Here is a 228432-nt window from a genome sequence, read left to right on the forward strand (position 1 = left end):
CGGCAAAAACCGGGCCTGACCTGCACTAACTATGGTGCGCGATACTGGGATTGAACCAGTGACCTCTTCCGTGTCAGGGAAGCGCTCTCCCGCTGAGCTAATCGCGCCGGGACATCCTTGGAGGTGGAGACGGGAATCGAACCCGTGTGCACGGCTTTGCAGGCCGTTGCCTCACCACTCGGCCACTCCACCGCTGGGGTTGATGCCACTGCATCCTCGAGCGGATGACGGGATTCGAACCCGCGACCCTCACCTTGGCAAGGTGATGCGCTACCAACTGCGCTACATCCGCGCGCCACGGGCGAGATCGTCGCCCGTCGCGATGCAGAACGATAGTCCACGCAGCTTGGCAAGTACAAATCCCTTGCTCGCGCGGCGCGTCCGCGTTCCGGAGCGCCTCCCATGCGACGGTCGGCGCCCAACGCCTTCCGTCCGGGGCGTACGCGACGATGCAGTCGAGCAGCGCGCAGCCGGGTGTTCGGCCACCGCGGATTCTCGGCGCGTGGACGCCGCGTGTTAGTCTTCTGCCTCGTTCGCCTCGTCGAACATCCGGTCTCGTAGCTCAGTGGGAGAGCGTCCGCCTCACACGCGGAAGGTCGCTGGTTCGAAACCAGCCGGGACCACCACCCTTCCTTCCGGACGCCCGAGGGAATCGAGCCGCTGACGGTCTCGACACAGCCTTGCGCCGGTCTCTTGAATGGGCAAAGAAGCGGAGCGCCGGGTGGCGAAATCCAGCAATCGCCGCGCTCCCAGTGGTGAAGTGCCTGACCCAGCTCTGGGGGAGATGTCCCGTCCTGAAGCGTTCCGTGGCTAATTAGTTCCGCTGCTCATCGGGCGACCGGCGGACAGCACTTCAAAGTTTTTGCGCGCGAGGGGTTTTCGCAGCCGCTTCCGGGGAAACAATCGCCCCAGGAAGCAGTAGTGATGTACGTCACGTGGCAGGCCGATCCTGCCGCCGGGTTAGGCGTTTCTGTCCGTATGTCGGGGGCCGGAACGCTGCTCTCCTAGATGAGATGAGGAGAATCCCATGACGTCACGAATCACCCGGCTTCTGGCACTGACGGTCAGCGTGACGCTGATCGCGTTGTTCGGTGGTCTGACGGCCGGCACCGCCGGCGCGCAACCGCGGCCCGGCGTGGGCAAGCAGAACACCGTCCAGGTACAGGGCACGGGCGCCAACGGAGTGAAATTCAACGGCCAGTTCACGGCGCAGACCGCCAAAGAGGGTGACTCTGCAACGGGGGCCGTCGTCTCCGGCCAGCTCACCGGCAAACTGATCAACCCCGGGCAGGGCCCGACCACAGCCCAGGACGTCGCTCAGGCCGTCGATATGCCCGTAGAGAGTCTGCAGGCAACCTGCCAGGTCCTGAACCTGGTTCTCGGCCCGCTCGACCTGAATCTGCTGGGGCTGAACGTCCACCTCGACCAGGTCGTGCTGGACATCACGGCAGACCCGGCAGGCGGTCTGCTCGGCCAGCTGCTCTGTAGCCTCGCCGGCGGAATCGGAGGCCCGTTGGCTCCGATCATCAACCTGCTTAACCAGATTCTCGCCGCCCTCGGCGGACTCTGAGTCCGACCGCTCTGACGCCGCCGCCCGCACCTGTCCGCGGGCGGCGGCTCAGAACCGTGTCGGGCTACCGATATCGCCGCGGAACCGTCCAATGCCGCCCGAACTCGTCGTTGAAGCATTCGGGGTCGAACGGACTGTCGCCGCCGGCCGGAAAACTCGTCAGTTCGCCGAAGACGATGCGACCCTCGACGTCGTAGAGGTCCACCCGCACGAAATCTGTTTCTGCGCCCAGGCATTCGGCCAGGCTCACCATCTCCTGCAAATGAGCCGGGCGTGGGGGCTCGACGTCGGCGTTGGGCGGGCCACCGCTGAGGGGGAGATGCGACCAGTCGGGTCGGAAGAAATCTTGAGTCCGTCGGCCGAAGCGTCCGCTGTCGACCTGGATGTAGTGGCATCTGCCGTGAAAGACGAAGAACTTGTAATCGTCCGGGATGGTCCCGTCGCCGTTGGCGAGCAGTTCTTCGACGATGACGCGCCGCGGCACCTGTCCGTACACCCATTCGCGGTTCGGCCCTTGCCCGTACAGCTGCGCCACCCAGTTCGAGGCGATCCACACCACGTCGTCGCGGCGCGCGAACTCCGGTCGGACGTGCCGGTACTCCCAGCTTCCCGGGTAGAGCGGCAGGCGCGCGTCGGCGGGGGCCTGCTCGGAGACGACGATCGCGGTGCCGCTGCCGTGGGTCGGCTTGACCACGTAGGCCTCGGGGAGGTCGATGTCATGCAGGGCCGCGGGGTCCTCGACCACGGCGAAAACGCGCGGAAGATACTGCGGGCCAACCTTTTCGGCGACATAACCGCGCACAGCGGCTTTGTCGGCGAACGTGACGATCAGGTCGCGGCGGTCACGCAACATCTTGTAGCGGACCTTCTCGCGGAACCCGTCGGGATTGCGTGTGCGCCACAGCCGCACGGCACGCACGATCGCGCTGCGCTCGCGCCGCCGCACACCCTGCTGTGCGGCACGGCGATTCGCGGCCCACGACGTCCGCACCGCATCGACGAGGCCGGAGGCGCGCGACGGTGTGGGAGGCGGAAAGCGCATCGGCTCAGGCTACGGACGCCGCTCGAAACGGAGGCCGAAGTGCCGGCCCACAGTCCGCCACAGCGTGCGGGGCGGCGGTCAGAGGTGCGGCGCTTCCTTGATCGTGGTGTCCTGCTTGCCGACGGTCTGGCAGTAGGTGGAGATCGACAGGCGGGTGCCGGTGAGCTCTGCGTTGCTCGGCTCGTTCTTGCCCTCGTCGGTCAGCATCTTGGTGATCGCTTCGTTCTGCTTCTTCTCATCGGCTGACTGGAAGTCCGCGCACGTGGTGTCGCCCCCGTCGTTGGTGACCTGGGAGCAGCCGCTCAAAACGGCCGTGGCGGCCAGAACCGACATCAGAAGAATCTTCGCGTGCGTCATGGCAGACATGTTGCCCAGCCGCGCGCGCAGCCAAACCCCGGCGGTGGCGCTACCCGGCCCGCCAGCCGGACTTACCGCTCCACACGAAGTGGTGGCGGTGATGGGCCAGGCGGTCGAGACGAGCCAGCGCACTCGACAAATCGTCGGCCAGCGGCAATTCCCCGTCCGGGTCGCAGACAGTCAGCAGCCGGCGCACCGGGGGGCTGGCCACGATCGCCCAGTCGACGTCACGCCGGGCGCAGTGCACGCTGATGTAGTACAGCGCGGTGAAACCCTGGCTCCCGAAGAAGTCGACCGCGCGAAGGTCGAGCACCAGTTGCTTCGATGCCCGGGTGTGGCGTTCGACGTAGCGGCCGAGTTCGCGACCGTTGACCGCGTCGACCTCACCGAGGACTGCGACGGCGACCCGGTTTGCCGAGCAGGACCTCACGCCGAACACGGCGCTCCCGCACCGGCGCTGCTCATCGTCGTGTCCGATGCTGCGCTGGAAGATGCGTTCAGTTTTGGTAACTACCATTCTCGCTCTCACAGAGTCATTGCAGAGAAGCCTGGTCGACGGCCCGTCCCTGTGGGGCGGTGGACCGGATCAGGCTGCGCCACGCGGCGCGCCTGCGCGGCTGGTAGCTCAACCGCTTACCAGAGTAGTACGGATTTCGTCGTTGCTGGAAGACTTCGTGCGATTTCCAGTCGCGTATTCGCAGAATGTCTTTCGGGCCCATGCCGTCGAAATAACTAACGACGACGTCAACGCCCTAGTTTGACCGGCTACGGATTTCGTCGTCCGCGGTCACCGGCTCGGTAGACGCACGACCTGGACGAAGAACTCGTCGATCTGCCGGACCGCGCTCATGAACTGGTCCAGATCGACGGGTTTGGTCACGTAGGCGTTCGCATGCAGCTTGTAGCTGCGCAGGATGTCCTCTTCAGCCGAGGACGTGGTCAGGACGACGACCGGGATGTCGCACAGCTGCGGGTCGGACTTGATCTGTTCCAGTAGCTGGCGGCCGTCGTACTTCGGCAGGTTCAGGTCAAGCAGGACCAGGTCCGGGCGCGGAGCCTGCGCGTACTCGCCGCGGCGGTAGAGGAAGTCGAGCCCCTCCTGGCCGTCCCGGGCCACGTGCAGGTTGTTCGCAATCTTGTTCTGCTCGAAGGCTTCTCGCGTGATCAGCTCATCGCCGGCGTCGTCCTCGACGAGTAACACGTCGATCGATCGGGTGGATGCAGTCATCAGGTCCCTTCAGAGCCGTCGGAGTCGCCGAAGCGAGTCACGCATGAGGTGTTTGGCGCTGAATGCTGAACGACAACCACGATGGGTGCCACCGGGTATCGCCGGTAGAAAACCATTGTCGCATAGAACGCGGCCTTTACACCGCCCTTCGGCGCGGCGTGATCCCTACGAGAGCCTGCCGTCGAGAACGGTGAGTGCATGCTCGAGCGCTTCGCCCGGCAGGGGAGTGCCGTCGGACGCGGCGATCAGCACCCCCACCACCGCGCCGGCGACGACCCTGCGTTCGGCCTCGGCGGTGCGGGCGGGGAGGCGGTGCCGTAGGGCGTCGGTGATCAGGTCGATGAGCCGGACGTACTCGCGGTAGACGAGACTGCGGGCGTCGGGAATCGTGTAGAGCAGACGCTGACCGGTGACGGCGTTCTCGCGTTCGTCCTCGGTCAGTCCCGAGAAGACCTGCTGCACCGCGTGTCGGTACGCAGCGACCGGAGTCAGCCCCGGCGGGGCGGCGATGAACGCGTCCACGATGGGCTGGGTGTGGTCGTCGGAGAGCAGCACAGCCTCTTTCACGCTGAAGTAGCGGTAGAAGGTGCTCTGCGAGACCTCGGCTGCCTCGGCGATCTGCTCGACGGTCGTGGCGGCGTAGCCCTGACGCTCGAAAAGCCGGAACGCCTCCCGCCGGATCGCCAGCCGGGTGGCGTGCTTCTTGCGCTCCCGCAGCCCGCGCGAGACGTCGGCCTGCCCCACCGGCCCAGTGTCGCAGTTCGGCGCCGCCGACGGCCCGGAACCCGGATTCCGCCGTCGGCGATGCGTGTGGTGATTCCGGCAACAGCAACCGTGGCGTTACAGTGCAGCGATGACACAAGCGCACGGAGACGACGGTGCCGGTCTGGCGGTGGGTCGTCGAGTCCGCACGGTCGGGGATGAGATTGCCACGGGGGAGATCGTCGAGGACTTCGGCGATCTGTCGGGGACGGCTGTAGTGGTCGACGCCCAGTCGACGGTCAGGTCACGGCGGTGGGCGGTCGCGCTCGACGACGGTCGGCTCGTGTTCCTCGACGGCCACGAGCTCGAGCCGCTGACCTAACGCAGCGCCTGCCGTGACCCGTCGGACGCGGACAGCACATGCGGCGTCCCGTCGGGGTCTCGTCTGATCAGTCCCTGGGATTCGAACGCCGACAACCAGCCGACCATCGGCCAGCGGCCCCACCGCCGGTGGAAGATCAGCGAATTGCGCACGATGTCCTCGAGATGCCCGACCGGCGGGCTGCTCACCTCGTGGTGTTGGTGGAACGCGTGCGCGCCGCCCACCCACCGCATGGCAACCCCTTGGGCCGCTGCGCGGCAACCGAAGTCGGTGTCCTCGCCGCCGTAGCCGACGTACTCCTCGCAGAAACCGCCGATCCGTCGCCAGGTCGTTGCGGTCAGCGCGAAGGACAGCGACCAGAACAGCGCGTAGTCGCTCGTGGGGACGACGGTGTCACCCGGCGGTGACGGCCGCGCGGGATGCGGGTCCACCCGGTCGTCCAGAGTCGACAGGTCGTAACCCGCTGGGCCGGCAGGGGGTAGATACGTCACGGGGCCGCACAGCAACGCGTCCCGGTGCTGCGTGCTCGCCGCGGTCGTCTGATAACGCGCGATCAGCGCGGTGGAGGGGATGCAGTCCACGTCGAGGAAGATCAGCAGTTCGGCGCCGGCTTCCAGGGCAGCGCCGGCGCCCCGGTTGCGGGCCTCGGCCAGCGGGAGGTGACGCCCGGCCGCACAGTCCACGACGTCGGCGTTCGCCCCGGTGCTCCGGACGACATCGTGGATCTCGGGGTCGGCAAGCGCGACGACGACGTGGACGTCGGGTGCCGACGAGCTTCTCTGCAGACCCGAGAGCTGACGACGGAGATGGACGTGCCGGCCGTGCGCGACCGTGATCACGGCCGTTCTCACGAGCCACCGGGCCGGCTGTCGCGGGCCGTCGCCTCGATCGCTGCCGCGGCACGTGCGGCGGCGCCACGGACCTGCCAGCGTTGCCATTGCGACGGGTCAGTGCGCCGGGCCCGGTGCAGCAGATCCGGCCACTGCGCCTCGGCCGGCCAGCCGTGGGCGGCCACCGCCAACCCGTGACGGTCGAGAACCCGCGCGGTGGCAGCCTGCTCTCCGAACGGCCGGGGCTGCGGAATCACGACCGCGGGCCTGCGGGCCGCGGCGATGTCGGCGATGCTGTTCTGCCCGGCGTGGCTGACCACGACATCGGCTCGGCAGATTTCGGTCCAGGGGTCTTCGACCCAGCCGCCGGATTCGCCGCCGAGCGCCTGCCACGTCACGCGCGGCACGGCGTGCGTCGGTGGCGCGTCGCGGAATCCGCCACCGGCTCCGCCGAGCAGCAGCACGCGCAGGTCCTGCTCCGCTTCTCGTGCGCGCGCCGGGTCCGGCGGTGGGGTGCGGCTCTCGAAGCGGGTGATGCCACCGACGAAGCTGGTCTTCGCCGCGTGCGGGAGCAGCCAGTGCGGGGAGTTCAACTCTGCCGGCCACGCCGCCAGGATGTGGTCGGCGACCTGGTGGACGAGCGTGTGCGCGGCGTCGCTGCGATCTCCGGGCAGTGCGACCACGACGACCGGGACCCCCAGCAGGCGGAGGAAGACGGCCACCTCCACGGACACGTCGACGACGCATGCCTCGGGTTCGGCGTCGGCGACCCACTGCGCGATCGCCTGCATCCGCGCGCTGTACCCCGGGGCGCGTAGCGGCGCCCAGTGCAGCGCGCCGTGGGCAGTGGGCTCGGCGACGCTGTCGGCCGCGTCGTCACGGGGAAGGTTGACGACTCCGGAGAACGGATGGTCCGGGGGCACGGTCCGCGACGTCAAGGCCGTGACAGGGCGGCGCAGGTGGCCGCTGATGCTGACGGCCCGCGCCAGATGGCCGTATCCGTGGTGGTGTATGTAGTAGCCGATCATCGGTGTCCTCGCTGCTGGCGGAGATCATCTGCCGGTAGAGGGAGAGGTAGGCATCGACCATCGCGGCCGAGGAGCAGCGGCGCACCGCGTGCTCACGGACGTCGCGCCGCGACAGTTGTGCCGCAACGGGAATCGCCTCGGCGAGCGCGTGCACGTTGTCGGGCGCGACCAGACGGCCGGACTGTTCGGACACCAGCTCCGGGATTCCGCCCCGATCGAATGCGACCACCGGCGTGCCGCAGCACATCGCCTCGGCCACCACCAGCCCGTACGGTTCGTCCCAGGCCGGTGTGACCAGCGCGACCGCTGCCGAGCCGGCGAGGCGGGCCAGCTCGTGCTGTGTGAGGTGCCCGGCGTAGCGCACGTCGGGTCCCAGGCGGGGCTCGATCTGCTCGGCGAAGTACCGCGGGTTCGAAATCGGACCCGCCAGCGTGATCGCCCGTCCCGCAATCTGCGCGGCCTCGACGGCCAGGTGTGGAGCCTTCTCCCGCGTGATGCGCCCGAACCACACCAGGCCGTCGCCGCCCGGACCCATCGGCCAACGTTGTGCGTCAATGCCATTCGGCACCACGGTGAACTGCTGACCGCTGTGCGCCCAGGCCGCGGCGGTGTGCTCCGAGACGGCGGCGAACCGTGTGCCGGGCGCTGCGGTGGCCTGGATGGCCGACTCGAGCCACGGCGTCGGCGGTGTGTGCACGGTGGTCAACACAGGCGTCGACAAGGTCGATGCCATGGCCACCGGCAGGTAATGAAGGCTGTGGTTGTGGACGACGTCGAAGCGCTCGGCGTCGATGCCGCCCAGTTGCAGCATCAGGGCCAGATAGGCGTGGTGTTCGGCCATGAACGTCGCAGCGGGCATCGACACGTCGGACTTCGCGGCCTGCGACAGCGACAATTCGTTCACCGAGAGCGTCGAACAGTCGGGCCCGGCGTCCGAACCGGGTGCGGCGTACAGCGACACGTGATGGCCGTGGTCGGCCAGGGCCCGGGCCAGGTGCCATACGTGGGCTTCCAGGCCGCCGGCGAACGGTTGACGGACCGGGAACTGAGAGGACGCGATCAGCGCGATGCGCAAGGCGCGGGTCATGCGAGCACCCGCTCGTAGAGGTCACGGTGGGCGTCGGCCAGCATTGCGCGTTCCGACGATCGCTCCTCCCAGGTCGCGCGGGGAGGCTCCAGCCCGCTGAGCCAGTCACCGTAGGCATCCTCGACCGCGTGCCGCAGCGAATCCTGGTCGAAAATCTCCTCGGTGAAGGTGAATTCGCGGCACGGACGCTGCTGGCTGTAGAAACCGCACGTCGGCGCGATCACCGCGGTACCGAGGTCGTAGCAGGCCTCCAGCCACCCGGAATGTGTACCGAACCGGTAGGGCAGCACCGACACCGACAGCGAGGAGAGGTACTCCCAGAGCTCGGTGTCGGAGAAGTACGGATGCTCGACCACCCGGACGTGGCCGTGCCGTGCGAACGCCCGGACGGCGTCCCCGATGTGCGGGTCGTGCCAGTGGTTCCCGGGGTGGAACACCTCGTCGTGGATGTTGACCGCGAGAGTTGCGGCAGGCAGCGAGGACGTGATGTCGGTGAGGGCCTCCAGCACCGGCAGCGGGTCCATGTTGGCCCGCAGGCTCTTCACGTGAACGCCGACGACGAACTCGTCGGTCGGCGGGCGGCGGCGCCGGATCAGGTCGCGCTCCAGTACGTGGGGATGGGGGAGGACGTGGGCCTGCCTGTCCCAGCGACGCTGGATCTCCTGTGCCGCACCGGGAGTCAGCGTGACGAGCTCCGCAGCAGCAGCCACCAGGATGTCCTGCTGCAGAATGTGCGCCTCCGGGTCGCGGTGGTGCGGGTTGCGCAGGTCGTGCACCGTGTACACGAGGGGCTTGTCGTGGATCTTGAGCTCCTGCATCACACCGCTCAGCACATCCGCCCCGACGGCGTCGAAGCCGAAATGCACATGGAACACGTCGAAGCGATCGCTGTTGTCGCTGACCCAGCCGGGTTCGAGCATCATCGGAGGCCACCACCCGCCCGGAACCTTTCGGCCGTTTGCCGGCACCGGATCCGGCAGGCGGACAACGGCATTACGTTCGCGCGGATCGGACAGGTGACGCACGTAGACGTGCGAGGACGGCACGGACGCGACGCGCACGAAACATCTCCTTCGGCTGATCCGGGGCTGCGGCGGAGACTGACTGGCAGCGGTCCGCAGCCGCTGTTCCTGTCCCTTGAAGAACACCGCGCAGCGTAGTTACCCGGCGGTACTGCCCCAAAACATGACGGACCTGTGACGAGGCGGGTGGGCGCGCGGTCCGAGCGCTACGCGACCCGGCCGGACCGCGTGGCTCCGATGAAGCGACCCGCGCCGTCGTCGAGCGCCTGCGAGCGCAGCGTGCTCAGCGCTTTGGCCAGGAGGCGGGACACGTGCATCTGCGAATAGCCCAGCCGCTCGGCGATCTGGGTCTGCGCCAGGTCGTCGAAGAACCGCAATCGCAGGACGGCCTGTTCGCGGGCGGGCAGCCTCTCCAGGAGCGGCCGGATGGTCTCGACGTCGACCACGGCGTCGAGTCGCGCATCGGGCTCGCCCAAAGTGTCTCGCAGAGCAAGGAATTCACCGTCCGGACCGGCGGTGGTGTCCGTCGACACCGTCGAGTAGTTGTTGCCGGCAATCGTTGCCTGGACGACTTCCTCGCGGTCGATGTTCAGATGCGCGGCGACTTCACTGGCCGTCGGTGCGCGACCGATCTGCTGAGACAGTTCGGCGCGCGCTCTGGCCAGCTGACCGTTGAGGTCCTTCAGACGTCGCGGCACCTTGACCGCCCACCCGCAGTCCCGGAAGTAGCGCCGCACTTCTCCCATGATGGTCGGCACCGCGAACGCCAGGAATCCCGATCCGCTGTCCGGGTCGAAACGCTTGACCGCGTTCATCAACCCCACACTGGCCACCTGGAACAGATCATCGTGTGATTGCCCCCGGCCCCGGAACCTGCGGGCGGTGTGCTGGGCCAAGGGCAAAGTGCGTTCGATGATCTCGCCGTGCAGTCGCCGGTATTCGGCGGATCCGGGATCGAGCTGTCGAAGCCGGCTGATCAACAGCGGGACGTCGGCGTAATCACTACGAGGTTCGGACAACGGTCGTCTCCCGGGATTCGACGGAATCGTCGGCTCGTGCCTGAACCAGTGGGGCGCATTTACCCCGTACGGGTGCCGGAAAAACCTCCGGGGTCACCCGACCCGTTCCCGCAGGGTGGCCAGTGCGCGCGTCAGCAGCCGCGACACGTGCATCTGCGAAACGCCGATCTCCTCGGCGATCTGGGTCTGCGTCTTGTCCTCGAAGAAGCGCAGCCTCAGCACCAGCCGGTCGCGCTCCGGAAGAGCGGCCAGCAGCGGCTGCACGGTCTGGACGTCGATGACCTTCTGGATGTTGTCGTCCGGGGACCCCAACGTCTCCTGCAGGGTCAGGCCTTCCCCTTCGCCGCCACCGAGAAGCGTTGCCTGCTCGGTGGATCGGGTGGAGTAGGCATTCGCCGCGACCAGCCCTTCGACGATCTCTTCCCGGTCCATACCGAGGTGGACCGCCAGTTCGCTCGGGGTGGGTGCGCGATTGAGCTGCTGGGTGAGTTCGGCGCGTGCGGTGTTGAGCCGCACGTTCAGTTCCTTGAGGCGACGCGGAACCTTCAGCGACCAACCGTGGTCGCGGAAATATCGACGTACCTCACCCATCATGGTCGGCACCGCGAATGCGAGGAAATCGTTCGCGCTGTTCACGTCGAAACGATTGACGGCGTTCAGAAGGCCCACACGAGCTACCTGGACGAGGTCCTCGTGACCTTCGCCGCGGCCGCGGAAGCGCCGCGCGATGTGGTCGGCGAGGGGCAGACAGCGCGTGATGATGGCGTCGCGCTGGTACTGATATGCCGCTGAACCGGCGTCGAGGGAGGCCAGAGCATGGAACATGTCGACGACGTCGTCGTAATCGTCACGCTTGCGCGTGGGTGTCTGGATGGGCCTTTCGGCGTGGAGTGTCTGCACGGAGATCACAGCTTTCGGGATGTTGCCGTGACGCATTGTGTTATCGACTGGCGCTGGCGCTCACGGCCCTGTCCTTATCAGGGGAGCGCGGCGCGCAGTCACTCGCGTCACGTTGTCGCGGACCGCTCGCTAGCGATTGGCATTCGGACCAACAATTCACGCCGGACTCTCGACATGCGCTTGCTGCGGCAGGTAGTTCACCATTGACGGCGGCACTGGGCCGGGTCTGTCGACAACGGTGATGTCACACGTTTTAGCAACTCCCTCTGACAATACGGTGCCTGTGCCTGAACGCAACCCCGCCGAGGGGCCGCGACCGGCCTTCGGCGACGCCCCAGTAGTTCAGCTCATCACGCTGAACAGGGCTTTTTGTGGGCGGCCCGATGTTTCTGACGGCCGTGTCAGTACCCGTTTCTTACTGAATGTTCAGGTGATCGCACGCGATCGACTCGATGCAGTCGTCGATCCCGGCGAGTCGGCATCTCGGGCCGTCTGGGGACGCTGCCCGACCAGTGGTTTTCACGGCGCGGTCATAGCGGCTGTGCGGTGACGACCCGATGAATGTCGAGCCGCGGGGGCTGTCCGGGCGTTTAAGGCCCTGATTCGTGGCAACACCGTGGCCTGTCGGGGCGACAACGCCTGTCGGGGCTTACACCAAGGAGCAGACCATGATCGGAACCATCATCGGCGCAATCGTCGTGGGCCTCATAGTGGGCGCGCTCGCACGCCTCGTGATGCCCGGCAAGCAGAACATCGGCGTCCTCATGACCATCGTGCTGGGCGCACTCGGCTCGTTCCTGGGCGCGTGGGTCGCCTACAAGCTCGGGTATTCGAATCAGAACGGCGGTTTCAAGATCATCCCGTTCCTGGTCGGCATCATCTTCGCGGTCATTCTGATCGCCGGCTACCTGGGCATCACCGGTCGGCGAAGCACCCGACCGCGGGTGTGATCGTTGTCGGTATGACCCCATTGCCCGTGGCGGTGAGGCGAAGTGATGCGCCGCAAGCGTCGTTCGCGTGAGAGGAATCCGCGCGTGAGAGGTATTCGATGACCAGCACCCCCCGCCACCTGCAGCCGCCGCCGCGGGTGGTGATCAAGGAGCGACGCCCGGTCGCCATCGCGAGTGCGTTCGCGGCCGGGGTCGCCGCCGGGGTCTTCACCCGCTCCCGCCGCTCCGCCGACGGCGTCGGCGATCGCGACGGGGCCTCACCGCCCCGCGACGGGGTCGAACCAGACAGCATCGAGAACGTCGAGGACGTCGCGCCCGATGACGGGCCGGACGGGGAGGACCAGGAGCCGACGGACGACCCGCCGGCCGATGATCCGCAGAAGCCGCAGTCTCCGACGGAGTTGACGCGGCCTTCGCTGAAATTCGTCCTGCGCCAGACGGCGGGTGAGTTCAGCAGGGACCAGTGCACGGATCTGGCTGCGGCGCTCACGTACTACGCCGTGCTGTCACTGTTTCCGGCCCTTGTGGTGGTGATGTCGCTGCTCGGAGTGTTGGGGCAGGGCGAACGCACGGCCGACGAACTGTTGAAGATCGTCAGCGACATCAGCCCGGGTGCCGCCGTCGATGTGCTGCGGGGCCCGATCGAGCAGCTGGTCAACGCGCCGTCTGCCGGCTTCACCCTGGTGGCGGGCATTCTGGGTGCGCTGTGGTCGGCGTCCGGATTCGTCGGGGCGTTCGGCCGCGCCATGAACAGGATCTACGAGGTCGAGGAGGGCAGGCCGGCGTGGAAACTGCGGCTCGAGCAGCTCCTGCTCACGCTGGTCGGCCTCGTCGTCGCCGCCACGGTGGCGTTGCTGCTGGCGGTGAGCGGCCCGGTCGCCGAAGCCATCGGCGGGTACCTCGGTATCGGGGCCACCGGGCTGACGGTGTGGAACATCCTGCGGTGGCCGCTGCTGCTGGTGCTCGTCGTTCTCGGGGTCGCCATGCTCTATTACTTCAGCCCCAACGTGCGGCAGCCCAAGTTCCGCTGGATCAGCGTGGGCGCCGCAATCGCCATCGTTACGTGGATCTGCGCTTCACTCGCCTTCGGCTTCTACGTCTCCAATTTCGGGAACTACAACAAGACTTTCGGCACCCTGGCCGGTGTCATCGTGTTCCTGCTCTGGTTGTGGCTGACCAATCTCGCGTTGTTGTTCGGCGCCGAGGTGGATGCGGAAATGGAACGGGGCAGGCAGTTGCAGGCGGGCATCGAGGCCGAGGACACCCTGAGGCTGCCGCTGCGCGACACCCGCGTCATCGACAAGAACCGCGCCAAGGATCAGAAGGCCCGCGTGCAGGGCCGGACCCTGCGCCGGTCGCGCGGGCAGCGCGCGTGACCGGTTTGCCGTCGCAGGACCAGGGGTACGGCCCCGACCGACCGTCAACCATGAGGAGACCGATTCCGTGAGTGTCATCCGTCGTTCCCGCTCCCTGGCCCGCCGGGGCCTGAAGATCCAGCGCCGAGTTGCGATCGCGCAGGTGCTGTTCTGGCCCGCGTTGGTGTCGACGGGGGTCGCGGTCGGTGTCGCCGCGGCCGTGCTGCGCCGGAAACAACCCGGACCCACGTCGGGCGGCGTGTGAGCATGCGCATCGTCGTCACCGGCGCCTCCGGCAACGTCGGTACCGCCCTCCTGCGCCAGCTGACCGATCCTGATCTCGGCCACGACGTCGCCGGCGTGGTTCGCCGTCCGCCGCGTCCCGTCGGGGTGTACCGCGATGTGCGCTGGCACGAACTGGATCTCGCCGCCCCCGACGCGGCGGCGCAGCTGCGCCCGATTCTCGACGGCGCGGATGCGGTGGTTCACCTGGCCTGGGGCTTCCAACCCACCCGCAATACCCGCTATCTCACCGAGGTGGGTGTCGGCGGCACCCGTGCGGTGCTGGAGGCTGCGCACGCGGTGTCGGCCGGCCAGCTTCTGCACATGTCCTCCGTCGGCACGTACGCTGCGGGCCGCTACGGCGAGCGGGTAGACGAATCGTGGTCTACCGCAGGCATTTCGACGTCTCCGTACAGCAGGGACAAATCAGCTGCCGAGACGCTGCTCGACGACTACGCGCGAGAGCACGGCGACGCAGCCCTGCCGGTGACGAGGATGCGTCCGGGCTTCATCGTCCAGCGTGCCGCCGCGAGCGGGCTGATGCGGTACGCATTGCCGGGCTACGTGCCGATGCTGGCGGTCCCGCTGCTCCCCGTGTTGCCGATCGACCGGCGGCTGTGCATTCCCCTCGTGCACGCCGACGACGTGGCCTCGGCCTTCGTCAGTGCCATCGAGCGGCGCGCCACCGGGCCGTTCAACCTCGCCGCGGAACCCCCGCTGCGGCGCGACGACGTCGCGAAGGTCCTCAAGGCCCGGCAGGTGCACGTACCGTCGGGGATCCTCGGATCCTTGGTCGACCTCAGTTGGCGGGCCAGACTGCAGCCGATCGACCGGGGCTGGCTGGACATGGCGTTCAGCGTCCCGCTGTTAGATTGCTCGCGCGCCACCGCAGAACTGGGCTGGCAGCCGCGGTGGTCGTCACTGGAGGCACTCGCCGATGTCATCAAAGGTGTTGCGCAACAAGCGCACACCGAAAGCCCTCCGCTACGCTCCCGCTCCCTGCTCGAACAGCTGCAACGCGACATCACCCACGGGCAGCTGACCACCCGGCACCTCCCCTGACGAGAACGGGTATAGAGGGCGGGTGTCCGCCGCAGCGTCCCATGCCGAGCGCATCGTCGTCCTCGGGGCCGGTCCCAGTGGCTTGGGCATCGCGCGCCAGCTGAAACACGTCCACGGTCTCGATCCGCTCGTCGTCGATCGCGCCGAGTTCCCTGCGGCGTCCTGGCGTGCGCGGTACGACGGGTTCCGGTTGAACACCTGCGGCTACTGGTCCCACCTCCCCGGTCAACGGATGCCGATGCGATACGGGCGGTGGCCCCGGCGCGACCAACTGGTCGAGTACTTCGACGACTACGTCGCCCGGCAGCAGGTACGCCTGGCGCTCGGTGTCGAGGCGGTCAGGGTCGACCGGCAGCGATCGCACTGGCAGATCTCCACCGATCGAGAAGAGATCACCGCGTCGGCCGTGGTGATCGCCACCGGGCACTACCACACCCCCTGGTGGCCGTCCTGGCCCGGAAGAGAGACGTACACCGGCGAGATCCTCCACGCTGCGCAGTACCGCAATCCCGACCCGTTCGCCGAACGCGACGTGCTGGTGGTCGGAGCCGGAAACTCCGCGACGGACATCGCGCTGCAGCTCGGCGAAGGACGAGCGCGCAGTGTGCGGCTCGCCGTGCGCACCCCGCCGCACCTGGTGCCGCGGTCGGCCGGCGGCGTCCCGATCGACGCCTTCAGCCCGGCATTCACGGCGATGCCGGTGAGATTCCTGGACACCGCGGCGACCGTCGCGCGCCGGCTGTGGTTCGGCGACCTGCAGAACGAGGGGTTGCCGCTGCCGCCGCGCGGCATCTACACGTCGCTGCGCGAGGACAGTCAGGTCCCCACGATCGGCAACGAGCTGGTCCGGCGGGTGAAAGAGGGGCGCATCGAGGTCGTCGCAGCGGTGTCGTCGTTCGATACGTCCGCAGTGGTTCTCGCCGATGGGAGCTCACTGCACCCCGATGTGGTGATCGCGGCGACGGGGTACAGCGAGGGGCTCGAACCGTTGGTCGGGCACCTCGGTGTCCTCGACGGGAAGGGCCGGCCGCAGAACAACGGTGTGCCAGGCCCGACTGCGGGATTGTGGTTTGCCGGCTACGAGGAACCGCTGATCGGGCCGCTACGGGCGTTCCGGCGACAGGCCTCGCGCATCGCCGCGGACATCGCGCAGCACCTCGCGTCCCGCTGACGGGAACGACTACAGCTCGGCGGCTGAGGGTTTGCGCCCTGAGCCCTTGGAGCCGAAGCCACCGCCGAATCGGTACCGCGCGTGGCGAAGGAGGTTCACGCGCGGCACCCGCCAGCAGGTGAGCGGATGGTGTTCGTCGTGCATCAAACAGATGTTGCAGGACACGCATGCCGGAGTCGTCTGTCGTCCGCTCGCGAACCTGTTCACCAGATCGGGCTCGCGGATGAACGGGCGTGCCATCGACACGAAATCGGCACGGCCACTGTCGATGAGACGGTTGACCGTGCCCAGGCGGCGCACACCGCCGACGAGAATGATCTTCGTGTCGACCCGGGCGCGAACCCGATCGGCGAAGTCCAGGAAGTAGGCCTCAGGTTCTGCCGACCTGTGCAGTCGGTGTAGCAGAAGATCGGTGAACGCCCGCACGCGCGAGACGGCGATGTAAGGCCTGATGGAGGCGCTCACATAGTCGCTCATCAGGTTCGAGGACACCTCGACGCCGTCGAGACCGGCCGCCGCGAAGGACTGCACGCCGGCAACCGCCGCGTCGACCGAGAGCCCTCCCTCCTCGTCGACGAGGTCGGCGACACCCACCTTCATGGTCAGTGCCCTGTCCGCAGGCAGTTGCGCGCGGATGGCTCGAATGACGGCCAGCGGCAGGCGGTCTCGCTCCTCCTGCGTGCCGCCCCATTCGTCGTCGCGCGCGTTCGTCAGCGGCGAACGGAACTGGCTGATCAGGTAGCCGTTGGCCCCGTGTAGGTGGACGCCGTCGAACCCGGCCTCGACCGCGCGGCGCGCGGCCTGACCGAACGCGGCGACGACCTCGTCGATCTCGTCGGTCCGGGCCGCGCGCACACGCCGCCCCGTCATGACGTTGTCGACCGCCGACGGCGCCAGAGGTTCGTTGTCGCGGACCATCGATTGGCTGCCGGCGTGGGCGATCTGGGCGAAGATGCGCCCGCCGTGGCGGTGCACAGCGTCGGTCACCGCCCGGAAATCGTCGATGGCGTCGTCGGTGTGCAGGCCTGCCTGCAACTCGCCGTAGCGGCCCCGCGGGTGGACGAACAGGTGTCCCGTGAAAGCCAGGCCGACCCCGCCGCGGGCCAGATCCTCGTGCAGGCGCAGGTAATCCGGGCCGATGCGCCCGCGTCGGTCGGCCATCGACTCTCCGGTGCCGGCCCGGATGAACCGGTTCCGGACGGAGACGGGACCCAGCGACGCCGGGGCGAAGGCGCCCGTGGGGCGACCGCCGAGGTTTAACGCAGTTGAAGTCACTTCAACGACATTAACCGCGGTGCTTCCGTGCCGCAGCGAAAAGCCGGTGATCCCGAGGAATCACCGGCTTTCCGATCACGTGCGGTCTATGGCGCTAAAACCAGACTTTTCGGCCGCCCACCGGACGCCCGACGGCGCCGAGGATCCATAGGACGATGCCGACAACCACGAGGATCCCGCCGATCGTGTAGAGGATTGACAGGCTGGTGAAGTAACCGATCAACAAAAGAACGATACCGAGAACGATCATGGTCATTCCTATCCACTGCGTAGGGAGACGCTGGCACACCAGGTATTGCCCGGTTCGTCAAATTCAAACGCTTTTGCGTCGTCCGGGCTGTGGCGTACCGCCGGCACGCCTGGAGTGAACAGGCAGGTGTTCGGGTACCCCTAGCTGCGCAGCGCGGGGCTGGCGGAATTGTGGGAGGTCACGATGGTCCAGTGGCTCGACCGCCTGCAGCAGAGAAGTCGTCTCGTGGGATTCGTCCTGGCGGTCATCTACAAGTACCTCGACGATCAGGGCACCTACCTGGCCGCCTTGCTCACGTACTACGCGTTCGTGTCGCTCTTCCCACTCCTGTTGCTGCTCACCACCACGTTGGGCGTGCTGCTGTGGAACCGTCCGGAATGGCGTGCCGAGATCGTCGACTCCGCGTTCAGCCAATTCCCGCTCATCGGCGATCAGCTCGCCACACCCGAATCACTCAGCGGCGGAACGACCGCCGTGGTCATCGGGATCCTGGGTGCCCTCTACGGCGGTCTCGGCGTCGGCCAGGCTCTGCAGAACGCGATGGACACGGTGTGGGCCGTACCGAAGTACGTGCGTCGTGACCCGATCAAATCGCGGGTGCACAGCCTGCTGCTGTTGATCATCCTGGGTTCGGCGTTGATCGCGACCACGCTGCTGACCGGTCTGGGCAGGAGCGCCGCCAATCTCGGATTCTTCGGGACCGCCGGGGTGGTGGCCGGGTCGATCGCCCTCAACACCGCCGTGTGTGCAGTTGCCTTCCGCGTCACCACGGTCCGGCCGCTGAGCTGGAAACAAGTGATGCCCGGGGCTGTCATCGCCGCCGTGCTGTGGCAGGTGCTGCAGTGGTTCGGTGCCACCTACGTGTCGCATGTCGTCGCGTCGGCCAGCGTCACCAACAGCGTTTTCGCGATCGTGCTCGGCCTGCTGGCATTCCTGTATCTGGTGTCCACCGCGCTGATGTTGTGTGCAGAGATCAACGTGGTGCGGGTCGACCACCTTCATCCCCGTGCGCTGCTGACCCCGTTCACCGACAACGTCGACCTCACAGAGGCCGACCGCAAGGCCTATGCCGGCCAGGCGGAGGCGCAGCGCGCGAAGAGCTTTCAGCAGGTCGACGTCCGGTTCGACGAGCAATCGGAGGGGCGATCGGGCGACGATGCGCCGGGCCCGACGGCGGGCGCGGATGCCGTCCTGGACCGGCGAGAGGCCGATGCGCCGGGCGCATAGCCCGCGGGCCCGGCAGCAGGCCGTCGCACGATCCGTGCCGGCGCCGACAGGCTCCAGCAACGGGCTCGCGACCCGGCGCAGAATCCTGTGGGACACACCGCACACGCGCCCGAGGATCGGCGGTGGCCGCACAAGTTTTATTAACTGCGCAGTTATTCGGCAAAACAACGTCGACGCGATGGAAGTCGACTGGCCAGCACAGACTCGTCTATAAGGCGTTTTCACGCCTTCAATAGTCAATTTCCGCGTTCTTCGCTGAGAATGGCTCGATGAGAATTGCTGGTTTTGTCTATTTTGTCTCTGCGCACCCTGTTGTTGCGCCGGGAAGCGGCGAATACATGACAGGTGACTAGTAATTTGGGGGAGATTCCCATGCGGATCACGAAACGCGGACTTCGTACCACCGGCATCGCGTGCGGCGCAGCAGCGGCTTCTGCGCTCCTCGGCATGTCCACCGCCTCTCCGGGCTGGGGGGTCAGTACGGCGATCGTCATCGGAGGTATCGGCACACCGGCTCTGCACGACGTGGTGATGTCGCAGCTCCTCGGTGGGGCATTGCAGGACTACGACCAGCGGGTCTCGGTCAACTGGCCCGCCGAAGCACGGCCGTACACCGGCGAGGACGACATGACCCTCGGGCAGTCGATCGAAATCGGTCAAGCCAACCTCGATGCCCAGATCGACGAAGCGCTGGCGCAATTGGAGCGCGACGCAGACGGCAACCCGCTGGAGGGTGAAGTCGTCACCGTCGTCGGACTGTCCGCCGGGTCCCTGGTGGTGACCGAGACCCTGCGCAGCTGGCAGACCGACAACGAGGAGGACCCGGACGCCGATGAGATCAACTTCGTGGTGGTCGCCGATTCCAGCCGCCAGGAGATCATCGACGACACCGAGGAATACAACGAGGAGTACGACTACACCTACCGGCAGCCCCCCGAGACGGTCTATGACACCGTCGAGGTCACCGGTGAGTACGACGGAATGGCCGACTTCCCGGATCGGTTCAGCCTCACCGCCATTCAGAACGCGCTGATCGGGTCCGCATTGGTGCATGTGCCGACGATGTTCTCCGACCTGTCCGACATCCCGAAGCAGAACATCACCGTGACCGAGAACGCGCTGGGCGGAACGACGGTGCACTATCTGGTTCCCGCCGAGACACTTCCGCTGGTGCAGGCCAATCCGCGCCTGGCGCCGCGCGAGGCCGAACTACGGGCCCTGATCGACAGGGCGTACAGCCGTAACGACCCCGCGAACGTCGCAGCCAGGCTGAACGGTCCGGATGTCCCCGACAGCATCCAGGAGCTCGTCACACCGGGCGGCGACGACATCGAGGCCGGAAACGTCGATCTCGCCACCGCGGCGGCACTGCAGGAAGACGCCGAAAGCGACATCGCCACCGACACGCAGGATGCGCCGCCGAGCCTCAGCGAGCAACTCAGCGCAGCGGCCGACGATTCCACCGAGGACGGGGCCGAAGCCGCAGAGCCCACGTCGAGCACGATCGGTGCGACGCTCGAGGCTGCGGTGGAGCGGCTCACCGGTGGTGTCGACGACGAGGGAACGTCGGCCCTGACGCCGGACGCCGACGATCAGTCCGACGCCAGCGGGACGGCCGAGACGAACGAGTCGACCGACGCCGAATCGGCCGATACGGAATCGACCGACACGGGCTCCACCGACACGGAGTCCGCCGACACGGCATCCGCCGACACCGGATCTTCTGACGCCGGACAGTGATCACACCTCCACAGGCCCGAAGCCCCGGCACCCGCCGGGGCTTCGTGGTGTCGCCCAGAGCTTCAGACGAAACGGGGACGGCCGGCCATCCAACCGAGCACGCCCTGCAGAACGGTGACCACCCCCAGCACAGTGAGTGGCCATGTCCAGTCCGCGGACGCGGCATGTAACACCCCGAAAATCAGCGGACCCCCCGCGGCGACGAGGTAGCCCACGCCCTGCGACATCGCCGACAGCGCAGCGGTTTCCGAGGGAACCCGGGTACGGAGGGCGATCACGCCGAGGGCAATCGGCAGGGTGGCCGTGCCGACACCGAACAACACCGCCCAGACCCAGGGCGCCGACGTCGGCGCGAGGGCCAACCCGATCACGGCGAGAAGGGTCGACCCGGTCACGGCCAGTATCCAGCCCGACTGCGAGGCCCGCCGGAACGCCAGCACCGGGATCACGAGATTCAGCGGAATCCCCATCAGATTCATCACCGCGAGCATCAGCCCGGCCTGAGTCCGGGGGATACCGTGCGTGACGAAGAACTCGGCCAGCCAACCCATCAGGATGTACGCCGAACACGACTGCATCGCAAAGAAACCCGCGACCGTCCAGGCCACGGGGCTACGGGGCAACGACCGCCGCACGGTCCCGGCGGGCGGTGGCCCGCCGGGCGTGTCGCCGTGCCGCACACTCGCGACCCAGACGATCAGCGCCCCAGCCGACAGCGCCGCCCACGCGCCCACGGCGCCCCGCCATCCTCCCAGCAGCGGTTCGAGCGCCGGCGTGGCGGCTGCCGCCAGACCGCCACCGGCAGCAAGGGCCGAGGTGTACATCCCGGTCACCCGGCCGACGATGTCGGGGAAGGACTGCTTGACCACCACAGGGATCAGGACGTTCCCGATCGCGATGCCCGAGGTCGCGATGAACGTGCCGCCCAGAACGACCCACGGCCCGTCCACCACCCGAAGAATCAGGCCGACGGTGAGCACGAACAACGCGAGGCCGATCGCCCGAGCGAGGCCCAGCCTGCGGTTGAGCCAGGGCGCCCCGATGGCCGCGAGCCCGAAACACAGTGCGGGAACTGCTGTCAGCAGGCTCGCCCAGACGAGCGACGCCCCGACGTCGGTGCGCACCGCACCGAGTACCGACGCAATGCTGGTGACCGCGGGTCGCAGATTGAACGCGGCCAAGACGATGCCGCCCAACAGTAGGGGAGTGCTGACCAGGGCGGTATGCCTGCTGTCGAGACCGCGCCCGGCGGTCCTCGGCTTCAGAACTCCCCGTTCTTCGCGCAAGCGCTCATCTGAGCCATGTCACTCCTTGGTTGTCGAATGCCCTGTCCGACAGGACGTGCCGTCAGTGTCCGTTCCTGCCGGGTGCGGATACGCGGACTACCAGCAGAGCCTCCGACAGGCACGTCCCGTTGTTCGCGAAGCGGTGGGGCCAGTCGGCATCCAGCCGGATGGAGTCGCCGGCGTCCAACTCGGTGAGAGTGCCGCCGATCTGGACGGTGAGGACGCCCGCCTGCACCACGACGATCTCCTGACCGTCGTGACGGACGAGCTCGGCCCCGGTGTGCGCTCCCGGCGCCAGGCGCAGGGAAGCGACTTCGAGGCCGTGCATCCTGCTGCGCTGGATCACCCGCCGGGTGACGCCCGGGCCGATCGTCAACTCCTGCTGGTCGGCGGCACGAACCAACGAGAGTTCTGGAGACCGATTGGGCTGGAACAGATCTCCGATCGCGACCCCCAGTGCCGAGGCCACCGCGACGAGAGAGCCCACCGACACCCCGGTCTTACCCCGCTCCAGCATCGACAGCATCGATGCGCTCAGCCCGGTGTTCGCGGCGATGTCGACGAGCGTCAGACCTTGCTCCATCCGGATCCGGCGGATCTCGGCGCCGAGCTTGCGGTTCGTCGCCTCTGACGCCGCCTGAACGTCGACGATCGAGCCTTCGCCCCCCGCGTTCATTTCCCACCACTTAACTGTGACTGAAGTTTCAAGGAATGAGTTTCACTGTAACTTATACCGTGGGTTCCGTCGGCCTGCCGGCATTCCGAGGCGACAGTTTCACTCGGCTGAATACTGCATGCGCGCGCGATCCAGGTTCCCACCGCATGCGGCCCTGGTCTATTTCAGTCAAGATGAAGAACGGTCAACCGGTTGCCCGGTCCGTGAACGGCTGGACATCGCACGGGGCGCCGCCCTGAAGCGCCGGAGGCGGCAGGCCCTCCGCCGCTGTTTCGCCAGCCCATGACCACGAGGAATGCCTCGTCAGAGCCCACGTCGTGTCACCCTTGCGATCTGGATCACACTGGCATATTCTTTCAACTGGCTTGAACTTGCCGGTTCACAGCCAGTCCACCGCATTAATACAGACGTAACGCGTTAACCTGCGCGAGTTTCAATCACATTGTACGCTCGGCTCTATCGCAGAGGGCTGCGATTCCCATCCAGCCGAGTACCACGGACCAGTGTCGGAGGTCATCAAGTGAACGTGAAAACATGCTGTCGGGTCCTTGCCGCCGGGGCTGCTGTCGGTCTCGTCGTGACGTCCTGCGCCGACGGGGGCGACCGTGGAACGCAGTCCTCCACCGGCGACATCGTCTTCGGGCAGCTGATCGGCGTCACCGGGGACTACGCCCCGTTCACCCCGCCTGCGATCGCCGCCTCCAAGATCGCCGTCGACGAGATCAACGACGCCGGCGGGATCATGGACCGCACCGTCGTCCTGGTCACCGAGGACAATCGTTCGACCGTCGACGGCGCCGTCGCGGGCTTCTCCAAGCTCACCACCGTCGACAAGGCCGCGGTCATGGGCAGCCTCGAATCCGACGGGCAGGTCGCGTTGTTCGATCAGGTGCAGCAGCGGCAATTGCCCAACATCTGCTCGTCGTGCGGCACGACGTTCCTCGACGATCGGGGCGGCAAGTTCTCCTTCCGCGTCACCGCCTCCGACAGTGACGCGGGAATCATCGTCGCGCAGGTGGCCCGCGACGCGGGCGTCAAGAAGCTGGCGATGATCGTGCAGAACACCGAGGGCGCCTCCGGTCCGGCCGAGGTCGCGACCGAGGCGTTCCAGAAGTCCGGCGGGACGGTCAACTCGGTCACCATCGAGCCCGGCGCGTCGTCGTACAACAGCGAGGTGGCCAAGGCTCTCGAATCCCAGCCCGACGCACTGTATCTGGCCGCCGGTGTCGAGGCCGGCATCCCGATCCTGCGGGAGATCGCCCGGCGCGGCTACGACATCCCGATCTACGTCTCACCCGACCTGATCACCGATGAGGTCGCCGCGTTGCCGAACGCCGGCCAGTTGACCGCGGCACTCATCGCCTTCGACGTCGAAAGCCCGGCCTACACCTCGTATGCCGAACGTTTCCGCGCCGCCACCGGTGGCGATCCGGAACCCGGCATGTACGACGCCAACAATTACGACCAGTACATCCTCTTCGCGTTGGCGATGGAGGCGGCCAAGAGCACCGGCGGCGCCGATGTCGCGGGCAAGATCATCGATGTCGCGACCGCCCCCGGCAAGAAGGTCTATTCGTTCGCCGAAGGCAAGGAGGCGCTGGCCAACGGCGAGGACATCGACTTCGACGGAGCGTCGAGCACCTTGGACATGAACGAGTTCGGCAACCTCAAGTCGCCGATCCTGGCCGTGCTCACGGTCAAGGACGCCGTCTGGACGCCCGGCGAGCAGGTCGAGGTCGATCCGGCGCTGCGCCCAGAGTGACCCCGGCGCCGTGACGCGCGCATCCCCGTGCGCGCCGCCCCGGCCGCTCCACCGAGGAAAGGTACACCGTTGGACAACCTGCTATTCGGGTTACTGACCGGCAGCATGCTCGCAGTGGCGACATCCGGATTCGCCCTGCTGCGCAACACCGAGCGGTTCCTGCACATCGCCCACGGACAGTTCATGGCACTGGGCGCCCTGCTGGCCGTCGCGCTGGGCGAGATGTTCGGCCTGGCGGCCGGCATCGTCCTGGCCGTCGCCGTCACCTCCGTCTTGGCGGTGGTCTCGGGCAAGCTGCTGTTCGACCCCGTCAAGCACCGGGGCGGCAACGTGCTGTTGTTCACCTCGGTCGGCCTGGCCTTCGTGACGTACGGCGCGATGATCGCCCTGTTCGGCACCGACCTGCGGGTATTCTCGATCGAGCTCGGGGCGGCCCGGCACATCGGCCCGTTCAACGTCGCCCCCGGTGAGATCGTCATGTTGCTGGTCGCCGTCGTCGTCATCGGTGGGCTGTGGCTTCTCCTGGGCCGCACGGGAGTCGGTCGCGACATCCGCGCAGTGGCCTCCAACCGTGAACTCGCCCAGATCCGCGGGGTGGCCATCGGCCGGGTGAGCACCACGGTGTGGGCCATCTCGGGGGCACTGGCCGCCGTCGCGGGGATCATGACCGGCATCCTCGGATCGGTCTCGACCGAATCCGGCTGGGGCTACATCCTTCTGGTGCTCGCGGCTGCGGTACTGGGCGGGACCGGCAACATCCTCGGCGTCATCGCGGCGGCCCTGGTGCTCGGCATCGTGATGGACATGAGCGCCCTGGTGATCGACACCGCCTACCGGCCGATCGTCGCCTTCGCGATCCTCATCGGGGTGCTGCTGATCCGCCCGCAAGGGCTGTTCTCGTTCCAGTCGCGCAAGGAGGCGGCAGCATGATCTCGATCGAATTCCTGGTCACGATCGCCACGTTGGCGTTCGTGTTCGCCATGGCCGCACAGCTTCTCAACCTGGAGGCCGCTTGGGGCGGCATGTGGGATCTCGGCATCGCCGGGCTCATCGGCGTCGGTGCCTACTCGTATGTGCTGTTGACCACGGCATCCGACGCGCTGATGCCCGGTCTGGGTCTGCCGTGGCCGGTGGGCATGCTGGGCGCCGGCGTGATCACCGGTCTGGTCGCCCTCGTGATCGGCTGGCCCGCGCTGCGGCTGCGGGGCGAGTACTTCCTCATCACCACCTTCGCCTTCGCCGAGATCCTGCGGCAGATCATCGTCATCCAGCGCGACATCACCGGCGGCACCTTCGGTCTCACGACCATCGTCAAACCGTTCGAATTCCAGTTCACCATCGAGGGTTATCCCTATGTGCGGCTCGCACTGACCGTGGTGCTCACCGCGGTGGTCTGGCTGGTCTGTTCCAGGATCGCGACATCGTCCTACGGTGCGACCCTGCGCGCCGCGCGCGACAACGAACCGCTGGCCATGGCGATGGGCAAGAAGATCAAGACGTTGCGGCTGTCGACCTACGCGACGGTCGGACTGATGTGCGGCCTGTTCGTCGGGCCCGCGTACGCCTGGATGCTCGGCGCCCTGGTGCCATCGGTGTTCAGTTCGCATCTGACGTTCACGCTGTGGGCCGGGCTGGTCATCGGCGGTCTGGGCAGCAGGTTCGGACCGATCGTCGGCGCGCTTCTGCTCACCGGCGTCAGTGAGATGGTCCGGCTGGTGCATGTCCCGCCGGAGCTGGCCAACCTGCACGCTGCAGCGCACCCGATGCTCGTCGGGCTGCTGCTGATCATCGTGCTGCGGTGGCGTCCGGACGGATTGCTCAGTGAGAGAGGCACCTTCGCGCGGCTGCGGCGACGTCACCGGAGACCGGCGGCGCCCGGGTCGACAGCGGCCGGCGCCGATTCCCCCACAGTGTCCACGCCGATTCTCACCGGGAGTGCGCATGACAGCAACAGCTGACCTCGAGGTCGTCCACGTCGACAAGACCTTCGGCGGCGTGCGGGCTCTGAACGACGTGACGATCTCGATCTCCAGTGCCGAGATCACCGCGTTGATCGGGCCGAACGGCGCCGGTAAGACGACCCTCTTCAACGTCATCTCGGGTTTCGGCACGCCCTATACCGGGCGCGTCGTCTTCGACGGCCGGGATCTCACGGGGCTTCCCGCCTACAAGGTCGCCCGGGCGGGGTTGGTACGGACGTTCCAGACACCGGTCGGGTTCAGCTCCATGACGGTCGTCGAGAACGTCGCTCTGGCTCTGGCCGGTTCGGACCTGGACAACCCATGGTCGCCGTTCCTGAACTGGCGCAAGGACCGTTGCCGCAGAGCCGAGGCCAACGTGGCGGCATGGGAGGAGCTCGAGCGGGCCGATGCGGCACACCTGGGGGACCGCGAGATGGGCGACCTGTCTCCCGGCGACGCGAAGCTGGTCGAGATCCTGCGACAGCTCGCCCTGGCACCCCGGATGCTGCTCCTCGACGAACCTGCCGCGGCCATGACGGTCAACCAGATCGACACGCTGTCCGGGATCATCAGAGGGATCTCGGAACGCGGAATCGGGGTGCTGGTCATCGACCACAACCTGAGTTTCGTGCTGGAGCTGGCCGCGACGGTGCACGTGTTGGAGACGGGGGCTGTGATCGCCTCGGGCACCCCGGAGCAGATCGGTAACGATCCGAATGTGAAACGGATCTACCTGGGAGGAGCGGAGGATTCCGATGTTGCTTGAGGCCAGCGGTGTGAGTACCGGGTACGGTCCGCTCACGGTCGTCCGCGACGCCACGCTGACCGTGGCGGCCGGGGAGATCGTGGCGGTCGTGGGTCCCAACGGTGCGGGCAAGTCGTCGTTGATGAAGTGCATCGCCCGTTCGCTGCCGGTGCAGGGCGGTTCGCTGCGGTTCGCCGGCAAGGACCTCGCCACCGTGGCGCAGAACCACATCGCCCAGCTCGGGATCGGTTATGTTCCCCAGCAGGGCAACGTCTTTCCCGAACTGTCCGTCCAGGAGAACCTTCAGGTGTCCTGCCGGGGAAGCCTGTCCGAAGCGCGGACGATCACGAAAGAGGTCCTGCACCAGTTCCCTCGGTTGAACGAACGGATCAAGCAGGCCGCGGCGACACTGTCGGGTGGGGAGAGGCAGATGCTGGCGATCGCCTGTGCTCTGGTCAGTTCGCCGTCGCTGTTGATGCTCGACGAGCCGACGACCGGGCTGGCACCGTTGATCGTGCGCGAACGCATCGCCGACATCCAGCGTCTCCGTGATCGCGGCGCCGGTGTCCTGTGGATCATCGAGGAGCACCCGCGGATCTGCCTGCCGGCGGTGGACAAGGTCCACTTCATGTCCGACGGCACCCTGGGTCCCGCCATGGCGGCCGGCGCTCTGCTCGAGGAGGGCGCGCTCGAAGAGCTGTTCTTCGGCGTCTCGCACTGACGACCGGGGGCGTTTTCTCCTGGCGAAAGGCACTGCGGCAGAACGTGGTCAGCGATCCGTCACGGTGCCGTGGATGGCCCCGCGCAGCTCGGCCAGGGGCCGGCCGCTACCGCCCCAGCGCGCGGCGATGATCTCGGCGGCGATGCTGATCGCCGTCTCCTCCGGCGTGCGGGCGCCCAGGTCGAGCCCGATCGGGCTGGACAGTTTGCCGATGTCGGCCTCCGACACCCCGGCCTGTCGGAGTCGGACGAGCCGGTCGTCATGGGTGCGTCGCGACCCCATCGCTCCGATGTACTCGACCGCGGGCAGGCGCAGGGCGACCTCGAGCAACGGCACGTCGAATTTCGGATCGTGGGTGAGCACCGCCAGGACCGTGCGCGCATCGATGCGGCCCGCGGCGTCCTCGCCGCTCAGATAGCGGTGCGGCCAGTCGACGACCACATCGTGGACGTCAGGGAACCGGGCCCTGGTGGCGAACACGGGCCGGGCGTCGCACACGGTGACGCGGTAGCCGAGGAATGTCCCGATGCGGGCCACCGCGGCGGCGAAATCGATCGCGCCGAATACGATCATGCGCGGCCTGGGTGCGAAGGACCACACGAACACCCGCATCCCCTCGCCGCGGCGTTCCCCGTCGGGCCCATAGCTCAGGGTTGCGTCGATACCCGAGGCGAGCAGTCCGGCGGCGTCGGCGTCCACCGCGGCGTCGACACGGTCGGATCCCAGGGTGCCGGTGGCATCCCGGCCCGCGGGGAGAAGCCTGCGGCGGCCCACTCGGGTTCGGTCGGGATGGTCGATGACCGTGGCCAGCGCGACCGCCGTCTCCGATCTGACCAGCGTCGCCAGCTCGGCGAAGTCGGGAAACGTTGTCCGGTCCACCCGTTCGACGAACACGTCCAGGATCCCACCGCAGGTGAGGCCGACCGCGAATGCGTCGTCGTCGGACACGCCGTACCGGTGGAGAACCGGCGTTCCGGATCGGATGACCTGCTGCGCAGTCTCGTAGACCGCCCCCTCGACACACCCACCGGAGACCGAACCGACTGCCGTGCCGTCCGTACCGACCAGCATCGACGCCCCCGCGGGCCGGGGCGCCGACCGGAAGGTCGCGACGACGGTGCCGACACCGGTCGGCTCACCGGACTCCCATCGAGCGAGAAGCGCGTCGAGCACCTCACGCATGGTTCAGCGCCGGGAAAGGCCGCCGGCGGTGGGAAGCTCTGTGCCGGGCGGGAGTTCGATCCCGTCGACATCGACGCCGGCGGCGCGCAGCATGTCGACATCTGCCGGGCAGGGCCCACCGACGCTGATCACCCGCTCTCCACGGTCGGCGGCCACCGCGTGCCAGAAGCCGATCTCGATGTGGATGGTGTCGCCCGGGCCGAACTGCAGCCGCTCGCCGGTGGTCACGTTCTCGGCGGTGCCACGGCCTTCGAGGATGTGGATGGTGTCCTCCGAATAGGCGTGCACGTGCTCCTTGTTGCGTTCACCGGGTTGCAGGACGACGTAGTTCATGTTGGCTGCGACCGCGCCGATTCCCAACCACACCACCAGCCGCGCGTCCTGGGAGATGAACGGCACCAGAAGGCCCGGGGAATCGCGGTGGTGCACCGAGATCTCCGGCCAGACATCGGCGGCGGGGGCGGGCACGACCGGCGCCCCGGTGAGGGAAGACTCTGCAGGACAGGGCCCCCCGACGAAGCGTGTACCCGCCGAGCCGGTGAGGCGGTAGGGGGTTCCCGGCCGCACGTGGACCATCGAGCCTTCGGTCAGATCGGAAGCCTGGCCGCTGGTGTCGTGCACGACCGTCCCGGCACCCCCGACGAGGTAGTAGGCGGCTTCCGAAGAGTGGGTCAGAGAGACGGACCGGCCGGCGTCGGCGAACTGCAGATCGTAGAGGCCTCGGCACTCGGCACCTGTACGGGGACCTACGATTTCGCGCCAGGTGCCGCCCGCGAGGAACCCTTGGTCGGGTCCCCATTCGTCGCGGGAAATGACCCTCATCCCCGGGGTCGTCCTCTGCTGTTCAGCCACAGCGGAAGCGTAACATCAGTTTCAATTTCATCAAACATTTTTCCGGTCTACTGAAGCCGCGTTCTTGCTGCGGAGGTTGCTGTCCCGGTCGGCACCCGGCACGATGCCGCCGGTGACCAAACCGCCCGCCCGCGTTGACCTCCGCGGCAGACTCCTGTGTATCCATCGCGGGTTCGTACCAGCCCGCGGCGGCGCGCGCTACCGCGTGCGGGGCTATTCATCTAGATTGAATCTTGTTCCAATCCACTTATCGGCGCTGCACCCGGCGCCAAGGAGGGCGCTCCATGGCTTCGTCGCGCAGTTCGGAATCCGCGCCGCCGGTGCTGTGGCGACCGGACCGCGGCCGCATCGAGGACACCGCCATCGTCCGGTTCGCCCGCTGGGCCGGGATGTGCCGGGACACCCAGATCGAGGACGCCGCGGACTACTCCGCACTGCACGCGTGGTCGGTACGGGACCCCGCCGGGTTCTGGTCGGCCGCCGCGGGATTCCTGGAGGTGATCTTCCACGATCCGCCGGAGCGGACCCTGGGGTCGACCGACATGCCAGGGGCGCAATGGTTTCCCGGCGCCACGCTGAACTACGCCGAGCATGCGCTGTCCGAGGGGCCCGGGCGCCACGACGGCGACACCGCCGTGGAATTCGCCCGGGAGGACGGACTGGAGCGGACGGTCACCTACGGCGAGCTGCGTGACCTCGTCGGGCGGGCGCGCGCGGGTCTGATCGCGGCCGGCGTCGGCCGTGGGGACCGGGTGGTGGCGCTGGCCCCCAACTGTGTCGAGACGCTCGTCATGTTCCTGGCCGGCGCGTCGCTCGGCGCGATCTGGTCGTCCTGCTCGCCGGACTTCGGGGCGCGAGCGGTGCTCGATCGCTTCGCCCAGATCGAGCCCACGGTGCTGCTCGCCGTGGACGGCTACTGCTACGGCGGCAAGCACTTCGACATCTCCGACCGGCTCGATGCTCTGCGCGACGGGCTGCCCACCGTCACGACCACGGTGCTGGTGGGCTACCTGAACCCCGAAGCCGAGGTCGCGGGCGCCCTTCCGTGGACGGAGTTCCTTCGCGCCGGGAGCGCACCTGCCTACGACCCGGTGCCGTTCGACCACCCGCTGTGGGTGCTCTATTCGTCGGGCACGACGGGCCTGCCCAAAGGCATCGTCCAGGGGCACGGTGGAATCGTCCTCGAACATCTGAAAGCACTGCGGTTGCAGTGCGATCTCGGTCCGGGAGACCGCTTCTTCTGGTTCACCACCACCGGGTGGATGATGTGGAACTTCCTCGTCGGGGGCCTGCTGGTGGGGGCCACGGTCGTGCTCTACGACGGCAGCCCGGGCCACCCCGACATGAACGTGTTGTGGGCACTGGCCGAAAAGCATCGCGTCCGGCTCTTCGGCGTCTCGGCGCCGTTCATCCACGGCTGCATGGACGCCGGGATCAGCCCGGGCGAGAGCTACGACCTCTCCGCGATGCGGGCCCTGGGCTCGACCGGATCGCCGTTGTCGGTCAACGGCTTTCGCTGGATCGGCGATCATGTGGGCGGGCACGTCCAGATCTGTTCGATCTCGGGCGGCACCGACGTCTGTACGGCATTCCTCGGTTCGGCGCCGACAGTGCCGGTGTGGCTGGGCGAGTTGTCGTGCGCGGCACTGGGCGCCGACGTGCACTCGGTGGATGAGCACGGCGACGAGCTGACCGGTCAGGTGGGGGAGTTGGTCCTGACCAAGCCGATGCCGTCCATGCCGGTGAGATTCTGGAACGACCCCGACGGCTCACGGCTGCGCGCGGCCTACTTCGAGGATTACCCGGGGTGGTGGCGGCACGGCGACTGGGTGATCGCGACCGACCGGGGTTCGTTCGTCATCCAGGGACGCTCCGATTCGACCCTCAACCGCGGCGGCGTACGGATGGGAACCGCCGACTTCTACGCGGTGGTGGAGAGCTTCGCCGAGGTGAAGGATTCCCTGGTGATCGACACCACGGAGTTGGGCGCCGACAGCGAGGGAGAGCTCCTGTGCTTCGTCGTACTCGCTGCGGGCGCCACGGTGGACGCCGTCGAGCCCGCACTGCGGTCGGCGTTGCGACGGGAGTTGTCGCCACGCCACGTGCCCGACCGGTTCCTCACCATCGACGCGGTCCCGAAGACGCTCAGCGGCAAGAAGTGCGAGGTCCCCGTCAAGAAGATCCTGGCCGGGATGGATCCGGACAAGGCGGTCAGCCGCGAGGCCCTGCAGGACCCCGCCGCAATGGAGCCGTTCCTGGTGCTGGCGTTGAAGGCGTGAGCGATGCCCTCCGGCCGACGGCCGTGCTGTTCGACCTCGACGACACATTGCTCGACCATCGCGGCGCCGCCGCGGATGCGTTGCGGGCGTGGGCGGTCGATGCCGGAGTGGGCATGCCCGCCGACGAGCTCGCCACGACATGGCAGCTGCTCGAACGGCAGTACTACGACCGGTATCAGCGGGGTGAACTGACCAAGCTCGAGCAACGGCGGGCCCGGGTGCGGGATCTGCTGAGCCCGGTCCTGCTCACCGACGAGGACGCCGATGCGCTCTTCGAGGCGTACTGGAATCTCTACAGGTCGGCATGGCGCGCGTTTCCCGATGCCGAGGGCGTCGTGCGACGTGCCTTGGCCGCCGGACTGCGCGTCGGGCTGCTCACCAACGGCGACGTGCGCGATCAGCGCCGCAAGGTCGACTCCACCGTGCTCGCGCACTTCGATCTGCCGATGTTCGCCTCCTCGGAGCTGCCCGCGGCCAAGCCCGACCGCAGAGCCTTCGAGTTCTCCTGTGCGGCACTGCACGTCGAGCCTGCGCAATGCCTGATGGTCGGCGACTCGCTGGTCAACGACATCGAGGGAGCGCGCAGCGCCGGCCTGCCCGCCATCCTGCTCGACCGCTACGGCCCGGCGCGGCCGGCGCCCGAAGAGCACGGGCTGGTTCGCTCACTCGACGAGCTGCACTTCGACGGCTGAGCGCCCGCCGGACGCACGATCGGTTGCGGTGCAGATCACACTGACCTAAAATTCAAGCTAGTTGAAGTCCGCCGCGATTCATGCCCCATGTCGGCGGGCTGACTGAAACCACGCTGAAACTCGACACTGCCGACCTGCGCTCCGAGACGGACGCCGGGCGGTGCACCAGCGATTCAGGGAGGTGACGAGGATGCGGGCGGTACCACGATTCGCGGTGTTCCGGCGCGGACTGGTCGACGGCGGGGACTGGCGCCTGATAGGCGGCGGCCCGTTCCGCAGGACGTCCCAGCCCCTCTCACCCTCACCCTGAAACGGAGTCCACCCATGTCCCAGCCGGCACTGCAGGCCTTCTGGCACCCGATCGCCGCGGTCGACGACATCACCGAACAGCCCCGGCGTTTCACCCTTCTCGACGACTACATCGTCGCCTTCCGCGACGAACGCGGCGTCGCGGCGTTCCGCGACCTGTGCATCCACCGCGGCGCAGCGCTGTCATTGGGATGGGTGCGCAACGGCGCGCTCGTCTGTCCGTACCACGGCTGGCAGTACGACCGCAGCGGTGCCTGCATCCGCATCCCGGCACGGCCCGCCGAATCGTCCATCCCGACGAGCGCCCGCGCGCAGGCTTATCGGGTGCAGGAGAAGTACGGGCTGGTGTGGGTCGCGATGGACGAGCCACGCGACGATGTTCCGCTGTTCCCCAACGACATCTACGACCTGCCGGGGTGGAAGTCGTTCGTGTCCTACCGCGAGGTGTGGAACACCTCGGCGGCCCGCGCCGTGGAGAATTTCATGGACTTCTCCCATTTCCCGTATGTGCACGACGGGCTGCTCGGGACCGAGGACAACGCCGAGATCGCGCCGTACACGGTCGAAAAGCTCGCCAACGGTCTGCACTACTGGCTCGAGCAGGAGGAGCCGAGTGACCTCTACGGTGCGGGCGGCAGTCAGAAGGTCCGCTACGAGTACACACTGGTCGTCCCGTTCACGATCCACCTCAAGAAGATCGAGATCGGAACGGGACGGGAGACCATCATCACGCAGTTCACGCTGCCCCGGACGGAGACCTCCACCGAGTTGTTCGTCGTCATCGTGCGCAACCACTCCCACGACGAACCGGACAGTACATTCGGCGATTTCACCGCCACGATCATGGAACAGGACCGCCGGATCGTGGAGAGCCAGCGGCCGGAGAAGCTGCCGGACTCCCTGCGCGAAGAGCTGCACATCAAGGTGCCCGACGCCGCGAGCCTGCTGTACCGCCAGCGGTTGTCGGCGCTGGCGAAGGTCGAGGCGTTCGGACCCTATGGGGCCTGAACGACCACGGCCCGACGCGGCCACGGCCACCCCGTGCGATGTGCGTATCGGCGCGGTCGATGGCCGCTTCGGCACGATTCCGGTGCCGCCGTGGGGGCCCGGGTGCGGATCCGGCCGCCGTGTGTGACGTCGGGCGACGAAATCCGGAGGTGCGCCGCAGCGCGAGTTGCCTGCAGGACGCGCGCGTTCACGTACGCTGAAACAGCTTTTCTAGCCCACCAGCCCCACGGAGAGCCCCCATGACCCGATCTCGATCCGCTGCACCGGCCGGCAGGCGCAGCGCAGCGGCAAGCACCGGTGCGAGGAAATCGGCGAAGACCGAGAAGGGCCGATCGGAGAAGGGCCTCGGCGCGGTGAAGGCGGACAAGGCCGGCAGGCACGGCAACGGTGCGGTGGCGGGCGGTGGTGCCGCCGTCGCCGAACGCGACTCCGATGCCGCCGAGCAGACCATGCTGCTGGTGGGTGCACGCATCCGCGCGATGCGCCTGCGTCAACAGCTGACCCTGCGCGACGTCGCAGAACGCACCGGTGTGAGCGTCTCGATGCTGAGCATGCTCGAGCGGGGAGTCTCCACCGCGTCGGTCGGCACGTTGGTGGCGGTGGCGTCGGCGCTCGGAGTCCACATGTACGACCTGTTCGCCCACAAGGACGGTGCCGACGGTTCGCCGGTGACCCGGCTGGCCGAGCAGACGGTGGTGCGGATGGGGGAGGGCACGACCCGACGGGTGGCCCACAACGACGCTGTCGCGGGCCTCGAACTGGCGGTCAACGAGTACGACCTCGGCGGCGCGAGCGGCCCGTCCGCCACGCATCACGACGGCCGCGAGTTCGGTGTGCTGATCTCGGGCCAGCTGACCATCGAGCTCGACGGGCAGAGCCACGTGCTGGAACCCGGCGACGTCATCGCGTACTCGTCGGACCGTCCGCACCGCATCGCGAACACGGGTGACGAGCGCGCGGTCGCGGTGTGGGTGAACCTCGACGAGAGCTGACTCGTGACTTTCAACTGCACTTAATGACTTCGACTGTATTGAATGTTACGCTCGCTGGGTGACGGACGAACGGACGCACGCGGGCACCGGAACGGCGTTCACGGTCGCCCTCGAACAGATCGATGTCACCGTCGGCGCCGTCGACGACAACCGCCGTACCGCGCTCACCCGGTCACGGGCCGCCCTCGTTGCGGGCGCTGACCTCGTCGTTCTCCCCGAGCTCGCCATCAGCGGGTATGTGGTGGACGGCGGGCTCGCCCACCGGGTCGCCGAATCGCTCGACGGCCCCACCGCGGCGGCGTTCACCGGCCTGGCCCGGGAGTTCGACGCCCTGGTCGGGTACGGATTCTGCGAGCGCACGGGGACAGATCTGTTCAACACGGTTGTAGTGGTCGACGGCTCGGGACCGGTACTGCACTACCGGAAGTTGCACCTCTTCGATCTGGAGAAAGCGGTGTACACGCCCGGAGATCTCGGGCTCCCGGTCGCCGACACGCGCGTCGGTCGCCTCGGTGTCTGCATCTGTTACGACCTGAGATTCGTCGAGGTGTTGCGCGCCCTGTCGTTACGCGGCGCCGAGGTGGTGCTCGCTCCCGCCGCATGGGTCGGTGGGTTCGACCGGACCGTGCCCGACACCGGTGGTACCCGCCACGTGGATTCCGTTCTCGCACAGGCCAATCTCGACCAGGTGGCCGTCGTCGCCGTGTCCCAGGTGGCCGGGGCGGATCGGGGCGGGCCGTCGACGCTCGGCGGATCGGTGGCGTGTGACGCCTACGGCGAGCTGCTGGCCGGCCCCCTGTCGCGCACGGCCGCCGATTCTGCGACCGTGGAAATGGACCTGACGGCGATCCGCGCCGCGCGCGTACGCGGCGAGCGGATCAGGCCGCGCGAAGACCGCCGCACCGACGTGTACGCGCTGACCTACGGAGGGGATGTCTGGTGAAGCCGCGGTCTTTCACCTACCACGCACCGACCGGCCTGGAGGAGGCACTGGCGATCCTGGCCGCCGACCCCGAGGACAGCAAGGTGCTGGCGGGCGGTCAGAGCCTGGTGCCGATGATGAACTTCCGCCTCGCCAGCCCGGCGCAGCTGGTCGATATCAACCGCATCCCGGGGCTGACCGGTATCGAGACAGAAGGCGACCGCGTCGTGATCTCGACGAGGACCCGCCACATCCAGGTGCAGAACAACGGGTTGGCGGGGCCGCTGGGGTCGCTGCTGCGACGCGCGGCAGCCTATGTCGGTCACCTGCCCATCCGCACCCGCGGTACCTTCGGCGGCTCGATCGCCCACTGCGACGCCGCGTCGGAATGGTGCCTGGTGGCCTCGCTCCTGGACGCCGAGATGACGGCGGTCAGCGCCGCGCGCGGCGAGCGCACCATCGCTGCGGCCGACTTCTTCCAGTCGATCTTCACCACCGCGCTGGAGCCCGACGAAATCCTGCTGAGGGTGTCACTTCCGGCTCTCGATGCGACCTGGCAGACGGGTATCGCAGAATTCGCAAGGCGGGCAGGTGATTTCGGTATCGTGACGGCGACCGCGGCGGTTCAGGTGCTCGACGGCGTGGTCAGTGAGGCGCGCGTGAGCATCGGCGGCGTCAGCGAGGTGCCGTTCCGCAGCTCTGCAGCCGAACGGGTGCTCGTGGGCCGACCGATGTCGGAGGATCTTCTGGTGTCGGCAGCCGAGGCCGCCGCCGACGAGGTGGACCCGCCCAGCGATACCCACGGCGATGCCGCCTACCGCCGAGACCTCGTGCGGGCACTGCTTCCCCGGGCACTCGGCGAGACGACCGTGATCGGCGCATGATGTCGGCCGCACCGACAGAACCGACGACCTGGACCGGCCGGGCGTTGCCGCGCCTGGAGGACCCTGCCATCGTGCGGGGGTGGGGCACCTACGTCGCCGACATCGCCTCACGGAACGCGGCCTGCGCGCACGTGCGGTTCATCCGCAGCACCGTGGCCTCCGGGCGCATCGTCTCGATCTCCGCCCCGCCCGGAATCACCGTGTTCACCGCCCGTGATCTCGTTGGCGTGCAACCGATCCGGGCCGCACTGCACCGGCCCGACTTCGTCGAGATCGGCACGCCGATCCTGGCCACCGACGTGGTGCGGTTCGTCGGGGACCCGGTCGCGTTCGTGGTCGCCGACACCGAGGCGGCCGCCGAGGACGCCGCGGAACTCGTCGATGTCGAGATCGCACCGCTGCCCGCGGTCCTCTCGGCGGTGTCGGCACTGGCGGACGGTTCACCGCTCGTGCACGACGCCGTGCCCGTGGACCATCAGAACGCCCCGAACACCATGGTGGACGGCCGTATCACGACACCGGGGGCCGAGGAGGCGTTCGCCGCGGCCGAGGCGGTGGTCTCGGTACGGGTCAGCTCCGCGCGGCAGAGCGCCATGCCGCTGGAAGCCAGAGCCGCCCATGCCGGCCACGACCGCGCCACCGGGCGCACCACCCTGCACGCGACGCTGCAGATGCCCCACGTCACCCGCACCGGAATCGCGGACTGCATCGGGATGGCCGAGGACGACTTACGGGTCATCGCCCCCGACGTCGGCGGCGGGTTCGGCGCGAAGATGACCCTTGCACGCGAGGATGTCGCGCTGGTGTGGGCATCGCGTCACCTGCGTCGTGACCTCGCCTGGGTGGAGACCAGGGAAGAGAACTTCATGGCGGCCTGGCACAGCCGTGAACAGGTCTACGACATCGAGGGTGCGTTCGCCTCGAACGGCGAGTTGCTCGCTCTGCGTGGCGATCTCATCTGCGACGTCGGTGCGTACTGCTGCTATCCGGTGACCTGGGCCGTGGAGCCCCTGATGGCCCTGGCCGAGCTGCCCGGCCCGTACAAGGTGGCCGAGTACGACGTGCGGTCCCGCGCCGTGGCCACCAACAAGTGCCCGATCGCGCCGTACCGCGGGGTGTCGAGGCCGATGCAGGTGCTGGCCATGGAACGCCTCATGGACCGGGCCGCCGACCGACTCGGCCTGGACAAGGTGGCGATCCGGGACCGGAACCTGATCGCCGAGTTCCCGCACCGGGCGCCGGCCGGGCTGGTCCTGGATCAGGCCTCCCATCGCGAAACCCTGGCCAAGGCCGCCGATCTGGCCGACCTCGACGACTTCGCGCTCCGTCAGGCCACCGCGCTCGCCGAGGGCCGTTACCTCGGGATCGGTTTCTCCTGCTTCGCCGAGCGCACCGGGTACGGAACGCCCGCGTTCGCGGCCCGGTCGCGCCCGTTCGATCTGCAGCCGACCACTGCGGCGCCCGTCATCACCCCGGGCTTCGAACGGGTGATCCTGACGATGGACCCGTCGGGGGGCCTGACGCTGCGCATCGGCGCATCCCCGCACGGCCAGGGGCTGAAAACCGCACTCGCCCAGGTGGTGTGCGACGAATTGGGGATGCGCCCCGACCAGGTGCGGGTGATCGCCGGCGACACCGATGCCACCCCCTACGGGTGGGGGAGTTACGCGAGCCGGGCGATGGTGATCGCCGGCGGCGCCTCGCTGACCGCCGCCCGGGATCTGGCCGAACGCATCCGTGGCCTGGCCGCCGATCGGCTCGGGGGTCTGCCCGACGACGTGGTGCTGGAGAACGGCACGGCGCGCCTGCAGGGCGGGGCCGAGTCGGTCGATCTCGCCGTGATCGCCCGCGACACCTACCATTCCAGCCACCTCATCCCCGACAAGGGCGAGCCGGCGCTGGAGAGCGTCGGCATCTACGACCCGTCGGGCACCTTCGCCAACGCCTGTCACGTCGCCGAAGTCGAAGTCGATGCCCTGACCGGTCAGGTCGAGATCACCAGGTTCCTGGTCGCCGAGGACGCGGGCCGGCTCATCAACCCGGCCATCGTCGACGGACAGATCCACGGCGGCGTCGTCCAGGGGATCGCCAATGCGCTGTTCGAGGAACTGATCTACGACGACCGCGGCGTGCTCGTGACGACGTCCCTCATGGACTTCCTGCCGCCGACCGTCGCCGAAGTCCCCGACATCGAGATCGCGCACCTCTACACGCTGTCGCCGGCGTCGCTGACCGGGGCCAAGGGAGTGGGAGAGGGCGGCACCATCGGGGCGCCCGCCGCCATCGCCAACGCCATCAGCGATGCGCTGCGTCCCCTCGGGGTCGGGGTTTTCCACCTGCCCGCCACCCCGCACCGAATCCGTTCGGCGATCAGGGAGGGACGCGACGTGGCAGCCGCGCTGCATCCGTCGGACACGTTGAAGGCATCAGACCAGGAGAGCACGCCATGACCTCGCTTCGCCTCTACGTCAACGGCGATCGCTTCGACATCGACGTCGAGCCGCGGCGCACGCTGGCCGACGCTCTGCGCGACGACTGCGGGCTGACCGGCACCCACCTCGGATGCGAGCACGGCGTCTGCGGCGCCTGCACGGTCCTGCTGGACGGCCAGCCCATCCGGGCCTGCCTGATGTTCGCGGTTCAGGCCGAAGGCGCCTCGATCCGGACAGTCGAAGGTCTGGCCCCCGACGAGACCACGCTGCACCCCGTGCAGCAGGCCTTCTGGGACAACCACGGCCTCCAGTGCGGCTTCTGCACCCCGGGGTTCCTGACGCTGATCGCCGGCTACCTCGAGGAGCATCCCGACGCGCAGGAGGACGAGCTGCGAGAGGTGTTGTCCTCGAACCTGTGCCGCTGCACGGGTTACCAGAACATCATGAAGGCGACGCTGTGTGCCCAGCGCGCGATGCGCGGGGACGAGTGCGCCCACGACGAGACGACGGCATGATCGGGGCGCGCGCGCGGCGCATCGAGGATCCGGTGCTGCTGCGCGGAGCGGGGCGCTTCGCCGCCGACACCAGTCATGCGGGCGAACTGCACATGCGGGTGGTGCGCTCACCTGTCGCGCACGGTCGGCTGGTCTCGGTGGACGTGTCGGCAGCCATGCTGCTCGACGGCGTGGTGGCCGCGTGGTCGTACGCCGACATCGCGGAGCTCCCGGCGATCGCATTCCGGCTCACCCCGCGCGACGAACTGCTTCCGTACCGCCAGCCGGTGCTCGCCCGGCGCGTCGTGCGCTACGTCGGCGAACCGGTCGCCGTCGTGTTCGCCACGTCGGCCTACCTGGCCGAGGATGCCGCCGAGCTCGTCGAGGTCGACATCGACGTGTTGCCCGCCCGTGTCGACGCAGACCTCGAGCCCCTCACGTGGGTCGATGCCGAACAGGCGACGTGGGCGGCCGGCACCGGTCAGGAGCTTCCCGAACAGGACTCCGAGGCAACGTGTTTCGTCGAAGAGTACGGCGACGTCGACGCAGCCTTCGCCGACGCCGGGCAGCTTGTCGCCGCCGGAACGCACCGGGTTTTCGACATGGACGCCCGAATCGGGAGGCACACCGGCGTGCCGATGGAGTGCCGTGGCCTGGTGGCCCGGTTCGACGCCGCCGATCAGCAGCTGGTCGTCGACGGCGCGGCCAAGGTGCCGTTCTGGAACCGCGAGGCGATCGCGGCGATCGCCGGGCTCCCGCCCCATCAGGTGCTGGTCCGGGAGACCCATGTCGGAGGGGGATTCGGGCCCCGCGGCGAGCTCTACCCCGAGGACGTGCTGGTCACCATCGCGGCGATGCGGCTGCGCCGTCCGGTCAAATGGATCGAGGATCGCCAGGAACACCTGGTGGCCACCAACCACTCACGCGGCCAGCACCACCGGCTGCGGGCACTGGTGCGCGTCGAGGACGGCTGGATCGAGGCGCTCGACGCCGACTTCGTCCTGGACCAGGGCGCCTACGTCCGCACCCACGGCGCCACGGTCGCGTCGCTCACGGCGTCGATGCTGCCCGGGCCGTATGTCATCCCGCACTTCCGGGCCACCGCCCACGTCCGGCTCACGCACAAGACCCCGGCCGGCACCTACCGGTCCCCGGGACGCTACGAGGGCACGTTCGCGCGGGAGCGCCTGGTCGACAAGATCGCCCGCGAACTACACCTGGACCCCGCCGAGCTGCGCCGCACGAACTTCATCCCCGCTGCGCAGATGCCCTACGAGCGGCCCATCCAGGCGATGGGCACGCATCTGGTGCACGACTCGGGGGACTACGCACTGCTGCTGGACAAGGTCGCCGCCCGGTACGATTTCGCCGGAATCCGCGCCCAGGTCGAAAAACGGCGCGCCGCAGGCGAACTCGTCGGATTCGGATTCGGGTTCTTCGTCGAGAAGAGCGGGATCGGGCCGTTCGAGGGGGCCAGGGTCTCGGTCGACGGCACCGGGAAGGTGACGATCAGCTGCGGTGCGTCGTCGGTGGGTCAGGGCGTCGACACCGTACTGGCGCAGGTGGTGGCGGAACGGCTGCAGATCCCCCACGACTCGATCCGGGTGGTCCGTGGCCGCACCGATCAGTTCGAGTACGGGCGGGGCGCGTTCGCGACCCGGCTCGCGGTGATGGCCGGATCGGCGGCCATGCACGCCGCGAACGCCCTGGCCGAGAAGGCGATCCGGGTGGGCGCCCATCACTTCAAGGTCAGCACCGAAGAGGTCGAGATCCGCGACGGTGCCGTCGCGATCGTCGACGAACCGTCGCGGACGCTCACCTTCGGAGAGGTGGCGCGCCTGCTCGAGCCGGTCGGTGCGGGCGAGATGAAGGAGGATCCGGGGCTTTCGGCCGACGGCTGGTTCCGGTCGGATCACATGACGTATCCGTACGGCCTGCACGCCGCGCTGGTCTCCGTCGACCGGGGGACCGGCGATCTGGCCATCGAGCGGTTCATCGTCGGCTACGACGTCGGCCGCGCGTTGAACCCGACGCTGGTCGAGGGGCAGATCGCGGGGGGCGTCGCCCAGGGCATCGGGGGAGCGGTCTACGAGGAGTTCCTGTACGGCGAGGACGGTACGCCGCAGTGCACCACGTTCATGGACTACCTGATCCCCACCGTGCGCGAGGTGCCCGACGTCGAGACGCTCGTGACCGAGGACACCCCCAGTCCCATCAATCCGCTGGGCGTCAAGGGGGCCGGTGAGGGCGGGACGACGGCGGTGGCCGCGGCGATCGCCTCAGCTGTCGACGACGCGTTGCGCATCCCCGATTCCATTGTCGCCGTGCCGATTCGGCCCGATGTGGTCCGTCGTCTGGTCAAAAGCATTTCAGTGTCATAGAATCAAATTCAATGCTGTTGAGTTTGTCTGGAGCGGAGAAGAGCACATGCGCATAGTCGATCTCACCCATCCGTGGGGCATCCACACCCCGGGCTGGGTTGGATACCCGGGTGGCAAGATGTACTACACCCAGAACCTTCAGACGAATCAGATTGTGTCCCAACGTATCGAGAGCTCCCTGCATTCGGGCACGCACCTCGACGGGCCGATGCACGGCACCGACGGTGGTCTGGACATGGCCTCGTTGCCGTTGACCAAGCTGATCCATCCCGGTGCGATCGTGGACGTCTCGGATGAGGTCAGTGACTGGGAGCTCATCGAGCCCGAACACATCACCTCCAAGGTCGAGGTGCGCAAGGGCGACATCCTGATCATCCACACCGGCTTCATCGACTACTACCAAGGCATGCCCCGGCAGGACCTGGTCCGCTACTTCACCATGCACCCGGGTGGCAGTGTGCGGCTGGCGCGGTGGATGGCCGAAATGGAGATCGCCTGGTGGGGAATCGATGCCGGGTCCGGCGACCACCCGATGAACACCACCATCCGCAACATGCGCCCGGATCTGCTCAAGAAGTTCGAAGAGCACGTCGGAATGACCTACCAGGAGTTCCTCGGCGAGTACACCTACACGCACCACATGTCGGGCCGCGAGATCACCTCCGACATCTTCCCGATGCACCACCTGGCGTTCCAGGACGGCTGCATCCACGCCGAGAACGTCGGGGGCGACCTGAAGTCCGTGTTGAACCAGCGGGCGATCATCGGCGCGTTCCCGTGGAAGATCGAGGGCGGCGAGGCCTGTCCCTGCCGCATCATGGCGTTCTTCGACTGCGGCGCCGACGAGGTCATCGAAGGGTTCGCGGGCTGATCGGCTCCGGCGACGGCGGACCGTACGAGAGGAAGGATGCCCGCCCATGGCGATGCAGCTGAAGAACCAGTTCGAGATCGACGCGGATCTGGTCCAGACGTGGAACCTGCTGACGGACCTGGAACGCATCATGCCCTGCATGCCCGGGGCCGCGCTGGACGGCGTCGAGGGCGAGAACTACCTCGGCAACGTCAAGATCAAGGTTGGCCCCATCGGCGCCCACTTCCGCGGCACCGCGCGGTTCGCCCAGAAGGACGATGCGACCTACAGCGCCGTCATCTCCGCCTCGGGTAAGGACCCGAAGGGGCAGGCCGCCGCGAATGCGCAGATCCACGCGTGGCTGGAACCGGTCACGCCCACGCGGACGCGGGTGCTGATCGACACCGATCTCGACATCAGCGGGCGCATGGCGCAATTCGGCCGCGGTGCGATCGCCGATGTGAGCAATCGGTTGATCGGTCAGTTCGTCGCGAACATCTCGGGGCTGCTGACGCAGCCCGCCGGCGGCGCGGCGCCTGCCCCCGCGTCCTCCGCGGGTGGGACCCCTACGGCGGCGACGTTCTCCACGGCGCCGGCGGCGGCCTCGGGTGAGGTCAGCATGAACCCACTCGAGTTCGTCCTGCCGATGATCAAGGACAGGTACGGGCAGGCCCTGATGGGCGGGCTGCTCGGATTCGGGTTGAGCTGGTTGGTCTTCGGCCGCCGGGTCGAACGCCGGCCGCGGTATCCCTACCTGCCCTTCCCGTACCCGCCGGACCCCCGGTGAGTCGGCGGCTGCGCCCGCTGAAACCTGACGAGCTGAGCCCGCCCCAGCGCGCCGTCTACGACGGGATCACCGGCGGGGACCGGCTCAAAGGTCCCCAGCACTTCCCCGTCGTCGCCGCGGACGGGTCGCTGACCGGCCCCTTCGGAGTCATGGTGCACGCACCCGGCGTCGGGGACACCCTTCAGCAGCTGGGTGCGACGATCCGCTACCGGACAGGCCTCGGTGCCCGCGTGCGGGAAATCGGCATCCTGATGGTGGGTGCGGCGATGCGGTCGCAGTACGAATGGTGGGCCCACGAAAGAGTCGCGCGTGCCATGGGTTTCACCGATGCCGAACTGGAGCAGCTGAAGGCGGGGGTGTTCGAGTCCGCCGACCCGGCGGAACAGGCCGCCGCCGATCTGTGCGTCAGGCTGATCGGAGACGAACCCGTCACCGATGCGGACTTCGCGCGATACACCGAGCGCCTCGGCACCGAGGGCATCATCGAACTCACCACGCTCGTCGGCTATTACCGGACCCTGGCCCAGCTGATGGCGGTGTTCGACATCGGCGTGCCGACGGAGGGACTTTGACGGTCCCGCCCGACCATCGCGATTCGGTGCTCAGCACCGAGCAGCGAGATGCCAACGACTGCATGATGATCTGCGTGTCACGGGCCCGCTCACCGCGACTGCTGCTCGATCTCTAGAGAAAGGACCGACCAATGGAGACGTGGGATGCCCTCCGCTCCCGGCGCAACGTCAGGACCTACCGGCCGGACGCCATCGCGCAGGACGACCTGCTGCGCATCGTCGAGGCGGGCTGGCGCTCGCCCTCGGCGAAGAACCGGCAGCCGTGGGACTTCGTGATCGTCACCGACGCGCAGCAACTCCGGGACCTGTCGACGGTGTGGCAGGGCGCCCGCCACATCGCGTCCGCCCCGGCCGCGATCGCGGTGGTGGCGCCCGAGCCGCCCGATGAGAGACGACGGGTCGTCGACCAGTTCGACCTCGGGCAGGCCACGCTGGCGATGGCCGTGGCGGCCGCCGACCTCGGCATCGGGACCGGCCACTCATCGGTGGGGGAGCAGGACAGGGCCCGCCAGATCCTCGGTGTCCCCGACGATCACTTCGTGGCGTACCTGCTGGGTGTCGGCTATCCCGCCGACCGTCCGCTGAAGCCGATCAAGTCACCGGATCGCCGCCCCTTCGACGAGGTCGTCCACCACGGACGCTGGTGAGCCGACCCCTACTGCGCCACGGCGGCGTGGGAGTCGATGGTGAAGGTCAGTCCGTCGTCGGTCTCCTCCGGAGCCACGCGCGTCTCTCGGCCGCACACCGGGCATGTCGCGGCGTCGGCGGACGGCTGGTCGGAAAGGGGCAATCGGCGGCCACTGCCGGGGCACTCGTCCATGACGGCCTGATACCCACCCTCGCGAGTTTTATCGCGGCAGTGCTGGGTGAAGCTGCACTTCCTGTGCCTTGACCACGAAGTGCACCGTCCGGCCCGGCTCGAGGTTCAGGTCCGTCGCCGCGGCGGCGGTGACGTCGGCCGCGAGCCCGGTGGCGCCGTCGGGCTGATCCGTGGCCCGGACGCGCACTGTCGCACCGTGGATGTCGAGCCCCGCGATGGTCACCTCGATCGCATTGCGCGGGCTCGCATGTGGAGGGTCGAGATGCACCGCCACCGCGGACGGGGTGAACAGTGCGACGGCCTCGGTGCCGGGGGTCGCGTCGCCGGTCCCGAAGACCCGGTGACCCCACGGTGTCTGCAGCACTCCGCTCTCGACGATGGTGCCCGCGACCAGGTTCACTCCCGCGATCCGCGCGGCGAACGTGCTGCGCGGCGCGGTCAGCACGGTACGCGCCGGGCCGCTCTCGACCACGCGTCCGCCTTCGAGGACACAGACCGTGTCGGCGATGGCCAGCGCGTCCAGCAGATCGTGGGTCACGATGACGGCGGTGCGGTCCCGCAGGATATCGCGTAACAGGCGGCGCAGCGCCGGGGCGGCGGTGACGTCGAGCGCCGCGAGGGGTTCGTCCAGAAGCAGCACCCTCGGGTCGGCCGCCAACGCGCGGGCGATGGCGACCCGCTGCGCCTGTCCGCCCGACAGCGCGGCGGGCCGTCGGTCGGCGAGGTCGGCGGCGCCGACCGCGTCGAGCCAGCGGCCGGCGGTGTCGCGCGCCGCGGAGCGGGACTGTCCGCGGCAGCGGGGCGCGTAGCCGATGTTCGCCGCGACGGTCATGTGCGGGAACAGCATCGCCTGCTGCCCGAGCATCGCCACGCTGCGCCGATGCGGGGGCACGAAAACACCCTTCGCGGTGTCGGTGACGACCGACGCGCCGATGTCGATGCGGCCGTCGTCCGGGCGCAGCAGCCCCGCGATCAACTGCAGCATCGTGGATTTGCCGACGCCGTTGGGGCCGAGGACGGCCAGCACTTCGCCGTCGGCGACCGTCACGTCGAGATCGACGGCCCGCGGCCGGAGCCGCGCCCGCACCCGGACGCCGCTCACCAGGGGCCCGCCAGGCGCCGGCTCGCCGACGCCACGACGATGAGGGCGGCGACGACGATGAGCAACAGCGACAACGCGACCGCGGCGTCGGCGTCCGTCTCGCGCTGCAGGTAGATCTCGAGCGGAAGGGTGCGGGTGACCCCCTGCAGGGAGCCCGCGAACGTCAGCGTCGCACCGAATTCGCCGAGCGAGCGGGCGAAGGCCAACACCGCGCCGGACATCAGGCCGGGCAGTACCAACGGCAGTGTGACGGTGCGCAGCACCGTGGAGGGCCCGGCGCCCAGCGTCGCCGCGACACGGTCGTATCCGGCTCCGGCGGTGCGCAGCGCGCCTTCCAGGCTCACGACCAGGAACGGCAGCGACACGAACGACTGCGCGAGGACGACCGCCGCGGTGGAGAAGGCGATGCGGATGCCCAGCACCTCCAGCTGATGGCCCAACAGCCCCTGCCTGCCGAAGGTGTAGAGCAGCGCGATCCCGCCGACGACGGGCGGCAGCACCAGGGGCAGCAGGACGAGGGAACGCAGCACGGACCGTCCCGGAAACTGCCCCCGTGCCAGCACCAGCGCCATCGGGACGCCGAGCAGCACGCAGACCCCGGTGCTCGCCGTGGCGGTCTTGACGCTGAGAAACAAGGCAGCGCGCGATGATTCGGACGAGATCAGGGGGAGGAAGTTCGCCCAGTCGATCCGCGCGAGGATCGCCATCAGCGGTGCGATCACGAAGAGCGCGCCGGCCGCGGCGGGAACGAAGAGCCAGGCGGGCAACCCCACCTCGACGAGCCCGCCCGCGCGCCGCCGTACGGTCACGGTGCGGCGAAGCCCGCTGAGGCCAGCGCTTCCCGGCCGTACGGACCGGTCACCAGCGACACGAACCTGTCGGCCGCCGCGCGGCCGGCGGTTCCTGCCACCGTGGCGATCGGATAGACGTTCACCGCCGCGGCGGACTCCGGGAAGGGGATCGCGGCGGCCTTGTCGCCGGCTCCCGAGGCATCGGTGACATAGACCAGACCGGCGTCGGCCTGACCGGAGGTCACCTTGCCCAGGACGTCGGTGACCGCGGACTCCTCGCTCACCGGGGCCAACGTCACCCCGGTGGCCTTCTCGATCTTTTCGGTGGCGGATCCGCATGGCACCTGCGGCGCGCAGATCACCACCTGGGTGCCGGGCTCGGCCAGATCGGCGAACGACGTGATCCCGGCGGGGTTTCCGGGCGGTGTAACGATCGTCAACGTGTTGGCGGCGAAGTTCACGGGCTCACCCGCGATGACGCCGGCGTCGACGGCCTTGGTCATGTTGGTGGTGTCCGCCGACGCGAACACGTCGGCGGGGGCCCCTTGTTCCAGCTGCGTGACCAGGTCGGACGACCCGGCGAAATTGAAGATCACGGTGGTGCCGGGGTTGTCCTGTTCGAAACGGGTTCCGATGTCGGCGAATACCGACTTCAGGGATGCCGCGGCGAAGACGAGGATCGTCGCCTCGGCCGCAGATCCCGAATCATCTTGCCACGCAGAGCATCCCGCGAGAAGCGCGGCGATCCCGAGAACCGCGGCGGTTCTCACGGCGCCACCGGCGGCGTCTCGATCACCACGGTCGTGGCCTTGACCTTCGCCACCGCGATGACACCGGGCTCGAGGCCGAGCTGACGGGCCGATTCCGTACTCATCAGCGACACGACGGTGAACGGCCCGCACTGCATCTGGACCTCGCTCATGACGGTGTCCGAGGTGACCTTGGTGACCAGCCCGGCGAAGCTGTTGCGCGCCGAGCTCCCGGTGCCGAGCGGGTCGGGGGGTGGGGTGGCGTGCTCCCGGGCGAACTGGGCGAGGATTTTGCCGTCGATCACCTTGCGTCCCGAATCGTCCTTGTCGGCGGGTAACGAGCCGCCGTCGATCCACCGGCGCACGGTGTCGTCGCTGACGCCGAGCAGCGCGGCGGCATCCCGGATACGAATGGCGGGCATGTGCCCTCAGTGAATCTCAGATACGGCGATCATGCCCGCATTGAACCACAACTGCGGACATGATCGCCCGTTACATCCGCGTCTGCGGAAGGTTTCCGTCGCGGGATCAGGGCCCATCGGGTCGGCCGACGGGGGCGACGCTGACGGCCAGTACCGCAGTGTCGTCCTCCAGTCCTTCGCCGAAGCTCTCCAGCAGCTCCCGCGTCGCGGATACGATCGCCGGCGCGGTCGTCGGCGTGTGGCTCTGTGCGAAGTCGAGAAGCTCGTTGTAGTCGTCGAAGCGGCGGTCCCGGCCCGTCCTGGCTTCCGTGAGCCCGTCGGTGTACATCACGAGGGTGTCACCGGCGCCCAGATGCACACGCGCCGAGACGAACCGAGGATTCTTGAGCAACCCGACCGCCTGGCCGCCCGTCGTCGGAACGTAGTGTGCCTGGCCGTGGGCCGGGAGCAGCAGCGCCGGCGGGTGTCCACCCGCGGCCAGCTCGAGATCGAACCCGCGACCCGAGGCGCGGATCACTCCGAAGATCACGGTGCAGAACCGCGGGTCGTCGCTGTGGAACTCGTGGCGCAGAACGGAATCGAGGGTGCGCAGCACCGCCACCGGGTCGTCCTCGTTCACCGCCGCGGCACGGAGCGTGTAGCGGGTCAGCGAGGTGACGGCGGCCGCGGCCGCGCCCTTCCCGGACACATCGCCCAGGAAAATGCCCCACGTCTGCGGGGTCATCGGGAAGAGGTCGTAGAAGTCGCCGCCGACATCGTCGCGCGACGCGGTGTGGTAGTGCGCGGCCGCGAGCAGTCCGTCCGGAGGGAACAGACTGGGAGGGACGAGCGAACGCTGCAGCGTGGTGGCGAGCACCTGCGCGCGCTCGCGCTCACGGTCGGCGGCGCGCCGGGCCTCCAGTAATTCCTTCTCGTACGAACGTCTCTCGCTGGCGTCCTGGACCGTGATCCGCAGCGCGGACGGTCGGCCGTCGGTGCCGCAGGCGACATTGGCGGTGATGAACACCGGGAGCTTCACCCGCTCGGTGGTGAGGAATTCCGCGGCGATGCCGCTGAGCGATCCGGTCATCTGCAGCAGCGGGGCGAAGTGCGTCTCGTAATGGATCCTGCTGCCGACGGTGAGGAGGTCGGAGAATCGACGGTCGACGAGGTCTGCCGGGTCGTAGCCGAGCCAGCGACCGAATGTGTTGTTGGCGAACAGGATGCGGCCGTCGGGCTCGGTCAGCAGGAGTCCGCACGGCGCATGGTCGACGAAATCGTGCAGCGGCGTGGCGGGTCTCGGGGGCAGTGACGTCGGGTCGGTCACGGCAGCCCGGCGGCGAAGTCCGCGATCGCCGATGCGGTGGCCTCCGGAGCGCTCATGTGGGGACAGTGGCCGGTCGCGTCGAGGGTCACCAGAGCGCTACCGGCGATGTGCTCGTGGCAGTACCTGCCCACCTCGCGCGGGGCCAGGGTGTCGTGCGCGCACTCGATGACCACGGTGGGCACGGTGACCCGGGCGAGATCGGCACGGTTGTCCGACAGGAATGTCGTCCGCGCGAAGGTCAGTGCCCGCGCGGGGTCGGTGCGGCAGAACGCGTCGGCCAGCTCGTCCTGCAGCTCGGGCCGCTCCGGGGTGCCCATCACCACCGGTGCCATCGCCCGCGACCACCCCAGGTAGTTGCTCTCCAAGGACTCCAGGAGTTCGTCGATGTCGCCGCGCGAGAAACCGCCCCGGTAGTCCGTGTCGTCGAGATACCGCGGGGACGGGGTGAGAAGCACCAGGCCTGCGAAACGCTCAGGCCTGGTCGCCACCGCGAGGACCCCCATCATCGACGCCACGGAATGTCCGACGAACACCGCGTCGCGCAGGTCCAGTTCGTCGGCGATGTCCAGGATGTCCTCGGCGTACTGCTGCAGGTCTGCATAGCGGGTGGCATCCCAGGCCGCCGGGTCCGACGAACCGGCACCGACGTGGTCGAACAGAACGATCCGAAACGAATCCGCCAGGCGCGGGGCCACGAGCCGCCACAGGTTCTGGTCGCACCCGAAACCGTGCGCGAGCATGAGCGGCCGGCCGTCCGGTCGCCCGACTACCCGGACGTTGTTCTTCGAATGGACGGCCATGCAGCGATGATCGCACCCCCGCTGCAGTGTTGTCCCGGATGTCCGCGACCGGGGTGTGCTGAGATGATCGGGAGAACCGAACGACCGGCAGTGAGGGCACGTGGCATGACCGACGAGATCGACAACCCCGCATTCCCGACCGGGCGCAGCGCGGTAGGGGTCCACGCCGAGATCGTCGACGGTGTCGCGGTGCTTGCGGTGACCGACGTCGTCGATGCGGCGACGGCCCCCCAGCTCAGCTCGGCCGTCGACGAGGCCTTCGCCGGCGCGCCGTCCGGCCTCGTCCTCGACCTCACCGACGTGAACTTCCTGGGGTCGGCGGGCATGACCATCCTGATGAAGGCCAAAGAACGCGCCGGCGACAACGTCGGCTTCGCGGTGGTCGCCGTCGGCAACGCGACCCGGCGGCCCATGACGGTCCTGGGCCTGGATGCCGAGCTGCCCCTGTACGACACCCGGGACGAGGCGCTGCGCAGCGTGCGGGGCTGACGCGGTGGCGCCGCTTCGCTACTCCATCAACATCACCGTCGACGGCTGCTGCGACCACCGGGCGGTGGCCGGCAGCGAGGACCTGCACCGTCACCATGCCGCGAACCTCGCCCGGGCCGATGCGCTGCTGTTCGGCCGGGTGACCTACCAGATGATGGAGGCCGCCTTCCGCCCGCAGCCGGGCGCCGACACCGGGCCCGACCCGTTCGCCCAGACGATCGACGCAGCGCGGAAGTACGTCGTGTCGCGCACCCTCGGGCAGGTCGACTGGAACGCCGAGCTCGTGCGGGGAGATCTCGCCGAGGCCGTGCGCCGTCTGAAGAGCGAGTCGGCCCGGGGACTGTATGTGGGAGGCGTGCAGCTGCCGCTCGCGCTGGCCGAACTCGGATTGATCGACGAATACGAGTTCGTCGTGCACCCGAGGCTGGTCGGCCACGGGCCCACGCTGTTCGCCGGGTTGTCCCGGTACGTCGACTTGACGCCGGTCGACCGGGTCGAGCTGGGCTCAGGGGTGGTGGCCTTTCGCTACGAGCCGAAACGCCCAGCCTCACAGGCTTAATCGTCGTCGTCGAGGACGGAGAACGGCTCGGTCGGATCCTCCACGACCACCAGCTGCGCCGCGGATTCCGAAGGCACCACGTTGCGTGCCAGTGCCTGCAGCGCCCGTTCGGTGCCGATGTCGTGGCCGGCCCCCTCGGACAGCAGCCACCGCACCTCGAGCAGGTCGCAGTAGGCCTGGATCGGCGTTCCGGTCCCGCCGACCGCAGCGTGCGCCCGGTGCATCGTCGGAGTCGCCACCTCCATCACCCACAGCTGCGCGGCGGTGCGGTCGTCGACGTCGTGACCCGCCTCCCGGCACAGCTGGCCCTGGTAGGCCTGTAGGTCACCGAGCAGGATGCGGGCCTGACCCTCGCCGACGTCCAGGCCGGTGAGCTTGCGCAGCTGCGTCGCGTGATAGCGGCGATCACCCACGGCGACATGCAATCTGAGCTCGTCCGCGCCGGCGGTGACGGGTTGCAGGGAGACCTCGTCGACGGCGAACCCGAGCTCGTTGAGCTTGCGGATGGCCCCCTCCACCCGGTAGCGGTCGGCGAATCCGAAGGTCGGTTCGGAGTGCAGGAGATCCCACAGCCGTTCGTAGCGGCCCCGGATGCTCAGCGCCTCCTGGATGAATCCCGGCTCCAGGTCGGGTCTTTCGAGTTTGGCCGCGAGATCCAGCAGCCCCGCGGCGACGTTCTCGACGGTGATGTCGATGTCGTGGGTCCGCTGACCGGTCGAGAGACCGGGGTGCACCTCGCTGGTCTCGGCGTCGACGAGGAAAGCCTGCAGCACCTGGCCGTCCCGGGAGAACAGCGTGTTGGCCAGTGAGCAGTCACCCCAGAACACGCCGTGGCGGTGCAGCTCCACCAGCAGGGTGGCCATCGCATCGAAGAGGCGGGCGCGGTGTTTGGGCGCATCCGGTGGCAGGCGCATGAACAGCCGCCGGTACTGCCAGGAGCCCACGAGGTAGCGCGTCAGCAGGATCGCGGTGTCCCAGTCGGACTGGAAGACCAGCCCCGCGGGCCGCACCGCGTTGAGCCCCATCTCCTCCAGCCGGCTCAGGACGTCGTACTCGCGCGCCGCGATACGGGGCGGCAGCTCCTTGAGCGCCCACAGCTCGCCGTCGCATTCGACGAACCTGACCAGGTGCCTGCTCGGCCCGACGGGAAGGTTGCGCAGCGGCACGCCGGGGGCAGACCACTCGGCCAGCGGCCTGTCCCAGGGCAGCGCGATCAGACCTGGGCGGGGTGCCCGCAGCCGCAGTTCGGGAGCGGCCATCGCCGGGTTCGACCGTCGGCTCAGCCGGTGGCCGCCGCGTGACGGCCGCTGGACTGAGGCGGATTCCCATCGCGCGAGCGGTCGTCGGCCGCACGCGTCAGGTTCTCACCCGACTGCGGATCGAACAGGTGCAGTCGTTCGGCGTCCAGCCACAGCGTGGCCTTGTCCTCCGGGCGGATCCGGCTCAGCGGATCGAGTTCCACGCAGATCTGCGTGCGCAACTGCTCGCTGTCGAGATCGTTCGCCAACTCCGCGAGCTGTGAGGCGATCTCGGGTGACGCCTCGAACGGGACGAACGCATACTGCTCGTTGCCCAGCCACTCGGTCATGTCGATGGTGACGTCGAAGGTGACCCCGCGGGACCGCTTGTCCTCGTCGACGAATTCGGCGTCCTCGAACGCGCCCGGCCGGATCCCGGCGATGTACACCGCGCCGTCGTCGGCGTTCCCCAGACGGCCGCGCCACTCCTCCCGCAGCGGCACGGTGGCGAACGGCAACTCGATCTCGTTGCCCCGCACCCGCGCCGGGACGAAGTTCATCGGCGGTGACCCGATGAAGCCGGCGACGAACAGGTTGACCGGCTGGTCGTAGAGTTCGCGAGGGCTCGCGACCTGTTGCAGGATGCCCTTCTTGAGCACCGCCACACGGTCGCCCAGCGTCATCGCCTCGGTCTGGTCGTGGGTGACGTAGACCGTCGTCACGCCGAGCTTGCGCTGCAGCCGCAGGATCTCGGTGCGCATCTGCCCGCGCAGCTTGGCGTCCAGGTTGCTCAGCGGTTCGTCGAACAGGAACGCATCGGCCTCCCGGACGATCGCGCGGCCCATGGCGACCCGCTGGCGCTGCCCGCCGGAGAGGTTCGCCGGCTTGCGCTCGAGGTGCTCGCCGAGTTCGAGGGTCTTGGCGGCGTCGTTGACGCGCTGGCGGATCTCGTCGTCGGACAGCTTGCCGGACAACCGAAGTGGGAAGGCGATGTTCTCGAACACCGTCAGGTGCGGATACAGGGCGTAGTTCTGGAAGACCATCGCCAGGTTGCGGTCACGCGGGGCCTTGTCGTTGACCCGGTTGTCGCCGATCAGCATGTCCCCGGAGGTGATGTCCTCGAGCCCGACGATCATGCGCAGCAGGGTCGACTTCCCGCAGCCCGACGGTCCCACCAAGATCATGAATTCGCCGTCGGCGATGTCGAGGCTGACGTCGTTGACGGCGGGGTAGCCGTCTCCGTACTTCTTGACGATGTTGCGCATCGTGATTGCTGCCATGGGGTTATCCCTTCACTGCTCCGGAGGTCAGACCGGCGACGATGCGCCGCTGGAAGATGAGGACCAAGATGACGACGGGGATCGTCACGATCACCGACGCGGCCATGATGTACGGGACGGGGGACTCGAAATAGGACGCGCCCTGGAAGAACGCCAGCGCGGCCGGAACCGTGCGGGCGCTGTCGGTGGACGTCAGCGAGATGGCGAACAGGAAGTCGTTCCAGCAGAAGAAGAACGTCAGGATCGCGGTGGTGAACACGCCCGGGGCCGCCAGCGGCACGATCACCTTCCGGAACGCCTGCCACGGGGTGGCCCCGTCCACCTGCGCCGCATGCTCCATCTCCCACGGGATCTGACGGAAGAAGGCCGACATCGTCCAGATCGACAGGGGCAGTGCGAAGGTCAGGTACGGGATGATCAAGCCCAGCCACGTGTCGTAGATCCCCAGCCCGCGCCACATGTCGAACAGCGGCCCGACCAAGGCGGCCTGAGGGAACATCGCGATGCCCAGCGCGAGGGACAGCAGCAATTTCTTGCCGGGGAACTCCAGGCGGGCGATGGCGTAGGCGGCGAACATCGCGATGATCACCGAGATGACGGTCGCGATGACCGCGATCCCGATCGAGTTGATCAGCGCCCGGGTGAACAGCGGCTGGCTGAAGATCTGCGCGAAGTTGTCGAGGGTGAACGAACTGGGCAGGAACGACGGGTTGCCCGACACGATGTCCGACGGCGGTTTGAAGGCCAGGCTGATCATCCACAGCAGCGGCACGAAGCTGTAGACGACGATGACGATGCCGGCGATCGTCCACCACTTGGTGTTCTTGGTCACTGATCACCCCTGACTTGCGAGAGGTCCGTCTTGAAGACCTTGATGAATATCCAGGCGATGGCGACCACCGACAGGAACAGCAACACCGAGACCGCCGAGCCCATACCGAGATTCACCAAGGTGACGTTCTGCCGGTAGGCCAGGAACGAGATCGTCTCGGTGTTGTTGGCACCGGCGGTCATGACGTACGGGTTGTCGAAGATGCGCCAGGCATCCAGGGTGCGGAACAGCAGGGCGACCATGATGGCGGCCTTCATGTTCGGCAGCGTGACCTTCCACAGCCGCTGCCATGCCGTCGCGCCGTCGACCTTGGCGGCCTCCTGCATGTCCTCGGGCACCTGCACCAGACCGGCGAGCAGAAGCAGCGAGATGAACGGCGTGGTCTTCCAGATCTCGGACAGGCAGATCACGAAGATCGCCGACCACCGGTTGCCGAACCAGTCGAACTCCGACAGGTTGAGCCACTGGTTGACGAAGCCCGAGTCGATCGCGAAGGCGTAGCGCCAGATGAACGCCGACACCACGGTGACGATGCCGTACGGGATCAGGATCGCGGTCCGTAGGGGACCCCGGCCGCGCACGATGCGCAGCATCACGAACGCGAACCAGAAGCCCAGCACCAGCTCGATGGCCACCGTGACGACGGTGATCGCGAGCGTGGTCACGAAGTCGTTCCACCACACCGGGTCGGTGAGGATGACCAGATAGTTGCCGAGTCCGACGAAACGGCGACCCTCGGGATCGGTGAGGCGGAAGTTGTACAGCGACAACACCAGTGCGTACCCGAGGGGGTAGGCGGTGACCAGCAGCATCACGACGTACGAGGGCAGCGTCAGGTAGAGCCCGAGGCGCCGCTCTCCTTTCGCGCGCTCGCTGACCGAGGGCTTTCCGGGGTCCTTCTGGATGGGGGCTTCTGCCACGGCGCCGCCGACCCCCGTCGCTTCGCTCGCCCGGGTCACAGCAGTCGCCTCCCCGCCAGCACGTCGGCCATGAATTCGTCTGTCCTCTCCGGGGTTTCGGCGTTCACCGAGGCGGGCGGATGCCACGTCTGCTGGATCGCGCCCGAGATGTCGGTGTAGAACGGTGTCGGCGGGCGGGGGCCGCCGTCGCCGATGGACTCGCGGATGAGATCGGCGTTTTCATAGGTCTCGCGGATCTTGGGGTCGTCGTAGGACGCCGCGTAGGGCGAGGGCTCACTCTCGTCGAGCATGTACTGGGTGGCCTTCGGTTCGGCGTTGATGCACTCGACCAGTGCGACGGCCTGCTCGGGATGCTTGGTGTACGCCCCGACGCCCAGGTTCGCCCCACCCAGCGGCGGTGCGCTCGGCCGGTCCGCGGACACCCGGGGGTAACGGGCCCAGCCGATGTCGTCGACCACTTCCTGGGCCAGCGTGCCCTCCTCGGCAGCGCTGCGGGCGGCCGCGAGCACGTAGGGCCAGTTCACCATGAACATGCCTTCGCCGGACTGGAAGTTGGCGCGGGCCTGTTCTTCCGAGGCGTTCGACATGTCCGTCGGAGCCGCGGGGGAGCGGCCGAGGTTCCCGACGATCTCGGCGGCCTTCTCGCCGGGCGGGGTGGCCAGCGACGGCGTGGCGTCGCGGCCGGCCTCCACGTTCTCCAGCAGCGCGCCACCGCCGGAGAGCACCAGCGCGTTGATCAACACCGTGTAGCCCTCGTAGCGCTGCGCCTGAACGGCGATCTTCTTCTTCTGCCCCACAGCGGCTTTGAGCATCTCGTCCCACGTGAAGGTCGGGGAGGTGGGGTCGACCCCGGCCGCGGCGGCCGCCGACTTGCGGTACCACAGCAGTTGGGCGTTCGACTTGTACGGGGCGCCGTAGAGCTTGTCCTCCCACATGCCGGTCTCGATGGGCGCCGGCAGCATTCCGGCCGTCAGCCGCTGCGTCTCCTCGGCGGTGTAGGGCCGCAGGAAACCGGCGTTGGCGAACTCGGCGGTGAAGACCACATCCATGCTGACCAGGTCGATGGACGAATCGCCTGCGGCCAGGCGGCGAACCATCTGTTCACGCTGTGCCGTCGCGGTGCTCGGCAGCGACTCGATCCTGACCTGGTAGGCACCGTTGGACGCCTCGGCGCACTGCTCGGCGCGGGCGACGGAGCCCCCGTTGTCGGGAAGGATGTACCACGTCAGCGTCGGGGGACCGCCCTGACTGCCGCAGCCGGACAACAACGACGCGGCGACCAGAGGTGCACTGGCCAGCGCGATTGCGCGACGTCGTCGCCCGCGGGCGAACTGATCTCGTTTCATCACGTCCTCGTCTATGAAGTTTGCCCTCGTGTACGGAAGTTGTGGTCTCCGATGAGGGCCACGTGCAGCACATTCGGTACGTCTGTGAGTGTGTCACACCTCACAGCGCCGAGGGCGCAGCGGTGTCAGCGCGGCGGCGAGGTCGACCCGCGGATCACCAGCCGGGTGGGAAGCGTCGTGACAGCGGAGAGCGCGGTTGCCTCACTGCCCAGTTGGCCGAGAACCGCCCGTGCGGCGATCTGCCCCTGCTCGCGCACCGGCTGCGAGACCGTGGTGAGGTCGGTGAGCTCCGCGGACGGGTGGTCGTCCACGCCGATGATCGAAAGTGATTGTGGGACAGCAAGTCCTGCGCGGCGCAGGGTGCGCAGCGCCCCGAGCGCGATCTCGTCGGAGTGGCAGAACACGGCACTGGGCAACCGCGGCCGGCTCAACAGGATCTCCATTCCGCGGGACCCGCCGTCCACACTCCAGGTCACGGTCACCACGGTCGGGTCCCGGTGTCCCGCCTCGTGCAGCTCCCGGTGGAAGCCGCGGATGCGTGCCTGGTCGGTGGCCCAGGGGATGTCGGTGTCGTCGGCGGCCTGGATCATCGCGACGTCGCGGTGCCCGATCCGCAGCAGATGCCCGACAGCCTGGCGAGCGGCGAGCTCGTCGTCGATGCCCACCCAGAATCGGTCGGGCCCGGGGTGATGTCCACCGACGAACACGGTGGGCACCCCGAGCTGGTCGATGCGGGTGCGCTCCCGCGCGGAGAGCGGCACCGAGACCACCACGACGGCGTCGACCTTGCGGCGCAACGGAAGTGCTTCGAAGAAGCGATGGCGTGCCGCGGCGTCGGGAAGGGTGCACAAGATCAGATCCATGCCGACCGTGTCGAACTCGTCGGCCACGCCGGCCAGCACCGTGGAGTAGAACCAGGCGTCCACCCGGGGCACGATGACGCCGACCCGGCCCGTCGGGCCGCCGGAGAGCCGGGAAGCCTCGGGCGAGACGACGTAGGACAGATCGCGCGCGGCGGAGAGGATGCGCGCACGGGTCACCGGTGAGACGCCCGCCTCGCCGCGCAGCGCCCGCGACACCGACGCGATGGAGACTCCCGACCGTCGGGCGACGTCGGTCATGTTCACGGTCTGCTTCGGGATCATCGACCACCGACGATATTCGAACGTAAGTACTTACGAAACGGGAATCCGGATTGACTTGTCCGGACTGTGCCGGGAATCTAGTGACGTAAACGTTTACGTCACCCATCTGGGTCCGTCCAATCCTCTGTGAAGGAGTTCGTCGTGGCATCCGAGGAATCGTGGTGGCAGACCGCGGTCGTGTACCAGGTCTACATCCGCAGCTTCGCCGACGGTAACGGCGACGGCATCGGTGACATCGCGGGCCTGCGGAGCAAGCTGCCCTACCTGGCCCGGCTCGGGGTGGACGCGATCTGGATCAATCCCTGGTACCCGTCGCCGATGGCGGACGCCGGCTACGACGTGGCCGACTACCGCGACATCGAACCGGCCTACGGGACTCTGGACGAGGCGCAGGCGCTCATCGCCGAGGCGCACGACCTCGGGATCCGGGTCATCCTCGACATCGTCCCCAACCACACGTCCGACCAGCACGCGTGGTTCCGGTCGGCGCTGCGCGACGAGCCCGGCGCCCGGGAGCGCTACCTCTTTCGGCCGGGCCGCGGTGATGGCGGTGAGCTGCCGCCCAACAACTGGCAGAGCGTTTTCGGTGGTCCGGCCTGGACCCGCGTCGACGCCGGACCGCTGGAAGGCGCCTGGTACCTGCACCTGTTCGCCCCTGGGCAGCCGGATCTGAACTGGGAGCACGCGCAGGTGCGTGCCGAGTTTGAGGACATCCTGGCTTTCTGGTTCGACCGCGGCGTCGACGGTTTCCGCATCGACGTGGCGCATGGACTGGTGAAGGCGGTGGGGCTGCCGGATGAGGCCGCCGACGACGGGTCTGCGCACGCCATGCTGCAGTCGCAGAGTCGGCATCCGGCGTGGGATCAGGACGGTGTGCACGAGATCTACCGCGGCTGGCGTGCGGTGGCCGACCGCTATGCGCCTGAACGCATCTTCATCGCCGAGGCCTGGGTGCCGAGCAACGAGCGGCTGGCGCGCTACCTGCGCGCCGACGAGCTGCACACAGCGTTCCAGTTCGATTTCCTGCGTTCGCCGTGGCGGGCCGAGACGCTGCGCGAGGTCATCGATGATGCGATCGTCTCGGCGGCCTCGGTCGGCGCGCCGCCGACCTGGGTCCTTTCCAACCACGATGTGACGCGCACGGTGACACGGTTCTCCCGTTCCCAGCCCGAGCATCTGGTCGACACCGACTGGGAACGTGGCCGCTGGTCCGGTGAGGAACCCGACCACGGGCTGGGTCGTCGACGGGCCCGCGCTGCCGCGCTGGTCCAACTCGCACTTCCGGGGACGGCCTACGTCTACCAGGGGGAGGAGCTGGCACTCGAGGAGATCGAGGACCTGCCCGACGAGACGCGGCAGGATCCGACGTGGGCGCAGTCGGGGTTCACCGATGTGGGCCGCGACGGATGCCGGATTCCGTTGCCCTGGCACGACTCCGGGGCCACCTACGGCTTCTCGACCGGTTCGGGGGCCTCGACGTGGCTGCCGCAGCCCGATCATTGGGGCGAGCACAGCGTCGAGACGCAGGACGCGGACGCGGCGTCGACCCTCAACCTCTACCGCGCCGCACTGGAGCTGCGGCCGAGTCTGTGGCGGGGCGCCGGCGAGGTCACGTGGCTGCAGGTAACACCGGATGTCGCTGCGTTCACGCGCGGGGCCGCACAGTGCTGGGTCAACACCGGCCAGGCCGCCGTCGCCCTGCCGCCGGGCGCCGTCGTGGCACTGGCCTCCGCACCGGGCGTGGACACGGAGCTACCGCCCGACACCGCCGTCTGGCTGCGGGCGACCTAGCTGAGGAGGCCGACGAGCAGGCGCCCGAAAGCGTCGACGGGAGGGTCGACGGAAGCGTCCCCAAAAGGGTCCCCGAAAGGGTCTTTGTGCCCTCTTCTCGGCGGCCTGCGGCGCGCATCCTGGAGGGAGCAACCGACTCCGAAAGGGTGACGACGCGATGGACGGCCTGTCTCCCGGCATCGATACCGTGCGGTCCGCCCTCTCCCTCGCCCATCGTGCGCCGTCTGTGCACAACTCGCAGCCGTGGCAGTGGCGGGTGGGTTCTGCCGAGGTGCAGCTGTGGGCCAACCCGGAACTGTTGCTGCCGCACACCGATCCCGACTCGCGTGATCTGTTGTTGAGCTGCGGCGCGGCGCTGAACCACTGCGTCGTGGCGCTGGCCGCGCTGGGCTGGCAGACCAAGGTGCAGAGATTCCCCAGCCCCGCCGAACCGAATCATCTCGCAACCCTGGCGCTGCGTGCCTATCCGGCGGCCGATCTCGACGTGGCTCTGGCGGACGCGATTCCGCGCCGGCGCACCGACCGGCGCCACTACAGCTCGTGGCCCGTCCCGCACGGGGACATCGCGCTGATGGGCGCGCGAGCGGCACGCGCCGGCGTGACATTGCGCGTCGTCGACGACGTCGCCGGCCTGCGGCGGCTGGTGAACGAGGCGGCTGCCGCACACCGCGCCGATGCGGACTACCTGAACGAGCTGACGGTCTGGAGCGGGCGCCACGGTTCCACCGCCGGGGTGCCCGCGAGGAGCGTGCCGGCGACCGGTGGTCCCGGCCCGATCTCGGTGCGCGACTTCGCCGGCGGGTTGCTCCGACACACTCCGCACACCGAACCCGCACAGGACAGGGCGGCTGTGCTCGCGCTGGGTACCGCCGAGGACGACCGGCTGTCGTGGTTGCGTGCGGGTGAGGCCACCAGCATCGTCTTGCTCACCGCCACCGCGCAGGGCCTGGCGAGCTGCCTGATCACCGAGCCTCTCGAAGTGCCTGAAACCCGAGATGCCGTGCGGCGCGACGTGTTCGGCGCCGAGGGGTATGCGCAGATGCTGCTGCGGGTCGGCTGGGCGCCGGTGGATGCCGACCCGCTGCCTGCCACACCGCGTCGTGACTTGGGCGATGTGCTGGCTCACCTCGACGGGTCGCCGATGCGGTCAGCGACCTAGTCGTCGCCCACCCTGCGCTGCCGTTCGAGCTTCGACACGAACACCGCGGCCTGGGTGCGGCGTTCCATGCCCAGTTTCGCCAGCAGGCGTGACACGTAGTTTTTCACCGTCTTCTCGGCGAGGAACATCCGCGCGGCGATCTGCTTGTTCGTCAGTCCCTCGCCCAGCAGGTCGAGCAGCACGCGCTCCTGCTCGGTGAGCCCCGACAGCGGATCGGCCTGTTCGCCCTCGCCACGCAGCTTGGCCATCAGTGCGGCGGCGGCGCGATTGTCGAGCAGGGACCGGCCGGCGCCCACCTCTTTGATCGCCTTGGCCAGCTCCATGCCCTTGATGTCCTTCACCACGTAGCCGCTCGCGCCGGCCAGGATGGCGTCGAGCATGGCCTCGTCGGAGGTGAACGACGTCAGCATGAGGCAGCGCAGATCCGGCATCCGGGACAGCAGATCGCGGCAGAGCTCGATGCCGTTGCCGTCGGGCAGGCGGACGTCGAGCACCGCGACATCGGGGTCCAGCGCCGGGATGCGCGCCAGGGCCTCGGCGACTGTCCCGGCCTCGCCGATGACGTCGAGTTCCGGATCGCTGCCGAGAAGGTCGATCAGACCCCGCCGAACGACTTCGTGGTCATCTACCAGGAAAACCCTCACCATGTGCGACGTCATGCTCCTGCCGATCGGGGATGTTCACAGCGCATTCTGCGGTTCGCACACCAGTATCGAGCAGTCGGTGTCGCGCAGCGCGGAATTGCCCGGCGAGCCGACGAGTTCGGTCAGACCTCCCGGGCGTCCCCGGCCGGCGACGACGAGCTGCACGGAGTCGGCGTGCGCAGCGAGGTACCGAAGTGTGTCGCCGTTGTTGCCGACCGCGGTGATGTCGACTTCGGGGTAGCGCACGCGCCATTCGGCGAACCGCCGTTCCCATTGGGCGCTCACGTCGGGATATGTCCGGGCGGGCGTCAGCACCCATACGGGTGCCCGGCGCCGCCTGGCCTCGTCGAGGCCCCGCTGCAGGACGACCGACCCGGCGGCGTTGTCGGTGATCTCGATGACGACGGCGCGGTCGCGGCAATGGTGAGGGCGGTGGGTCCGCACGATCGCGACCGGGCAGTGCGCGGCCTCCGTCAGCGCCGCCGCGGTGGAGCCGATCCTGCCGCTGGTGGAGTGCTTGAGGCCGCGAGCGCCGATGCACAGTATCGCCGCCGAATTCGCGGCCTGGAGAAGCGTCTGCACCGGCCGGCCCTGGAGGATCTCCATCTCGATCTCGACGGGTCGCTCGGTGGCCTCCACGGCGCGGAGCGCATGCCGCATCGCGACCGCGGCAGTGGCGATGCGGCGGGCCTGCGCCTCAGCGTCGATGTCGGCGTGATCGTCACGGTCGATCACGTACACCAGGCGCAGCGGTAGGTCGCGATCGATCGCTTGATCGACGGCCCAGATCGCGGCGTCGACGGCCGCGGGGGAGCCGTCGATCCCGGCGACGACGACAGGCTTGGGAAAACTGCTCAACATGGTGCGCCTCTATGTATCTCGATCATGTCGCGGATGGGCCGCCGCGGAGTCGGCGGTGCCGGGGTGTCCATCGGCGGGGCCACCCCGACCCGGACGAGCACCTGCGGGATCGCCGTCGTGCCGAGCAGGGCGGCCACGACGTCACGTCCCTCCGAGATCTCGGTGACGTGGGTGAGGGTGCAGGACGACATCCCGGCCATCGCGATGTCGAGCAGGATTGCCGAGAGGGCTTCCCCGCAGCGCAGCACGCTGTCACGGGCGTCTCCGTCGGTGGACAGAACCACCACCCGCGCATCGTCCTCGGTGATCTCGCGGCGCCGTTCGGAATGCGTGGTGATCGGAAAGGTACGGCCCACCTCGACGCGGTGGCTTTCGGCCGCGGACAGCAGCGCGCCGCGCGGTATTCCGTCGTTTGCGGCGAATGCTGCTGTCCACCAACCGAGTTCGGATCGGTAGTCGGAGTCGTCACGGTGTGCCGCCTCGGCGAGCTGAGCCGCGCGGGCCAGCGTGTGGCGGTGTTCGTCGGCAACTGCGTCGAGGCGCACACCGCTGCCGTGGGTCGCGGCGCGCAGTGCATCCGTCAGTGCGTCCCACTCCGGCGGTGTCGCAAGCGGCAGACGATCACTGCGGCGCACCAGGATCGCATCGGCGCGCCGTCGCTGGCTGTCGGTGACGTCGGGCGCTTCGGTGAACTCGATGTGGGCGATGTGCAGCGGATCGCCTGGGTCCGGCAGTCGGCGCACGTCGGTGTCCCACCCGGCAGCGGCCATCGCGACCCGGAAGTGATCCAGAGCGGCCCCGCAGCTGATCAACGCTTCACGTCCTGCGGGGTCCGCCGCGCGCAGCGTCCGTGCGGGATCGGCGAACAGGTCGACGGCGCCCTCGGTGAGCACCCATCGCCAGGGCTGGCTGTTGTGCAGCGACGGCGCCCTGCACGCCACCGTCAGCGCCTCGATCACCGTGGCGCGCTGAATCTGTGTCGCCGGCATCGTGACCTCCCCTCGGCTCATAACTCGACACTGCCCGTCGCGGCCTACCGAATGACAGGGCCAATGGTCCCCAATCCGGGGGAGCGCCACGGGCTCGGTGATGCACCATGGTGGGGTGGGGGACACCGACGAACCCGATCCCGGCGGCGGCGTGCGCCCGATGCGGGCGACGCTGTCACAGCTGCGCCTGCGCGAACTGCTCACCGAGGTGCAGGACCGGGTCGACCAGATCATCAAGGGCCGGGACCGGGTGGACGGTCTGGTCGAGGCGATGCTGGTCGTCACCTCGGGTCTGGAGCTCGACGACACGCTGCGCACGATCGTGCACACCGCGATCGATCTCGTCGATGCGCAGTACGGCGCGCTCGGCGTGCGCGGCCACGGCCACGAGCTGGTCGAGTTCCTGTACCAGGGCATCGATGAGCCGACCAGGGGCCTCATCGGTCATCTGCCCGAAGGTCACGGAGTCCTCGGCGTTCTCATCGACGATCCGAAGCCGATCCGGCTCGAGGACATCTCCAACCACGCGGCGTCGGTGGGATTCCCGGCGAACCATCCGCCGATGCGAACGTTCCTCGGGGTGCCGGTGCGCATCCGCGACGAGGTGTTCGGGAATCTGTACCTGACCGACAAGGTCGGAGGTCAGCCGTTCAGCGAGGACGACGAGGTACTGGTCCAGGCGCTGGCTGCGGCGGCCGGGATCGCGATCGACAACGCCCGCCTCTACGAACAGTCACGAGCACGCCAGTCGTGGATCGAGGCGACCCGCGACATCGGCACCGAGCTGCTCTCCGGCACCGACCCGGCGGGGGTCTTCCGTCTGGTCGCCGACAAGGCGCAGAAGCTCAGCGGCGCGGCGACGGTTCTGGTCGCCACCACCGACGACCCCGACCAGCCGAGCACCGACGTGACGGAACTGACCGTCATCGCGACGGCCGGGGAGACGATCCCCGCGGCACACGACCCGATACCGGTGGCGGGCAGCGCGGTCGGTGAGGCGTTCTCCCATCGGACGCCGGGCAGGTTCGCGGGGGCCGACATCGGTTTCGGGACGGCGGTGGGGCCCGCCCTGGTGCTGCCGCTGCGGGCCACGGATGCGGTGGCTGGCGTGGTGATAGCGCTGAGAAACGTTGGGGAACAACCGTTCCGGGACGAAGACCTGGACATGATGGCGGCCTTCGCCGACCAGGCGGCGCTGGCATGGCAACTGGCCAGCGCACAGCACCGGATGCGCGAGTTGAGTGTCCTGACCGATCGGGATCGCATCGCGCGCGATCTGCACGACCACGTCATCCAACGCCTCTTCGCGGTGGGCCTCTCGCTGCAGGGGTCCATTGCGCGGGCGTGGTCCGACGAGGTGCGACAGCGCCTTTCGGTGTCCGTCGACGATCTGCAGGAAGTGATCCAGGAGATCAGGACGGCGATCTTCGACCTGCACGGCCGGACCTCAGGGGTCACAAGGCTGCGTCAGCGCATCGATGAGGCGGTCGCGGCGTTCCCGGGGTCCGGGCTGCGGACGTCCGTTCAGTACTCAGGTCCGCTGTCGGTCGTCGACACCTCACTCGCCGATCACGCCGAGGCCGTGGTGCGCGAGGCGGTGAGCAACGCCGTTCGCCACTCCGGTGGCACGACGCTGTCAGTCACGGTGACCGTCGACGACGATCTTTCGATCGATGTGGTGGACAACGGGACCGGTATCGCCGCGGGTGTCACTGGCAGCGGTCTGGCCAATTTGGCACGCCGCGCCGGGGAGGTCGGCGGGTCGTTTGCCGCGCAACCCGGTGCGGAGGGCGGAACACACCTCACGTGGCGCGCGCCGCTGCCGTGAACGCCGCCGCGGCGCGCTTGGCGGCTCGGATATCGCCCCGTATCTGCCCAGGTTGAGCCCGTCGGAGCCGCTTCACAGCCCGGCTCGGGCCGGTGACGGGATTGCTTCTCCTTCACAACGGTTGCATAACGGCGGTTCTGTCGCGTCGGCGATTTCCCAAATTGTCGGTTCAGTAAGCCCAGTAACTACGCGGATGTAATTCGCGCGGCACGAACGCAGAAGGACTGGGAGCACATGTCTCGGACGAAGAAGAGCATCGTCGTTGTCACCATGGGCAGCGCGGGATTGTTCTTGAGCGCCCCGCTACTGGGCCCCGCGGCCAACGCGACCCCCACCCGCGGCGGCGTGCCGTGTGTCGGCATCCTTCAGCAAATCGTTTCCCGCCCGGGCGACATCCCGCAGGCGCTGACGGACACCGCCCGCTCGTTCACGAACCCGGGTCAGCCGGCCCCGCCGGTCGTCGTTCCGCCCGCCAGCTCGTCCGTCTCCGGCGGCACACCGCCGGCGCCGCCCACCCCGCCGCGTTCTGTGGTGACCCCGTCGTCCGGCGCGACGCCGCCTGTCCCTCCGGCGCCCGGCACCCCGGCATCGACCTCGACGGGTGGGGGCACACCGCCGGCGCCGCCCACGCCGCCGGGTTCGGTCGTCACTCCGTCCTCGGGTTCCACGCCGCCGGCCCCGCCGGTTCCCGGCGTGCCCTCGGTGACGCCGACCGGCGGCGGCACACCCCCGGCCCCACCCGTGCCGGGGACGCCCGTCGGCGTGCCGGCCGGGAATCCCGGTGTGCCTACGCCACCGGTGCCCGGAGCCCCGGTGTTCGGTGACGGTGGTGCAGCGCTGCCGCCGGCGCCCCCGGTGCCCGGTGGCCCGGCCGGTGTGCCCGTCGGTCTCGGAACCCCGCCCGCGCCTCCCGTTCCCGGCGGACCCGCGGCGGTGCCCGCAGGCCTCGGGCTGCCCCCGGCCCCACCGGCGCCCGGCGCTCCGATCGTCGGCGAGGCCGGCGCCGTTCCGCCCGCACCCGGCGCCCCCGGCGCGGCCCCGCTCGCCGCGGCCGGCCCCGGCGGAGGTGGAGCCGGCGGCGGAGGTGGAGCCGGCGCAGGTGGGGCGGGTGGTGGCCTGCCCGGTGGCGGCGCACCCGTCGACGGTGCCGCCGGCGCGGTGCCGCCCCCCGGAGCGCCCGGCGCCCCCGTGGCCCCGGCAGCAGGAACAGCCCTCCCGCCCCCCGGTGCACCGGTCATCGGTGAAGCCGGTGCGGTGCCCCCTCCCGGTGTCCCCGCGCCCGGTCTTCCCGTCGGTGGCCAGGGCGGTGTGGTGACGCCTCCGGGCCCCGGCGCTCCCGGTGTTCCGGTGGGCGACAACGGTGGTGGGGCGACGCCGCCGGCGCCGGGTGGACCCGGTGTCCCCAGCGGGGGTGACGGCGGTGTGGTGACGCCTCCGGGTCCCGGTGCCCCGGGAGTCCCCGTGAGCGACCAGGCCGGTGTGGTGACCCCGCCCGCCCCCGGAGCGCCCGGCGCCCCGACCGGCGGCGGCGCAGACGTCGTCACGCCCGGAACGCCGGGCGCATCCGGCACGCCGGTGCATACGGCCATCGAGACGTTCTCGCCCCCGGCCCCGCCTGCTCCCGGAACGCCGTCGTCCGGTTCGGTCGAGAGGTTCTCGCCGCCTGCGCCGCCGGCCCCCCCGGCACCGGCGAACTCGTCGGTCGAGATCGTGACCCCGCCTCCTCCGGGTGGGCCGGGTGTGCCGTCGGGTGGTTCGACCACGTACACGACACCGCCGTCGCCGGAGATCACGTTCAACCCGTCGAACTCAGGTGTCGACATCGCGACCCCGCCTGCGCCCGGCGCACCGGGCGCCCCGTTGGAGGCCTCGGCGAACTTCACGACGCCGCCTGCCCCGGGTGTGCCTGGTACACCGGTCAATTCGTCGATCGACGCGGCCGTTCCGGGTGACGTCGGTGTTCCCGGAACTCCGATCGAGAGGTCCACGACCATCACGACGCCGGGAACCCCCGGAACACCCGGCACACCGGTGAACGCGGGGGCCGACGTGGCCACTCCGCCCGCACCCGGGGCGCCCGGCGCTCCCGTGGTGAGCGAAGCCGGCGTGTCGACCCCGCCCGTTCCGGGTGGTCCTGGTGTGCCTGCTGGTGGTGAGGGTGGTGTGGTGACTCCGCCTGCTCCGGGTGGTCCTGGTGTGCCTGCTGGTGGTGAGGGTGGTGTGGTGACTCCGCCTGCTCCGGGTGGTCCTGGTGTGCCTGCTGGTGGTGAGGGGGGTGTGGTGACTCCGCCTGCTCCGGGTGGTCCTGGTGTGCCTGCTGGTGGTGAGGGTGGTGTGGTGACTCCGCCTGCTCCGGGTGGTCCTGGCGCGCCCGTGGTCGGTGAGGCCGGACTGGCAACACCTCCGGCTCCGGGTGCTCCCGGGGCGCCCGTCCTCGACGAAGCCGGACTGGCCACGCGAGCCGGTGCACCCGGTTCGGGTGCCCCGATCGATGCCTCGGCCGGAGCGGTGACACCTCCCGGCGCGCCTGCGGCCCCGGTCTTCGGCGATGCCGGTGTGGTCGGTGGCGGTGCAGGCGCTCCCGGCGAAGGCGCCGGCGGCGCAGCAAGTTCCGGCGGCGGGGTGGCCGGTGCCGGTGCGCCGGGCGACGGCGCTGCCGGCGCTGCAGGCGCCGGTCCTGCCGGAGGTGCCCCCCTGGCAGCCGCAAACGGTGCTGCCGGTCCGGGCGGCCCGGCCGGGGCAGCGGTGCCCGCCGGCGGCCCGCCGGCCCCGCCTGCTCCCGGAGCGCCGATCTTCGGCGAAGCCGGTGTGGCGACTCCGCCGGTGCCCCCCGCCCCGGGTGGCGGTGGCGCGGTGCCCGCGGGTGTCGTGACGCCTCCGAACCCGGGCGTGCCCGGTGGTGGCGGGGGAGTTCCGGGCGGCGTGGTGACGCCCCCGAACCCCGGTGTGCCCGGTGGTGGGACGACGGTGCCCGCCGGTGTCGCGACACCTCCCAACCCGGGCGTGCCCGGTGGTGGCGGGGGAGTTCCGGGCGGCGTGGTCACGCCCCCGAACCCCGGTGTGCCCGGTGGTGGGACGACGGTGCCCGCCGGCGTGGTGACACCCCCGAACCCGGGCGTGCCCGGCGGTGGCACGACGGTGCCCGCCGGTGTCAGCACCCCGCCGAGCCCGGGTGCGCCCGGTGGCGCCACCACGGTGCCGGGCGGGGCGGGAACGCCAGGGACGCCGGCGCTTCCGCCGGGGTCGACGAACACCTACATCAATTACCCCGCGCCGCCGGCCCCGCCGACGCCGCCGAACGGAACGCGGGTCAACGCCGGTACGCCGGGTGCGCCTACCTCGGGCACCCCGGGCAGCACGATGACGATCACGGATCTGTTCACGCCTCCGGGTCTGGCCCGCACCGTGCAGAACACCGCGTCGTCGGTGATGGGCGTCACCCCTCCGGGCACCCCGCCCGTACCGGGTGGTTCGGGCTCGGTGAGCGTGGGCGTTCCGGGTCCGCCGAGCCCCATCACGCCGCTGGCGGCGACGGGTCTGTCGAACCTGGTGTCCCCACCGTCGCTGACCATCCCGTCGATCCCGGGCCTGCCGGTGCCGCTGCCCAACGAGGTGCCGGTGCCCTCCGACCTGCTCTGTGTCGGAACGGATTGGTCTGCTACACAGGGAGATTCGGCTTCGGCTCCGGCCAATGCCGAGATCCCGCGGGCACTGATCACCGGCACCGCCCCGACGGGCGATCGGCGTGACCGCTGGGACACCCAGTAGGAGGGACGCGCGGTGCGGTGGCGCCTGAGACGTCGAAGGACACTCAGGCGCCACCGGCGACCCGGCTGCGGTCAGCGCAGAATGACGATCCGGCCATCTGGCGGCCGCCGGGCTCAGCTGCCCTGGCTGTGAGCGGCCTGGGCCTGGGCGATGAGATCCGAGGCGACAGCGATCAGCGGGACGTTGGAATCCTGAGAGAGCTTGCGCAGCAATTCGAACGCCTGGACCGCATCAACCCGGTAGCGCTCCATGACCATGCCCTTGGCCTGGCCGATCACATCGCGGCTCTCGAGGGCGCGCTGGAACTGGGCTTCGCGGCGCGCGGAGTTCCACGCGACCGACGAATGCGCGGCGAAGATGAGGCCCAGCGTCCGCGACTCGGGGGTGAAGGCGTCGGGCTCTTCGGAGTAGATGTTCAGTGCGCCCAGACTCTCGTCGGCGATGAACAGCTGAAACGCCATGATCGACCGGATCGGGGTTTCGGCCAGCGCGTCGTCGCGGTACCGGGGAAACCGGTCCTCGGTTTGAAGATCGCGGACGTGGACCGTCTTCTCTTCCCACGCCGCTGTCAGACACGGGCCTTCGAGATGGCGCTGCTGGATCTTGTCGAGCAGCAGCGGCCAGTGGTGAGTCGTGGCCGGGGTGTCGATGCGCTTCGAGTTCCGCGTCAATGTGATGCCGGCGTACTGCGCGCCTGGGATCTCGGCGGCCGCGTGCTCGGCCAGCTCGGCAACCACCGTGTCGGAATCGGTGTCAGGTCTGTTGTGCAGGCCCTGCACCAACTCGGCCACACGCAGATGTGCGGCCTCCACGTCGGCTGAATCGTTCACCGTCACCGTCCGATACTCACGCGTCAATAAGGCTCCTTAGGCTACCGCCACGACCGCGGTGAGCGCGCGGATACTCGATGTCGCATCTGTGACCGTTCGGGCGCTGAGCGGTGCGAAAGCCTGCGCCGGACAGTCGCCGCCGGAGGGGCCGGCCCCGCCCGGCGCCGTCACAGCGAAGTTTCAGAGTGCCCGCAGGTAGCGGTTCGTGACGAACTGCTGCACCAGAGTGGTCACCGGGGAGGCCAGGCGACTCCACCAGGTGGCATGCCGGCTGAACGCGGTGACCTCGGCGTGGACGTCGCCGGTCTGCGGGTCGAACCGCACCACGAAGCGCTCCTCGCCGCACTCGGCGTGGCCGGGCAGCGTGCCGTAGGCGAACCCGCGGCGGTCCGGTTCGTCGACGACGTAGACGACGCGGCACGGAGCTGCCACGGGGCCCAGGTTGACCAACACGTCGGCCCCGACCGTTGCCTCCGGCGCGGTGGCCTGCACGCGCAACCCCGCGCCACGCAGCATTCCCCAGCGCAGGCCCTCCGCGGCGGCCTGCTCGAAACGCTCACGCCCGGCGCCAATCACCGCCGACCGCTGCACGTGGCGGTAGCCGGAGGGCAGGTCGCCCGCGGTCGCCCCCACCTCGGGGTACGTCAAATCCCTGCCTGCCAGGTCCGTCAGCTTCACCCTGTCAGCTTGACACCGTCCGCGTACCGTCGGTGCGGTGACCTCCTCCACGTTCTCCCTCGGCGGCGATCTCACCGTCAACAGACTCGGTTTCGGTGCGATGCGCCTGACGGGCCAGGGGGTCTGGGGCCCTCCCGCCGATCGCGACGAGTGCCTGCGCGTCCTGCGGCGCGCGGTCGAACTCGGCGTCGACTTCATCGACACCGCCAACTCGTACGGCCCCTACATCTCCGAGGAACTGATCCGCGAAGCGCTGCACCCCTACGACGGCGTCGTCATCGCGACGAAAGCCGGTCTGCTGCGGACCGGTCCCGACCAGTGGCCGGTTCTGGGCTATCCGGCGTACCTGCGCCAGGAATGCGAGATGAGTCTGCGCCGGCTCGGCGTCGACACGATCGACCTGTTCCAGTTGCACCGCATCGACGACAAGTTCCCCGCCGAAGACCAGATCGGTGAGCTGGCGACGCTGCAGCAGGAAGGCAAGATCCGCCACATCGGGCTCTCGGAGGTCTCCGCCGACCAACTCGCCGCAGCGCGCGACGTCGCGACGATCGTGTCGGTGCAGAACATGTACAACCTGTCGATGCGGGGCGCCGAACCCGTCCTGGAGGCGTGCGAGGACCACGGCATCGCGTTCATCCCGTGGTTCCCCCTGGCTGCCGGACCGCTGGCCGCCCCGGACGGACCGCTGCAGCGCATCGCCGCCGACCATCACGCCAGCCCGTCACAGTTGGCGCTGGCATGGCTGCTCGCACGTTCGGAGGTGATGCTGCCGATTCCGGGCACCTCGAAGGTCGCCCATCTGGAGGAGAACGTCGCCGCCTCCCACATCGAGCTCACCGACGACGAATTCGAAACGCTGAGCAAAGCCGGCGCAGCCCAGAGCTGAGTCACCCAATACGGTGTGCTGGTGAGCACCAACGATGCGGTCGAGGCACACCCCGGGGGAGGCTTCAACCCGCCCGAGCCCACCCACCACGGCGGGCCCGACTACGGACGCTTCGTGGAGGCGGTACGCGCCCTGCAGGACCACGCCCGCGCGGCCGATGCCCCCGACGCGGTGATCACCGAAGCCGCCGACCTGATCGAGAAGGTGTCGGCGATGCTCGCCCCCTACGACGCCGACGAATGGTCCTCGCCGTCGGGCCGCAGGATGGATCTGCCCAATCGCGGCAACATCCTGGGTGTGCCCGTCGACCTGCACCTGACCGATGACGGCCGGATCGGCGGCACCGCGCGATTCCGGCGCTTCCACCTCGGCCGCAACGGCGCCGCTCACGGCGGGGCGGTGGCGCACCTGTTCGATTCGCTGCTGGGGTTCACGGCGTTCAAGCTCAGTGAATCGAAGGCGCAGCGGACGGCGTTCCTGCACGTCGACTACCGCAAGATCGCGCTGGTTGAGAGGGAACTGCAGGTCGAGGCGGGAATCGACGACATCGTGGACCGCAAGATCTTCGTCTCCGGGCGGCTGCTCGACGGTGAGCACGTGCTGGCCGAGGCGCACTCACTGTTCGTGAAGTTGAAGCCGGGGCAGCCGTGACGGACAGCGGGCGGCCGGCGTTCGCGCGCCGGTGGGCGCGGTGGCGCGACCGGTTGCGGGAGAATCCCGCGCTGGACCTGTCCTACCGCATCGGGGTCGGCGTCGTCGGACTGCTGGTTCTCGGCGCCGGCATCATCGCGATCCCGTATCCCGGACCGGGCTGGGCGATCGTCTTCGTCGGCCTGGCGATCCTGGCCACCGAATTCGAGTGGGCCAAGAGGCTGCTGGGCTATGTCCGTCAGCGCTACGACGCCGCCATGGAGTGGTTCAAGCGTCAGGGACTGTGGGTGCAGGCGCTCGGCGCCCTGTTCACCGCCGCGATCGTCCTGGGCACGCTGTGGCTGTTCGGCGTCGTCGACTTCATGGGGGAACTCGTGGGCGTTGAGCACCCGTGGATGGATAGCCCTATTGGTATCGGGGACTGAGGTGTGGCCCCGATAGCATGGTCGCGGTCCATCCCGACCCGCACGATCGTCTGAGAGTTTGGAGAATCCCGCATGAGCGCCCCCGCCCGCCCCGCCTCAGCAGCCCCGATCCGGGTCGCTGCCGGGACGACCGCCGGGCAGGCGGTACGCGATGCCGGATTGCCCGCCCGCGGTGAACCCGACGCCGTGGTCGTCGTCCGCGACGCCGACGGACGGCTGCGCGACCTGTCCTGGGTTCCCGACGCCGACGCCGAGGTCGAGCCCGTCGCCGCCGACACCGAGGACGGACGCAGCGTCATCCGGCACTCGGCCGCGCACGTCCTGGCCCAGGCGGTGCAGGGCCTGTTCCCCGACGCCAAACTCGGCATCGGACCGCCCATCACCGACGGCTTCTACTACGACTTCGACGTCGCCGAGCCGTTCACCCCCGACCATCTCGAAGCCCTCGAGAAGCGGATGCGCCAGATCGTCAAAGAGGGGCAGCTGTTCTCCCGCCGGGTCTACGAGTCCAAGGACGAGGCACGCGCGGAGCTGGCCGGTGAGCCCTACAAGCTGGAGCTCATCGACGACAAGTCCGGCGACTTGGAGTCATCCGACGAGATCATGGAGATCGGCGGCGACGAGCTCACCGCCTACGACAACCTCAACCCCCGCACCCGCGACCGCGTCTGGGGCGATCTCTGCCGCGGACCGCACATTCCGACCACGCGGTACATCCCGGCGTTCAAGCTGACCCGCAGTTCCGCGGCGTACTGGCGCGGCGACCAGAACAACGCCAGCCTGCAGCGGATCTACGGCACGGCATGGGAGTCCCAGGAGGCGCTGGACCGCCACCTGGAGCTGCTCGAAGAGGCCCAGCGCCGCGATCACCGCAAGCTGGGCGTGGAACTGGACCTGTTCAGCTTCCCCGACGAGCTCGGCTCCGGTCTTCCCGTGTTCCACCCCAAGGGGGGCGTGATCCGGCGGGAACTGGAGGAGTACTCGCGCCGTAAGCACATCGAGGCGGGCTACGAATTCGTCAACACCCCGCACATCACCAAAGAGCAGCTCTACATCACCTCGGGTCACCTGGAGTGGTACGCCGACGGCATGTTCCCGCCGATGCACATCGACGCCGAGTTCAACGAGGACGGCTCGGTGCGCAAGCCCGGGCAGGACTACTACCTCAAGCCGATGAACTGCCCGATGCACCACCTGATCTACCGGTCGCGGGGGCGGTCGTACCGCGAACTTCCGTTGCGGCTCTTCGAATTCGGCAGCGTCTACCGCTACGAGAAGTCCGGGGTGGTGCACGGGCTGACGCGCGTGCGCGGCATGACCCAGGACGACGCGCACATCTACACCACGCGCGAGGAGATGCGCGAGGAGCTCACTTCGCTGCTGCAGTTCGTGCTGGAGCTGTTGGCCGACTACGGGCTCAACGACTACTACCTCGAGCTGTCGACGAAGGATCCGGACAAGTTCGTCGGTTCCGACGAGATCTGGGAGGAGGCCACCGACACGCTGCGGCAGGTCGCCGAGGCCTCGGGTCTGGAACTCGTCCCCGACCCGGGCGGCGCGGCGTTCTACGGTCCGAAGATCTCGGTGCAGGTCCGCGACGCGCTCGGACGCAGCTGGCAGATGTCGACGATCCAGCTGGACTTCAACATGCCCGACCGCTTCGAGCTGGAGTACACCGCAGCCGACGGAACCCGTCAGCGGCCGGTGCTGATCCATCGCGCCCTCTTCGGGTCGATCGAGCGGTTCTTCGGCATCCTCACCGAGCACTACGCGGGCGCGTTCCCCGTGTGGCTGGCCCCGGTGCAGGTCGTCGGGATCCCCGTCGCCGACGACCACGTGCCCTACCTGACCGAGCTCGTCGCCGAACTGCGCGCCCGCGGCATCCGGGCCGAGGTCGACACGAGCGACGACCGGATGGCCAAGAAGATCGTGAACCACACCAACCAGCGGGTGCCGTTCATGCTCCTGGCCGGAGACCGCGACGTCGAGGCCGGGGCGGTCAGCTTCCGGTTCGGCGACCGCACCCAGGTCAACGGTGTGCCCCGCGAGCGGGCCGTCGCCGCCATCGCCGATTGGGTCCAGCGGCGCGAGAACGCCACTCCCACAGCCGAACTCGTCGAGACCGCCCTGGCGGGCGCCGACGCAGGTGAGGGGTGACGTGGATCCGGAGGACACGATCGTAGACCGCGGCGTCGGCGATCCAGACCATCTGCAGCGGCTCTGGACGCCACACCGGATGACCTACATCGCCGACGCCGTCAAGGTGGGTTCGGCGTCCTCGTCGGAGCCGTTCACCGACATCCCGAACATGTCCGACGAGGACGGTCTGGTCGTCGCCCGGGGCGAACTGGTGTACGCGGTGCTGAACCTGTACCCGTACAACCCCGGACACCTGATGGTGGTGCCCTACCGGCGCGTCGCCGAGCTGGAGAACCTCACCGAGCCCGAGAGCGCCGAACTGATGGCGTTCACGCAGAAGGCGATCCGGGTGATGAAGGCGGTCTCGCGGCCGCACGGTTTCAATGTCGGCCTGAACCTCGGCAGTTCGGCGGGCGGCTCACTCTCGGAGCACCTGCACATGCACATCGTGCCCCGCTGGGGTGGCGACGCGAACTTCATCACCGTCATCGGGGACTCCAAGGTCATCCCGCAGCTGCTGCGCGACACCCGCCAGCTGCTGGCCACCGAGTGGAACAACCAGAAGTGAGCAACTTCTACCTGATGACGCGCGCGGCGTACGCGAAGCTCTCGCGGCCGGTGGCCAAGGGCGCGCTCAAGGTCGGTCTGACGCCGGACAGCGTCACGATCCTGGGCACCGCGGGCTCGGTGCTCGCCGCGCTCACGCTGTACCCGATCGGGCAGCTCTGGTGGGGTTCGGTCGCGGTCGCGTTCTTCGTACTCGCAGACATGCTCGACGGCGCCATGGCCCGGGAGCGGGGCGGCGGAACGCGCTTCGGCGCGGTGCTCGACGCGACCTGCGACCGCATCAGCGACGGTGCGGTGTTCTGCGGGCTGCTGTGGTGGGCGGCGTTCGGGCTGCAGAGCGCCGAGTTGGTGGTCGCCACGATGATCTGCCTGGTGTCGTCGCAGGTGATCTCCTACATCAAGGCCCGCGCCGAGGCCAGCGGCCTCTCCGGCGACGGCGGTCTCATCGAGCGCCCCGAGCGCCTGGTCATCGTGCTGTCGGGCGCCGGGCTGTCGGCGTTGTTCGGGCTGTCCTGGCTGCTCGATGCGGCGATGTGGGTGCTGGCGGTGAGCAGCGTGGTCACCGTCGGGCAGCGGCTGCACAGCGTGCGGCGCTCCGCGTCAGCGATGGACCCGCTCCCGGTGCCCGACGCCGGCGAGAAACCGGAGACCACCGAGCAATGACGCAGCATCCGGGTGGGGCGGGCGCCGGCGGCGCGAGCGTGTTCTCCTACCCGTCCATGCTCACCGGTCAACTCAGCGACTGGGGATATGCGGCCGGGTGGCGACTGGTGCGGGCGGCCCCGGAGTTCGTGGCGCGCAACGCTTTCGACGCGGGAGCGTGGTGGGCTTCGCGCAGCGGCGGCCCCGAACAGCTCCGCAGGAACCTCGCGAGGGTCATCGGCACGACGCCCGAGGAGGTGCCCGGCTCGCTGATGCGCGCGTCGGTGGCGTCCTACGCCCGGTACTGGCGCGAAGCCTTCCGGCTGCCGTCGATGGATCACGCCGAGCTGGGTCGGCGCTTGTGGGTGGACGACATCGACATGGTGTGGGCGGCGCTGGAGGAGGGCCGCGGCGCGGTGCTGGCGTTGCCGCACAGCGGGAACTGGGACATGGCCGGTGTGTGGCTGGTGCAGAACCACGGCACCTTCGCCACCGTCGCCGAACGCCTCAAACCCGAATCCCTGTACAACCGCTTCCTGGCCTACCGGGAGAGCCTGGGCTTCGAGGTGGTGCCGACCTCCGGTGGCGAACGGCCGCCGTTCGAGGTGCTGCGGGACCGGTTGCGCGACAACGGGGTGGTGTGTCTGATGGCCGACCGCGACATGACGCGCACCGGGGTGCCGGTCGATTTCTTCGGCGAAGCCAGCCGGCTGCCCGCCGGGCCCGCGAAGCTCGCGGTCGAGACCGGCGCGGCGCTGTTCCCGGTGCACTGCTGGTATGAGGGCGACGGCTGGGGCATGCGGGTCTATCCCGAGATCGACGCGTCGGCCGGAGACGTCGCGGCGATGACGCAGGCGCTGGCCGACCGGTTCGCCGCCAACATCGCCGCGCACCCCGAGGATTGGCACATGATGCAGCCGCAGTGGGTGGCCGACCTGTCCGACGAGCGCAGGGCCAGGCTGGAGGCGACCTGATGCGCATCGGGATGGTGTGCCCGTACTCGTTCGACGTTCCCGGGGGAGTGCAGTCCCATGTGCTGCAGCTGGCCGAGGTGATGCGCGCCGGCGGTCACGAGGTCAGCGTGCTGGCGCCGGCCTCACCCGAGGCCGGCGAGACACTGCCCGACTACGTGGTCTCCGGCGGCAAGGCCGTCCCCATCCCGTACAACGGCTCGGTTGCGCGTCTGCGGTTCGGGCCCGCCACCCACCGCAAGGTGAAGAAGTGGCTGCAGCAGGGTCGTTTCGACGTGCTGCACCTGCACGAGCCGAACGCGCCCAGCCTGTCGATGCTGGCCCTCAACATCGCCACCGGCCCCATCGTGGCGACGTTCCACACCTCCACCACCAAGTCGCTGACCCTGTCGGTGTTCGAACCGATCCTGCGGCCGATGCACGAGAAGATCGTCGGCCGGATCGCGGTGTCGGACCTGGCCCGCCGCTGGCAGATGGAGGCCCTGGGCAGCGACGCCGTCCAGATCCCCAACGGTGTCGACGTCGACTCGTTCGCCTCCGCACCGCTGCTGCCCGGCTACCCCCGCCCTGGCCGCTCGGTGTTGTTCCTCGGCCGGTTCGATGAACCCCGCAAGGGCATGGCGGTGCTGCTGGGCGCCCTGCCTGCGCTCGTCGAGCGGTTCGCCGACGTCGAGGTCCTGGTCGTCGGTCGCGGCGACGAGGACGAGCTGCGCGAGCAGGCGGGTCCGCTCGCCCGTCACCTGCGCTTCCTCGGCCAGGTCGGGGACGCCCAGAAGGCCTCGGCGATGCGCAGCGCCGACGTGTACTGCGCGCCCAACACCGGCGGGGAGAGTTTCGGCATCGTGCTGGTCGAGGCGATGGCCGCCGGTACCGCCGTCGTGGCCAGCGACCTGGACGCGTTCCGCCGGGTCCTCGACGACGGCAAGGCCGGCCGGCTGGTGGCGGTCGACGACCGGGCCGACCTCGCGGCGGGACTGATCGAGGTGCTCTCCGACGACACCCTCCGGCAGCACTACGTCGACTGCGGCCGCGAGGCGGTCCAGCGCTACGACTGGTCGGTGGTGGCCCGGCAGATCCTGCGCGTGTACGAGACGGTCGCCGGCTCCGGGGTGAAGGTCCAGGTGGAGGCGTGATCCCCTGGGTCACCGCGGTCGTCATCGCCCTGGCCGTGACGGCAATCCTGCTGATCCTGGCCTGGGCCTACCAGACGGCCAATCGGCTCGACCGCCTCCACGTGCGCTATGACCTGTCCTGGCAGGCGCTCGACGGCGCACTCGCCCGGCGCGCGGTCGTCGCCCGCGCGGTGGCCGTGGAGGCCTACGGCGGCGGACCCGAGGGCAAGAGGCTGGCGGCGCTGGCGGCCGCGGCCGAACGGGCGTCGCGCCCGTCGCGTGAGGCGGCCGAGAACGAGCTGTCCGCGGCACTGAGCCGGGTCAACCCGTCCTCGCTGCCACTGGCCCTGGTCGCCGAGCTGGCCGACGCCGAGGCCCGTGTCGTGTTGGCGCGCCGGTTCCACAACGACGCCGTCCGCGACACCCTCGCACTGCGGGAGCGGCCGCTGGTGCGGCTGCTGCGGTTGGGTGGAACGGCGGCGCTGCCCACCTATTTCGAGATCGCCGAGGGCGGCGAGGAGTCGGCGCGCGAAACCCTCACCACCAACAGGCGTACGTCGGCGCGGATCGTGCTGCTCGACCACGACGGTGCGGTGCTGCTGCTGTGCGGGTCGGACCCCGCAGCCGTGCGAGACGACGCTCCGGCGCCGCGGTGGTGGTTCACGATCGGCGGCGCCGCGCAGACCGGCGAGACGCTCGCCCAGGCGGCAGCGCGCGAGCTGGAGGAGGAGACCGGCCTGGTGGTCGACCCCGCGGCGATGATCGGTCCGGTCTGGCGCCGCGACGCGGTCATCGATTTCAACGGGGCCGTCCTGCACAGCGAGGAGATGTACTTCGTGCACCGCACCGCGCGGTTCGAACCGTCGGATGCCGGCCGCTCGGGCCTGGAGCGCACCTATATTCACGGCCACCGATGGTGCGATGCGACAATGATCGACACGCTGGTCGCCCGCGGTGAGACCGTGTATCCGCGCCAGCTCGGAGAGCTTCTCGACGAGGCGAACACCCTTGCCGACGTGCCGGGAGCACAGCCGGCCGGCCCGGTGAAATCGATCCGGTGACCTACGGATCGAATCGATTTGCGGCCGCCTTTAAACTGAATCAGTAGCGATTGAAGGAGAAAGCTGTGGAATCCGAAATGTCGGCGGGAGGGCAGGGAACTGCCGCTCGCGGCACCGCGCGCGTCAAGCGGGGCATGGCCGAAATGCTCAAGGGCGGCGTCATCATGGACGTCGTCACCCCCGAGCAGGCCCGTATCGCCGAAGGTGCCGGTGCCGTCGCGGTGATGGCGCTCGAGCGCGTGCCCGCCGACATCCGCGCCCAGGGCGGGGTCTCGCGGATGAGCGATCCCGACATGGTCGAGGGCATCATCGACGCCGTCACCATCCCGGTGATGGCCAAGGCCCGCATCGGTCATTTCGTCGAGGCCCAGATCCTGCAGAGCCTCGGCGTGGACTACGTCGACGAGTCCGAGGTGCTCACCCCGGCCGACTACAGCAACCACATCGACAAGTGGAAGTTCACCGTGCCGTTCGTGTGCGGCGCCACCAACCTCGGCGAGGCGCTGCGCCGCATCACCGAGGGGGCGGCGATGATCCGCTCCAAGGGCGAGGCCGGTACCGGCGACGTGTCCAACGCCACCACCCACATGCGCAAGATCGGCGGCGAGATCCGTCGGCTGACCTCACTGTCCGAGGACGAGTTGTACGTCGCGGCCAAGGAGCTGCACGCGCCCTACGATCTGGTCGTCGAGGTCGCGCAGGCCGGGAAACTGCCGGTCACGTTGTTCACCGCCGGCGGCATCGCGACACCGGCCGACGCGGCGATGATGATGCAGCTCGGCGCCGAGGGCGTCTTCGTCGGCTCGGGCATCTTCAAGTCCGGCAACCCCGCCGAGCGCGCGGCCGCGATCGTCAAGGCGACCACGTTCTACGACGATCCCGACGTGCTGGCCAAGGTGTCGCGCGGACTGGGGGAGGCGATGGTCGGCATCAACGTCGACGACATCCCGGTCCCGCACCGGCTCGCCGAACGCGGCTGGTGAGAACGGCAGCTGTGATGAACGCCTGCGCGGAGAACCCACAGTAGTGGCGATTGAAGAGATCCTCGATCTGGAACAGCTCGAGGTCAACATCTATCGCGGCGGAGTGTTCAGCCCCGAGTCCGGCTTCCTGCAGCGCACTTTCGGCGGTCACGTCGCCGGGCAGTCGCTGGTGTCGGCGGTGCGTACGGTCGATCCGAAGTTCCAGGTGCATTCGCTGCACGGCTACTTCCTGCGTCCGGGTGACGCGCGGGCGCCGTCGGTGTATCTGGTGGAGCGGTTGCGTGACGGCGGTTCCTTCGTGACCCGGCGGGTCAACGCGATCCAGCACGGTGAGACGATCTTCTCCATGTCGGCGTCCTTCCAGGCCGACCAGAGCGGCATCGAGCACCAGGACACGATGCCGGTCGTGGTACCGCCCGACGGCATCCCGGATTTCAAGTCCGCGAGCAAGGTTTTCGACGACGCCAGTTTCCGGCAGTTCGACGAGTGGGACGTTCGCATCGTGCCGCGCGATCTGCTGAACAAGTTGCCCGGCAAGGCTTCTCAGCAGCAGGTCTGGTTCCGTCACCGCGACCCGCTGCCCGACGATCCCGTGCTGCACATCTGTGCGCTGGCCTACATGAGCGACCTGACGCTGCTGGGTTCGGCGCAGGTGAACTACCCCGAGGAACGCAAACACCTCCAGGTCGCCTCGCTCGACCATGCGATGTGGTTCATGCGGCCGTTCCGCGCCGACGAATGGCAGCTCTACGACCAGTCGTCACCGTCGGCGTGCGGAGGACGCTCCCTCACCCAGGGCAAGATCTTCAACCGCTACGGCGAGATGGTCGCCGCAGTGATGCAGGAGGGGCTGACCCGCTACACCCGCGAGTTCACGCCCGGGCGAGGGTGAGCGCGCCCGAGGTCGGCGTGCTGGCGCTGCAGGGCGACACCCGCGAGCATCTGGCGGCGTTGCGCGAGGCCGGCGCCGAGGCCACGACGGTGCGCCGCCCCGACGAGCTGGCCCGCGTCCACGCGCTGGTCATCCCCGGCGGGGAGTCGACCGCGATGAGCCACCTGCTGCGTGAGTTCGAGCTGCTGGAGCCGCTGCGCGCACGGTTGGCCGACGGCATGCCCGCCTACGGGTCCTGTGCGGGAATGATCCTGCTGGCCACCGAGATCGCCGATGCCGGCGTGCCCGGCCGCGAGGCGCTGCCGTTGCGCGCGATCGATATGACCGTGCGCCGCAACGCCTTCGGCCGTCAGGTCGATTCCTTCGAAGACGACCTCGAGTTCGACGGCCTCGACGGCTCGATGCACGCGGTGTTCATCAGGGCGCCGTGGGTCGAGCGCGTGGGCGCCGGCGTCGAGGTGCTGGCCCGGGCGGGAGGGCATCCCGTCGCGGTGCGCCAGGGCAGGATGCTCGCGACCGCGTTCCATCCCGAGGTGACGGGCGACCGGCGCGTGCACCGCCTCTTCGTCGACTCCCTCCGGTGATTTCGGTGTCGTCGGTCACGCCTGTGTTGACCAGCGACACCGAAATCGCTCAAGAAGAGGGTCAGCGGATGGGCAGGCCGGTGATCGCGCGGGCCATCACGAGGCGCTGGATCTCGCTGGTGCCCTCGAAGATCGTGAAGATCTTGGCGTCGCGGTGCATGCGCTCGACGGGGTATTCGCGGGTATAGCCGTTGCCGCCGAGGATCTGGATCGCCTCGTCGGTCACGTACACGGCGGTCTCGCTGGCGACCAGCTTGGCCATCGAACCCTCGGCGGATTCGAAGGCCTTGCCGTTGCGGGCCATCCAGCCGGCGCGGTAGACGAGCAGGCGTGCCGCGTCGATGCGGGCCTTCATGTCGGCGAGCTTGAACGCCACGGCCTGGAACTCGCCGATCTTGCGGCCGAATTGCTCACGCTCGCAGGCGTAGTCGCGTGCGTACTCGTAGGCGGCCCGCGCGACGCCGACGGCCATCGCGCCGACCGTGGGGCGGGTGCGCTCGAAGGTGGCCATCGCCGCCTGGCCCGCGGCCCGCTTGCCGTCGCGGACCTTGGCGATGCGGGCGTCGAACTTCTCCTTGCCGCCCACGATCAGACGGCCGGGGATGCGGACGTCGTCGAGGACGACCTCGGCGGTGTGCGACGCGCGGATACCGTGCTTGAGGAACTTCTGGCCCTGGCTGAGGCCCTTGGTGCCGGGCGGGATGATGAACGACGCCTGCCCGCGGGTGCCGAGTTCGGGATGCACCGACGCGACGACGATGTGGACGTTGGCGATGCCGCCGTTGGTGGCCCACGTCTTGGTGCCGTTGAGCACCCACTCGTCGGTCGCCGCGTCGTACCGGGCGCGCGTGAGGATCGAGCCGACGTCGGAGCCCGCGTTCGGCTCCGAGGAACAGAACGCGGCAACCTTGGGGTCGTCGACGGAGCCGAACATCTGCGGCACCCACTCGCCGACCTGATCCGGGGTGCCGTTCGCGGCGACCGAGGCCGCCGCCAGGCCGGTGCCCAGGATCGCCAGCGCGATGCCGGCGTCGCCCCAGAACATCTCCTCGAACGCGACGACCATGCCCAGGCCACTGGGCTCGGCGGCCTGCTCGGCGAAGAACTCCATGGAGTAGAGGCCGACCTTGGCGGCCTCCTGGATGATCGGCCACGGGGTCTCTTCGCGTTCGTCCCATTCCGCGGCGGCGGGCCGAACGACATCGGCGGCAAACTCGTGAACCCACTTCTGCACGTCCAGCAGGTCCGAGGACAACTCCAGGGAGAAGGTCATGTCGGGTACCTTACTCTGGAGTAAGATACCGGGCCAGGGAGTGTGGCCCAGCTAACAGCGCTGCGCATCGCCGCCGGTTGGGGGCGCGCGCGTGCGGGCCCGGCGTCGGCGGGCGGATCCCGGTGGGTGGGTACCGGTCGGCGGAACCCGGGGGCGAAGGGGTTCGGTATCGCGGGAACTCCCACGTAGACTGGTCAATCGGACTTCGACCCGGTGCCAGACGACCCAGAGCAGAAGAAGGTAGTACCTGCATGAGCGGCCATTCCAAGTGGGCCACCACCAAGCACAAGAAGGCCGTGATCGATGCGCGTCGCGGCAAGAACTTCGCCAAGCTGATCAAGAACATCGAGGTCGCGGCGCGCACGGGTGGTGGTGACCCGGGTGGAAACCCGACGCTCTACGACGCCATCCAGAAGGCCAAGAAGAACTCGGTGCCCAACGACAACATCGAGCGGGCCCGCAAGCGTGGTGCAGGTGAAGAAGCTGGCGGCGCCGACTGGCAGACCATCACCTACGAGGGCTACGGACCCAACGGTGTCGCGGTGCTCGTCGAGTGCCTCACCGACAACCGCAACCGCGCGGCCGGTGAGGTCCGCGTGGCGATGACCCGCAACGGCGGCAGCATGGCCGACCCCGGGTCGGTGTCGTATCTGTTCTCCCGCAAGGGCGTGGTGACGCTGGAGAAGAACGGCCTGACCGAAGACGACGTGCTCGCTGCGGTGCTCGACGCCGGCGCCGAGGATGTCAACGACCTGGGCGACAGCTTCGAGGTCATCTCCGAGCCGACCGATCTGGTGGCCGTCCGCACCGCGCTGCAGGAGGCCGGTATCGACTACGAGTCGGCGGATGCGACGTTCCAGCCCTCGGTGAGCGTTCCGGTCGACCTCGACGCCGCCCGCAAGGTTCTCAAGCTCGTCGATGCCCTCGAAGACAGCGACGACGTCCAGGACGTCTACACGAACGTCGACATCCCCGACGACGTCGCCGCACAGCTCGACGAGGACTGACTCGACTCAGGGGGCCGGCCGCCTCAGCGGGCCGCGGTGACCGCGAGGAACTGACCGATCGCCTGTGCAGTCTGTTCGGGCTGATCCAGCATCACCAGCACGTAGGCGTCGTCGATCGTCTGCAATCTGCCCTGCGGCAGCAGCTCGGCCAGCCGGCGGCCGTGATCGGCGGGCATCACGGGGTTCTCCGACCACAGCACGAGGGCGGGCCGGTCGAAGTCGGCGAGGCGGTGGGTGGCCCGCACCAGATCTGCGTCGACGAACTTCGTCCGGCAGTACTTCACGAGGTCCCGGCGGACGTTCCTGTCGCTCAGCCCCGCCGCCGCCCACTTGTCGAAGATGTGCTGCGGCACAGGCTTTTTCGACATCATCCCGAACATCAGCCATTGCCGGCGGAGCCACCCGATCCTGAGTTGGCGCAGGGCCAGCCACACCGTGGCGGTGGAGCGACTCGCCAGCCACGCGACCTTCCCGGGGAAGCCGGGTGGGAAGTTCTCGAACGCCTCCGACGGGCAGATCACCAGTCGGCCCAGCCGCCGATCGCGTCCGAGGTCGGTCAGGAACAGCGGACCACCCCAGTCGGTGACCACCAGCGTGACCTCGGTCAGGTCGAGCGCGTCGAGGAAGTCGGCGACGATGCCGACCATTCCCGGCAGCGTCAGGTCGGCGTCCTCGCGCATCGGGATCCGGTGCCCGCCCATGGGCAGCACGGGCAGCAGATAGCGGAAGCCGCCGGGGAGGTGGGGCAGGGCCGGCTCCCACTGCGCGTCGTTCATGAGCAGTCCGTGCAGCAGGACCACCGGTGGTCCGTCGGGATCGCCCAGGTCGCGATACTCGATCTCTCCCGCGCTGACATGAACCGATTTCATCGTGTCCTCCACTAGAACGACTATTCTAGAACGTATGCTCTAGCCTGGCACGAGGAGGCAGTCATGGCAAGGTCCACCCGGGAATCGATCCTGACGGCGGCCGCGGAACTGATGCGGCACAAGGGCTATGCCGGCGTCGGCATGAAGGACATCGCCGAGGCCTCCGGAGCGCCGATCGGCTCGCTGTACCACCACTTCCGCGGCGGCAAGGTCCAGATCGCCCGCGAGGCCCTCGCCAATGCGGGCATCGCCTACGGTCTGCTCATCCCCGCCGTCGTCGACGGCTACACCGACCTGGGCGCTGCCGTGGAGGGTGTCTTCACCCAGGCCGCCGACGACATGGCCACCTCCGGGTTCGCCAACATGTGCCCGGTCGCGAGCGTGGCCGGCGAGGTCTCCGACACCGTCGAGGAGCTGCGGCGGGCGACCAGTGACATCTTCACCGGATGGATCGACGGTGGCACGGCATATTTCGCCTCCCGGGGGCTGGACGAGGCGCAGGCCCGCCGACTGACCCTGGCTCTGGTGAGCGCACTGGAAGGTGCGTTTCTGCTCGCCCGGGCGATGCGCGACGCGGAACCGCTGCTGGCGGTGGGTCGGACGATGGGGCCGCAGTACCGCGGCGTCGCGCTGATTCCCCGGGCGGCGGCGCCGGCGGTCGCAGGCCCGTCGGCGCCCTGATTGGCCGGTCAACCGCGGACTCGACCCCTATGCTCTGCGCATGCCAGTCGTCACAGACACCGCGGGCGTGCAGTGGTCGGTGCACCGCAAGATGTGGCCGTTCCCGTCCCTGGGCTCGCTGCTCGACAACTTCGACTTCTTCGGCTGGGTGATCGGCCTGGTCCTGCTTCTCCCGTTCCTCGTGCTGTGGCCGTTCTGGTTACTCACGAAGGTCCTCGGCGCGCGCTGGGTGATCGTGGTGGAACGCAACGACCGCGAGGTCGAACGCGAGCTGGTGCGGGGCTGGCGGCGGTCCGGCGGGCGGATGGCCGAACTCGTGCTGCAGCTTTCGCAGGGCTGGCGGTCGGGGCATTACGCCCTCTGACGCGTGTCCTTACCCGGCGACGTCAGCTGTGGCGGTTAAGCTTCGAACAAATGTTCACCAAGGAGGAGCCGGCGTGCGGGTGATGGGAGTCGATCCTGGGCTGACCAGGTGCGGGCTGTCGGTCATCGAGAGTGGGCGCGGGCGCCAGGTGATCGCCCTGGACGTCGACGTCGTACGCACCCCGGCCGAGCATCCCCTTGCGCACCGGCTCCTCGCGATCAGCGATGCGGTCGAGCACTGGCTCGACACCCACGCCCCTGATGTGCTGGCCATCGAGCGGGTGTTCTCCAACCAGAACGCCAACACCGCGATGGGCACCGCCCAGGCGGGCGGCGTGATCGCGCTCGCCGCCGCGCGCCGCGACATCGACGTGCACTTCCACACCCCCAGTGAGGTGAAGGCCGCCGTCACCGGCAACGGTCGTGCCGACAAGGCGCAGGTGACCGAGATGGTCACCAGAATCCTTGCGCTGCAACAGAAGCCCACACCCGCGGACGCCGCCGACGCGTTGGCGCTGGCGATCTGCCACTGCTGGCGCGCGCCGATGCTGGCACGCATGGCCGCCGCCGAGGAGATGGCTGCCGAGCAGCGCCGGAAATATCAGGCGACGCTGAAACAGAAGGCGCGCCAGGTGTCTCGGAGCCCGCGGTGATCGCGTCGGTACGGGGCGAGGTCCTCGACATCGCGCTCGATCACGTCGTCATCGAGGCCGGCGGCGTCGGGTACAAGGTGATGGCCACGCCGGCGACGCTCGCCACGCTGCGTCGCGGGACGGAGGCGCGTCTCATCACCGCGATGATCGTGCGCGAGGACTCTCAGACGCTCTACGGCTTCGGCGACACCGACGCGCGCAACCTGTTCCTGACCCTGCTCGGGGTCTCCGGGATCGGGCCGAGCATCGCGCTGGGTGCCCTCGCCATGTACGACGGTGCCACGTTGCGTCAGGCCATCGGCGATGGCGACGTCACGGCGCTCACCCGAATTCCCAAGGTGGGCAAGAAGACCGCTGAACTGCTGGTGTTGACGCTGCGCGACAAGGTGGGCCAGCCGACCGGATCCGGCGTCACCGCGACCGGCGGCCACGGCATCCGGGGGCCGGTCGTCGAGGCACTCGTCGGGCTCGGCTTCGCGCAGAAGCAGGCCGAAGAGGCGACGGACAAGGTTCTCGCCAACGAGCCGGACGCCACCACGTCCAGTGCGCTGCGCGCGGCGCTGTCGATGCTGGGGAAGAAGTAGCGTGGGCCGGTTCGCCGGCGGTGCCGAGGGCGCCGACGAGGAAGCCGACGACCGGGACGTCTCGCCGGCGCTGACCGTCGGTGAGGGCGACATCGACGCCAGCCTGCGACCGCGTTCGCTGGGCGAGTTCATCGGCCAGCCGCGGGTGCGTGAGCAGTTGCAGCTGGTGATCGAGGGCGCCAAGAACCGCGGCGGTACACCGGATCACATCCTGCTGTCGGGGCCTCCCGGCTTGGGCAAGACCTCGCTGGCGATGATCATCGCCGCGGAGCTGGGTTCGTCGCTGCGCGTCACGTCGGGGCCTGCGTTGGAGCGCGCGGGGGACCTCGCGGCGATGTTGTCCAACCTCGTCGAGCACGACGTGCTGTTCATCGACGAGATCCACCGCATCGCACGGCCCGCGGAGGAGATGCTGTACCTCGCGATGGAGGACTTCCGCGTCGACGTGGTCGTCGGCAAAGGTCCCGGGGCGACCTCGATCCCGTTGGAAGTCGCGCCCTTCACCCTGGTCGGCGCCACCACCCGCTCGGGTGCGCTGACGGGTCCGCTCCGCGACCGCTTCGGTTTCACCGCGCACATGGATTTCTACGAGCCCTCCGAGCTCGAGCGGGTGCTGGCCCGCTCGGCCGGGATCCTCGGCATCGAGCTCGGCGGCGACGCGGGCTCGGAGATCGCCCGCCGGTCGCGCGGCACGCCGCGTATCGCCAACCGGCTGTTGCGCCGGGTCCGTGACTACGCCGAGGTCCGCGCCGACGGCATCATCACCCGGGACATCGCGAAGTACGCGCTGGAGGTCTACGACGTCGACGAGCTCGGCCTCGACCGGCTGGACCGCGCGGTGCTGTCCGCGCTCACTCGCAGCTTCGGCGGGGGACCGGTCGGGGTGTCGACACTGGCAGTGGCCGTCGGTGAGGAAGCGACGACGGTCGAGGAGGTCTGCGAACCGTTCCTGGTGCGTGCCGGGATGATCGCGCGCACACCCCGCGGGCGCGTTGCGACCGCGCAGGCATGGACCCACCTGGGCCTGAAGCCACCTGCCGGGGCCGGTGGCCTCGGCCAGGTCGGCCTGTTCGAATGAGAAGAGGGACACATTGCTGACGGCGGGCTTGATCGTGGCGGTGCTGGCGGCCCTGCTGCACGTCTACATCTTCGTGATGGAGTCGGTGACCTGGACGTCGCCGCGCACCAGGGCGGTCTTCGGTACGACGGCCGAGGAGGCCGAGACGACGAGGCTGTTGGCGTTCAACCAGGGTTTCTACAACCTGTTCCTCGCCGTGGTGACCCTGATCGGGGTCGTCCTGGTCTTCACCGGCTCGACCGCGGTCGGGACGGCGCTGGTGTTCGCCGGGGTCGGTTCGATGCTGGCGGCCGCCGCGGTGCTGTTCCTGTCGGCGCGTGACAAGGCCCGCGCGGCGCTCACGCAGGGACTGCTGCCGCTGCTGGCGATTGTGCTCGTCATGGTCGGCTTGGCGTTGTAGCGTCCGACCATGGCGTGGCGCCGCCTCGGCGCGCTGGTGATGATCTTCGTTGCGTTCTCGGCAGGTGGCCGCAGCGCCGCTGACCCCGGCGTCGTGACGCCCGGCCTCGTCGACGTCGGTCCGGGCCGCTCCCTGTTTCTGGACTGTCAGGGGTCGGGCGAACCTACGGTGTTCGTCATTCCCGGGCTCGGCAGTTATGCCGAGGTCTGGAACGTCGTGATTCCGGCCGGGGACCCGGTCTGGTTCACGCCGTACGACGACATCGAGCTCGCGACGCCGATCGCGAGCCCCGAGGCAGTGCAACCCTCCGTCGCCCGCAGGACGCGGGTCTGCGTCTACGACCGGCCGTCCACCCGACCTGACGGCGCGCAGAGGTCGACGCCTGTGCCGCAACCTCACAGCGCTCAGCAGGACGTCGAGGACGTGGTGGCGTTGATCGACGCAGCGGGGCTGCCGGGACCTCTCGTGTTCGCGGCGCACTCCTACGGCGGGCTCGTCCTGGATTTGTTGGCGCGCCGGCATCCCGACCTGGTGGCGGGAATGGTGTTCGTAGAGCCCACCTCCGAGTTCCTCACCCACCTCGGAAGTGCCGCACAGAACGCCGCGTTCTTCGCCGACGCCCGTGAGCGGGGACCCGGGGCCGAGGGCATCCTGATGGAACAGTCGTTCGCCGAGATCGACGCAGCGCCTCCGCTTCCGGAAGTCCCGACCGCGGTGCTCAGTGGTGACCGCTTCCCGGCACCGGAACGTCTCAGCCCGGACAACTACACGAAAGCGCAGATCCTGCAGGCCAATGGCATGCTCGCCGCGATGCTGGGCGCCTCGAACCAGATCGTGGCCGGCAGCGGCCACAACATGATGCTCTACCAGCCGGGGGTCGTGGCCGACGCGATCCTCGGCATCGTCGACAGGGCGCGGGGTTCAGGCGGCTGACGCGCGGCGGTACTGATTGCCGCCGGAGCGTTTCGCCTCGTACATCGCGGTGTCCGCGGACTCGATCAACGCGTCCACGAGCTGCCTGGTGTCGGCCGGTGCCCCGACGCGGCCGCACGCCACGCCGACGCTGGCCGTGATGTCCCACGACGACGAGGCGATGGCGATGCGCAGCCGCTCGGCGAAGGCATCCGCATCGTCGCGGGGTGACGCCTCGGCGATCAAGAACTCTTCGCCGCCGACGCGCGCGACGACCGCCTGACCGCGCGTGCAGTGGCGCAGACTCGCCGCGACGGCCACCAGCAGACGGTCACCGGTGGAGTGTCCGCGGGTGTCGTTGACCAGCTTGAACCGGTCCAGGTCGATCATGGCGACGGTGAGGAACCACGCGTCGTTGCCGGGCGCCGGTCCGATCAGTTCCCGCATCGAGCGGTGGAAGCCGCGACGGTTGCGCAACCCGGTCAGCGGGTCGGTGTGTGATTGCAGCGCGTCGTCGCCGAGCAGATGCACCAGCACCTGGGCGGAGAAGGGCACGGCCAGCACCCCGACGGCGATCATGAGGAACGCCACCGTGCCCAGGATCGCGTCATCGTGCACCGAGGCGATCTCGACCGCGCGGGTGATCGCCACTCCGGCCGCGGTCACCAGCACCATCACCAGGTAGTGGCTGCAGTGGAAGAAGCCGACGTATCCCGCGAGTGCGGCGAACGCGATGCAGCCCAGCAGCCCGGTGAGCGGGTCCGGCCACACGAGAACGACCGCGGCGATGCAGACGTTCGCCGTGATGGCAAAGGCCAGAGACTGGCCGCGCGTCGGCCAGCGGGTGAACCACAGCGCCGCCATGACCGCGCACAGGGCCACCACGACGATGCTGACGGCTCGGCCGAGGGAGGTGTCGGGCCCCGACGGGCTGAGCAACATCAACGCCGGGACGATCCCGAGCACGATCACGATCAGCCCCATCATCCTGCGGGTGAAGCCCCGGACGTTGCGATAGCCGAGGTAGCCCGACAACCAGTGGTAATGGCACGGCTGTTCCCACCACTGGCGAATGCGACCCACCCGGTCGATGGTAGAGACTCGCCGGCTGCGTTGCGTCGCGACCGGATTCTGGCAACACCCGTTACCAGCGAAACCGCAGCTCGGGTCGCCGCCGCTCGGGGTTACCGTCCCTCGCGGCTGGGTACTCGCTGGGCACTTTCTGAGGAGGAATCATGGTTGAGACATCCGCCCGCCCCCGCGCGGGCAGAATGCACATCCCGCGAAGCCGCGGCGCCGTCAGCGGTCTGCTGATCGTGGCGCTGGGTCTCTGGGGGGCGCTGATCCCGTTCGTCGGTCCGCTCTTCGATTTCGCGTTCAGTCCGGACCGCCCGTGGGCGTGGACCGCCGGCCGCGGGTGGCTCGAGGTGTTGCCGGGCGCCGTGGCGGTGCTGGGCGGCTTGCTGATGTTCGTGTCACGCAACCGGGCGACGGCGATGCTGGGCACCTGGATGGCCGTGGCGGCGGGCGCATGGTTCGTCGTGGGACGCGCGGTGGCCGGCGCGCTCGGACTCGGCAGCGCCGGGGAGCCCGTCGCGACCGGCGAGGCCCAGCGCGTGTGGCTGGAACTGACGTACTTCTCCGGGCTCGGCGCCCTGATCGTGTTCCTGGCGGCGCTCGCTGCGGGCAGGTTGTCGGTGCGCACCGCACGCGACATCGCCTACGGCGAGGCCCACACCCACACCGTCACCAACGGTCCGGTGGGGACGGACACGAACGCCTGGGACCGGCGCGACGTCGCCGCCGAACCGGTGCGTCGCCGCCGGCCGTCACTGTTCGGCCGACGGCGTCGCGACACCCGCGACACGATGCCCGTCTGAGACGGGCGTCGCGTCGCCGCCCAGTCAGAGCAGACCGAGCAGCTGTAGGTCGGTCACGTACTTGACGATGACCTCTCGCGTGACGTGGGGGATGTCCTTGTCGGGACCGATCTTCGCGTCCTGCACGGCGGCCCGGAACCGGTCCGTGGGAGCGATGGACCCCCGGATCGGCACCTCCGGCTGCTGATAGTTGTGCAGCAGCGGCAACAGCGAGGCCTGCCGCTGTCGGTCCGGTAGCGCGGTGACCGCAGTCGTGAACCGCTGCAGCCACCCCGCATAGTCGCCCACGCGGTGGACCGGATAGCCGGCGTCGATCAGCCAGTCGACGAACTCGTCGAGACCGATCCCGTCGTCGTACGGGTTCATCACGTGATAGGTCTCGAAACCCGTCTCCGAGTCGCGGTGGACGTCGGCGCCGAGGGTGGAGATCGCGTCGGCGATGAACTCCACCGGGAGTCCGTCGTAGTGGGCGCGGGGACGCTGCCCGCCGGCATCGACCCGGTAGAACGAATCCGGGGCGACGCCGGTGGCCACGAGGCTCAGGATCAGTCGGGTGAACATGTCGGGCAGATTGAGCTGTCCGGCGTAGGTCGTGTCGGCCAGGATCATGTCGCAGCGGAAGACCGCGACCGGGAGTCCGCACAGATCGTGGGCTTCGCGCAGCAGCACCTCGCCCGCCCATTTGCTGTTGCCGTAACCGTTGGCATAGCTGTCGTCGACCACGCGGGTGGCGCTGATCTCGCGGATGTCCCCGTCCTCGGTGAACTGACCCGGCTCGATCCCGGCGCCGACACCGATCGTCGATACGTAGACGAATGGTTTGATCTTCGTCGTCAGCGCGACCTTGACCAGCTCGGCCGTGCCCAGCGCATTGGGCGCGAACAGCTGGCTGTACGGCAGAACGTGGTTGACCAGGGCGGCCGGATCAACGATGAGGTCGACGGTGTCGGCGAGCCGCTGCCACGTCTGCGGGTCCAGTCCGAGGTCGGCGTCGCCTTTGTCGCCGGCGATGACGTCCAGATGGTCGGCCGCCAACCGCCGGTAGTGCTCCAGCAGTCGCGCGTCACCGGTGTCGAAGGTGCGGTCGAGGCGAGCCCGGGCCGTCGCGTCGTCCTTGGCGCGCACCAGGCAGATCAGGGTGCCGCCGACCGGGGCCAGGCGTTCCAGCCACTGCAGCGCGAGGTAGCGGCCCAGGAAGCCGGTGGCGCCGGTCAGCAGAACCGTGCGGATCTCTTGATCCGGCCGGGGCAGCTCCGGTGCCGCCGCGAGGGTCGCGGCATCGAGGAACTTCTCCAGCGTCAGGTCGCGGGCGTGGACCTTCGTCGCGCCGTCGCCGTGGACCGACGCGAATGTCGGCCTGCCGGAGTCGTTCTGGCGTCCGGCATCGATGAACTCGGCCAGCTTCTGCAGGTCGGTGGCGGGGCTGACGATGACCCCGACGGGGACGTCGACCTCGAAGATGTCGTGCAGCAGATTCGCGAAGGTCAACGCCGACAACGAATCCCCGCCCAGGTCGGTGAAATGCGCGTCGGGGCGCAGGTCGCCGGCCGCACTGCCGAGAAGCGCCGCGGCTGCGCGGCTCACCGTTTCCAGCACCGGCCGGTCGGGCCCCGCGAGGCGCAGTGCGCGCAGCTCGTCGGCCTGCCCCTCGGCCAGCTCGCTGTACAGCACTTCGAGGCGTTCGCCGTAGTGCTCCTTGAGCTTGGGCCGCGCGAGTTTCCGGATGCCCGTGAGCAGCCCGTTCTCCACGGTGAACGGTGTGGTCTCGATGAGGAAGTCCCGCGGGATCTCATACGACTGCAGGTCCGCGGACTTGGCGACCTCCTGCAGCGATTCGGCGATGACGGCCTTGGCATCCCCCTGCGCCAGAGCCTCTTCGGTCGGCACGACGACGGCGAGCAGGTAGGGCCGTGCGCTGTTGCCGTACAGATAGATCTGCCGTATCAGCGGGCTGTCGCCGAACACCGCCTCCAGTTTCGAGACGGTGACGAACTCACCCTGCGACAGCTTGAGGACGTTGTTTCGCCGGTCGACGTAGACGAGCTGGTCCGGCCCGGTCTCGGCGACCACGTCGCCGGTGCGGTAGAAGCCGTCCTCGTCGAACATCTCGGCGGTGATCTCGGGCCGCTTGTAGTAACCCGGAAAAAGGCTGTCGGACTTGACCAGGAGTTCCCCGCGCGGGTGCGGACGGTCGGTGTGGAAGTAGCCGAGTTCGGGGACGTCGACGATCTTGTAATCGAGCACCGGTGGCCGTTGCACCTGGCCGTCGACGAACACCGCGCCGGCCTCGGTCGACCCGTAGCCGTCGATGAGGTGCAGGTCGAGAAAGCTTTCGACGAATTTCTTCATCTCGGCAGACAGCGGCGCCGAGCCCGTCATCGCCATCACGTAGCGGCCGCCGAGCAGGCTCTGGCGCATCTCGGCGAACACCTCGGCCTCGCTGCCGGGCCGGCGGTCGAGTTCTTTGCCGACCTCGGCGAAGAGCGTGTCCCAGATCCTCGGCACGAAGGACAGCTGGGTGGGGCGCACCAGGGCGAGATCGTCGAGGAACGTCGAAAGGTCGCTGCGCGCAGCGAAATACGCGGTACCGCCGGAGCCCAGCGTGCCGTAGAGCAGCATCCGGCCCATCACATGGCTCATCGGCAGGAAGTTCAGGGTGATCGACGGTCGTGCGCCGTCGGCACCCCACCGCTCACGTCCCGAGGGGCGCCACGCGTTCGCGACGAGGCGCTCGGTGTACATCGCGCCCTTCGGGGCGCCGGTGCTGCCGGACGTGTAGATGAGCAACGTGAGGGGGTCGGGCTCCGGAGAGATATAGGACTGTGCCGCAGCCTGATTCGCCCCGTTGAGCACGTCCTCGAGCCGGTCGACGCCGAGGCTGCTTCCTGCGTCGACGAGGCGGGTGCGTGCCGAGGCCACGGCGTCGCGATGATCGTCGACGCCGGCCAGGTCGTCGAACACGACGATGCGCCGCACCGACGGTGCGCCGAGGGCGAGCTCCAGGGCGTCGTCGAGATAGTCGATCGACGACGCGAGCACCACGGGTTCGGTTTCGGCGATGATGGGCCGCAACGTGGCCACCGGCGCCGCTGTCTGCAGGGGCACGGCCACCGCACCGCGCAGCGTCAGCGCGATGTCGACGGTGGTGTAGTCGACGCTGGTGAAGCCGAGCATCGCGACGCGGTCGTCGGGTTCGACCTCGGTCAGCGCACCGGCCACGGCGCGCACACGCTCGGCCAGTTCGGCATAGGTGAGCGTTTCGAAGTGGGGGAGAAGTTCTGCCGAGGTGCGTCCGCCGTGGGGGTCCGCGACCAGTCGGACGGCACGTTGCCCCACGGCGGGCCGGTCGGCGTACCCGCGCAGGACGGTCTCGATGATGTGTGGCAGGCGCATGTCGGGTGCGTCGATGGCGTCGGTGACGCCCGCGTCGGGGGCGGCCTCCGCGAACTGGACGTCGGTGGAGAACAGGTGCGCGATGCGGCGTTCGAGCCGCTCCTCTTGGGTATCAGTCGACATCTTGCGTCCTTGGGAACTCATCGGGGGAATAGGAGGCGCGACGCTGCGCCTACGGAAAACTACGTTAGTAAAACTAAATGTATTCCGATAAAGGTCCCTGCGCGCCTGCCAATGTGCTGTGACTGCGCTGTGCGCTGATGTGTGGGTCACACGCCCGCCCACGTGGAGTCGAGCATCACGTTTCGCCGAAAGCCCTGGGGGAGAAGAATAGTGGAGCTAACAGAAGGAGGGGTCGCCATCACCACGCCGCTCGACACCATGGCCGTCGATGTTCTCGACGACGTCTGCGACCGCCTGACCGCGGAGGCATTCGGCGGATCCGTCCCGCCCGACGCCACGCGGTCCTACCCGGTGTCCGCCGTGTGTTCGGCATTGGATGTCCCCGCCCACCAGTGGCCGTTGTTCGCGCGGTGCGCAACCGACTACCTCGACCCCGACGCGATCGAGCAGCTGTACTGGCATCTCGACGTGCTCATCGCCGACAGGTGCTGCGCACCCCGGGACGACCTGCTCTCCGAGCTGATCGCCCTGGAGGTCGACGGGGACGGTCTCACCGTCGACGATCTCCACACCATCGTGGCCGTTCTGCTCGCCGGTGCCGAGCTCGGCTGACCGGCGAGTCCCTGACGCCCCGGGCGGCTACCCGGTGTAGGCCATCACGTGCTTGATGCGGGTGTAATCCTCCAGCCCGTACATCGACAGGTCCTTTCCGTGGCCGGAGGACTTGAATCCGCCGTGCGGCATCTCGGCGACGAGCGGGATGTGGGTGTTGATCCACACGCACCCGAAATCCAGCGCGTTGGACACCCGCAGGGCCCGCGACACATCCTTGGTCCACACCGAGGACGCGAGCGCGTACTCGACGCCGTTGGCGTAGCCGATGGCCTGCTCCTCGTCGGTGAACGACTGCACGGTGATGACCGGGCCGAAGATCTCCTGCTGGATCAGCCGGTCGTCCTGGCGAAGTCCGCCGATGACGGTCGGTTCGACGTAGAAACCCTTGTCGCCCTGGCGGTTTCCGCCGACGGCGACGGATGCGTGTGAGGGGATGTCGGAGAAGAACGACAGCACCCGCTCCATCTGGTTGACGTTGTTGACCGGCGGCACCCAGGCGTCCTCGTCGTCCGCGGGACGCCCGAACGTCGTCGTCGCCCCCTTCGCCTGCTCGGCGAGCGCAGCGGTCAGGTCGGCGGCGATCGACGCCGAGGCGAGCACCCGGGTCGCGGCCGTGCAGTCCTGCCCGGCGTTGAAGTACGCCGCGGTGGCGATGCCCTCGGCGGCCGCGCCGAGGTCGGCGTCGTCGAACACGATGACCGGCGCCTTACCGCCGAGTTCCAGGTGGGTGCGTTTGAGGTTGCCGCCCGCGCTGACCGCCACGGCCTTGCCGGCGGCCACCGACCCGGTGATGGCGACCATCTCAGGCGTCGGATGCGACACGAGGTTGGCGCCGGTGACCCGGTCGCCGGTCACGACGTTCAGCACGCCGGCAGGAAGATGCTTGGCCGCGAGCTCGGCGAGCATGACCGTCGTGACGGGGGTGGTGTCGCTGGGCTTGATGACCACGGTGTTGCCCGCCGCGATCGCCGGGCAGATCTTCCAGATCGCCATCATCATCGGGTAGTTCCACGGCGCCACCTGACCGATGACCCCGACCGGTTCGCGGCGGATCCACGACGTGTGGTCGGCCATGTACTCGCCGGCCGACCTGCCCTCCAGAACCCGCGCCGCACCGGCGAAGAACCGGATCTGGTCGACCATCGGCGGGATCTCCTCGGCCGCGGTGACGTGGTTGGGCTTGCCCGTGTTGCGTCCCTCGGCGGCGATCAGGTCGTCGGCGGCCTTCTCCACCTCGTCGGCGAAATCGAGCAGCGCCTTCTGCCGCTGAGAGGGGGTGGTCTTCTTCCATTCCTTGAACGCCTTCGAGGCCGCCGCGTACGCGTTGTCGATGTCCTGTTCGTTGGACACCGGTGCGGTTCCGTACTGCTCGCCGGTGCTCGGGTCGATCAGGGGCATGGTGGCGCCGCCGGTCGAGTCGACGAGTTCGCCGCCGATGAAGTTCTTGACGGTGGTCATATCAGTCAGCTCCGTGATGGTCGGATCGGTCAGAGGTCGCGCAGGAGGAGTTCGAGGATGTCGAGCCCTTCGAGGAGGAGCTCGTCGCTGATGGCCAGCGGTGGCAGGAAGCGCAGCACATTGCCGAAGGTGCCGCAGGTCAGCACGATCACCCCGGCCTGATGCGCCGCCGTGCTGAGTTTCTTGGTGAGCTCGGCGTCGGGTTCGGTGGTGCCGGGCTTGACCAGCTCGACCGCGATCATCGCGCCGCGGCCGCGGACGTCGCCGATGCGGTCGTCCTCGGCCTGCATCCGGCCCAGCCTGTCCTTCATCAGCGCTTCGATCTGCGCGGCGCGGGCCACCAGGCCGTCGGCTTCGATCGTCTCGATGGTGGCCAGCGCCGCTGCGCACGCCACCGGATTGCCGCCGTACGTGCCGCCGAGGCCACCGACGTGGGTGGCGTCCATGATGTCGGCACGACCGGTCACCGCGGACAGCGGCATGCCGTCGGCGATGCCCTTCGCCGTCACGATCAAGTCGGGCACGATGCCCTCGTGCTCGCAGGCGAACATCGCCCCGGTGCGCGCGAAACCGGTCTGCACCTCGTCGGCGATGAAGACGACGTCGTTGTCGCGGCACCACTGGAGCAGCGTGGGCAGGAAGCCCTCCGCCGGGACGATGAAGCCGCCCTCGCCCTGGATCGGCTCGATGATCACGGCGGCGAGATTGTCGGCGCCGACCTGTTTGTCGATGACCGTGATCGCGCGCCGCGCCGCGAGTTCGCCATCGGTCGCCAGCTCCTTGCCGCCGAATTCGGCGTCGCGGAACGGGTAGGACAGCGGTGCGCGGTAGACCTCGGGGGCGAACGGGCCGAAGCCGTGCTTGTACGGCATCGACTTCGCGGTCAGGGCCATCGTGAGGTTCGTGCGCCCGTGGTAGGCGTGATCGAACGACACCACCGCCTGCTTCCGTGTGAATGTCCTGGCAATCTTGACCGCGTTCTCCACGGCCTCCGAGCCGGAGTTGAACAGCGCGGAGCGCTTGTCGCCGTCGCCGGGGGTCAGGCGGTTCAATGCCTCGGCCACGGCCACGTACCCCTCGTAGGGCGTGACCATGAAGCAGGTGTGGGTGAAGCGGGCGGCCTGCTCGGCCACCGCCTCGACGACCCTGGGCGAGGCGTTGCCGATCGTGGTCACGGCGATGCCCGCCCCCAGGTCGATCAGCCGGTTGCCGTCGACGTCCTCGACGATCCCGCCGAACGCCCGTGCTGCGTAGACAGGCATCGTGTTGCCGACCCCGGTGGCCACCGCGGCGGTCTTACGCGCGATGAGCTCCGATGAGCGAGGGCCGGGGATGGCGGTGGCGAGGTGGCGGCTCTGTTCGAGAGCGCTCACAGGAAAACCTCCTACAGACCCGTTGAGAGATGAGACGTCGACGACTGCCGCGTGTGGTTCGAGCCTAGTCCCACACAGCGTCGATCCGTCGAGAAGTGGGGCACTGTGTGGCGGAATCGGTAGTGGACTCGACAAACGGCGACGGAATTCGTCGTCCACGCCCACATGCGCCGAGCAGCGGGCGGTGCGCTCGGACCGCCGTGGGGACCGGCCGCGGACCGGGGGGACGGAACGCAGGCGGTGCAATGGCACACTGGACCACTGAGTCCTTGATGACGGGGTGCCGCCGTGCCGGCCGGCGAGCCTGTCCACACGAGACCGCATACACAGAGAATCGAAACGTAGAGAGACACCTTCGCCATGGATTTGGTCGTTTTCCTGCCCCTGCTCATCATCATGGGCGCGTTCATGTACTTCGCGTCGCGCCGCCAGAAGAAGGCGATGCAGGCCACCATCGACCTGCACAACTCGCTGGAGGTGGGCGACCGCATCCACACCACGTCGGGTCTGCAGGGCACCATCACCGGCATCGGCGACGACTACGTCGACGTGGAGATCGCCCCCGGGGTGGTCACCACCTGGATGAAGCTCGCGGTGCGCGACCGCATCGTCGATGACGTCGACGACATCGACGAGGACTCCGACATCGACGACACCGCTCTCGACGGTACGGCCGACGGCCTGGAGCCGCGGTCGACCGGCACCGAGATCACCGATCGTCCCAACACCAAGACTGACGGCTGAGATCTCAGCAGCAGCACGTACTCTTTGCGGTGCTGACGACCTGATCTCGAGGAGACTCTGAAACGTGGCATCGTCTTCGACGGTTCACCCTGCCCGCTACCTGGGCCTGTTCCTGGTGCTGCTCATCGGCGCCTACCTACTGGTGTTCCTCACCGGTGACAAGAAACCCGACCCGAAGCTGGGCATCGACCTCCAGGGCGGCACGCGCGTCACCCTGACGGCGCGGACGCCCGACGGCTCCGAGCCGTCGCGCGACGCCCTGATCCAGGCCCAGCAGATCATCAGCTCCCGCGTGGACGGCCTCGGCGTGTCCGGCTCCGAGGTGATCATCGACGGCAACAATCTGGTCATCACCGTGCCGGGCGACGACACCAGCGAGGCCCGCAGCCTGGGCCAGACGGCGCGGCTCTACATCCGTCCCGTGGTGCACGTGATTCCGGCGGGATCGACACCGCCCCCCGACGCGGGCCCGCAGCAGGCGCCCCCGGGTGCCATCCCGGGTCTGCCGCCCGGCGCGATCCCCGGCCTCCCGGACGGCGCCATTCCCGGTATGCCGCCCGGCGCGGCCCCGCCGCCCGGGGAGCCGGCCGCGCCGGCGCCTCAGCCGCGCCCGTTCCCGCAGCAGCCTGCGCCGAGCCCGTCGCCCGCACCGCCGGGGCCGGCCTCCCAGAGCCCGCCGCCCGCGGAACCGCCCCCGCCGATCCTGCCGAACGAAGGCGAGGGCGAGGACGTGCCACTGGCGATCCAGATCGAGGACGAGAAGCGGCTGCGTCAGAGCAGCGAGCAGGCGATCCAGATCCTGGCGCTGCAGTTCCAGGCCACCCGCTGCGGTGAAGAGGACGTGCTCGCAGGCAACGACGACCCGAACCTCCCGCTGGTCACCTGTTCGCAGGACGGCAGCGAGGTGTATCTGCTCGACAAGTCGATCATCAACGGCGAGGAGATCGCCAACGCGACATCGGGGCTGAACCAGCAGGCCGGCGAGTACGTCGTCGATCTGGAGTTCAAGGATCAGGGCGCCAAGACGTGGTCGGACTTCACCGCGGCCAATGTGGGCACCCAGACGGCGTTCGTGCTCGACTCGAGGGTCGTCAGCGCCCCGGTCATCAACGAGCCGATCCCCGGCGGCAAGACCCAGATCACCGGCCAGTTCACCCAGGACTCGGCGCGCGAGCTGGCGAACGTTCTCAAGTACGGATCGCTGCCGCTGTCGTTCGAGTCCTCGGAGGCCGAGACGGTGTCCGCGACGCTGGGCCTGTCCTCGCTGCGCGCCGGTCTGATCGCAGGCGCCGTGGGGCTGGCCGCCGTGCTGCTCTACTCGCTGCTGTACTACCGCGCCCTCGGTCTGCTGATCGCGCTGTCCCTGGTGGCCTCGGGCGCGATGGTGTTCGCGATCCTCGTGCTGCTCGGCCGGTACATCAACTACACGCTCGACCTGGCGGGTATCGCAGGTCTGATCATCGGTATCGGTATGACCGCGGACTCGTTCGTGGTGTTCTTCGAACGCATCAAAGACGAGATCCGAGAAGGCCGGTCGTTCCGATCCGCGGTTCCGCGAGGCTGGGCGCGGGCGCGCAAGACGATTCTGTCCGGCAACGCCGTCACCTTCCTGGCCGCTGCCGTGCTGTACTTCCTGGCCGTCGGCCAGGTGAAGGGCTTCGCGTTCACCCTCGGCCTCACGACGATCCTCGACGTGGTCATCGTGTTCCTGGTGACCTGGCCCCTGGTCTTCATGGCCTCGAAGTCGACCACCTGGGCCAAACCGTCGCTCAACGGACTCGGAGCCGTCCAGCAGATCGCCCGCGAACGCCGAGCTGCCGCGAACGCGGCGGGACGGGGATAAGCCATGGCCACACGTAACCGCGCCGACCTGGAATCGACCGCCGAGGAAGCGCCCGACCTGGAAGCCGCCGCCGGGGATGCCCCCAAGCACGGGTTCTTCGTGCGCCTGTACACGGGCACCGGTGCGTTCGAGGTCATGGGCAAACGCAAGCTCTGGTACTCGATCAGCGGCCTGATCGTGGCGATCGCCGTCGGGGCGATCCTGATCCGCGGCTTCACTTTCGGCATCGACTTCGAGGGCGGCACCAAGGTGTCGTTCCCCCGCACCGACACCCAGGCGACGACCCAGGACGTCGAGACCGTCTTCACCGACACGATCGGCCGAGCTCCGGACGCCGTCGTGGTGGTCGGCAGCGGCGACTCGGCGACCTTCCAGATCCGGTCGGAGACGCTGAACAACGACGAGATCGTCAAGCTGCGCAGTGCGCTGTTCGATCGGTTCCAGCCCGTCGGCGCCAACGGCCAACCGAGCGAACAGGCCGTCAGCGACTCGGCGGTGTCGGAGACCTGGGGTGGCCAGATCACCCAGAAGGCGCTGATCGCGCTGGTGGTCTTCCTCGTGCTCGCCGCGATCTACATCACCGTGCGCTACGAGCGTTATATGGCCCTCGCCGCGCTGGCGACGCTGCTGTTCGACCTGGTGGTCACCGCCGGTATCTACGCGCTCGTCGGGTTCGAGGTCACCCCGGCGACCGTGATCGGCCTGCTGACGATCCTCGGGTTCTCGCTCTACGACACCGTCATCGTCTTCGACAAGGTCGAGGAGAACACCGACGGCTTCGAGCACACCACCCGGCGGACGTTCGCCGAGCAGGCGAACCTCGCGGTCAACCAGACGTTCATGCGCTCGATCAACACCAGCCTCATCTCGGTGCTGCCGATCGTGGCGCTGATGGTCATCGCGGTCTGGCTGCTCGGCGTCGGCACGCTGATGGACCTCGCGCTCGTGCAGCTGGTGGGTGTCATCGTCGGCACCTACTCGTCGATCTACTTCGCGACCCCGCTGCTGGTGAGCCTGCGCGAACGCACCGATGTGGTCCGCAAGCACACCCGTAGGGTGCTCAACCGCCGCAAGACCGCGGCGGCCCGGGCGGGGGGCGCCGAGATCGACGACACCGCTGCAGACGGCGCCGCCGGCCGCGATGCCGAGCCGGCCGCCGTCGCCGCCACCCCGCAGGCTCCCGCGCCGGACAAGCCGCAGCCGGGCGCTCGTCCCGTCCGTCCGACCAGCAGCAGGACCGGGCGACCGTCGGGTAAGCGCACCCCGCGGAGCCGGTAGGGCCGATGGCTGGCCGTCGCACGACCGTCCTGCTGGCGGTGCTCGTCCTGGTCGGCGGACTGGGTCTCACCTCGTGCTCGTCGCAGGCCGCCGAGGCCGTCGACTACGCCGTCGACGGCACCCTGATCAGCTACAACGCGAATACGGTCGCGGGTGCGGCGTCCGGCGGGCCGCAGGCGTTCGCGCGGACGCTGACGGGCTTCAACTACCACGGCCCCGACGGCCAGGTCATCGGCGACCACGACTTCGGCACGATCTCGGTGGTCGGTCGCACCCCGCTGATCCTCGACTACGAGATCAAGGCGGAAGCCGTCTATTCCGACGGCAAGCCGATCACGTGTGACGACATGGTGCTGGCCTGGGCGTCGCGATCGGGGCGGTTCGCCGGGTTCGACGCGGCCAGCCGCGCCGGGTACACCGACATCGCGGGCATCGACTGCGCGCCGGGGCAGAAGAAGGCGAGGGTCTCCTTCGCCCCCGACCGGGCCTTCACCGACTACGGGCAGCTGTTCACCGCGACGACGATGATGCCGGCGCACGTCCTGGGCGACGTGCTGGGCCTCGGCGACGGCGCGGTGACGACGGCCCTGCTCAACAACGACGGCCCCACCGTGGAGCGGATCGCGCAGGCGTGGAACACCACCTGGGACCTGAAGCCGGACCTGGACCTGAAGAGGTTCCCGTCCTCGGGGCCCTACAAGCTGGAGTCGGTGACCGACGACGGGGCTGTCGTGCTGGTCGCCAACGACAAGTGGTGGGGTGCCAAGCCGATCACCGCCAGGGTCACGGTGTGGCCGCGCAGCCCGGAGCTGCAGGACCGCGTCAACGAGGGCGCCTACGACGTCGTCGACATCGCCGCCGGCTCCTCGGGAACCCTCAACCTGCCCGACGACTACGTCCGCACCGATTCTGCTTCCGCAGGGATCGAACAGCTCATCTTCGCGCCGCAGGGTCCGCTCGCCGCGGTGCCCGCCCGCCGGGCGCTGGCACTGTGCACGCCACGGGACGTCATCGCCCGCAACGCCGAGGTGCCGGTGGCCAACTCCCGGCTCAACGCCGCGACCGAGGACGCCTACGGGGCTGCCGAGGCGACCCCGCAGGTCAACGAGTTCGCCGTCGCCAACCCGGTCGCGGCCCGCGCGGCGCTCAACAACCAGCCCCTCACCGTGCGGATCGGATACCAGACCCCCAACGCCCGGCTCGCCGCCACCGTCGGGGCGATCGCGCGAAGCTGCGCCCCGGCCGGCATCACCGTCGCGGACGTGGCAGGGGAGAACACCGGACCTCTGGCGTTGCGCGACAACGAGATCGACGTGCTGGTCGCCGGCACCGGCGGCGCGGCGGGCAGCGGCTCGTCGGGGTCGTCGTCGATCGACGCGTACACCCTGCACAGCGCCAACGGCAACAACCTGCCGCGCTACACGAACAGCCGCATCGACGCGATCATCGCCACGATCGCCGTGACGTCGGACCCGAAGGAGATCGCCCGCCTGCTCGGCGAGGCGGGTCCGATCCTTTGGGGCGATATGCCGACCCTGCCGCTGTACCGTCAGCAGCGAACCCTGCTCACGTCGACGAAGATGTTTGCGGTGAGCGGAAACCCGACGCGATGGGGTGCGGGGTGGAACATGGACCGGTGGGAGTTGAGTCAGTGAGCAGCGAGACCGGCGAGGACATCGCCGACGTCATCAGATCGTTGATGCGCGAGGTGCCGGACTTCCCCGAACCGGGCGTCCAGTTCAAGGACCTCACGCCGGTGCTCGCCGACGCGCGCGGCCTGGCCGAGGTGAGCAAGGCGATCGCCGACAGTGCGCGGGGCGCCGACCTGGTCGCCGGAGTGGACGCCCGCGGCTTCCTCCTCGGAGGTGCGGTGGCCGTCACGCTCGGCATCGGCGTGCTGGCGGTGCGCAAGGGCGGCAAGTTGCCTCCGCCCGTCCTCGGCGAGACCTACACCCTGGAGTACGGCTCGGCCACGCTGGAGGTGCCGGCCAACGGGGTCGACCTCGCCGGTCGCTCCGTCGTGGTGATCGACGACGTGCTTGCGACCGGGGGCACGCTGGCGGCCACGCATCAGCTGCTCACCAAGGCCGGCGCCGACGTGACCGGCGCCGTGGTGATGATGGAGCTGACCGCGCTCGGCGGGCGGGCCGCCGTGGAACCGCTCGAGGTCACCAGTCTCTACACCGTCTGAGCGGATATCCTGCGAAGACCACAGGTCCTGGAGGTGAACATGGCCGACAAGGTTCGGACGGAACCGGCCGCCGACCAGGCTGTGCACGCGCCCGCTGCGGCGACCGTCTCCAGCCCGGAGACCCAGCCGATGGAGATTCCCAGGGCTGACACCTCCAAGGCCGCGACCAGCGCGTCCCGCCGGGTGCGGGCTCGCCTCGCACGTCGCATGACGTCGCAACGCAGCACGGTCAATCCGGTGCTCGAACCGTTGGTCGCGGTGCATCGGGAGATCTATCCGAAGGCCGATCTCACGCTGCTGCAGCGGGCCTATGAGGTCGCCGAACAGCGCCATGCCGACCAGCTCCGCCGCTCCGGCGACCCGTACATCACGCATCCGCTGGCCGTGGCGAACATCCTGGCCGAACTCGGGATGGACACCACGACGCTGATCGCGGCGTTGCTGCACGACACCGTCGAGGACACCGGTTACACGCTCGAAGCGCTCACCCAGGAGTTCGGCGTCGAGGTCGGGCACCTCGTCGACGGGGTGACGAAGCTGGACAAGGTCGCGTTGGGAACCGCGGCCGAGGGCGAGACGATCCGCAAGATGATCATCGCGATGGCTCGCGATCCGCGGGTGCTGGTGATCAAGGTGGCCGACCGGCTGCACAACATGCGCACGATGCGCTTCCTGCCGCCGGAGAAGCAGGCCCGCAAAGCCCGCGAGACGCTGGAAGTCATTGCGCCCCTCGCGCATCGGCTCGGCATGGCGACGGTCAAGTGGGAGCTGGAGGATCTGTCGTTCGCGATCCTGCACCCCAAGAAGTACGAGGAGATCGTCCGGCTGGTCGCCGACCGGGCGCCGTCGCGGGACACCTATCTGGCCAAGGTGCGCGCCGAGATCGCGGCCACGTTGAACGCGTCGAAGATCAACGCCACCGTCGAGGGCAGGCCGAAGCACTACTGGTCGATCTACCAGAAGATGATCGTCAAGGGCCGCGACTTCGACGACATTCACGACCTCGTGGGCGTGCGCATCCTGTGCGACGAGGTCCGCGACTGCTACGCCGCGGTCGGCGTGGTGCACTCGCTGTGGCAACCCATCGCCGGCCGCTTCAAGGACTACATCGCCCAGCCCCGCTTCGGGGTGTACCAGTCGCTGCACACCACCGTCGTGGGCCCCGAGGGCAAACCGCTCGAGGTGCAGATCCGCACCATCGACATGCACAAGACCGCCGAGTACGGCATCGCCGCGCACTGGCGTTACAAAGAGGTCAAGGGACGCAACGGATTACCTGCGGGCAACGCCGCCGCCGAGATCGACGACATGGCGTGGATGCGGCAGCTGCTCGACTGGCAGCGGGAGGCCGCCGACCCGGGGGAGTTCCTGGAGTCGCTGCGTTACGACCTTGCGGTGCAGGAGATCTTCGTGTTCACGCCCAAGGGCGACGTGGTCACCCTGCCCACGGGTTCCACGCCGGTGGACTTCGCCTATGCCGTGCACACCGAGGTCGGACACCGCTGCATCGGCGCCCGCGTCAACGGCCGACTCGTCGCACTCGAACGCAAGCTGGAGAACGGCGAAGTGGTCGAGGTGTTCACCTCGAAGGCCCTCAACGCGGGCCCGTCGCGGGACTGGCAGACGTTCGTCGTGTCCCCGCGGGCGAAGGCCAAGATCCGGCAGTGGTTCGCCAAGGAGCGGCGCGAGGAAGCGCTGGACTCCGGCAAGGAGGCCATCGCGCGCGAGGTGCGCCGCGGTGGACTTCCGTTGCAGCGGTTGATGAATGCCGAGACGATGACGGCCCTGGCGCGGGAGCTGCGCTATGTCGACGTCTCCGCGCTGTACACCGCGGTCGGAGAGGGCCACGTCTCCGCCCGCCACGTGGTGCAGCGCCTGGTGGCTCAGCTGGGTGGGGACGACGAGGCCGCGGACGAGATCGCCGAGCGCTCGACGCCGGCGACCATGCCGATCCGGCAGCGCACCAGCGACGACGTGGGGGTCGCCGTACCGGGCGCCCCGGGCGTGCTGACCAAACTGGCCAAGTGCTGCACGCCGGTTCCCGGCGACAACATCATGGGCTTCGTGACCCGCGGCGGCGGAGTCAGCGTGCACCGCACCGACTGTACGAATGCGACCTCGCTGCAGGCGCAGTCGGAGCGCATCATCGACGTCCAGTGGGCGCCGTCGCCGTCCTCGGTGTTCCTGGTGGCCATCCAGGTGGAGGCGCTCGACCGGCACCGGCTGCTCTCCGATGTCACCCGGGTGCTGGCCGACGAGAAGGTCAACATCCTGTCGGCATCAGTCACCACGTCCAACGACCGGGTGGCGATCAGCCGGTTCACCTTCGAGATGGGCGACCCCAAACACCTCGGCCACGTGCTCAACGTGGTCCGCAACGTCGAAGGCGTCTACGACGTCTACCGCGTGACGTCGGCGGCCTGAGCCGGATCATCCTCGGCCCCTACGGTCTCCGGCCCCGATCGTCCCCTCGGGCGTGGGCCGTCACCGGCATCGGGTCAGCCTGCCGACGCCGGCGAGGGACCATGATCGTTCCGCTCACCCCGGGCTGCGCCCCCGGGGCGCTAGTCCAGCTGGAGCTTCTTGATCGTCGTCGCCAGCTTCGGTGCGCCGTCGGGACCACCGTCGGCGACGCCTTCGTTCGCGATCTTGTCGAGAGTGGCCAGGCCGGTCTCGTCGATCGTGCCGAACACGGTGTACTGCGGCGGCAGCTGCGAGTCCTTGTAGACGAGGAAGAACTGGCTGCCGTTGGTGCCCGGCCCGGCATTGGCCATGGCCAGCGTGCCGCGCGGGTAGACGACAGGCTCGCCGAGCTTCGGATCGTCGGGCTGGAACTGGTCGGTCGGGTACTCGTTGGCGAACTGGTATCCGGGGCCGCCGGTGCCCTCACCCGTCGGGTCGCCGCACTGCAGGACGCCCAGCGAGTCGCTGGTGGTGAGGCGATGGCACGGGGTGCCGTTGAAGTAGCCCTGCTGGGCCAGGCTCGCGAAGCTGTTCACCGTGCAGGGCGACTTGCCGTTGTCGAGCTGCAGCCCGATGTTGCCCTGGTCGGTCTCCATGCTGGCGCTGACGAGCGCGGGTTCGGTCGGGACCTCGCCGGTGCGCGGCGCATTGTTCGGCTTGCTGGCCGGGTCGGCGGACTTCGGGTACTCGCAGTTGCTGCCGAGCCCCTCGGGGGCGACGAACTCGGGCAGCGCACCGGCGGCGGCCGCGGCCGGGACGTCGAGCGCGGACGACGTCTCGGTGGTGGTGGTCGACGCCGAGGCGGTCTGGGTGCCGGAATCGCGGTTGGTGAGCACGATGGTCGCCACCACGGCGGCGATGACCAGGACTGCGCCGGCCGCCGAACCGATGATGGTCAGCCGGCGACGCTTGCGGTCACGCTCGCCCCGGTTCTCCAGCTGCCGTTCGAGCTTGCGCTTGGCGCTCGCACGCCGTTGTTCGTTCGTGGGCACGGCCGGTGTCCTCCTCGAAGTTGTTCCGGTCGGCACCGAGTGTGCCAGCTGGCGCTGAGCGTGGCCGCCGCGACCCTCCTGAACTGGGCGCGGACCTGGGCATGGGAAGCTGGGACGGTGTTGATCACCGGATTTCCGGCCGGCATGCTGGCATGCAACTGCTACGTGCTGGCCCCGCGGCAGGGGGCCGACGCCATCGTCGTGGACCCCGGCCAGCGGGCGATGGGTCCGTTGCGGAAGATCCTCGACGACAACCGGCTCACGCCGGCGGCGGTGCTGCTCACCCACGGACACCTCGACCACATGTGGTCGGCGCAGAAGGTGGCCGACACCTACGGGTGCCCGACCTACATCCACCCGGCGGACCGCTACATGCTGGCCGACCCGATCAAGGGTCTGGGTCGCGGATTCTTCGGTGGGCTGGCGCGCACGGCGTTCGGCGCCATGTTCCGCGAGCCCCGGCAGGTCGTCGAACTCGACCGGGACGGCGACAAGCTGGAACTGGGCGGCATCACCGTCGCGGTCGACCACACTCCCGGCCACACCCGGGGCTCGGTGGTCTTCCGCGTCGAACAGGGTCCCGAGGAGATCGCGTTCACCGGGGACACGCTGTTCAAGCAGACGGTGGGCCGCACCGACCTGCCCGGGGGCAGCGGACGTGACCTGCTCACCTCGATCGTCACAAAACTTCTGGTCCTCGGCGACGACACCCTGGTACTACCGGGGCACGGCGAACGGACCACCATCGGCCTGGAACGCCACACCAACCCCTTTCTCGAAGGTCTGACCCCGTGACTGACACCTCATCCCCGACGTCGTTTCGCGCACCGAAGGGCGTCCCCGACTACCTCCCGCCCGATTCGGCCGAGTTCGTCGCCGTGCGCGCCGGGCTGCTCGATGCCGCGCGGCGGGCGGGCTACGGCGACATCGAGCTGCCGATCTTCGAAGACACGGCGCTGTTCGCCCGCGGGGTGGGGGAGTCGACCGACGTCGTCTCCAAGGAGATGTACACCTTCGCCGACCGCGGCGACCGCTCGGTGACGTTGCGCCCCGAGGGCACCGCCGGGGTGATGCGCGCCGTGATCGAACACGGCCTCGACCGCGGGCAGCTACCGGTCAAGCTGTGCTACTCGGGTCCGTTCTTCCGCTACGAGCGTCCGCAGGCGGGGCGCTACCGCCAGCTGCAGCAGGTCGGCGTGGAGGCGATCGGCGTCGACGATCCGGCGCTGGACGCCGAGGTCATCGCCGTGGCCGACGCCGGCTTCCGGTCCCTGGGGCTGGACGGTTTCCGCCTGGAGATCACCTCGCTCGGCGACGACACCTGCCGGCCGCAGTACCGGGAGTTGTTGCAGGACTTCCTGTTCAAGCTCGATCTCGACGAGGAGACGCGCACGCGCGCACAGATCAACCCGCTGCGCGTCCTCGACGACAAGCGCCCGCACATCAAGGAGATGACCGCAGACGCGCCGGTGATGCTCGATCACCTGTCTGAGGCGGCCAAAGCGCACTTCGACACCGTGCTGGCGCATCTGGACGCCATGTCGGTGCCCTATGTGATCAACCCCAGGATGGTGCGCGGCCTGGACTACTACACGAAGACCACGTTCGAGTTCGTCCACGACGGGCTTGGTGCGCAGTCCGGGATCGGCGGCGGCGGCCGGTACGACGGTCTGATGTCGCAGCTCGGTGGGCGCGACCTGTCGGGGATCGGCTTCGGCCTGGGCGTGGACCGCGCTCTGCTGGCGTTGCGCGCCGAGGGCAAGACGGCGGGGGAGGCCGCGCGCGTCGACGTCTACGCCGTCCCGCTGGGCGCCGACGCGAAAATGCGTCTGGCGGTGCTCGCTGCCCAGCTGCGCGCCGCCGGGGTGCGGGTCGACGTCGCCTACGGCGACCGAAGCCTCAAAGGCGCGATGAAGGGCGCCGACCGTTCCGGTGCGACGATCGCGCTGGTGGCGGGGGACCGTGACCTCGAGGCCGGGACGGTCGGGGTCAAGAGAATGGCCACCGGTGAGCAGGTGGACGTGGCCGTCGCCGATGTCGTCGCCGAGGTCGTCTCCCGGCTGAGCTAGCCGGGTCGGCACCGGGCTGGGTCGGCACCGGGCTGGGTCGGCACCGGGCTGGGTCGGCACCGCGAGCGCGCGTGTCTGTACGGCGACACTCCGTGTCGGGCCGTACAAAACCGCGCGCTCGTCAGCGCCGAACCCCATGCACCGCGTTGTCGAGCACCTTCAACAGGCGATCGAAACTCCCCGCCAACAACGCGAATCGCGCGAGCACCCGTGTCCCTGACGGGGTGACGACCACCAGACTCGACCGCAGGAGTTCTCTGCGCCGCTCGAACCGCACTTCGTCAAGCGCAGCCACCAGTTCGCCCCTGTCGTCCTGGTAGTAGCGCTGCTCGCGGTCGAACACCGCCACCCGGAGATAGGTGCTCAGCGGTGTCGATCGCGCGCGGCGCACCGCTTCATTCGCCCTGAGCATCCCCGCGAAAGCGGCGGCCGCTATCGCCAACAGCACGACTCCGATCGCGACAGACTCCCATGTCCGGGAGCCTCCCGAGCCGAAGACTGATACGAGTCCATAGCCGCCACAGATCAGGGTGGCCGCGGCCAGCACGTGCCTGGCCGTTTCGGGTGGAGCCTTGCCGCGGTCGAGAAGCAGGACCTTGCGCCTGGCCTCAGCGACGACCAGTGAGCCCCTTTCGACCAGAAGCGCCGGTTCTGTCGGCGTGTTCACGGCATCGCGCCGTGGACGACGTGGGTCAGCACGTGATCCAGCGTGCCGATGCCGCCACCGAAAGGGTTGCCGCGCTTGAGCACACGGTCGCCCGACGGGGTCACGGCGACGAGCTTGGCCGAACTCGACGTGACCTGCATCCGACGCTCGAACCGAACCTGGTCCAACGGCGCGATGATCTCGCCGGCGCCATCGAGGTAGACGCGCCGGGCCCGGTCGAATACGGCGACGGGGACGAACGACGTCAAGGGCCGCACCCGTCGATCGCGAATCCTCTTTGCGCTCAGCACCATTGCGATACCGGCGAGGACCCCGACCGCGAGGATCACTCCGCCGAGCATCCCGGAACCCGCTGCCATGCCGCCGGCCGCGGCGGAGAACACCGACACGAGCCCGAACATGCCGAACACGAGCGTGATGACGACCAGGATGAACACGACGATCTCCGACGGGCTGCCACCGCGGTCGACGACCACGATCTCGGGTCCGCGTTCGGCGATCACGAGACCGCCCTGCTCGGCCAGGATGACCGGCTCGACGGGTGTGCTCATAGCGTGATGCTGGCCGACTCACGTCGCGAGCGCGCGCGTTTGCACAGATTCTGTGGCGCGTCGGCGTGCAGACACGCGCGCTCGCGGTGCGGAAGGGTCAGATGGCCATGGCGGCGCGGACGTCCGCTTCCGAGGCCGACCCTCCGGTGCCGCTGCTGGTGACGCGGCCCGCTTCGAGGATGTAGTAGCGCTGCGCGGATTCCAGGGCGAAACCGATGTGCTGCTCGACGAGCAGCACGCCGAGGTCGCCCCGGTTGGTCAGCGCGGTGATGGCCTCCTCGATCTCGTGGACCACGGACGGCTGGATGCCCTCGGTCGGCTCGTCGAGGATCAGGCACTTCGGCGTGGTGATCAGCGCGCGGGCGATCGCGAGCTGTTGTCGCTGGCCGCCCGAGAGCAGTCCGGCGCGGCGCGTCAGCAGTTCCTTGAGCGCCGGGAACAGATCGAGCTGCTCGTCGATCAGGGCCTTGCCGTTCTTGCGGCCGTCTGCGACCACCTGCAGGTTCTCGGCCGTCGTCAGCTGACCGAAGGACTGCTGCCCCTGCGGGACATAGGCCAGCCCGCGGCCGACCCGTGCGCTGGGCCGCAACTTCGTGATGTCGTCGCCGTCGAACAGCACCTTTCCGGCCGCGCACTTGAGCAGCCCGACCGCGGCGCGCAGCAGTGTCGTCTTGCCCGCGCCGTTGTGGCCCATCACCGCGGCCACACCGTCGTGGGGAACTTCGAGGCTGACCCCGTGGATGACCTCGCTGCGGCCGTAGCCGGTGCGCACGTCGACCAGTTGCAGCATCAGGTGTTCTCCTCGGCGAGTTCGATGCCGTCGGCTCCGGCCGCGGCGGTCCCCAGGTAGACCTCCTGGACTTTCGGATTAGCCTGCACCTCGGCGACCGAACCCTCGGCGATCACCTGTCCGCGGGCCAGCACGGTCACCGAGGTCGCGAACGCCCGCATGAAGTCCATGTCGTGCTCGACGACGACGACGGTGCGTTCGGCGCCGATGCGGCGCAACAGGTTTCCGGTCTCCTCCCGTTCCTCGGTGCTCATGCCGGCGACCGGCTCGTCGAGCAGCAGCACGTCGGCGTTCTGCACCAGCAGCATGCCGATCTCCAGCCACTGCTTCTGCCCGTGGGCGAGCACCCCGGCGGGTTTGTCGGCGAGGTGGGTCAACCCGATCGTGTGCAGCGCCTGCTCGATCGCGGGCAGCACGGAGGTCCGCCGGCGCAGCAGCGTCCACGCCGAGCGGCCGGCCCCGGCCGCGATGTCGAGGTTCTGCAGGACGGTCAGTTGCTCGAAGACGCTGGCAGTCTGGAAGGTGCGTCCGACGCCACGCCGCGCGATCTGGTGCACCTTCTTGCCGAGCAGTTCCACCCCCGACTTGTTCACCGAACCTGTCGCGGGCACCAGCCCGGTGATCGCGTCGATCACCGTCGTCTTACCCGCGCCGTTGGGTCCGATGAGGAAACGCAGGTCACCCTGGAACAGGGTGAGGTCGACGTCGCTGACGGCCTTGAAGCCGTCGAAATCGACGGTCAGACCCCGCACTTCGAGGTACTGCGTGCCCATGCCGACGTTGCCGCCCTCGATGGGTTCCTTGCCCGCTGTCGTCGCGGTGACCTCGGTCATGAACTGGCGCCCACCTTCTCTGCGTCGGGATCGGAGTCAGGGGCCTTCGCCGGGTCGGGCTCGGAGGAGGCTTTGCGCCGCCGCCTGAGGAACACGCCGAGGCCGGCCAGACCTGCGGGGAAGAACCCGACGACGATGATGAACAGCAGCCCCTGGGCGTAGGTCCACTCCGACGGGAACCGTTCGGAGAACAGGGTTTGCGCCCACGCGACACCGATCGCCCCGAGCACCGGCCCCAGCAGGGTGGTGCGGCCGCCGATCGCGACGCCGATGAGGAAAGCGATGGACGGCAGGATGCCGACCTGCGACGGCGCGATGAAGCCGACGATCGGGGCGAACAGCGCACCGGCGATGCCGGCGAACAGCGCCGCCACGGTGTAGGCCACCACCTTGATGTTGGCCGGGTCGTAACCCAGGAAGCGCACCCGCTCCTCGCCGTCGCGCACCGCGACCAGCAGCTCGCCGTAGCGGCTCTGCATGAGCTGACGCACCACGGCGATGACGACGAGCAACACCGCGGCGGCGATGAAGTACAGCATCCTGCGGTTCACCGGATCGTTGAGTGCGAACCCGAAGAACGTCCGGAACCTGTTGAGTCCGTTGGAACCGCCGAGGCTGGTCTGCCCGACGAGAAGGATGGCCAGTGCGGCTGCCAGCGCCTGGGACAGGATCGCGAAGTAGGCGCCCTTGACCTTGCGTTTGAACACGCCGAACCCCAGTGCCGCGGCGATACCGGTGGGCACGACGACGATGGCGATGAGCGTCACCACCGGGGACGCGAAAGGCGCCCAGTAGCCCGGTAATTCGCGCACACCCTGGATCTGCATGAAGTCGGGCACGTCGTCTCCGCGCAGTTGGGCGTCGGAGATCTTGAGGTGCATCGCCATCATGTAGCCGCCGAGGCCGAAGAACACTCCCTGGCCCAGCACCAGCATTCCGCCGCGGCCCCACGCCAGCCCGATGCCGACGGCGACGATCGCAAAGCACAGGAACTTGCCGAGCAGGCTGAGCCGGAAATCGGAGAGCACCGCCGGTGCCACGACGAACAGCACCAGCGCCGCGACTCCGAAGCCGGCCCAGGTCTGCCAGCGTCCCACGACGGTCCTCATACGAGACTCCTTGTCCGGACGGTGAAGAGCCCCTGGGGACGCGCCTGCAGGAAAATCACGATGACGACGAAGACAATGACCTTGGCCAGTGAGGCGGTGGTGTTGTACTCGATGAACGAGTTCAGGAAGCCGAGTGTGAACGCCGCGATGACGGTCCCCTTGATCTGTCCGAGCCCGCCGACGACCACGACCAGGAACGCGTCGATCAGGTAACTCTGGCCGATCGTGGGGCTGGTGGACCCGATGAGCGTCAGTGCCACACCGGCCACCGCCGCGAGCCCCGACCCGATGAAGAACGTGGTGATGTCGGTCTTGCGCGACGAGATACCACTGGTTTCGGCGAGGTCGCGGTTCTGTACGACCGCCCGGATCCGGCGCCCCATGGGGCTCATCTTCAGTACCGCGGCCAGGACTGCGACGCACACGACGGCCAGCACCAGGATGAAGATGCGTGTCTTGGGCACCACGGCGCCCAGGATCTCCATGCCTCCGTTGAGCCAGTCGGGGGCGATGACGTTGACCGCCGGTGCGCCGAAGATGTCGCGTGCCACCTGCTGGAGGATCAGCCCGACGCCGAACGTGACCAGCAGGGTGTCCAGCGGTCGGTGATACATGCGCTGGATCAGCGTGACCTCCAGCAGCGCGCCCATCGCGCCGCCGATGACGAATCCGACCAGCAGCGAGATGATCAGCGACACACCGGCGCTGGAGACCATCTGCTGCACCACGTAGGCGGTGTAGCAGCCGGCCATGATGAACTCGCCGTGGGCCATGTTGATGACGCCCATCTGGCCGAACGTCAGGGACAGGCCGAGTGCGGCCAGCAACAGGATCGAGCCGAGACTCAATCCCGTTGCCAGCTGCCCGATTACGACATCCACGTGAACAGATTTCCCGTCGCCCTGGGCATATTCCCCGTCGCTTCGCTCGCCCTGGGTATATTCCCCGTCGCTTCGCTTGCCCTGGGCATCAGCCCGACAGCCCTCGGCATCAGCCCGACAGCCCGGCGGCCCACGGGTAGGACTTCAAGAACGGGTCCGGCTCGATCGGCGCCGGCGACTCCCAGACGGTGTAGATCAGTCCGTCGGGCCGGATCTCGCCGATGCGGGCGGTCTTGGTGATGTGGTGGTTCTCCCCGTCGATGGTGACGAGGCCCTCCGGAGCGTCGAAGGTGACGCCGCCGGCATTGTCCTGAATGGCCTTGACGTCAAAGGACTGCGCCTTCTCCACGGTGTTCTTCCACAGGTAGACCGACGCGTACGCGGCCTCCATGGGGTCCGAGGTCGGTTTCTCGGCGCCGTACTTGGCCTTGTAGGCGTCGACGAACGCCGTGTTCACCGGCGTGTCGATGGTCTGGTAGTAGTTCCAGGCGGTGAGCTGCCCTGTGATGTTCTGCACTCCGATGCCGCCGACCTCCTCCTCGGCGATCGACACCGACACCACCGGCATGTCCTGAGGCGTCAGGCCGACGTTCTTGTACTCGCGGAAGAAGGCCACGTTCGAGTCGCCGTTGAGCGTGTTGAACACCGCATCCGCGTCGGCGGTGCGGACCTTGTTGATGATCGTGGAGAAGTCCGTCGATCCCAGCGGCGTGTAGTCCTCGCCCTTGATCTCGATGCCGTTGGCCTCCGCGTACGCCTTGATGATGCGGTTGGCCGTCTGGGGAAAGACGTAGTCGCTGCCGACGAGGTAAAGGGACTTGACGCCCTTCTCCTTGAGGTAGTCCAGCGCGGGCACGATCTGCTGATTGGTGGTGGCGCCGGTGTAGAAGATGTTGGGCGACGACTCCAGGCCTTCGTACTGGACCGGGTAGTAGAGCAGCGAGTTGGCGCTCTCGAAGACGGGCAGCATCGCCTTGCGGCTCGACGAGGTCCATCCGCCGAACACCGCGGCCACGCAGTCGCTGCTGATCAGCTTCTCGGCCTTCTCGGCGAACACGGTCGGTTCGGACGCGCCGTCCTCGCCGACGAGCTGGATCTGCTTGCCCATGACACCGCCCGAGGCGTTGATCTGTTCGACGGCGAGGTCGATGGCGTTGCGGACCGTCACCTCGGAGATCGCCATGGTGCCCGACAGCGAGTTCAGCGCGCCGACCTTCACGGTGGAGCCGGAGGTGTCCACGCAGGACTCCGCATTTGCTGAATCCGTCTCGGTCGCCTTGCTCCCACAGCCGGCCAGCAGCAGGCCGGCAATGGCCAGGACGCTTCCGGCGGCCAGCGCAGAGCGCGTGGAGGGGTGGCGTCTCGCTTGGTGCATGAACAGCCTTTCTGGCAGTCGGCAGCGCTCATCTGCTGATGAGGCGCCGAGTGGGGACACTTCAGAACGCTGCAGAACGCTCGAGAACGTTTCTCAGCGGCGAAGTTTCGACACCGCCCCGGTGTCGAATCGGGACGTTAGAGCGCCCGTGTTTCTGCCAAATGACTGTGTGTGACAGGCGCGTTAACCTGTCGATGCCGCCGGCAGCCGGTTTGCCGTCGACGGGGTCCCCGGCGGAGGACGGCCAGGCCGGTAACGATCCGGTAGCGTCCGGCGATGTGACGAACATGCGAACAGCTACAGCCCGGGTAGGAACGGCGGTCGGTGCGTCACTATTGGCGGCGGCGGCATCGATGATGGCCGCGCAGCCGACGGCGAGCGCTCAGCCTGCCGGCAAGCAGGTCCGGTACACCCTCGTCTCCGGCGGGGCCTACCAGTTCGACCTCTTCTATCTGACGAGCCAGCCTCCGAGCATGGAGGCCTTCAACGCCGACGCCTACACGTACGCCAAGCGCGAGAAGGTCAACCTCGCCCCCGGCGTCCCGTGGACGTTCGAGACCACGATGGAAGACCCCAACTGGGCGATCCTTCAGGTCAGCAGCACCACCAAGGGTGGCCAGGCGGCGCCGAACGCGCACTGCGACATCGCCGTCGACGGCGCCGTGCTCACCGAGCACAACGATCCCTACAACGTGCGGTGCCAGCTCGGTCATTGGTGACCGTCGCCCTGACGCTGCGTCAGGCCCACCAGCGCGGACGGTAACGGGTCGCGGTGCAGGACGCCGAGGCGCTGCGTCGCGCGGGTGAGCGCGACATAGAGGTCGGCAGCCCCGCGAGGGCCTTCGGCGAGGATGCGCCCCGGGTCGACGACGAGCACGGCATCGAACTCCAGGCCCTTGGTGTCCGTGGGCGACACCGCCCCTGGGACGTCCGCAGGCCCGATGACCACGCTGGTCCCGTCTCGCTGGGCCTCCTCCTGCTCGAACTGTGCGACAGCGGTGGCCAATTCGGCGTCGCTCACCTGGCGGGACCACGGCGCGACGCCGGTGGAACGCACCGACTCCGGAGGCTGGACGCCGGGTGCGAACTCGGCGAGCACGGCCGCGGCCACCGCCATGATCTCGGCAGGCGTACGGTAGTTCACCGTCAGCGTCCGGTAGATCCAGCGGTCGGGCACGTACGGAGTGAGCATCGCCTCCCAGGTCGTCGCGCCGGCCGCGGAGCGCCGCTGGGCCAAATCGCCGACCATCGTGAACGACCGGCTCGGACAGCGCCGCATCAGCACCCGCCAGTCCATCTCCGAGAGTTCCTGCGCCTCGTCGACGACGACGTGACCGTACGTCCAATCCCTGTCTGCGGCAGCACGTTCGGCGAGTTCGCGGTTGTCGCGTTCCAGGAAGCGCTCTGCGAGGTCCTCGGCGGCGATGACGTCCTGCGCCATCAGCTGGTCCTCGTCGTCCATCAGGTCCTCGCGCCCGATCATCAGGTCGAGGACGCCCGCAGCGTAGGCCGCCTCCTCCTGGCGTTCGCGTTCGGCGGCCTCCTCGCCGGACTTGTCACGGCCCAGCAGGTCCACCAGTTCGTCGAGCAGAGGCACGTCCGACAGGGTCCAGGCGGCGCCCTCCGCCCGGTACAGCGCCGCATCGGCGCCGGCGGCTTGCAACCGCTCCTGCGACGAATACAGTTCGGCGAGAAGGGTTTCGGGGGTCAGCACAGGCCAGAGCTGATTCAGGGCAGCGGTGAAGCCGGGGTGGTCCTCCAGCTCGTCGAGCAGGTCGGCACGCAGATGCTCCCACGCGGCGCGATCCTCGCGGGTCAGCCATCCGCGGCCGATCTTGGCGATCGCACGTTCCGTCAGCGCCCAGGTGATGACGTCGACGAACGTCGCACGGGCGTCGTTGTGGGGCTGCTCGGTGGCGCGCGCCTCCTGAATGGCCCATTGGGCGATGTCGGGGCCGATGCTCACCGAGACGTCGGACAGGTCGATGGGCAGGGGATCCTGCGGGACACGCTGACGGTCGGCGACAGCGGCGGCGAGGACGTCGAGGATTGCCAGCGAGCCCTTGATGCGGGCGGCGTCCGGAGTGTCCTCGGCGGTCACGTGCAGACCCGGGACGAGGTCGCCTGTCGTGAGGAACACCACGTTGGTCTCGCCGAGGGAGGGCAGCACCCGGCCGATGTGGCGCAGGAACGCCGAATTCGGCCCGACGACCAGCACGCCGTGGCTCTCCATGCGCTTGCGCTGGGTGTACAGCAGGTAGGCCACACGGTGCAGGGCGACGACCGTCTTGCCGGTGCCGGGTCCGCCCTCGATGACCAGCACGCCCGGGTGGTCGAGCCGGATGATCGCGTCCTGTTCGGCCTGGATCGTGGCGACGATGTCACGCATGCCGTCTCCGCGCGGGGCGTTCACCGCCGCCAGCAGTGCCACGTCGCTGGAGCTGCCGCGCTGCCCGTGGGTCTCCTCGGAGTCGGGCCTGCCGAACACCTCGTCGGTGAAGTCGACGAGGCGACGACCGATGCTGCGGAACTGCCTGCGGCGGCGCATGTTCTCCGGGTTCGCGCCGGTCGCGACGTAGAACGCACGCGCCGCGGGGGCACGCCAGTCGACGAGTAACGGTTCGTAGTCGGCGGACTCGTCGAGCACGGCGATGCGGCCGATGTAGGTGCGCTCACCGTCGACGCTGTCGAGCCGGCCGAAACACAGCCCCGCATCCGCCACGTTCAGCCGGTCCATCTGTGCCGCGGTGGCCCGGACCTCGGCGTCGCGGGCGACCAGGGTCGCGCCGTTCTGGGAGTCGACAGGGCTGCGCAGCGCCGCGTCGTACCTGTCCTTGACCCGGGCGCGTTCGGCGTCGAGCCGCGCGTAGAGCGCATCGACGTAGGCGCGCTCGCCGTCCAGCTCGGTGTCGTAGTTCTTGTGTGGCTTCTGAGTCGACATGTGCCCCTTATGTTTGCGCGCTGAGGCTGCGATTCTGCGTCACTGCCCGGGTCTTGCGGCAAGCCCCCACCTCCGCGATACCCTGAAACGGGTGCGGGGCTGCACTTCTTCCCTTCCGGCCATTCTGTCCGGTTCCCTTCTCGACATTCTCCTCCGGTGATGCCAAGCATCCTTGACACCCGTTCGAACGTGTGTTCGCATAGGATATGCGCTGGGCCGGGCAAAGCATCGACGTCGACGACGGGGCGCTGCCCGGGCTGCAGCGGCTCGGTCTGATCCGCAGTGTGCGCACCCCGCAGTTCGAGGGCATCACCTTCCACGAGGTGCTGTGCAAGTCCGCGCTGAACAAGATCCCCGCGGCGTCGATGTTGCCGTTCCGATTCACGGTCAACGGTTACCGCGGCTGCTCGCACGCGTGCCGCTATTGCTTCGCACGGCCCACCCACGAGTACCTCGATTTCGACTCCGGTCGGGACTTCGATACGCAGCTGGTCGTGAAGACCAACGTCGCCGAGGTGCTCCGCCGCGAGCTGCGCCGTCCGTCCTGGACGCGGGAGACCGTGGCGCTGGGGACGAATACCGACCCGTATCAACGGGCCGAAGGCCGCTACGCGTTGATGCCCGGCATCATCGGCGCGCTCGCCGATTTCGGCACGCCCTTCTCGATCCTGACCAAGGGAACGCTGTTGCGCCGCGACCTTCCCCTGCTGACCGAGGTCTCGCGCCGGGTGGATGTGAGCGTGGCGATCTCGCTGGCCGTCGGGGACGCCGAGATCCACAGCCGGGTCGAGCCGGGGACTCCGTCGCCGCAGGCCCGGCTCGGTCTCATCGCCGCGATCCGTGACGCCGGGTTGCGCTGTCATGTGATGGTCGCCCCGGTGCTTCCTCATCTGACCGACTCCGACGACCATCTCGACGACCTGCTGCGCCGGATCTCGGAGGCCGGCGCGACCAGCGTGACGGTGTTCGGGCTGCACCTTCGCGGCAGCACGCGCGGATGGTTCATGGACTGGCTCGCGCGCACACATCCCGAGCTGGTCGGGCAGTACCGCCAGCTCTATCGCAAGGGCGCCTATCTGCCGGCCGAGTACCGGGCCGACCTCCAACGCCGCGCCGCTCCGCTGGTCGCCAAGTACGGGCTGGCGCCCGACCGGCGGTCGTTCCGCGAAGCACCGACGACCGCACCGCCCGCCGCCGACGTGCTGCAGCCAGCCCTCTTCTGACAGCTAGGACTTGTTGCGCTTGACCTGGTTGAACGGCACGCCGCGGTCGGCGGCGAATTCACGCGGGAAACCCAGGATGCGTTCGCTGATGACGTTGCGGGCCATCTCCGAGCTCCCGCCACCCAGCGACCCGGTCTGCCGCGAGAGATAGCGCACGCCGATCTCGGCGAGCTCGGACAGCTCGGGCGCGTCCGCGGACCCCTCGTCGACCACGCCCGCGGTACCGGAGATGGCCAGCGCGGTGTCGACCTCGAGTTCGGTGGTCTCGGCGTGGAAGAGCCGGATCAGCGTGCCCGCGTTCGGCGGTAGCGAGCCGTTCCCGATCGCGTGGAACACGTGGTCGATGAGCTGCTCCTTGACGATACGGCGCGCGAGTGCCCGCCCGGCCAGCTCCTGGATGCCGGGATCGTCACCCCGGCCGATGGCCTCGGCCATCGCGACGTGATCCGGTGGCATCTCGCTGGCGTTCTCGGCGGCCGTCCCGCTGGCGAACTCCGAGCCTCCGCCGACCGCCCGGCGCTCGTGGTGCAGCTGGCGGGAGGCGACTTCCCAGCCTTTGTTGACCTCACCCACCACGGCGTCGTCGTCGAGTTCGAGGCCGTCGAAGAACTCTTCGCAGAATTCCTCGTTGCCGTTGACCTCCTTGATGCGGCGCATCGTGATGCCGGGCGACTTGAGCGGCACCAGGAACATCGTCAGGCCCTCGTGTTTGGGCACCGTCCAGTCGGTCCGGGCCAGCAGCAGTCCGTAGTCACCGGCGAACGCGCTGGTGCTCCAGGTCTTGGCGCCGTTGATGATCCATTTGCCGTCCCGATGGTCGGCGCGGGTGATGACGCCGGCGAGGTCCGATCCACCGCTGGGTTCGCTGAGCAGCTGCACCAGGATCTCGTCGCCGCGGACGGCCGCCGAGATGCGTTCGCGCTTCTGCGTCTCGCTGCCGACGTCGAGAATGGTCGCCGCACAGATCGTGAAGGTCGGCACGTTGAGGATCAGCGGCATCTCGTAGCTGCGGCACTCGACGTTGAAGGCACGCTGATAGGCGTGGTCCAGGCCGAGGCCACCGTATTCGCGAGGGAAGCAGATGCCGGCGAATCCGCCGTCGTACAGCCGCTTCTGGAGTTCCTTGGCACGATCCCACGACGCCTGCTCGGCGCGGACGGAGAACGGCGGGTGTTCGGGATCGATCCGCGGCATGTTCTCGGCCAGCCAGGTGCGTGCGCGGGCCGCGAACTCCTCGACGGACTCGGTGATCTCCTGTGAGGCCACGGTGTCGGTCATGCCGGAACCTCCGTCTTCCTGCTCAGTTGGTAGATGGCGCGGTGATGGTCCTCGGGTGAACCGAACATGGCCCGGTACAGCGCGACCCGCCGTAGGTAGAGGTGCAGGTCGTGCTCCCAGGTCACCCCGATGCCGCCGTGCAGTTGCACACAGTCCTGCAGGATGACCGGGGCGCGTTCGGCCACATAGGCTTTCGCGACGCTGACCAGTTTGGCTGCGTCCGGGGACCGGCTGCTGACCGCTGCGACCGCACCGGCAGTGGTGGCACGGCACGCCTCGAACCACATCTTCATGTCGGCGGCGCGGTGCTTGAGCGCCTGGTACGACGACAGCGGGCGGCCGAAACTGTGCCGGTCGCCCAGCCACTGGGTCGTCATCGCCAGCACTGCATCGAGGATCCCGACGGTCTCGGCGCACTGCAGCAGCACCGCGACCTGGCGCTGCCGTTCGATGATCGCCGGCGTCTGCTCGGCGGTGCCCACGACCGCCGCGCCCGGAACCTGCACGCCGTCGAACTCCACGCGCGCATAGCTTTTCACCATGTCGACGGATTTCTGGGGGGTGATGCTCACGCCTGCGGCGTCCGTCGGCACCAGGAATTGGCGGATTTCGCCGTCGCAGAGCGCGACGACGAGGACGGCGCCGCTCTCGGCCCCGGCCTCCACCCGGTCCTTCACGCCGTCGATGCGGTATCCGTCGTCGGTGCGGGTGGCGGTGGTGGTGAGGCCGGAGGCGTCCAGCGGCGCGAACGGGCGCCGCGGTTCGTAGGCCGCCCAGGATGCGACGACCTCTCCGGCGACAAGCGCTTCGATGCTGTCCTGGTGCCCGTCCGGTGCCTCGACGAGCCCGGCGAGCACGACGCTGACCGGGTGCAGGGGCCCGGGTGCGACGGTCTTGCCGATCTGCTCGGCGATCAGTGCCAGGTCGGCCACGCCGTCGCCGGAAACGCTGCCGCCGCCGAGGTCTTCGGGAACCAGCAAGCTCGTCCAGCCCAATTCGGCTGCGCGCTGCCACCATTCGGGCTGGAAGGACACGCCGGAGGCCTGCAGCCCCCGGACGTGGGTCAGCGACGCCTGCTTCTCCAGGAAGGTCTGGGTGGTGGAGGCGAACAGCAGCTGTTCGGGATTTGCCAGGTCGGTCATGGGGGAGTGCAGCCTCTTCGGGTGTGAGATCAGGTGAGGACGAGGGCGGGGACGTCGGGTGTGTAGACGACTCTGTCCTCGACTCCGAACAGGTCGACCATGTTCTTGCCCATCACTTTTCGTACGCTGGCCTCGTCGAGACCGTGCGCCTCCAGATCCGAGACGAGGTTGATCGGATCGGCCAGGCCCTCCGGGTGCGGCCAATCCGAACCGAAGATGACCCGGTCGATGCCGCACAGGTCAGCCATCTTCTGGAAGTCGTCCTCCCAGAACGGCGCGACGTAGACGCAGCGCTTGAAGGCTTCGACCGGGTCTTCCGGGAATGCCTGCGGCATCTTCGAGTACACGTCCTTGAACTGGTAGAACAGGTAGGGCACCCAGGAGGCGCCGTTCTCGATGGACAGGACCCGCAGGTCGGGGTTGCGGGTGAACGCGCCGTGGCAGACCAGTGCGGCCATGGTGTCCTCGATCGGCCGCTTGCCCATCGACACCATCCGGAACGCCGTCGGTTTGAACGGCAGGTACTCGTCGGCGGGCTCCCAGTCGTTGAGGTACTCCGCATATCCGCTGTCGGAGGCGTGCATCGCGACCGGGATGCCGGCCTTCACGCACGCCTGCCAGAACGGGTCGAACTCTTCCGTGCCGAAGGAACGGGTGCCGCGGAACCCCGGCACCGGGGCGGGCCGCACCAGAACGGTCTTGGCGCCGCGCTCCAGGCACCACTCCAACTCTTCGAGGGCTCGATCGACGATCGGCAGGGTGATCACCGGCGTCGAGAAGATCCGGTCCTCGTAGTTGAACTGCCACGTCTCGTACATCCACTCGTTGAGCGCGTGGATGATGTCGTGGATCAGCTCGGGGTCGTCCTTGAGCCGTTCCTCGACCAGTGAGGCCAGCGTCGGGAACATCAGCGTGTAGTCCAGGCCCAGGCCGTCCATCACCTCGAGGCGGGCTTCGGGATTGCGGAAGGCCGGTATGGCCTTCATCGGCTTGCCCATGATCTCGCGGAAGCTCTTGCCGCCGCTGCCGTTCCGGAAGTACTCCTCTTGGGCACCGGGCCGCGCCACGACCTCGAAGGTCGGGTTCGGGATGTAGTCGCTGATGTGGTTGCGCACCATGATCTTGGTGCGACCGTGGACATCGATGTAGTCGATGACGCCCTTGCGATGGTCCGGCAGGAACTTCGTCAGAGCTTCTTTGGGCTCGTAGAAGTGGTTGTCCGCGTCGAACACCGGATAGTCGAGGATGCGTGACGGCATGATGTGGGCTCCTGCCATGGCGTATTTGCACAAAGCGGTAATGGCATTACCACTTCTGGTAACGACATTACCACGCAGCGCCGGAGCCACGCCAGATCGAAGTCAGGCCTCATCTGTCCAGTTCAGAGCGTCAGCGAAGGAGGCTGCGGAGGCAGAACGCGTGCACGTCGTCACCGTCGATCGACCTGCCGTTCAATTCCGCGCCGAGATCGCGCAGACGTTGTGTGCTGAGCACGGTCTGCATCAGGATCGCCGCATCGGTGTCGATGTCGAGGTCGGCGCGGAACGTGCCGTCGGTGATGCCGCGGCGCAGGATGTCGCCTATCAGCCGGTGCAGCGGGGCGAGCACCTTGGCGAACTCTTTGGGGCGGGTCTCCTGCAGGTGGTCGTTGTAGTAGGTCAGCCCGCGGTTGATGCTGTCCTGGGTACTGGATTCGGCCGGTGCGCTGATGCGGCCGATCAGCAGCCGCAACGCCTCGGCGCTGGGGAGATCGGCGGTTTCGTCGCGCCAGTGCCCGGTCGCGTCGGCCATGATCTTCTCGACGAGGGCGAGGAGGAGTTCGTCCTTGGTCGCGAAGTGCTGATAGAACGCGCGCAACGACGTCTTCGATCGCTCGACGACCTCGAGAACGGTGAAATCCGTGCGGCCGGTCTCCCCGAGAATGTCGAGCGCAGAACGCATGAAGCGGGTGGCGCGGGACTCCTGCGGGGCGCCGTCACGCGGCGCCGCCGATGTCGATTTGGCCTTCGCGACCATCGCACCCGCCCCTTCCTGCCTCCGCACACCTGTTGGTAATGACGTTACCGCTTTAGGGAAACCTCGGTTACTGTTCCCTCCGACAGTCATCGGACACGAGGAGTGGGCACATGACGACGGAGTCGGAGCAGTCATCCGGACAGGCGCAGTGGACGGTGCAGGCGCTGCTCGATCTTTTCGACGCACAGCCCGGGGGCGAGAACACGTTCACCGCACAGACCGGGGTGGCCGGGGAGGACGAGCGTCAGGTCGTGGAGGGCACCCAGGTTCTCGCCCAGTCGATCGTGGCCGCCGCCAAGCGATTTCCCGACAAGTCGGTGCGGTCGGTGTACGCGGTGTTCGCCCGAGCAGTCATGGTCGCCGCCGGGCCGGTCGAGCTGGAGATCGACGTGGTCAGCGAAGGACGTTCCACCGCAACGGCAATCGTGACGGCCACCCAGAACGGTAAGCGGTGCATCACGACGACCGTGCTGGCCGATGTCCCCACCGGCGACGTGATCCGCCACCATCTGCCCAAACCGGAGGTGGTCGCGCCGGCCGGGGCCAACGCGGCGTCGATGCCTATGACCGGCCGTGAGGTGCGACTGGTCGATGTCGTCGATGTGAACAGCCCCGACGAGGTCGGTCCGCCCGAACTGTATGCGTGGTTGCACTATGACCCGATCCCCGACCGCGACGATCTGGCGAAGGCGTTGATCGCGTATTTCACCGGGCACCTCGGCATCTCGACGACGATGCGGGCCCACGAGGGCATCGGCACCAGCCAGGCGCACCTGACGGTGTCGACCGCGCCGATGACGGTGTCGGTGAGTTTCCACGAACCGGTGCGCTGGGACGGCTGGCTGCTCTACACCCACGAGAGCACGCAGGTGGGGGCGGGCATGTCCTATGTGCGGGGCGCGGTGCACACCGAGGAGGGCGAGCTCATCGCGTCCTTCGCCCAGGACGGACTGATCCGTCCCCTGCGTACCACCGACACCGCGATCAAGGAGCAGTCGCGGCTGTAGCGCCGCCGCGACGGCCCGGCCGATCCTAGGTGGCCGCCACCGCCGACTGCAGCACTTCCAGCGGTAGACCCCCGAGATCCAATGCGCGACTGTGGAAATCCTTCAGGGACACGCCGCGGGCCAGCGTCTCGTCGCGCAGCTGCTGCCAGATCCGCTGACCGATTGCGTACGACGGCGCCTGCCCCGGCCAGCCGAGGTAGCGGTCGAGTTCGAAGCGCAGATTCTCCTCGGCCATCGCGCTGTGGGTCTGCAGGAACGTCCACGCCCGGTCGGCGTCCCAGACGCCACCGTCGGGCGCGGTCAGACCGCAGTGCACGCCGATGTCGATGACCACCCGTGCCGCCCGGAACCGTTGCGCGTCGAGCATTCCCATACGGTTGCCGGCGTCCTCGAGCCAGCCCAGTTCGGCCATCAACCGCTCGGCGTACAACGCCCAGCCCTCGCCGTGCCCGGACACCCAGCATCCCAGCCGGCGCCACCGGTTGAGCTGGTCGGCCAGGACCACGGCTCGGCCGATCTGGAGGTGGTGTCCCGGTACCCCCTCGTGGAACACCGTCGTCATCTCCTGCCAGCTGTGGAACGTGTGCACGCCCGGCGGCACCGACCACCACATCCGGCCGGGGCGGGCCAGATCCTCCGACGGGCCGGTGTAGTAGATGCCGCCGGTCTGCGTCGGTGCGATCCGGCACTCGAGATTGCGCAGCTGCGGCGCGATGTCGAAGTGCTTGTCGGCCAACGCATCGACGACGCGATCGGAGAGTTCCTGCATCCACCGCTGCAACGCCTCGGTGCCGTGGATGACGTAGCGTTCCTCGCCGTCGAGGCGACGCAGGGCCTCGGCGGCCGAGGTGCCGGGGTAGAGGCGGCCGGCGATCTCGTCCTGCTCGGCGACGATGCCCGCGAGCAGGTCCATTCCCCACTCGTAGGCCTCGTCGACATCCACGTCGGCGCCGAGGAACGTGCGCGAGTGCAGCGCGTAGGCGTCCCGGCCGCAACCGTCGGCCTCGCGGGCACGGGGGCCGATCTCGTCACGCAGCACCGTGGTCAGCGAGGCGTAGGCGTTGGCCGCGTCCTCGGCGTAGGTGCGCAGCTGTGCGCGCAGCGTCGGATCGTGCGGTGCGGCGGGTGCGACCATGTCGAGGAACAACTCGGCGATCTGGGCTGCCTGCTGGATTCCCCTGCGCACCTGCCGGGCCGCAGGAGCGTGCCCGGTCGCCGCGGCGCGTCGCAGCGCATCCGCGTAACCGCGCACCCGCAGCGGGATTTGGGCGAGCCGGCGGCCGTAGACCGCCCAGTCGTCCGTGGTGTCGGTGGCCATCAGGTCAAACACGTCCCGCATCGTCTGCAGCGGTGAGGCGATGACGTTCAGCTCGCCGACGTCCAGACCGGCGTCGTGCAGATCGACCAGGGTCCCGAGGCGTTCCCGCATCGCGGCGACGGTGACCACGTCGACCGAATCCGCAGGTTCGGCGCCGTCGAGTTCGCGCAGGGCGGACTTCGCCGCGGCGACCCGCTCGGCCACACCGTCGGGGGAGTAGTCGGTGATCTGGTCCTCGTAGCCGGCGATGCCGGATTCGGTTGCCGCACAGGGATCGAGCGCCGCCGAGGTCTGCAGGTACCGTTCGGCGACGGCGTCGACGGCCGTGGTGGGCCTAGCCAAGGTTGTTCGTGGCGAAGGTGTCGCAGGTGGCCGGGTCACCGGTCTGATAGCCGGTGGTGAACCACTTCTGGCGCTGCGTCGAGGAGCCGTGGGTCCACGACTCCGGGCTGACGCGGCCGGTGGCAGCCTCCTGGATGCGGTCGTCGCCGACCGCGGAGGCCGCCGACAGCGCATCGGCGATGTCCCTGTCGCTCAGGGGCTCCAGGAACGGCACGCCGGTGCTCTCCTGCCTGGTGGCCGAGGCGTGGTGCGCCCAGACCCCGGCATAGCAGTCGGCCTGCAGTTCGGTGCGCACCCCGCCGCCGGTCGGCCCGGTGGGGTCCTGCTGCGCGCGGCCCAGGACACCCTGCAGGTTCTGCACATGATGGCCGAATTCGTGGGCCACGACGTACTCCTGGGCGAACGGTCCACCGCTGGAACCGAACTGGGTCTTGAGAACCTCGAAGAAACCGGTGTCGAAGTAGGCCGTCTGGTCACCGGGACAGTAGAAGGGCCCCACGTCGCTGCTGGCGAACCCGCAACCACCCGTGTCCACCCCGCCTTCGAAGACCTCGACCTTCGGGCGGGTGTAACCCGGCATGAGCTGGGCCCAGACCGCGTCCAGTGAGTTGCCGGTGGCCACCACCCGGCACTGCGGGATGTTGTTGGCGTCCGCACCGGTCCGGCACTGGCTCAGGTCGAATCCCGGGGTCTGCACGCCCGCAGTGTCGCCCTGCTGCTGACTCGGCATCACCGTGCTCGGGTCCACCCCCAGGAAGAGGGCCACGACGACGATCAGCAACCCGCCGAAGCCGCCGCCGACGGCGATGCCCCGGCCCGGGCCGCGCCCACCGCTGCTGGACGAGCTCGTGCTGGTGTCGATCTGCATGCCTTCGTTGAAGGTCATCGTGCCACCTCCGTGTCATGTCCTTGGCCGCGGTCGGTCCAGCTTCGCACACTACGATTCGAGGTGTGGCCGTCGTCGCCGGAGATTCCACCGTCCTGTCCACTCCGTCGGGAGATCTGCGTGGTGACACCGATGGTGGCGTCGGGGTGTGGCGCGGCGTGCCGTACGCCGAGCAACCGACCGGCCCGCGGCGATTCCAGGCCCCGGACCCCCTGCGTCCCTGGGCGGGGGTGCGTGAGGCGACCGAACACGGTCCGCTTCCTCCACAGACCAAGTCGTTCGTCGGCGGCGGGCGCGACGATCCGAAAGCCCGCGACGAGGCGTGCCTGACCCTGACGGTGTGGTCTCCCGACACCACCGCCTCGCTGCCGGTGATGGTGTGGATCCCCGGTGGGGCATTCGTCTACGGCGCAGGGCAATTCCAGTTCTACAACGGGTCCCGGCTAGCCGCCAACGGCAACGTCGTGGTCGTGAACGTGACCTACCGGATCGGGGTGTTCGGCGGCTTCGAACTCGGCGATCTGGGCAACGGGTTCGACGACAACCTCGCGCTGCGGGACCAGATCGCTGCACTGCGCTGGGTGCGGGACAACATCGCGGCCTTCGGAGGCGATCCCGACCAGGTGACCGTCTTCGGGGAGTCCGCAGGGGCGACATCGGTGCTGGCGCTGATGGCGGCACCGACCGCGGAGGGACTCTTCGGCCGCGCCATCGCCCAGAGTCCGGCTCTCCCGCTGATCGCCGACCGCGAATTCCGCGCGGCCAACACCCACGAGTTCCTCCGACGGCTCGGCGTCGGAGCGGACGAGGTCAAGGCGCTGCCGCAGCGTCAGCTGCGCCGGGCCGCGGGCATCCTGCAGCTCAAGAGCACCGCGACCACGCCGACGCTGGCCTACGGGTTGACCCACGGCACCGACCTGCTGCCGCTGCACCCTGTCGAGGCGGCCCGTCGCGGCGCGACGCTGGGCGTTCCGCTGATCATCGGCACCAACAGCCATGAGGCGTCGATGTTCGCGTGGACGAAACCGCCGATGCTGCCGACCACCAGGGAGTCGATCGACAACTACTTCGCGCGGGTCGCCCCCCACGCCAAACGGCAGGTGCTGCAAGCGTATCCGGCCTATCCGCGGCGAAGCGCGTTGATCGCGCTGGGGTCCGACGCGATGTTCGGCGGCCCGACCTGGGCGTTCGCCGATGCCTACGGAACGCATGCGCCGACACGGATGTACCGCTTCGACCACTTCGGCATCAGCCTGCGGATGCTCGGCCTCGGCGCGACGCACGGCAGCGAGATCGTGCACGTCCACCACAGCTACGCGTCGTTCGTCGGACGCAAGCTGCACCCCCTGGGCCGCCGCATCCAGCCGGGCGTCGGACGCCGCATGCAGCGAGCCTGGCTGAACTTCGCGCGCGGCGGCGACGACGCCGACGACGAGGACTGGCCCCGCTACGAGGCGGGGGAGCGGCTCACCCGGCTCATCACGTCGACCCGCGACGTGATGGTCTCCGACCCCGACGCGGTACGGCGATCGGCGTGGTCGGCGGTCTACTGACACCGTCGGCCGCGGCAGGCCGCACTCAGGCGGTGTGGAACCGCTCGTCGGTGTATCGGCGCAGATTGTGCAGGAAGCCTTGGAACATCCGGCCCATCACCGGTCGGCCGACGAACAGCCCGGCCCGGCCGGCCACACCGTGGGGCTTCAAGGCCATGATCCACGTGAGGTGGCACCCGGTCGCGGTGGGCACGACGCGGTAATCCTCGGCGAACGCCGAGATGCTCCCCGTGGTCGATGCGTCGAATCGAAAAGCCATGCGGCTGAACGGTTCCCAGGCCAGGAACACTTCCTCCCCGGTGATCCCGCCGCGCATGTCGACGGTGCGGGTGGTGCCGACGCCGCGCGGTTCGGGGCTCGTCCAGGTCACCTTGGTGATCACGCTCGCCCAGTGCGGCCACGAGGTCGCGTCGGCGAGCACCTCGAACAGCTGTTCCGGGGAGATCGCCAGGTCGACGGTGCTGACGAACCGGTAGGGAGCGTGGTCGATGAAGTCCAACCCGACGTGCTCGCAGGTGTGCATGACCATACAGACTAGGGCACGGTGGTTGGTCGATGACGGAATCGGTGTGCGCCGCGACCCCTCTACACTGATCAGCTGACATTCCTGCCGATCTAGGAGTATTTCGTGCTGCGCACCCGCACCGCCGGTTCCCTGCGTTCTGCCGATGCCGGTCAGACGGTGACGCTGGCCGGCTGGGTGGCGCGTCGGCGCGACCACGGCGGCGTCATCTTCATCGACCTGCGGGACGCCTCGGGCGTGGCCCAGGTCGTCTTCCGCGAGGGCACGGTGCTCGAGCAGGCGCATCGGCTGCGGTCGGAGTTCTGCGTCGCGGTCACCGGGGTCGTCGAGATCCGGCCCGAGGGCAACGCCAACGCCGAAATCGCCACCGGGGACGTGGAGGTCAATGCGACATCGCTGACCGTGCTGGGCGAGAGCGCCGCGCTGCCGTTCCAGCTCGACGAGACCGCGGGCGAAGAAGCCCGGTTGCGCTACCGCTACCTCGATCTGCGCCGTGAGGGCCCGGGCCATGCACTTCGGTTGCGGTCCAAGGTCAATGCCGCCGCCCGCGGGGTTCTCGCCGAACACGAGTTCGTCGAGGTCGAGACGCCGACGCTGACCCGTTCGACGCCCGAGGGCGCGCGCGACTTCCTGGTTCCGGCCCGACTGCAGCCCGGTTCGTTCTATGCGCTGCCGCAGAGCCCGCAGCTGTTCAAACAGCTGCTGATGGTGGCAGGCATGGAGCGCTACTACCAGATCGCCCGCTGCTACCGCGACGAGGACTTCCGCGCCGACCGCCAGCCCGAGTTCACCCAGCTCGACATGGAGATGAGCTTCGTCGACGCCGACGACGTCATCGCGGTGTCCGAGGAGATCCTCAAGGCGCTGTGGGCGCTCATCGGCTACGACCTGCCGCTGCCGCTGCCGCGCATCAGCTACGACGAGGCCATGCGCCGGTTCGGCTCCGACAAGCCCGACATGCGGTTCGCCCTCGAGCTCGTCGAGTGCACCGACTACTTCGCCGACACCCCGTTCCGGGTGTTCCAGGCGCCCTACGTCGGGGCCGTCGTCATGCCCGGCGGCGCCTCCCAGCCGCGGCGCACGCTCGACGGCTGGCAGGAGTTCGCCAAGCAGCGCGGACACAAGGGTTTGGCGTACGTGCTGATCGGCGATGACGGCGAGCTCGGGGGGCCGGTCGCCAAGAACCTGTCCGACGCCGAACGCGAAGGCCTCGCCGCGCACGTCGGCGCGAAGCCCGGCGACTGCGTGTTCTTCTCGGCGGGTCCGGCCAAGGCCGCGCGCGCCCTGCTCGGTGCCACCCGCATCGAGGTGGCCAAGCGGCTCGACATGATCGACCCGCACGCGTGGGCGTTCACCTGGGTGGTGGACTGGCCGCTGTTCGAGCCGGCCGACGATGCCACCGCCTCCGGGGACGTCGCTGTCGGCTCGGGGGCGTGGACCGCCGTGCATCACGCGTTCACCGCACCCAAGTCCGCGTCCGAGGCGACGTTCGACACCGATCCCGGAACCGCCCTGGCCAATGCCTACGACATCGTGTGCAACGGCAACGAGATCGGCGGCGGCTCGATCCGTATCCACCGCCGCGACGTCCAGGAGCGGGTGTTCGCGATGATGGGCATCGACCATGCCGAGGCCCAGGACAAATTCGGATTCCTGTTGGACGCGTTCACATTCGGCGCCCCGCCGCACGGCGGCATCGCCTTCGGCTGGGACCGTATCGTCGCGTTGCTCGCCGGTGTCGACTCGATCCGCGAGGTGATCGCGTTCCCGAAGTCCGGTGGCGGGGTCGATCCGCTCACCGACGCACCTGCGCCGATCACCGCCCAGCAGCGCAAGGAATCCGGAATAGACGCCAAGCCCGAGAAGCTGGACAAGAAATGACCGACATCGACAAGGACAAGCTCGTCGCCGACACCGAGGCGCTCGACGAGTTCAACCGCGGCATCGTCGAAGAGTTCCGCGCCAACGGGGGCAAGGTCGGCGGTCCGTTCGAGGGCGGCACGCTGCTGCTGTTGCACACCACGGGTGCGAAGTCCGGCAAGTCCCGGCTCTCACCGCTGGCCTACCTGACGATCGACGACAAGATGATCATCGTCGGGTCCTATGCCGGCGCGCAGAAGCACCCCGCCTGGGTGCACAACCTGAGGGCGAACCCGACGGCGTTCATCGAGATCGGGACCGAGGCCTACGACGTCGACGTCCGTGAACTGCCCGACGACGAGCGCGAGGCGACGTACCCGAAGCTCATCGAGCTCGCACCGGTGTTCGCCGACTACCAGGCCAAGACGTCGCGGGTGATCCCGCTGTTCGAGCTCACCCGCGCGTCCTAGCAGGCCGGTCTCAGAGCCGTTCGACGATGGTCGCGTTGGCCATGCCGCCACCCTCGCACATGGTCTGCAGGGCATAGCGGCCGTCGCGCTGCTCCAGGGCGTTGACCAGCGTCGTCATGATCCGTGCGCCGCTCGCCCCGAGCGGATGCCCGATGGCGATCGCGCCGCCGTTGACATTGGTGCGCGACAGATCCGCGCCGACGTCGTGAGCCCAGCTCAGCACCACAGGGGCGAACGCCTCGTTGACCTCGAACAGGTCGATGTCCGACAGTTTCAGGCCGGAGCGCGCGAGCACCTTCTGAGTCGCCGGGATCACGCCGGTGAGCATGTACAGCGGGTCGGAGCCGACCACGACGGTCGTGTGGATGCGCGCCAGCGGCCGCAGGCCGAGCCGACGCGCGGTCGCACCGCTGGTGATCATCACCGCGGCGCTGCCGTCGGACAGCGGGGACGAGTTACCCGGCGTGATCTTCCAGTCGATCTGAGGGAACCGCGCACCGAGCGCCTCGTTGACGAACGCGGGCCGAAGTCCTGCGAGCGTCTCGACCGTGGTGTCGGGACGGATGATCTCGTCGGTGGAGAGGCCTGCGACCGGAGCGAGCTCGTTGTCGAAGAGGCCGTCCTTGGCGGCGCGAGCCGCTTTCTGATGGCTCTCGGCGGAGAACTCGTCGAGCTGCGTGCGCGACAGGTTCCACTTCGCGGCGATCAGCTCGGCGCTGATGCCCTGGGCGACAAGACCTTCGGGGTAGCGTGCCGCCATGTCGGCGCCGAACGGGTTGCTGCCCGGCAGTACCGACGAACCCATCGGTACCCGGCTCATCGACTCCACACCCGCGGCGATGACGACGTCGTACGCCCCGGCCAGCACACCCTGGGCGGCGAAGCTGATCGCCTGCTGGCTGCTACCGCACTGCCGGTCGACGGTGGTGCCGGGAACGGTCTCGGGGAAACCGGCGCCGAGCAGCGCGTTGCGGGCGATGTTGACGGCCTGGTCGCCGACCTGGGTGACCGCCCCGGCGATCACGTCGTCGACCTCGGAGGGGTCGATTCCCGTCCGCGCGACGAGCTCACGAAGGCTGTGGGCGAGCAGGTCCGCGGGCAGCACGCCGTGGAGCGCCCCGCTGGCCTTTCCCTTGCCGACCGGTGTGCGCACCGCGCCGACGATCACGGCATCGCGGTCTGAATATTCGGTCATGTGTCCTCCTGAGACTCGGCGCTGAGTACTGCCTTCTATACTTAGATGTAACACCTAGGTTCAGTGACAACAACCCAGCCGCGGAGTGATGTACATGACAGTTCTGCAAGGACCGCTCGTCGATCGCAGTGCGTGGTCGGCGGTCGGCCGCTGCCCGATCGAGAAGACGATGGCGCTCGTCGGGACCAAGTCGGCCATGCTGCTGATGCGCGAGGCGTACTACGGCACCACCCGCTTCGACGATTTCGCCCGTCGCGTGGGCATCACGAAGGCCGCGACGTCGGTGCGGTTGTCCGAACTGGTCGAGGCCGGTCTGTTGACCAAGCGCCCGTACCGCGAGCCGGGGCAGCGGGCCCGCGACGAGTATGTCCTCACCGACGCGGGGACCGAGTTCATGCCGGTGGTGTGGGCGATGTTCGAGTGGGGGCGCAAGCACCTCGACGACACGTCGCTGCGCCTGACCCACCTGGGGTGCGGCGCCGAGGCCGGTGTCGAGATCGTGTGCGCCGAAGGGCATTCGGTTCCGCCTGACGAGCTGGGGATGAGGCTCGTCAGGCGGAACCGGCAGGAGTGATCAGCCCAGCTGCGTGCGGAACTCCCTGGCAGCTCCCATGAGTTCCTCGACCCGGGACTTCTCGGCGGCGTTGGTGAAGACGCCGTCCTTCTTGAAGTAGGTGCCGACGACCGCGCCGTCGGCAACGCTGAGCTGAGCGGCCACGTTCTCGGCGCGAACGCCGGTGTTGACGAACACCGGTACGTCGCCGGCCGCCGACTTGACCACCCGCAGCGCCTCGGTGTCGGTCGGGGCGCCCGCGGTGGCACCCGAGACGCAGATCGCGTCGGGCAGCGTCGCGAACACCGTGGTGCGGGTGATGGAGGCCAGGTCGCGGTCGGCGAGGTACTGCGCCGATTCGGGGACGATGTTGAACAGCAGCTTGACCCCGGAGCCGCCCACCCGGGCGCGGTGGCGGGCGACCTCGCCGACGTTGGTGTCCCACAGCCCGAAATCGCTGGCGTACACCCCGGTGAAGATCTCACGCACGAACGTGGCCCCGGTGGCCACGGCGAGGTCGATCGACGCGCGGCCGTCCCACAGCACGTTGACGCCGTAGGGCACGGAGATGTCGGGCAGCAACTCGCCGATGATCCTGGCCATCGAGATCGCGGTGATGGGTTCGGTCTTGGTCAGGTACGGCAGGCTGAACTCGTTGCTGATCATGACGCCGTCGACGCCGCCGCTCTGCAGCGCCTCGAGTTCGGTGCGGGCGCGCGCGACGACCGCGGCGATGCCTGCTGCGGAATCGAAGCCGGGGTCGCCGGGCAGGGCGGACAGGTGCAGCATGGCGATGACGGGCTTGGTGACGTTGAAGACCTCGTCGAGCCAGGTGGTGGTCACTCTCGTGCCTTTCTCTAACAGGTGAGCGGGGAAGCGGCGTGCGGGGTCAGTCCATGTAGGCGCCGCCGTTGACGGCCAGCGCTTCACCGGTGATGAACCGGGCGTCGTCGGAGAGCAGGAACGCCACCGCGCGGGCCACGTCGTCGGCCTGCTCGAGCCGGCCCAGCGGGGTGTCGGCGATCATCATCGCGCGCACACCGTCGGGGGTGGTTCCGCGCAGATCGGCTTCCCATTCCAATTCCCTTGATTGCATGGGCGTTTCGACGAACCCGGGACAGACGCAGTTGACGGTGATGCCGTGTTCGCCGAGCTCGTAGGCCATGGCCTGGGTAAGCCCCACCACGCCGAACTTCGAGGCGACGTAATCGGACAGGAACGGCACCCGACCCTGCTTTCCGGCCATCGACGCCGTGTTGACGATGGTGCCGGGCTGGCCGGAGCGGACCATCTCCCGCGCGGCGGCCTGACCGCAGACGAAGACGCCCTTGAGGTTGACGTCCATCGTCTGCTCGTAACGGTGGATCGGCGCGTCGAGGAAGCGGTGCATGAACGAGATGCCGGCGTTGCTGACCCAGGCGTCGAGCCCGAACCGCTCGGCGGTGTCGGCGGCGACGTCGGCGGCCGCCACGGGGGACGTCACGTCCAGCTGGGAGGCCTCGTGACCGGCGTCCGGATTGGGCAGCGACGCAGCGACCTCGGCGGCGGCGTCACCGTTGACATCGGTGACGATGACCTGCCAATTGCGTTGCGCCAGTGTGCCTGCGATGGCCCGGCCGATACCGGAGCCTGCGCCGGTCACCACGACAGTTCTGGTCATGTGTAGCTCTCGTTTCCTATCTGTTGTGCTCAGCCGACGAGGCGTCGGCCGGTGGTGGAGTCGAACAGGTGCGTGGCGCCGGGCCGGGCGGCCAACTCGACGCCCGTGCCTTCGGCGATGCCCGCCAGGCGGGAGGTCTCGACCACGCTGGTGAGTTCGGTGCCGCCGGCCACGAGGGTGACGATGGCCCGCGGACCGAGGTGCTCGATGAGAACCACCCGCGCCGCGGCGTCGCCGTCGGTGGGGGTCGGCAGCAGGTCGTCGGGACGCACACCCAGGGTCACCGGGCCGCTGGGGGCCGGCCCGCTGGTCGCGGCATCGACGTCGAGGCGCAGGCCGCTGCCCGAGGTGAACGTCGTCCCCGTGAGCGTGCCGTCGAGCAGGTTCATCTTGGGGCTGCCGACGAACGCGGCGACGAAGGTGTCCGCGGGGCGGGCGTACACCTCCTGCGGTGTGCCCTGTTGGGCGATCTCGCCGTCGCGCATCACGACCATCCGGTCGGACAGCGTCATCGCCTCTTCCTGGTCGTGCGTGACGTATACCGAGGTGATGCCGAGACGGCGCTGGATCTGCAGCAACTCCGTGCGCGTCTCCACACGCAGTTTCGCGTCGAGGTTGGACAGCGGTTCGTCGAACAGGAACACCGACGGCTCGCGGATAATGGCCCGGCCGATGGCCACCCGCTGTTGCTGGCCGCCGCTGAGATCCTTCGGTTTGCGTTCGAGGAGCGCGCCGAGGCCGAGGGACTCGGCGATGGAGGCGGCTCTCGACAGTGCCTCGCGCCGTGGGGTTTTGGTGGCCCGCAACGGGAAGGCGATGTTCTCGGCGACGGTCAGATGGGGGTAGAGCGCGTAGTTCTGGAACACCATCGCGATGTCGCGTTCGCGCGGCTGCAGGTGCGTGACGTCGCGGTCTCCGATGGTGATCGTGCCCGACGTGACGGTCTCCAGCCCGGCCAGCATGCGCAGTGAGGTGGACTTGCCGCACCCCGACGGGCCGACGAGCACGGTGAACGAACCGTCGGGCAGCTCGAGGTCGAGATCGCTGACGACAGAGGTGGTCCCGTACGCCTTGTTGACGCCGGAAAAGCGGACCGTTGCCATGAAGTGCCGAACCTGCCTTTACCTAGAACTTCACCGCGCCGCCGCTGATGCCCTGCACCAACTTGCGTTGGATGAAGAAGCTCGCGATGACGACGGGGACGACCGCGATGAGGATGGCTGCGCTCATCGAGCCGATCTGCACCCCGCGGAATGTGTTGAAACCTGCGATGGCGACGGGCAGGATCGCTGCCTTCCCCGGCGCGAGGATGAGGCCGTAGAACAGGTCGTTCCACGACAGTGTGAAGCCGAAGATCGCCGCGGCGCCGATGCCTGGCAGCACCTGGGGGAGCACGACGAGCCGGAAAGCCGCGAAGCGGGTGAAGCCGTCCACCTGCGCCTGCTCCTCGAGGGAGCGCGGAACGGCCTCGAAGAACCCGATGAGGAACCAGGTCACCACGGGCAGAACGAAACTCAGGTGCGCGAAGATGACGGGTACCAGCGTGTCGGTCAGCCGTAGCGCGTAGGCCATCGTCAGGAACGGAAAGACCAGCACCGCGGGCGGCAACACCTGCGCGGCGAGCATGCCGAAGCGGGTCAGCGTGCCGCCGGCCCGGTAACGCGCGATGGCGTAGGCGCCCATGCTGCCGACGACCACGCTGATGCCGACGGTGACCAGCGCCACGAGGGCGCTGCGTCCCGCGGCGCCGAGGATTCCCGAGGCCAGCACGTTGTGCCACGCGGAGAAATCGGGGGTGAACGACAGCAGGAACGGATCGTTGAGCTGTTCAGGCGTTTTCACGCTCGCCAGCGCGATCCAGACGATCGGGAACAGCACCGAGATTCCGGCGGCCCACAGCAGGGCCGACCGCAGGACGGTGAGTAGGGCATACCGGCTCATCGCGACCCCGCCTCTCGGGCTTTGTCCATCCGGCGGAACGCGAACACGATCACCGCGAGCACAAGGACGAGCACGACGAAGGCCATGGACGACGCGGAACCGAGCCGGAAGAACTGGATGCCGGTCTGATAGATGAAGTACTGCAACGTCTCTGTCTCGGTGCCGGGGCCGCCGCGGGTGGTCGCGAACACGTACTCGAACACCTTCATCGCATCGAGTGATCGCAGCAGGATCGCGACGACGAGTACGGGTGCCAGCAGCGGCAGCGTCACGCGTCGCAGCACGTACAGCCCGCTCGCACCGTCGACGCGCGCCGCGTCGAGCGGCTCCTTGGGGATGGACTCCAGGCCCGCGAGGATCAGCAGCACCATGAACGGGGTCCATTGCCACACGTCGATGAACGCCAGTGTGAACAGCGCCCGGCCCGGTCCGAAGAAGTCGTAATCCACGCCGATGGCATGCAGCATCGCCGGAATCGCGCCGAGCTGGTCGTTGAGCAGGAACCGGAATGTCAGGCCGACGGCGATCGGCGTGATGAACATCGGGGCCAACAGCATCGAGCGGGTGACATCGCGCGCCCAGCGCTGCTTTTGGAGCGCCAGGGCGATCGCCAGCCCGATGACCAGCTCCAGGCCGACGGCGACCACCACGTACAGCGCGGTCGTGCCGAAGGCGTTCCAGAACCCGCTGTCGCCGAAGGTCGCCGCGAAGTTGCCGGCGCCGACGATCGACGGCGTTCCGCGATCGGTCAGCTTGTAGTCGGTGACACTCAGATAGGCCGCGTAGGCCAGGGGGAAACCGACCACCCCGACGAAGAGGGCAACGAGGGGGGCGACCATGCCGTACTGAAATCTCACACGGGATTTCACGGTGGTCTCGCTCCTTTCGTGGGGTGGTCGGTTTCCGGTTCCGGTGGCGGTCAGCCCTGGATCTTCTCCGCCTCGGCCTGCGCGGCAGCCAGCGCGTCGTCGACGCTCTTGTTGCCGGCGACGGCTTCGTTGAGCTCGGTGCCGACGGCCTGGATCATCTCCTCGCCGCTGGGGCCCTGGCTCAGCGGCGCGGAGTTGGCCAGCAGCTGCTCGACGGTCCGGTAGTACTCCTCACCGAACCGGCCCTGCAGCACGGCGGGATCCTGCAGCGTGCTCTTGCGGATGGCCGCGCCGCCCTTCTCGGTGCGCGCGACGTCGTTGGGCTTGGCGGTGATCCACGACACGAACGCCCATGCGGCGTCCGGGGTGGCCGAGTTGGCCGGGATCGCCCAGCTCCACGAACCCAGCACCTGCTTGCCGCCGGGAATGGTCGCCATCTTGATCTTGCCCGCCGCAGGCCCGGAACCCGGCTCGTTGAGAGCGGGGAGCTGCCAGTTGTAGTTGATCATCGACGCGGACTGGTTCGCCGACACCGAACGCTGCGCCTCGTCCATGCTCCAGTTCAGGCTGTTGGCCGGCGCGGCGGTGCGGTAGGTGTCGATGTAGGCCTCCAGCGCACGCTTGGCCTCGGGGGTGTTGAGCGTGATCTTGCCGTCGGCGTCGTAGATGGAGCCGCCTGCGGCGAACAGCCAGTTGCCCCACTCCTCGAAGATCTTGTACCCGCGCTGCGGCTGCATCGCGATGCCGGCACGGTCGCCGCTCTTGAGCGCCTTGCTGGTGCTGACGAGCTGCTCCAGGGTGGTGGGCACCTGCTGGTTGGCCGCGGCGAGATCGTCGGTGTTGTAGAGGTATCCGAGCGCGTAGTTGTAGAACGGGACCGCGTAGCGGGCTCCGTCGACCGTGGTGATGTCGGTCAGCGGCTGGAAGAAGTCTGCTGCGTCGTAGTCCGGTGTGCTGTCGATGCGCGCGTCGAGGGGCTGCAGGAACTTCGCGTTCGCGAAGTCGACCATCCACGGATTGTCGACGACGATGAGATCGTAAGTCGGAGTGGACGATTGGAACGAGGACACCAGCTTGTCGCGCATCTGGTCATAGGTCAGCGACTCGATGGAGATCTCGACGCCGGGATACTCCTTGTTGAAGTCGGCGACCATCGACTTGACGATGTCGGTGTCCGGCACGTTCTCCATCAGGATCCGCACGGTGCCCGAGGCGTCGGTCGACACCTCACCGGTGCCGGTGGCCTGCCCGTTCTCTGAGGCCTGCTCGGGGCCACCGCTGCCTGCGCATCCCGTGAGCACGAGCGCGAAGGCGGCCAGCAGGGCGATCACGGCGGAGAAAGCGGTGCGGGCGCTTCTCCGCCCGGGGGTGGGACATTGCGTGATTCTCATTGGCGGAGTGTTCCTTTCATCGGGTGGTGCGGGCGAGGGCGTGCGAGACCGGGGTGGTGGCGGCGCTGAGCTCCCGCCAGGCCGCATAGGCCGCGTCATAGGCGTCCCGACGGGCCGGGTCGGGTGTGTAGGGCGCGTCCAGGGTGATGAACTTGGCGGCATCCGACCAGTCGTCGAGGGCGCCGGTCCCGATGGCGGCGATCACCGCCGCGCCGAGGGAGGCGCCCGGGTGGCCGCTCACCGGATTCATCTCGTGCCCGAGCACATCGGCGTGGATCTGTTTCCACAGCGTGGATTTCGATCCTCCGTTGGTGATCATCACGCGGTGGAACGGCACGCCGATCTCACCGAAGACGTCGACGTGGTGGCGGAACCCGAACGCGATGCCTTCGAGCACCGCGCGGTACATGTCGGCCCTGGTGTGGCCGAGGTGCATGCCGGCGAAGACACCCCGCAGATCGGGGTCGTGGATCGGGCTCTTCTCGCCGAGGAAATAGGGGAGGCAGAGAATCTCACCGGGCGAGCGGGTGGCGGCCTCGTCGTCGAGGTCGGTCAGCGGTGTGCCACCGATCAGAGATTGAAACCAGCGGATGAGGCTGCCGCTGGTGGCCATGCACCCGTTGGGCAACCAGTGGCCGGGGACGGGGTGGGCGTCGAGGTACAGCCGTTCGTCGACGATCTGGGTGTCGCTGGCGACCAGGATGTCGCCGGCACCACCGAGTTTCACCAGGGCGTCGCCCGGGTCGTTGACGCCGGCGGCGAAAGCCGACAGCACGTGGTCGGCGCCGCCGACCACCAGCGCAGTGCCGGCGAGCAGACCCGTGGCCTCGGCGGCCCGCCCACTGAGCTCGCCCACCACCGTGCCGGGCGCCCGGACGGGGGCCAGGGTGGCGGAATCGAGGGCGGCGGCCTGCAGGACCGCGCCCGCGGTCTGTCCGTCGATGGTGAACAGCCCCGACTCCAGCGCCCAGTTCTGTTCCACGTGCACCGGAGCCCCGAGCGCGCACAGCACCCAGTCGTAGGAACCGACCCAGTGGGCGGTGCGCGCGTACACCTCCGGTTCGTGCTCACGCAGCCATACCGTCGTCGGCGCCACCGACTGCTGCGTCAGAGCGGAGCCGGTGAGCGCGACCAGGTCGGTGCCCCGAAGTCTCTCGGCGAGCTCGGCCACCTCCCGGTGGGCGCGGGCGTCATTCTGGAGGATGGCGTGGCGCAGAGGGTTTCCGGCGTCGTCGACCGGGAGGACAGCGGGCACCATGCCCGAGGTCGCCAGCGCACCGATCTGAGCGGGGGAGACACCGCTGACGGTGACGACCTCGCGGACCGATTCCAGCACGTTGGCATACCACTGGGCGGTGTCGGCCTCGGCGAAGCCCGGTGCCGGGGAGTGCAGCGCGGTCTCCCGGGACGCGGTGGCCACGATCCCGCCGAGGGTGTCCAGCAGGACCGTCTTGGTACCGGTGGTGCCGATGTCCACGCCGACCGTGTAGCGCGTCATCGTCCTCCCGTCGCGGCTCGCGACGCAGCGTCGACGTGCGAATCCTGTTGGTCGGCCACGCAGATCACCTCGACGCCGGCGCCGCGGGCGGCCACCAGTGCCGGATGGTCCGGTGAACCGTCGCTGACGATCGTCTGGATCTGCGACAGCGCCGAGATACTCACGAAGGTGACGCGACCGAGCTTGCTCTTGTCGGCGGCGACGATGACGCGGTCGGCGCGGCGGCTCGCCGCCCGCTTCACCCGGCTCTCGGCCTGGTGGTAGTCGGAGATGCCGCGGTCGCTGTCGATCCCGGCCACTCCCATGACGTAGGTGTCGCAGTTGTAGTTGGCGAGCGTGTCCTCGGCGCCCGGGCCGATGAGGCTCAACTCGCCGGCGCGCAGCTCACCGCCGGTGAGCACCACCGTGGTGTCGGGCTCGTCGACCAGCGCCAGCGCCGCGAGCACGCTCGGCGTCACCACGGTCAGGCCGAGACCACGGCCTTTCAGCGAGTTGGCCACCGCCAGCGCGGTGCTGCCCGAATCCAGGATCAGCGTCTCGTTACGTCCGATCAGATCGGCGACCACCTCGGCGATGTGGATCTTCTGCTGTGCGGCGTCGGCCATTCTTGTTGCGAACGACGGCTCGGTGTCCTTGCCCTGCACCGCGATCGCCCCGCCGACGACCCGGCGCACGACGCCGAGGATTTCCAGTGCCTCGACATCGCGGCGGATCGTCATCTCGGACACGTCGAACTCGGCTGCCAGATCGGCGAAGTTGATCTCGCGGGCAGACCGAACGCGCTGTTCTATCCGATCCCGGCGGGTCTTCACATCCACGGTCACCAGTGCCTTGTCTCGACAACAGCTGTTGAAAATTCACATTCCGGACGCGCAATTACCGATTATCCGGGGGTCGCGCTGTCCGTGATGTGAATCTATAACACGATCGTGTGGAGTGCCCACATTTAGCGGGCATTCGTTCATGTCGGGTCCAGGAGGCGGTTACCGTGCGGCGGTGCTGCACTTGCGCGTGATCGTCCCGGGGGACATGCGCGACGACGTCCTCGACGTGCTGCGGCGGGAGGTGGGGGTCGCCCACATCCTCGTCCACCCCGGCGCCGCGATCGACCCGCCCGGCGACGTCGTCGCCGCCGACATTGCCCGCGAATGCGCCAACGACGTCATCCGCGAGCTGAAGCGCCTCGATGCCCAGCATCGTGGTGCGATCACGCTGACCGTTCTGGACACCGTTCTGTCGACGCGGGCGCACGCCGCCGAGGACGAGGCCGCAGGCGATCCCGCCGACGCCCTCGTCTGGGACGAGCTGATCACGCGCACCCGGGAGGACTCGACGTTGTCGGTCACCTTCGTGCTGTTCCTGACCGTGGCATGCCTCCTGGCCGCCATCGGCGCGCTCACTGATTCCATGGTCACGGTGGTCGGCGCGATGGTCCTCGGCCCCGAATTCGGCCCGCTCGCCGCGGTGTCGGTGGCGCTGGTGCAGCGGCGCGCCGACCTGGCCCGGCGCGCCGCGTTTGCGCTTCTGGCGGGCTTCCCCATCGCGGTCGGCGTCACTGCGGTGCTGGCGCTGGCCGGGCAGGCGGTCGGTTGGCTGAGCCTGGACACCGTGCGCAACATCCACGACGCCGACTTCATCTTCCGGGTGGGGCCCGCCTCCTTCGTGGTCGCCTTGCTGGCGGGTGCCGCGGGCATGCTCTCGCTCATGTCATCGAGGTCGGCGGCCCTCGTCGGCGTCTTCATCTCGGTGACCACGGTGCCTGCAGCAGGTTTCGCTGCCGTCGCGGCCATTCTGGGCGACTGGGGGGTCGCCGCCCGGTCGCTGACGCAACTCGGGGTGAACCTCGTCGGCATCGTGCTCGCCGGGGTGCTCGTCCTGGTTCTGCGGCCGCGCCGCAACATCATTCCGCGTATCGCGCAAACCTGACGTCTCCTCTTTTCAACGTCCAGGGCTCCGCCGGTGCCCTCGGGCTATGTCGGTCGCCGAACTTAGCCACTTTGAGGTTGTGGCGCACGCCGCTGCGGCCCCCCGCCAGTGAAGTCATCAGCGTTTGCTGAAAATGCATTGCTGTGCACACAAAGATGTACGATGCGACGCGGGGAGTAGGCCCGCCGGCCTGCTGAAGAAGTCCTGAGGGGGACTGATGGCGCGTTCGGCGCGAAATCATGCCAAGACTGCTCTCGCGGTCGGTGGACTTGTTGTTTTGTCAGCTATATTTGCCAACGCTACTACTGGCGCATCCGGTGCCGCTGTCGTGGCATGCGGTCAGGTCGGAGGAGCATGTAACGGCGCGACGGCGTTGCTCCTCGGCGGGCGCGGACAGTACGCACGGTTGACCGAGGAACAGATGCGCACGGCATTCGGCGGCTACTTCGCCGCCTACGAGCAACGCACCAGCGTCCCGTTCCCCGGCGAGGCGGAGTTCGCCGTCTCGGTGCCGGAGGGCTCCAACAACCTCTACGACGCGATCTACGCCCACCTCGACACCAAAGGCACACCTTTGACGATCGGCGGTGTGTCCAAGGGGGCGCCGTCCGTGGTGGACGTGCTCTACCGCTTGATGGAGGACGCACAGAACACCGAGGACGGCATCACCCCGCCGTCGGCCGACGACATGAACGTCGCGATCTACGGTGCGCCGGGCAGGACGTTCTTCATCGGGACGAAATACCAACCCGTGCCCGAGACGCCCTACGACATTCTGATCGTGTCCGCCGAATACGACGGCATCGCCGACTTCCCGGACAACCCCTTCAACATTCTCGCGCTGATGAACGCCGCTCGCGGCGCCGAGCTGCTTCATGTCGATGCGGCGTTCTACGACGTCGCCCACAATCCGGTGTACTACCGGGTCGACGAGAATTCCCTGGGCGGGACGACGACCACCGTCGTCGTCCCTGCTTCGCGGCTGCCGCTGCTCCACGACATGTACGAAAGCGACGTCTGGGACCCGAACTTCACCGCGGCGCTGGAAAAGATGCTGCGCCCGATCATCGACAGTGCCTACAAGCGGAACTGGGCGTCCCAGCGCAAGTACTGGACGTTCGACATCCCGGCAACCCTGCCGGGGGCTCCCGGGCCGGCCGCGGAGACCTTCTCGGCAGGGGCCGCACCTGAACTCGCCACCGACGACCGCGACGGCGAGGGCGGCCGGCAGTTCCCCGGTCGCACGACCGCCGGTGCGCCCGACCACGAGACGGCCCCCGACGACGACGTGGTCGACGAGGCCAGTCGTGACGTGGGCGGCGCCGCCGAGGACATCACCGATGACGCCGCGCACGACGGGGCGACCCTCGACGACGCAGCGCTCGGGGAGGCGGCGCTCGAGGAGGCGGCCCTCAAGGACGACGCACCTGAGGGCGATGCCGCAGCAGGCCTCGGGAATGACGCCGACGCAGCGCAATCCCCGGGAGCCGACGTCGAGACGCCTTCCGAGGCCACGTCCGGTGAGGGCGCCGCCGCCGACAGCTAGACCCCGCCCGGTGCGACCTGCACCGCGAAGCCCGGTGTGGTGGGATCTACCGCTATGGGGTTCACGGTGGTGCTGGAGCATCGCACCGGCTACACGACGGGCCTGGGGGAGAAGCAGGCCCGCCAGTCCACGGACGTGGGCGCACCGGGGATCCTGGACGTGCGGCGAGTGCGTACCGTTCTGCAGTAATGGCCTTCCCCGCAAGCCCCCCGGCGTCGCACGCACGCGTCGGACCGGCCGACGCCGACAACCCGCTGGCGCCGTACCTCGCCATGCGGGCACAGCAGGCGCTGTTCGAGATCCAGCCGCATTTCAGCGGCCCGGTCACCGGGTACGACGAAATTCTGGACTCCGCAGGGCATGTCAGGCCGGCCTGGCAGGAGGTCGCCGACTGCATCCGGGACCGCGGCCGCGACGGGCTGGACCGGCTGCGTGCCGTCGTACGCAGCCTGGTCGACAACGACGGCATCACCTACGTCCAGACCGAGCGGCACGGCCCGGCCGGCGGCGACGGCGGGACGGCCCCGGGGCCGTGGCAGCTCGACGCGCTGCCGCTGGTGATCTCGGCGTCGGACTGGAACGACCTCGAGGCCGGGCTCGTCCAGCGGTCGCGGCTGCTGGACGCGGTGCTGACCGATCTGTACGGCGAGCAGCGCCTGATCACCGGCGGCGTTCTGCCCCCGCAGCTGCTCTTCTCCCACCCCGGCTACGTGCGGGCAGCGCGAGGGATCGAGATCCCGGGCCGCCACCAGCTTTTCCTGCACGGCTGCGATGTCAGCCGAGATCCCGGCGGGGGGTTCACGGTCAACGCCGACTGGACGCAGGCGCCGTCGGGCGCCGGATACGCCCTGGCCGACCGGAGGGTGATCGCGCACGCGGTCCCCGACCTCTACGAACAGATCGGCCCGCGGCCCGCCTCGCCCTGGGCCCAGGCGCTGCGCCTGGCGCTCGTCGACGCCGCCCCGGAAGCCGCGGAGGAGCCCAGGGTGGTGGTGCTGAGCCCCGGCATTCATTCCGAGACCGCCTTCGACCAGGCCTACCTGGCAGGCGTGCTCGGTGTGCCACTCGTGGAGAGCGCCGATCTGGTGGTCCGCGACGGCACGGTGTGGATGCGGTCGATGGGCACCCTCAAGCGGGTGGATGTGGTGCTGCGCCGCGTGGACGCCGAGTACGCCGATCCGCTCGACCTGCGGCCGGATTCGCGGCTGGGCGTGGTCGGTCTGGTCGAGGCGCTGCGGCGCGGCACCGTCACGGTCGTCAACACGCTGGGCAGCGGGATCCTGGAAAGCCCTGGGGTTCTGCGGTTTCTGCCCCAACTGACCGAGAAGCTGGTCGGCGAGGTCCCGCTGCTGCCGACCGCGCCGCTGTACTGGGGTGGCATCGACGTCGAGAGGTCACACCTGCTGGCTCACCTGTCGTCGCTGTTGATCAGGCCGGTCACCGGGGGACACCCCATCGTCGGCCCCGAACTCTCCGCGGCACGCCGGGAAGCGCTGGCGGCACGTATCGCGGCCACGCCATGGCAGTGGGTGGGTCAGGAGATGCCCCAATTCTCCTCCGCGCCCTCGGATTTCCTACCCGGCGGACTGTCATCGTCCAGTGTGGGCATGCGGCTGTTCACGGTGTCCCAGCGTGGCGGTTACGCGCCGATGATCGGCGGCCTGGGCTATCTGCTGGCGCCCGGCGCCGCAGCGTTCCGGCTCGAAACCGTTGCCGCCAAGGATGTCTGGATACGCACGCCGAGCCGGGTCACCGCCGAGAAGATCGTCCCGACGACACCCGCCGAACTCACCGGTTCCGAAACGGCCCGGGTGCCCGTCGCGGCCATCTCCAGCCCCACGCAGGAAATCAGCTCGCCGCGTGTGCTCTCCGATCTCTTCTGGATCGGGCGTTACGCCGAGCGTGCCGAGCACATGGCCCGGCTGCTGACGGTGACCCGCGAGCGCTATCACGAATACCGTTACCGCCGAACGACGGACGGAAGTGAATGCGTACCGGTGCTGCTGACCGCACTCGGCATGGTCACCGGCACCGACACCGGTGCCGGCGGAGATCACGCCGAACTCGTGGCCACCGCCCCGACCACGCTGTGGTCGCTGACGGCCGACCGGCTCAGGCCCGGGTCGCTGGCGCAGTCGGTGGAACGGTTGGGGCTGTCCGCCCGTGCGGTGCGCGACCAGATGTCCAACGACACCTGGATGGTGTTGGCCGCCGTCGAGCGCGCACTGCTCTACGGCCCTGACACACCGCCGGATTCGCAGGCCGAAGGTGACGCGTACCTCGCCTCCACCGGCAGTCTGACGTTGGCGGGCATGCTGGCGCTGTCGGGGGTGGTGGCCGAATCGATGGTGCGCGACATCGGCTGGACCATGATGGACATCGGCAAGCGGATCGAACGGGGCCTCGCGCTGACCGCGCTGGTGCGCGCCACGCTCACCACCGAGCGCACCCCGGGAGCAGAACAGACCATCACCGAGTCGACCCTGGTGGCGTGCGAGTCGCTGGTGATCTACCGCAGGCGCAATCCCGGCACGGTCAGTGTGGCGGAGGTCGCGGAACTACTGCTTTTCGACGCGGGGAATCCGCGCTCGCTGGTGTATCAGCTGGAGCGTCTGCGCGCGCACCTCAAGGCCCTGCCCGGGTCGACGGGATCGTCGCGTCCCGAGCGGATGGTCGACGAGATCGCCGCCCGTCTGCGCCGGGTCGAACCCGCCGACCTCGAGGAGGTCGGCGACGACGGGACTCGCCCTGAACTCGACGCGCTCCTCGGGGCGATCCACGCGGACCTGCGCGAGCTGGCCACCGTCATCACGGCGACCCACCTGTCATTGCCTGGCGATATGCAGCCGCTGTGGGGGCCGCATGAACGAAGGGTGTTGCCGTGACGGCGTTTTCGGACGGGCCGACCGCATCCCCGACGAGCAGGTGCTACGAGGTGACCCACCGCACCGAGTACCGGTATTCGGACGTGGTCACCAGCTCCTACGGGCGTGGCTTCCTCACGCCGCGTGACTCGGCCCGCCAGCGTTGCCTGTTCCACGAACTGGTCATCGAGCCCGAGGCCGCCGACAGCTCCACCAGCCGCGACGGCTACGGCAACATCAGCTCCTACTTCCACGTCACCGAGCGGCACCGCACCCTGAGCATCACGAGCCGCTCGGTCGTCGACGTCGACCCGCCCCCGCCCGATCTGTACCAGGGGCCGTCGGCCAGGGCGCCCTGGGAGATAGCCCGGCCGGTCGGCGCGGACGGGGCGCTGGCGACCGAGTTCACCCTCGACCTGCAGCCACCGGAGATCACCGACGAGCTCCGCGCCTATGCGGCACCCAGTTTCGTCTCGGGGCGGCCCTTGATCGACGTGCTCCGGGACCTGACCGCGCGGATCTACACCGACTTCACCTACCGATCGGGGTCGACGACTGTGTCCACGCAGGTGAGCGAGGTTTTGGCAGCGCGCGAAGGGGTATGTCAGGACTTCGCGCGGCTGGCGATCGCTTGCCTGCGTGCCAATGGTCTGGCCGCCAGTTACGTATCGGGATACTTGGCGACCGACCCTCCGCCTGGGAAGGAACGCATGGTGGGAGTTGACGCGACGCACGCGTGGGCGTCGGTCTGGACACCCCAGAACCTCTGGCTCGGACTCGATCCGACCAACAATCAGATGGTGGACGAGCGTTACGTCACAGTCGGTTTCGGCCGCGACTACGCTGACGTGCCGCCGCTGCGGGGCATCATCTACACCGACTCGGAATCCAGCGTGATCGACGTCTCCGTCGACGTCGCGCCGTATGAGGGGGGAATGCTTCGTGCGTGATTTCACGTGCCCGAACTGCGGGCAGAGGCTGTCCTTCGAGAACTCGCTGTGCCTGCACTGCAAGAGTGCGCTGGGGTTCTCTCTCGACGACATGGCGCTGCTGGTGATCGCGCCTTCGGAGGAGAGCGATCACGCCGGAGCGGTGGACGAGAGCCACTACCAGCTCTGCGCGAATCTACATCTCGCCGAATGTAATTGGCTCGTCGAAAAGGGTCCGATCGCCAAGCTGTGCGTGTCGTGCGCACTGACCCGAACACGCCCCAACGACGCCGACACCATCGCGCTGGCAGCGTTCGCCGCCGCCGAGAGAGCCAAGCGCCGGCTCATCGCCGAACTGCACGAGCTCAAACTGCCGATCGTGGGGCGCGACCTCGACCCGCAGTTCGGGCTTGCCTTCGATCTGCTGTCCAGTCAGTTCGAGAAGGTCTTCACCGGTCACCAGAACGGGGTCATCACACTGGATCTCGCCGAAGGCGACGACGTCCACCGCGAGCAGTTGCGCGTCGCGATGGACGAGCCGTACCGCACACTGCTCGGTCATTTCCGCCACGAGATCGGTCACTACTACCAATACCGCCTGGTCGGCACGTCGCAGGATTACCTCGACCGCTACGTCGAGTTGTTCGGCGACCCCAATCTCGACTATCAGGAGGCGCTGGACCGGCATTACAGCGAGGGTTCACCGGCAGGGTGGAAGAACGACTACGTGTCCTCGTATGCCACCATGCACCCCGCAGAGGACTGGGCCGAGACGTTCGCCCACTACCTGCACATCCGGGACACCCTCGACACTGCCGCGGCCTTCGGGTTCGCCCCGGCGACGGCGACCTACGACCGGAGAGCCTTGGGGCCCAGCGGTTTCGACACGCTGATCGATCTGTGGCTGCCTCTGTCGTGGGCGCTCAACCAGGTGAACCGGTCGATGGGCAAAGAGGACGTCTACCCGTTCGTGCTGCCCCCGCCGGTTCTGGAGAAGATGCGGTTCATCCACACCGTGATCGACGAGATCACCTCGAACCCGGCGAAACTGGCCGAGGTCGGCGCACCGGCGGCAGGCCAGGGCCAGCAGCTGAACTAGGTAGTTTCCGTGGTCGCCGCCAGGAAGGCCCGGCCGCGCGGGGAGAGCCGATAACCCACGTCGAGGCTGAGGGTCAGTCCAAGGCCCTTGAGCTGCCGGACCCGACGCTTGAACCGCGGCACGTCCATTCCGGAGCGGGCGGCCAGATCAGGAGCCCGCACCGCCTCGTTCTCGCCGATCATCTGCAGGTAGCCGCGCGTCCACGGCGCCTCGGCCACCGAGTCCCAGCGGTCCAGGCGGGCGGCGATCGCGGCGATGTCCTCGGCGCCCAGGTTCTCGTCGGCCGCGAGCTCGGGACGCTCGTCGGGAGCCAGGAAGGACACCGCGATGGCATAGGTGTGAGCGGCAGGTCGACGATCCAGATCGGCGCGGGCCGCCTCGACCTCCGGGTACCCGGCGGCGAGGGCCTGCGCCGCCGTCACCTGATGGTCCCCAGGGAGTTCGGTGACGTCGTCGATGCGGATGGTGCCCGCCTGCGTGCGCTGGGTGCCGCCCGGCCTGACGCGCGGTGCGTTCCACCGCCGCAGCACCAGCGTGACACGGCCTCGGCAATGCCCTCGGCGGTGGCCCGATTCAGCAACACACGGGCGATGTTAGGCCGAACAGGCCGCTGCGCTCCCTACGATCACCCGGTGGCTGATCGCTATGGCACCGACATCCTGAACGACAACCCCCACCAATCCCGGCGGCCGCGCTCCGTCGAGCGGGCGATCGAGATCGGCATGGTCGTCGAGGACGCCCAGACCGGTTTCGTCGGCGCCATCGTCCGGGTCGAGTACGGGCGCATGGAACTCGAGGACCGCAACGGCCGTACCAAACCGTTCCCGGTCGGGCCCGGCTACCTCGTCGACGGCAAGCCGGTGATCCTGACCCCACCGAAGAAGGCCGGACCCGCGGCGCCCACACGGACCGCATCGGGTTCGGTCGCGGTGCAGAACGCGCGAGCGAAAGTCGCGCTCGCCAGCCGCATCTACGTCGAAGGGCGCCATGACGCCGAACTCGTCGAACAGGTGTGGGGCGAGGACCTGCGGATCGAAGGGGTCGTGGTCGAGTACCTCGGCGGCGTGGACGACCTTGCCGCGATCGTCGCCGACTTCCGGCCGGGCCCGGGGCGGCGGCTCGGGGTGCTCGTCGACCACCTCGTGACAGGTTCCAAGGAGGCGAAGATCGCCGACGCGGTCCGCCGCGGACCCGGGGGTGAGCACACCCTGGTCGTCGGGCACCCGTTCATCGACATCTGGCAGGCGGTCAAGCCGGCGCGCATCGGCGTGCCGCAGTGGCCCGTCATCCCCAAGGGGCAGGACTGGAAGCACGGGGTGTGTGCGGCGCTGGGGTGGAGGCACCGCGACCAGGCCGACATCGCCGCGGCATGGCAGCGGATCCGTGGCAGGGTGCGGGACTGGACCGACCTCGAGCCCGAGCTCATCGGCCGCGTCGAAGAGCTCATCGACTTCGTCACCGCACCCGTGTAAGCAGGGAGCATGTCCGCCAGCCTGTTCGACGTGCCCGGGGAGTCGTCGGTGCCGGCCGCCGGCGTCGCCGGCGCCTCGTCACCGCTGGCGGTGCGGATGCGGCCCACGTCGCTGGACGAGGTCGTCGGACAGGGCCACCTGCTGAAACCGAACTCGCCGCTGCGGCGTCTCGTCGAAGGCTCCGGTGCGGCCTCGGTGATCCTCTTCGGCCCGCCGGGAACCGGCAAGACCACCCTGGCGTCGATGATCTCGCAGGCCACCGGGCGCCGATTCGAGGCGCTGTCAGCGCTCTCGGCGGGGGTCAAAGAGGTACGCGCGGTGATCGACGTCGCGCGGCAGGCCTCGGTGCGTGGCGAGCAGACCGTCCTGTTCATCGACGAGGTGCACCGCTTCTCCAAGACCCAGCAGGACGCCCTGCTGGCCGCTGTCGAGAACCGGGTCGTGCTGCTGGTGGCCGCGACCACCGAGAACCCGTCCTTCTCGGTGGTGGCCCCGCTGTTGAGCCGGTCGCTGATCCTGCAGCTGCAGCCACTGACACCGGCCGAGGTGACCACGGTGATCCGGCGCGCGATCGACGACCCTCGCGGGCTGGGCGGCAAGGTCACGGTCACCGACGACGCGGTCGAACAGCTGGTGCAGCTGTCGGCAGGCGATGCGCGCCGGGCACTGACAGCGCTGGAGGTCGCCGCCGAGTCGGGCCAGGACGTCACGGTGGAGGTCATCGAACAGTCGCTGGACAAGGCGGCCGTCCGCTACGACCGCGACGGCGACCAGCACTACGACGTCGTGAGCGCGTTCATCAAGTCGATCCGAGGGTCGGACGTGGACGCCGCACTGCACTACCTGGCCCGCATGCTGGTGGCGGGGGAGGATCCGCGCTTCGTCGCCCGCCGCCTGATGATCCTGGCCAGTGAGGACATCGGGATGGCCGATCCGACGGCGTTGCCGACCGCGGTCGCCGCGGCGCAGACCGTACAGCTGATCGGCATGCCGGAGGCGCAGCTGACACTGGCGCACGCGACGGTTCACCTGGCCACGGCGCCGAAATCGAACGCGGTCACCACCGCCCTGGGCGCGGCCATGGCCGACATCCGGGCCGGGAAGGCGGGACTGGTGCCCGCCCATCTGCGCGACGGCCACTACTCGGGGGCCCAGAAGCTGGGCAATGCCATCGGGTACCAGTACTCGCACGATCACCCCGGCGGCGTTGCGCCACAACAGTATCCGCCCGATGAGCTGGTCGGGGTCGACTACTACCAGCCGACCAACCACGGCATCGAGCGGGACATCTCCACGCGGCTGGAGAAGTTGCGGGCGATCATCCGCCGCAAGCGCTGAGCAGATCCGCGACCGGCCGGCCCCTTGACAGTGCGAGGGAGCGCTCCTATCGTCTTAATCAACCAATTGATTGATCAATAGAAGGGTTGATTATTGGCCAGTGGTGAGAACGAAGACGCCCGGCTCGACCGCGCATTCCTGGCGCTCGCCGACCCGGTTCGTCGTGCGCTGGTGGCGCGCCTGTCGCGCGGCCCGGCGACGGTCAACGAGTTGGCGGCTCCGTTCGAGATCACGAAACAGGCTGTGTCCAAACACATCCAGGTGCTTGAGCAGGCGGGTCTGGTCACCAGGACCCGCGACGCGCAACGCCGACCGGTGCATCTGGACGCGGCCGCGCTCGAGGGGCTGACCGCGTGGATCGATCGCTACCGGCTGGACGCCGAACGCGCCTACCGCCGGCTCGACGATCTGTTGTCGGGCATCTCCACCGACCACTCCGAGAAAGGAACACCGACATGACGAACGCACTGGACCTCAACGCTCCGGTCGACACCTTGGCCATGGAGTTCACCCGCGCCTTCGACGCCCCCGTCGAGGCCCTGTACCGAGCGCATGCCGAGCCCGAGCTGGTGAAGCAGTGGCTCGGTCCGCACGGACTGGAGATGGACATCACCGAATGGGAGTTCCGCGATCACGGGGGCTACCGCTATGTGCACAGCAACGACGACGGATCGTTCACGTTCAACGGGACGTTCCACACGGTCCGCCGCAACGAATTCATCCTGCAGACCTTCGAATTCGACGGTGCTCCCGACATGGTGAACATCGAGTTCCTGTGGTTCGACGATCTCGGCGGCGGCCGGTCGCGGCTGCGGGGACGCTCCATCTGCCCGACGGTCGAGGCGCGCGACGCTCTGCTCGCCTCGGGAATGGAGGGCGGGATGACGGAGGGTTACGACAAGCTCGACGCACTGCTGCCGCGCCTGTGAGCACACAGGGGTGATCCCGGCCGGTCGGGGGTCCAGCCGGGATCACGTGGGCGGTGCCTGCGAGATGTCAGCGCATGAGGCCCGAGCGGCGGCGCCCCACCATCGGGGTCCGGCGCCGGCCCATCAGTGCGGCGACCAGGGCCACACCCGCGGCGGCGACGACGACCTGGACGAGGAGCTCCAGCCAGTCGATTCCGTTCGTGGCAACGGGGATTCCGATGGCCCGGGCGAGCGCGGTGCCGATGAACGCCGACACGATGCCGACCAGGATGGTGAGCAGCATGCCGATCGGCTGTCGGCCCGGCAGCACCAGGCGGCCGAGTACGCCGACGACGATGCCGATAAGGATTGCGGTGATGATGCCGGTGATGGTCATTTCTTCCTCCAGGTGACGAGCAGCTGAGGCAGAAATACCCTTGGCCGACTATGAATAAACGGTGACGTCAATCAGCGGGGGTTGCGCTCCGGCATTCCCGGTTGTGCCGCTCCTGGGCTTCCGTCAGATGCCTGATCTCGGCGCGCAGCGATTCGATCTGGGCCGCCGTGGCCGTCTGATTGGCCGTGTCCTCTTCGGCGACGCGTTGCACGATCCACGACGCCAGCGTCGCCGTGACGACGCCGAGCAGGCTGATCCCGCCGATCATCAGTAGCGCCGCGACCACGCGGCCCGTAGGGGTGACCGGAGCCAGGTCGCCGTAGCCGACCGTGGTCACTGTGGTGATGGACCACCACAGCGCCTTGCCGAACGAGGTGATGGCCGAGCCGGGCTCGTCACGTTCGGCGTCGAGGACGGCCAGCGAGGCGACGTAGATGAGCAGTAGTGACCCACTGGCGGTGTAGATCGCGACCTTCCCGCGGATGACGTCGCCCGCGGCGCGGTGCATGGCGGTGATGAGCACCACCAGCCGGAGCAGTCGAAGCGGTCGGAGGAAGGGCAGGGCGACGATCGCCAGATCCGGCAGGTGCCAGAGGAACCAGCGGCCCCGGGGGCGGGCCAGCGCGAGCCGCACCAGGTAGTGGACCAGGAACAGGGCCCAGAGCACGGTGTTGAGGGTTTCGAGCACGCTGTCGACCCGATGCGGGGGCCGGGCCAGGACCTGCACCGAGTACGTGATCAGAAAGATCAGCGCCACGGATGCCAAAGGCCACTCGGTGCGCTTCTCCCATTGCTCGAGCCTCGGATTCGGGCCATGTGAAGTTGTCGTCATCGTCCCCTCGGGTCCCTCTTGTTGCCGGACCCGGGTAGACGAACGCACCCTCGGTTAAACAAACGCACCGGCTCGTAGGCTCGGGCAGGTGAACACCGAAGTGCTGGACATCGACACCTCGCGACGCAAGATCGTCGACCTCACGTCGGCGGTGAAGGACTTCTGCGCAGACCAGCAGGACGGGCTCTGCAACATCTTCGTGCCGCACGCGACCGCCGGCGTCGCGGTGATCGAGACCGGCGCCGGCTCCGACGACGACCTGATCGCCACGCTGGAACGACTGCTGCCCCGCGACGATCGTTACCGCCACTCCCACGGTTCGCCCGGACACGGTGCCGACCACGTGCTGCCCGGCCTGGTCTCACCGTCGGTGACCGTTCCCGTGAGCGGCGGCGAGCCGCTTCTGGGCACCTGGCAGAGCATCGTGTTGGTGGACCTGAACAGGGACAACTCCCGCAGGTCGGTCCGGTTGAGCTTCGTGTCGGGCTGACCGTCTCGGCCGCGGTGGATACCGGTAGGTAGACCGGTACTGTGGTGCGGTCGAGTATTCGCAGGTTGGACCGAAGGACACCAGGACGTGGAGACACACGAGATCAGGAAGCGCTTCCTTGATCACTTCGTGAAGGCGGGTCATACCGAGGTTCCGAGCGCGTCGGTGATCCTCGACGACCCGAACCTGTTGTTCGTCAACGCCGGCATGGTGCAGTTCGTCCCTTACTTTCTCGGGCAGCGCACACCGCCGTGGAATCGCGCCGCGAGCGTGCAGAAGTGCATCCGCACCCCTGACATCGACGAGGTGGGCATCACCACCCGGCACAACACCTTCTTCCAGATGGCCGGCAACTTCAGTTTCGGCGACTACTTCAAGAAGGGCGCCATCGAGTTCGCGTGGACGCTTCTGACCAACCCTGTCGAGCAGGGCGGCTACGGATTCAACCCGGAAAAGCTCTGGGCCACCGTCTATCTCGACGACGACGAGGCGATCGGCTACTGGCAGGAAGTGGCGGGCCTGCCGCTGGAGCGGATCCAGCGCCGCGGCATGGCCGACAACTACTGGTCGATGGGCATCCCGGGTCCCTGCGGTCCGTCGTCGGAGATCTATTACGACCGCGGTCCCGACTACGGGATCGAGGGCGGGCCGGAGGCCAACGAGGACCGCTACATCGAGATCTGGAATCTCGTGTTCATGCAGAACGAGCGCGGTGAGGGCACGTCGAAGGACGACTTCGAGATCCTCGGGCCGCTGCCGCGCCAGAACATCGACACCGGTATGGGTGTCGAGCGCGTGGCCTGCCTGCTGCAGAACGTCGACAACGTCTACGAGACCGACCTGCTGCGCCCCGTCATCGATCTCGTCGCCGCGCTCGCGCCGCGCGGGTACGGGCAGGGCAGCCATCAGGACGACGTCCGCTACCGCATCATCGCCGACCACAGCCGCACCGCGGCCATCATCATCGGCGACGGCATCAGCCCCGGGAACGAAGGTCGCGGCTATGTCCTGCGTCGTCTGCTGCGCCGCATCATCCGCGCCGCCAAGCTGCTCGGCGTCGACCAGCCGATCATGGCCGAGTTGATGGTGACGGTCCGTGACGCGATGAGCCCGTCGTACCCCGAACTCGCTGCGGACTTCGACCGGATCCAGCGCATCGCCGTCGCCGAGGAGACGGCGTTCAACCGCACGCTGGCGTCCGGGTCCCGGCTGTTCGACGACGCCGCGCGCGCGACCAGGAATTCCGGCGCCACCGTGCTCTCCGGGAGCGACGCGTTCACGCTGCACGACACCTACGGCTTCCCGCTGGAACTCACCCTCGAGATGGCCGCCGAAGCCGGGTTGAGCGTGGACGAACAGGGTTTCCGCGGTCTGATGGCCGAACAGCGCCGGCGCGCCAAAGCCGACGCGGCCGCACGCAAGCAGGCACACACGGATCTGTCGGCCTACCGCGAGCTCGTCGACGCCGGGCCGACCGAGTTCACCGGTTTCGACGAATTGAACACCGAGGCAAAGATTCTCGGGATCTTCGTCGACGGCAAACGGGTGCCCGTGGTCTCCCACGACGGGCCCGACACCGGCTCGGGTCCCGACAGGATCGAGCTGATCCTGGACCGCAGCCCGTTCTACGCGGAGTCGGGTGGTCAGATCGCCGATGAGGGAACGGTCACCGGCACGGGCGCGTCCGGCACGGCCAAGGCGGCCGTCACCGACGTCCAGAAGATCGCGAAAACCTTGTGGGCACACCGCATCACCGTGGAATCCGGCGAGTTCGTGGAGGGTGACACCGTCCTGGCCGCCGTCGACCCGCGCTGGCGCCACGGCGCCACGCAGGGTCACTCCGGCACCCACATGGTGCACGCCGCGTTGCGACAGGTGCTGGGGCCCAACGCCGTTCAGGCAGGTTCGCTGAACCGGCCCGGCTATCTGCGTTTCGACTTCAACTGGCAGGGTGCGCTCTCCGACGATCAGCGCAGCCAGATCGAGGAGGTCACGAACCAGGCGGTGGAGGCCGACTTCGAGGTCAACAGCTTCACCACCGAACTGGAGAAGGCCAAGGCGATGGGCGCGATGGCGCTCTTCGGCGAGAACTACCCCGACGAGGTCCGGGTGGTCGAGATCGGCGGCCCGTTCTCGCTGGAACTGTGCGGTGGCACCCACGTGCGCAGCTCGGCGCAGATCGGTCCTGTCACCATCCTCGGCGAGTCGTCGGTGGGCTCGGGGGTCCGCCGCGTGGAGGCGTACGTCGGCCTGGACTCCTTCCGCCACCTGGCGAAGGAGCGGGCTCTGATGGCGGGGCTCGCCTCGTCGCTGAAGGTGCCCTCGGAAGAGGTGCCCGCGCGGGTGGCGACGCTGGTCGAGCGCCTGCGCGCCGCCGAGAAGGAATTGGGTCGGCTGCGGTTGGCCGGTGCACGGTCGGCGGCGGTGAATGCGGCCGCCGGCGCAGAGACCATCGGCGCCGTGCGTGTGGTCGCCCAGCGGATGGCCGGCGGCATCTCCGGAGGCGACCTGCGCTCCCTGGTCGGTGACATCCGCGGCAAGCTCGGCGGCGATCCCGCGGTGATCGCGCTGATCGCCGAGGGAGACAACGACACGGTGCCCTTCGTGGTGGCGGTCAACCCGGCAGCACAGGAGCACGGGCTGCGCGCCGACGAACTGGTCAAGGTCATGGGCGCCGCGGTGAACGGCCGCGGTGGGGGCAAGGCCGATCTGGCTCAAGGTTCTGGCAAGGGGGCGGCGGGCATCGACGCGGCGTTGGCGGCGGTGCGCGCGGAGATCGGCCGGACGTAGCGGCGTGTCCGACACCGACTGGACCAGCCGTGCGCCCGACAGGCCCGGCGATCCGAAGGCTGCCCCCGATCCGGGCCGTGGCCGGCGGCTCGGTGTGGACGTCGGTACCGTCCGGATCGGGGTGGCCGTCAGCGACCCCGACGCGATCCTCGCCACGCCGGTGGAGACCGTCGCGCGGGATCGCAGATCCACCCGCCATCTGAAGCGGCTGGCCGCGTTGGTCGACGAATATCAGGTCGTCGAGGTGGTCGTCGGGTTGCCGAGGACGTTGGCGGACAGGAGCGGCACCTCGGCACGCGATGCCGTCGAGGTGGCGGATCAATTGGAAGTGCGGGTCGCACCGGTGCCGGTGCGACTCAGCGATGAGCGGTTCACCACGGTGACCGCTCAACGTGCGCTGCGGGAGGCGGGAGTACGGGCCCGCGGCCAGCGATCGGTGATCGATCAGGCCGCGGCGGTGGGGATCCTTCAAAACTGGCTGGACCAGCGGCGGGCGGCGTTGCCCGCACACGGAGAGGTCTTGGATGACTGAGGACTGGCAGAGTGACCGTGCCGAGCCGCTCGCGGTGGGGCCACCGCGGCGGCGGATGACACGGCGCGAGCGCGCACGCGAAGAGCGCCAACGGCGTAGGCGGCGGACGGCTGCCGTGGCGGCGGTGGCGATGCTGGTGGTCGTCGCCGTGGTCGCGGTGTTCCTCGGCTCCAAGATGTGGCATTCGCTGTTCGGCGGGTCGAGCAGCGATTACGCCGGTGAGGGCGTCAACGACGTCGTCATCCAGGTGCACGACGGCGATTCGACGACCGCGATCGCCCAGACCCTGCACGACAAGAACGTCGTGGCCACCGTCAAGTCGTTCGTCGACGCCGCGGACGGCAACACGGCCATCTCGGCGATCCAGCCCGGGTTCTACAAGGTCCGGACCGAGATTCCCGCGGCCGACGCCGTGGAGCGCCTCGCCGACCCCGCCAGCCGCGTCGGCAAGCTCGTCATCCCCGAGGGCCGGCAGCTCGACGACGTGCGCGACGTCAAGACCAACGCGGTCACCGAGGGCATCCTGAGCCTGATCTCGAACTCCACGTGCGTGGATCTCGACGGCGATCGCCGCTGTGTGTCCGCCGACGACCTCAAGGGCGTGGCCAGTGCCGGCACGCCGGCCGAACTGGCTCTGCCCGAATGGGCGACCGTCGCGGTCGACGGCATGGGATCCGACCATCGTCGCCTCGAAGGCCTCATCGCACCGGGGACGTGGAACATCGATCCGTCGGCGCCGCCGCAGCAGATCCTGTCGACCCTGATCGCCGCGAGCGCCGCCCAGTACGAGCAGAGCGGTCTGCTCACCACGGCCACCGCTCTGAACATGTCGCCGTATCAGATCCTGACGGTGGCCTCGCTCGTGCAGCGGGAGGCCAAGCCGCAGGACTTCTCGAAAGTGGCCAGGGTGATCTACAACCGGCTGGCCGAACGACGCACGCTGGAGTTCGACTCGACGGTGAACTATCCGCTGGACCGCATCGAGGTGGCGACCACCGACGGCGACCGCGGGCAGGCCACGCCGTGGAACACCTATGTGCGGCCGGGTCTTCCGGCGACGCCCATCTGCTCGCCGGGGGCGCCCGCGCTGGTCGCGGCCGAGCAACCCGCGGCGGGGGACTGGCTGTACTTCGTCACCATCGACATGCAGGGGACGACGTTGTTCACCCGCGAGTACGAGCAGCACCTCGCCAACATCGAGCTGGCACGACAAAACGGCGTGCTCGACTCGGCCCGGTAGATGAGCCTCGGTTGAGGAGCTTCGGCAGATGAGCCCGGGGAGATGACCGGAGTGCGACGGGCGGCCGTCCTGGGTTCGCCGATCGCGCATTCGCGCTCCCCGCAGCTGCACCTGGCCGCCTACCGCGCGCTGGGACTGCGCGACTGGACCTACGACCGCATCGAATGCACCGAGGACCAGCTGCCGGGGGTGGTGTCGGGTCTGGGTCCCGAGTGGGTCGGGGTCTCGGTGACCATGCCGGGGAAGTTCGCCGCCCTGCGGTTCGCCGACGAGGCCACCGACCGCGCCACGCTCGTTGGTTCGGCGAACACGCTGGTGCGCACCGACTCCGGGTGGCGGGCCGACAACACCGACGTCGACGGGGTCGCCGGAGCGCTCGGGCCGGTGCGTGGTCCCGCTGTGGTCGTCGGTTCCGGGGGCACCGCACCCGCGGCGGTCGTCGCCGTCGCCGCGCGGGGCGTGGAGCACATCGTCGTCACGGCCAGGAACGCCGACAGAGCCGCTCGGCTGGTCGACCTGGCGGAACGGTGCGGGGCGTCCGCGGAGTGGGTCGATCTCACCGGGCGCGGCCTGGCCGGCGCGGTGGCGGGAACGGGTGTCGTGGTGAACACCGTTCCGGCGGACGCCGTGGCGCCGTACTCGGCGGCTTTCGCGGCGACCCCGGTGCTGCTGGACGCGATCTACGACCCCTGGCCCACCCCGTTGGCCGCGGCGGTGCAGGCGGCCGGCGGGCGCGTCGTCAGCGGTCTCGAGATGTTGCTGAACCAGGCCTTCACCCAGGTCGAACTGTTCACCGGGATGGCGGCGCCGAAAGAGGCGATGCGACAGGCACTTCAGCGGCCCTAGCCTGGTCGTGTGGGGGACATCATGGCGGTGCTGACCGCCGTGGGAATCGTGCTGTGGTTGATCGCGTTGTGCGCGTTCGACATTCGGCGGCGCCGGTTACCGAACGTGCTGACGTTGCCGGGCGCGGTGGTGATTCTGGTGGGGGCGGCGCTGGCCGGTGAGGGCGTGGCCGCGGCGGCCGGTGGCGTAGCCCTCTTCGGCTGCTATGCCGCGGTCCATCTCGCCGCCCCGGCCTCGCTCGGAGCCGGAGACGTGAAGTTGGCCCTCGGAGTCGGTGCGCTCACGGGCGCGTTCGGGGCAGACGCATGGCTGCTGGGCGCGCTCGGAGCGTCGCTGCTGACGGGGTTGCTCGGTCTGGTCGCCGTGATGCGGGGCGACCGCGGGACGCTCCCGCACGGTCTGTCGATGTGCACGGCCGCAGCGGTCGCGGTGTCGGGTGCCGCGCTGGGTTCTCCGGCCGGGTGGTGAGGATCGGCCCGGGGCCCAGGCGTCAGCCGTCGAGGAGGGCCCCAGGCCGCAGCCGTCGAGGAGGGCCTCGGCGCCGCCGTTTCGTCGGCAGCGCACCTGTCGTGCGAAAATGGGCCGCGTGTTGCGATGGACGACTGCAGGTGAATCCCACGGCCGGGCGCTGGTGGCCATGGTCGAGGGCATGGTCGCCGGTGTCCATGTGACCACGGGTGACATTGCCGAGCAGCTGGCGCGTCGCCGTCTGGGCTACGGCCGCGGGGCGCGGATGAAGTTCGAGCAGGACCAGGTCACCATGCTGACCGGCCTGCGGCACGGCGTCACGCTCGGCGGACCGATCGCGATCGAGATCGGCAACACGGAGTGGCCGAAGTGGGAGACCGTCATGGCTCCCGATCCGGTGGACCCCGACGTGCTCGCCGACAGCGCCGCCCGCAATGCGCCGCTGACCAGGCCGCGGCCCGGGCACGCCGATTATGCGGGAATGCTCAAGTACGGCTTCGACGATGCACGCCCCGTTCTGGAACGCGCCAGCGCCCGCGAGACCGCGGCCCGGGTGGCCGCCGGCACCGTCGCGAGGGCGTTCCTGCGCCAGGCGTTCGGCGTGGAGATCGTCTCGCACGTGATCTCCATCGGGGCGTCCAAACCCTATGACGGCCCGCCGCCTCAGGCATCGGACCTCGCGGCCATCGACGACAGCCCGGTGCGTGCGTTCGACCCGGACACCGAGGCGTTGATGATCGCCGAAATCGAGGCTGCCAAGCGCGACGGCGACACCCTGGGCGGGGTCGTCGAGGTCGTCGCACACGGCCTGCCGGTCGGGCTCGGCTCGTTCACCAGCGGGGACAACCGCCTCGACAGCCAGCTCGCCGGCGCGGTGATGGGCATCCAGGCCATCAAGGGTGTCGAGATCGGCGACGGGTTCGAGACCGCGCGTCGCCGGGGCAGCGTCGCCCATGACGAGATCTACCCCGGCCCCGACGGCGTGATCCGGTCGACGAACCGCGCAGGCGGACTCGAAGGCGGCATGACCAACGGTCTGCCCGTGCGCGTGCGGGCCGCGATGAAGCCGATCTCCACCGTGCCGCGGGCCCTGGCCACCATCGACATGACCACCGGCGAGGAAGCCGTGGCCATCCATCAGCGCTCCGACGTGTGCGCGGTGCCGGCTGCGGGCGTCGTCGTCGAGACGATGGTCGCGCTGGTGCTGGCTCGCGCAGCACTCCAGAAATTCGGTGGCGACTCGCTGGGTGAGACCCGCGCCAACATCGACAGTTACCTGCGCGCGGTCGCCGAGCGGGAACCCTCCGCCGACGGCGCCCGGGCGTCGGGCTGATGGCTCCGAAAGCGGTTCTGATCGGGTTGCCCGGCTCGGGCAAGTCCACGATCGGCCGCCGCCTGGCGAAATGCCTGGATCTTCCCCTGCTCGACACCGACAACGCGATCGAGAAGACGACCGGGCGCACCATCGCCGACATCTTCGCCACCGACGGGGAACCCGAGTTCCGCCGCATCGAGGAGAACGTCATCCGCGACGCGCTGGCCACCCACGACGGGGTGTTGTCGCTCGGTGGCGGGGCGGTGACCTCCGAAGGGGTGCGCGAGGCGCTCGCCGGGCACACCGTGGTGTACCTCGAGATCAGCGCCGCCGAGGGGGTGCGCCGCACCGGCGGCTCCACCGTGCGACCCCTGCTCGCCGGCCCCGATCGCGGCGAGAAGTTCAAAGCGCTGATGGCAGAACGCGTTCCGCTGTACCGCCAGGTCGCGACGATCCGGGTGAACACCAACCACCGCAATCCGGGGGCGGTCGTGCGCTTCATCGCCGCCCGGCTCGAGAACCCCGGCGGCAAGACCGAACGGCGCCGTCGGCGTCCGGTCTGGCGCCGCGCGCCGCTGTCGCTGACGGCATCCCCCTCCACGGAAGCCCCGCCGAGTCCCGCCACCGTCGCGGCACGCAAGGGCCGAGGTTCCTCCTGCATGCGAAAGGACCCGCAGTGACAGAGCCGGTGACGGTAGAGGTCCACACAGATCCGTCCTATCCGGTGATCATCGGCACGGGACTGCTCGGCGAACTCGGCCGTGTGCTCGACGGCAGGCACAAGGTCGCCATCCTGCACCAGCCGACGCTGACCCAGACTGCCGAGGCGATCCGAAACCATCTGCAGGAGAAAGGGATCGATGCTCATCGCATCGAGATCCCGGACGCCGAGGGTGGCAAGGAGCTGCCCGTGGTCGGCTTCATCTGGGAAGTGCTGGGCCGCATCGGCGTCGGCCGCAAGGACGCGATCGTCAGCCTGGGCGGGGGAGCGGCGACCGATGTCGCCGGATTCGCGGCGGCCACCTGGCTGCGCGGCATCGACATCGTGCACGTCCCGACCACGCTGCTGGGCATGGTCGACGCCGCCGTCGGCGGCAAGACCGGCATCAACACCGACGCCGGCAAGAACCTCGTCGGGGCGTTCCATCAACCCGCCGCGGTGCTGATCGACCTGGCGACGCTGGAATCGTTGCCGCGCAACGAGATCGTGGCCGGCATGGCGGAGATCGTGAAGGCCGGCTTCATCGCCGACCCGGTGATCTTGGACATGATCGAAGCCGATCCGCAGGCCGCGCTCGACCCGGCCGGGTCGGTGCTGCCTGAGCTGATCCGGCGTGCCGTGGCTGTGAAAGCCGAGGTGGTGGCGGCCGACGAGAAGGAATCGCAGCTGCGCGAGATCCTGAACTACGGCCACACCCTCGCGCACGCGATCGAGCGCCGCGAGCGGTATCAATGGCGCCACGGTGCCGCGGTGTCGGTCGGACTGGTGTTCGCCGCGGAACTGGGCCGGCTGGCGGGGCGCCTCGACGATGCCACGGCGCAGCGGCATCGCGACATCCTGACTTCGCTGGGCCTGCCGGTCACCTACGACGCCGACGCGCTGCCGCAGCTGATGGAGACGATGCTGGGCGACAAGAAAACGCGCGCCGGGGTGCTGCGATTCGTGGTGCTCGACGGCTTGGGCAAGCCCGGCCGGTTGGAGGGCCCCGATCCGTCGCTGCTGGTGGCCGCGTACGCCGAGGTGGCGCGCTAGGCGCGACGGGGCGCCGGAGGAAACCTGCTGAGGCAGTAGTGCACTAGAACCCGTGCATACGGTGCGATCTCGTGCAGAGCCAACGGGCGCTCCGCATACAGCTTCAGCACGTAGCCGCGGTGCGCGTGTCTGGCCCCGACACACAGGACGGCGTTGTGGCCCAGGGCCTGCAGGAGAACGCCTTCGTCTCGATCGGACGCCGGGTCATCGACCGCGGCGACGAAGGCCGAGCCGTTGTCGATGGCGTGGGCTGCCGCAGGATAGGTCGCGAGTGCATACGAACTGTCGGTGGAGCCGAACAAGCGCATCACCGCCGAGGTGTCCTGCCAGCTCGAGAGGCCGCCGAAGATCTCGAGCTGCTCGCCCCGTCCCGCAGTGGCGAGGACCGTCCACCCGGTCGCCGAGACGACCACGCGTAGTTCACTGACGAGGATGGCCAGCGCGTCCTCCAGCGTCCGGCAGGCACTGTGATCGAGTGTCTCCACGCACCGGGGCACCAGATCGTCGATGGCGCGGCGCGCTCGGCGGCGCCGGTTGGCGGCCGAAAGGAGTGCCGGAACCGGATCGTCGTGGGTGTTGAGACGCAACCGTCCGGGGCCTTCGCCCTTGGCCGCGACCATCGCTGCGTCGGCGGCGGCCACCAACTCCTGGTGGTTGTGCGGGAGCGGACGACCGCTGGCCGCGCCCCAGCACAGGGAGACGCCGTGCGGCCCCTCGGTGTCCAACTGGCGCGATGCGTCCTGCGCGATGCGTTCAGCGTCCCCCAGCGTGTGCTCGGGCAGCAGCACGCAGAATTCGTCGCCGCCCAGGCGCGCCACCAGCGCGCCCGGCACGGACGAGGACACAGCGCTCAGAACATCGGCGACAGCGCGTATCACGGCGTCGCCGGCGGGATGGCCTTCTTGGTCGTTGACCTGCTTGAGCCCGTCGATGTCGCCGATGAGAAGGGTGACCGGTACGTCCTCGGTGTGCAGGTGACGAAGGCGGTCGTCCAGCGCACGGCGATTCGCCAATCCGGTCAACGGATCCTCATACGCGTAGCGCGAGATCCGGCCGAAGATCTCCGCGGCGCCGATGGCCCCCGACACCTGGGAGGCGATCGCCTGCAGCAGTTCGATGTCGGCGGCGCCGAAACGCCGACCAGCGGTTCCGGTCGCCCACAGCTCGCCCCACATCGAACCGTGGCACATGATCGGCACCGCCAGTTCGCTCTCCTTGTTCAACGAACGGATCAGGGACGTGGCCGGAGAGTCGGGCGGATGGTCGTCGACCGAGGTGACGTAGGGCCGACCGTGCCGCAAAAGCTCGGTCACCAGTCGGTAGTCCGCCAAGGGATAAATCTCGTTGGCGGGCCACCGTTGCTCGCCGGGGCCGAGGTCGCCGACGTTGATCAGAGTCCGCAACACCCCGGACTCACGTTGCCAGCGGCTGATCGAGAACGAGGCCGCGCCCAGCGCCGCTCTGCTCTCCTCGGCGATGACTTCCAGAGCGTCCTTGGAGTTGCGTGTGCTCATGACGGCGCGGGTCATGCGTAACAACATCCGCAGGTTGTCGACATCGTCGGCCACGTTGCCGCGCGGCGCAGACCGTGCTCTCGAGCCCTTCGTACGACGGGCACCCGGCATGGTCACACACCCAGACAGTTAATGCACGCAACTATTGCAGTTATGCTCTGACTAGCCAATTTACGCCCTGGTGGGGGCAGGCAGCAATATTGCTTAGGTTGTCTGTGGACACCGTAGGCGGTGCGCGGTCTCGTGACCGCCCGGAAGGATGGTCACACGCGCACCGCGAGCGACCGTCGCCGGTGAGGTGGTGGAACCACCCGCGGAGACGCGATGGGCATTCCGGGCCCCCCGCGCGGGGTCAGCGCTGGTTTCGGCCCTCGTCGCCGTACGGCCGGGTCTGCTCGTCATCGGCCACGGCGACCGGCGAAGTCTGCTGGCCGGCCTCGCCGCCGTGGTTCGCGTAGTCGTAATCGACGGTGTCGCGGTCGTCGCGCACCGCGGCGAACACGTCGGTGTCGGCACGGTCGTCGTCTTCGCGGCGACGGGCCTGCTCCGGCGTCTTGCGGTCCACGAGCCAGTGTCCGAGTGCGACACCGAGGATCGCCAACAGGAAGACCAGGAGGGCGGTGAACGCCGCGAAGGTGGTCAGCTCGTTGATGAGGCCCTCGACGTAGAGGTTCTTATAAAACAGGCCGATGAGCCAGGCCACCGCGCCGCTGACGACGCCGGCGAACAGACCGGCCAGCAGCCAGGTCATCGCCAGATCGTCGCGACGGTCGGGGTCCGGGTTGTGGCGGGCGTCGGCGCGACCGTCCGCATAGCCCCAGATCAGCGCGATGACCGCGTAGATCGCGACCAGTACCGCGCTGATCAAGGCGGCCTTGGTCTCCCAGGCGTTGATCATTGCGCCCTGCAGCAATCGGACGATCACCATGAGGGCTGCGAACACCAGTCCGCGCACCAACCACTTGCTCATGGGGCCTCACCTTAGCGAGTAGCGTCGGCGACTGTGACGATTTCCCAGCGCCGCGACAGGTTGCGTCGGCGGCTCGCCGAGGCCGAGCTCGACGCCATGCTGGTATCCGACCTGGTCAACGTGCGTTATCTGTCCGGGTTCACCGGTTCCAACGCTGCCCTTCTGGTGCTCGCCGACGACGAAACGCCGGTGCTGGCGACCGACGGGCGCTACCGGACCCAGGCGGCGCACCAGGCGCCGGACGCGGAGGTGGTCATCGAGCGCGCCTGCGGGCCGCATCTGGCGGGCCGGGCCGCTGCCGCCGGGGTCCGCAGGATCGGATTCGAGAGTCATGTCGTCACGGTGGACGCCTTTGCCGCCCTGACGACAGCGGCGGGGGAGTCGAGCGAGTTCGTCCGGGCCGCCGGATTGGTCGAAGGCCTTCGGGAGGTCAAGGACGCCGGCGAGATCGCCGTGCTGCGCCTGGCGTGCGAGGCCGCGGACCACGCGCTGCGGGATCTGGTGGACCGTGGCGGGCTGCGGGCGGGCCGCACGGAGAAAGAGGTGCGCAACGAGCTCGAGGCGCTGATGCTGGTTCACGGCGCCGACGGGGCGTCCTTCGAGACGATCGTGGCGACGGGCGCGAACTCGGCGATCCCGCATCACCGACCCACCGACGCCCAGCTCGCCGCCGGCGACTTCGTCAAGATCGACTTCGGGGCCCTCGTCGCCGGTTACCACTCCGACATGACCCGCACCTTCGTTCTCGCCCCGATCGCCGACTGGCAGCGCGACATCTACACGCTGGTAGCCGACTCGCAGCGAGCGGGCCGCGAAGCGCTCGCGCCGGGCGTCACGCTGAAGGGTGTCGACGCCGCGTCGCGGCAGGTCATCGCCGACGCCGGGTACGCCGAGAACTTCGGCCACGGTCTCGGCCACGGCGTGGGTCTGCAGATCCATGAAGCGCCGGGAATCAACGCCTCCGCCGCCGGTACACTGCTTGCTGGCTCTGCGGTGACCGTGGAGCCCGGTGTCTATCTGCCCGACCGCGGCGGTGTCCGCATCGAGGACACGCTCGTGGTGGACCAGCACCCCGAACTACTCACCCGGTTCCCCAAGGAACTGGTGATCATCTAGAAAGCTAGGAGTACACCCCACCGTGGCATCGACCGCCGACTTCAAGAACGGGCTCGTCCTTCAGATCGACGGCCAGCTGTGGCAGATCGTCGAATTCCAGCACGTCAAGCCGGGTAAGGGTCCGGCGTTCGTGCGCACGAAGCTGAAGAACGTCGTCTCCGGCAAGGTCGTGGACAAGACCTACAACGCGGGCGTGAAAGTCGAGACCGCGACGGTGGACCGCCGTGACGCGACCTACCTCTACCGCGACGGCAGCGACTTCGTGTTCATGGACTCCGAAGACTTCGAGCAGCATCCGTTGCCCGAGGCCCTGGTCGGACGTCTGGCCGGGTTCCTGCTGGAGAGCATGCCCGTGCAGATCGCGTTCCACGACGGGGTGCCGCTCTACCTGGAGCTGCCCGTGACCGTGGAGCTCCTGGTCGCCCACACCGAGCCGGGCCTGCAGGGTGACCGCTCCAGTGCTGGCACCAAGCCCGCCACGATGGAGACCGGCGCCGAGATCCAGGTGCCGCTGTTCATCAACACCGGCGACAAGCTCAAGGTGGACTCGCGCGATGGCAGCTACTTGGGAAGGGTTAATGGCTGACCGCAGGGGCGACCGGGGTCGGCACCAGGCGCGCAAGCGTGCGGTCGATCTGCTGTTCGAGGCCGAGGCTCGTGGCATCACGGCCGCAGAAGTCGCCGATGTGCGAAACGCGTTGGCGGAGAAGCAAACCGACGATCTCACCCCGTTGAACCCGTACACGGTGACGGTTGCTCGCGGAGTGACCGACCACGCGGCCCACATCGACGACCTCATCGCCGCGCATCTCCAGGGTTGGACGCTGGACCGTCTGCCTGCGGTGGACCGCGCGATCCTGCGCGTGGCCGTCTGGGAACTGCTCCACGCCGAGGACGTGCCCGAGCCCGTCGCCGTCGACGAGGCCGTGGAGCTGGCCAAGCAGCTGTCCACCGACGATTCGCCGGGCTTCGTCAACGGGGTGCTCGGGCAGGTCATGCTGGTGACTCCGCAGATCCGCGCCGCGGCCGCCGCGGTGCAGGGCGGCCACGACGGCGGTAGCGGCACCTAGTCGAAAGGCCTTGCGACTGCGTGAACTTTATGTGCGCAACCTGGCCATCAGCCGATGTCTTCGTGAGGATGGAGCGGTGACGGTTACACCCCAAGCGCAGTGCACGCGGCCACCCTGGTCCCTCGCGCGGACCTGGTTGTTGCAGCCGGGCCTGCCTGGCTTCACCGCTGCGGTGGACACCGCGGTCGACGTCGTGGTGCTCGACATCGAGGACGGTCTGCCGGACGCGCAGAAACCGGCGGGCCGGCGCGCCGTCGCCGACTGGCTGCACGACGGCGGTTCGGCCTGGGTGCGGATCAACAGCGCCTCGACCGCAGCCTGGACTGCCGACCTCGACGCGCTCTCCGGCGCCCCGGGGTTGGCGGGTGTGATGCTGGCGAAGACCGAATCTGCCGACGACGTCGCCGCCACCGCCGAGCGGTTGCCGGCCGGCACGCCGATCGTCGCACTCGTCGAATCGGCCCTCGGTGTCGAATCGGCGCTCGACATCGCGAGGTCGTGCGCGCGAATCGCGTTCGGCATCGGCGATTTTCGCCGCGACACCGGGATGTCCGCCGACCCGGCCGTGCTGGCCTACCCGCGGGCACGGTTGGTCATCGCCAGCAGGGCGGCCGGTCTGCCCGCGCCGATCGACGGCCCGACGTTGCGCGACCAGGCACGTCACCTCGCCCGCGAGACGGAGGTCGCCAAGGCCGCCGGTATGACGGGGCGGCTCTGCCTCGACGCCTCTCACGCCGAGACCATCAACACGCTGCTGAGCCCGTCGACCCTGGAGATCGACGAGGCGCGGCGCACCCTCGCCCGTCTGGACGCCCCGACCGGGCCGTACGACGGCAGCGCCGGGCCGACCCGGGCCCGCGCCGAAGCCGTCCTCGACCTCGCCGCCAAACTGGGCGTTCTGTAGACACGTCCGCCTATGCGGCATCGAAGGTCACCAAGTCGATGCTGAGTTCGCCTTCGACGATGCTCCGCCACCGAACCGGTGTCCCGGGCAGCGGAGGGGCGACCGAGTGGTAGACCGCATGGGTGGGGGTGACGAATTGAGCCGTGTGGCATCCGTTTTCGTCGCTGGTGCTGACAGCCCACCCGGGCGCCTCCTTGGCGTAGTTGCACGCCTCGCACAGCCCCAGCCCGTTGAGCCCGCTGGTCGGCCCACCGTCGCGCTCGGGCGTGGCGTGGTCGTGATGGCGGATCGGCGCGTTGCAGTAGGGCGTGCGACATGTCTGGTCGCGGAACCCGATGAAGGCGGCCAGACCCTTCGGGAAGATCCGCGCCCGCGACTCCATGGCGACGAGCTGACCTGAGTTGGGATGGCGATACAGGCGGCGCAACGTCGCCTTGGCCCGCTGGTCGATTGCAGCGTCGCCGACGAGGTGGCGTACGGCTTCCGCCGGTACGGGGCCGTAGCCCTGCAGCCAGCCCGGGCAGTCGTCGCCGCCGAAGAGCGTCGTATCCGCCATCACGAGGTTCAGCGCCACCGGGGCGGGCTCGGCGGCGGCCCGGCCGGTGAGGAGTTCGTAGGCGGTGTCGGCCATGACCTGACCGCGTGAGCGGTCATCGAACGTGGTGTCGGCGGCCTTCTTCAAGGCGGCATAGACACCGACACCGTGGGCGACCGGCAGCAGGAGGGTCACGTACGTCATCGTGTTCGGAGCCGGGCGGATCGACACACAGCGGTCTTTGGCGGCCTTGGCGTTGCGTTCGACGACCGCTGCGGCGTCGAGACGGGCGGTGATCGTCTTGGCGGCGGCTCCGACCCGTCTGTCGCCCCAGCCCTCGAAACCGTCGGCCTCGTCGCACAGCTCCCGGTCGAGTTGGCGTCGGTGGTCCACGGACAGGCAGGCGGATTCGCGGACGATCAGGAGCGCCCGGTACTCCGAGATCGCACCGGCCTCGAGGGCGGCCAGCGTGCACGGCATCTCGTGAACGAGGGCCTTGGCGACGCCGAGATGGGTTCCGCCCCGTACCGGGGCGTCCCGCCGGGCGAGTGCGACCTCCGACGCGAGCCCCTTACCGCGTTGCCTCACCGGAACTCCGGCGCGCACGTCGGACTCGGCGCGCTTCCGGGCCCATAGCGCAGTGGCGCGTGCCTGGGCGGCCGCGGCTCTGGCTTTCAGTCGTTCGAGGGTCTCCACCGCGGCGCGCAATTCGGCCTGCGACGCACCCGGGTCGATATCGAACACATTTTCGAACACGCGAACGACGCTACCCGCGCCCACCGACAGAGCCGGTCTACAACCCCAGCGCCTGGTAGGTGTTCCGGACGAACTTCGGCTGCGCGGTCTGCAGCTTGGCCAGCGAGGTGTTGCCCGCGACCGCGGCAGCGGCGTCCACCGTCAGATTGGGGAGGTTCTGGATCAGGTAGATCAGAATGACGTCCGCCGACGGATCGGCATGCCACCACGTGCCGTACGCGCCTGGCCAGGAGAACGTGCCGAGCCCGCCCGGGCCGTACAGCTGGCGGGACTTGGCGGGATCGGTGACGACCGACAGGTTCAGACCGAAGCCGCGACCGATCCAGAACGGCGCCCCCAGGAAGTCGTGGCGCTTCTGCTCGTCGGTCAGTTGATCGGTGCGCATCAACGCCACCGACTCCTCGGACAGCACGCGGACGCCGTCGACCGTGCCTCCGCCCAGCAGCATCCGCGCAAAACGCAGGTAGTCGTCGGCCGTCGACCACAACCCCGCGCCGCCGGTGCAGAAGGGCGGATCCACGATCGGGGCGGGACCCATCACGTCGTGGCGCAGCGAGTTGTCCTTGTCGAGCTGGTACATCGTGGCCGCCCGCCTGCGCCCGGCGGCGCCCACGCTGAACCCCGTGTCGGCCATTCCCAGCGGTCCGAGGATTCGCTCGGCGAGCACCTGGCTCAGCGGCTTGCCCTCGATGCGCGACAGCACGATGCCGAGCACGTCGGTGGCGTGGCTGTAGGTCAGGCGGGCCCCCGGCTGGTGGACCAGCGGAAGCGCGGCCAGTTCGGAGAGCCACTTGTCCTGGTCCTGCCGCGTGGGCAGCTTGCGGTAGGCGTCCGCGAGCGGACCCAGCACCGAGAACATGTACGCCAGCCCGCTGCGGTGGGTCATCAGATCGTCGACCGTGATGTGCCGCTGTGCGGGAACTGTGCGGTCCAGCGGACCGCGGGGTTCGGCCAGCACCCGCATGTCGGCGAGTTCGGGCAGCCACGTCGCCACGCGGTCGGTCAGCGTGAGCTTGCCCTCCTCGACCAGAGACATGGCCGCCGCGACCGTGACGGGTTTGGTCATCGAGGCGATGCGAAAGATGGTGTCGCGCTGCATCGGCAGCCGCGCATCCACGTCCCGGAAGCCGAGCTCGTTGACTTGCAGGGTCTCGCCGGCATGCCACACCAGTGTCACGGCGCCGGCCAGAAGGCCGGCGTCGATCGCATCGACGACGGAGGCCTTGTTGCGGTCCAGATTCACCCGGCCGACGCTACCGGGCGGGGGCCGACAGCTGTACGTCGCCGGCGCGGCCGGGCCGGGACACCTGCTAAGCTCCCCGCAGTTTCCGACATCCTTTAACGATCCGTCCCGTGAGGCGGAGAAGGAGGTCCGGCTCACTCGTGGGCGCACCCGACCGCTCCGGTCCCGACCGGGAGCTGATGTCCTCAGCGGACGTCAGCCGTACCATCGCCCGTATCGCGCACCAGATCATCGAGAAGACCGCACTCGACGGGCCCGACGGCCTGCGGGTGATCCTCCTCGGGATCCCCACCCGCGGTGTGACTCTCGCCACCCGGCTGGCCACCAACATCGCCGAATTCAGCGGCGTCGAGGTGGCGACCGGGGCGCTGGACACCACGCTCTACCGCGACGACCTGATGAGCAAGCCGCCCCGCGCGCTGGCCGCGACCTCCATCCCCGACGGCGGCATCGACGGCGCCCTGGTGGTCCTCGTCGACGACGTCCTCTACACCGGCCGCTCGGTGCGCTCGGCCCTGGACGCGCTGCGCGACATCGGCCGGCCCAAGATCGTGCAGCTGGCCGTGCTCGTCGATCGGGGGCATCGCGAGCTGCCGATCCGCGCTGACTACGTCGGCAAGAACGTCCCCACCTCGCGCAGCGAGAACGTCAAGGTGCGGCTTACCGAAAACGATGGGGCCGACGCCATCTCGATCGCACCGACCGGAGGGCCCGCCAGGTGAAGCATCTGTTGACCGCGGCGGATCTGAGCCGCGACGACGCCACGGCGATCCTCGACAACGCCGACCACTTCCGCGAGGCGCTGGTGGGCCGGGAGGTCAAGAAGCTGCCCACCCTGCGGGGCCGCACCATCATCACGATGTTCTATGAGAACTCCACCCGCACCCGGGTGTCGTTCGAGGTGGCAGGCAAATGGATGAGCGCCGATGTGATCAACGTGAGCTCGTCGGGATCGTCTGTGGCCAAGGGGGAGTCGCTGCGTGACACGGCGCTCACCCTGCGTGCGGCCGGCGCCGACGCGCTGATCATCCGCCATCCCGCCTCCGGTGCCCCCCAGCAGCTCGCCGCCTGGACGCTCGACGAACACGGCGGGCCGTCCATCATCAATGCCGGCGACGGCATGCACGAACACCCCACCCAGGCACTGCTGGACGCGTTGACCATCCGCCAGCGGCTCGGTTCGGTGGAGGGCAAGCGGGTCGTCATCGTCGGCGACGTGCTGCACAGCCGGGTGGCCCGGTCCAACGTGTCGCTGCTGCACACTCTCGGGGCCGAAGTGGTCCTGGTGGCACCACCGACCCTGCTTCCCGTCGGGGTCGCGGACTGGCCGGTGACCGTGTCGCACGAGCTCGACGCGGAGTTGCCGCTGGCCGACGTGGTGCTGATGCTGCGCGTGCAGGCCGAGCGCATGAACGGCGGCTTCTTCCCCTCCTCGCGGGAGTACTCGGTGCGCTACGGACTGTCGGAGAAGCGGCAGTCCCGCCTCGCCGAGCATGCGGTCGTCCTGCACCCCGGGCCGATGCTGCGCGGAATGGAGATCGCCCACTCGGTCGCGGACTCCTCGCAATCGGCGGTGCTGCAACAGGTTTCCAACGGTGTCCACGTCCGGATGGCGGTGCTGTTCCACCTGCTCGTCGGATCCGAGCAGGAAGCGATCAGCGCATGAGCGTGGTGTTGAAGTCGGTGCGCCTCTACGGCGAAGGTGACGGCGTCGATGTCCTGGTGCGCGACGGGGTGATCGCCGAGATCGGCTCCGGCCTGACCGCCGACGAGCTGATCGATTGCACCGGCCAGGTCCTGCTGCCGGGTTTCGTAGACCTGCACACCCATCTGCGCGAACCCGGCCGCGAGTACGCCGAGGACATCGAGACCGGTTCGGCCGCAGCGGCTCTGGGTGGCTATACCGCGGTGTTCGCGATGGCCAACACCGATCCCGTCGCCGACACCGCGGTCGTCACCGACCATGTGTGGCACCGCGGTCAGCAGGTCGGGCTGGTCGACGTGCACCCCGTCGGCGCCGTGACGGTCGGCCTGGCCGGCAAGCAGCTCACCGAGATGGGGCTCATGGCCGCCGGAGCCGGGCAGGTCCGGATGTTCTCCGACGACGGTGTCTGCGTCGACGATCCACTGATCATGCGCCGCGCGCTGGAGTACGCATCCGGTCTGGGCGTGCTGATCGCCCAGCACGCCGAGGAGCCGCGGCTGACCGTGGGTGCCGTCGCCCACGAAGGACCCAACGCCGCGAAGCTGGGTCTCGCGGGCTGGCCGCGCGCGGCCGAGGAGTCGATCGTGGCCCGCGACGCGCTGCTGGCCCGCGACGCCGGCGCCCGCGTCCACATCTGCCACGCGTCGACCGCGGGCAGTGTCGAGCTGGTGCGCTGGGCCAAGGAGCAGGGCATCGCGATCACCGCCGAGGTGACCCCGCACCACCTGCTGCTCGACGACACCCGGCTGCACACCTACGACGGCCGCAACCGGGTGAACCCGCCGCTGCGGGAGGCCAGCGACGCGGTCGCGCTGCGCCAGGCTCTCGCCGACGGCGTGATCGACTGTGTGGCAACAGATCACGCACCGCACGCCGAGCACGAGAAGATGTGCGAGTTCGCCAACGCGCGCCCCGGCATGCTCGGGCTGCAGACGGCGCTCTCGGTCGTGGTGCAGACCATGGTCGAACCCGGCCTGCTCACCTGGCGCGACGTCGCGCGGGTCATGAGCGAGGCGCCCGCCCGCATCGTGCGGCTGCCCGACCAGGGCAGGCCGCTGGAGGTGGGGGAGCCGGCCAACCTGACGGTCGTCGACCCGGAGGCGACATGGACGGTGAAGGGCACCGCGCTGGCCAGCCGCTCGGACAACACCCCCTTCCAGGACATGGAGCTGCCCGCGGTGGTCACCACCACGATGCTGCGCGGCACGATCACCGCCCGCGACGGCAAGGTGGGCCTGTGAACACCCCGACGCTGGTCGCCTCGCTCGTCCTGGCCGGGATCCTGGCACTGCTGATCGCGGTGCTGATCCAGGCGATGATGCGCGGCTGGCGCCGCCGGGTGGAACGCCAGGCCCAGATCGTCGGCACGCTGCCGCCGCTCCCGGAGACCGTCGGCCCGGCACTGGTGTCGGCCACCAAGGGTCTGTATGTCGGCAGCACGCTGGTACCGCATTGGAACGACCGCGTCGCCGCGGGTGACCTGGGGTTCCGCGCGAAAGCGGTGCTGACCCGCTATCCGGAGGGAATCATGCTGCAGCGCACCGGCGCAGGGCCCATCTGGATTCCGGACGAGGCCATCGCCGAGATCCGCACCGAGAAGAACCTCGCGGGTAAGGCCCTCACGCACGAGGGCATCCTGGCGATCCGCTGGCGCCTGCCGTCGGGCACCGAGATCGACACCGGATTCCGCGCAGACGACCGACGTGATTATTCGAAGTGGCTCCCGGAGGAAGCAGCATGACGACAACGCAGAAGGCCCTCCTCGTCCTGGAGGACGGCCGGATCTTCACCGGTACGCCGTTCGGCGCCGTCGGCGAGACTCTCGGCGAAGCGGTGTTCTCGACCGGGATGTCCGGCTATCAGGAGACGCTGACCGACCCGAGCTACCACCGCCAGATCGTCATCGCGACCGCACCCCAGATCGGCAACACCGGCTGGAACCACGAGGACAGCGAAAGCCGCGGCGACAGGATCTGGGTGGCGGGCTACGCGGTGCGCGACCCCTCGCCGCGGGCGTCGAACTGGCGGGCGACGGGCACGCTCGACGACGAACTGCGGCGCCAGGGCATCGTCGGCATCGCCGGTATCGACACGAGGGCGGTGGTGCGCCACCTGCGTAGCCGCGGCTCGATGAAGGCCGGGGTGTTCAGCGGAGCGGCCGCACAGGCCCCGGCCGACGACCTGGTGGCGCGGGTGCGCGGCCAGGAGTCGATGCTCGGCGCGGATCTGGCCGACGAGGTCAGCACGGACTCCGACTACATCGTCGAACCCGAAGGGACACAACGGTTCACGGTGGCCGCACTGGACCTCGGCATCAAGACGAACACGCCGCGCAACTTCTCCACGCGCGGCGTTCGCACCGTCGTCCTGCCCGCGGCCGCGACGTTCAAGCACATCGCCGACCTGAACCCCGACGGCGTGTTCCTGTCCAACGGCCCGGGTGACCCGGCCACCGCAGACCACGTCGTGAACGTGACCCGCGAGGTACTGGGCGCGGGCATCCCCTTGTTCGGCATCTGCTTCGGCAACCAGATCCTCGGCCGCGCGCTGGGGCTCTCGACCTACAAGATGGTGTTCGGGCACCGGGGCATCAACGTGCCGGTGATGGACCACCACACGAAAAGGGTCGCCATCACCGCCCAGAACCACGGCTTCGCCCTGGAGGGCGAAGCGGGCCAGACCTTCGACACCGACTTCGGCCAGGCAGAGGTCAGCCACACCTGCGCCAACGACGGTGTGGTGGAGGGGGTTCGGCTCTCCAACGGCCGGGCGTTCTCGGTGCAGTACCACCCGGAGGCGGCAGCGGGCCCGCGCGACGCCGAGTACCTGTTCGATCAGTTCATCGACCTCATGGCAGGGGAGAAGTAGCAGATGCCGCGTCGCGCAGATCTCAACCACGTCCTGGTGATCGGGTCAGGCCCGATCCTGATCGGTCAGGCCGCCGAGTTCGACTACTCGGGCACCCAGGCCTGCCGGGTGCTGCGGGCCGAAGGCCTGCAGGTGACCCTGATCAACTCCAACCCGGCGACGATCATGACCGATCCGGAGTACGCCGACCACACCTATGTCGAGCCCATCACCGCCGATTTCGTCGAGAAGGTGATCGCCCAGCAGGCCGAGCGCGGCAACAAGATCGACGCGCTGCTGCCCACCCTCGGTGGCCAGACCGCGCTCAACACCGCGGTGAAGCTCTTCGAGAACGGCGCCCTCGACAGGTACGGCGTTGAGCTGATCGGCGCGAACTTCGACGCGATCCAGCGCGGTGAGGACCGGCAGAAGTTCAAGGACATCGTCACCAAGGTCGGTGGCGAGTCGGCCAAGTCCCGGGTCTGCTTCACGATGGACGAGGTGCGCGACACCGTCGCCGAACTCGGTCTTCCGGTCGTCGTGCGGCCGAGCTTCACGATGGGCGGCCTCGGCTCGGGTATGGCCTACTCGGCCGACGACGTCGAGCGGATGGCCGGCGACGGGCTGGCCGCCTCCCCGTCGGCGAACGTGCTGATCGAGGAATCCATCTACGGGTGGAAGGAATACGAGCTCGAGCTGATGCGCGACGGCCGCGACAACGTCGTGGTGGTGTGCTCGATCGAGAACTTCGACCCGATGGGTGTGCACACCGGCGACTCGGTGACCGTCGCGCCCGCGATGACGCTGACCGACCGCGAGTACCAGACCATGCGCACACTGGGCATCGACATCCTGCGCGAGGTCGGGGTGGACACCGGCGGCTGCAACATCCAGTTCGCGGTCAACCCGAAGGACGGCCGCCTCATCGTCATCGAGATGAACCCCCGGGTGTCGCGGTCCTCGGCGCTGGCGTCCAAGGCCACCGGATTCCCGATCGCCAAGATCGCGGCCAAGCTGGCCATCGGGTACACCCTCGACGAGATCGTCAACGACATCACCAAAGAGACCCCGGCGTGCTTCGAACCCACGCTGGACTACGTCGTGGTCAAGGCGCCGCGGTTCGCGTTCGAGAAGTTCCCCGGCGCCGACGCCACGCTGACCACCACGATGAAGTCGGTCGGCGAGGCGATGTCGTTGGGCCGCAACTTCATCGAGGCGCTCGGCAAGGTGATGCGCTCGCTGGAGACCGGCCGCGCCGGCTTCTGGACCGGACCCGACCCCGAGGGCGACGTCGCCGACGTGCTCACCCGGCTGCGCACCGCCACCGATGGACGGCTCTACGACATCGAATACGCGCTGCGCCTCGGCGCGACGGTCGAGGAGGTCGCCGAGGCCTCCGGGGTCGATCCGTGGTTCGTCGACCAGATCGGTGGACTCGTCGCGCTGCGTGCCGAGCTGATCGACGCCCCCGTGCTGGAGGGGGATCTGCTGCGCCGCAGCAAGCACCACGGACTCTCCGACCGCCAGATCGCCGCACTGCGACCCGAACTCGCCGGCGAGATGGGCGTGCGGGCGCTGCGGCAACGTCTGGGCATCCACCCCGTGTTCAAGACCGTCGACACCTGTGCCGCCGAGTTCGAGGCCAAGACGCCCTACCACTACAGCAGCTACGAGATGGACCCCGCGGCAGAGACCGAGGTGGCCCCGCAGACCGAACGGCCGAAGGTCCTCATTCTCGGCTCGGGCCCCAACCGCATCGGTCAGGGCATCGAGTTCGACTACAGCTGCGTGCATGCCGCGACCACGCTGAGTCAGGCCGGCTTCGAGACCGTGATGATCAACTGCAATCCCGAGACGGTCTCGACGGACTACGACACCGCCGACCGGCTGTACTTCGAACCGCTCACGTTCGAAGACGTCCTCGAGATCTACTTCGCCGAACAGGCCTCGGGCCACGGCGGACCCGGCGTGATCGGGGTCATCGTGCAGCTCGGCGGGCAGACCCCGCTGGGGCTGGCCGAGCGGCTGGAGAAGGCGGGTGTGCCGATCGTGGGCACCCCGCCGGAGGCGATCGACCTCGCCGAGGACCGCGGCGAGTTCGGAGAGGTGCTGCGCCGCGCCGGTCTGCCCGCACCGCGGTTCGGCATGGCTACCAGCTTCGACCAGGCCCGCCGGATCGCCGCCGAGATCGGCTACCCGGTGCTGGTGCGACCGTCCTACGTGCTGGGTGGGCGCGGAATGGAGATCGTCTACGACGAGGAGACGCTGGAGGGCTACATCACCAGGGCCACCCAGCTCTCGCCGGAGCACCCCGTCCTGGTCGACCGGTTCCTCGAAGACGCGATCGAGATCGACGTCGACGCGCTGTGCGACGGCACCGAGGTCTACATCGGCGGGGTGATGGAGCACATCGAGGAGGCCGGCATCCACTCCGGCGACTCGGCGTGCGCGCTACCCCCGGTCACTCTGGGCCGCAGTGACATCGAGGCCGTGCGGCGCGCGACCGAGGCCATCGCCTTCGGGATCGGCGTGATCGGTCTGCTCAACGTGCAGTACGCACTCAAGGACGACGTCCTCTATGTCCTGGAGGCCAACCCGCGTGCGAGCCGCACCGTGCCGTTCGTGTCCAAGGCGACCGCGGTCCCGCTGGCCAAGGCGTGCGCCCGGGTCATGCTGGGCGCGACCATCGCGCAGCTGCGCGAAGAGGGCGTGCTGGCCAGGACCGGCGACGGCGCCACCACGGCACGCAACGCACCGGTCGCGGTGAAGGAAGCCGTCCTTCCGTTCCATCGGTTCCGCAAGTCCGACGGGTCCCAGATCGACTCGCTGCTCGGCCCGGAGATGAAGTCGACCGGCGAGGTGATGGGTATCGCCCACGATTTCGGCAGCGCGTTCGCCAAGAGTCAGACCGCTGCCTACGGCTCGTTGCCCGCGCAGGGCACGGTGTTCGTGTCGGTGGCCAACAGGGACAAGCGCTCGATGGTGTTCCCGGTCAAGCGCCTCGCCGACCTCGGGTTCCGGGTGCTGGCCACCGAGGGCACTGCGGAGATGTTGCGGCGCAACGGAATTCCGTGTGAGGAGGTGCGCAAGCACTTCGAGGAGCCCACTGGGCCCAACCCGCTGCCGTCCGCGGTGGACGCGATCAAGGCCGGCGAGGTCGACATGGTGCTCAACACGCCGTACGGCAACTCCGGGCCCCGCATCGACGGTTACGAGATCCGCTCGGCCGCGGTGTCGATGAACATTCCGTGTGTGACGACGGTGCAGGGCGCGTCGGCCGCGGTGCAGGGCATCGAGGCGGGGATCCGCGGCGACATCGGCGTGATGTCGCTGCAGGAGCTGCACAGCGTGCTCGGTTCGTGACCGTGGGCGGCGGGTTCGGTGACCGCCTGTCGGCGGCTATGGCGCAGCGGGGCCCGCTGTGCCTGGGCATCGATCCCCATCCCGAACTGCTCGACCGCTGGGGGCTGACCGCGGACCCCGCTGGGCTGGCCCGCTTCAGCGAGATCTGCGTCACCGCGTTCGCCGGCTTCGCGGTGGTCAAGCCGCAGGTCGCCTTCTTCGAGGCCTACGGCTCGGCAGGCTTTGCGGTGCTGGAGCGCACCACCGAGGCCCTGAGGCGGGAGGGCGTGCTGGTGCTCGCCGACGCCAAGCGCGGCGACATCGGGTCCACGATGGCGGCCTACGCCGCCGCGTGGGCCGGTGAGTCGCCGCTGGCCGCCGACGCGGTGACGGCCTCGCCGTACCTGGGGTTCGGTTCGCTGCAGCCCCTGCTCGACACGGCCGCCCGGCACGGGCGCGGCGTCTTCGTGCTGGCGGCGACCTCGAACCCCGAGGGAGCCTCCGTGCAGCGCGCGACGGTCGACGGCCGCACCGTCGCCCAGACGATCGTCGACGCGGCCGCCGCGCTCAACGGTGCGGGCGGCTACGGCTCGGTCGGCTACGGCTCGGTGGGCTACGGCTCGGTGGGCTACGGCTCGGTGGGCGTTGTCGTCGGCGCCACCCTGTCCGATCCGCCCGATGTCAGCGCGCTGAACGGCCCTGTGCTCGTTCCGGGCGTGGGCGCGCAGGGCGGCCGTCCCGACGCGCTGGCGGGCCTCGGGGGCGCCGCAGCGGGTCAGCTGCTGCCCGCGGTGTCGCGGGAGGTGCTTCGCGCGGGACCGGACGTGGCCGCGCTGCGGGCCGCCGCCGAGCGGATGCGCGACGCGGTCGCCCACCTCGCCGAGGCCCCCTGAGCGGGCGTCCGCGCCACCGCGTCGACGCAGGTCGTACGCGGCGTCGTTACCGCGCCGATGCCGGTCTGCGACACGCCCGACACGCGATGACCAGCCGAAATTCTCAGGTCGTCGCGTTCCGGCGTTCGCGTCGCGACGTCGCGGCGGGGCCGGAGATTCGCCGTCGGCGTCGATTACGCGCAAATATCGGCGATACGCAGGCGCTTTGCCCGGATCGACGGTCGCTGGGGGGTCGCGACGCCCCGGGGGCCCGGCATCCTGCGGATCAGGCCACTGCGCGCTACACGCTGGGCTTTTGAGCCGACAAGGCGGGGGTGGGGTTAGCTTTCGTCAGCGTGCGTGGGTACGGTCGTCCACGCTGGCTGGTTCTGGTTCCGCCACTACCAGCCGAGACAAATCAGTTGATGGTGACGAGACGGAGGAACCCGTGGCCCTTCCCCAGTTGACCGACGAACAGCGCGCGGCAGCGTTGGAGAAGGCTGCTGCCGCACGTCGAGCACGAGCGGAGCTCAAAGACCGGCTCAAGCGCGGCGGCACCAACCTCAAGCAGGTCCTCAAGGACGCCGAGACCGATGAGGTCCTGGGCAAGATGAAGGTTTCCGCACTCCTGGAGGCCCTGCCCAAGGTCGGCAAGGTCAAGGCGCAGGAAATCATGACCGAGCTCGAGATCGCCCCCACCCGCCGGCTGCGCGGCCTGGGCGATCGTCAGCGCAAGGCCCTGCTGGAAAAGTTCGACTTCTCGTAAAGGGAGGTCGGTGAGCGAAGGCGGAGGGCCGGGCGACGCGTCCGGGGCTGCGGTCCTGGTGTTGTCCGGCCCGTCTGCCGTCGGTAAGTCCACCGTCGTGCGGTGCCTGCGGGAGCGGGTCCCCGACCTGCACTTCAGCGTCTCGGTGACCACCAGGGCCCCGCGTCCCGGCGAGGTCGACGGCGTGGACTACACGTTTGTCACGGCAGAGCAGTTCGAGCAGCTCATCGCCGACGGCGCCCTGCTCGAATGGGCTGAGATCCATGGCGGACTCCACCGCTCCGGCACACCTGCCGCCCCCGTGCGCGCCGCGACCGCGGCGGGCCGTCCGGTGTTGATCGAGGTCGATCTTGAAGGCGCCCGGGCGGTCAAAGCGGCCATGCCCGAAGCCACCACGGTCTTCCTGGCGCCGCCGAGCTGGGAGGCCCTGGAGAGCCGGCTGACCGGACGCGGCACCGAAACGCCCGAGGCGATGGCCCGGCGTCTGGAGACCGCGAAGGCCGAACTCGCCGCTCAGGGCGACTTCGACGAGGTGGTCGTCAACAGTCAATTGGAGTCTGCCTGCGCGGAATTGGTATCCTTGCTGGTGGCCCACGCGCCGGAGCGGCGCGATCAGCCCTAATTTTCAGATCTTTTTCAGGAGAACCTCTACGTGAGCAACCCGTTGACCCCGGTCGCCATCGATCCGTCCGCCGCCAGTGCGTATGACACGCCGCTGGGCATCACCAACCCGCCCATCGACGAGTTGCTGGACCGCGCTTCGAGCAAGTATGCGCTGGTCATCTACGCCGCCAAGCGCGCGCGTCAGATCAACGACTACTACAACCAGCTCGGTGACGGCATCCTCGAATACGTCGGTCCGCTGGTCGAGCCGGGCCTGCAGGAGAAGCCGCTGTCGATCGCGATGCGCGAGATCCACGGCGACCTCCTCGAGCACACCGAGGGCGAGTAGCGGGCTGAGGGGCGGCGATGAGCCCTCGGGCGGGGAGCAGACACCGGTGAGTGCCAAGCGGATCATCGTCGGTGTCGCCGGTGGCATCGCCGCGTACAAGGCGGCGACCGTCGTCCGCCAGCTCACCGAGGCCGGGCACTCGGTGCGGGTCGTGCCCACCGAGTCCGCCCTGAAGTTCGTCGGCGCCGCGACGTTCGAGGCGCTGTCCGGAAACCCGGTGTCCACCGGTGTCTTCGAAGACGTCCACGAGGTACCCCACGTCCGCATCGGTCAGGCCGCCGACCTCGTCGTGGTCGCGCCCGCGACCGCCGACCTGCTTGCTCGCGCCGCGAGCGGGCGCGCGGACGATCTGCTGACCGCGACGCTGCTGACCGCCCGGTGCCCGGTGCTCTACGCGCCGGCCATGCACACCGAGATGTGGCTGCACCCGGCGACCGTGGACAACGTCGCGACGCTACGTCGCCGGGGTTGCGTCGTGATGGAACCCGCGTCGGGCCGCCTGACCGGTGCCGACACCGGGCCCGGTCGGCTGCCGGAAGCCGAAGAGATCACGACGCTGGCCCAGCTTCTCCTCGCGCGCAGCGACGCGCTTCCGTACGACTTCGCCGGGGTCAAGGTGCTCGTCACCGCCGGCGGCACCCGCGAACCCATCGACCCGGTCCGGTTCATCGGCAACCGCAGCTCGGGCAAGCAGGGGTACGCCATGGCGCGCGTCCTCGCCCAGCGTGGCGCCGACGTGACCCTCGTCGCCGGCAACACCGCCGGTCTCATCGATCCCGCCGGCGTGCACGTGACCCATGTGGGGTCGGCCGCCCAGCTGCGCGACGCCGTGTCCAAGCATGCACCCGAGGCCAACGTCCTCGTGATGGCCGCCGCGGTCGCAGACTTCCGGCCGGCGCATCCGGCCACGAGCAAGATCAAGAAGGGGCCCGACGCCACGACCGACCCCGCCATCGAGCTCGTCCGCAACGACGACGTGCTGGCCGGCGCGGTGCGGTCCCGGCAGGACGGCCAGCTGCCGAACATGCAGGCCATCGTCGGGTTTGCCGCCGAGACGGGGGACGCCAACGGCGACGTGCTGTTCCACGCCCGGGCCAAGCTGAAGCGCAAGGGCTGCGATTTGCTCGTCGTCAACGCCGTGGGGGAGAACCGCGCGTTCGAAGTCGACCACAACGACGGCTGGCTGTTGTCGGCCGATGGAACGGAGTCGGCACTGGAGCACGGGTCGAAGACGGTGATCGCGAGCCGTATTGTGGACGCGATCGCCGGGTTCCTGCATTCCGGTGCGAGGTAATCGCGAACAACAGACGTCAGCGTGCGCGTAAGGGTTGCGCGCCGCGGGGGGACACGCTTGGGTGCTTAGGGCGCCGGAGTCGCGTGCTTTCGTGACAGGTATAAGTTGACAGACTAACTATCTCAGGCGTGCTTGAGTAGAAAGGGATCGGACGTGAGTGAAGCTCGGCTGTTTACCAGTGAGTCGGTGACCGAAGGGCACCCCGACAAGATCTGTGACGCCATCAGCGACTCGGTGCTCGACGCACTGCTCGCCGACGACCCGAAGTCGCGCGTCGCGGTGGAGACGCTGGTCACGACGGGCCAGGTCCACGTCGTCGGTGAGGTGACGACGACCGCGAAGACGGCGTTCGCGGACATCACCAACACGGTGCGCGAGCGGATCCTGGAGATCGGCTACGACCACTCCGACAAGGGCTTCGACGGTCTCACCTGTGGTGTGAACATCGGTATCGGCGCACAGTCGCCCGACATCGCCCAGGGTGTGGACACGGCGCACGAAACCCGTGTCGAAGGTGCCGGAGACCCGCTGGACTCGCAGGGTGCCGGCGACCAGGGGCTGATGTTCGGCTACGCGATCGCCGACACCCCTGAGCTGATGCCGCTGCCGATCGCGCTGGCGCACCGCTTGTCGCGCAAGCTGACCGAGGTCCGCAAGAACGGAACGCTCGACTACCTGCGTCCCGACGGCAAGACCCAGGTGACCGTGCAGTACGACGGCACCACCCCGGTGCGCCTCGACACCGTCGTGCTCTCGACCCAGCACGCCGACGGCATCGACCTCGACGACCAGCTCACGCCGGAGATCACCGAGCACGTCATCCAGACCGTGCTCACCGAGCTGGGTCACGAGACGCTCGACACCTCGGCCCCGCGCATCCTGGTCAACCCGACGGGCAAGTTCGTGCTCGGTGGCCCGATGGGCGACGCCGGTCTGACCGGCCGCAAGATCATCGTCGACACCTACGGCGGCTGGGCCCGTCACGGTGGCGGCGCCTTCTCCGGCAAGGATCCGTCGAAGGTGGACCGCTCCGCGGCGTACGCGATGCGCTGGGTGGCCAAGAACGTCGTCGCCGCCGGCCTGGCCGAGCGGGTCGAGGTCCAGGTCGCCTACGCGATCGGCAAGGCCGCCCCGGTCGGCCTGTTCGTCGAGACCTTCGGTTCCGAGACGGTCGACCCGGTCAAGATCGAGAAGGCCATCGGCGAGGTCTTCGATCTGCGCCCCGGCGCGATCATCCGCGACCTCGACCTGCTGCGCCCGATCTACGCCCCGACCGCCGCGTACGGCCACTTCGGCCGCACCGACATCGAGCTGCCGTGGGAGCAGCTCAACAAGGTCGACGACCTGAAGTCCGCGGTCTAGACCCCGCCGTCGAAAGCCCCGCGTCCGCCACGGGCGCGGGGTTTTTCGCGCCGGCCCGCGGGACGGAGGTCTCCGCCGCGGCCGCCGCTGCGCTATAGTCCAGGAAACCTTTTCCGGACGCGTACATGCGGCATGAGCTGTGAGATGTTGGTGGGGATGAGCAGCGAGCAAACAGTGGTCGAGCGTCCGGATCTGAACGGCGTGCAGCGACGGACCTCGGTGTGGGCCCCCGTTGCGGCGATCGGGACCCCCACTCTCCTGGTGGGACTGCATGCGCTCGTCTACGGCGGGTGGATCATCGACGATGCCGCCATCACCTTCGCCTACGTGCGCTCGGTGGCCACGGGTCTCGGACCGGTGCTGCAGCCCGGTGCCGATCCGGTCGAGGGATACTCGAACCCGGCGTGGCTGGCTCTGCTGGTGGTCGGCCACATGATGCGGCTGTTCGACCACGGGACGCTCTTCGGCGTCCCCGACCAGGTGATGTTCCCGAAGCTCCTGGCGCTGATCTGCTGCGCCGTGCTCTATGCCGCGTACTACCGCGTGGCGAAGGCGCTGACCCGCAGTCCGGTCACTGTGACGATTGTCGCGGGTGCGATCACTGCCGCCATCCCGTCGTTCGTCATCTGGTGTTTCTCGGGTCTGGAGAACTCGCTGCTGGCCGCGGCCGTCGGCTGGCTGGCGGCAAGCATCGCGACCGCGGCGCACCACAACAGGCTGCTGAACACCCGTACCGCGCTGCTGTGCGGGGCCCTTGCGGCGGTCGCGGGGCTGACCCGTCCCGACGGGATGATCTATCTGCTGGCCTACCCTCTGGCCGTGCTGCTGCTGACTCGGGCCGGCCTCGGCGACAAGCTGCGCAGTGCCGGCATCGGCACCGCGGCGTTCGCGGTGCCCCTCGGTGCCCTGTTGCTGTGGCGCTACGCGACTTTCGGCGAACTGGTGCCCAACACCGCCATCGCGAAATCGCAGGGTCTGCCCGATCTGATCGGTCTGGCAAGGCCTTTCGAGCTCATCCTGTTCACCGGGGTGGCGCCCGCAGTGCTCGGAACGGTGTTCGTCGTCCTCGTGCTTCGGCGCAAGACCGGCGACGCCTCGGGCCTCAAGGCGCTACTTCTCGTCTTCGCCCTGGCAGCCGTGGCGTTCGCGATCCTCGAAGGTGACTGGATGGGCCAGCGCCGGTTCGCCACTCCCATCTGGGCGACGGGGGCGCTCATGATCGCGGTGGCCGGGGCTCAGCTCGTCGCGGGCGCCGAGGCCCGCGAACGTCGGCGGGTGTGGGCCTCCTGCGCCCTCGGCACGCTGATCGCCGCACCCGTTCTCGCCCACTCCGCGTGGACATTTCGCGCCGACCCGACCGTGCCGATGTGTGCTGTCGCGAGCTACGCCGGGTGGACGGTCAACGACTATGCCGCCGCCCTTCGCCTCGACGACGCGACGGTCGCCACGCCGGACATCGGGGGCACCGCGCTGGTCAGCGATCTGCGCATCATCGATCTCGGGGGGCTGGCGGATGCGCAACTGGCGCAGCGCTGGTCGCAGGACGACGCGGCGGGACTGCGTGATGACGTCTTCGCGGCGCGCCCCGAGTTCATCGAGACCCACCACGAGTGGTCGGACACCACCGGCCTCGTCGATGACCCGAGGCTGGCCACCGACTACGTCGAGATCCACCGCACATCGCGCACCGACGGCCTGTGGGTGCGCCGCGATCTGGCTGCCGCGCTGACTGCGTCCGGTGCCCTGCCGACGTCCCCGAAAGCGTTGCCGCTCAGGTCCGATGACCCCTACCAGCTGGTCGATCCGCTCGCATCCTGCGGTGAGCTCCGGCCCTAGGAGGCGAACTCGTAGTCGTCGATCGGGAACCGGCGGCTGCGCCAGAACGCCTCCACGGTGCTGGCCGGGCGCAGCGGCACGTCGCCGTGCTGATCGAAGTAGTAGCTGTTGGACAGGCGACAGCTGTCCTGCCAGAAGATCTGCCGGTGTCGCTTGCGCATCATCTCGGCGAAGTAGCGATCGTTGGCTTCCCGGCGCACCTCGACCCGGGTGGCGCCCCGGCGCTTCGCGGCGTCCAGGCACCGCACGATGTGCCCGGTCTGCGCCTCGATCAACGCGAAGTACGACGAGCCGACGTACCCGTACGGGCCGAAGACCGTGAAGAAGTTCGGGAAGCCCGGAATGCTGACACCTTCGTAGGCCTGCAACCGGTTCTCGTTCCAGAACTGGGACAGGGAGCGGCCTTTCGGGCCCGTCACGGGAAACGTCGGAACATTGTCGGTGTCCAGCACCTTGAAGCCGGTCGCGAGGATCAGCACATCGACGTCGCGCAGCGAACCGTCGGTGGTGGCCACCCCGGTGTCGGTGATCTTCTCGATGGGTTCGGTCACCAGGTCGACGTTGTCGCGGTTGAACGTCGACAGATAGGTGTTGTGGAAGCCCGGGCGCTTGCATCCGACGGCGTAGCGCGGGGTCAGCTTGTCGCGCGTCACCGGATCCTCGACCTGTCTGCGCAGATATGCCTCGCCGAGTGCTCCCATCCGCTTGGCCATCGGGTTCACCGTGAAGTACTGGGCCGCCAGCGGGAAGGTGAGTTCCACGTAGGCCTGGCTGAGAAAACGTTGCAGCGTCTGGCCGAACGGCAGCCGCATCATCGTTCTGGCCGTCTTCGACAGGGGCACATCGAATTTCGGGAAGCACCAGATCGGGGTGCGCTGGAACACGGTGAGCTGCGCGACGATCGGGGCGATCTCCGGGATCACCTGCACTGCCGAGGCGCCCGTGCCGATGACGGCGACACGCTTGCCGCTCAGATCCTGCGTGTGGTCCCACCGCGCGGTGTGCATGGTGATGCCGCCGAAGGTGTCGACCCCTGCGATGTCGGGTGACTTCGGGACCGTCAGCACGCCGCTGGCATTGATCAGATAGCGTGCGGTCAGCGTGCGGACCGCACCGTTCGATTCCAGGGTGAGGGTCCAGATGCCCTCGGTGTCATCGAATTCCGCGCCGTTCACCATCGTGTCGAATCGGATCCGCGGTCGCAGACCGTATCTGTCGACGCAGCGCGCCGCATAGGCAGCCAGTTCGTGGCCCGGTGCGTAGGTGCGTGACCATTCGGTGCTCTGCTCGAAGGAGAACTGGTAGGAGAAGGACGGGATGTCGACCGCGATGCCCGGATAGGTGTTCCAGTACCAGGTGCCGCCGGGCTCCGAGCCCGCCTCGATGATCAGGTAGTCGGACATGCCGGCGCGGTCGAGCCTGATCGCCGTGCCGATCCCGGAGAACCCGGCACCGACGATCACCGTCTCGTGGTGGGGCGTCGACATCAGCCCAGCGCTTCGCGCAGCGCGGCCAGGCCGCGGTCGGTGGCCTCGGTGGCTGCCGGCACGATGCCTGCGTAGCCGAGATATCCGTGAACCAGCGTCTCGGCGTTGTGGACTTGGACGGAGACCCCGGCCGCCGTCAGCAGCTCCGCATAGCGCATCCCGTCGTCGCGCAGCGGATCGTGACCGGCCACCGCGATGTAGGCCGGCGGCAGGCCCGACAGGTCGCCGCGGGCGGGGATCAACGTCGCGGGCGGCGCCGACAGGTCCAGGTCGCCGACGTACCAGCGGCTGAAACCCTTGCAGGACGCCAGATCCAGGATGGGGGCGTGGGCGTTCTCGTTGAAGGACGGCAGGGACGTGTCGAAGGTCGTGGACGGGTACCACAGGAGCTGGAACCGCACCGGAATGCCCGCGTCGCGGGCCAGTTGCGCCATGACCGCGGCCAGGTTGCCACCTGCCGAATCGCCGGCCACGGCAAGCCTGCCCGGGTCGGCCCCCAGGTCGGCGGCATGGGCCGCGACCCACTGCGTCGCGGCCCAGACGTCGTCGACGGCGGCGGGGAACGGGTGCTCGGGGGCGAGTCGGTAGTCGACCGACACGACCACCGCATGGGCGCCGGCCGCGTGCATGCGGGCCTGGCCGTCGTAGGTGTCGAGGTCGCCGACGGTCCAGCCGCCGCCGTGGATGAACACCACCACGGGCAGGACGGCGTCCTCGGACGGTGGACGGTAGATGCGCACGGCGATCGGCCCTGCGGGGCCGTCGATGCTGCGGTCGTGGGCCTGCACCTCCGGAAGTACCGGACTGCGTGGGAGATCGGCGAAGCGTCGGCGTGCGGGCTCGGGTCCACCGTCGGTCGTCAGCTGGAACGGGACGACCTCGAGAACCTTCTGCAGGACGGGATCAAGGGCTGCCATGTGAACACCGTACGCACCTGCCCACGTGCCGCCCGGGCGGACGGACGTAGCCCCCTGGGAATCGCGGATCTGGCTGACAATGAGGGCACCCTAAGAAATGAGGAGTGCGCGTGAGATTCTCGTCCGGCCGGCCGCTGCCTGACCCCGGCCCGGCCCGACCCATCGCGCTCGCCCCGTTGACAGTGCTGGAGCTCAGCCCGCCTGAGCTCGTCGCGTGTGCTGCCGGGGCGGGCTTCGATGCGGTCGGCCTGCGGCTGATCCGCGCCACCGCCCAGGAGCCGCTGCGCCCGACGCTCGGGCAGACACCGATGATCCGGGAGACGCGGCTGCGTCTCGACGACACCGGAGTGGCCCTGCTCGACATCGAAGTGCTGCGGCTGCGTCCCGAGACCGTCGTGCGGGACGACTTCGGTGCGTTCCTGGAGACCGGCGCCTACCTGGGCGCCCGGCACGTCCTGGTCACCGGCAACGACCCCGACCACGGCAGGCTCGCCGACAACCTGGGCGAGCTCGCGGGCTTCGCGGGCGAATTCGCGATGTCGGTGCACCTCGAGCCGATGCCGTGGACGGATGTCCGCGATCTCGCCGAGGCCGCCCTCATCGTGCGGGGCAGCGCAACCGCCGGGACCGGGCTGCTGGTCGACGCGCTGCACTACGACCGCTCGCTGTGCACCCCGGAGGATCTGCGGATGCTGCCGGCCGACTGGACCCGGTACGTGCAGATCTGCGATGCCGTGCTGCCGCGCCCGACGTCGATCGACGAGTTGCGGCGTCAGGGCCGGACCGCGCGGCTGTACCCCGGAGAGGGTGACATCGACCTCGTGTCGATGCTGCGGGCCCTGCCGACGGTGCCGGTGAGCGTCGAGGCCCCGGTCGAATGGAACGCCCCCGCTCCGGTGCGGGCCCGCGCCGCGCTGCGCGCGGCACGCAGGGTGGTGGCACGCGCGGACGCCGATCGGCCACAATTGTCGGCGTGACCGCTGGGCCGACGCTTCGCACGGTCTGCGGAGTTGTCGGCACCTGTTCGGCTGCCGCGGCCGCGCTCGGTGTGGCCGCGCACTTCGCCGGGCCGGTCAGTACGACAGTCGCGTTGACGGCGTCCTTTACCCCGCTGTTCGTCATCCTGGCCGGTGTCTCGGCAGTCCTGCTCGTCGCCGCGCGGTGGCGTCGCGCCGCGATCGCCGTGCTGGTCGTCGTCCTCGTCGGTGTCGGTTCGCAACTGCCACTGTTCATCGGTGAGAGTCCGGAAAGTGGTGTCGCACCGACGATCACGGTTCTGCAGGCCAACATCCGGCTCGGAGAGGCCGATCCGCACGCACTGGTGGATCTGGTCCGCGGCGGCGGCGTCGAGGTGCTCACCGTCTCGGAGTTGACCGAGCCCGCCGTCGCGAAGCTCGCCGCCGCCGGGGTCGGGCGGGCGCTGCCGTTCTCCTACCTCTACCCCCGGCGCGGTGGCGGCGGGGCGGGCATCTACTCGCGCCATCCGCTCACCGACACCCGTGAGCTTCCCGGGCTGCAACACACCAACCTGCGCGCCTCCCTTCGCGTCCCGGGCGCGGCACCGGTCGCGGTGTACGCACTGCACCCGCTGCCGCCCTACCCGGAACCGTCCTGGCGGTGGGCCCTCGAACTCGAACGCATCGGGGCCGTCCTGGCCGCCGAACCGCAGCCGATCGTGGTCGGCGCCGACGTCAACTCGACCTACGACCATCAGCGCTACCGGGCCCTGCTGCGTGAAAGCACGCGGGACGGGGAAGATCTCGTCGACGCGGCGGAACACCTGGGGGCGGGCATCGTCGCGACCTATCCGGCCGACCGCTGGTTTCCCGCAGTGCTGGCGATCGACAAGATCCTGGCCCGGGGCGCCGTACCCGTGAGCCTGCGACGGGTCGAACTACCCGGATCGGACCATCACGGGGTGATGGGGGAGGTGCGGCTGCCGCCGGCCCCGTCCTGACCGTCGAGCTCGCCGATCAGTTCGGCGACACGGCCGACGTGGGGTTCGCGCACCACGGAATCGTGGTCGCAGTGGATGCGCACCACCGTCAGGTCACCGGTCAGCAGTTGCGCCCAGACCCGGTCGTCGTCGAGGTTGAAGCTGCTGAGCACCAACAGTGTTCGCCCGGCGTAGGGCTTGGGGCGGTGCAGTCTGCCGACCCGCACGCCGACCTCGCGCAACGCGATCACCTTCTGGTCCGCCGGGCCGTCGACGATGCCCGCCAGCGGCAACCACATCCGGTGTCGCCACAGCACCGAGCGGTCCGCGGGTTTCTGCTCGAGCAGCGTGGACCGTATTCCCGGCAGATGCCGTTCGGCTGCCTGGACCGTCCGGGGCGGCAGGAACGGGTCGAGCATCGTGACCGACTCGACGTGGCGGCCCAGCGCCCGCAGCCGGTTGGCGACGTCGACGGCGATGAAGGCACCGAGGGAATGACCGACGAGTCGGTAAGGGCCTTCCGGTTGCAGCGCAAGCAGATCCGCGAGGTGGCGGCGTGCCGCCCGCCCCACGGTCCAGTCCGGGAATGCCCGGTTCTCCAGACCCTGGGCCTGGAACGCGACGACGGCTGTGCTGTCACCGACGCGATCGGCCAGCGGCGCGAACGTCAGCGCCGACGCACCGGCGCCGGCAAAGCAGAACAGTATGCCCCGCGTGGATTCCGACGCCGCCCGCAGGACGACCGTCGTCGGGGCCGGCCGCCGTCCGGGCGAGGCCGGGGCTCCGGCGCGGCGCGCCTCGACCGCCTCGGCGAACTGGGCCACCGTCGGGGCTCCCGCCAGGTCGGAGGTGGCCAGTTGCACCCCGTAGCGGGTGCCGACGGCGGCGATCATCTGCTGGACGTTGAGTGAATCTCCGCCCAGGGCATAGAAGTTCTCGTCCCGTCCGACCGTGTCCAGCCGCAGGGCGTCGGCCCAGGCAGCTGCGAGCTCGGACTCGAGACCGGCCCGTGGGGGCACGATGGGTCCGCGAACGGGGGCGGGCAGTGCCTGACGGTCGACCTTGCCGCGCTCGTTGCGCGGTAGGGACTGCAGCATCACGACATGCGTGGGAACCATCCAGGCGGGCAGTCGGGTGTGCAGTTGGGCGCGCACGTCGGCGACAGCAGGCGTCCGCATCCCCGGAGTCGGTGCGACATACGCTGTCAGCGTGGGTGTCTCGGCGGCCTGGTCGGCGACGACGAGCGCTTCCCTGATCCCGGTGCACTCCAGCAGGGCGGCCTCGACTTCGGCGGGTTCGACGAGGTAACCGCGGATCTTGACGGCGACATCCGTCCGGCCGAGCACCATCAGGACACCGTCGTCGGTGAGGCGGGCGCGGTCGTTGGTCACGAAGGTGCGGCTGCCATCGGGGTTCGCGGTGAACGTGGTGGTGGCGAGTTCGGGTTTGAGGTAGCCGGCCGCGAGGTAGGGGGAGGTCACCGTCAACCGGCCGTCGTCGTCGACGGCCAGGGTCTTGTGCGGGACGGCCACACCGGCCGGGACGACGCCGCGGGGGATCTCGTCTTCGGGCCACATGTCGAAGTGCGCGATGCCCAGCGTCTCCGACGACCCCGCCCAGTTGGTGAGCACCGCATTCGGGGCGAATACACGCGCTGCCCGGATCACGCTGCCGTACAAGGGTTCTCCAGTGGTGACGATGCGCTGGACGCCGTGCAGAACCCGGCCTCCCGCGGCGTCGGTCACCGAGTGCAGGAACGACGGCGTGCACATCACGATGTCGCAGTCCCGCAACCGGTCCAGCGCCGCCTCGGGCGTGCAGGTGCGGGGGTCGATCGCGACCACCTCGGCGCCCGAGAGCAGCGCTCCGACCAGGACGTTGAGGCCGGCGGCGAAGCTGACCGGCATGCACAGCGCGACGCGGCGGCCGTCGACGATGCCGAACCTGTCCCGGTGCAGGATCCAGTCGCTGAGCCAGGTGCCGTGGACGTGGAGCACGGCCTTGGGTTCGCCCGACGACCCCGAGGTGAACTGGATGCTCGTCACCGACTGCAGACCGAGATCGGGTCTTGCGACCGGACGTGCCACCGTGTCGACGGGACGGTGTGTCGCCCACACCGTGTGGGTCCCGGCGAGACCGGCGACGACAGGCGCCCGTATCTCGTCGGCCACCACGGTCTGCAGACGGTAGCCCTGCTCGGCGAGGGCGTCGACGATGTGGACCATGCGGTCGTGCGGCAGGCCGGTGTCCAGGGGGACCAGCGGCGCGCCCGCGGCGAAGCTCCCGAGGACGACCGCGGCGGTGGCGGGTTCGAGGTCGGCGACGAGGGCCACCGCAGACCCGGGCTCGGCCCTGCCCGCGAGCTCGGCGGACCATCCGTTCGCGGCGGCGTGCAACGCGCCGTAGGTGATCGAGCCCCGATCGGTGTGCAGCGCGATGCAGTCGGCCTTCTCGGTCGCGACTTCCTCGAAACGTTCGGTGACGGTGCGGTATTCGATCGGTGCCGTCCGGGACAGATCCGGCCGAGGCGGGTCAGGACGCGGCGGCGGGCTCGTCGCGTCGAGCGCGTGGCCGCGGGGCGTGGCCGCCACCTTGCGCAGAAGAATCGCCGTCGGGACGGCCACCACCGCGGTGTTCAGGAGCTCGGCGGCGAGGTAGGTGTAGCCGACGGCGTTGATGCCGTAGAGGTGCGTGGTGAGGGTGACACCGCTGACCACCACGACACCCAGCAGGATCTGCGCGGCGACGGCCAGACGCAGCCGGCGCTGCAGGCGCGCGAGAGCCGTGTAGATCGTCATCAGCGCCACCGACGGCAGGGTGAGCGCCATGATGCGGATCAGCCCGGTCCCGTGCTCGGCGTAGTGCGGACCCAGGATGCCCAGGATCAGCGGGGCGGTGACGAGCAGGGCGACACACCCCAGGACCGCCGCGCCGCCACACAGCGCCACGAATCGGACCGTGCACGAACGCAGGTCCGCGCCGGGGGTCGAGGCGGTGGCGATGAACGGCGCGGCGGTGGCGCCGATGAGGACACCGAGGGTGTTCACGACGAGCCAGCACATGGAGAAGTACGCGTTCATCTCGGTGCCCAGCTGAGCCACGACGATCAACGGCACCAGCAGTGGCACGGTCACCCCGACCGCGTTGATCGCGTAGGAGCTCGCGAAGAACTCGAAGAGCTCGCGGCGCGGCGGTAACACCGCAGGCCCGGTCCTGGTGGCGGTCTCGCGGCGGATCACCACGATGGCGATGACCGCGGTGATGACGGCGGCCGGCAGCACCCAGGACCACACGATGGCTGCACCGGAGGCCACGGGGATCAGCGCCGCGACCACGACGAGCTTGGCGGTCGACTGTCCGATGTTCTTGGTGGCGATCGTCCGGGCGCGGGCGAGCCCGATCAGTATCGGGTCCTGCAGTGCGTAGATGGCGAGCACGGCCACGAAGGCGGGGAACAGCAGGGCCTCGGGCCGGCTCGGGAAGAGCTGCTCGCGCGGGCCCACGACCACGAACACGGTGCCGAAGACCAGTGCCGTGCCCGCGACCAGGGTGATCCCTTGCCGCACAACGCGTGGGGTCTGCGATCCGGCCAGCGGCAGGAACCGTTCGTAGAGGCTGCCGAGACTGAAATTGGCGAGAATGGCGATCAGGGTCGCCGAGGAAATGATCGCCGAGGCACGACCGACTTCGGCCGTGTCATATCCCCGAGCGGCGACGGTCCAGAAGACGAAACCCAACACCCCGGTCGCGGCGCTGGATGTCATTACCGCCGCGATATCAATTCCGAGCGCATTGCGCGGCAGTCTGCGGCGATGCCGTGGCGGGGACACCGGGGCCCCTGTGGCTGCCGTCGTTGCTGAAATTGCAGTCTCGGTGTCGTTTTCGGTTCCGGCACGCATTGTGTCAACCGTTGCACCAGGTGCCACCGACTGCGCACCCCTTACGGGGCGATCGGTGGGGCCAAAGGTGCCTGAGGGCAGCATGCAGTGGTTCCTAGGTGCGTGAAGTCGATGCTTCCGGCACGCGAGGCATGCGCGGACGGGTCAGCAGAGGACCCTGAGAACCTGATCCTAACGGTGCGGAATGCTACTTAGGGTATCCAAACATGTGATGATGGTCATAGGCCTCGCTGTGAGTCTGCCAAAATTTGCCTGCGTTCGCTATGGTCGCTCACAGTCGCGGAACGTCTTGCCGTGACGACCGCGTTAAAAATTGCGCACTGTTGACGTGCGCGCCAATAACAAATCGATCAAGGAGTTTCGCGACGTGACGGATATTGCTCCGAATTCCGCCGTACGCGTGGGGTCCGATTTCCGCAATTTTCTGCACGATATTCCGGGTCCGCGGCCCGGAAATTCGGACCGGCCGACGGTGACCGTCGTCCTCCCCACGCGCAACGAGGCCAGGAATCTTCCGTACGTGGCGAAGCGGATGCCACCGGTGGATCAGATCGTCGTGATCGACGGCGGTTCCGTGGACGGCACGGCCGACGTCGCGAGACAGCTGTGGCCCGGTGCGACCGTCATCGAACAGACCCGCGCGGGCAAGGGCAATGCGTTGGCCTGCGGGTTCCTGGCCGCGACCGGCGACATCATCGTGATGATCGACGGGGACGGCTCCACGGACCCGGCCGAGATCCCGTTGTTCGTCGATGCCCTGATCAACGGGGCGGACCTCGCCAAGGGCAGCCGGTTCTCCCGCGGTGGGGGCAGCGACGACATCACCCACCTGCGGCGCATCGGCAACAAGGGGCTGAACTGGCTGGTCAACCAGCTCTTCGACACCGAGTTCAGCGACCTGTGCTACGGCTACAACGCATTCTGGCGCCGCAACCTGAGCTGCCTCGACCTGCCCTCGATCGAACTGGCCGATCCGCAGTGGGGCGACGGCTTCGAGATCGAGACCGTGATCAACGTGCGCGCGGCCAGGAGCGGCTGGGCCATCGACGAGGTGGGCAGCTTCGAGGGCAAGCGCATCTACGGCCGGAGCAACCTCAACGCCGTCACCGACGGGTTGCGCGTGCTGCGGACGATCAGCCGTGAGCGCCGGGAGCACCGCGCCGTCAGAACCGCCGCGTTCGCCGGCCTGATGCGGTGACCGCCCCCAGCCTTCCTCTGCACGAGGCGCACGAGGCGACGAAGTCGATCAGCGTGGTCATCTGCTGCTACACCCAGCAGCGTCGCCGGAGCCTGGCCGACGCCGCGGAGACGGCCCTGGGTCAGCTCGCGCCCGGGGACGAACTGATCTTGGTCGTCGACGGCAACGACGTTCTCTACCGCGACCTCTGCACCTCCTACGGCGAGGGGGTGACGATCACACAGAACACCTTCGACCGCGGCCTGTCCGGCGCCCGCAACACCGGGCTCGAGACGGCTTCCGGTGACGTGATCGTCTTCCTCGACGATGACGCCAGGCTGCGTCCGGCCGCACTCGACTGTGTGCGTTCGGTTTTCGCTGACTCTGCCATCACCGCGCTCGGCGGGGCGGTGCATCCGTCCTGGGGTGCCGGTGCCCGCCCGTCGTGGTTCCCACCCGAGTTCGGCTGGGTCGTCGGCTGCGATTACCGCGGTCTGCCGTCAGACGGGGCGACCATCCGCAACCCGATCGGCGCCGCGATGGCGGTGCGACGCACCGATCTCGCCGAGGTCGGCGGGTTCTCCTCGCGGCTCGGCCGCGTCGGAACCCTGCCCACCGGGTGCGAGGAGACGATGATGGGCATCGCGTTGGCGCAACGGGATCCGTCGACCCGCATCATTCGCCGCACGTCGTTCGCGGTGTCGCACGACGTTCCCGGTGACCGCGCCACCGTCCGCTATTTCGTGCGGCGGTGCTTCCACGAAGGCCGCAGCAAGGCGATGCTCACGCGCCTCTGCGGGCACCGGTCCTCCCTGGAGAGCGAACGCGCCTACACGACGAGGACTCTGCCCTCGGGCCTGTGGCATGCCCGACGGCAGCCCGCCCGGATGCTGGCGCTGACGGGGGGCCTGCTCGTCACGGCAGCGGGCTACGCCGTCGGCCTCATCCACACCGCGCAGGCGCGAAAGGAGCCGTCATGCTGAGACTTCTCGGCTGGCTGGCCAACCCGCGCGTGACCGCCTGGGCGTCGCTGTCGACGCTGCTCTTCTTCGCCGCGGAATGGGTCGTGTCGGCGACCTGGCGCGGCAACTACGGCTATCGCGAGGACCTGCTCGGCCCGCTGGGTGTCGCCTTCTGTGGGCCGGCAGGGGAGTGGCCGTGCAGCCGGCTCTATCCGGTGATGAACGTGGGGCTGGTCGTCACCGGTGTGGCGGTCGCCGTGGTCGCCGCCGGGTGGATCGTCCAGCGGGTCACCGACCGCGGTCATGCGATCCTGCTGATGGTCGCCGGGTTCGGCTTGGCGGCCTCGGGTGTGGTCACTAACCGCGTCGACTACTCCTGGAATCTCACCGCGATCGTGACGTTCATGACGCTCGGTTCGGTGAGCGTCCTGTTCGTCGCACTGGGATCGACGGCCGCCATGTCGGTCGAACGCCGGGGCGTCGCCGTCGTGGCGGGGGTGGCGAGTCTGCTCGGCTTCCTCGCCTTCGTGGGCGGACACGACATCTTCGGGCCCGGTGGCGCGCAGCGCACTGCGGTGTACGGAGTCCTGGTGGCCGTCATCGCCCTCGGCACGGCCGGGCTGCGGCGTCCGCAGACCCCCGGCAGGCACACCGCGGGCAGTGAACTGGTCGGAAACACGCGGTGACACAGCTCTTTTCCCGTTCACGGCCGCCTCGTCTGGCCGCGCTGCTCTGCGTCGCCGTGCTGACGGCGTGCAGTCTTCCGACCACGGTCAGCCGGGCCGAGCCGGCCGGTCCGCCGGTGCTGATGTTCGAGGACTTCGACGGGCCGGCGGGCGCCCCGCTCTCGCCGCGGTGGCGCTACCAGACCGGCGGCGGCGGCTGGGGTAACGACGAGATGCAGGTCTACACCGACGATCCCGCCAACGTGAGCCTCGACGGCGCCGGGAACCTGGCCATCACCGCCCGGGCCGATTCCGCGGATCGGATCACCTCCGCGCGCGTGACCACCCAGGGCAGCTTCGAGTTCACCACGGGCCGGGCCGAGGCCCGCATCAAACTTCCCGCAGGCGCCGGACTGCATCCGGCGTTCTGGCTGCTCGGCAGCAACATCGACCAGGTCGGGTGGCCGGCAGCCGGCGAGATCGACGTCATCGAGACGCTGAACCTCGCCACCGAGTTCCACACCGGTGTCCATGCGCCCAGGCCGGGAACGCCCCGGGGACAGGAGGTCTCGGCGTCGGGTCCGCTACCGTTCGCGCTGGCGGGGCAGTTCCACACCTACTGGGTGAACCGGACGCCGGGCCGCATCGTGACCGGGGTCGACGACACGACACTGCTCACCGTCACCCCGGCCGACCTGGCCCCCGAGAGCCGCTGGGTGTTCGACGCCCCGTTCTTCCTGCTGCTCAACCTCGCGGTCGGCGGGAACTGGCCCGGGCCGCCGGACGCGTCCACCCCGAATCCGTCCGCCATGCTCGTCGACTGGGTGAAGGTGACGGCCCTGTGAAGCAACACGTCTCGATCGAACCCGCGATGCCGCCGCAGGCCGTTCCGACATGGGGCCACGCCCGCTGGATCGGCATGCTCGACGTCGAGGACTTCACCCCCGAACCGGACGGATCCGTCGAATTCGTCGCCCGCCATGCGGACGGCTACCGGTGGGCGCGGGTGCTGATCCGTCGGCACAGAGTGCCGGTGGCCTTCGTGGAGGCCCCGATCGACGGTGACACGGTGCGCCTGCAGATTCCGTCCGCTGCCGACATCGACGAACCGGTGCCTGCCGTATCACCGCCCGTGTCGGTCGTGCTGTGCACGAGAGATCGCCCCGACCAGCTCGCCGACGCGCTGCAATCCCTGCTCTCGCTCGACTATCCGGAGTTCGAGATCGTGGTGGTCGACAATGCGTCCCGCACGGACGCCACCGCGCAGGTCGTGGCGGCGCTGGGAGATCCGCGGGTGCGCCGGGTCTGTGAACCCGTTCCCGGGCTCTCCACCGCGAGGAACACGGGGTTGCGGGCGGCTCGTCATGCGGTGGTGGCCTTCACCGACGACGACGTCGTCGTCGACCCGCAGTGGCTGCAGGGCCTCGCCCGCGGGTTCGGCCGCGCTGCGCAGGTGACGTGTGTGTCGGGCCTGGTGCCCAGCGGCGAATTGCGGACGGCCGCACAGGCCTACTTCGACCAGCGGGTGTCCTGGGCGGAATCGTTGCGGCCGAGGGTCTACAGCATGGCCACCCCGCCGGCAGACCAGCCGCTGTTCCCGTTCCAGGTCGGCCGGTTCGGCACCGGTGCGAACTTTGCCGTCGTGCGCGACCGCATCCTGGAACTCGGGGGATTCGACGAGGCCCTCGGTGCCGGCACGCCGTCGCAGGGCGGGGAGGACCTCGACATCTTCTTCCGCGTCCTCACCGCGGGGGACACCCTGGCGACCGAGCCGGCGGCGATCGTGTGGCATCGGCACCGCAGCGACAACGACGCGCTGCTGAAACAGGCCCGCGGATACGGCCTCGGCCTGGGCGCGTGGCTGACCAAGGTCGCCCTGGACGCCGCCGATCGAAGGCTCGCCGCTCGCGTCATCCGTCGCCGCTTCCGGTCGTCACTGCGGGCCGGCGCGGACTACGGCGCCATCATGGCTTCCGCGAACCGTGTGCCCAGCGGGACGTCCGATAACGTGCCGACCTCGGTCGGCCGGACCGAGGTGCTCTCGGTGCTGGCCGGGCCCCGTGCGCTGTGGCTCGGCAGACGGCAGCAGGCGCGCAACAGAGCCGGGGCGGGCCCCCGATGACCGCGACGCTGGACCCGGTCACCGACTATGCGCCGCCCCGGGACCCGCGTACCCCGGCGGCGCGCCAACGGATACCGGTCATTCCGGTGCGTATGCCCGATCTCGCGGTCGTGGGCGCCGTCGCCGGTGCGCTCGCGCTGGCCGGTCTGCCCAGCGCGGTGCGCGCCGTGGCGTTGGTCGTGTTCATCGCCGTCGGTCCGGGAGCGGCGATCCTGACGTGGGTGCGGATTCCTCGACGCGCGCTGCTGTCCACGGTGCCCGTCCTGGGGATGGCCGTCGTCACGATCGTCGCCATCGCGGCGATGTGGTCGTACCGCTGGGACCCGACCGACATTCTCTGGGTCGAGGTGGTGGGCGTCGGCGGTAGCAGCGCCTACTGGTACTACCGGCACCGCACCAGCATCCTCGATGCGCCGCGTCGGTGGCACTGGCGGGTCACCGCGGCGCACGCCACACCCCGCAGATCTGTTCTGCGCAGACATCTTTCGCTCGTACTCAGCGCGTTAGCCGTCGCGTTGTGGGCCGCCGCGGTTCCCGGCCTGCCGGGGTCGGACGCCAGCTACTACGGTCTGCTGTTCTCCGGAACCGGGCCGGTCCTGGCGGTCTGCATCGTGCTGTGCGCGTGGGCGCTGCTGATTGCCGTGCGCGACCGGCGCCTCGTCCCGGCGGCCGTCGCGGTGGGCGCGGCCATCGTCGTCGCCCGGGTCACCACCGTCGTCGCCACCGAAGTCCCGCTGTACGACTGGACCTACAAGCACCTCGCCGTCGTCGACTACATCATGGTCAACGGCCGTATCGCGCCAGACGGCACCGACATCTACGCGCAGTGGACGGCGTTCTTCACCACCTGGGCGTGGTTCTGCGAGGTGACCGGATTCTCCGCGATGACCGTCGCGCACGTGTTCGCGCCGGCGATGCACGTGCTGATCGCGCTGACGGTGTACACCGCCGGGCGCGTGCTCGGTCGGTCCCGCCGGACCGCGCTGACCGCGGCTTTCCTTGCCGAGATCGTCAACTGGGTTGGGCAGGACTATTTCTCGCCGCAGGCGTGGTCCATCGTGCTGGTGTTCGGCATGCTGGTGCTGCTGCTTGCCTCACCTGGCAGCCGGGCGTGCGGTGTGCTGGCGATCCTCGTGTTCGCCGCGACCGTGCCGACACACCAGCTGACGCCGTTCTGGGCGATGGGCGCGGCGTGCCTGCTCTGTCTGTTCAAGCGGGCCAGGCCCCGGTGGGTGGCCGTGGCGATGGTCCTGATTGCGGTGTCCTATCTGCTGCTCAACCTCGAGGCGGTATTGCCCTACGGGCTGCTGTCGGGGGGCAGCCCGCTGGACAACGCCTCGAGCAACATCGTGACCTCGGGGCTGCCGGCCAAGGACTTCACCTCGATGGTGGTGCGCCTGCTCTCGATCGCGGTGGTGCTCACCGCGTTCGCGGTCGCCGTCTGGATGTGGCGCCGCAAACGTCCGGTGCTGACGCTGGGCATCGTGGCGTTCAGCTCGTTCGGCCTGCTGCTGGGACAGAGCTACGGCGGCGAGGCCATCTTCCGGGTCTATCTCTATGCGCTGCTCGGTTGTGCTGTGCTGATCGCCCCGGCGGTGGTCGCCGGCCTCGACGGGGTGGGCGGGACCGTGCGGCGGGCACTGGGCCGCGCGGCCGCAGCGGTCGGAATCACCGGCGCGGCCATCGCGGGCCTGCACGGGTATGTGGCGCTGTGGCCCATGATCTACGAGACCAGAGCCCAGGTCGACCTGATGCAGACCCTCACCGCCGATGCCGACATCCGCACCCGCTTCGTGATGCTGCGCCTCGGCGGGATGCCGTCGCGCCTCAACGCCGGGTACGCCGACGTGACGCTGTTCAACCCCTACTTCGACGAACCGGTCAGCTACGACCTCTGGGACGGCCGCGACCCGAACCTGCCCGAGCTGCGAGCCAAGTTCCCCACCGAGGACGATCTGAGGACGCTCAACGACGAGGTGACCAGTGGCGGTTACGTGGTCTACGTGCTCTTCAGCGAACAGGCGAACAAGGCGATCCGCTACTACGGCGACTTCAGGCCGGAGGCCGTCGACGTGGTGCAGGACGCGCTGCGCGGGTCCTCAAAGTGGACGCAGATCTACGACGAGGGCGAGACGCGGGTGTGGCGCAGTGTGAACGAGTACTGGGCCCCGGAGAACCACGGCGGCGAGCCGCCAGATGGCGGAGGCGGCGAGCCGCCCGATGGCGGGGGCGGAGGCGGAGGCGGGGGCTAGGCCCACGGCGCGGGTCAGGCGGTCAGGGCGCGAACCTGTTCCGGCACTGAATCCAGTGCGCGAGAAAGGGTTTCGGCGTCGAACAGCGTGTCGTGAAATTCGGCGGTCAGCCACAGCGAGCCCAGCACCGACGCGGTGGTCACCGTGACCCCGCACGGGCTGACGGGATCGCTGGCCACCAGGATTCGCGCCTGCCCGGGATCGCTGAACTCCCACGGCCCGTGGGGCACAGTGCCCACGCTCGAATGCAGCAGGCGCAGGCGGGGTTCGGCGGGCAGCTGCCATTGCGGGTGCCGGCCGGAGCGCAGGGCGATCCGCGTCTTGGCCGTCCCTGCCATCAGGTTGGCTACCGGCCGTGCCATTCGCCCGGCGTCCGCCATCTCGCGGTGAAGTCTGCGCGGCCCACCGCCTCCGTCGAGCCGGAAGTCCAGACCTGCCGAGAACGATGCGAGCGTGCTCCTGCCCCCCGGCAGATAGCGGCGGACATCGAACGGGAGAGTCACGGTCGGGTCGACGTCGAAACCCGCTGCGGCGAAGGCCCGGTGCAGGGCGCAGGTGTAGAGCGCGAACATGGAGACGCCCGGCAGCGCCGAATCGCGCCGCCGGCGAAGGTCGGTGACGACCTCGGCCGGTATCTGCGTGGCTCTCGTCGCCGGGGACGGCGTGACGTCGACTTTGGTTGCGCGCGTAACGCTTTCCGCCATGCCGACATTGCGCCGGTGCTGACGCCACAGCGGGATCAGCCGTTGCGGGCCCAGCGCGATCGCGCGCAGCGCCGCGATCAGCAGGGGGGAGGCCCGGTGCCGATAGGGGCGCCACACGCCGCCGTCCGCCGGATCGACGGCTCCGAGCAGAACGCCGATCAGAAGGTCCAGCAGCGGCACCTCGCCCAGGCCGTGGCTGAAATCGATGGCGAGATAGTCGCCGCCGGCCAGAATCCGGATTCCGTGCCCGGGGCTCTGACGCAGAGTGGCCAGCAGCGCCAGGGGTTCATCACCGGGATCCCGTGTCGTGGTGCCCAGCACGTCCCCCGACACGGCCGGGGTGTACCGCCACCGGGTTGCGGCGGTGGACGGCTGCAGCCCGACCCGCGATTCCGGTCCGATCGCGGCCATCGCGGCGAAGCGGGCGGCCAGTACGTCGAGCGACGGTACGTCGACGGGCCCTACGACGACGGCGGAGCGACGGTAGCCGTGCTGCACGTCGAGCGTTGCGACCCGGACTCGCTCCGGTGGCCGGCTGCGACGGGTACGGACCATCAGCGCCAACCTATCAGAGCACCGCCGTGCTCAATTCACTGAATTTAGTAGGTTCTTCCCATGACAAGGGCGTTGTGGAGTTCGGCCGCGGTCGTGGCGGCCTGCTACGGCGTGTTCCTGATCGCCACCGCGGCACGGGTTCCCGCGGGCGCGGAGCTCACCGGACAGTTCGCGCTGCAGCCGGCGGTCAAGGCGCTGGCCGCCGTACTGCTCGCCGGTGCCGCCCTCACCCACCGGTTCGCGCGGGAGCGCCGGTGGTTGACCGGCGCGCTGTTGTTCTCCGCGGCGGGGGACTTCCTGTTGGCGATGCCGTGGTGGGAGCCGTCATTCGTGTTCGGTCTCGCGGCCTTCCTCGTCGCGCACCTGTGTTTCCTTGCCGCGCTGCTGCCGTTGGCGACACGTTCGCCGCGGCGGCTCGTGGGGGTCGCGGTCATCGTGGTGGCCTGTGTGGCGCTGCTGGCGTGGTTCTGGCCGAATCTCGTCGAGCAGGGGATGGCCCTGCCCGTCACCGCCTATATCACCGTGCTGGGGGCGATGGTCAGCGTCGCGTTGCTGGCCGACCTGCCGACGCCGTGGACGGCCCTCGGCGGGGTGTGCTTCGCGGTGTCCGACGCGATGATCGGCATCAGCAGATTCGTTCTCGCTCCGACGAACGCGGAGGCGCTGGCCGTCCCGATCTGGTGGGTCTATGCGGCCTCGCTGCTGCTGATCACCGCCGGGCTCCTGTTCGGACGGTCGTCTGCGCCGTCTGCTACACCTGCGAGGTGACGACCACCCGGCAGGCCGCCGAACACGAGCCCATCGCCCGTGTTCTGCCCATGCTGACGGTGCCGCACCTCGACCGCGAGTTCGACTACCTCGTCCCGGCGGAGCAGTCCGACGACGCACAGCCCGGCGTGCGGGCCAAGGTGCGTTTCCACGGCAGGCTCGTCGATGCGTTCGTTCTCGAAAGGCGTTCGGACACGGACCATGTCGGCAAGCTGGGCTGGCTGGACAAGATCGTCTCGGCCGAATGCGTGCTGACCCACGACGTGCGGCGCCTCGTCGACGCCGTGGCCGCCCGTTACGCCGGAACCCGCGCGGACGTGGTGCGCCTGGCCGTGCCGCCACGGCACGCAGCCGTGGAGAAGAAGGCCCGAGAGCCCCTCGACCCGCTCGGCGCGGTCGACGTGGACGCCGAGGCGTGGTCGTCCTACAGCGGGGGAGCGCAGTTCGTCACCGCGCTGCAGCAGGGTCGTGCGGCGCGGGCGGTCTGGCAGGCGCTCCCCGGCGAGTCCTGGTCGCAGCGGCTGGCCGAAGTGGCCGCGGTCACGGTGAATGCGGGCCGCGGCGTGCTCGCCGTGGTGCCCGACCAACGCGACGTCGACCTGCTGTACGCGGCGGCGGCGGACATCGTCCCGGGCAACAGGGTGGTGGCCCTCTCGGCGGGTCTCGGGCCGTCGGAACGGTACCGGCGCTGGCTCTCGGTGCTGCGCGGTGACGCACGTGTCGTGATCGGCACCCGCAGCGCTGTTTTCGCGCCGGTCGCCGATCTGGGGCTGGTGGTGATGTGGGACGACGGGGACGACTCCCTCGCCGAACCGCGGGCGCCCTACCCGCACGCGCGCGAGGTCGCGATGCTGCGGGCCCACCAGCTGCGCTGCGCCGCGATGATCGGCGGGTATGCGCGCACGGCCGAGGCCCAGGCACTGGTACGCAGCGGCTGGGCCCACGACCTGACCGCCACCCGGCAGACGGTGCGCACGCACGCACCGCGGGTGATCGCGCTGGAGGACAGCGCCTATGCGCACGAGCGCGACGCGGCGGCGCGGACCGCGCGGTTGCCGACGGTCGCCCTCGACGCCGCCCGCGCCGCGTTGGCCGCCGACGCGCCCGTTCTGGTCCAGGTGCCCCGCCGTGGCTACGTGCCCGCGCTGTCCTGCGCGAAATGCCGCGCCGTCGCCCGATGCCGGCACTGCACCGGTCCGCTGTCGCTGCCGGGCCGGGACGCCCCCGGCGCGGTCTGCCGGTGGTGCGGCCGGGAGGAACTGGCGCTGCGGTGCGTCCGCTGCGGGTCCGATGCGGTGCGGGCCGTCGTGGTCGGGGCCCGCCGCACCGCCGAGGAACTCGGCCGGGCATTCCCCGGCGCCCAGGTCATCACCTCCGGCGGCGACGACGTCGTGGCGTCGGTGCCCCGGCGCGCCGCGGTCGTCGTCGCAACGCCGGGCGTCGAGCCCGTCGCCGACGGCCGCTACGCCGCGGCGCTGCTGCTCGACAGCTGGGCCCTGTTGGGACGCCAGGACCTCCGGGCCGCCGAGGACACGCTGCGGCGCTGGATGGCGGCTTCGGCACTGGTGCGCAGCCGGGCCGACGGCGGTGTGGTCGCCGTGGTCGCCGAGACCGCCATCCCGACGGTGCAGGCGTTGATCCGCTGGGACCCCGTCGGGCACGCCGAGACCGAACTGGACGCCCGCAGCGAGGTGGGCCTGCCGCCCGCGTCGCACATGGCGGCGATCGACGGCACGCCCGCGGCGGTCGACGCCCTCCTCGGCGCCGCGGCGCTGCCGGACACCGCCGAACCGCTGGGGCCGGTGGACCTCCCGGTCGGCGCGCGTCGCCCCGCGGGGATGGCGGCCGACGCCCCGGTGCACCGGATGCTCGTGCGCGTGCCGCGCCGAGGAGGTCTGGAGCTCGCTGCCGCGCTGCGGCGCGCCGCGGCCGTGCAGAGCGCGCGCCACGACCAGGAGCCGGTTCGCATCCAGATCGATCCTTTGCACATAGGGTGATGCCCATGACGGCGGGGCGGATGCTCAAGGCGCTGATTCCGTTGATCTTGATCGCCGTCGGCGTGCTGTGGCCGGTGGTCTTCACCGGTGGCTCCGGCGGCCCCACCGCCGTGGAGGATCCGGTGGTCATCACCGACTACGACGTCGACATGGCCGTCGACCCGGCCGGCCGGCTCACCGCGGTCGAGACGATTACCACCGAGTTCCCCGGCTCCGACCGCCACGGCATCTTCCGCTACTGGGACGTGGCCAACCAGAACGATCCGGGGCTGCGCCAGAAACCCGAGGTCGTCTCGATCGAGCTCGACGGAGAGCCCGTGCCCTACCAGATGCTCTGGGAGGACGGCGGCCGGTTCCGGGTGGCCAAGATCGGGGACCCCGACCGTTACCTCGCCTGGGGCAGCCACGTCTTCGAGATCCGCTACACGATCGCCGGGGTTCTCGACCCCGGCAGCGTCGGTGCCGACCGTCAGTTCGCCGGGTCCGCGGGCGCCGACGGACCGTCTCCGTCAGGGCCCGGGCCCACGGTTTCGCCGGCTGGGTCTGATTCGACGGCTCCGCCGTCGGTCTTCTTCTGGAACGTCATCGCCCCCGCCTGGAACAACCGCATCGAGCGCGCCGACATCACGGTCACGCTGCCCGGCGAGGTCGGGACCGTGCAGTGTTCGGTCGGATCGGGCGTGGGACGCGAATGCGACGACCTGACGGTCGCCGGCGCCAGCCTGCGACTGCGTGCCGAGTCGCTGCCGCCGCGGACGCCGGTGACGGTCCGCGCCGGGGTCGACGTGCCGACGCCGCCGCAGGCGCATCTGCCCTGGCCCCAGGCCTGGGACCGGGTGCTGGGCCAGTCGATCGCCGGGGTGATCTGGGTCGGTGCGCTCACCGTGCTGCTCGGAGCCCTCGCGCTGCTGTGGTTCCGCAGCGTGCTGGAGAAGCCGCCGGGCTTCCCGCTGCAGTACGCGCCGCCGCCCGGCCTGGGCCCCGTGCAGGCCGAGTATCTGCGCACGGAGTCGGTCCCCAGGCAGGGGTTGACGGCGACGTTGTTCCACCTCGCCGAACGCGGCCTGGTCGCGCTGAAGCAGAAGAGCGACAAACACTGGACCGTCACCGGCATCGCGGAACCGGGGGCGTGGGCTGACGTCGACCCGGTCAGCATCGCGGTGGCCTCCACGCTGAAGGTGATGAACCCGGGGTCGGACTTCGAAGCCAAGAAGACCGTGAAGTCCGGAGAGAAACTGACCAGGGCCAAGACCGACATGACGGCCGCGGTCGAGAAGTGGGCGCTGGACTCCGGGCTGCTGGTCGCTCGGAAGAAGGAACTCTGGCTACGTGCGGCCAACGCGGGCTCTTTCGTCCTGATGGTCTGCGCGTTCTTCCGCTGGGGATTCCCCGTCACGATGTGGGCCCTGCCGTTCGCGGCGTTCTTCGTGCTCTCGGCGGGGTCGTGGCGGGACGGCGTGGGTACCCGGCGGACCCGGGCGGGCCGCGAACTGTGGTCCCGGGTCGGCGGATTCCACCGCATGCTGGCCACCGACTCGGCCGAGTCGAGATTCGACTTCGCCGCCCGCAAAGACCTCTACACCGCCTACATTCCGTTCGCGGTCGCCGCCGGGGTCGCGGCACTGTGGGCGAAGAAGTACCAGGCGTACACCGGAACCGCGGCGCCGCAACCCGACTGGTACCACTCGTCGACGCACTCATCGAGGGGGTCGGGGATCGGCGGCGGCTCCGGTGGCGCCGACTTCGACAGCTTCGAATCGGCCCTGTCGTCCTCGATCGGTGCCTATACCGCATCGCAGACCTCGTCGTCCTCCTCGTCGTCCGGTGGCGGCAGCAGCTCCAGCAGCGGCGGTGGCGGTGGCGGAGGTGGCGGAGGAGGAGGTGGATCATGGTGAGTTTCCTGCTCGTTCTCGTCCTGGTGCTCGCGGTGCTGGTGCTCATCGCACTGGTGATGGGCTACAACAAGATTCGGGCGTCCGACGTCCGCGTCGCCGAGGCGCTGTCGGGTATCGACGTCGAGCTCACCCGCCGCGCCTCGCTGATCCCCGGCCTCGTGCACACGGTGCAGACCTTCGCCGTGCACGAGAAGAACATCCTCGACCACGCCACCGACGCGCGGGCGGCGCTGACGACGGCCACCAGCGGCCGATCGGTCGCCGAGCGCAGCGCGGCCGAGCAACGCCTGGACTCCGCGCTGGCGCCCCTGCTGGCACTGGGGCAGAGCTACCCGCAGCTGAACTCGTCGAACAATTTCCTGGATCTGCAGCGCAATCTCGCCGACACCGAGGACAAGCTCGCGTTCGCGCGTCAGTACTACAACGACGCCGCAGCCACCCTGAACCGGCAGCTCACCACGATCCCGTGGATGTTCGTCGCACCGCTGACCGGGGTGACGGAGAAGGAGTACTACCGGACGCCCCGCTAGGCCTCCCTAGACTGGCGCGGTGCGTCTCGTCTTCGCCGGCACACCGGAGCCCGCCCTGCCGTCCCTGCAACGGCTGATCGATTCGCCGCGCCACGACGTCGTCGCCGTCCTCACCCGCCCGGACGCGGCAGCGGGCAGGCGCGGCACACCGGCACCCTCACCGGTGGCCCAGCTGGCCGCCGAGCACGGAATCCCGGTGCTCAAGCCGGACAAGCCGAACTCGTCGGAGTTCGTCGCCGAGCTCGACGCGCTGTCGCCGGACTGCTGTGCGGTGGTGGCCTACGGAGCCCTGCTGCGTGACGGACTGCTCGCCGTGCCGGCGCACGGCTGGGTCAACCTGCACTTCTCGGTGCTCCCGGCGTGGCGGGGTGCGGCGCCGGTACAGGCCGCGATCGCAGCCGGCGACGAGGTGACCGGAGCGACGACCTTCCAGATCGAACCGAGTCTCGACTCGGGACCCGTCTTCGGCGTCGTCACCGAGACGATCCGGCCCACCGACACCGCCGGCGATCTGCTGGGCCGGCTGTCGGAGTCGGGGGCTGGCCTCCTGGAGGCGACGATGGACGGCATCGAGGACGGCACCCTCACCGCCGTACCGCAACCGGTCGACGGGGTCAGCGTCGCGCCCAAGGTCACCGTCGAGGACGCCCGCGTCCGCTGGGACCTGCCCGCCCACGTCGTGGATCGCCGCATCCGGTCGGTGACCCCCAACCCCGGAGCGTGGACGATGATCGGCGACCTGCGCGTCAAGGTGGGGCCAGTCACGGTCGCCACCGATGAGCCGAAAGGATTGGCGCCCGGTGAGATTCGCGTCGACAAGAAGCATGTCCACATCGGGACGGGCTCGCACGCGGTGAAGCTGGGCACCGTGCAGCCACCCGGCAAGAAGCCGATGAATGCCGCGGACTGGGCGCGCGGCGCACGCCCCGAGGAGACGGGGTGGGCGCAGTGACTCGGCCGGACAGGAAGCGGCCGGGCCGCCGCAAGCATCTCGACCCTGCGCGGCAGGCGGCGTTCGATGTCCTGCGCGCGGTGTCCGAGCGCGACGCCTATGCCAACCTGGCATTGCCCGCGATCCTGCGCGAGCGCGGGATCTCCGGACTGGACGCGGCTTTCGCGACCGAGTTGACCTACGGCACCTGCCGCAGCCGGGGGCTGTTGGATGCGGTCATCGCCGCCGCGGCGGGCCGGCCGGTGGACCGCATCGATCCCGTGCTGCTGGACCTGCTGCGGCTGGGCAGTTACCAGGTGCTGCGCACCCGGGTCGACGACCACGCCGCGGTGTCCACCACCGTCGAGCAGGCGGGGCTCGAATTCGACACCGCGCGAGCCGGATTCGTCAACGGAGTGTTGCGCACCATCGCCCGGCGCGACGAGGCGTCCTGGGTCGAGGAGCTGGCACCGCCCGCCTCCCGCGATCCGGTCGGGCATCTGGCTTTCGTGCACGCCCACCCGCGGTGGGTGGGGCAGGCCTTCGCCGACGCGCTCGGCGCCCGCGCCGGCGAACTGGGCGCTCTGTTGGCCAGCGACGATTCCCGCCCGGTGGTGCATCTCGCGGCGCGGCCCGGTGCGATGACGGCGGCCGAGCTGGCGGAGCAGACCGGCGCGACGGTCGGCGACTACTCGCCGTATGCGGTGTACCTGCGTGACGGCGACCCCGGTGAACTGGCCGCGCTGCGAGACGGCCGCGCGCTCGTGCAGGACGAGGGCAGCCAGCTGGTGGCCCGCGCCCTGACCCTGGCGCCACTGCAGGGTGCCGACGGGGGACGCTGGTTGGACCTGTGCGCCGGTCCCGGGGGCAAGACTGCGCTGCTGGCCGCGCTCGGTCAGGACAGCGGTGCGTCGGTGACCGCGGTGGAACCAGCGCCCAGGCGTGCCGAGATGGTCGAGCAGAACACCGCGGGCCTGCCCGTCGAGGTCGTTCGCGTCGACGGTCGGGAGTCCGGGCTCACACCCGGGTTCGACCGGGTCCTCGTCGACGCCCCCTGCACCGGTCTGGGCGCGTTGCGCCGCCGCCCGGAGGCCCGCTGGCGGCGCCAGCCCGGCGATGTTCCGCAGCTGGCCAAGCTGCAGCGGGAACTGCTGGCCTCGGCGATCCGGCTCACACGCCCCGGGGGTGTGGTGCTGTATGCGACGTGCTCGCCGCACCTGGCCGAGACCACGGGCGTGGTCGCCGACGCCCTGCGCCGGCATCCGGTCACGGCGCTGGACACCCGCGAGCTGTTCGCGCCCGCCGACGACACCGGCGAAGGCCCGTCGGTGCAGCTCTGGCCGCATCGGCACGGCACCGACGCGATGTTCGCCGCGGCGTTGCGGGTCGATCCCGCGGCCGGCTGACGGAGCCCCGATAGGCTGAGCCAATGCCTGCACCGCTCATCGCACCGTCGATCCTGGCCGCCGACTTCGCACGGCTGGCCGACGAGTCCGCCGCGGTCGAGGGCGCGGACTGGTTGCACGTCGACGTGATGGACAACCACTTCGTGCCGAACCTGACTCTCGGTCTGCCCGTGGTGGAGTCGCTGCTGAAGGTCACCGGCATCCCGATGGACTGCCACCTGATGATCGAGAACCCCGAGCGGTGGGCGCCGCCCTACGCCGAGGCGGGCGCCTACAACGTCACCATCCACGCCGAGGCCACCGACAACCCGGTCGCGGTGGCCCGCGACATCCGGGCCGCGGGCGCCAAGGCGGGCCTGTCGGTGAAGCCGGGCACCCCGATCGACCCCTATCTGGAGATCCTGCGCGACTTCGACACGCTGCTCATCATGTCGGTCGAACCGGGCTTCGGCGGCCAGAAGTTCATCGCCGAGGTGCTTCCCAAGGTCGGCATCGCGCGACGGCTGGTCGACTCCGGTGAGCTGAACATCGTCATCGAGATCGACGGCGGCATCAACGCTGACACGATCGAGGCCGCGGCCGAGGCCGGGGTGGACTGCTTCGTCGCCGGCTCGGCGGTCTACAGCGCCGAGGACCCCGCCGCCGCGGTCGAGGCTCTGCGCAGACAGGCCGCCTCGGCGTCCTCGCACCTGACGCTGTGAACCACGAGGCCGCGATGGCCGCGGCCATCGAGCAATCCGACCGGGTCAAGGGTCGGACCTACCCGAATCCCCCTGTGGGCGCGGTGATCCTGGATCGTGACGGCCAGATCGCCGGGGTCGGCGCGACGGCGCCTACCGGCGGTCCGCACGCCGAGATCGTCGCTTTGCGGCGGGCGGGGGAGCGGGCCGCCGGCGGCACCGCGGTGGTGACCCTGGAACCCTGCAACCACTTCGGGCGCACTCCGCCGTGTGTCGACGCCCTGCTCGCCGCCGGCGTCGCCGAGGTCGCGTTCGCCGTCGCCGACCCGAACCCGGTGGCGGCCGGCGGAACGGCACGGCTCACCGAATCGGGCGTCCTGGTCCACCCCGGAGTGTTGTCCGATGCCGTTGCGGGTGGGCCGCTGCGGGAGTGGCTGCACAAGCAGCGCACCGGAATGCCGCACGTGACGTGGAAATTCGCGGCCAGCGTGGACGGTCGCAGTGCGGCGGCTGACGGCACGAGCAAGTGGATCACCGGGGAGGCCGCGCGGGCCGACGTACACCGCAGGCGCGCGGCCGCCGATGCGATCATTGCCGGCACCGGCACCGTGTTCGCCGACGACCCGGCGCTGACGGCGCGGCTGCCCGACGGCAGCCTCGCCGACCACCAGCCGTTGCGGGTGGTCGTCGGTATGCGTGAGATCTCGCCTGACGCAACGGTTCTCAACGACGATTCGCGCACGATGGTGATCCGCACCCGGGACCCGCACGAGGTGGTCCAGGCGTTGTCCGACCGCACCGACATCCTGCTCGAAGGCGGCCCGACGCTGGCCGGTGCCTTCCTGCGTGCCGGTGTGATCGACCGGATCCTGGCCTATGTGGCCCCGATCCTGCTGGGCGGACCCGTCATGGCCGTCGACGAGGTGGGTGTGTCGAGTATCACCCAGGCGCACCGGTGGCGATTCGACGGGACGCAGGCGCTGGGGTCCGACATGCTCCTGAGCCTCGTTCAGCACTGACAGCGGACCGCTTGTGATGCAATCGTTTTCGACTGTTCACCTGATGTTTGCGTGCGATATGTCACACCGGGCCCGCCGGGCCGTGGACCCCGGATCCCGTCGAAGTCGTCGGTAGACTCGAAAGGAATTCGCGCTTTCACCGAAGAGTTGCGCATGAAAGCACGAGCAAAGGAAAAGCCCATGACTGCATTGCAGGACTGGATCGGCATCAACCCCGTCGACGCCGTCACCGGCGCGATCCGGGACGTCTGGCGGGAACTGACCTCCGGCGAGGCCGAGCAGACCGTCGAAGAACCTCAGCTGATGGGCCGCGGGCTCGAGCGCTGCTGAGGCTCGCCCGCCGGCTCGTCGGCATGCTGGTGCTTGCCGGCGATCAGCAGGCCCAGCAGCGCACCCACCACGCAGACCACCGCGGTGATCGTGAAGATCTCCCCGTACTGCAGCACGTAGGCCTCCCGCACCCGGGCCGCCTCCGCGGTCAGCCGCTCGGCCAGGGAGTTGCCGCCGGTGCTGGCGGGCAGCTCGGCGAGGTGCTGGTTGAAGCGGTACAGGCCCCACGCTGACAGCGCGGCGATGCCGATGAGCATGCCGATCATGCGGGCGACCACCACCGACGCCGACGCGATGCCGTGCTGGGCGGCCGGGACCACCCGTAGCGTCGCCGAGGTCAGAGGACCGATGACCAGGCCGAGGCCCAGGCCGGCGATCGCCAGGTCGGTGTCGAACGTCGGGAGTTCCACGATGCCCAGGTCGTGGTGGTCGGTCAGCACACCGATCGTCCAGTGGGAGACCAGCCAGTAACCCCAGGCGGCGAGGATCAGGCCCACGAAGACCACGATGCGGTCGCCGATCCTGGTGGCCAGCCAACCACCGACCAGCGCGCCGATCGGGAGGGCGCCGAGGAACCACAGAAGCATGAAGACCGCTTCGCTCTGCTCTTTGCCGAGCACGCCCTGGGCGAACAGTTCGATGTTGACCAGGGTCACCATCAGCGCGGCGCCGGCGCACAGCGAGGCGCCCAGACCCGCCAGGAACGGCCGGAACCGCACCCCGGCCGGCTCGATGAGCCGGGTCGAGGCGAACTTCTCCCACACGAAGAACGCGACCGCGGCGACCGCGGCGGCCAGCAGGACCGGGAGCCCGTAGCTCGGCAGCACCTGCTTGCCGTCCGGGGTCTGGTTGTAGAGCCCGACGACGGCCAGCCCCAGGGCCAGGGCCAGCAGCAGGCCGCCCACCACGTCGACCTTCTCGGTCGGGTCGTCCTTGGAGCGGCCGGGCAGGCTGAAGTGGATCATCACCATCGCCAGCGCCGCCAGCGGCACGTTGACCCAGAAGACCGCCTGCCAGTGGCTGAACAGCGCCACCAGCGCGACGCCGTAGAGCGGGCCCAGCACGCTGCCGAGTTCCTGGGCGGCGCCGACGCCGCCGAGAACGGCCGCACGGTTGCGGCTGACCCACAGGTCGGCTGCCAGGGCCAGCGTGACCGGGAGCAGAGCGCCACTGGCGGCTCCCTGCACGGCGCGACCGATGACCATCGGGACGAGATCGGTGGACAACGCGGTGATCACCGACCCGGCGGCGAAGGTGGCCAGGCTGACCTGGATCAGCATCTTGCGGCCGAACCGGTCCGAGGCGCGGCCGAGCAGCGGCATCGCCGCGATGTAACCCAGCAGGTAGCTGGTGATGATCGGCGTCACGCGCTGGATCTCGTTGATGGCGATGCCGACGTCGAACATGATGTCGCGGATCACCGAGATGACGACGTAGGTGTCGAGTGCGCCCAGCATCACCGCGAGGCTGCCCGCGCTGATGGCCAGCCAGCGGTTGGTGGCTCCGCGTGGCGCTTCTGCCGTGGTGGTCTCCGGGGCCGGGGTCCGGTGCATCACGCCGCAGGTTTGTCGACGGTCACCGGCTCGCCCCACTTCGACAGCGTCATCGTGACGCTGTTGCCGGGGCTGGGCTCCAAACGCGCCTGCATCAGCTCGTGGTCACCCTCTTCGGTGACCCATGCGGTGCCGGGCACCGGTCCGGTGGCGCCGATCTGGGGCGCGATCTTGTTGACCGCGTCCGCGCTGACCTCACCGGTGATCCGCACGGTCTGGGTGCCCTCGACGGTCTCGCGTCCGTCGGAGGTCGGATTCGAGAAGTTCGCGAGCACGTTGGCCAGGCCGACGTCGGGGTTCAGGATGGCCGCGACGTCGTAGATGTCCGACGCAGGTCCGAAGTTCGACAGCGCACCGCCCGCGGTGATGGCCGCGTAGAGGTCCCCGTCGGAGACCACGAACTCGACGTCGTTGAGCCGCTGGCCGAGGAAGACGATGTTGGCGGTGCCCTTGGCCGCGACGGCGGGGGCCTGCGTCAGGTCCCCTTCGAGGGATTCGACGGGCAGTTCGGCGATCTGGCCCTGCACGGACAGTTTCAGGTGGGCGCTGGTCTGCGCCTTGGTCGTCTCGCTCGACTCCTTCAGCAGGGTCGTGGCGTCCGGCAGATCCGTCCCGGAGTCCTCAGAAGACGAGCCGGAACATCCTGCGACAAGGGCGACGACGGCAAAAAGGGCGGCGAAGATCGCCAACAGGCGGGTCTGCATGCCTGCATCGTAGAGGGTGCGCAGGGACGAACGTGCGCTCCGGGGCGCGCCCCCCGCCGCCGAAGTGGTGTCCGAGCTGCGCCTTTGGGGTTTCTGACGGGTGTTCAGATGATGGGCGGATCGTCGGGCCGGAGCACCCGCAGCCACCGGTAGCCGTACGCGTCCAACCGCATCTCCGCACCGCCGCCGTCATCGAGGGGAAATTCGGCGCGGCCGTCGAGGAGGTCCACGAGCACCGAACCCGGCGGGACGTCGGTCAGCGTCAGCGGCACCAGGCAGCCGTCGGCGCTGAAGTTGTGCAGGCCCACCATCGCCCAGCCGGACGGTTCGCGGCACACATGGGCCAGCACGGCGGGGTTCGGCTGATCGAGGACCTCCACGGTGGACCAGCCGATCTCCGGCTGCTGCCGGTAGGTGTAGACGAGGTCGCGGATGAACCACCAGAAGGACCGATGGTCGTGGCGTTGATCGGCGACGTTGACCCGTTCCGGGCTGTAGAGCCCGTCGGGCAGCGGCCGGGGCAGCCGCCGCGCGGACGCCGTCGAGAAGCCTGCGTTGTCACCGGAGGTCCACTGCATCGGGGAGCGGACCGCCAAACGGCCGGGGATGTCCAGGTTCTCGGCCATGCCGATCTCCTCGCCGTAGAACAGCACAGGTGTGCCGGGCAGCGAGAACGCCAGCGAATAGACCATCCGCATGCGGCGCTCGTCACCGCCGAGCATGGCAGGCAGCCGCCGGCGCAGACCTCGCCCGTAGAGCTGCATGTCGGGATCGGGCCCGAACGCGTCGAACACCTCCTGACGTTCGGAATCGCTCAGCTTGTCGAGGGTGAGCTCGTCGTGGTTGCGGACGAAGTTGGCCCATTGACTGGTGACGTCGAGGGCCGGCCGGTCTCGCAGCGCCTGGGCGAGCGTCGACGCGTCGGCGCGAGCCAGGGACAGATACAGGTGCTGCATGCCGATGAAGTCGAACTGCATGTTCAGACCATCGCCGTCCGGGCCTCCGAAAAAGGTCTTCTGATCCTCGTATTCGACGTTGACCTCGCCGAGCAGCACCGCATCACCGAGCCTGCGGGTGATGAAGCTGCGGACGTCGCAGAGGTATTCGTAGGGGTCGAAGACACCGGGGTCGCCCGGAGCGCCGTCGCGCGCGAACAGGAACGGCACCGCATCGACGCGGAAGCCGGAGACACCGAGCTGCAGCCAGAACCCCAGCGTGCGCGAAATCTCCTCCTGCACTTTCGGATTGGCGATGTTCAGGTCGGGTTGGTGTTTGTAGAAGTGGTGCAGGTACCACTCGCCGGTCTTGGGGTCGCGCTCCCACAGGCTGTCTTCCTGATCGGGGAAGACGACGTCTGCGGAGGTGTCGGGCGGCTCGCTGTCGGTCCAGACGTAGTAGTCGCGGTACGCGTCGTCGGTGCTGCGGCGTGCGGACTTGAACCACGGGTGGGCATCGGAGGTGTGGTTCATCACGAAGTCGACGATGACCCGGATGCCGCTCGCGCGTGCGGTCCGGATCAGCTCGACGAAGTCCCCGAGCGTGCCCAATCGCGGATCCACGCCGAAGAAGTCGGTGATGTCGTAGCCGTCGTCCTTGCGGGCGGTGGGATACAGCGGCATCAACCACAGGCACGTGATGCCCAGGTCGGCGAGGTACTCGATGCGCTCGGTCATGCCGCGGATGTCGCCGGTGCCGTCGCCGTTCCAGTCGTAGAAGGTCTCGATGTCGGCGCAGTAGACGACGGCGTTCTTCCACCACAGGTCGCCCGTCTCGATCTTCCTCACGCCGGAACCCCCGGCGCCGTCGGCGAGAGCTGGGGCAGCACGTGCTCGCCGAAGGCATCGATGAACGCCGTCTGCTGCTGTCCGACGAAGTGCAGATAGAGCTCGTCCCAGCCCTGCTCGACGTAGTCGTTGAGCCATGCGGCGTGCTGGGCCAGATCGCTGGAGACGCGCACCGACTGGTGGACCTGCTCGACGGTGACGTTCTCGCCGATGGTGTCGAACGCCTCCACGGTCTCGATATCCCACGACACCGGGGGAACGAACACGTTGTTGCGCCACTGGTCGTGGGCGATGGCGGAGGCTTCCTCCTCGGTCGGCGCCCAGCTCAGGTGGATCTGCAGTCGCGCAGGCCCGCGACCGCCCGCGCCGCGGTAGGCGTCGAGCACCTCCTGCAGTCGGTCGGCGGGTTGGTTGACGGTGATCAGCGCGTCGGCCCACGCGGCATGGCGTGCTGCGGTGGCCGGTGTGACCGCGGGGCCGACGAGGTCGGGGACGCGGTCCGGCAGCGTCCACAGCCGCGCGCGGTTGACCTCGATCAGCCCCTCGTGGCTCACCTCCTCACCCCGCAGCAGCCGGCGGATCACGTCGACGCATTCGACGAGGCGCTGATCCCTGACCTCCTTGCGGGGCCAGGCGTCGCCGGTGATCCGCTCGTTGGAGGCCTCACCCGATCCGAGGGCCGCCCAGAACCGCCCGGGGAACATCTGGGCCAGCGTGGCGATCGCCTGCGCGATGATCGCCGGGTGGTACCGCTGACCGGGAGCGTTGACCACACCGAAGGGCAAATTGGTCGTCGCCAGGGCGGCGCCGAGGAACGACCATGCGAAGCCCGACTCGTTCTGGCGTTCACTCCACGGACTGAAATGGTCCGAGGACATGCCGGCGGTGAAACCCGCGCGTTCGGCGTGTTGAACATCACGCAGCAGCTGCGCCGGCGGAATCTGTTCGTGGGAGCAGTGGAAACCGATGACCGTCATGGGCGCGGCATACCCGCTGGCCGCGAAGTCTAGGCTGGTCTGCGTGTTCACCGGAATCGTCGAAGAGCTGGGCGAAGTGGTCGGCAAGGAGAACCTCGGCGACTCGGCCCGCCTGATGATCCGCGGCCCGGTCGTGACCTCGGATGCCGGGCACGGCGACTCGATCGCCGTGAACGGCGTGTGCCTGACCGTCGTCGACGTGCTCGCCGACGGGTCGTTCACCGCCGACGTCATGGACGAGACGCTCAACCGCTCCAGCCTGCGCGGCGTGGACGTCGGCGCTCGCGTGAACCTGGAGCGCGCCGCGGCCCTCAACAGCCGCCTCGGCGGCCACATCGTCCAGGGCCACGTGGACGGCACCGGGCACGTCGTCTCCCGGACCCCGTCCGAGCACTGGACGGTGGTCCGGATCGCGCTGCCGGCCGCCCTGACCCGGTATGTCGTCCACAAGGGGTCGATCACGGTCGACGGGGTGTCGCTGACCGTGTCCGGGCTCGGACCCGACTGGTTCGAGGTGTCGCTGATCCCGACGACGCTGGGGCTGACCACCCTCGGTCACGCCGAGGTGGGTGCGCACGTCAACCTCGAGGTCGACGTCATCGCCAAGTACGTCGAGCGGTTGCTGACCCAGCAGAATGCGCCGACGGACCAGGACGCGTCCTGACCGGCGCGCAATAACCGGCGTCGTCCCGTGGTTCATACTGATGGGTATCGAACGTGGTTCCGGCGCCGGAACCGGCAAGGTGGTGGGTGAGGATGACGAGGCTGGATTCGGTCGAGCGCGCGGTCGCTGACATCGCCGCGGGCAAGGCCGTGGTCGTCATCGACGACGAGGATCGCGAGAACGAAGGCGACCTGATCTTCGCCGCCGAGAAGGCCACCCCCGAGCTGGTGGCGTTCATGGTCCGCTACACCTCCGGCTACCTGTGTGTTCCGCTGGACGGCGACATCTGCGACCGACTCGGCCTGCTGCCGATGTATGCGGTCAACCAGGACAAGCACGGCACCGCCTACACCGTCACCGTGGACGCGAAAAAGGGCGTGGGAACCGGTATCTCGGCGATGGACCGGGCCACGACCATGCGGCTGCTGGCCGACCCCGAGGCCGTCGCCGACGATTTCACCAAGCCCGGCCACGTCGTCCCGCTGCGCGCCAAGGACGGTGGCGTCCTGCGCCGGCCGGGACACACCGAGGCGGCCGTCGACCTGGCCCGCCTGGCGGGGCTGCAACCCGCCGGCGCGATCTGCGAGATCGTCAGCCAGAAGGACGAAGGAGCGATGGCGCAGACCGACGAGCTGCGCATCTTCGCCGACGAGCACGATCTGGCGCTGATCTCGATCGCCGACCTGATCGAGTGGCGCCGCAAGCACGAGAAGCACATCGCCCGCGTGGCCGAGGCGCGCATCCCCACCCGCCACGGCGAGTTCCGTGCCGTCGGCTACACCAGCATCTACGAGGACGTCGAGCACGTCGCCCTGGTCCGGGGTGACATCTCCGGCCCGCACAGCGACGGCCACGACGTCCTGGTGCGGGTGCACTCGGAGTGCCTCACCGGCGACGTGTTCGGATCGCGCCGCTGCGATTGCGGCCCGCAGCTGGATGCGGCGCTGGCGATGGTCGCCCGCGAGGGCCGCGGCGTGGTGCTCTACATGCGGGGCCACGAGGGCCGCGGCATCGGGCTGATGCACAAGCTGCAGGCCTACCAGCTGCAGGACGCCGGCGACGACACCGTCGACGCCAACCTCAAGCTGGGCCTCCCTGCGGATGCCCGCGACTACGGCATCGGCGCGCAGATCCTCGTCGACCTCGGCGTGCGGTCCATGCGCCTGCTGACCAACAACCCGGCCAAGCGGGTGGGTCTGGACGGGTACGGCCTGCACATCATCGAGCGGGTGCCGCTCCCGGTGCGTGCCAACGCCGAGAACATCCGCTACCTGATGACCAAGCGCGACCGCATGGGTCACGATCTGGTCGGCCTGGAGGACTTCGACGAGGCGGTCCCGGGCGAATTCGGCGGCGCCGTATGAGCCCTGCGGCCGGTGTCCCCGATCTGCCCACACTCGACGCGAAGGACCTGCGGCTCGGCATCGTGGCCAGCACGTGGCACGAGACGATCTGCGATGCGCTGCTCGACGGCGCACGCAAGGTCGCCGAGCAGGCGGGCATCTCCGACCCGACGGTGGTGCGGGTCCTCGGCGCCATCGAGATCCCCGTCGTGGCCCAGGCCCTCGCGCAGACCCACGACGCCGTGGTCGCGCTGGGCGTGGTGATCCGCGGTCAGACACCGCATTTCGACTATGTCTGTGACGCCGTGACCCAGGGGTTGACGCGGGTGTCGCTCGACGCGTCGACACCCGTGGCCAACGGTGTGCTGACGACCAACAACGAAGAACAGGCGCTGGACCGCGCAGGCCTGCCGGAGTCGACCGAGGACAAGGGCGCTCAGGCCGCCGCGGCGGCGCTGTCGACGGCACTGACGCTGCGGCAGCTGAAATCCGGGTCATGAGCGGGCCGGGCGGGGACCGCTGGGACCTCGTGGTGAAGCCGCACCTGACTCCGTACTTCGCCTGGGGCGCCGCGTTCCTGATCGTGGCCGCCCATGTCGTCGTCGGGGCGCTGCTCAAGATCGGCTCGACGGGCGTCGTGTTCCGCACCTACGACCAGGTCGCCATCGCCTCGGTCGGCGTGGTGATCGCCGCCTTCGTCTCGTTGTTCGCGCGACCGCGGCTGCGGCTCGGGCCCGAGGGCGTCGCCGTGCGAAACCTGTTCGGCTACCGCCTCTTCGCCTGGCAGGACGTCGTCGACCTGTCGTTCCACGAGGGCGCCCGCTGGGCGCGTCTCGATCTGCCCGACGACGAGTACGTCGCCGTGATGGCGATCCAGGCCGTCGACAAGGGTCGCGCCGTCGAGGCGATGGACCAGGCGCGGGCGTTGCTGCAGCGCTACCGGACCCCGCAGTCGGAGATCAACACGCCACGCCCGTGACGGGGATCAGTTCACGTCACCGGTGACGGCACCCTCGCGGCGGGGGTCGGCGCCCCCGTCCCAGCCGGACTGCTCGCGCACGATCACCGACAGACCGCTGGACTGGTCGGCGAGGTCCACTTTGTGTCCGAGCGCGCGTAATCCCTGGACCAGCGGGTCGTGAGCGCCGTCGTCGCTGGTGTCGATGACCGGATGCTCACCGCCCACATTGGTTTCCGGTGAATTGTCCGCCCCGAAATCGACCATCGAGACCGCCTGCTGCGGGTCGAGGCCCCAATCGAGCATGCCCACCACCGACTTGACGACGAACTGGATGATCGTCGAGCCGCCGGGCGAGCCGGCCACCGCGTAGAGCTCCCGGGGTGCGCCGGGTTCTGCCGACGTGAAGATCAGCGTCGGCGCCATCGTGCTGCGCGGTCGCTTCCCCGGCTGCACCCGGTTGGCCACCGGCACGCCGTCGGGCCCCGCGGGCTCGGCCGAGAAATCCGTCAGTTGGTTGTTCAGCAGGAACCCGTCGACCATGTGGAACGAACCGAACGCCGACTCCACCGTCGTCGTCAGCGAGGCCGCGTTGCCCTGTTCGTCGACGATGCTGATGTGGCTGGTGCCGTGTTCCGGAGTCGGAGGCACCGGCGCCGCGGGCGGTCCGAACTTGCCCGGCTCGGCCTTGCCCATCGTGCGGTCGGAGGAGATGAGGGCTGAGCGTCCGGCCAGATAGTCGCTGCCCAACAGGGTTTCGGGGGTGCCGCCGGGCAGGGGCACGAAGTCGGTGTCGGCGACGTAGCGGTCCCGGTCGGCGTAGGCCAGCCTCTCCGCCTCGGAGATCAGGTGCACGCCCATCACTGCGGGGCGTCCGCCGTTGCGGTCGACGTCGGTGGGCGCGTGCTCGCCCATCGGGAAGCGTTCGAGCATGCCCAGGGTCGCGGCGACCGCGATGCCGCCGGAGGACGGGGGCGGCATTCCGCAGATCTCCCTGCCGCGGTAGGCGGTGCACAACGGTTCGCGGACCTTGGCCGTGTAGCCGGCGAGATCCTCGACCGTCATCAGGCTCGGGGTGCGTCCCCCCGAGGTATCTGCCGCGGCCGCCACGATGTCGCGGGCGATGTCGCCGGTGTAGAACGCCTCGGGATCGGAAGCGATGGTGCTCAACGTCTTTGCGTAGCCCGGATTCGTGAGCGTGGTCTCGGTGTTCTTGGGGCTGCCGTCGGGGTTGAGGAAGTACGCGGCGGCGTCGGCGTCCGTGCGCAGCTTCGGGGCCGCAGCCGAGATCGCCGCGGCGAGCCGCGGACTGACGTCGAAACCGTCGTCGGCGAGTGCGATGGCCGGTGCGAACAGATCACGCCACGGTGTGCGGCCGTGCTGGGCGTGCACGTCGGTCAGCATCCGCACGATCCCGGGCACCCCGATGGAGCGCCCCGAAGCGCGGGCATCCGGGACCGGTTCGGTCCGGTCGGTGTCCGACACCCACCGCAGATAGTTCTCGGTCGCCGCGGCGGGCGCGACCTCCCTGCCGTCGAAGGCCTGCACCGACTTCGTGGCGGCGTCGTAGTACAGCAGGAACCCGCCCCCGCCGATGCCGCTCGACTGCGGCTCGACCAGACCCAGGACCGCCTGCGCGGTGACGAGGGCGTCCGCGGCGGTCCCGCCGTCGCGCAGCACCTCGCACGCGGCCCGGGTGGCCAGCGGATTGGCGGTGGCCACCGCGTACGTCCTGGTCCGGACCGGGGTCATGTCGCTGCGGTAACCGGTCGCGGTCTCAGGTGCCGACGCGTCGCCCTCGCCGCCCGGTCGCGACTGCGGCGTGCCGTTGGCGACGATGTCGCACGGGCCCGGCGGCGCCGCGGGAGTGTCCTGTTCGCCGGAGCATCCGGCAGCGACCAGCGCGAGCCCCAGCAGCGGGGCGATCATTCGGCGGGTGGCCCGCGTCACTGCCACGGTAGTGGCTCTACCCCGTCAGGGCTCGGCAGTAACCTGGGACCGTGCCCGATCCAGCGACGTACCGACCCGCTCCCGGGTCCATCCCCGTCGAACCGGGCGTCTACCGATTCCGCGACCCGCACGGCCGGGTGATCTACGTCGGAAAGGCCAAGAGTCTGCGCAGCAGGCTCAACTCGTATTTCGCCGACCTGTCGGGGCTGGCCCCCAGGACGCGGCAGATGGTGACCACCGCCGGGAGCGTGGAATGGACGGTCGTCACCACCGAGGTCGAGGCGCTGCAGCTCGAATACACCTGGATCAAGGAGTTCGATCCGCGCTTCAACATCCGGTACCGCGACGACAAGTCCTACCCGGTGCTGGCGGTGACCCTCAACGAGGAGTATCCGCGCCTCAAGGTCTACCGCGGTCCGCGTCGCAAGGGCGTCCGCTACTTCGGTCCCTACTCCCACGCCTGGGCGATCCGCGAAACCCTGGACCTGCTGACCAGGGTGTTCCCGGCCCGCACGTGTTCGAACGGAGTATTTAAGCGGCACAGCCAGATTGACCGGCCGTGCCTGCTCGGCTACATCGACAAGTGCTCGGCGCCGTGCGTGGGCCGCGTCGACGCCGAGGAACACCGCCGGATCGTGCTGGATTTCTGTGACTTCCTCGCGGGCAAGACCGACCGATTGATCCGCGAGATGGAACACCAGATGTCCGCCGCATCCGAGGAGCTCGACTTCGAGCGGGCCGCCCGACTGCGCGACAACATCGGAGCGATGCGCCGCGCGATGGAGAAGCAGACCGTGGTGTTCGGCGACGGCACCGACGCCGACGTGGTCGCCTTCGCCGATGACGAGCTGGAGGCCGCGGTCCAGGTGTTCCACGTCCGCGGTGGCCGGGTGCGCGGTCAGCGCGGCTGGATCATCGAGAAGTCCGGTGAGCCAGGCGAATCCACGCTGGAGTATCTGGTCGAACAGTTCCTGACCCAGTTCTACGGCGACCAGGCCGAACTCGGGGGTGCCAGCGACGGCGGGGGAGACGAGGCCACCAACCCCGTGCCCCGGCAGGTCCTTGTCCCGGTTCTGCCCGAGACCGCCGAGGAACTCGAGACATGGCTGTGCCAGCTGCGAGGCTCGCGGGTGGCCCTGCGGGTGCCCCAGCGCGGCGACAAGCGGGCGCTGGCCGAGACCGTCAAGCGCAACGCCGAGCAGGCGCTCAACCAGCACAAGCTCAAGCGCGCCGGTGACTTCACGGCGAGAAGCGCTGCGCTGCAGAGCATCCAGGACGCCCTCGGTCTCCAGGACGCCCCGCTGCGGATCGAATGCGTGGACATCAGCCACGTACAGGGCACCGACGTCGTCGCATCGCTGGTGGTGTTCGAGGACGGGTTGCCCCGCAAATCCGACTACCGGCATTACGCGATCAGGGAGGCCGCGGGCGACGGCCGGTCCGACGACGTGGCCTCGATCGCCGAGGTGACCCGGCGCCGGTTCTACCGCCACCTGCGCGACGCCGAGGAGGCCGCGGAACCGGCCCACGAGGACCGGCGGCCCGGACGGTTCGCCTACCCGCCCAACCTGTTCGTCGTCGACGGCGGCGCCCCTCAGGTCAACGCGGCCCAGGCGGTGCTCGACGACATGGGGATCACCGACGTCGCGGTCATCGGGCTGGCCAAACGGCTCGAAGAGGTGTGGGTGCCCGCCGAACCGGATCCGATCATCTTCCCGCGCAACAGCGACGGGCTGTACCTGCTGCAGCGCGTCCGCGACGAGGCGCACCGGTTCGCGATCTCCTACCACCGCAGCAAGCGCTCCAAGCGGATGACCGCGTCGGCGCTGGACTCGGTGCGTGGGCTCGGCGAACACCGGCGCAAGGCCCTGGTCACCCATTTCGGGTCGCTGGCGCGGTTGAAGCAGGCCAGCGTGGAGGAGATCACCGCGGTCCCCGGGATCGGGGCCGCGACCGCGAGAGCCGTCCTGGAGGCCCTCGGCGTCGAGACAGTGCCCGTTTCAGGGCCCGTTCCGGTGCCTGTTCCAGTTCCTCTTTCGGTGCCCGTTTCGGCGCCCGACTCAGGGCCTGACTCGGGGCCTGTCTCAGGGCCTGATTCGGGAGCGCCCGAAGCCGTTATCGGCAATGATCAGAGCAGGATATCGGGATGACAGAGCAGGGCATGCACGAGGAACTGCGTGGGGGCAGCGGCGCCGCCGAGAGCGGGGAAGCCAACGAGATAGACGTGGTACTCGTCACGGGCCTGTCCGGGGCCGGACGGGGCACCGCGGCCAAGGTGCTCGAGGACCTGGGCTGGTACGTCGCCGACAACCTCCCGCCGGAACTGCTCGCCCGCATGGTCGACCTCGGGCTGGCGGCCGGTTCGCGCATCACCCAGCTCGCTGCGGTGATGGACGTCCGCTCACGCGGCTTCACCGGCGACCTCGACTGGGTCCGTAATGAGCTGGCCACCCGCAACATCGTGCCCAGGGTGGTGTTCCTCGAAGCTTCGGACGACATCCTGGTGCGCCGCTACGAGCAGAACCGGCGCAGTCACCCGCTGCAGGGCAATCAGACGCTCGCCGAGGGCATCGCCGCCGAACGCACGATGCTGGCCCCGGTGCGTGCGTCTGCGGACCTGGTGATCGACACGTCGTCGCTGTCCGTGCACGGGCTGCGCGACGCGGTCGAGCGGGCCTTCGCCGCGGAGACCGTCGCCCACACCAATGTCACCGTCGAATCCTTCGGCTACAAGTACGGCCTGCCGATGGACGCCGACACCGTGATGGACGTCCGCTTCCTCCCCAATCCCCACTGGGTCGACAGCCTGCGTCCCCACACGGGCCAGAATGTCGAAGTTCGTGACTACGTGCTCGGCCAACCCGGCGCGGTGGAGTTCCTCGACTCCTACCATCAGCTGTTGACCGTCGTCATCGACGGGTACCGCCGGGAGGGGAAGCGCTACATGACCGTCGCGATCGGCTGCACGGGCGGTAAGCATCGCAGCGTGGCGATGGCCGAAGCCCTGGCCGAGCGCCTGCAGAGTGGCGCGGCCCTCACGGTGCGGGTCCTGCACCGGGATCTGGGCCGCGAATGAGTCCACGCATCGTTGCGCTGGGCGGCGGGCACGGCCTCTATGCCACGCTGTCGGCGGCACGCCGGCTGACACCGCACGTCACCGCGATCGTCACCGTCGCCGACGACGGGGGCTCCTCGGGACGGCTCCGCAGCGAACTCGACGTCGTCCCGCCCGGCGATCTGCGAATGGCGTTGGCGGCGTTGGCTTCCGACAGCCCGCACGGTCGGTTGTGGGCCACCATCATCCAGCACCGCTTCGGCGGCAGCGGCGCGCTGGCCGGCCACCCGATCGGCAACCTGCTCCTGGCCGGACTCAACGAGGTGCTCGCCGACCCGGTCGCCGCGCTCGACGAGTTGGGCAGGATCCTCGGCGTCAAGGGACGCGTGCTACCGATGTGCCCCGTCGGGCTCGGCATCGAAGCCGATGTCGTCGGGCTGGAGTCCGATCCGCGGGTCAGCCGGTCGATCCGGGGACAGGTGGCGATCGCCACGACGGTGGGCAAGGTGCGCAGGGTGCGTCTGCTGCCCGGGGATCCGCCCGCGACGCACCAGGCCATCGACGCGATCATGAACGCCGACGTGGTCGTGCTCGGGCCGGGTTCGTGGTTCACCAGCGTCATCCCGCACGTCCTGGTGCCCCAGCTGGCCGCGGCGCTGCAGGCCACCACCGCGCGGCGTGCGCTGGTGCTGAACCTGGTCGCCGAGCCCGGAGAGACTGCGGGCTTCTCGGTGGAACGGCACATCCACGTGCTGGCGCAACACGCGCCGGGCTTCACCGTGCACGACATCATCGTCGACTCGGCCCGGGTGCCCAGCGATCGGGAACGCGACCAACTGCGCCGCACCGCGACGATCCTCGACGCCCACGTCGAGTTCGCCGACGTCTCCAGACCTGGTACACCTTTACATGACCCGGCGAGGCTGGCCGCGGCGCTGGAGGGGGTCCGCAGGCGGGGCATGGCGCCCGGCGGAGCGGGTCGGCCCGTAGCGGGCTCGACCGTGCCGACCCCGACGGTGCCGCCCGCCCCGACGGTGCCGCCCAGGACGGCAGTGCCGCCCAACACGGCAGTGCCGCCCACTACGGCAGTGCCGCCCAACACGGCAGTGCCGCCGACGTCGACAGTGAACGGACCGAGAGGTGACGACCCGTGGCGATGACAGCCGAGGTCAAGGATGAACTCAGCCGGTTGGTGGTCAACTCGGTGAGTGCTCGTCGTGCCGAGGTGGCCTCGCTGCTGCGCTTCGCCGGCGGTCTGCACATCGTGTCCGGACGGGTGGTCGTCGAGGCCGAGGTCGACCTGGGGATCATCGCGCGCCGGCTGCGCAAGGACATTTACGACCTGTACGGCTACAACGCGGTGGTGCACGTGCTCTCGGCCAGCGGCATCCGCAAGAGCACCCGCTATGTGGTGCGCGTGGCCAAGGACGGCGAAGCGCTGGCCCGCCAGACCGGCCTGCTGGACCTGCGCGGGCGCCCGGTGCGTGGCCTGCCGGCCCAGGTGGTCGGCGGCAGCGTCGCCGATTCCGAAGCCGCTTGGCGTGGAGCGTTTTTGGCGCACGGGTCGCTGACCGAGCCCGGCCGCTCCTCGGCTCTGGAGGTGAGCTGCCCGGGCCCGGAGGCGGCGCTGGCGCTGGTGGGCGCAGCCCGTCGCCTCGGTGTCAGCGCCAAGGCCCGCGAGGTGCGTGGCAGCGACCGTGTCGTGGTCCGCGACGGTGAGGCGATCGGGGCCCTGTTGAC

General features: G+C 69.0%; 214 protein-coding genes, 4 tRNA genes and 1 pseudogene (1 of these 219 cut by a window edge). 133 read left to right on the forward strand and 86 right to left on the reverse strand.

Features of this window, described 5'->3' with window-relative positions:
• Positions 1-32: 32 nt before the first annotated feature.
• The 3 genes from FHR72_RS08630 to FHR72_RS08640 form a co-directional block, all read right to left on the reverse strand.
• A tRNA-Val gene (locus tag FHR72_RS08630) sits at positions 33-107 on the reverse strand.
• A gap of 11 nt (positions 108-118) precedes the next feature.
• Positions 119-192: transfer RNA gene (locus tag FHR72_RS08635), tRNA-Cys, on the reverse strand.
• 27 nt (positions 193-219) lie between these two features.
• Positions 220-292: transfer RNA gene (locus FHR72_RS08640), tRNA-Gly, on the reverse strand.
• 259 nt (positions 293-551) lie between these two features.
• Here FHR72_RS08640 and FHR72_RS08645 point away from each other — a divergent pair.
• Together FHR72_RS08645 and FHR72_RS08650 are read left to right on the forward strand one after the other, a co-directional pair.
• Positions 552-626: transfer RNA gene (locus FHR72_RS08645), tRNA-Val, on the forward strand.
• Positions 627-1027: 401 nt separating this feature from the next.
• On the forward strand, positions 1028-1570 hold the full coding sequence (locus FHR72_RS08650) for a hypothetical protein (RefSeq protein ID WP_183467527.1): 543 nt from the start codon (positions 1028-1030) through the stop codon (positions 1568-1570).
• Positions 1571-1634: 64 nt separating this feature from the next.
• Here the strand turns inward: FHR72_RS08650 and FHR72_RS08655 are convergent, their stop codons facing one another.
• The 5 genes from FHR72_RS08655 to FHR72_RS08675 form a co-directional block, all read right to left on the reverse strand.
• Entirely contained in the window at positions 1635-2612 is a 978-nt protein-coding gene (locus FHR72_RS08655) for an ATP-grasp fold amidoligase family protein (RefSeq protein ID WP_183467528.1), read from the reverse strand.
• Between the two features lie 78 nt (positions 2613-2690).
• Entirely contained in the window at positions 2691-2969 is a 279-nt protein-coding gene (locus FHR72_RS08660; RefSeq protein ID WP_183467529.1) for a hypothetical protein, read from the reverse strand.
• 49 nt (positions 2970-3018) lie between these two features.
• Complete coding sequence (locus FHR72_RS08665; protein ID WP_183467530.1) at positions 3019-3486, reverse strand: STAS domain-containing protein; 468 nt, start codon at positions 3484-3486, stop codon at positions 3019-3021.
• A gap of 270 nt (positions 3487-3756) precedes the next feature.
• The gene (locus tag FHR72_RS08670; protein WP_183467531.1) at positions 3757-4197 is read right to left on the reverse strand and encodes a response regulator; all 441 of its coding nucleotides are present in this window, start codon (positions 4195-4197) and stop codon (positions 3757-3759) included.
• 165 nt (positions 4198-4362) lie between these two features.
• The gene (locus FHR72_RS08675; protein WP_183467532.1) at positions 4363-4941 is read right to left on the reverse strand and encodes a TetR/AcrR family transcriptional regulator; all 579 of its coding nucleotides are present in this window, start codon (positions 4939-4941) and stop codon (positions 4363-4365) included.
• A gap of 109 nt (positions 4942-5050) precedes the next feature.
• Here FHR72_RS08675 and FHR72_RS08680 point away from each other — a divergent pair, with 109 nt between their 5' ends.
• The gene (locus FHR72_RS08680) at positions 5051-5281 is read left to right on the forward strand and encodes a hypothetical protein (protein ID WP_183467533.1); all 231 of its coding nucleotides are present in this window, start codon (positions 5051-5053) and stop codon (positions 5279-5281) included.
• Here the strand turns inward: FHR72_RS08680 and FHR72_RS08685 are convergent.
• From FHR72_RS08685 to FHR72_RS08710, 6 genes are all read right to left on the reverse strand, one after another.
• Positions 5278-6132, reverse strand: coding sequence for a glycosyltransferase family 2 protein (locus tag FHR72_RS08685; RefSeq protein ID WP_183467534.1), 855 nt, complete (start codon positions 6130-6132; stop codon positions 5278-5280). The genes FHR72_RS08680 and FHR72_RS08685 overlap by 4 nt on opposite strands.
• Positions 6129-7034 (reverse strand): glycosyltransferase, encoded by a 906-nt coding sequence (locus FHR72_RS08690; protein ID WP_183467854.1) that lies wholly within the window; start codon positions 7032-7034, stop codon positions 6129-6131. Before FHR72_RS08690 ends, FHR72_RS08685 begins: the two co-directional genes overlap by 4 nt.
• On the reverse strand, positions 6988-8226 hold the full coding sequence (locus tag FHR72_RS08695; protein WP_183467535.1) for a glycosyltransferase family 4 protein: 1239 nt from the start codon (positions 8224-8226) through the stop codon (positions 6988-6990). Before FHR72_RS08695 ends, FHR72_RS08690 begins: the two co-directional genes overlap by 47 nt.
• Positions 8223-9272: a glycosyltransferase family protein gene (locus FHR72_RS08700; RefSeq protein WP_183467855.1), complete on the reverse strand. Its 1050-nt coding sequence runs from the start codon at positions 9270-9272 to the stop codon at positions 8223-8225. Before FHR72_RS08700 ends, FHR72_RS08695 begins: the two co-directional genes overlap by 4 nt.
• 182 nt (positions 9273-9454) lie before the next feature.
• Entirely contained in the window at positions 9455-10267 is an 813-nt protein-coding gene (locus FHR72_RS08705; protein ID WP_183467536.1) for a SigB/SigF/SigG family RNA polymerase sigma factor, read from the reverse strand.
• A gap of 93 nt (positions 10268-10360) precedes the next feature.
• Entirely contained in the window at positions 10361-11167 is an 807-nt protein-coding gene (locus tag FHR72_RS08710) for a SigB/SigF/SigG family RNA polymerase sigma factor (RefSeq protein WP_311736093.1), read from the reverse strand.
• 668 nt (positions 11168-11835) lie between these two features.
• On the opposite strand from FHR72_RS08710, the gene FHR72_RS08715 reads away from it, so the two are divergent.
• The 5 genes from FHR72_RS08715 (at position 11836) to FHR72_RS08735 (ending at position 15987) form a co-directional block, all read left to right on the forward strand.
• Entirely contained in the window at positions 11836-12117 is a 282-nt protein-coding gene (locus FHR72_RS08715; RefSeq protein WP_183467538.1) for a GlsB/YeaQ/YmgE family stress response membrane protein, read from the forward strand.
• A 98-nt stretch (positions 12118-12215) separates the two neighbouring features.
• Entirely contained in the window at positions 12216-13493 is a 1278-nt protein-coding gene (locus FHR72_RS08720) for a YihY/virulence factor BrkB family protein (RefSeq protein WP_183467539.1), read from the forward strand.
• Positions 13494-13560: 67 nt separating this feature from the next.
• Positions 13561-13737: a hypothetical protein gene (locus FHR72_RS08725; protein WP_183467540.1), complete on the forward strand. Its 177-nt coding sequence runs from the start codon at positions 13561-13563 to the stop codon at positions 13735-13737.
• A complete protein-coding gene (locus tag FHR72_RS08730) occupies positions 13734-14816 on the forward strand; it encodes an NAD-dependent epimerase/dehydratase family protein (RefSeq protein ID WP_183467541.1) in 1083 nt (360 codons plus the stop codon). The genes FHR72_RS08725 and FHR72_RS08730 overlap by 4 nt, the downstream gene beginning before the upstream one ends.
• 22 nt (positions 14817-14838) lie before the next feature.
• Complete coding sequence (locus FHR72_RS08735; protein ID WP_311736094.1) at positions 14839-15987, forward strand: flavin-containing monooxygenase; 1149 nt, start codon at positions 14839-14841, stop codon at positions 15985-15987.
• A gap of 9 nt (positions 15988-15996) precedes the next feature.
• Here the strand turns inward: FHR72_RS08735 and FHR72_RS08740 are convergent, their stop codons facing one another.
• Entirely contained in the window at positions 15997-17262 is a 1266-nt protein-coding gene (locus FHR72_RS08740) for an oxidoreductase (RefSeq protein WP_183467542.1), read from the reverse strand.
• Positions 17263-17356: 94 nt separating this feature from the next.
• Positions 17357-17518 carry a hypothetical protein gene (locus tag FHR72_RS08745; RefSeq protein ID WP_183467894.1) on the reverse strand — a complete coding sequence of 54 codons (162 nt, stop codon included), beginning with the start codon at positions 17516-17518 and terminating at the stop codon, positions 17357-17359.
• Between the two features lie 177 nt (positions 17519-17695).
• On the opposite strand from FHR72_RS08745, the gene FHR72_RS08750 reads away from it, so the two are divergent.
• Together FHR72_RS08750 and FHR72_RS08755 are read left to right on the forward strand one after the other, a co-directional pair.
• Entirely contained in the window at positions 17696-18739 is a 1044-nt protein-coding gene (locus tag FHR72_RS08750; protein WP_183467543.1) for a YihY/virulence factor BrkB family protein, read from the forward strand.
• A 372-nt stretch (positions 18740-19111) separates the two neighbouring features.
• Positions 19112-20479, forward strand: a complete 1368-nt coding sequence (locus FHR72_RS08755; RefSeq protein WP_183467544.1) for a PE-PPE domain-containing protein — start codon at positions 19112-19114, stop codon at positions 20477-20479.
• A gap of 62 nt (positions 20480-20541) precedes the next feature.
• Here FHR72_RS08755 and FHR72_RS08760 read toward each other — a convergent pair whose 3' ends face one another.
• Together FHR72_RS08760 and FHR72_RS08765 are read right to left on the reverse strand one after the other, a co-directional pair.
• Positions 20542-21765, reverse strand: a complete 1224-nt coding sequence (locus tag FHR72_RS08760) for an MFS transporter (protein ID WP_221193226.1) — start codon at positions 21763-21765, stop codon at positions 20542-20544.
• A gap of 61 nt (positions 21766-21826) precedes the next feature.
• Entirely contained in the window at positions 21827-22441 is a 615-nt protein-coding gene (locus tag FHR72_RS08765) for a helix-turn-helix domain-containing protein (protein ID WP_183467545.1), read from the reverse strand.
• A 577-nt stretch (positions 22442-23018) separates the two neighbouring features.
• Between FHR72_RS08765 and FHR72_RS08770 the strand changes: the two genes are divergently transcribed.
• Genes FHR72_RS08770 through FHR72_RS08790 form a run of 5 tightly spaced genes read left to right on the forward strand, consistent with a single transcriptional unit; the run spans position 23019 to position 27630 of the window.
• Entirely contained in the window at positions 23019-24203 is a 1185-nt protein-coding gene (locus FHR72_RS08770; RefSeq protein WP_183467546.1) for an ABC transporter substrate-binding protein, read from the forward strand.
• 27 nt (positions 24204-24230) lie between these two features.
• On the forward strand, positions 24231-25133 hold the full coding sequence (locus tag FHR72_RS08775) for a branched-chain amino acid ABC transporter permease (protein WP_311736095.1): 903 nt from the start codon (positions 24231-24233) through the stop codon (positions 25131-25133).
• Positions 25130-26161 carry a branched-chain amino acid ABC transporter permease gene (locus FHR72_RS08780; protein ID WP_183467548.1) on the forward strand — a complete coding sequence of 344 codons (1032 nt, stop codon included), beginning with the start codon at positions 25130-25132 and terminating at the stop codon, positions 26159-26161. The genes FHR72_RS08775 and FHR72_RS08780 overlap by 4 nt, the downstream gene beginning before the upstream one ends.
• Complete coding sequence (locus FHR72_RS08785) at positions 26145-26930, forward strand: ABC transporter ATP-binding protein (RefSeq protein WP_183467858.1); 786 nt, start codon at positions 26145-26147, stop codon at positions 26928-26930. The genes FHR72_RS08780 and FHR72_RS08785 overlap by 17 nt, the downstream gene beginning before the upstream one ends.
• Complete coding sequence (locus FHR72_RS08790) at positions 26920-27630, forward strand: ABC transporter ATP-binding protein (RefSeq protein ID WP_183467549.1); 711 nt, start codon at positions 26920-26922, stop codon at positions 27628-27630. Before FHR72_RS08785 ends, FHR72_RS08790 begins: the two co-directional genes overlap by 11 nt.
• A gap of 48 nt (positions 27631-27678) precedes the next feature.
• On the opposite strand, the gene FHR72_RS08795 is transcribed toward FHR72_RS08790, so the two are convergent.
• On the reverse strand, positions 27679-28812 hold the full coding sequence (locus FHR72_RS08795; protein ID WP_183467550.1) for an XdhC family protein: 1134 nt from the start codon (positions 28810-28812) through the stop codon (positions 27679-27681).
• A 3-nt stretch (positions 28813-28815) separates the two neighbouring features.
• A complete protein-coding gene (locus tag FHR72_RS26740; protein WP_183467551.1) occupies positions 28816-29664 on the reverse strand; it encodes a cupin domain-containing protein in 849 nt (282 codons plus the stop codon).
• Between the two features lie 284 nt (positions 29665-29948).
• Here FHR72_RS26740 and FHR72_RS08805 point away from each other — a divergent pair, with 284 nt between their 5' ends.
• The 14 genes and pseudogenes from FHR72_RS08805 (at position 29949) to FHR72_RS08870 (ending at position 44913) form a co-directional block, all read left to right on the forward strand.
• The gene (locus FHR72_RS08805) at positions 29949-31943 is read left to right on the forward strand and encodes an acetoacetate--CoA ligase (protein ID WP_183467552.1); all 1995 of its coding nucleotides are present in this window, start codon (positions 29949-29951) and stop codon (positions 31941-31943) included.
• Positions 31940-32635 (forward strand): HAD family hydrolase, encoded by a 696-nt coding sequence (locus tag FHR72_RS08810; protein ID WP_183467553.1) that lies wholly within the window; start codon positions 31940-31942, stop codon positions 32633-32635. The genes FHR72_RS08805 and FHR72_RS08810 overlap by 4 nt, the downstream gene beginning before the upstream one ends.
• 324 nt (positions 32636-32959) lie before the next feature.
• Complete coding sequence (locus tag FHR72_RS08815; protein ID WP_183467554.1) at positions 32960-33952, forward strand: aromatic ring-hydroxylating dioxygenase subunit alpha; 993 nt, start codon at positions 32960-32962, stop codon at positions 33950-33952.
• 239 nt (positions 33953-34191) lie between these two features.
• Positions 34192-34944: a cupin domain-containing protein gene (locus FHR72_RS08820; RefSeq protein ID WP_183467555.1), complete on the forward strand. Its 753-nt coding sequence runs from the start codon at positions 34192-34194 to the stop codon at positions 34942-34944.
• 58 nt (positions 34945-35002) lie between these two features.
• A complete protein-coding gene (locus FHR72_RS08825; RefSeq protein WP_183467556.1) occupies positions 35003-35887 on the forward strand; it encodes a nitrilase-related carbon-nitrogen hydrolase in 885 nt (294 codons plus the stop codon).
• The gene (locus FHR72_RS08830) at positions 35884-36750 is read left to right on the forward strand and encodes an FAD binding domain-containing protein (RefSeq protein WP_183467557.1); all 867 of its coding nucleotides are present in this window, start codon (positions 35884-35886) and stop codon (positions 36748-36750) included. The genes FHR72_RS08825 and FHR72_RS08830 overlap by 4 nt, the downstream gene beginning before the upstream one ends.
• Entirely contained in the window at positions 36747-39200 is a 2454-nt protein-coding gene (locus tag FHR72_RS08835) for a xanthine dehydrogenase family protein molybdopterin-binding subunit (protein ID WP_183467558.1), read from the forward strand. Before FHR72_RS08830 ends, FHR72_RS08835 begins: the two co-directional genes overlap by 4 nt.
• A complete protein-coding gene (locus FHR72_RS08840; protein ID WP_183467559.1) occupies positions 39197-39697 on the forward strand; it encodes a (2Fe-2S)-binding protein in 501 nt (166 codons plus the stop codon). The genes FHR72_RS08835 and FHR72_RS08840 overlap by 4 nt, the downstream gene beginning before the upstream one ends.
• On the forward strand, positions 39694-42057 hold the full coding sequence (locus FHR72_RS08845) for a xanthine dehydrogenase family protein molybdopterin-binding subunit (protein WP_183467560.1): 2364 nt from the start codon (positions 39694-39696) through the stop codon (positions 42055-42057). The genes FHR72_RS08840 and FHR72_RS08845 overlap by 4 nt, the downstream gene beginning before the upstream one ends.
• 46 nt (positions 42058-42103) lie before the next feature.
• A complete protein-coding gene (locus FHR72_RS08850; protein ID WP_221193227.1) occupies positions 42104-42928 on the forward strand; it encodes a cyclase family protein in 825 nt (274 codons plus the stop codon).
• Positions 42929-42974: 46 nt separating this feature from the next.
• Complete coding sequence (locus FHR72_RS08855) at positions 42975-43694, forward strand: SRPBCC family protein (RefSeq protein WP_183467562.1); 720 nt, start codon at positions 42975-42977, stop codon at positions 43692-43694.
• Positions 43691-44266: a carboxymuconolactone decarboxylase family protein gene (locus FHR72_RS08860; protein WP_183467563.1), complete on the forward strand. Its 576-nt coding sequence runs from the start codon at positions 43691-43693 to the stop codon at positions 44264-44266. The genes FHR72_RS08855 and FHR72_RS08860 overlap by 4 nt, the downstream gene beginning before the upstream one ends.
• Positions 44267-44274: 8 nt before the next feature.
• Positions 44275-44382 (forward strand): annotated as a pseudogene (locus tag FHR72_RS08865) (oxidoreductase); the annotation flags it as partial.
• 15 nt (positions 44383-44397) lie between these two features.
• On the forward strand, positions 44398-44913 hold the full coding sequence (locus FHR72_RS08870; RefSeq protein ID WP_183467564.1) for a nitroreductase family protein: 516 nt from the start codon (positions 44398-44400) through the stop codon (positions 44911-44913).
• Between the two features lie 8 nt (positions 44914-44921).
• Here FHR72_RS08870 and FHR72_RS08875 read toward each other — a convergent pair whose 3' ends face one another.
• From FHR72_RS08875 to FHR72_RS08905, 7 genes are all read right to left on the reverse strand, one after another.
• Positions 44922-45086 (reverse strand): hypothetical protein, encoded by a 165-nt coding sequence (locus FHR72_RS08875; RefSeq protein WP_183467565.1) that lies wholly within the window; start codon positions 45084-45086, stop codon positions 44922-44924.
• 28 nt (positions 45087-45114) lie between these two features.
• Entirely contained in the window at positions 45115-46188 is a 1074-nt protein-coding gene (locus tag FHR72_RS08880; RefSeq protein WP_183467566.1) for a sulfate/molybdate ABC transporter ATP-binding protein, read from the reverse strand.
• Complete coding sequence (locus tag FHR72_RS08885) at positions 46185-46997, reverse strand: ABC transporter permease (RefSeq protein ID WP_183467567.1); 813 nt, start codon at positions 46995-46997, stop codon at positions 46185-46187. The genes FHR72_RS08880 and FHR72_RS08885 overlap by 4 nt, the downstream gene beginning before the upstream one ends.
• Entirely contained in the window at positions 46994-47749 is a 756-nt protein-coding gene (gene modA, locus FHR72_RS08890) for a molybdate ABC transporter substrate-binding protein (RefSeq protein ID WP_183467568.1), read from the reverse strand. Before modA ends, FHR72_RS08885 begins: the two co-directional genes overlap by 4 nt.
• The gene (locus FHR72_RS08895) at positions 47746-48150 is read right to left on the reverse strand and encodes a TOBE domain-containing protein (protein ID WP_183467569.1); all 405 of its coding nucleotides are present in this window, start codon (positions 48148-48150) and stop codon (positions 47746-47748) included. Before FHR72_RS08895 ends, modA begins: the two co-directional genes overlap by 4 nt.
• Before the next feature lie 106 nt (positions 48151-48256).
• Entirely contained in the window at positions 48257-49456 is a 1200-nt protein-coding gene (locus FHR72_RS08900; protein WP_311736096.1) for a SpoIIE family protein phosphatase, read from the reverse strand.
• Complete coding sequence (locus tag FHR72_RS08905; protein WP_183467570.1) at positions 49453-50256, reverse strand: alpha/beta fold hydrolase; 804 nt, start codon at positions 50254-50256, stop codon at positions 49453-49455. Before FHR72_RS08905 ends, FHR72_RS08900 begins: the two co-directional genes overlap by 4 nt.
• A gap of 105 nt (positions 50257-50361) precedes the next feature.
• Here FHR72_RS08905 and FHR72_RS08910 point away from each other — a divergent pair, with 105 nt between their 5' ends.
• Positions 50362-50745, forward strand: a complete 384-nt coding sequence (locus tag FHR72_RS08910) for an STAS domain-containing protein (RefSeq protein ID WP_183467571.1) — start codon at positions 50362-50364, stop codon at positions 50743-50745.
• Between the two features lie 4 nt (positions 50746-50749).
• Entirely contained in the window at positions 50750-51304 is a 555-nt protein-coding gene (locus tag FHR72_RS08915; protein WP_183467572.1) for a dihydrofolate reductase family protein, read from the forward strand.
• Here FHR72_RS08915 and FHR72_RS08920 read toward each other — a convergent pair.
• The 6 genes from FHR72_RS08920 to FHR72_RS08945 all read right to left on the reverse strand — a co-directional run bounded on the left by FHR72_RS08920 (position 51301) and on the right by FHR72_RS08945 (position 58065).
• The gene (locus FHR72_RS08920) at positions 51301-52563 is read right to left on the reverse strand and encodes a DUF4032 domain-containing protein (protein WP_183467573.1); all 1263 of its coding nucleotides are present in this window, start codon (positions 52561-52563) and stop codon (positions 51301-51303) included. The two genes, FHR72_RS08915 and FHR72_RS08920, sit on opposite strands and share 4 nt — an antisense overlap.
• A 20-nt stretch (positions 52564-52583) precedes the next feature.
• Positions 52584-53822, reverse strand: coding sequence for an ABC transporter ATP-binding protein (locus tag FHR72_RS08925; protein ID WP_183467574.1), 1239 nt, complete (start codon positions 53820-53822; stop codon positions 52584-52586).
• A 4-nt stretch (positions 53823-53826) separates the two neighbouring features.
• Complete coding sequence (locus tag FHR72_RS08930; protein ID WP_183467575.1) at positions 53827-54654, reverse strand: carbohydrate ABC transporter permease; 828 nt, start codon at positions 54652-54654, stop codon at positions 53827-53829.
• The gene (locus FHR72_RS08935) at positions 54651-55613 is read right to left on the reverse strand and encodes a carbohydrate ABC transporter permease (RefSeq protein WP_311736097.1); all 963 of its coding nucleotides are present in this window, start codon (positions 55611-55613) and stop codon (positions 54651-54653) included. Before FHR72_RS08935 ends, FHR72_RS08930 begins: the two co-directional genes overlap by 4 nt.
• On the reverse strand, positions 55610-56920 hold the full coding sequence (locus FHR72_RS08940) for an extracellular solute-binding protein (protein ID WP_183467576.1): 1311 nt from the start codon (positions 56918-56920) through the stop codon (positions 55610-55612). Before FHR72_RS08940 ends, FHR72_RS08935 begins: the two co-directional genes overlap by 4 nt.
• Positions 56921-57045: 125 nt before the next feature.
• Positions 57046-58065 carry a LacI family DNA-binding transcriptional regulator gene (locus tag FHR72_RS08945; protein ID WP_183467577.1) on the reverse strand — a complete coding sequence of 340 codons (1020 nt, stop codon included), beginning with the start codon at positions 58063-58065 and terminating at the stop codon, positions 57046-57048.
• Between the two features lie 141 nt (positions 58066-58206).
• Between FHR72_RS08945 and FHR72_RS08950 the strand changes: the two genes are divergently transcribed.
• Together FHR72_RS08950 and FHR72_RS08955 are read left to right on the forward strand one after the other, a co-directional pair.
• Positions 58207-59856, forward strand: coding sequence for a glycoside hydrolase family 13 protein (locus FHR72_RS08950; protein WP_183467578.1), 1650 nt, complete (start codon positions 58207-58209; stop codon positions 59854-59856).
• Positions 59857-60013: 157 nt separating this feature from the next.
• Positions 60014-61015, forward strand: coding sequence for an Acg family FMN-binding oxidoreductase (locus FHR72_RS08955; protein WP_183467579.1), 1002 nt, complete (start codon positions 60014-60016; stop codon positions 61013-61015).
• Here the strand turns inward: FHR72_RS08955 and dosR are convergent.
• Genes dosR through FHR72_RS08970 form a run of 3 tightly spaced genes read right to left on the reverse strand, consistent with a single transcriptional unit; the run spans position 61012 to position 63509 of the window.
• Positions 61012-61662: a hypoxia response regulator transcription factor DosR/DevR gene (gene dosR, locus FHR72_RS08960; RefSeq protein ID WP_183467861.1), complete on the reverse strand. Its 651-nt coding sequence runs from the start codon at positions 61660-61662 to the stop codon at positions 61012-61014. The two genes, FHR72_RS08955 and dosR, sit on opposite strands and share 4 nt — an antisense overlap.
• A gap of 33 nt (positions 61663-61695) precedes the next feature.
• On the reverse strand, positions 61696-62520 hold the full coding sequence (locus FHR72_RS08965) for a universal stress protein (RefSeq protein WP_183467580.1): 825 nt from the start codon (positions 62518-62520) through the stop codon (positions 61696-61698).
• Positions 62514-63509: an Acg family FMN-binding oxidoreductase gene (locus FHR72_RS08970; protein WP_183467581.1), complete on the reverse strand. Its 996-nt coding sequence runs from the start codon at positions 63507-63509 to the stop codon at positions 62514-62516. Before FHR72_RS08970 ends, FHR72_RS08965 begins: the two co-directional genes overlap by 7 nt.
• Positions 63510-63609: 100 nt before the next feature.
• On the opposite strand from FHR72_RS08970, the gene FHR72_RS08975 reads away from it, so the two are divergent.
• Positions 63610-65337 carry a GAF domain-containing sensor histidine kinase gene (locus tag FHR72_RS08975; protein ID WP_183467862.1) on the forward strand — a complete coding sequence of 576 codons (1728 nt, stop codon included), beginning with the start codon at positions 63610-63612 and terminating at the stop codon, positions 65335-65337.
• 440 nt (positions 65338-65777) lie between these two features.
• Here the strand turns inward: FHR72_RS08975 and FHR72_RS26505 are convergent, their stop codons facing one another.
• On the reverse strand, positions 65778-66062 hold the full coding sequence (locus tag FHR72_RS26505; protein WP_260155980.1) for a hypothetical protein: 285 nt from the start codon (positions 66060-66062) through the stop codon (positions 65778-65780).
• 58 nt (positions 66063-66120) lie between these two features.
• Between FHR72_RS26505 and FHR72_RS08980 the strand changes: the two genes are divergently transcribed.
• The gene (locus FHR72_RS08980) at positions 66121-69105 is read left to right on the forward strand and encodes a hypothetical protein (protein ID WP_260155981.1); all 2985 of its coding nucleotides are present in this window, start codon (positions 66121-66123) and stop codon (positions 69103-69105) included.
• A 113-nt stretch (positions 69106-69218) separates the two neighbouring features.
• Here FHR72_RS08980 and FHR72_RS08985 read toward each other — a convergent pair whose 3' ends face one another.
• Positions 69219-69935: a GAF and ANTAR domain-containing protein gene (locus FHR72_RS08985; RefSeq protein WP_183467863.1), complete on the reverse strand. Its 717-nt coding sequence runs from the start codon at positions 69933-69935 to the stop codon at positions 69219-69221.
• 180 nt (positions 69936-70115) lie between these two features.
• A complete protein-coding gene (locus FHR72_RS08990; protein ID WP_183467583.1) occupies positions 70116-70613 on the reverse strand; it encodes a DUF1990 domain-containing protein in 498 nt (165 codons plus the stop codon).
• A 37-nt stretch (positions 70614-70650) separates the two neighbouring features.
• Here FHR72_RS08990 and FHR72_RS08995 point away from each other — a divergent pair, with 37 nt between their 5' ends.
• The 12 genes from FHR72_RS08995 to pdxT all read left to right on the forward strand — a co-directional run bounded on the left by FHR72_RS08995 (position 70651) and on the right by pdxT (position 81529).
• Positions 70651-71502: an aldo/keto reductase gene (locus FHR72_RS08995; RefSeq protein ID WP_183467584.1), complete on the forward strand. Its 852-nt coding sequence runs from the start codon at positions 70651-70653 to the stop codon at positions 71500-71502.
• A gap of 21 nt (positions 71503-71523) precedes the next feature.
• Positions 71524-72153 carry a PaaI family thioesterase gene (locus FHR72_RS09000; RefSeq protein WP_183467585.1) on the forward strand — a complete coding sequence of 210 codons (630 nt, stop codon included), beginning with the start codon at positions 71524-71526 and terminating at the stop codon, positions 72151-72153.
• Entirely contained in the window at positions 72150-72578 is a 429-nt protein-coding gene (locus FHR72_RS09005; protein ID WP_183467586.1) for a TIGR02611 family protein, read from the forward strand. Before FHR72_RS09000 ends, FHR72_RS09005 begins: the two co-directional genes overlap by 4 nt.
• Before the next feature lie 72 nt (positions 72579-72650).
• The gene (thrS, locus tag FHR72_RS09010) at positions 72651-74735 is read left to right on the forward strand and encodes a threonine--tRNA ligase (RefSeq protein ID WP_183467587.1); all 2085 of its coding nucleotides are present in this window, start codon (positions 72651-72653) and stop codon (positions 74733-74735) included.
• A 1-nt stretch (position 74736) separates the two neighbouring features.
• On the forward strand, positions 74737-75285 hold the full coding sequence (locus FHR72_RS09015; RefSeq protein ID WP_183467588.1) for an ATP adenylyltransferase: 549 nt from the start codon (positions 74737-74739) through the stop codon (positions 75283-75285).
• Complete coding sequence (pgsA, locus tag FHR72_RS09020; protein WP_311736098.1) at positions 75282-75947, forward strand: phosphatidylinositol phosphate synthase; 666 nt, start codon at positions 75282-75284, stop codon at positions 75945-75947. The genes FHR72_RS09015 and pgsA overlap by 4 nt, the downstream gene beginning before the upstream one ends.
• Positions 75948-76003: 56 nt before the next feature.
• A complete protein-coding gene (locus FHR72_RS09025) occupies positions 76004-76900 on the forward strand; it encodes a phosphatidylinositol mannoside acyltransferase (protein WP_260155965.1) in 897 nt (298 codons plus the stop codon).
• Positions 76900-78030 (forward strand): glycosyltransferase family 4 protein, encoded by a 1131-nt coding sequence (locus FHR72_RS09030; RefSeq protein ID WP_183467590.1) that lies wholly within the window; start codon positions 76900-76902, stop codon positions 78028-78030. Before FHR72_RS09025 ends, FHR72_RS09030 begins: the two co-directional genes overlap by 1 nt.
• Positions 78027-79070, forward strand: a complete 1044-nt coding sequence (locus tag FHR72_RS09035) for an NUDIX hydrolase (protein WP_183467591.1) — start codon at positions 78027-78029, stop codon at positions 79068-79070. The genes FHR72_RS09030 and FHR72_RS09035 overlap by 4 nt, the downstream gene beginning before the upstream one ends.
• Positions 79071-79147: 77 nt before the next feature.
• Entirely contained in the window at positions 79148-80053 is a 906-nt protein-coding gene (gene pdxS / locus FHR72_RS09040) for a pyridoxal 5'-phosphate synthase lyase subunit PdxS (RefSeq protein ID WP_183467865.1), read from the forward strand.
• A 43-nt stretch (positions 80054-80096) separates the two neighbouring features.
• A complete protein-coding gene (gene tesB / locus FHR72_RS09045; protein WP_183467592.1) occupies positions 80097-80945 on the forward strand; it encodes an acyl-CoA thioesterase II in 849 nt (282 codons plus the stop codon).
• Positions 80942-81529, forward strand: coding sequence for a pyridoxal 5'-phosphate synthase glutaminase subunit PdxT (pdxT, locus tag FHR72_RS09050; protein WP_183467593.1), 588 nt, complete (start codon positions 80942-80944; stop codon positions 81527-81529). The genes tesB and pdxT overlap by 4 nt, the downstream gene beginning before the upstream one ends.
• A gap of 61 nt (positions 81530-81590) precedes the next feature.
• Here the strand turns inward: pdxT and FHR72_RS09055 are convergent, their stop codons facing one another.
• The gene (locus tag FHR72_RS09055; RefSeq protein WP_183467594.1) at positions 81591-82802 is read right to left on the reverse strand and encodes an acyl-CoA dehydrogenase family protein; all 1212 of its coding nucleotides are present in this window, start codon (positions 82800-82802) and stop codon (positions 81591-81593) included.
• 251 nt (positions 82803-83053) lie between these two features.
• Between FHR72_RS09055 and FHR72_RS09060 the strand changes: the two genes are divergently transcribed.
• The gene (locus FHR72_RS09060; protein WP_183467595.1) at positions 83054-83809 is read left to right on the forward strand and encodes a YebC/PmpR family DNA-binding transcriptional regulator; all 756 of its coding nucleotides are present in this window, start codon (positions 83054-83056) and stop codon (positions 83807-83809) included.
• 23 nt (positions 83810-83832) lie between these two features.
• On the opposite strand, the gene FHR72_RS09065 is transcribed toward FHR72_RS09060, so the two are convergent.
• Positions 83833-84678, reverse strand: a complete 846-nt coding sequence (locus FHR72_RS09065) for an alpha/beta fold hydrolase (protein WP_183467596.1) — start codon at positions 84676-84678, stop codon at positions 83833-83835.
• 63 nt (positions 84679-84741) lie between these two features.
• Between FHR72_RS09065 and FHR72_RS09070 the strand changes: the two genes are divergently transcribed.
• The 7 genes from FHR72_RS09070 (at position 84742) to FHR72_RS09100 (ending at position 89370) form a co-directional block, all read left to right on the forward strand.
• Positions 84742-85359, forward strand: a complete 618-nt coding sequence (locus tag FHR72_RS09070) for a TetR/AcrR family transcriptional regulator (protein WP_183467597.1) — start codon at positions 84742-84744, stop codon at positions 85357-85359.
• 40 nt (positions 85360-85399) lie between these two features.
• Complete coding sequence (locus FHR72_RS09075; protein ID WP_183467598.1) at positions 85400-85723, forward strand: hypothetical protein; 324 nt, start codon at positions 85400-85402, stop codon at positions 85721-85723.
• A gap of 73 nt (positions 85724-85796) precedes the next feature.
• A complete protein-coding gene (gene ruvC / locus FHR72_RS09080) occupies positions 85797-86375 on the forward strand; it encodes a crossover junction endodeoxyribonuclease RuvC (protein ID WP_183467599.1) in 579 nt (192 codons plus the stop codon).
• The gene (gene ruvA / locus FHR72_RS09085) at positions 86372-86959 is read left to right on the forward strand and encodes a Holliday junction branch migration protein RuvA (protein ID WP_183467600.1); all 588 of its coding nucleotides are present in this window, start codon (positions 86372-86374) and stop codon (positions 86957-86959) included. The genes ruvC and ruvA overlap by 4 nt, the downstream gene beginning before the upstream one ends.
• 1 nt (position 86960) lies before the next feature.
• The gene (ruvB, locus tag FHR72_RS09090; RefSeq protein WP_183467601.1) at positions 86961-88037 is read left to right on the forward strand and encodes a Holliday junction branch migration DNA helicase RuvB; all 1077 of its coding nucleotides are present in this window, start codon (positions 86961-86963) and stop codon (positions 88035-88037) included.
• A 13-nt stretch (positions 88038-88050) separates the two neighbouring features.
• Positions 88051-88437: a DUF1304 domain-containing protein gene (locus FHR72_RS09095; RefSeq protein WP_183467602.1), complete on the forward strand. Its 387-nt coding sequence runs from the start codon at positions 88051-88053 to the stop codon at positions 88435-88437.
• Positions 88438-88446: 9 nt separating this feature from the next.
• Positions 88447-89370, forward strand: a complete 924-nt coding sequence (locus FHR72_RS09100; protein ID WP_183467603.1) for an alpha/beta fold hydrolase — start codon at positions 88447-88449, stop codon at positions 89368-89370.
• On the opposite strand, the gene FHR72_RS09105 is transcribed toward FHR72_RS09100, so the two are convergent.
• On the reverse strand, positions 89359-90432 hold the full coding sequence (locus tag FHR72_RS09105; RefSeq protein WP_183467604.1) for a GGDEF domain-containing protein: 1074 nt from the start codon (positions 90430-90432) through the stop codon (positions 89359-89361). The two genes, FHR72_RS09100 and FHR72_RS09105, sit on opposite strands and share 12 nt — an antisense overlap.
• 152 nt (positions 90433-90584) lie before the next feature.
• On the opposite strand from FHR72_RS09105, the gene FHR72_RS09110 reads away from it, so the two are divergent.
• A complete protein-coding gene (locus FHR72_RS09110; protein ID WP_183467605.1) occupies positions 90585-91229 on the forward strand; it encodes a hypothetical protein in 645 nt (214 codons plus the stop codon).
• 24 nt (positions 91230-91253) lie between these two features.
• Here the strand turns inward: FHR72_RS09110 and car are convergent, their stop codons facing one another.
• A complete protein-coding gene (gene car / locus FHR72_RS09115) occupies positions 91254-94745 on the reverse strand; it encodes a carboxylic acid reductase (protein WP_183467606.1) in 3492 nt (1163 codons plus the stop codon).
• Between the two features lie 210 nt (positions 94746-94955).
• Here car and FHR72_RS09120 point away from each other — a divergent pair, with 210 nt between their 5' ends.
• Positions 94956-95357 carry a cytochrome P450 family protein gene (locus FHR72_RS09120; protein WP_311736099.1) on the forward strand — a complete coding sequence of 134 codons (402 nt, stop codon included), beginning with the start codon at positions 94956-94958 and terminating at the stop codon, positions 95355-95357.
• Between the two features lie 27 nt (positions 95358-95384).
• Here the strand turns inward: FHR72_RS09120 and FHR72_RS09125 are convergent, their stop codons facing one another.
• Together FHR72_RS09125 and gabT are read right to left on the reverse strand one after the other, a co-directional pair.
• Positions 95385-96818 (reverse strand): gamma-aminobutyraldehyde dehydrogenase, encoded by a 1434-nt coding sequence (locus FHR72_RS09125; RefSeq protein ID WP_183467607.1) that lies wholly within the window; start codon positions 96816-96818, stop codon positions 95385-95387.
• 29 nt (positions 96819-96847) lie between these two features.
• Positions 96848-98191: a 4-aminobutyrate--2-oxoglutarate transaminase gene (gene gabT / locus FHR72_RS09130; protein ID WP_183467608.1), complete on the reverse strand. Its 1344-nt coding sequence runs from the start codon at positions 98189-98191 to the stop codon at positions 96848-96850.
• A 360-nt stretch (positions 98192-98551) separates the two neighbouring features.
• Here gabT and yajC point away from each other — a divergent pair, with 360 nt between their 5' ends.
• The 6 genes from yajC (at position 98552) to FHR72_RS09160 (ending at position 106671) form a co-directional block, all read left to right on the forward strand.
• Positions 98552-98935: a preprotein translocase subunit YajC gene (yajC, locus tag FHR72_RS09135; RefSeq protein ID WP_183467609.1), complete on the forward strand. Its 384-nt coding sequence runs from the start codon at positions 98552-98554 to the stop codon at positions 98933-98935.
• Between the two features lie 64 nt (positions 98936-98999).
• Positions 99000-100778, forward strand: coding sequence for a protein translocase subunit SecD (secD, locus tag FHR72_RS09140; protein WP_183467610.1), 1779 nt, complete (start codon positions 99000-99002; stop codon positions 100776-100778).
• A gap of 3 nt (positions 100779-100781) precedes the next feature.
• Positions 100782-102056 (forward strand): protein translocase subunit SecF, encoded by a 1275-nt coding sequence (gene secF, locus FHR72_RS09145; RefSeq protein WP_183467611.1) that lies wholly within the window; start codon positions 100782-100784, stop codon positions 102054-102056.
• A 5-nt stretch (positions 102057-102061) separates the two neighbouring features.
• On the forward strand, positions 102062-103711 hold the full coding sequence (locus FHR72_RS09150; protein ID WP_183467612.1) for an ABC transporter substrate-binding protein: 1650 nt from the start codon (positions 102062-102064) through the stop codon (positions 103709-103711).
• Positions 103708-104247, forward strand: a complete 540-nt coding sequence (locus FHR72_RS09155) for an adenine phosphoribosyltransferase (protein ID WP_183467613.1) — start codon at positions 103708-103710, stop codon at positions 104245-104247. Before FHR72_RS09150 ends, FHR72_RS09155 begins: the two co-directional genes overlap by 4 nt.
• A 39-nt stretch (positions 104248-104286) precedes the next feature.
• The gene (locus tag FHR72_RS09160) at positions 104287-106671 is read left to right on the forward strand and encodes a RelA/SpoT family protein (protein ID WP_183467614.1); all 2385 of its coding nucleotides are present in this window, start codon (positions 104287-104289) and stop codon (positions 106669-106671) included.
• Positions 106672-106811: 140 nt separating this feature from the next.
• Here FHR72_RS09160 and FHR72_RS09165 read toward each other — a convergent pair whose 3' ends face one another.
• Positions 106812-107702, reverse strand: a complete 891-nt coding sequence (locus FHR72_RS09165) for a peptidylprolyl isomerase (RefSeq protein ID WP_183467615.1) — start codon at positions 107700-107702, stop codon at positions 106812-106814.
• 117 nt (positions 107703-107819) lie between these two features.
• Between FHR72_RS09165 and FHR72_RS09170 the strand changes: the two genes are divergently transcribed.
• Positions 107820-108497 carry an MBL fold metallo-hydrolase gene (locus FHR72_RS09170; protein ID WP_183467867.1) on the forward strand — a complete coding sequence of 226 codons (678 nt, stop codon included), beginning with the start codon at positions 107820-107822 and terminating at the stop codon, positions 108495-108497.
• Positions 108494-109771 (forward strand): histidine--tRNA ligase, encoded by a 1278-nt coding sequence (gene hisS, locus FHR72_RS09175; RefSeq protein ID WP_183467616.1) that lies wholly within the window; start codon positions 108494-108496, stop codon positions 109769-109771. Before FHR72_RS09170 ends, hisS begins: the two co-directional genes overlap by 4 nt.
• A gap of 121 nt (positions 109772-109892) precedes the next feature.
• Here hisS and FHR72_RS09180 read toward each other — a convergent pair whose 3' ends face one another.
• From FHR72_RS09180 to urtA, 7 genes are all read right to left on the reverse strand, one after another.
• Positions 109893-110438: a hypothetical protein gene (locus FHR72_RS09180; RefSeq protein ID WP_183467617.1), complete on the reverse strand. Its 546-nt coding sequence runs from the start codon at positions 110436-110438 to the stop codon at positions 109893-109895.
• A complete protein-coding gene (locus tag FHR72_RS26510) occupies positions 110435-110989 on the reverse strand; it encodes a hypothetical protein (protein ID WP_260155936.1) in 555 nt (184 codons plus the stop codon). Before FHR72_RS26510 ends, FHR72_RS09180 begins: the two co-directional genes overlap by 4 nt.
• 97 nt (positions 110990-111086) lie before the next feature.
• Entirely contained in the window at positions 111087-111779 is a 693-nt protein-coding gene (gene urtE / locus FHR72_RS09190) for an urea ABC transporter ATP-binding subunit UrtE (RefSeq protein ID WP_183467618.1), read from the reverse strand.
• Entirely contained in the window at positions 111779-112612 is an 834-nt protein-coding gene (gene urtD, locus FHR72_RS09195) for an urea ABC transporter ATP-binding protein UrtD (protein WP_183467619.1), read from the reverse strand. The genes urtE and urtD overlap by 1 nt, the downstream gene beginning before the upstream one ends.
• Entirely contained in the window at positions 112609-113721 is a 1113-nt protein-coding gene (gene urtC, locus FHR72_RS09200) for an urea ABC transporter permease subunit UrtC (RefSeq protein ID WP_183467620.1), read from the reverse strand. Before urtC ends, urtD begins: the two co-directional genes overlap by 4 nt.
• Positions 113718-114602: an urea ABC transporter permease subunit UrtB gene (gene urtB / locus FHR72_RS09205; protein WP_183467621.1), complete on the reverse strand. Its 885-nt coding sequence runs from the start codon at positions 114600-114602 to the stop codon at positions 113718-113720. The genes urtC and urtB overlap by 4 nt, the downstream gene beginning before the upstream one ends.
• 109 nt (positions 114603-114711) lie before the next feature.
• Positions 114712-115977, reverse strand: coding sequence for an urea ABC transporter substrate-binding protein (gene urtA, locus FHR72_RS09210; RefSeq protein WP_183467622.1), 1266 nt, complete (start codon positions 115975-115977; stop codon positions 114712-114714).
• Positions 115978-116264: 287 nt separating this feature from the next.
• Between urtA and FHR72_RS09215 the strand changes: the two genes are divergently transcribed.
• Positions 116265-116696, forward strand: a complete 432-nt coding sequence (locus FHR72_RS09215; RefSeq protein WP_183467623.1) for an Rv2576c family protein — start codon at positions 116265-116267, stop codon at positions 116694-116696.
• Here FHR72_RS09215 and helR read toward each other — a convergent pair.
• On the reverse strand, positions 116687-118918 hold the full coding sequence (helR, locus tag FHR72_RS09220; protein ID WP_183467624.1) for an RNA polymerase recycling motor ATPase HelR: 2232 nt from the start codon (positions 118916-118918) through the stop codon (positions 116687-116689). The two genes, FHR72_RS09215 and helR, sit on opposite strands and share 10 nt — an antisense overlap.
• 206 nt (positions 118919-119124) lie before the next feature.
• Here helR and FHR72_RS09225 point away from each other — a divergent pair, with 206 nt between their 5' ends.
• Positions 119125-120141 (forward strand): Rv2578c family radical SAM protein, encoded by a 1017-nt coding sequence (locus FHR72_RS09225; protein ID WP_183467625.1) that lies wholly within the window; start codon positions 119125-119127, stop codon positions 120139-120141.
• Positions 120142-120144: 3 nt separating this feature from the next.
• Here the strand turns inward: FHR72_RS09225 and FHR72_RS09230 are convergent, their stop codons facing one another.
• The 4 genes from FHR72_RS09230 to FHR72_RS09245 all read right to left on the reverse strand — a co-directional run bounded on the left by FHR72_RS09230 (position 120145) and on the right by FHR72_RS09245 (position 124577).
• Positions 120145-121419 (reverse strand): acyl-CoA dehydrogenase family protein, encoded by a 1275-nt coding sequence (locus FHR72_RS09230; protein WP_183467626.1) that lies wholly within the window; start codon positions 121417-121419, stop codon positions 120145-120147.
• Positions 121416-122561: an acyl-CoA dehydrogenase family protein gene (locus FHR72_RS09235; protein ID WP_183467627.1), complete on the reverse strand. Its 1146-nt coding sequence runs from the start codon at positions 122559-122561 to the stop codon at positions 121416-121418. Before FHR72_RS09235 ends, FHR72_RS09230 begins: the two co-directional genes overlap by 4 nt.
• 29 nt (positions 122562-122590) lie before the next feature.
• Positions 122591-123820: an amidohydrolase family protein gene (locus FHR72_RS09240; RefSeq protein ID WP_183467869.1), complete on the reverse strand. Its 1230-nt coding sequence runs from the start codon at positions 123818-123820 to the stop codon at positions 122591-122593.
• A 130-nt stretch (positions 123821-123950) separates the two neighbouring features.
• On the reverse strand, positions 123951-124577 hold the full coding sequence (locus FHR72_RS09245; protein ID WP_183467628.1) for a TetR/AcrR family transcriptional regulator: 627 nt from the start codon (positions 124575-124577) through the stop codon (positions 123951-123953).
• Between the two features lie 110 nt (positions 124578-124687).
• Here FHR72_RS09245 and FHR72_RS09250 point away from each other — a divergent pair, with 110 nt between their 5' ends.
• Complete coding sequence (locus tag FHR72_RS09250) at positions 124688-125584, forward strand: acyl-CoA thioesterase (protein ID WP_183467629.1); 897 nt, start codon at positions 124688-124690, stop codon at positions 125582-125584.
• Between the two features lie 25 nt (positions 125585-125609).
• Here FHR72_RS09250 and FHR72_RS09255 read toward each other — a convergent pair whose 3' ends face one another.
• Both FHR72_RS09255 and ypfJ read right to left on the reverse strand, forming a co-directional pair.
• The gene (locus FHR72_RS09255; RefSeq protein ID WP_183467630.1) at positions 125610-127244 is read right to left on the reverse strand and encodes a DUF885 domain-containing protein; all 1635 of its coding nucleotides are present in this window, start codon (positions 127242-127244) and stop codon (positions 125610-125612) included.
• Positions 127237-128130 carry a KPN_02809 family neutral zinc metallopeptidase gene (gene ypfJ, locus FHR72_RS09260; RefSeq protein ID WP_183467631.1) on the reverse strand — a complete coding sequence of 298 codons (894 nt, stop codon included), beginning with the start codon at positions 128128-128130 and terminating at the stop codon, positions 127237-127239. Before ypfJ ends, FHR72_RS09255 begins: the two co-directional genes overlap by 8 nt.
• A 17-nt stretch (positions 128131-128147) precedes the next feature.
• Between ypfJ and FHR72_RS09265 the strand changes: the two genes are divergently transcribed.
• Positions 128148-129683: a carboxylesterase/lipase family protein gene (locus FHR72_RS09265; protein ID WP_183467632.1), complete on the forward strand. Its 1536-nt coding sequence runs from the start codon at positions 128148-128150 to the stop codon at positions 129681-129683.
• 25 nt (positions 129684-129708) lie between these two features.
• On the opposite strand, the gene FHR72_RS09270 is transcribed toward FHR72_RS09265, so the two are convergent.
• The gene (locus FHR72_RS09270; RefSeq protein WP_183467633.1) at positions 129709-130212 is read right to left on the reverse strand and encodes an SRPBCC family protein; all 504 of its coding nucleotides are present in this window, start codon (positions 130210-130212) and stop codon (positions 129709-129711) included.
• Between the two features lie 99 nt (positions 130213-130311).
• Between FHR72_RS09270 and aspS the strand changes: the two genes are divergently transcribed.
• The gene (aspS, locus tag FHR72_RS09275; protein ID WP_183467634.1) at positions 130312-132087 is read left to right on the forward strand and encodes an aspartate--tRNA ligase; all 1776 of its coding nucleotides are present in this window, start codon (positions 130312-130314) and stop codon (positions 132085-132087) included.
• Entirely contained in the window at positions 132084-132536 is a 453-nt protein-coding gene (locus FHR72_RS09280) for a nitroreductase family deazaflavin-dependent oxidoreductase (protein WP_183467635.1), read from the forward strand. The genes aspS and FHR72_RS09280 overlap by 4 nt, the downstream gene beginning before the upstream one ends.
• 10 nt (positions 132537-132546) lie before the next feature.
• On the opposite strand, the gene FHR72_RS09285 is transcribed toward FHR72_RS09280, so the two are convergent.
• Complete coding sequence (locus FHR72_RS09285) at positions 132547-133731, reverse strand: thiolase family protein (protein ID WP_183467636.1); 1185 nt, start codon at positions 133729-133731, stop codon at positions 132547-132549.
• Positions 133732-133825: 94 nt separating this feature from the next.
• On the opposite strand from FHR72_RS09285, the gene FHR72_RS09290 reads away from it, so the two are divergent.
• Positions 133826-134305, forward strand: coding sequence for a winged helix-turn-helix transcriptional regulator (locus tag FHR72_RS09290; protein WP_183467637.1), 480 nt, complete (start codon positions 133826-133828; stop codon positions 134303-134305).
• Here the strand turns inward: FHR72_RS09290 and FHR72_RS09295 are convergent, their stop codons facing one another.
• The 8 genes from FHR72_RS09295 to FHR72_RS09330 form a co-directional block, all read right to left on the reverse strand.
• The gene (locus tag FHR72_RS09295; protein ID WP_183467638.1) at positions 134306-135127 is read right to left on the reverse strand and encodes a BtpA/SgcQ family protein; all 822 of its coding nucleotides are present in this window, start codon (positions 135125-135127) and stop codon (positions 134306-134308) included.
• A gap of 46 nt (positions 135128-135173) precedes the next feature.
• Entirely contained in the window at positions 135174-135944 is a 771-nt protein-coding gene (locus FHR72_RS09300; protein ID WP_183467639.1) for an SDR family NAD(P)-dependent oxidoreductase, read from the reverse strand.
• Positions 135945-135973: 29 nt separating this feature from the next.
• A complete protein-coding gene (locus FHR72_RS09305) occupies positions 135974-137047 on the reverse strand; it encodes an ABC transporter ATP-binding protein (protein WP_183467640.1) in 1074 nt (357 codons plus the stop codon).
• Between the two features lie 22 nt (positions 137048-137069).
• A complete protein-coding gene (locus FHR72_RS09310; RefSeq protein ID WP_183467641.1) occupies positions 137070-137885 on the reverse strand; it encodes a carbohydrate ABC transporter permease in 816 nt (271 codons plus the stop codon).
• Positions 137882-138742 (reverse strand): carbohydrate ABC transporter permease, encoded by an 861-nt coding sequence (locus FHR72_RS09315; RefSeq protein ID WP_183467870.1) that lies wholly within the window; start codon positions 138740-138742, stop codon positions 137882-137884. The genes FHR72_RS09310 and FHR72_RS09315 overlap by 4 nt, the downstream gene beginning before the upstream one ends.
• Positions 138743-138804: 62 nt before the next feature.
• Complete coding sequence (locus FHR72_RS09320; RefSeq protein WP_183467642.1) at positions 138805-140145, reverse strand: ABC transporter substrate-binding protein; 1341 nt, start codon at positions 140143-140145, stop codon at positions 138805-138807.
• Positions 140146-140161: 16 nt separating this feature from the next.
• Positions 140162-141643, reverse strand: coding sequence for an FGGY-family carbohydrate kinase (locus tag FHR72_RS09325; RefSeq protein ID WP_183467643.1), 1482 nt, complete (start codon positions 141641-141643; stop codon positions 140162-140164).
• On the reverse strand, positions 141640-142470 hold the full coding sequence (locus tag FHR72_RS09330; protein WP_221193329.1) for a DeoR/GlpR family DNA-binding transcription regulator: 831 nt from the start codon (positions 142468-142470) through the stop codon (positions 141640-141642). Before FHR72_RS09330 ends, FHR72_RS09325 begins: the two co-directional genes overlap by 4 nt.
• A gap of 169 nt (positions 142471-142639) precedes the next feature.
• Here FHR72_RS09330 and FHR72_RS09335 point away from each other — a divergent pair, with 169 nt between their 5' ends.
• The 6 genes from FHR72_RS09335 to FHR72_RS09355 all read left to right on the forward strand — a co-directional run bounded on the left by FHR72_RS09335 (position 142640) and on the right by FHR72_RS09355 (position 150007).
• Positions 142640-143569: a DUF389 domain-containing protein gene (locus FHR72_RS09335; RefSeq protein WP_183467645.1), complete on the forward strand. Its 930-nt coding sequence runs from the start codon at positions 142640-142642 to the stop codon at positions 143567-143569.
• Positions 143570-143975: 406 nt separating this feature from the next.
• Positions 143976-145115 (forward strand): PE-PPE domain-containing protein, encoded by a 1140-nt coding sequence (locus FHR72_RS09340; RefSeq protein ID WP_183467646.1) that lies wholly within the window; start codon positions 143976-143978, stop codon positions 145113-145115.
• A gap of 54 nt (positions 145116-145169) precedes the next feature.
• Entirely contained in the window at positions 145170-145304 is a 135-nt protein-coding gene (locus FHR72_RS26515) for a hypothetical protein (protein WP_260155937.1), read from the forward strand.
• Positions 145304-148000, forward strand: coding sequence for a circularly permuted type 2 ATP-grasp protein (locus tag FHR72_RS09345; protein WP_183467647.1), 2697 nt, complete (start codon positions 145304-145306; stop codon positions 147998-148000). The genes FHR72_RS26515 and FHR72_RS09345 overlap by 1 nt, the downstream gene beginning before the upstream one ends.
• Positions 147997-148929 carry a transglutaminase family protein gene (locus tag FHR72_RS09350; protein ID WP_183467648.1) on the forward strand — a complete coding sequence of 311 codons (933 nt, stop codon included), beginning with the start codon at positions 147997-147999 and terminating at the stop codon, positions 148927-148929. The genes FHR72_RS09345 and FHR72_RS09350 overlap by 4 nt, the downstream gene beginning before the upstream one ends.
• Complete coding sequence (locus tag FHR72_RS09355) at positions 148922-150007, forward strand: zinc-binding metallopeptidase family protein (protein WP_183467649.1); 1086 nt, start codon at positions 148922-148924, stop codon at positions 150005-150007. The genes FHR72_RS09350 and FHR72_RS09355 overlap by 8 nt, the downstream gene beginning before the upstream one ends.
• Here the strand turns inward: FHR72_RS09355 and FHR72_RS09360 are convergent.
• Positions 150004-150537, reverse strand: a complete 534-nt coding sequence (locus FHR72_RS09360) for a hypothetical protein (protein ID WP_260155938.1) — start codon at positions 150535-150537, stop codon at positions 150004-150006. The two genes, FHR72_RS09355 and FHR72_RS09360, sit on opposite strands and share 4 nt — an antisense overlap.
• 102 nt (positions 150538-150639) lie before the next feature.
• On the opposite strand from FHR72_RS09360, the gene FHR72_RS09365 reads away from it, so the two are divergent.
• The 4 genes from FHR72_RS09365 (at position 150640) to FHR72_RS09380 (ending at position 153746) form a co-directional block, all read left to right on the forward strand.
• Entirely contained in the window at positions 150640-151479 is an 840-nt protein-coding gene (locus FHR72_RS09365) for a DUF3097 domain-containing protein (protein ID WP_183467650.1), read from the forward strand.
• A 9-nt stretch (positions 151480-151488) separates the two neighbouring features.
• Positions 151489-152817, forward strand: coding sequence for a replication-associated recombination protein A (locus FHR72_RS09370; protein ID WP_183467651.1), 1329 nt, complete (start codon positions 151489-151491; stop codon positions 152815-152817).
• 93 nt (positions 152818-152910) lie between these two features.
• Positions 152911-153276, forward strand: coding sequence for an ArsR/SmtB family transcription factor (locus FHR72_RS09375; protein WP_183467652.1), 366 nt, complete (start codon positions 152911-152913; stop codon positions 153274-153276).
• Positions 153273-153746: an SRPBCC family protein gene (locus tag FHR72_RS09380; protein WP_183467653.1), complete on the forward strand. Its 474-nt coding sequence runs from the start codon at positions 153273-153275 to the stop codon at positions 153744-153746. The genes FHR72_RS09375 and FHR72_RS09380 overlap by 4 nt, the downstream gene beginning before the upstream one ends.
• 67 nt (positions 153747-153813) lie before the next feature.
• On the opposite strand, the gene FHR72_RS09385 is transcribed toward FHR72_RS09380, so the two are convergent.
• The gene (locus tag FHR72_RS09385) at positions 153814-154122 is read right to left on the reverse strand and encodes a GlsB/YeaQ/YmgE family stress response membrane protein (protein WP_183467654.1); all 309 of its coding nucleotides are present in this window, start codon (positions 154120-154122) and stop codon (positions 153814-153816) included.
• A 67-nt stretch (positions 154123-154189) separates the two neighbouring features.
• Entirely contained in the window at positions 154190-154954 is a 765-nt protein-coding gene (locus FHR72_RS09390) for a potassium channel family protein (protein ID WP_183467655.1), read from the reverse strand.
• Positions 154955-155042: 88 nt separating this feature from the next.
• On the opposite strand from FHR72_RS09390, the gene FHR72_RS09395 reads away from it, so the two are divergent.
• The 9 genes from FHR72_RS09395 (at position 155043) to aroB (ending at position 164388) form a co-directional block, all read left to right on the forward strand.
• Positions 155043-155444, forward strand: coding sequence for a secondary thiamine-phosphate synthase enzyme YjbQ (locus FHR72_RS09395; protein ID WP_183467656.1), 402 nt, complete (start codon positions 155043-155045; stop codon positions 155442-155444).
• Between the two features lie 87 nt (positions 155445-155531).
• Entirely contained in the window at positions 155532-158234 is a 2703-nt protein-coding gene (alaS, locus tag FHR72_RS09400) for an alanine--tRNA ligase (RefSeq protein WP_183467657.1), read from the forward strand.
• Between the two features lie 4 nt (positions 158235-158238).
• Positions 158239-158766, forward strand: a complete 528-nt coding sequence (ruvX, locus tag FHR72_RS09405) for a Holliday junction resolvase RuvX (RefSeq protein ID WP_183467658.1) — start codon at positions 158239-158241, stop codon at positions 158764-158766.
• Positions 158759-160006 carry an endolytic transglycosylase MltG gene (mltG, locus tag FHR72_RS09410; protein WP_183467659.1) on the forward strand — a complete coding sequence of 416 codons (1248 nt, stop codon included), beginning with the start codon at positions 158759-158761 and terminating at the stop codon, positions 160004-160006. The genes ruvX and mltG overlap by 8 nt, the downstream gene beginning before the upstream one ends.
• A 42-nt stretch (positions 160007-160048) precedes the next feature.
• On the forward strand, positions 160049-160852 hold the full coding sequence (locus FHR72_RS09415) for a shikimate dehydrogenase (RefSeq protein WP_183467660.1): 804 nt from the start codon (positions 160049-160051) through the stop codon (positions 160850-160852).
• Between the two features lie 21 nt (positions 160853-160873).
• Positions 160874-161320, forward strand: a complete 447-nt coding sequence (locus FHR72_RS09420; RefSeq protein ID WP_183467871.1) for an A24 family peptidase — start codon at positions 160874-160876, stop codon at positions 161318-161320.
• 118 nt (positions 161321-161438) lie between these two features.
• Positions 161439-162653, forward strand: a complete 1215-nt coding sequence (gene aroC / locus FHR72_RS09425; RefSeq protein ID WP_183467661.1) for a chorismate synthase — start codon at positions 161439-161441, stop codon at positions 162651-162653.
• Complete coding sequence (locus FHR72_RS09430; RefSeq protein WP_183467662.1) at positions 162653-163315, forward strand: shikimate kinase; 663 nt, start codon at positions 162653-162655, stop codon at positions 163313-163315. Before aroC ends, FHR72_RS09430 begins: the two co-directional genes overlap by 1 nt.
• Positions 163312-164388: a 3-dehydroquinate synthase gene (aroB, locus tag FHR72_RS09435; protein WP_183467663.1), complete on the forward strand. Its 1077-nt coding sequence runs from the start codon at positions 163312-163314 to the stop codon at positions 164386-164388. The genes FHR72_RS09430 and aroB overlap by 4 nt, the downstream gene beginning before the upstream one ends.
• On the opposite strand, the gene FHR72_RS09440 is transcribed toward aroB, so the two are convergent.
• Positions 164385-165917: a GGDEF domain-containing protein gene (locus FHR72_RS09440; RefSeq protein ID WP_183467664.1), complete on the reverse strand. Its 1533-nt coding sequence runs from the start codon at positions 165915-165917 to the stop codon at positions 164385-164387. The genes aroB and FHR72_RS09440 overlap by 4 nt on opposite strands.
• Positions 165918-166254: 337 nt before the next feature.
• Complete coding sequence (locus tag FHR72_RS09445; protein WP_183467665.1) at positions 166255-166872, reverse strand: B-4DMT family transporter; 618 nt, start codon at positions 166870-166872, stop codon at positions 166255-166257.
• 33 nt (positions 166873-166905) lie between these two features.
• Here FHR72_RS09445 and FHR72_RS09450 point away from each other — a divergent pair, with 33 nt between their 5' ends.
• The 4 genes from FHR72_RS09450 to FHR72_RS09465 all read left to right on the forward strand — a co-directional run bounded on the left by FHR72_RS09450 (position 166906) and on the right by FHR72_RS09465 (position 169962).
• Positions 166906-167988, forward strand: a complete 1083-nt coding sequence (locus tag FHR72_RS09450) for a M24 family metallopeptidase (RefSeq protein WP_183467666.1) — start codon at positions 166906-166908, stop codon at positions 167986-167988.
• A 22-nt stretch (positions 167989-168010) separates the two neighbouring features.
• Positions 168011-168574, forward strand: coding sequence for an elongation factor P (gene efp, locus FHR72_RS09455; RefSeq protein ID WP_183467667.1), 564 nt, complete (start codon positions 168011-168013; stop codon positions 168572-168574).
• Positions 168567-169058, forward strand: a complete 492-nt coding sequence (nusB, locus tag FHR72_RS09460) for a transcription antitermination factor NusB (protein ID WP_183467668.1) — start codon at positions 168567-168569, stop codon at positions 169056-169058. The genes efp and nusB overlap by 8 nt, the downstream gene beginning before the upstream one ends.
• A 76-nt stretch (positions 169059-169134) precedes the next feature.
• Positions 169135-169962 carry an HpcH/HpaI aldolase/citrate lyase family protein gene (locus tag FHR72_RS09465; protein ID WP_183467669.1) on the forward strand — a complete coding sequence of 276 codons (828 nt, stop codon included), beginning with the start codon at positions 169135-169137 and terminating at the stop codon, positions 169960-169962.
• 10 nt (positions 169963-169972) lie between these two features.
• Here the strand turns inward: FHR72_RS09465 and FHR72_RS09470 are convergent, their stop codons facing one another.
• Both FHR72_RS09470 and FHR72_RS09475 read right to left on the reverse strand, forming a co-directional pair.
• Positions 169973-171253 carry a DUF222 domain-containing protein gene (locus FHR72_RS09470; RefSeq protein ID WP_183467670.1) on the reverse strand — a complete coding sequence of 427 codons (1281 nt, stop codon included), beginning with the start codon at positions 171251-171253 and terminating at the stop codon, positions 169973-169975.
• Positions 171254-171290: 37 nt separating this feature from the next.
• Positions 171291-172496 (reverse strand): serine hydrolase domain-containing protein, encoded by a 1206-nt coding sequence (locus FHR72_RS09475; protein ID WP_183467671.1) that lies wholly within the window; start codon positions 172494-172496, stop codon positions 171291-171293.
• A 140-nt stretch (positions 172497-172636) separates the two neighbouring features.
• Here FHR72_RS09475 and pyrR point away from each other — a divergent pair, with 140 nt between their 5' ends.
• The 13 genes from pyrR (at position 172637) to FHR72_RS09540 (ending at position 187472) form a co-directional block, all read left to right on the forward strand.
• Entirely contained in the window at positions 172637-173218 is a 582-nt protein-coding gene (gene pyrR, locus FHR72_RS09480; protein ID WP_183467672.1) for a bifunctional pyr operon transcriptional regulator/uracil phosphoribosyltransferase PyrR, read from the forward strand.
• Positions 173215-174162 carry an aspartate carbamoyltransferase catalytic subunit gene (locus tag FHR72_RS09485; protein WP_183467673.1) on the forward strand — a complete coding sequence of 316 codons (948 nt, stop codon included), beginning with the start codon at positions 173215-173217 and terminating at the stop codon, positions 174160-174162. Before pyrR ends, FHR72_RS09485 begins: the two co-directional genes overlap by 4 nt.
• Positions 174159-175442: a dihydroorotase gene (locus tag FHR72_RS09490; RefSeq protein ID WP_183467674.1), complete on the forward strand. Its 1284-nt coding sequence runs from the start codon at positions 174159-174161 to the stop codon at positions 175440-175442. Before FHR72_RS09485 ends, FHR72_RS09490 begins: the two co-directional genes overlap by 4 nt.
• Complete coding sequence (locus FHR72_RS09495; protein WP_183467675.1) at positions 175439-175942, forward strand: PH-like domain-containing protein; 504 nt, start codon at positions 175439-175441, stop codon at positions 175940-175942. The genes FHR72_RS09490 and FHR72_RS09495 overlap by 4 nt, the downstream gene beginning before the upstream one ends.
• The gene (gene carA / locus FHR72_RS09500) at positions 175939-177069 is read left to right on the forward strand and encodes a glutamine-hydrolyzing carbamoyl-phosphate synthase small subunit (protein ID WP_183467676.1); all 1131 of its coding nucleotides are present in this window, start codon (positions 175939-175941) and stop codon (positions 177067-177069) included. Before FHR72_RS09495 ends, carA begins: the two co-directional genes overlap by 4 nt.
• Positions 177070-177072: 3 nt before the next feature.
• Positions 177073-180411 carry a carbamoyl-phosphate synthase large subunit gene (gene carB, locus FHR72_RS09505; RefSeq protein ID WP_183467677.1) on the forward strand — a complete coding sequence of 1113 codons (3339 nt, stop codon included), beginning with the start codon at positions 177073-177075 and terminating at the stop codon, positions 180409-180411.
• Entirely contained in the window at positions 180408-181283 is an 876-nt protein-coding gene (gene pyrF, locus FHR72_RS09510) for an orotidine-5'-phosphate decarboxylase (protein ID WP_311736102.1), read from the forward strand. Before carB ends, pyrF begins: the two co-directional genes overlap by 4 nt.
• A 427-nt stretch (positions 181284-181710) precedes the next feature.
• Positions 181711-182028 (forward strand): integration host factor, actinobacterial type, encoded by a 318-nt coding sequence (mihF, locus tag FHR72_RS09515; protein WP_003932123.1) that lies wholly within the window; start codon positions 181711-181713, stop codon positions 182026-182028.
• Positions 182029-182038: 10 nt separating this feature from the next.
• Positions 182039-182650, forward strand: coding sequence for a guanylate kinase (gmk, locus tag FHR72_RS09520; protein ID WP_183467678.1), 612 nt, complete (start codon positions 182039-182041; stop codon positions 182648-182650).
• A 30-nt stretch (positions 182651-182680) separates the two neighbouring features.
• On the forward strand, positions 182681-182980 hold the full coding sequence (rpoZ, locus tag FHR72_RS09525) for a DNA-directed RNA polymerase subunit omega (protein ID WP_183467679.1): 300 nt from the start codon (positions 182681-182683) through the stop codon (positions 182978-182980).
• Between the two features lie 46 nt (positions 182981-183026).
• Positions 183027-184274, forward strand: a complete 1248-nt coding sequence (coaBC, locus tag FHR72_RS09530) for a bifunctional phosphopantothenoylcysteine decarboxylase/phosphopantothenate--cysteine ligase CoaBC (protein WP_183467680.1) — start codon at positions 183027-183029, stop codon at positions 184272-184274.
• Between the two features lie 153 nt (positions 184275-184427).
• Positions 184428-185636, forward strand: coding sequence for a methionine adenosyltransferase (gene metK, locus FHR72_RS09535; protein ID WP_183467681.1), 1209 nt, complete (start codon positions 184428-184430; stop codon positions 185634-185636).
• Between the two features lie 156 nt (positions 185637-185792).
• Positions 185793-187472, forward strand: a complete 1680-nt coding sequence (locus FHR72_RS09540) for a DUF8728 domain-containing protein (protein ID WP_183467682.1) — start codon at positions 185793-185795, stop codon at positions 187470-187472.
• Here the strand turns inward: FHR72_RS09540 and FHR72_RS09545 are convergent.
• Positions 187469-188959 (reverse strand): flavin-containing monooxygenase, encoded by a 1491-nt coding sequence (locus FHR72_RS09545; protein ID WP_183467683.1) that lies wholly within the window; start codon positions 188957-188959, stop codon positions 187469-187471. The two genes, FHR72_RS09540 and FHR72_RS09545, sit on opposite strands and share 4 nt — an antisense overlap.
• Complete coding sequence (locus FHR72_RS09550) at positions 188959-189876, reverse strand: alpha/beta hydrolase (protein ID WP_183467684.1); 918 nt, start codon at positions 189874-189876, stop codon at positions 188959-188961. The genes FHR72_RS09545 and FHR72_RS09550 overlap by 1 nt, the downstream gene beginning before the upstream one ends.
• Before the next feature lie 110 nt (positions 189877-189986).
• Between FHR72_RS09550 and FHR72_RS09555 the strand changes: the two genes are divergently transcribed.
• Positions 189987-190853 carry a sugar phosphate isomerase/epimerase family protein gene (locus FHR72_RS09555; RefSeq protein ID WP_183467685.1) on the forward strand — a complete coding sequence of 289 codons (867 nt, stop codon included), beginning with the start codon at positions 189987-189989 and terminating at the stop codon, positions 190851-190853.
• Positions 190850-191833 carry an endonuclease/exonuclease/phosphatase family protein gene (locus tag FHR72_RS09560; RefSeq protein WP_311736103.1) on the forward strand — a complete coding sequence of 328 codons (984 nt, stop codon included), beginning with the start codon at positions 190850-190852 and terminating at the stop codon, positions 191831-191833. The genes FHR72_RS09555 and FHR72_RS09560 overlap by 4 nt, the downstream gene beginning before the upstream one ends.
• Here FHR72_RS09560 and FHR72_RS09565 read toward each other — a convergent pair.
• Positions 191788-195576 carry a lipopolysaccharide biosynthesis protein gene (locus FHR72_RS09565; protein ID WP_183467687.1) on the reverse strand — a complete coding sequence of 1263 codons (3789 nt, stop codon included), beginning with the start codon at positions 195574-195576 and terminating at the stop codon, positions 191788-191790. The genes FHR72_RS09560 and FHR72_RS09565 overlap by 46 nt on opposite strands.
• A 559-nt stretch (positions 195577-196135) precedes the next feature.
• Between FHR72_RS09565 and FHR72_RS09570 the strand changes: the two genes are divergently transcribed.
• The 6 genes from FHR72_RS09570 to FHR72_RS09595 are packed head-to-tail and all read left to right on the forward strand — an operon-like array spanning position 196136 to position 202889.
• On the forward strand, positions 196136-196909 hold the full coding sequence (locus tag FHR72_RS09570; RefSeq protein WP_221193345.1) for a glycosyltransferase family 2 protein: 774 nt from the start codon (positions 196136-196138) through the stop codon (positions 196907-196909).
• Entirely contained in the window at positions 196906-197871 is a 966-nt protein-coding gene (locus FHR72_RS09575) for a glycosyltransferase family 2 protein (protein WP_311736104.1), read from the forward strand. Before FHR72_RS09570 ends, FHR72_RS09575 begins: the two co-directional genes overlap by 4 nt.
• Complete coding sequence (locus tag FHR72_RS09580; RefSeq protein WP_183467689.1) at positions 197865-198536, forward strand: hypothetical protein; 672 nt, start codon at positions 197865-197867, stop codon at positions 198534-198536. Before FHR72_RS09575 ends, FHR72_RS09580 begins: the two co-directional genes overlap by 7 nt.
• A 32-nt stretch (positions 198537-198568) precedes the next feature.
• Complete coding sequence (locus FHR72_RS09585; protein ID WP_396888422.1) at positions 198569-199360, forward strand: glycoside hydrolase family 16 protein; 792 nt, start codon at positions 198569-198571, stop codon at positions 199358-199360.
• A 26-nt stretch (positions 199361-199386) separates the two neighbouring features.
• Positions 199387-200637, forward strand: coding sequence for a glycosyltransferase family 2 protein (locus FHR72_RS09590; protein ID WP_183467875.1), 1251 nt, complete (start codon positions 199387-199389; stop codon positions 200635-200637).
• Entirely contained in the window at positions 200634-202889 is a 2256-nt protein-coding gene (locus FHR72_RS09595; protein WP_183467690.1) for a hypothetical protein, read from the forward strand. Before FHR72_RS09590 ends, FHR72_RS09595 begins: the two co-directional genes overlap by 4 nt.
• Positions 202890-202903: 14 nt before the next feature.
• Here the strand turns inward: FHR72_RS09595 and FHR72_RS09600 are convergent, their stop codons facing one another.
• On the reverse strand, positions 202904-204148 hold the full coding sequence (locus FHR72_RS09600) for a hypothetical protein (protein ID WP_183467691.1): 1245 nt from the start codon (positions 204146-204148) through the stop codon (positions 202904-202906).
• A 60-nt stretch (positions 204149-204208) separates the two neighbouring features.
• Here FHR72_RS09600 and FHR72_RS09605 point away from each other — a divergent pair, with 60 nt between their 5' ends.
• From FHR72_RS09605 to FHR72_RS09645, 9 genes are all read left to right on the forward strand, one after another.
• On the forward strand, positions 204209-204916 hold the full coding sequence (locus tag FHR72_RS09605; protein ID WP_183467692.1) for a lysoplasmalogenase: 708 nt from the start codon (positions 204209-204211) through the stop codon (positions 204914-204916).
• Entirely contained in the window at positions 204913-206913 is a 2001-nt protein-coding gene (locus FHR72_RS09610; protein WP_311736106.1) for a primosomal protein N', read from the forward strand. The genes FHR72_RS09605 and FHR72_RS09610 overlap by 4 nt, the downstream gene beginning before the upstream one ends.
• 5 nt (positions 206914-206918) lie before the next feature.
• Positions 206919-208808 carry a DUF2207 domain-containing protein gene (locus tag FHR72_RS09615; protein ID WP_183467693.1) on the forward strand — a complete coding sequence of 630 codons (1890 nt, stop codon included), beginning with the start codon at positions 206919-206921 and terminating at the stop codon, positions 208806-208808.
• A complete protein-coding gene (locus tag FHR72_RS09620) occupies positions 208802-209338 on the forward strand; it encodes a LemA family protein (RefSeq protein ID WP_183467694.1) in 537 nt (178 codons plus the stop codon). Before FHR72_RS09615 ends, FHR72_RS09620 begins: the two co-directional genes overlap by 7 nt.
• Positions 209339-209357: 19 nt before the next feature.
• Positions 209358-210290 (forward strand): methionyl-tRNA formyltransferase, encoded by a 933-nt coding sequence (fmt, locus tag FHR72_RS09625; RefSeq protein ID WP_183467695.1) that lies wholly within the window; start codon positions 209358-209360, stop codon positions 210288-210290.
• A complete protein-coding gene (locus tag FHR72_RS09630; protein ID WP_183467877.1) occupies positions 210287-211675 on the forward strand; it encodes an RsmB/NOP family class I SAM-dependent RNA methyltransferase in 1389 nt (462 codons plus the stop codon). Before fmt ends, FHR72_RS09630 begins: the two co-directional genes overlap by 4 nt.
• A gap of 23 nt (positions 211676-211698) precedes the next feature.
• Complete coding sequence (rpe, locus tag FHR72_RS09635; RefSeq protein ID WP_183467696.1) at positions 211699-212376, forward strand: ribulose-phosphate 3-epimerase; 678 nt, start codon at positions 211699-211701, stop codon at positions 212374-212376.
• Complete coding sequence (gene ribD / locus FHR72_RS09640) at positions 212373-213374, forward strand: bifunctional diaminohydroxyphosphoribosylaminopyrimidine deaminase/5-amino-6-(5-phosphoribosylamino)uracil reductase RibD (protein ID WP_183467697.1); 1002 nt, start codon at positions 212373-212375, stop codon at positions 213372-213374. The genes rpe and ribD overlap by 4 nt, the downstream gene beginning before the upstream one ends.
• Positions 213375-213554: 180 nt before the next feature.
• Entirely contained in the window at positions 213555-213704 is a 150-nt protein-coding gene (locus FHR72_RS09645) for a hypothetical protein (RefSeq protein ID WP_183467698.1), read from the forward strand.
• Here the strand turns inward: FHR72_RS09645 and FHR72_RS09650 are convergent.
• The 4 genes from FHR72_RS09650 to FHR72_RS09665 all read right to left on the reverse strand — a co-directional run bounded on the left by FHR72_RS09650 (position 213671) and on the right by FHR72_RS09665 (position 218722).
• Positions 213671-215257 carry an MFS transporter gene (locus tag FHR72_RS09650; protein WP_183467699.1) on the reverse strand — a complete coding sequence of 529 codons (1587 nt, stop codon included), beginning with the start codon at positions 215255-215257 and terminating at the stop codon, positions 213671-213673. The two genes, FHR72_RS09645 and FHR72_RS09650, sit on opposite strands and share 34 nt — an antisense overlap.
• Positions 215257-215961, reverse strand: a complete 705-nt coding sequence (locus FHR72_RS09655; protein ID WP_183467700.1) for an LppX_LprAFG lipoprotein — start codon at positions 215959-215961, stop codon at positions 215257-215259. The genes FHR72_RS09650 and FHR72_RS09655 overlap by 1 nt, the downstream gene beginning before the upstream one ends.
• A gap of 104 nt (positions 215962-216065) precedes the next feature.
• On the reverse strand, positions 216066-217745 hold the full coding sequence (locus tag FHR72_RS09660) for an alpha-amylase family protein (RefSeq protein WP_183467701.1): 1680 nt from the start codon (positions 217743-217745) through the stop codon (positions 216066-216068).
• A complete protein-coding gene (locus FHR72_RS09665; RefSeq protein WP_183467702.1) occupies positions 217742-218722 on the reverse strand; it encodes a TIGR03885 family FMN-dependent LLM class oxidoreductase in 981 nt (326 codons plus the stop codon). Before FHR72_RS09665 ends, FHR72_RS09660 begins: the two co-directional genes overlap by 4 nt.
• 43 nt (positions 218723-218765) lie before the next feature.
• Here FHR72_RS09665 and FHR72_RS09670 point away from each other — a divergent pair, with 43 nt between their 5' ends.
• From FHR72_RS09670 to FHR72_RS09685, 4 genes are all read left to right on the forward strand, one after another.
• Positions 218766-219386 carry a riboflavin synthase gene (locus FHR72_RS09670; RefSeq protein ID WP_183467703.1) on the forward strand — a complete coding sequence of 207 codons (621 nt, stop codon included), beginning with the start codon at positions 218766-218768 and terminating at the stop codon, positions 219384-219386.
• A gap of 92 nt (positions 219387-219478) precedes the next feature.
• A complete protein-coding gene (locus FHR72_RS09675; RefSeq protein WP_183467704.1) occupies positions 219479-220750 on the forward strand; it encodes a bifunctional 3,4-dihydroxy-2-butanone-4-phosphate synthase/GTP cyclohydrolase II in 1272 nt (423 codons plus the stop codon).
• Entirely contained in the window at positions 220747-221229 is a 483-nt protein-coding gene (gene ribH, locus FHR72_RS09680) for a 6,7-dimethyl-8-ribityllumazine synthase (RefSeq protein ID WP_183467705.1), read from the forward strand. The genes FHR72_RS09675 and ribH overlap by 4 nt, the downstream gene beginning before the upstream one ends.
• Positions 221226-221708, forward strand: coding sequence for a PH domain-containing protein (locus FHR72_RS09685; RefSeq protein ID WP_183467706.1), 483 nt, complete (start codon positions 221226-221228; stop codon positions 221706-221708). Before ribH ends, FHR72_RS09685 begins: the two co-directional genes overlap by 4 nt.
• 6 nt (positions 221709-221714) lie before the next feature.
• Here the strand turns inward: FHR72_RS09685 and FHR72_RS09690 are convergent, their stop codons facing one another.
• Positions 221715-223616 carry a gamma-glutamyltransferase family protein gene (locus tag FHR72_RS09690; protein WP_183467878.1) on the reverse strand — a complete coding sequence of 634 codons (1902 nt, stop codon included), beginning with the start codon at positions 223614-223616 and terminating at the stop codon, positions 221715-221717.
• A 71-nt stretch (positions 223617-223687) separates the two neighbouring features.
• On the opposite strand from FHR72_RS09690, the gene uvrC reads away from it, so the two are divergent.
• The 4 genes in view from uvrC to whiA are tightly spaced (at most 11 nt apart) and all read left to right on the forward strand, a layout consistent with a single transcriptional unit that may run on beyond the window.
• A complete protein-coding gene (gene uvrC / locus FHR72_RS09695) occupies positions 223688-225787 on the forward strand; it encodes an excinuclease ABC subunit UvrC (protein ID WP_183467707.1) in 2100 nt (699 codons plus the stop codon).
• Positions 225788-225798: 11 nt separating this feature from the next.
• On the forward strand, positions 225799-226713 hold the full coding sequence (rapZ, locus tag FHR72_RS09700) for an RNase adapter RapZ (protein WP_396888423.1): 915 nt from the start codon (positions 225799-225801) through the stop codon (positions 226711-226713).
• The gene (locus tag FHR72_RS09705) at positions 226710-227852 is read left to right on the forward strand and encodes a gluconeogenesis factor YvcK family protein (RefSeq protein ID WP_396888418.1); all 1143 of its coding nucleotides are present in this window, start codon (positions 226710-226712) and stop codon (positions 227850-227852) included. The genes rapZ and FHR72_RS09705 overlap by 4 nt, the downstream gene beginning before the upstream one ends.
• A protein-coding gene (gene whiA, locus FHR72_RS09710) for a DNA-binding protein WhiA (protein WP_183467879.1) crosses the window boundary here: on the forward strand, positions 227849-228432 show its 5' portion. It continues 394 nt past the right edge of the window; the window shows 584 of its 978 coding nt (coding positions 1-584); its start codon is at positions 227849-227851; the stop codon falls past the right edge of the window. Before FHR72_RS09705 ends, whiA begins: the two co-directional genes overlap by 4 nt.

Origin of the sequence: Mycolicibacterium iranicum, assembly GCF_014190915.1 — a bacterium.
Taxonomy (GTDB): Bacteria; Actinomycetota; Actinomycetes; order Mycobacteriales; family Mycobacteriaceae; genus Mycobacterium; species Mycobacterium iranicum_B.

What these genes read in the sequence shown, in the direction of transcription:
- FHR72_RS08650 (WP_183467527.1), top strand. Translation starts at nt 1,028, where the DNA reads ATGACGTCACGAATCACCCGGCTTCTGGCACTGACGGTCAGCGTGACG.
- FHR72_RS08655 (WP_183467528.1), bottom strand. Translation starts at nt 2,612, where the DNA reads ATGCGCTTTCCGCCTCCCACACCGTCGCGCGCCTCCGGCCTCGTCGAT.
- FHR72_RS08660 (WP_183467529.1), bottom strand. Translation starts at nt 2,969, where the DNA reads ATGACGCACGCGAAGATTCTTCTGATGTCGGTTCTGGCCGCCACGGCC.
- FHR72_RS08665 (WP_183467530.1), bottom strand. Translation starts at nt 3,486, where the DNA reads ATGGTAGTTACCAAAACTGAACGCATCTTCCAGCGCAGCATCGGACAC.
- FHR72_RS08670 (WP_183467531.1), bottom strand. Translation starts at nt 4,197, where the DNA reads ATGACTGCATCCACCCGATCGATCGACGTGTTACTCGTCGAGGACGAC.
- FHR72_RS08680 (WP_183467533.1), top strand. Translation starts at nt 5,051, where the DNA reads ATGACACAAGCGCACGGAGACGACGGTGCCGGTCTGGCGGTGGGTCGT.
- FHR72_RS08695 (WP_183467535.1), bottom strand. Translation starts at nt 8,226, where the DNA reads ATGACCCGCGCCTTGCGCATCGCGCTGATCGCGTCCTCTCAGTTCCCG.
- FHR72_RS08715 (WP_183467538.1), top strand. Translation starts at nt 11,836, where the DNA reads ATGATCGGAACCATCATCGGCGCAATCGTCGTGGGCCTCATAGTGGGC.
- FHR72_RS08720 (WP_183467539.1), top strand. Translation starts at nt 12,216, where the DNA reads ATGACCAGCACCCCCCGCCACCTGCAGCCGCCGCCGCGGGTGGTGATC.
- FHR72_RS08745 (WP_183467894.1), bottom strand. Translation starts at nt 17,518, where the DNA reads ATGACCATGATCGTTCTCGGTATCGTTCTTTTGTTGATCGGTTACTTC.
- FHR72_RS08750 (WP_183467543.1), top strand. Translation starts at nt 17,696, where the DNA reads ATGGTCCAGTGGCTCGACCGCCTGCAGCAGAGAAGTCGTCTCGTGGGA.
- FHR72_RS08755 (WP_183467544.1), top strand. Translation starts at nt 19,112, where the DNA reads ATGCGGATCACGAAACGCGGACTTCGTACCACCGGCATCGCGTGCGGC.
- FHR72_RS08765 (WP_183467545.1), bottom strand. Translation starts at nt 22,441, where the DNA reads ATGAACGCGGGGGGCGAAGGCTCGATCGTCGACGTTCAGGCGGCGTCA.
- FHR72_RS08780 (WP_183467548.1), top strand. Translation starts at nt 25,130, where the DNA reads ATGATCTCGATCGAATTCCTGGTCACGATCGCCACGTTGGCGTTCGTG.
- FHR72_RS08785 (WP_183467858.1), top strand. Translation starts at nt 26,145, where the DNA reads ATGACAGCAACAGCTGACCTCGAGGTCGTCCACGTCGACAAGACCTTC.
- FHR72_RS08790 (WP_183467549.1), top strand. Translation starts at nt 26,920, where the DNA reads ATGTTGCTTGAGGCCAGCGGTGTGAGTACCGGGTACGGTCCGCTCACG.
- FHR72_RS08795 (WP_183467550.1), bottom strand. Translation starts at nt 28,812, where the DNA reads ATGCGTGAGGTGCTCGACGCGCTTCTCGCTCGATGGGAGTCCGGTGAG.
- FHR72_RS08805 (WP_183467552.1), top strand. Translation starts at nt 29,949, where the DNA reads ATGGCTTCGTCGCGCAGTTCGGAATCCGCGCCGCCGGTGCTGTGGCGA.
- FHR72_RS08815 (WP_183467554.1), top strand. Translation starts at nt 32,960, where the DNA reads ATGTCCCAGCCGGCACTGCAGGCCTTCTGGCACCCGATCGCCGCGGTC.
- FHR72_RS08820 (WP_183467555.1), top strand. Translation starts at nt 34,192, where the DNA reads ATGACCCGATCTCGATCCGCTGCACCGGCCGGCAGGCGCAGCGCAGCG.
- FHR72_RS08835 (WP_183467558.1), top strand. Translation starts at nt 36,747, where the DNA reads ATGATGTCGGCCGCACCGACAGAACCGACGACCTGGACCGGCCGGGCG.
- FHR72_RS08840 (WP_183467559.1), top strand. Translation starts at nt 39,197, where the DNA reads ATGACCTCGCTTCGCCTCTACGTCAACGGCGATCGCTTCGACATCGAC.
- FHR72_RS08845 (WP_183467560.1), top strand. Translation starts at nt 39,694, where the DNA reads ATGATCGGGGCGCGCGCGCGGCGCATCGAGGATCCGGTGCTGCTGCGC.
- FHR72_RS08850 (WP_221193227.1), top strand. Translation starts at nt 42,104, where the DNA reads ATGCGCATAGTCGATCTCACCCATCCGTGGGGCATCCACACCCCGGGC.
- FHR72_RS08855 (WP_183467562.1), top strand. Translation starts at nt 42,975, where the DNA reads ATGGCGATGCAGCTGAAGAACCAGTTCGAGATCGACGCGGATCTGGTC.
- FHR72_RS08870 (WP_183467564.1), top strand. Translation starts at nt 44,398, where the DNA reads ATGGAGACGTGGGATGCCCTCCGCTCCCGGCGCAACGTCAGGACCTAC.
- FHR72_RS08875 (WP_183467565.1), bottom strand. Translation starts at nt 45,086, where the DNA reads ATGGACGAGTGCCCCGGCAGTGGCCGCCGATTGCCCCTTTCCGACCAG.
- FHR72_RS08895 (WP_183467569.1), bottom strand. Translation starts at nt 48,150, where the DNA reads ATGCCCGCCATTCGTATCCGGGATGCCGCCGCGCTGCTCGGCGTCAGC.
- FHR72_RS08905 (WP_183467570.1), bottom strand. Translation starts at nt 50,256, where the DNA reads ATGGCCGTCCATTCGAAGAACAACGTCCGGGTAGTCGGGCGACCGGAC.
- FHR72_RS08910 (WP_183467571.1), top strand. Translation starts at nt 50,362, where the DNA reads ATGACCGACGAGATCGACAACCCCGCATTCCCGACCGGGCGCAGCGCG.
- FHR72_RS08920 (WP_183467573.1), bottom strand. Translation starts at nt 52,563, where the DNA reads ATGGCCGCTCCCGAACTGCGGCTGCGGGCACCCCGCCCAGGTCTGATC.
- FHR72_RS08925 (WP_183467574.1), bottom strand. Translation starts at nt 53,822, where the DNA reads ATGGCAGCAATCACGATGCGCAACATCGTCAAGAAGTACGGAGACGGC.
- FHR72_RS08940 (WP_183467576.1), bottom strand. Translation starts at nt 56,920, where the DNA reads ATGAAACGAGATCAGTTCGCCCGCGGGCGACGACGTCGCGCAATCGCG.
- FHR72_RS08945 (WP_183467577.1), bottom strand. Translation starts at nt 58,065, where the DNA reads ATGATCCCGAAGCAGACCGTGAACATGACCGACGTCGCCCGACGGTCG.
- FHR72_RS08955 (WP_183467579.1), top strand. Translation starts at nt 60,014, where the DNA reads ATGGACGGCCTGTCTCCCGGCATCGATACCGTGCGGTCCGCCCTCTCC.
- dosR (WP_183467861.1), bottom strand. Translation starts at nt 61,662, where the DNA reads ATGGTGAGGGTTTTCCTGGTAGATGACCACGAAGTCGTTCGGCGGGGT.
- FHR72_RS08965 (WP_183467580.1), bottom strand. Translation starts at nt 62,520, where the DNA reads ATGTTGAGCAGTTTTCCCAAGCCTGTCGTCGTCGCCGGGATCGACGGC.
- FHR72_RS08970 (WP_183467581.1), bottom strand. Translation starts at nt 63,509, where the DNA reads ATGCCGGCGACACAGATTCAGCGCGCCACGGTGATCGAGGCGCTGACG.
- FHR72_RS08975 (WP_183467862.1), top strand. Translation starts at nt 63,610, where the DNA reads ATGCACCATGGTGGGGTGGGGGACACCGACGAACCCGATCCCGGCGGC.
- thrS (WP_183467587.1), top strand. Translation starts at nt 72,651, where the DNA reads ATGAGCGCCCCCGCCCGCCCCGCCTCAGCAGCCCCGATCCGGGTCGCT.
- FHR72_RS09025 (WP_260155965.1), top strand. Translation starts at nt 76,004, where the DNA reads ATGCTCACCGGTCAACTCAGCGACTGGGGATATGCGGCCGGGTGGCGA.
- FHR72_RS09030 (WP_183467590.1), top strand. Translation starts at nt 76,900, where the DNA reads ATGCGCATCGGGATGGTGTGCCCGTACTCGTTCGACGTTCCCGGGGGA.
- pdxS (WP_183467865.1), top strand. Translation starts at nt 79,148, where the DNA reads ATGTCGGCGGGAGGGCAGGGAACTGCCGCTCGCGGCACCGCGCGCGTC.
- FHR72_RS09055 (WP_183467594.1), bottom strand. Translation starts at nt 82,802, where the DNA reads ATGACCTTCTCCCTGGAGTTGTCCTCGGACCTGCTGGACGTGCAGAAG.
- FHR72_RS09060 (WP_183467595.1), top strand. Translation starts at nt 83,054, where the DNA reads ATGAGCGGCCATTCCAAGTGGGCCACCACCAAGCACAAGAAGGCCGTG.
- FHR72_RS09065 (WP_183467596.1), bottom strand. Translation starts at nt 84,678, where the DNA reads ATGAAATCGGTTCATGTCAGCGCGGGAGAGATCGAGTATCGCGACCTG.
- FHR72_RS09070 (WP_183467597.1), top strand. Translation starts at nt 84,742, where the DNA reads ATGGCAAGGTCCACCCGGGAATCGATCCTGACGGCGGCCGCGGAACTG.
- FHR72_RS09075 (WP_183467598.1), top strand. Translation starts at nt 85,400, where the DNA reads ATGCCAGTCGTCACAGACACCGCGGGCGTGCAGTGGTCGGTGCACCGC.
- FHR72_RS09100 (WP_183467603.1), top strand. Translation starts at nt 88,447, where the DNA reads ATGGCGTGGCGCCGCCTCGGCGCGCTGGTGATGATCTTCGTTGCGTTC.
- FHR72_RS09110 (WP_183467605.1), top strand. Translation starts at nt 90,585, where the DNA reads ATGGTTGAGACATCCGCCCGCCCCCGCGCGGGCAGAATGCACATCCCG.
- car (WP_183467606.1), bottom strand. Translation starts at nt 94,745, where the DNA reads ATGTCGACTGATACCCAAGAGGAGCGGCTCGAACGCCGCATCGCGCAC.
- FHR72_RS09125 (WP_183467607.1), bottom strand. Translation starts at nt 96,818, where the DNA reads ATGACCACCGTCAAGAACTTCATCGGCGGCGAACTCGTCGACTCGACC.
- yajC (WP_183467609.1), top strand. Translation starts at nt 98,552, where the DNA reads ATGGATTTGGTCGTTTTCCTGCCCCTGCTCATCATCATGGGCGCGTTC.
- secF (WP_183467611.1), top strand. Translation starts at nt 100,782, where the DNA reads ATGGCCACACGTAACCGCGCCGACCTGGAATCGACCGCCGAGGAAGCG.
- FHR72_RS09150 (WP_183467612.1), top strand. Translation starts at nt 102,062, where the DNA reads ATGGCTGGCCGTCGCACGACCGTCCTGCTGGCGGTGCTCGTCCTGGTC.
- FHR72_RS09160 (WP_183467614.1), top strand. Translation starts at nt 104,287, where the DNA reads ATGGCCGACAAGGTTCGGACGGAACCGGCCGCCGACCAGGCTGTGCAC.
- FHR72_RS26510 (WP_260155936.1), bottom strand. Translation starts at nt 110,989, where the DNA reads ATGAGCACACCCGTCGAGCCGGTCATCCTGGCCGAGCAGGGCGGTCTC.
- urtE (WP_183467618.1), bottom strand. Translation starts at nt 111,779, where the DNA reads ATGCTGCAACTGGTCGACGTGCGCACCGGCTACGGCCGCAGCGAGGTC.
- urtD (WP_183467619.1), bottom strand. Translation starts at nt 112,612, where the DNA reads ATGACCGAGGTCACCGCGACGACAGCGGGCAAGGAACCCATCGAGGGC.
- urtC (WP_183467620.1), bottom strand. Translation starts at nt 113,721, where the DNA reads ATGAGGACCGTCGTGGGACGCTGGCAGACCTGGGCCGGCTTCGGAGTC.
- urtA (WP_183467622.1), bottom strand. Translation starts at nt 115,977, where the DNA reads ATGCACCAAGCGAGACGCCACCCCTCCACGCGCTCTGCGCTGGCCGCC.
- FHR72_RS09215 (WP_183467623.1), top strand. Translation starts at nt 116,265, where the DNA reads ATGCGAACAGCTACAGCCCGGGTAGGAACGGCGGTCGGTGCGTCACTA.
- helR (WP_183467624.1), bottom strand. Translation starts at nt 118,918, where the DNA reads ATGTCGACTCAGAAGCCACACAAGAACTACGACACCGAGCTGGACGGC.
- FHR72_RS09225 (WP_183467625.1), top strand. Translation starts at nt 119,125, where the DNA reads ATGCGCTGGGCCGGGCAAAGCATCGACGTCGACGACGGGGCGCTGCCC.
- FHR72_RS09230 (WP_183467626.1), bottom strand. Translation starts at nt 121,419, where the DNA reads ATGACCGACACCGTGGCCTCACAGGAGATCACCGAGTCCGTCGAGGAG.
- FHR72_RS09235 (WP_183467627.1), bottom strand. Translation starts at nt 122,561, where the DNA reads ATGACCGACCTGGCAAATCCCGAACAGCTGCTGTTCGCCTCCACCACC.
- FHR72_RS09240 (WP_183467869.1), bottom strand. Translation starts at nt 123,820, where the DNA reads ATGCCGTCACGCATCCTCGACTATCCGGTGTTCGACGCGGACAACCAC.
- FHR72_RS09245 (WP_183467628.1), bottom strand. Translation starts at nt 124,577, where the DNA reads ATGGTCGCGAAGGCCAAATCGACATCGGCGGCGCCGCGTGACGGCGCC.
- FHR72_RS09250 (WP_183467629.1), top strand. Translation starts at nt 124,688, where the DNA reads ATGACGACGGAGTCGGAGCAGTCATCCGGACAGGCGCAGTGGACGGTG.
- ypfJ (WP_183467631.1), bottom strand. Translation starts at nt 128,130, where the DNA reads ATGACCTTCAACGAAGGCATGCAGATCGACACCAGCACGAGCTCGTCC.
- FHR72_RS09265 (WP_183467632.1), top strand. Translation starts at nt 128,148, where the DNA reads ATGTCCTTGGCCGCGGTCGGTCCAGCTTCGCACACTACGATTCGAGGT.
- FHR72_RS09270 (WP_183467633.1), bottom strand. Translation starts at nt 130,212, where the DNA reads ATGGTCATGCACACCTGCGAGCACGTCGGGTTGGACTTCATCGACCAC.
- FHR72_RS09280 (WP_183467635.1), top strand. Translation starts at nt 132,084, where the DNA reads ATGACCGACATCGACAAGGACAAGCTCGTCGCCGACACCGAGGCGCTC.
- FHR72_RS09285 (WP_183467636.1), bottom strand. Translation starts at nt 133,731, where the DNA reads ATGACCGAATATTCAGACCGCGATGCCGTGATCGTCGGCGCGGTGCGC.
- FHR72_RS09290 (WP_183467637.1), top strand. Translation starts at nt 133,826, where the DNA reads ATGACAGTTCTGCAAGGACCGCTCGTCGATCGCAGTGCGTGGTCGGCG.
- FHR72_RS09300 (WP_183467639.1), bottom strand. Translation starts at nt 135,944, where the DNA reads ATGACCAGAACTGTCGTGGTGACCGGCGCAGGCTCCGGTATCGGCCGG.
- FHR72_RS09305 (WP_183467640.1), bottom strand. Translation starts at nt 137,047, where the DNA reads ATGGCAACGGTCCGCTTTTCCGGCGTCAACAAGGCGTACGGGACCACC.
- FHR72_RS09310 (WP_183467641.1), bottom strand. Translation starts at nt 137,885, where the DNA reads ATGAGCCGGTATGCCCTACTCACCGTCCTGCGGTCGGCCCTGCTGTGG.
- FHR72_RS09320 (WP_183467642.1), bottom strand. Translation starts at nt 140,145, where the DNA reads ATGAGAATCACGCAATGTCCCACCCCCGGGCGGAGAAGCGCCCGCACC.
- FHR72_RS09325 (WP_183467643.1), bottom strand. Translation starts at nt 141,643, where the DNA reads ATGACGCGCTACACGGTCGGCGTGGACATCGGCACCACCGGTACCAAG.
- FHR72_RS26515 (WP_260155937.1), top strand. Translation starts at nt 145,170, where the DNA reads ATGGGGTTCACGGTGGTGCTGGAGCATCGCACCGGCTACACGACGGGC.
- FHR72_RS09345 (WP_183467647.1), top strand. Translation starts at nt 145,304, where the DNA reads ATGGCCTTCCCCGCAAGCCCCCCGGCGTCGCACGCACGCGTCGGACCG.
- FHR72_RS09370 (WP_183467651.1), top strand. Translation starts at nt 151,489, where the DNA reads ATGTCCGCCAGCCTGTTCGACGTGCCCGGGGAGTCGTCGGTGCCGGCC.
- FHR72_RS09380 (WP_183467653.1), top strand. Translation starts at nt 153,273, where the DNA reads ATGACGAACGCACTGGACCTCAACGCTCCGGTCGACACCTTGGCCATG.
- FHR72_RS09385 (WP_183467654.1), bottom strand. Translation starts at nt 154,122, where the DNA reads ATGACCATCACCGGCATCATCACCGCAATCCTTATCGGCATCGTCGTC.
- FHR72_RS09390 (WP_183467655.1), bottom strand. Translation starts at nt 154,954, where the DNA reads ATGACGACAACTTCACATGGCCCGAATCCGAGGCTCGAGCAATGGGAG.
- mltG (WP_183467659.1), top strand. Translation starts at nt 158,759, where the DNA reads ATGACTGAGGACTGGCAGAGTGACCGTGCCGAGCCGCTCGCGGTGGGG.
- FHR72_RS09415 (WP_183467660.1), top strand. Translation starts at nt 160,049, where the DNA reads ATGACCGGAGTGCGACGGGCGGCCGTCCTGGGTTCGCCGATCGCGCAT.
- FHR72_RS09420 (WP_183467871.1), top strand. Translation starts at nt 160,874, where the DNA reads ATGGCGGTGCTGACCGCCGTGGGAATCGTGCTGTGGTTGATCGCGTTG.
- FHR72_RS09430 (WP_183467662.1), top strand. Translation starts at nt 162,653, where the DNA reads ATGGCTCCGAAAGCGGTTCTGATCGGGTTGCCCGGCTCGGGCAAGTCC.
- FHR72_RS09440 (WP_183467664.1), bottom strand. Translation starts at nt 165,917, where the DNA reads ATGACCCGCGCCGTCATGAGCACACGCAACTCCAAGGACGCTCTGGAA.
- FHR72_RS09445 (WP_183467665.1), bottom strand. Translation starts at nt 166,872, where the DNA reads ATGAGCAAGTGGTTGGTGCGCGGACTGGTGTTCGCAGCCCTCATGGTG.
- nusB (WP_183467668.1), top strand. Translation starts at nt 168,567, where the DNA reads ATGGCTGACCGCAGGGGCGACCGGGGTCGGCACCAGGCGCGCAAGCGT.
- FHR72_RS09490 (WP_183467674.1), top strand. Translation starts at nt 174,159, where the DNA reads ATGAGCGTGGTGTTGAAGTCGGTGCGCCTCTACGGCGAAGGTGACGGC.
- carA (WP_183467676.1), top strand. Translation starts at nt 175,939, where the DNA reads ATGACGACAACGCAGAAGGCCCTCCTCGTCCTGGAGGACGGCCGGATC.
- carB (WP_183467677.1), top strand. Translation starts at nt 177,073, where the DNA reads ATGCCGCGTCGCGCAGATCTCAACCACGTCCTGGTGATCGGGTCAGGC.
- FHR72_RS09540 (WP_183467682.1), top strand. Translation starts at nt 185,793, where the DNA reads ATGAGCAGCGAGCAAACAGTGGTCGAGCGTCCGGATCTGAACGGCGTG.
- FHR72_RS09545 (WP_183467683.1), bottom strand. Translation starts at nt 188,959, where the DNA reads ATGTCGACGCCCCACCACGAGACGGTGATCGTCGGTGCCGGGTTCTCC.
- FHR72_RS09550 (WP_183467684.1), bottom strand. Translation starts at nt 189,876, where the DNA reads ATGGCAGCCCTTGATCCCGTCCTGCAGAAGGTTCTCGAGGTCGTCCCG.
- FHR72_RS09565 (WP_183467687.1), bottom strand. Translation starts at nt 195,576, where the DNA reads ATGACATCCAGCGCCGCGACCGGGGTGTTGGGTTTCGTCTTCTGGACC.
- FHR72_RS09580 (WP_183467689.1), top strand. Translation starts at nt 197,865, where the DNA reads ATGCTGAGACTTCTCGGCTGGCTGGCCAACCCGCGCGTGACCGCCTGG.
- FHR72_RS09590 (WP_183467875.1), top strand. Translation starts at nt 199,387, where the DNA reads ATGCCGCCGCAGGCCGTTCCGACATGGGGCCACGCCCGCTGGATCGGC.
- FHR72_RS09595 (WP_183467690.1), top strand. Translation starts at nt 200,634, where the DNA reads ATGACCGCGACGCTGGACCCGGTCACCGACTATGCGCCGCCCCGGGAC.
- FHR72_RS09600 (WP_183467691.1), bottom strand. Translation starts at nt 204,148, where the DNA reads ATGGTCCGTACCCGTCGCAGCCGGCCACCGGAGCGAGTCCGGGTCGCA.
- FHR72_RS09605 (WP_183467692.1), top strand. Translation starts at nt 204,209, where the DNA reads ATGACAAGGGCGTTGTGGAGTTCGGCCGCGGTCGTGGCGGCCTGCTAC.
- FHR72_RS09615 (WP_183467693.1), top strand. Translation starts at nt 206,919, where the DNA reads ATGACGGCGGGGCGGATGCTCAAGGCGCTGATTCCGTTGATCTTGATC.
- FHR72_RS09620 (WP_183467694.1), top strand. Translation starts at nt 208,802, where the DNA reads ATGGTGAGTTTCCTGCTCGTTCTCGTCCTGGTGCTCGCGGTGCTGGTG.
- rpe (WP_183467696.1), top strand. Translation starts at nt 211,699, where the DNA reads ATGCCTGCACCGCTCATCGCACCGTCGATCCTGGCCGCCGACTTCGCA.
- FHR72_RS09645 (WP_183467698.1), top strand. Translation starts at nt 213,555, where the DNA reads ATGACTGCATTGCAGGACTGGATCGGCATCAACCCCGTCGACGCCGTC.
- FHR72_RS09650 (WP_183467699.1), bottom strand. Translation starts at nt 215,257, where the DNA reads ATGCACCGGACCCCGGCCCCGGAGACCACCACGGCAGAAGCGCCACGC.
- FHR72_RS09655 (WP_183467700.1), bottom strand. Translation starts at nt 215,961, where the DNA reads ATGCAGACCCGCCTGTTGGCGATCTTCGCCGCCCTTTTTGCCGTCGTC.
- FHR72_RS09665 (WP_183467702.1), bottom strand. Translation starts at nt 218,722, where the DNA reads ATGACGGTCATCGGTTTCCACTGCTCCCACGAACAGATTCCGCCGGCG.
- FHR72_RS09675 (WP_183467704.1), top strand. Translation starts at nt 219,479, where the DNA reads ATGACGAGGCTGGATTCGGTCGAGCGCGCGGTCGCTGACATCGCCGCG.
- ribH (WP_183467705.1), top strand. Translation starts at nt 220,747, where the DNA reads ATGAGCCCTGCGGCCGGTGTCCCCGATCTGCCCACACTCGACGCGAAG.
- FHR72_RS09685 (WP_183467706.1), top strand. Translation starts at nt 221,226, where the DNA reads ATGAGCGGGCCGGGCGGGGACCGCTGGGACCTCGTGGTGAAGCCGCAC.
- FHR72_RS09690 (WP_183467878.1), bottom strand. Translation starts at nt 223,616, where the DNA reads ATGATCGCCCCGCTGCTGGGGCTCGCGCTGGTCGCTGCCGGATGCTCC.
- rapZ (WP_396888423.1), top strand. Translation starts at nt 225,799, where the DNA reads ATGCACGAGGAACTGCGTGGGGGCAGCGGCGCCGCCGAGAGCGGGGAA.
- FHR72_RS09705 (WP_396888418.1), top strand. Translation starts at nt 226,710, where the DNA reads ATGAGTCCACGCATCGTTGCGCTGGGCGGCGGGCACGGCCTCTATGCC.